Raw genomic sequence first — 224324 nt, forward strand, 5'->3', positions numbered from 1 at the left:
CGCTGGCGTATCGGCCGAGAGCACCAGGGCATTGGCAAAGTTGCCAATGCCGGCGACGGGCACCAGCTCACGCCCGGGCGTCCAGCCGGCCTGGGGGCTGAGCAGGGGCAGGATGGAGACCGCATGGTCGTGCGACAGCAGCAGCGTGCGCCCGTCGGGAACGGCGTTTTTGAGCGCCAGCACCGCATTCATGCCGTTGGCGCCGGGGCGCACGTCCAGCAACACGGGGCGGGCCAGGTGCTGTTGCAGACCTGCTTGCAGCCAACGGCCCAGGCTGTACGTGGCGCCCCCGGGCGGGTAGCCAATGAGCAGGCGCAGCGGCTGCCCACTGGCCCGCGCCCAGCCAGGCGCCGCCGCCCAGGCCGCCAGGGCCTGTAAAAGGTGGCGGCGCGAGCGGTGCATGAGAATGCGCGCCCTCAGCCTGCCAGACGGGCGCCGTGGCGTGCCAGCTGCACGCGCACCTGCGCCGGCGCCGTGCCGCCCAGGGTATTGCGCGCGCCCAGACTGCCACGCAGGCTGAGCACCTCGTACACGTCTTTGTCGATGCTGGCGTGAAAGCCCTGCAGCACGGCCAGCGGCAGCTCCGAGAGGTCGCAGCCATGGCTTTGCGCCGCCTTGACGGCGTGGGCCACGGTTTCGTGCGCGTCACGAAATGGCAGGCCCTTCTTCACCAGGTAGTCGGCCAGGTCGGTGGCGGTGGCGTAGCCTTTTTGCGCAGCCGCCTCCATGGCCTGGGCGTTGACGGTGATGCCGCCCTCTTTGGCGCCAGTGGCGGGGTTCACCTGGCCGCCCACCATTTCGGCAAAGATGCGCAGCGTGTCTTTAAGGGTATCGACGGTGTCGAACAGCGGCTCTTTGTCTTCCTGGTTGTCCTTGTTGTAGGCCAGGGGCTGGCCCTTCATCAGGGTGATGAGGCCCATCAGGTGGCCCACCACGCGCCCGGTCTTGCCGCGCGCGAGTTCGGGCACGTCGGGGTTCTTCTTCTGCGGCATGATGCTCGACCCGGTGGTGAAGCGGTCGGCAATTTTGATGAAGCCAAAGTTCTGGCTCATCCAGATGATGAGTTCTTCGCTCAGGCGGCTCACGTGCACCATGCACAGGCTGGCCGCTGCCGTGAATTCAATCGCAAAGTCACGGTCGCTCACCGCGTCCAGGCTGTTTTGGCACACGCCGTCCATGCCCAAGGTTTTTGCCACGCGCTCGCGGTCGAGCGGGTAGGTGGTGCCGGCCAGGGCGGCGCTGCCCAGCGGCAGCCAGTTGGTACGCCGGCGCACATCCTGCATACGCTGGGCGTCGCGGGCGAACATTTCCACATAGGCCAGCAGGTGGTGGGCAAAGCTCACCGGCTGCGCCACCTGCAGGTGGGTGAAGCCGGGCAGGATCACGTCCACGTTCTGCGCCGCCACTTCGACCAACGCCTTTTGCAGGTCGGTGAGCAGGCCGCCGATCAGGTCAATCTCGCCGCGCAGCCACAGGCGCACGTCGGTGGCCACCTGGTCGTTGCGGCTGCGGCCCGTGTGCAGGCGCTTGCCGGCGTCGCCCACGAGCTGGGTCAGGCGCGCCTCGATGTTCAGGTGCACGTCTTCGAGGTCGAGCTTCCACTCGAAGGCGCCAGACTCGATCTCTTGCGTGATCTGCGCCATGCCGCGCTCGATGTCCGCCAGGTCTTGCGCGCCGATGATGCCCTGCGCCGCCAGCATCTGGGCGTGCGCCAGGCTGCCGGCGATGTCGGCCTGCCACAGGCGTTTATCGAAAAACACGCTGGAGGTGTAGCGCTTGACCAAGTCGCTCATGGGCTCGGAAAACAGCGCCGACCAGGCCTGGGCCTTGGTGGCGAGCTGGTCGGCAGAGGGCTGCGAGGACGGAAGAGAAGCTTGGCTGGTGGTCATGGGAAGGGAATAATCCAAGGGTTTGCGACCCCCGGAACACCCGGACGCCGCTATGCAAGAGACACAAATTTTATCGAGCCCGCCCCCCCCTCGCGCCCTGGTGTTCGACGCCTGCCACCCCGGCGTGGTGCTGCGCGCCGTACTGGGGGTGCAATTGGTGCTGGCCGTGGGTGCACTCTACGCCAGCGCCGACGCCTGGCAATGGCTGGCCAACCTGGCCCTGGCCACCGGCGGCGCCCTGCCCGCCACCCTGGCCTGGTTGCTCATCGCCTGCAGCGCCAAGGCCCTGCTGCAGCGCCTGCCCATGGCAGCGCAGTACGCCGCCGGCCTGCTGCTGGGCGCAGCTGCCGGGGCCATGGCCTGCGCGCTGCTGCTGCTCTCACGCCTGATAGCCAACCCGCCCTGGCTCGCGGGCAGCGCCAGCGGCGCCCTGCTGGCGCTGCTGCTGGTGGCGGCGCTGGTGGCGCGCGCACGCGCACGCACGCCGGCGGCCACCACGGCACGCCTGGCGGAGCTGCAGGCGCGCATCCGGCCGCATTTTTTGTTCAACACCCTCAACAGCGCCATCGCTCTGGTGCGCACCGAGCCGGCACAGGCCGAGGCCCTGCTCGAAGACCTGAGCGACCTCTTTCGCCACGCCCTGGCGGCGCAGGACGAGGCCACCACCCTGGGCGCAGAAATCGCCCTGGCGCAGCGCTACCTGGCGATCGAGCAGGTGCGCTTTGGCGAGCGCCTGCGCGTGCAGTGGCTGCTCGACCCCAGCGCCGACGGCGCCCGCCTGCCGCCGCTGCTGCTGCAGCCGCTGGTGGAAAACGCCGTGCTGCACGGCATCGAGCCCAACCGCGCCGGCGGCAGGCTGCGCATCAGCACCCGACGCAAGGGCGCGCGCGCCGTCATCAGCATCACCAACACCCTGCCGCCCGAGGGCCAGGCGCGCCCCGGCGGCCACGGCATCGCCCTGGCCAACGTGCGCGCACGCCTGGCACTGCTGCACGACGTGCAGGGCGAATTCCACACCAAAGTCAAAAACGGCCTGTACCAGGTGCGTATCACCCTGCCCTGCTGACCCGCCATGCACATCCTCATCGTTGACGACGAAGCCCTGGCGCGCCAGCGCCTGCGCACCCTGCTCGCCGACTGCCAGGCGCAGGCGCCGCAGCCGCATCTGCACATCAGCGAGGCCGCCCACGCCGCGCAGGCGCTGGCGCTGCTGCAGTCGCCCACGGGGCGCAGCGTCGATCTGCTGCTGCTGGACATCCACATGCCCGGCCAGGACGGCCTGGCGCTGGCGCAGCAGCTGCGCGGCATGGCCACGCCGCCGGCGCTGGTGTTCGTCAGCGCCGACACCGGCCACGCGCTCGACGCCTTCGAGCTCGACGCCCTGGACTACCTGAGCAAGCCCGTGCGCCTGCAGCGCCTGCAGCAAGCGCTCGCCAAAGTGCAGCGCCAGCCACATCAAAACACCCTGCAACCCGCTCCCACAGAGCGTGAGGCGCTATTGATACAGGAGCGCGGGCGCAGCGAACGCGTGCCCCTGGACGAGGTGCTGTACCTGAAGGCGGAGCAAAAATACCTGACGCTGCGCACCACCGGGCGCACCTACGTGCTCGACGGCGCCCTGAGCGACTACGAGGCGCGCTACCCGGCGCACTTTCTGCGCATCCACCGCAACGCCCTGGTGGCGCGCGACGCCGTGCGCGCGCTCGAACGCCACTGCGACCCGGTCGAAGGCGAAGGCTGGGCTGTTCGCCTGCGCGGCCTGGGCGAGCTGCTCACCGTCTCGCGCCGCCAGCTGCCGGGGGTGCGCGCTGCCCTCAATGCCCCTGCGCGTGCACCAGGCGGCTGATGAGCACCACGGCGCTGATGCCCAGCAGCAGCCAGCCAATCTGCACCAGCGACTGCGCCGCTGACAAGCGCTTTTGCAGCTGCGGAATCAGGTCGGCCAGCGCCACATACACAAAGCTGCTCGCCGCCACGACGAGGAAATACGGCAGCGCCGCATCCCAGTGCCCCACCAGGGCGTAGCCGGCGATGCCGCCGAGCGCCGTGACCGAGCCGGCGAGCGACACCTTGAGCAGCGCCATGCTGCGCCCGCCGCCCCGGTGGCGCAGCGCCACCAGGTCGCCGATGTGGTGCGGCACCTCGTGCGCCAGCACCGACAGCGCCGCCACCAGCCCCAGGCGCAGGTCGGCCACAAAGGCCGAGGCGATGAGCACGCCATCACCAAAGCAGTGCACGCTGTCGCCCGTCAGCAGCGTCCAGCCGCCCTTGCCGTGGTGGTGATGTTCGTGGTCATGGCTGTGGTCGTGGTGCAGGTGCGGCGCACCCTGGGGGCCGTTCTCATGGCCGTGGTGCCACAGCTCGGCTTTTTCCAGCACGAAGAAAAACACCAGCCCGAGCAGCAGCACGGCGAACAGGTCGTGCGCCTCGGCCCCGCTCTCGAACGCCTCGGGCAGCAGGTGCATGAAAGCCGTGGCCAGCAGTGCGCCGGCCGCCAGGCTCAGCAGATGCTGCGGCCCGACGCGCCAACGCCCGCCCAGGCCGGCGCGCATGAGCAGGGCCGCAAGCCACACGCTGCCGATGCCAGCGGCCAGGGTGGCGGCGATGATTGCTATCAATGTCATAGCTGTTTACGCTGATTAGGCAAGGGCCAGAGCCCAAAAATGTCTAAAAAAAGGCCGCCATTGTCCCAAAACTGCGGCGCTCGCGTGCGCTCACCACCAGCGCAGCAGCGCCGAGGCCCCGGCCCCGAGCAGCACCACCAGCAAAAACGGCGCGCGCAGCCACAGCGCCAGCGCGGCCACGCCCAGGGCGCCCAAGCGGGCGTCCGCCTGCAGCCGCTGGCCGTCGGCCAGGGTGTTGAGCGCCACCAGCGCCGCCAGCAGCGCCACCGTCATGCTGGCGGCGGCGTGCGCCACGCGCGGCTGTGCCAGCCAGCGGGCGGGAATGAAGTAGCCCAGCAGCTTGGTGCCCCAAGCGAGCAACGCGGCCAGCACGATCCAGCCCCACAGGCCGACATCCAGGCTGAAGTTCAGGCCATTCATGGCGCGCCTCCGTGGCCACCGCGCCAGGCGCCCCAGGCGGCGCCCAGCGCCGCCGCCAGCACAATGGGCAGGCCCGGCGCCACCCAAGGCACGGCCAAGGTGGCAGCCAGGCCGCAGGCCAGGGCCGAGGCCACCGGCTCGCGCGCGTGCAGGCGCGGCCACAGCAGGCCCAGAAAGGCCGCCACGGCAGCACCGTCCAGGCCGTAGCGGCGCGGATCGCCCAGCGCGTCGCCCAGCACCGCGCCCAGCAGGGTGCAGGCGTTCCAGAGCACGAACACCCCCAGGCCGGCGACCCAGAAGCCGCGCCGCTGCTCGGCCGCATCAACCTGGCTGACGGCGGTGGCGGCCGATTCGTCGATGGTGACGTGCGCGCCCAGCCAGCGCCGCCAGCCGCGCAGGCCCAGCAGGCGCTGCATCTGCATCCCGTAGACGGCGTTGCGTACCCCGAGCAGGGTGGCGGCGCCCAGGGCCGAGGCGCCGGTGCCGCCACTGGCGAGCACGCCAATGAAGGCGAACTGCGAACCACCGGTGAACATCAGCAGACTCAGCGCCTGCGCCTGCGCCAGCGAAAGCCCGGCTGCCACCGCCAGGGCGCCAAACGAGATGCCGTACAGCCCGGTGGCAACAGCAATCGACAGGCCCATGCGGGTGGCGGGCGTCAACTGGGCCGCAAGGGTTGGGCACAGGGCCATCAATGCGCCGCCTCCCAGTTGGCGCCCACGCCCACCTCGGCCAGCAGCGGCACCTTGAGATCGGCCACGCCCGCCATCAGGCGCGGCACCTGCTCGCGCAGCCAATCGACCTGGGTCTCGGGCAGCTCGAACACCAGTTCGTCATGCACCTGCATCAGCATGAGGATGTCTGGCTGCTGTGCATCGAGCTGCTGCTGCACCGCCACCATGGCCATCTTGATGAGGTCGGCCGCCGTGCCCTGCATGGGCGCGTTGATGGCGGCGCGCTCGGCAGCGGCGCGGCGCGGGCCGTTGGGCGAGTTGATTTCGGGCAGCACCAGGCGCCGGCCAAACACGGTTTCCACATAGCCCTGGGCCTTGGCGCGGGCCTTGGTTTCTTCCATGTACTGCAGCACGCCGGGGTAGCGCTCAAAGTAGCGCTGGATGTAATTTTTGGCCGCCTGGTTGTCCAGCCCCAGGGCCTTGGCCAGGCCGTAGCTGCTCATGCCGTAGATGAGGCCGAAGTTGATGGTCTTGGCGTAGCGCCGCTGCTCACTCGTGACCTGGTCGAGCGCGACGCCGAACACCTCCGCCGCCGTGGCGCGGTGCACGTCCAGGCCGTGCTGGAAGGCGTGCAGCAGCGCCTGGTCGCCGCTCAGGTGCGCCATGATGCGCAGCTCGATCTGCGAGTAGTCGCAGCTGGCAATCACGCGCCCGGGCGGGGCGATGAAGGCTTCGCGGATGCGCCGGCCCTCGGGCGTGCGCACGGGGATGTTTTGCAAATTCGGCTCGTTGCTCGACAGCCGCCCGGTCACGGCCACGGCCTGCGCGTAGTGCGTGTGCACGCGCCCGGTGCGCGGCAAGGCCAATGCCCCCAGCTTGTCGGTGTACGTGCCCTTGAGCTTGGAGAGGCTGCGGTGCTCCAGGATTTTGGCCGGCAGGGGGTAGTCCTCGGCGAGCTTTTCCAGCACTTCTTCGTCGGTGCTGCGCGCGCCGGTGGCGGTTTTTTTCACCACCGGCATGGCCAGTTTGTCGAAAAAGATTTCGCCCAACTGCTTGGGGCTGGCGAGGTTGAAGGGCTGGCCGGCGATGGCGTAGGCCTCTTGTTCGAGCTGCACGATGCGCTGGCCCAGTTGCTGGCTTTGCTGCGCCAGCAGCTGCGCGTCGATGAGCACGCCGTTGCGCTCGATGCGGTAGAGCACCTCGCTGCTGCGCACCTCCAGCTCGTAGATGGCGCGCAGGCGCTCGTTGGCCTGCAAGAGCGGCCACAGCGCCTGGTGTACGTCCAGGGTCTGGTCGGCGTCCTCGCAGGCGTAGGCTGCGGCCTTGTCCACCGCCACCTGGGCAAAGGGGATTTGGTGCGCGCCCTTGCCGCACAGGTCTTCGTAATCGAGCCCCTTGCGCCCGGTGTGGCGCAGCGCCAGGCTGGCCAGGTTGTGCGGTTTGTGTACTTCGAGCACGTAGCTTTGCAGCATGGTGTCGTGCACGTAGCCGCGCACCTCGATGCCGTGGTTGGCCAACACATGGCGGTCGTATTTGACGTGCTGGCCGAGCTTGGCGCAGCGCGCATCTTCCAGCCAGGGCTTGAGGCGTGCGAGCACCTGCTCCAGCGGCAGCTGCGCGGGTGCGTCCGGCCCGCTGTGCGCCAGCGGGATGTAGGCCGCCTCGCCCGGCTGCACGCTGAACGATATGCCCACCAACTGGGCACGCAGCGCATCGAGCGCGGTGGTTTCGGTATCGAGCGCCACCAGCTCGGCACGCTGCAGGCGCGCCAGCCACTGGTCAAAGTCGGCCCAGTTGAGGATGGTGTCGTACACCACGGGGCGCTGCTGCGCCGCCTCGGCCACGGGGCTGGCGCTGTGGTCGGCAAACAGGTCGCCGCTTTCGCCGGGCATCGCGGGAAATGTGGTGGAAGTGGAAGTGGGGGTGGGGGTGGATGCCTTGGCCTGCAGCGCCTGGGCCAGGCCCTTGAAGCCGTGTTTTTGATAAAAATCGGCCAAAACGCTCGTCTGCGCTGCGCCAGTAGCTATCAAATCAAGAGCAGGCAGGCCCGCCACCCAGGCGCTCAGGTCGCAGTCGGTCTTGATGGTCACCAGCTCGCGCCCAGTGGGCAGCCAGGCCAGGGCGGCGCGCAGGTTCTCGCCGGCGGCGCCCTTGACCTCTCCCGCGCGCGCCATGAGGGCGTCGAGGCTGCCAAACTCGGCCAGCCACTTGGCGGCGGTCTTGGGGCCGACTTTGTGCACGCCGGGCACGTTGTCCACGGTGTCGCCCACCAGGGCCTGGAAGTCGATCATCTGCGCCGGCGGCACGCCAAATTCCGCCGTCACCCCGGCCACGTCGCGGCGCTTGCCGTTCATGGTGTCGATGATGGTGATGCGCTCGGTCACGAGCTGGCTCAAGTCCTTGTCGCCGCTGGAGATGAGCACCTGCACGCCCTGCGCCGCCGCCTGCCGCGCCAGCGTGCCAATCACGTCGTCGGCCTCGATGCCGGGCACGGCCAGCACCGTCCAGCCCAGCAGGCGCACCACTTCATGGATGGGCTCGATCTGCGCGCGCAGGTCGTCGGGCATGGGGCTGCGGTTGGCTTTGTACTCGGGGTAGATGGCGTCGCGAAAGGTCGGGCCGCTGGCGTCGAACACGCACACCGCGTAGTCGGCCGGGTGCTCTTTTTGCAGCGCCGCCAGCATATTGACCATGCCGCGAATGGCGCCCGTGGGCTGGCCCGCAGGGCCGCGCAGGTCGGGCATGGCGTGAAAAGCGCGGTACAGGTAGCTGGAGCCATCGACCAGCACCAATTTTTTGTCTTGGGTCATGGGGCGCATTGTCCCAGCAAGGGCGGCATCGCACATGGGCACAGCCAAAGGCACAATAGCCGCCGTTGTGTCAACTTGGAAAACACCGATGAAGCCCCTGCTCGCCCTCTTGCTCGCCGCCGCCTCCACCCTGGCTCTGGCCGAGCCCAATATGGATCAAGTGCCCAACGTGCTGCGCAAGCCCCTGCTGGGCAACGGCCTGCAAACGGCGCAAATGAACGACAAAGGCGTGCTGCGCCTGCAGATGAACAAGCCCCAGGTGTCGGAGCTGACGTATTCGAGCTTCGTCTTTCACAGCATCTGCGCCGAACAATGGCGCCACCCGCAGGAATTCGCCCAGGCCGGGCTCACGCGCGTGGAACTGCTCAACGCCGACGCCAGCCAGGGCTTTGCCTTTGACGCCAGCGGCGACGTGTGCGAGCGCATGGGCAAAATGGGCCAGAAATACCGCGAGCTGATCGGCCCGCGCACCAGCGCCTGCAGCGCCAAAAGCTGCTAAACCGCGCCGGCGCAGCCAGCACCTAAGCACCTACAATCGGCGCCTTATGCGCGCCCACACCCTCCCCCTGCTGCTGCTGGCCTGCCTGGCCAGCAGCCCCGCCCTCGCCCAAAACCATGGTCAAACTGCCCAACAAGGCACGCCAGGCAAGCGCGAGCAGCTATCAAATAATGAGCAAGACCGGCGCCTCTCAAACCAGCGCGCCGAGCGCATCGAAGTCGAAGATGCCGGCAGCCGCGTCGATGAGCTGCGCATTGGCGGCCAAACCCAGAGCATTACGGTGCAGCCCAAAACCGGCGAACTGCCGGCCTACGAGGTGCAGCCCCCCGGCAGCCAGCTGCACAACCGCAGCCGCAGCGACACCAACGACACCAACGGCCCGCGCGTCTGGAACGTGCTCAAGTTCTAACCCACCTTTTTGACCTGCCGCGCGCCGCCCCGGCGGCGCGCGCCCCTGCCATGGCCGTTTTCACCACCGTCTCCGAACCAGAAGCCCAGGCGCTGCTCACGCGCCTGTCCCTGGGCCAGCTCACCGGCCTGCGCGGCATCCAGGGCGGCATCGAGAACACCAACTACTTCCTGAGCAGCACCCAGGGCGAGTGGGTACTGACCCTGTTCGAACGCCTGAGCGCCGCGCAGCTGCCGTTCTACCTGCACCTGATGAAGCACCTGGCGCACCACGGCATCCCCGTGCCCGACCCGCAGGCCGAGGCGCGCAGCGGCGCCATCTTGCACCAGGTGTGCGGCAAGCCCGCCGCCGTGGTGCAAAAGCTCGCCGGCCACAGCCAGCTCGCGCCCGAGGCGGTGCACTGCGCCGCCGTTGGCGCCATGCTGGCGCAGATGCACCTGGCCGGGCAAAGCTTTGAGCGCAGCCAGCCCAACCTGCGCGCCCTGCCCTGGTGGAACGAAACCGCGCCGCTGGTGCTGCCCTACCTCGACGAGGAGCAGGCCGCGCTGCTGCGCGCCGAGCTGGCGTACCAGAACCACATCGCCAGCAGCAGCGCCTACGCCGCCTTGCCGCGCGGCCCCATCCACGCCGACCTGTTCCGCGACAACGTCATGTTCGACGGCACGCAGCTGACCGGCTTCTTCGATTTTTACTTTGCCGGCATCGACCACTGGCTGTTCGACCTGGCCGTGTGCCTGAACGACTGGTGCATAGACCTGCCCAGCGGCGCGCACGACAGCGCCCGCGCCCAGGCGCTGCTCGCCGCCTACCAGGCGGTGCGCCCGCTGACGCCGGCCGAGCGCGAGCTGCTGCCTGCGCTGGCGCGCGCCGGCGCGCTGCGCTTTTGGATCTCGCGCCTGTGGGACTTCTACCTGCCGCGCGAAGCCGCGCTGCTGCAGCCACACGACCCCCGCCACTTTGAACGCGTGCTGCGCCAGCGCGTGGCCCACCCACTGCGACTGGACACACTATGAAGCTACTGCTCGTGCGCGCCAGCGCCGGGGTGAGATGGGTGCAGCAAGGCGTGCGCACCTTCTGGCGCCAGCCGCTGGCGCTCACCGGGCTGTTCTTCATGGCCATGGCGGCGATGTCGCTGATCACCGTCATCCCCCTGGTCGGCCCGGCGCTGGCGCTGGCGCTGCTGCCGGCGGCGCAGCTGAGCATGATGGTGGCCACGGCCGAAACCCTGCAGGGCCGCTTTCCGCTGCCAGCGCTGGTGCTGGTGGCCTTTCGCAGCGGCGCCGAGCGGCGCCAGTCCATGCTGGTGCTGGGCGCGCTCTACGCCGGCTGCTTTCTGGCGCTGATCGGGCTGTCGGCAGCCGTCGATGGCGGCCAGTTCGCCCGCGTCTACCTCGGCGGCGAGCCGCTGACGCGCGAGATTGCCGCCAACAGCGACTTCCAAAGCGCCATGTGGCTGGCGCTGCTGCTGTACCTGCCGCTGTCGGCCCTGTTCTGGCACGCACCGGGCCTGGTCCACTGGCACGGCGTGCCACCGGTGAAGGCCCTGTTTTTCAGCGCCGTCGCCTGCCTGCGCAACCTCTGGGCCTTCGCCCTGTTCGGCCTGGCGTGGCTGGCGGTGTTCACCGCCGCCGGCCTGGTGGTGGCCATAGCCACCGGCTTCGTCGCCGTCTTCATGGGCCTGGCGGCGCACGGGCTGATGCTGCTGAGCGCCATGCTGCTGGCGGCGATGTTCTTCAGCTCCATCGTCTTTACCTTCCGCGACTGCTTTGGCGCGCCGGAATAAACCCACGCAGCGCACGCCATGACAGCCGACGGCTCGGACGAGAACCAGATTCTGGTGCCACCTTCCTTCGTGGCCCTGTACAGCAACCCCCAGGGGCGCCTGCAATGCCGCCCCGATGCGCTGCGCGCACGCTACGAGCTGTGCGAGGACCTGGCCAGCGCCCTCGTCGAGCAGGCGCAGCAGCTCTACCACGGCCCCTGCCCGAGCGAGCCGCAGGTGCTGCTGTCGCTGCACCAGGCCCTGGCCGCGCCCGAGGCCGGGCTCACGCCCGCCGAAGCCCGCTGGTGCATACAGCGCCTGGCCGAGCTGCTCGCCTGGCCCTGCCCGCTGCTGGACGCATAAGCATCAATCCACCGGCGTGAGCTTGGCCACCGCCAGCGCCAGCCACTTGCAGCCGTGGCGCGGGAAGTTGATGTAGGCACGGGCGTCGGCGCCAGCGCCTTCGAGCGCCAGCACGGCGCCTTCGCCAAACTTGGTGTGAAACACCTTCTGCCCCACGCGCAGGCCCTCCACAGTGCGCGTATTGCTGCTGGGCATGGGCGCCGGGGCCGAATTTTTAGAGCCAAATTGGCCTGAAGCGCCCGTCCAGCAAGCGCCAGCAGCTCTCATATTAATAGCACCTGCGGCTCCTGATCCGGCCACCGGGCGCGCCGGCGAGAGGCGCTTGAGGCATTCCTCGGGCAGCTCGTCCAAAAAGCGGCTTGGCAGGTTGTAGCGCGTCTGGCCGTGCAGCAGCCGCGTTTGCGCGTGGCTCAGGTACAGGCGCTGGCGCGCACGCGTGATGGCAACGTACATCAGGCGGCGCTCTTCCTCCATGCCCTGCTTGTCGCTGGCGGCGTTGGCGTGCGGGAACAGCTCTTCTTCCAGCCCGCCGATGAACACGGCGTCAAACTCCAGCCCCTTGCTGGCGTGCACGGTCATGAGCTGCACCGCATCCTGCCCGGCCTGGGCCTGGTTGTCGCCCGCCTCCAGCGCGGCGTGGGTGAGAAAGGCCACCAGCGGCGACTGCGTCTCGCCGGTGTCGGCGTCTATCGGTGGCATCTGCAGCGGCTGCTCCAGGTCCAGGCCCTGGCTGGCCGGGCTTTGCGTCAGCGCCACGGCGTCGCGGCCAAAGCCTTCCTGGGTGACGAAGCTCTCGGCGGCGTTGACCAGTTCCTGCAGGTTCTCGATGCGGTCCTGGCCCTCTTTCTCGCTGCGGTAGTGCGCCAGCAGGCCGCTCGCTTGCAGCATGTGCTCGATGATCTGGCGCAGGCTCTGGCCCTCGGCCGCCTCGCGCAGCAGCTGCAGCAGCGCCACGAAGGCGCTGAGCTTGGCGCCCGCCGCCCCGGGCACGCTGGCGACGGCATCGTGCAGCGTGCAGCCCTGGGCGCGGGCCTGGTCTTGCAGCACTTCGAGCGAGCGCGCGCCAATGCCGCGTGCCGGGAAGTTGGCCACGCGCAAAAAGCTGTTGTCGTCCTGCGGGTTCTCGATCAGGCGCAGGTAGGCCAGGGCGTGCTTGATCTCGGCGCGCTCAAAAAAGCGCAGGCCGCCATAGACGCGGTAGGGCAGGCCGGCGTTGAAGAGCTGGCTCTCGATGACGCGGCTTTGCGCGTTGCTGCGGTAGAGGATGGCAACCTCATGCCGCGCCAGGCCATCGTGGCGCGTGAGCTGGGTGATTTCCTCAACCATCGAGCGCGCCTCGTCGATGTCGCTGGCAGCCTCGAACACGCGCACCGGCTCGCCCGCGCCCTGGCTGGTGCGCAGGTTCTTGCCCAGGCGGCCCTGGTTGTGGCTGATGAGCTGGTTGGCGCAGTCCAGGATGTGGCTGTGGCTGCGGTAGTTTTCTTCGAGCTTGATGGTCTGGCGCACGCCGAATTCACGCACGAAGTCCTGCATATTGCCCACGCGCGCACCGCGAAAGGCGTAGATGCTCTGGTCGTCGTCGCCCACGGCCATGACGCTGCCCTGCGCCTGCAGGCGCCCGCCCTCCTCGTCGCCCGCGAGCTGCTTGAGCCACAGGTACTGCAGGCGGTTGGTGTCCTGGAACTCATCGACCAGGATGTGGCGAAAGCGCCGCTGGTAGTGCACGCGCAGGGGGTCGTTATCGCGCAGCAGCTCGTAGGAGCGCAGCATCAGCTCGCCAAAATCGACCACGCCCTCGCGCTGGCACTGCTGCTCGTAGAGCTGGTAAATCTCCACCTTCTTGCGCCCCTCCTCGTCGTGGCTGGGCACGTTGCGCGGGCGCAGTCCCTCTTCCTTGCAATTGGCAATGAAGTACTGCAGCTGCTTGGGCGGGAAGCGCTGCTCATCGACGTTGTGCTCCTTGCACAGGCGCTTGAGGGCCGAGAGCTGGTCTTGCGTGTCAAGGATCTGAAACGTCTGCGCCAGCCCCGCCGCCTGGTGGTGCGCGCGCAGCAGGCGGTTGCACAGGCCGTGGAAGGTGCCAATCCACATGCTGCGCACATTCACCGGCAGCATGGCCGCCAGGCGTGCCTGCATTTCCTTGGCCGCTTTGTTGGTGAAGGTGACGGCCAAGATGCCGCCGGGCGTGGCCAGGCCCTGCTGCAGCAGCCAGGCGATGCGCGTGGTCAGCACCCGGGTCTTGCCCGAGCCGGCCCCGGCCAAAATGAGGGCGTGGCCTGCAGGCAGGGTGACGGCGGCGAGCTGCTCGGCGTTCAGGCCCGCGAGCAGGGGGGAAGAAGAAGCGTGGGAATGCATCGGCCGATTGTAAAAACCCTGCCCCGGCAAGCCGGTACAATCAAGCACCGGGCCCAAGTTTCTTGATGCCCGGTTTTTTTGTGCCTGCGCACACGCAGGGTTCGGCACCGGCTGCCACGCCGCTGCCCACGAAGCCGGTTTCAAGCCAAGCGCCCCACGCCCGCGCCATCCGGTGCGGACGACCTTTCAAAGGAGCTTGGAACCTCATGGAAATCTTCGACTACGACAACATCCTGCTGCTGCCGCGCAAGTGCCGCGTGCAAAGCCGCGCCGAGTGCGACGCCAGCGTGGAGCTGGGCGGGCGGCGCTTCAAGCTGCCCGCCGTGCCCGCCAACATGAAGACGGTGGTGGATGAAAAAATCTGCACCTGGCTGGCGCAAAACGGCTACTTCTACGTCATGCACCGCTTCGACCTGGACAACCTGCAGTTCGTGCGCGACATGCACGCCAAGGGTTGCTACGCCTCGATCTCGCTGGGCGTGAAGGCGCCCGATTACGCCACCGTCGATCGCTTCAAGGCCGAAGGCATCACGCCCGAGTACGTCACCATCGACATCGCCCACGGCCACGCCGACAGCGTCAAGGAGATGATCCAGTACCTCAAGGCCCACCTGCCCGGCGCCTTCGTCATTGCCGGCAACGTCGGCACGCCCGAGGCCGTGATCGACCTGGAGAACTGGGGCGCCGACGCCACCAAGGTCGGCATCGGTCCGGGCAAGGTCTGCATCACCAAGCTCAAGACCGGCTTTGGCACGGGCGGCTGGCAGCTGTCAGCGCTCAAGTGGTGCGCGCGCGTGGCCACCAAGCCCATCATTGCCGACGGCGGCATCCGAAGCCACGGCGACATCGCCAAGAGCATCCGCTTTGGCGCCACCATGGTCATGATCGGCTCGCTCTTTGCCGGCCACGAGGAATCGCCCGGCAAGACCGTGGAGGTGGACGGCGAGCTGTACAAGGAGTACTACGGCTCGGCCAGCGACTTCAACAAGGGCGAGTACAAGCACGTCGAGGGCAAGCGCATTCTGGAGCCCGTCAAGGGCAAGCTGGCCGAAACCCTGATCGAGATGGAGCAGGACGTGCAAAGCTCCATCAGCTACGCCGGCGGCAAGAAGCTGCTCGACATCCGCAAGGTGAACTACGTCATCCTCGGCGGCGACAACGCCGGTGAGCACCTGCTCATGTAACGCGCCCAGCCAGCGCTACAGGCGCAACAGGTTCTGCGCCATGTGGTGCAGGTCGTGGCCGGGCTGGGCGAGCGCGTCGAGCATGGCGTAGTGGTTCAGCCCCGGCAGCACCTGGCAGCGCGGCACGGCGTGCGAGTGCCAGCGCACCTCGATCAGGCGGCACTGGCGCTGGTATTCCTCGCTCTCCTCGCCGCCCACCACGGCGTGCAAAATGCCCTCGGTCGGCGCCGACAGCAGCGCCGGGCTAAAGCGCTCGATCTGGTCGTCATTGAGCTGCAGCACGGCCTGCAAAAACGGCGTGTGCATGAGCGGTGTCAGGTCGTGTAGCCCCGAGATGGAAAGCGCATTGCGCACCAGCGCCTCGGGCAAATCGCCCGCCCCTATCAGCGGCCAGGCGCTGGTCAGCAGCAGCGCCGCCAGGTGCCCCCCCGCACCATGGCCCACCGCCGTGATGCGGCTGCAATCCCCACCATGGTCGCCAATGTGGCGCCAGACCCAGGCCAGCGCCGCCTCCACCTGGCGCGCAATCTGGGCAATGGTCACGCCATGCCCCACCGTCCCCGGGCACAGGCCGTAGTTGACCAGCACCACGCAAAAACCGGCCTGCACAAAGGGCGCGGCCACAAAGGCGTAGTCCGACTTGTCGCCACCACTCCAGCCACCGCCGTGCAAAAACACCAGCACCGGCGCCGCCGCCGACGCTGGCGCAGCGGGAAATATATCGAGCCGCTCGCTGGCATCGCTGCCATACGCGGTATCGAGCACTACGGGCAGCGCCTGGCGCACCCGCACCGAAGCGGCTACCCAGCGCTGCAGGTACTGCGGATACTCGGGCACCTGGGCGCGGTGGTTGTACATGCGCTCCAGCCAGGCCGGATCGAACGATGGTGTTTCCATGCCAAACTCCTCAGAACGTATTGACGATCTCCGCGCGGCAGTCCATGACCTTTGAACCCAAGCCCCCTTCTTTGCCCCCATCTTTGCGCGTTGCCGTGCTCGGCACCGGCATGATGGGCCTACCCATGGCCCGCCGCCTGTGCCAGGCCGGCCACCAGGTGCACGCCTGGAACCGCACCGCCGCCAAGGCCGAACCCCTGGCCGCCGATGGTGCCCAGCTGCACGCCAGCGCCGCCAGCGCCACCGCAGCCGCCGACATCACCTTGAGCCTGCTGGAAAACGGCAGCGTCGTCAACCAGGTGCTGTTCGCCCAGGGTGCGGCAGCAGCCATGCGCCCAGGCAACCTGTTCATCGACATGGCATCCATCCAACCGCGCGAGGCGCGCGCGCACGCGCAGCAGCTCGCTTCTATGGGACTGGCCTGTCTGGACGCGCCCGTCTCCGGCGGCACGGTGGGCGCGCAGGCCGGCACCCTGGCCATCATGGCCGGTGGCGAGGCGACAGACTTTGCCCGCGCCGCGCCGGTGTTTGCCACCCTCGGGCGCGCCACCCACGTCGGCCCGCACGGTGCTGGGCAATTGACCAAGCTGGCCAACCAGATGATCGTGGGCATCACCATCGGTGCCGTCGCCGAAGCCCTGCTGCTGGCCGCCAAGGGCGGCGCCGACATAGCGCGCGTGCGCGAGGCCATCAGCGGCGGCTTTGCCGACAGCCGCATCCTGCAGTTGCACGGTGCGCGCATGGTGCAGCGCGATTTCACCCCAGGCGCACGGATGCAGGTACAGCTCAAGGACATGCGCAACGCCCTGGCCACAGCGCAAGAGCTTGGTTTTGACGCCCCTATCACAGCCCTGTTTGAAACCCTGTACGCCAGCGGCATCGCACATGGCCTGGGCACGCTCGACCACAGCGGCCTGTTCATGGAGCTGGCGCAGCGCAACGCCATGGTGTGATTTTTTGCGCACAGCGCAGGCAATTTTTCATGGCGCAAGAAAAAATAGTGCATAATTGCGGTCTCTGCTGCAGCGCAGTCAGAAACCCAAGAGGGGGCTCTTAGCTCAGTTGGTAGAGCAGCGGACTCTTAATCCGTTGGTCGAAGGTTCGAATCCTTCAGGGCCCACCAAAAACACAAAAGATATAAAGCACTTGACGAGGAATCGCCAGGTGCTTTTTTCTTTTCTCCTCCTACCTGCAAGGCCCCATGCACCCCCATGCCCAAGAACTCTGGCACGGCCCGCGCTGGCTGCTGGCCGTTTTGCTGGCCCTGCTCGGCATGGTCGGGCCGTTCTCCATCGACACCTACCTCCCCGCCTTCCCCGCCATTGCCCAGGCGCTGGCGGCAACGCCGGTGCAGATGCAGCAGACGCTCTCAGCCTACCTGTTCGCCTTTGCCTTCATGACGCTGTTCCACGGCGCGCTCTCCGACAGCTTTGGGCGCCGCCCCGTGGTGCTGTGGGGGCTGGCGGTGTTCACCCTGGCGTCGGCAGGCTGCGCGCTGGCGCAGAACATTGGCACTCTGGTGCTGTTTCGCGCCCTGCAGGGGCTCTCCGCCGGGGCCGGCATTGTGGTCTCGCGCGCCGTCATCCGCGACATGTTCGCACCCGCGCAGGCGCAGCAGGTCATGAGCCAGGTGACGATTTTCTTTGGCATTGCACCGGCGATTGCGCCCATTGTGGGCGGCACGGTCTCGGTGTACCTGGGCTGGCACAGCGTGTTTTGGTTTTTGACCGGCGTTGGCGTGCTGCTGTGGCTGGCCAACTGGCGCCTGCTACCCGAAACCCTGCGCCCGAGCGAGCGCCAGCCGCTGCACATGCGCCACCTGCTGGCCGGCTACTGGGAGCTGGGTAGCAGCCTGCGCTTCGTGCTGCTGGCGCTGGCCAGCGGCATCCCGTTCAACGGCATGTTTCTGTACGTACTCTCGGCGCCCGCCTTCCTGGGCGACATCCTGGGGCTGGCGCCAACGCAGTTCTTCTGGCTCTTTCTCGTCACCATCGCCGGCATCATGGGCGGCGCCTGGGTCAGCGGCCGCCTGGCGGGCAAGATTGCGCCCAAGCGCCAGATCCGCCACGGCTTTCTCATCATGCTGTTGATGGCGTTGACCAACCTGGGCGGCAATCTGCTGGCCGCCCCTGCCCTGCCCTGGGCGCTGCTGCCGATTGGCATTTTTTCTTTTGGCTGGGCGCTGATGGTGCCCGTGGTCACCTTGCTGGTGCTCGACCTGTTCCCGCAGCGCCGTGGCATGGCCTCGTCGCTGCAGGCTTTTGTGGGCGCCAGCGCCAACGGCCTGGTCGCCGGCCTGCTGGCGCCGCTGGTGATGCATTCAGCCGTTGGGCTGGCCACCGCTTCGCTGGCGCTGATGCTGGTCGGGTTACTCGCCTGGGTGTATTTGCACCACCATTGGCCCGACATCGGGCGCCACGCCAGTCGCGTGTAAACGACGGCGGTCAAGCTCCTTGTCCTCGTAGTAGCGGGCCTTGGCAGCGTACATCGCCTGGTCGGCGCGCTGCACCACGGCTTCTATGGCCTCACCCTCGCGGCCACAGGCCAGGCCCATGGACAGGCTGACCAACTGCCCCGGATAAAACTGGTTATTGAGATCGAGCAACGACAAAATGCGCTCTTGCACCGCAAAGGCGCCGCGCTCATCGGTCGCCGGTAGCAAGACGACGAATTCATCGCCGCCGATACGCGCGGCACAGGCGGGCGCATCCACCGCCTTGGCCAGCACCTCGCCCACCCGGCGCAGCATGGCATCGCCAGCGGCATGGCCATGCTCGTCGTTGGCCTCTTTGAGGCTGTTCAAATCCATCGCCAACACGCCCACCGGCCAGGGACCCTTGCGCGTCAGGCGGTTGATCTCCTCCATGTAGTAAGCGCGGTTGCGCAGCTGGGTCAGCACGTCGTGCTTGCCCAGGTATTCGAGATAGCTTTCGGCCTTTTTGCGCGCTGTGATGTCGATCAGCGACAGCAGCACCAGGCTCCAGTCCTGCGCGTGGGCGTCGAGCACGGCAAACTGCATGTGGATGTGCAGCGCATCGCCCGAGAGGGCGTAGTTCACCACCTCGCGCTGCTGCACCAGCTTGCCGTCCCACAGGTCTTGCAACTGCTCGGCGAATGAGTGCAGCATCTCATCCCGAAAAATTTGCGCCGTGCTGCTCAAGAGCTCGCCCTTGCTGGTCGCGCCGAACAGACGCAGGGTCTGGCGATTGACGTCGATGACGCGAATCTCCTGAATGCAACGGGTAACGAATTCAGGATGCACCTTGAGGAAGGTGGCAAAGTCAGAAATACCGATGGCGCGCAACTCGTCGAGCAGGCGCTTGACCTGGCTGAAATCCTCGACCCACAGCGACACCGGCGAGTACTCGAACAAATCACAAGCGTAGCGCTGGCTCTGGCGCAGGCGCTCGCTGGCCTGCACCTCGGCCGTCACGTCTTCGAGGGACACCAGCACCCGGTGCCAGTCACCTTCGTAGCCCGGCAGGATGCGCGCCTGCACGCGCACGTCCAGGCGCCGCCCATCGAGCGCATAGTTCACCGTCTGCGTGGCAAAGCCCTGGCCACTCTCCCACAGCTGCACCAGCTCATCAATCACGCGCTGGTGCATATCGCCCCGAAAAACCTCGGCCAGGCGCGCAATCAGAGTCTGCTGATCAGGGGCCGAAAAAAGCTCCAGCGTGCGCCGGTTGACCCGCAGCACCCGGTAGGCGGCACTGCATTCGCGCACCCGCTCGGGCTGCTGCTGCAGAAAGCTGCGCAAATCGCGCACCCCGGCGGCACGCCAGCGGTCAAACAACTGCCGCAGTGCGCTGTAATCTTCGAGCCACAAGGAAACGGGAGCGAGGTCGAACAGCGCCTCGTCGGCGACGCCGAATGCCAAATCGGTTACCACGGTCAATACCTCCGCTGCACATTATCCCGGCGCCCCTGACGCACAACTGGCGTACGGCGAGCGCAGATATAAAAAAACCGGCTCCAAGGAGCCGGTTCGATCCATTAGCGCGCAGGACGCTTGTGCGGCACAAAAGGCTTGCCGCCGCCCGTATTGCCGGGCTTGGCAAAACCGCCGGGCTTGCGTCCCCAGTCACCACGCGGCGCAGCGTCAGCGCGGCCATTGCCACCCCAGTTGCCACGGCCTGCGTCGTTGAAACCACCACGGCCTGCGCCTTCGCGGTTGAAGTGGCCATGGCCCTGCGCACCCTCGCCAAAGCCACCTTTGCGGCCATAGCCTTCGCTGTCACGGCGTGCGCCGTACGCCGGGCGCTCAGGACGATCGGGGCGATCGCCATAGGGACGGCGCTCGGCAAAACCGCCGCGCTCCGCAGGGCGGCGCTCAGCGAAACCACCACGGTCACCACCACGATCGCCACCACCAAAACCACCCCGGTCACCAAAACCACCGCGCCCGCCGTCACGGCCTTCGCTGCGGCCACCAAAGCGGCGCTCGCCCCGGCCATGGCCACCGTCGCGGCCACCACGGCCACCTTCAGGGCGGCCCTGCGGGAAGCGCTGGGTGGGCTCCAGGCCCGGAATGGTCTCGGCCTTGAACTGCTGGCGGCTGTAGCCTTCGATGTCAAAAATCTTGCGGCGGTCGCGGAATTCGGCAAAGGTCACGGCCAGGCCGTCGCGGCCAGCGCGGCCCGTGCGGCCGATGCGGTGCGTGTAGTCCTCGGCCTTCATCGGCAGGCCGAAGTTGAAGACGTGGGTGATGGTGGGCACGTCGATGCCGCGCGCGGCGACATCGGTGGCCACCAGGATTTGCACCTGGCCATTGCGCAGCGCCATCAGGCGGCGGTTGCGCAGGCCCTGGCTGAGCGCGCCGTGCAGGGCCACGGCGCTAAAGCCGTCTTGCTGCAGGTCTTGCGCCAAGCCGTCGCACTCGATCTGCGTGCTGGCGAACACCACCGCCTGGTTGATGCTGGCATCGCGCAGCCAGTGGTCGAGCATCTTGCGCTTGTGCTGGGCGTTGTCGGCCCAGAACAGCTTTTGCTGGATGTTGGCGTGCTTTTCCTGCGGCGAGTCGATCTGCACTTTTTGCACCGCCGAGCCGTTGTCGTGCATCACGCGCATGGCCAGCTGCTGGATGCGCGGCGCGAAAGTGGCGCTGAACATCATGGTCTGCTTGCGTTGGGCGGTGAGCTGGTTGATCTCGGCCAGGTCGTCGGCAAAGCCCAGGTCGAGCATACGATCGGCCTCATCGACCACCAGGAACTGCACCTGATCGAGCTTGATCTGCATGGAGCGCTGCAGATCCAGCAAACGCCCCGGCGTGGCAACGACCAGGTTGGCGTTTTGCAGCTTGGCAATCTGCAGCTGGTAGGGCATACCACCGACCACGTTGGCAATGCGCAGGCCCTTGCAGTGTTTGACCAACTCGATGGCGTCGTGCGCCACCTGCTGCGCCAGCTCGCGCGTGGGGCACAACACCAGAGCGCCGGGCACGGCGGCCTTGAAATTGCGTGCATCCGTGGGGTTCTTGCGACGGGCGCGCTTGGGCGGTGCCTCGCCACGCTCAGCAGCTTCGGCCGCCTGGCGGTCAAATTCAGCGCGCTCACGGGCGATTTGCGCTTCTTGCTGCTGCACCAGGGTGTGCAGCACGGGCAGCAGGAAGGCGGCGGTCTTGCCGCTGCCGGTCTGGCTCGACACCATCAGGTCGATGAAGCGGCCTTCTTCGTCACCGGCGCCCATGGCCAGGGGAATGGCTTTTTGCTGCACCGCTGTCGGCTCGGTGTAGCCCAGGTCTTGCACGGCACGCAGCAACTCGGGCACCAGGCCCAGGCGGGCAAAGCCCTCGGGGAAGGCCGGCGCAGCAACAGGCGCGGGGGCCGTGTTTTCTGCAGGGACGACAGACGCGGCCACGGCCTCGTCAGCAACAGGCAAAGAGGCAATAGCAGGCGCTTGTTCGGCCTGCAGGGCAATAGATTCAGTCATGATTTGCTCACACGAAAAGCGCCGCAGACGCTGTTCTGCGGTGGGCTTCGCTTGATGGCTACAAAACATCAACCATCAAACAAAACCAAAGGCCATAGCGGATGGCCTGGGTGGGCATTGTTTGCAAACGCTGCGGCACGCGAGAGTGGTGCGGCTGGCGTGCAGGGCCCGGTGTGTGAAGGGAGATGCACAAAAAACTGCACCACCCGCAGGTGGTGCAGCCCGCTATTATGGCGGATTTAGGGTTTGCCCGCAAGGGCTGTCAAAAATTACGGTATTAAAAGCTCGCCAGCGGTGCAGGCTTGCCGGCGCGGAAGGTGTTGACCACGGTGGGCGCCTTCAGGCGGTTGCCCTTGTCGTCGTACTCGTAGTTACCCATCACACCCTTGTAGCTGTTCTGGCGCAAGAACGTCGCCACCTTGTTGGGGTCGGTCGAGCCGCTCTTTTGCATGGCTTCGCCCAGATTCATGACCTGGTCGTAGTAGAACGGGCTGTACACATCCGGGTTCTGTCCAAAGCGCTTTTTGAACTTTTCCTGAAAAGCTTTTGCACCTGCATCGCTGTCCATCAGCATTCCAGCGTAGGCGCAATACACCAGATCGTTGACGGCATCGCCCGCGAGCTTGGCCATTTCCGGGCTGCACAGGGTGTCGCCGCCGAGGAGCTTGGCGGTAATGCCCAGCTGCTTCATCTGGCGCACCATGGGCGCGGCCTGCGGCGCGTAACCGCCGTAGAAGATGACTTCCGGCTGCTTGGCCTTGAGACTGGTGAGGATGGCCATGAAGTCGGTGGCCTTGTCGGTGGTGAACTCGCGCCCGACGACGGTCAGGCCGTTCTTTTGCGCATCCTTGGCAAACTCATCGGCCACGCCCTGACCGAAAGCCGTGCGGTCATCAATCACGCCCACTTTTTTTGCCTTGAGTTCCTGCGCGGTATAGGCGGCCATGTTGGCGCCAATTTGCGTATCGCTGGCAACGATGCGGAACACATTTTTATAGCCACCGGCCGTGACCTTGGGGTTGGTGCCCACGGTGGACAGAAGCACGCCGCCGCCGTCGTACACGCGCGAAGCGGGAATGGCCACGCCCGAGCAGTACGGCCCCATCACGTAGCGCACGCCGGTATCAACGAATTTCTGCGCCACGGCGACGCCGGTCTTGGCGTCGCACTGATCGTCCTCGGCCACCAGCTCGAACTTGAGCGTTTTGCCTCCCACCTGCAGCTTGCGCGCGTTCAGGTCTTCGATCGCCAGGCGCACGCCGTTGTCGTTGTCGCGGCCGGCAAAGGTATTCGGGCCCGACAGGGGCGCGCTGTGGCCGATTTTTACGACCTGCTCTTGCGCCTGCACGGCGGCGGCGCAGGCCAGGGCGGCGGCGGCCACCAGGGTGGTTTTGAAAGTGATGCGTTGCATGGGGTTGGCTTCCGGCAAGGGTTACGGGAAAAGGCAGCGACCGAAGCGACGGGTGGGTAACACCGCGACCCCAGCACCACTGCGCAAGGACAGGGGCGCATGGTAGAGCCGCAACCCCAAAAATCGAACCGGGGTAAACCCTTTATGCAACCACAAGCCCCAAACCCCAGAAAAAGGTGCAACCGATTACACCGCCAGCAGGTGTTGGCGGTAGTGCTGCAGCTCGTCGATGGACTCATGCACGTCGGCCAGCGCAGTGTGCTTTTGCGCTTTCTTGAAGCTGCTGTAGGCCTCGGGCTTCCAGCGCTTGGCCAGCTCCTTGAGTGTGCTCACGTCAAGGTTGCGGTAGTGGAAAAAGGCTTCCAGCTGGGGCATGTACTTGACCAGAAAGCGCCGATCCTGGCCAATGGTGTTGCCGCACATCGGGCTGCTGCCCTTGGGTACGTACTGGCTCAAAAAGTCGATCAACTGGCGCTCAGCCTCGGCCTCCGTGGTCTGGCTGGCGCGCACCTTGTCGGTCAGGCCGCTCTTGCCGTGCGTGCCCTTGCACCAGGCGTCCATGCCGTCGAGCAGGGCGTCACTTTGGTGAATGACGAACACCGGGCCCTCGATGCGCGGCTCCAGGTTCGGGCCGGTGACGACGACGGCGATTTCCATCAGGCGATCGGTTTCGGGCTCCAGGCCGGTCATTTCGCAGTCGAGCCACACCAGGTTTTGGTCAGATTTGGGGAGAAGGGGGGTAGAAATTTCAGACATCCCAGGATTTTCGCCGATCGCCTACACTCGCCGCGCATGAGCCCTTTTGACTCCCTCTCGCCCTCGCTGGCTCTTTCCCTGTTCTTTGTTCTGGCCCTGTGCACCGGGCTCTTGCTCAAGTTCTGGCTGGCTACGCGCCAGATCCGCCATGTGGCACGGCACCGCGCCAGCGTGCCCGCAGCGTTTGCCGAGCGCATCAGCCTGGCGGCGCACCAAAAAGCGGCCGACTACACCATCGCCAAGGCGCGCCTGGGCCTGATCGAGCTGGCCTGGGGCGCAGCCATACTCGTGGGCTGGACGCTACTGGGCGGGCTCGATGCCCTCAACCAGGCGCTGCTCGCCGCCCTGGGCGGCGGCATGGTGCAGCAGCTGGCGCTGCTGGCCTGCTTTGCCCTCATTGGTGGGCTGCTGGAGCTGCCGCTGTCGCTGTACGCCACCTTTGGCCTGGAGCAGCGCTTTGGCTTCAACCAGATGACGCCGGCGCTGTGGCTCTCGGACCTGCTCAAATCCACCCTGGTGGGCGCACTGATCGGCCTGCCGCTGGCGGCCCTTATTTTGTGGCTCATGGGCGCAGCGGGCACGCTGTGGTGGCTCTGGGCCTGGGCAGCCTGGATGGGGTTTAACCTGCTGCTGCTGTGGCTCTACCCGAGCTTCATCGCCCCCTGGTTCAACCAGTTCAAGCCGCTGCAGGATGCAGCGCTGACGGCGCGCGTGACGGCGCTGATGCAGCGCTGCGGCTTTGCCGCCCAGGGCCTGTTCGTCATGGACGGCAGCCGCCGCAGCGCGCACGCCAACGCCTACTTCACCGGCTTTGGCCGCTCCAAGCGCGTCGTCTTCTACGACACCTTGCTGGCGCAGCTCGAACCCGCCGAGGTGGAAGCCGTGCTGGCACACGAACTCGGACACTTCAAACGCCGCCACATCACGCAGCGCATGGTCGGCATGTTCGCCCTCAGCCTGGTCGGCTTTGCCGCGCTGGGGGCCTTGGCGGCGCAGGGCTGGTTCTACACCGGGCTCGGGGTGCTGCCCAACCTGTCGCTCGATGGCAGCGCACCCAACGACGCCCTGGCGCTGCTGCTGTTCCTGCTGGCGCTGCCCACACTGAGCTTCTTCGTCAGCCCGCTGCTGGCGCAATGGTCGCGCCGCCACGAGTTCGAGGCCGACGCCTACGCCGCCCATCAGGCCGACGCCGGCGCCCTGCGTAGCGCCTTGCTCAAGCTCTACCAGGACAACGCCTCCACCCTCACCCCCGACCCGCTCTACGCCGCCGTGTACTATTCGCACCCCCCGGCCAGCGAGCGCCTCGCCCGCCTTCCCCCCACCGCCCAGGCCCAACTCCCATGCTCCCTAAAAAAGACTGGTCCAGCCAATCCAGAAGCGCGCTAATCGCTATTGAAATAAGAGCAATCCTGGCCCAACTGCCGGGCTGGAAACTGCGCGACGGGGCGCTGGAAAAAAACTACCCCTTCGCCAATTACCACGAGACCATGGCCTTCGTGAACGCCGTCGCCTTCATCGCCCACACCCAGGACCACCACCCGGATCTGTCGGTGCACTACAACCACTGCATCGTGCGCCTGAGCACGCACGACGTCGGCGGCATCTCGGCCACCGACATCGACTGCGCCGCGCGCATCGACGCCTTGCTGGCCGCGCCATGAAGGGCAGCGAGGGCCTGGTAGTCGCCAGCCATGGGCGCCACTGCGTGGTCGAGAGCGACGACGGCCAGCAGCGCATCTGCCACCCGCGCGGCAAGAAAAGCCAGGCCGTGGTCGGCGACCGCGTGCTCTGGCTGGCACCGCCGCCAGGCCAGGGCGACGAGGGCACGATCGAGAAGGTGCTACCCCGGCGCAACCTGTTTTACCGCCAGGATGAAATCCGCACCAAATCCTTTGCCGCCAATCTCGACCAGGTGCTGATCCTGATCGCCGCCGAGCCGGTGTTCTCCGAAAGCCAGCTCGCCCGCGCCCTGATCGCCGCCGAAGATGCCGGCATCCGCCCGCTCATCGCCTTGAACAAAAGCGACCTCACCGCGCCCTTCGCCCAGGCCTGGCAACGCCTGGCGCCCTACCGCGCCATGCAGGCCGACGACGCCAGTGCCCGCTACCCGGTGCTACCGCTGTCCCTGGCGCAGGCCGACGCCGCCACCCGCAGCACCCTGCTGGCGCAGCTGCAGGGCAAGACCACACTCATCCTCGGCCCCTCGGGCTCGGGCAAGAGCACCCTGATCAACCTGCTGGTGCCCGGCGCACAGGCGCAGACCGGCGAAATCTCGCAGGCGCTCAACTCCGGCAAGCACACCACCACCAGCACCCGCTGGTATTGGATGGACGCCGCGCGCCAGACGGCGCTGATCGACTCCCCGGGGTTTCAGGAATTTGGCCTGCACCACATCGCGCCCAGCGCCCTGGCACGCTGTATGCCCGACATCGGCGCCCAGGCCAGCCATTGCCGCTTCTACAACTGCAGCCACCTGCACGAACCCGGCTGCGCCGTGCAGGCAGAGGTTGAAACTGCCTCCAGCGCAGGCAGCATCAGCGCGATGCGCTATAAAATCTATAGTGATTTGTTTACCGAACTGAGCGCGGCACCGCGTTACTGAAGGCCCGGGCGCTTCAGCCCAGCAGGCGTGCCAGGGTCAGCAGGGCCAACAGCAGCAGCCACACCACGACCGCGCGCCAGACCAGGCCGACAACGCTGCGCAGGTGCCCGACCTCGGGCGTGCGCCCGGGGGTGGAACTGCTGCTGTCCGCCCCCTCCTCGTCGGGCTCGGGGTGCGCGTCCAGGCCCTCGGCATCAGCAGTGGCGCCGCTGCGCCCGCGCAGCGCCTCACCGCCCAGGCGCACGTTCAGCGCACCGGCAGTGGCAGCCAGCAATACACCGTCGTTGTCCTGCGGGAAACGCTCGGCATGAAAGCGCCAGCCGTCGATGGCCTCCTCAAAGCTGCCAACCACGGCAAAACTCAGCGCCGTCAGGCGTGCCGGCAACCAGTCAGCCAGGCGCCAGGCCTGCTGCGCCGCCTGGTACAGCGCCGGGCTGGCGCGCTCGTGGTCGTAGTAGCGTGCGACGAATTCAGCCATGCGGTAGTACACCGCCCCCGCCGGCCCCAGGCCCAGCGCCGCCAGGATGGAGAACCAGGCCAGGACGCCAAACACATGGCGGTGCGCAGCGATGACGGAATACTCGATCACGTGGCGCACGATCTCGCTGCGCGGCAGCAGCCCCACGTCCACCTGCTGCCAATCGGCCAGGGCGGCGCGGGCGCCGTCCTCGTCAGCGGCCTCCAGCGCATCGCGGATGGCGGTGAAATGGTGGCTGAACTGGCGAAAGCCCAGGGTCACGTAGAGCACCAGAACACTCCACAGGACCGCTGCCGGCCAGCCGATGAGCCACAGCAGCAGCCAGTGCAGACCCAGCACCAGCAGCGCCGGCAGCACCGCCGCCAGGGCCCAGGCCAGCCAGCCGTGACGCAGGCCGCCGGCATCGAAATTGCGCTGCACGGAATAGGCCCAGGCACGCAGCCCGGCATGGATGGGGTTGCTGCGCGAGAGCGGGCGCGCCTGCTCGATCAGCAGAGCGAACAGAATGGCGAAGAAACTCATGGGCGCCCATCATACTGGCGCACACCGCGCCCGCGTTCAGGCGCTCATGAAACGATAAAAATTACGCAACATGCCCGCCGTTGCGCCCCAGATGAAGCGGCTGTGCGCCCCATCCTGGTAGGGCATGGAAAACCACTCGCGCTGCACCCCCTGCCACTGCACGCGGTGCAGGCGGTGGTGTGCCGGGTTGAGCAAAAACGCCAGCGGCACCTCGAACATGGCCGCCACCTCGTGCGGGTTGGCGTGCAGAGCGGCCCCGGGCGCCACCAAGCCCACCACCGGGGTGATGACGAAAGACGAGCCGGTGGTGTAAGTGGGCAGCTGGCCCAGCACCTCGACGCAGGCGCGATCGAGCCCAACCTCCTCCTGCGCCTCGCGCAACGCGGTGGCACTGGCGCTGGCATCGCCCGCATCCACACGTCCGCCAGGAAAGGCGATCTGCCCCGAATGGGTGGACAAGTGCGCCGTGCGCTCGGTCAGCAGCACCATGGGTTCCTGGCGCAGCACGATGGGCAGCAACACGGCCGCAGCCGCCATCTCGCGCTGCATGAATTTGGCTTCCTCGCGCAGCTCGGGCTGCCACAGCGGCGGCTGAGCAAAGCGCTGGCGCAGGGCCGCCGGGGTTTGCGCCGCCAGCGGCACGGTCGGCAGATCGGCATCGACGCGGGCCACCGGAATCTGGCGCGGATCGAAGGCGGGCAAGGGGGTAAAAACGGGGGCGGTATCGGTCACGAAAAGCAAAAAAAGCCGCTACAGGGGCACTGTAGCGGCTGGGCAGAAAGTCTGCAGACTGCGGGCAGCTTATTGGGCGGCCACGGCAGCGACCTTGCGGGCCGGCAGCTTTTCCTTGATGCGGGCCGACTTGCCGCTGCGGCTGCGCAGGTAGTACAGCTTGGCGCGGCGCACGTCGCCACGGCGCTTGACTTCGATCTTGGCGATCAGCGGGCTGTAGGTTTGGAAGGTACGTTCCACGCCTTCGCCGCTGGAGATCTTGCGCACGGTAAAGCCGCTGTTGAGGCCACGGTTGCGCTTGGCGATCACCACGCCTTCGTAGGCCTGCACGCGCTTGCGCGTGCCTTCGACCACGTTCACGCTGACGATGACGGTGTCGCCGGGCGCGAATTCAGGGATTTCCTTGTTCAAGCGGGCGATTTCTTCCTGCTCAAGAGTCTGGATCAGATTCATGTTCATTTCCTTGCGTTCTTGTCCGCGCCAGAATTGGCAAGCGCCGGGATTGGCGCCATGTGGCTGCATCGCAGTGCAGCGGCCGGCCAGAGGATCGAAAAGCCCGCCATTATAACGGGCTGGCGTTTTTTGCCAAAAAGGCCTCGTCCTGGCGGCTCAATGCCCCCTCGGCGCGGGCCTGGGCCAGCAGCTCCGGGCGCTGGCGCGCCGTCAGTGCCAGGCTTTGCTCGCGCCGCCAGCGCTCGATCTGTGCATGGTGGCCCGAGAGCAGCGGCGCCGGCACGGCCTGGCCGCGCCACACCTCGGGCCGGGTGTAGTGCGGGCAATCGAGCAGCCCGCCGAGCGCCGGGTTGAAGCTGTCGAGCTGGTGGCTGCCCGCATCGTTGAGCACCCCCGGCTGCAGGCGCGCCACGGCGTCGAGCAGCGCCATGGCGGCAATCTCGCCGCCCGAGAGCACGAAGTCGCCCAAGCTGATTTGCTGCTGCACTTCGGCATCGATGAAGCGCTGGTCCACGCCCTCGTAGCGCCCGCACAGCAAGATGGCACCACGGCTGTCGGCCCACCGCGCCACGCCCGCGTGCTGCAGCTTTTCGCCAATGGGCGAAAACAGCACCAGCGGCGCCTGCTCAGGCACAGGCTCGGCGCGCGCCGCGCGGATCGCCGCCAGGCAGGCGGCCAGCGGCTCGGCCAGCATCACCATGCCGGGGCCGCCGCCGAACGGGCGGTCGTCCACGCGGCGGTAGTTGCCTTCGGCCCAGTCGCGCGGGTTCCACAGGTGCACCTGCACCTGGCCGCTGGCGTAGGCGCGGCGCGTGACGCCGGCGCTCAAAAAAGGCGCAAACAGCTCGGGGAACAGGGTGATGAGGTCAAAGCGCATGGCCTGCCGTTCAGTAATCGGGCTGCCAATCGACCGTGATGCGGCGCCCCGGCAAATCGACCTGATCGACAAAAGCCGAGACGAACGGAATCAGGCGCTCGCCCGCCTTGCCGTCTTGCTCGTAGCTCAGCACCAGCGTGGTCTGCGGCCCGGTGGCCAGCAGCTCGCGCACCTGGCCCAGGGCCACGCCTTCGCGGTTGACCACGGCCAGGCCGATCAGATCGACCCAGTAATACTCGCCATCCTCCGTCTGCGGGAAGTAGCTGCGGGCGATGAAAATGCGCGCCCCGCGCAGCAGCTCGGCACTGCTGCGGTCGTCCACGCCCTCGGCGCTGGCGACGATGGAATCCGAATGGGGGCGCACCTGGCGCAGCGCCAGCACACGCGTGTCGGCGAAGGTTTTTGCGCCGCGCTCGGCGGGCTGCAAAAACCATTCGCGCGCGGTAAACAGTGCCTCGGGATTGCTGCTGTGTGCGTGCACCTTGAACCAGCCCTTGACGCCCCAGGCTTCGGCAATACGGCCAACTTCGACGGCGTCGGTGGGCAGCGCAGCGGCTGCAAGTGGTGGAAATTCAGGCATGGCAGAAAAAAGAAAAGGCGGGGCCGCCAGTATGAACCGACGGCACCCGCCCTGGGCTGGGGCACAGGCCCCGGCAGATTTAAGCGGCCTTCTTGGCGGCTTGCTTGACCAGGCGATCGACGGTGTCGGACGTCTGGGCACCGACGCCGACCCAGTAGGCCAGGCGGTCTTGGGCAATGCGCAGACCTTCTTCGCCGCCCTTGGCCAGGGGGTTGTAGAAGCCCAGGCGCTCGATGAAGCGGCCATCACGGCGCACGCGCTTGTCGGCGACGACGATGTTGTAGAAAGGACGGGCTTTGGAGCCGCCGCGAGAGAGTCGGATCACGACCATGGTTGTTCCTTCGGGTGGAGCGCAGCCATTGCTGCGGTTTTCTTGCGGCGTTTGAGACACGCGACTTGGCCACCCGGCCAGCGACACGCTGCAAAGCCCGCAATTATAACGACAATTATCAAAAAAGCTAAGCCAGCCGCCCCGCCACCAGGTGCAGCACGCGGTCGCAGCGCGCGGCCAAGGCGGCGTCGTGCGTCACCATCACAAACGCTGTGCCCTGGCTGCGCGCCAGATCGAGCATGAGGCGAAACACGCCATCGGCCGTGCTGCGATCGAGGTTGCCGGTGGGCTCGTCGGCCAGCACGCAGGCGGGCCGGCCCACCAGGGCGCGGGCGATGGCCACGCGCTGGCGCTCGCCGCCCGAGAGCTCGGCCGGGCGGTGCTGCACGCGCGCACCCAGGCCCACTGCATCGAGCAGCTCGGCGGCGCGGGCGTGGCCCTCGGCCAGCGGCAGGCGACGAATGCGCAGCGGCATGGCGACGTTATCGAGCGCAGAAAACTCCGGCAGCAGGTGGTGGAACTGGTAGATGAAGCCCAGCTGCGCGTTGCGCAGCCGCCCCTGCTCGGCCGCCGAAAGCGACTGCAGGCGCTGGCCGCACAGCGTGCTGCTGCCGCTGCTGGGCGCATCGAGGCCGCCGAGCAGGTGCAAGAGCGTGCTCTTGCCCGAGCCCGAGGCGCCGACGATGGCCACCGTCTCGCCCCGGCGCACCTGCAGATCGACGCCAGCGAGCACCGTCACGTCCAGCGGCCCCTCCGTAAAACGTTTGCCCAGGGCCTGGGCCTGCAACACGATGTCATTCATAACGCAGCGCCTCCGCCGGGTTCACGCTGCTGGCGCGCCAGCTCGGGTACAGGGTGGCCACGAAGGCCAGCAGCAAGGAGATGAGGCCGATGGGCACGATGTCGCTGGCCTGTGGGTCGCTGGGCATTTGGCTGATGAGGTAAATGTCTTGGGGCAAAAAGCTGGTGTGCAGCGCCTGCTCGATGGCGGGCACGATGACGTCGATGTTGCACGCCACGGCCAGCCCCAGCAGCAGCCCGGCCAGGGTGCCTATGACCCCGACCATGGCGCCCTGCACCACGAACACGCCCATGATGCTGGCCGGGCTCGCGCCCAGGGTACGCAAGATGGCAATGTCGGCGCGCTTGTCCTGCACCGTCATCACCAGGGTGGAGACGAGGTTGAACGCGGCCACAGCCACGATCAGCGTCAGGATGATGAACATCATGCGTTTTTCCACCTGCACGGCGGCAAACCAGGTCTTGTTCTGCTGCGTCCAGTCGCGCACCCGCACCGGGCCGCTGAGCGTTTGCGCCAGCTCGTGCGCCACCGCCGGCGCCTGGTGCAAGTCCTTGAGCTTCAGGCGCACGCCGGTCGGCCCCTCCAGGCGCAGCAGACGCTGCGCATCCTCGTGGTGCAGCAGCGCCAGCGCGGCGTCGTACTCGTAGTGGCCGGAGTGGAAGATGCCCGCGACCTCCATCTGCTTCAAGCGCGGCAGCACGCCCGCCGGCGTCACCTGGCCGCTGGGCACGATCAGCGTCACCCGGTCGCCCACGCGCACGCCCAGCTGGCGCGCCAGCTCCAGCCCGAGGACGATGCGAAACTGCCCCGGCTGCAACTGCTGCAGCACCTCGGGCTGGGCGGCGGCCAGGTCCGTGACATCGCCTTCAAGGGCCGGGTCTATGCCCCGCAGCAACACGCCTTTCATTTCCTCACCGCGCGCCAGCAGTGCCTGAGCCGCTACAAAAGGTGCAGCACCGACGACATTCGGGTTGGCCCGTGCCTCGGCCATGGTGCGGGCCACATCGGGCAGGGCCGCGCCGCCAGGGGCCAGGATTTCAATGTGCGAGACGACGCTGAGCATCCGGTCGCGCACCTCTTTCTGAAAGCCGTTCATCACCGACAGCACGATGATCAGCGCCGCCACGCCCAGGGCAATGCCCAGCATGGAAGCGCCCGAGATGAACGAGATGAAGCCGTTGCGCCGTGTGGCGCGGCCGGCGCGCGTGTAACGCCAGCCCAGGGCCAGTTCGTAAGGGATTTGCATGGATGAGAAAAAAGAAAGCAGCCCCGCGCGGGGCGGGCCGATTGTGGCATCTTGGACAATACCGCCCCATGTCCGACCAGCCCCACGTGCTCATCGCCTACGCCAGCTCCCTGGCCGAAGGCTGTGCGCAAACCCTGCCCGGCCTGGCCCTGCCGCAGCTGCACCAGCTGCTGGCACGCCTGGCCCCCTGCCCACCCGAGCTGGGCGACGAGCTTGACTACGCCGCCCCGCACGAACGCGCCCTGGCCCGCGCCCTGGGCCTGCCCGCGCCCGCCACCCCCTGGGCCGCCTGGGAGAGCGCCCACACCGGCCAGCCCTGCGCCTGGATCACGCCCTGCCACTGGCAAGTGGGCGCCGACCAGATCCACATGCACCCGGTGGCTGCGCTGGGCTTGCAGGCCGAAGAATCGCAGGCGCTGCTGGCGCTGATCGCCCCCTGGCTGGAGCAGGACGGCATCACGCTGCAGTACCACAGCCCCGAACGCTGGCTGGCCAGCGGCGCGCACTTGGCCGGCCTGGAATGCGCCACCCTGGAGCAAGCCCAGGGCCGCGACGTGCGCCACTGGCTGCCGCGCGGCCCGCAGGAGCGCCTGTGGCAGCGCCTGCACAGCGAGCTGCAGATGCTGCTCTACAACCACCCCTTCAACGACGCCCGCACCGCGCGCGGCCTGCCGCCCGTGAACGCCTTCTGGCTGCACGGCGCCGGCAGCCTGGCACAACGGCCACCGGCCCGCCCGCACGTCACCCTGGAGCAGCGCCTGCGCACGCCCGCCCTGCAAGAAGACTGGAGCGCCTGGACGGCGGCCTGGCGCTCCATCGACACCGAAGTGCTCGCCCCCCTGGCGCGCCAGGCGGCCAACGGCCAGGCCGTGCAGCTGACCCTGTGCGGCGAGCGCCATGCCCGCAGCTGGCGCAGCGCGCCCCGCTCCCTGGGGCAGAAAATTCACAGCCTTTTCAGGCCCCAGCGCTTGATACACCTGCGCGAGCAGCTATGAAAATAATAGCAAGAGACATTCCACCGCGCAGCGCCTGGGCCCTGGAGCAAAGCGGCCTGCACCCACTGCTTGCGCGCCTGTACGCCGCACGCGGTGTGCGCAGCAGCGACGAGCTCGACGCCGCCCTGGCGCGCCTGCTGCCCCCTGCCGGCCTGCAGGGCGTGCAAGCCGCCGCCCGCCTGCTGGCCGACGCCATCGCCCAGCAGCAGCGCATCTGCATCGTCGCCGACTACGACTGCGACGGCGCCACCGCCTGCGCCGTGGCCGTGCGCGGCCTGCGCCTGCTGGGCGCGCAGCAGGTGAGCTACCAGGTGCCCGACCGCGTGGTCGATGGCTACGGCCTGACGCCGCCCATTGCCGAGCGCGTGCACGCCCAGGGCGCAGACCTGCTCGTGACCGTGGACAACGGCATCGCCAGCGTGGCCGGCGTGCAGGCGGCCAAGGCGCTGGGCCTGGCCGTGCTCATTACCGACCACCACCTGCCCGGCACCGAGCTGCCGCCGGCGAACGCCATCGTCAACCCCAACCAGCCCGGCTGCACGTTTGAGAGCAAGAGCCTGGCGGGCGTCGGCGTGATGTTCTACACCCTGCTGCAGCTGCGTGCCGAGCTGCGCGCACGCGGCGTGTTCGACGCCGCCAGCCAGCCGCGCCTGGAGCCGCTGCTGCCGCTCGTCGCCCTGGGCACGGTGGCCGACGTGGTGCGCCTGGACGCGAACAACCGCCGCCTGGTGGCCCAGGGCCTCAAGCGCGTGCGCGCCGGTGCCATGCCCGCCGGGATGCGGGCGCTGTTCGAGGCGGCCGCCCGCCCCTGGGAGCAGGCCAGCACCTTCGACTTCGGCTTCGCCCTCGGGCCGCGCATCAACGCCGCCGGCCGCCTGGCGGACATGACGCTGGGCATCGAATGCCTGCTGACCGACGACGCTACCCGCGCGCAGGCGCTGGCGCGCCAGCTCGACGCCATCAACCGCGAGCGCCGCGACATCGAGGGTGGAATGCGCGAACAAGCCTTTGCGCTGGCCGAAAACCTGTTCCCGGCAGCCGACCAGCCACCGCCAGCGGTGAGCGTGTTCGACCCGGATTTTCATGAAGGCGTGGTCGGCATCGTCGCCTCGCGCATCAAGGACAAGCTGCACCGCCCCACTTTCGTCTTTGCCGCCAGCGGTGCGCCGGGCAAGGCGCATGAATTGAAGGGCTCGGGCCGCTCCATCGCCGGCTTTCACCTGCGCGACGCGCTCGACCTGGTGGCCAAGCGCCACCCGGGGGTGCTGCTCAAGTTTGGCGGCCACGCCATGGCGGCGGGCTGCACCATCGCCCAGGAGCATTTCGAGGTTTTCGAGCAGGCCCTGGCCGCAGTCGCCAGCGAATGGCTGGACACCGCCACGCTCACGCGCCAGCTCGAAACCGATGGCCCGCTGGCACCCGAGTACCTGCACGCCGACCTGGTCGATCTGCTCGCCGGCGAAGTCTGGGGCCAGGGCTTTGCCCCGCCCACCTTCAGCGACCAGGTGCAGGTGCTGAGCCAGCGCCTGGTGGGCGAAGCCAAAAACCATCTGCAGCTCAAGCTGCAATACCAGGGCCAGCCGGTCGATGCCATCTGGTTTGGCCACAACGAACCCCTGCCCGAGCACGCCCTGCTCGCTTTTCGCCTGGACGTGAACGAATGGCGCGGCCAGCGGCGTGTGCAGTTTCTGGTCGAGGGCTGGCAGGCGTGAGCCTCACGCCACGCCCGGCGCCAGCGCCAGCGCAGGCGCCTGCGCGGCCTGCGCCAGGGCGCGGCGCTGGCGCATGAAGGGGCGCTCGCACCAGCGGTAGCTGCCCATCGACAGCAGCACCGTCAGCGGCAGCACCAGGGCCAGCAGCCAGGGTTTGTCAGCCTCGGGCCAGGGGCGCAGCATGAGCAAAATCCAGATCACCGGCCAATGCCAGAGATACAGGCTGTAGCAGCGCCGCCCCAAAAACTTGCTCACCGGCAGGCTGCACAGCCACTGAAACATCCCCACACGCGGCGATGCCAGCAGCAGCACCAGCAGCGCCGCCGTCAGCACCGCTGCCGTTTGCTGCCAATAAAAATACGCCAGTTCCTTGGGCGTACCCCACAGCACCAGTACCAGAAAAGCACAGGCGGCCAACGACAGCAGACCATGCGCCCAGCGCCCCTGGCTCCAGGCACTGAGCCGGGGGTACCACAGCGCCAGCAAACCGCCGACGACGAAGGCATCCATGCGCGTATCGAGGGCGTAGTACAGCCGCGACCAGGGTGCGCCCTGGGCAATGAGGTGATAGCGCCAGGCCATGCAGGCCAGGGCCAGCGCGACCAATACCGACGCCGCCTGCCAGCGGCGCAAATGCCCTTTGTAAAAAGCAAAAAACAGCACCGGCCAAAGCAGGTAGAACTGCTCTTCTACCGCCAGTGACCAGGATTGGGCAAAGGGGCCGGGGTAGATGTAGTTGTAGAGCTTGGTGAAGTTGGAGTAATACAGCAGCGTCTGCAGCGCATCGCGCGCCACCACGCCAAAATCGGGCACCACCGTCCACGCCACTACCGAGCACAGCGCCACCACGCACACCAGCGCTGGCATCAGGCGCTGCAGGCGCCGCTGCCAAAAAACCAGCAAATCCACCCCAGCGCCGCCTTGCACCCCACGCCAAACAATGCTGGTGATGAGAAAGCCGGAGATGACGAAAAACAGCTCCATCAGCACCATGGCCCCCGGAAACCAGGCCAGGTGCACATGGGCAACCAACACCCCCAGCGCCATCCAGCCGCGCACCCCGTCGAGCGCGGGGAAGTACAGTGGGCTGTGGTTTTTTGAAACGCTCATATATCCCCCACAAGACGGCGCGGGTGCGCCGCCGGGGGGCATTTGTGCCACAGGGCGCGACTGAACGCCCCCTGGGAAAGCCCGGGTTTAGGCGGGCCTCCCCAGTCAGAAGCTTTCCCAGTCGTCCTGCGCTGTCGTTGCCGCTGTGGCCTTGGGCTGGCTGCTGCCCAGGCGGGGGGCGGGCACTGATGCGGGTACTGCTGCCGGTTTGGCAGCCACGGCAACCCGGGTGCGGGCGGGAGTTGGTGCCAGTGGTTTGGCCGGGGCCGCAGCTGGGCGGCGCTGAAGCGCGGCCGTGCGTGCGGGGGCAGAGGCCGCCGCCTGTGCGCCGACGTTGAACACAGACACCACCTGCGCCAGGCGCTGCGCCTGGTCGTGCATGGCGGTTGCGGCAGCGCTCGATTGCTCCACCAGGGCGGCGTTTTGCTGCGTCATCTGATCGAGGTTGGCCACCGCCTGGTTGACCTGGCCGATGCCGTCGCGCTGCTCGCGCGTGGAGGCGGTGATCTGGCCAATCAAATCACTGACGCGGCGCACGGCGGCAACGATTTCCTCCATGCTCTGGCCCGCCTGCTCGACCTGCTGCGAGCCCGCCTCCACGCTGTGCACGCTGGCCGTAATCAAGCCCTTGATCTCTTTGGCCGCCTCGGCGCTGCGCTGCGCCAGACTGCGCACCTCGCCAGCCACCACGGCAAAACCCCGGCCTTGCTCGCCAGCGCGCGCGGCTTCCACGGCGGCGTTGAGCGCCAGGATGTTGGTCTGGAACGCAATGCCGTCGATCACGCCAATGATGTCGCTGATCTTGCGGCTCGACGCCGTGATGTGCTCCATGCTGGAGACGACCTGGCCCACCACCTCGCCACCGTGCTGCGCCACCAGGGCGGCGTTGGCCACCAGCTGGTTGGCCTGGTGAGCGGTGTCGGCAGACTGCGTCACGGTGGCGGTCAGCTCCTCCATGCTGGCTGCGGTTTGCTCCAGGCTGGCGGCGGTTTGCTCAGTGCGCGAAGACAAATCCTGGTTGCCGCTGGCAATCTGGCTGGAGGCGCTAGAGACCGATTCAACGCCTGAGCGCACCTCCCCCACCACGGCCCGCAGCTGCGCGCCCATGGCCGAGAGCGCGCGCAGCAGGTGGCCGAGCTCGTCGCCGCGCTCATCGTGCACGTCTTGCGTCAAATCGCCGTCCTTGATGGCGTCGGCCATGCCCACCGCACGTTGCAGCGGCTCCGTAATGGAGCGCACCGTCAGCCAGGCGAGGAAAGCGCCCACCGCCAGCACCACCAGGGTGATGCCCGCGCCCAGCCACTGCGCTGTCACCCGCGCCTGCTCGCCCGCTGCGTGGGCCTCGCTGCGGCGGCGCTCCTGCAGGCTCAAGAAGTCTTCCTGCGCCTGGCCATAACGGCCCACCGCCGTTTGCAGGCGCTCTGCCACCAGGCGCTGCGCCGTGGCAACGTCGCCGGTACTGCGCGCAGCCTGGATTTCATCCTTGGCCTTGAGCACCTCGGCGCGCGCCTCACCCACGCGCGCCAGCTGCGCCTTGCCTTCGTCGGTACGGGTCGATTCCACAATGCGCTTTTGCAGCACCGAAATTTCCTGAATACCGGCATTGACCTGCTCCTGCAGGCGCTGCACCAGCTTGGCATCGTCAACCGCCACGGCAATGAGCTGGCGCTCTACGGCCAGGGCCGTCATGCCCTTCCAGCGCAGCACGGTGGCAATGCGCTCGCTGTTGTACGCCACGTTGCGTGCCGTCTCCTCCTCAATGTGCACGGTGTACTGCTGCATCCCGAACGCCAGCGCGACCAAAGACGCCATCAGGAAAAACACAATGGCCCACAGCTTGCGGCCGACCGACAAATGGTTGAACGACATAACGGGTAAACACTCCCTAAACCCAGCCCCGCGCGGGGGGCCTCTGTACAGGCGAAAAAAACGCGCCCCACGGCGCGCAGCGAACAAGCCGTAAGTTTACGTGTGTTTAATTGTTTCAAAAGCACTCGCTTGCCAGACATCGCCACGCCACGCACCACACAACCCAGGCCCAAGAAAAAGGGCGGCCCGTCGGGCCGCCCTGTCCTGTTGTGCGCCTGCCGGCGTCAGAAGCTTTCCCAATCGCCCTCGGCGCTCGCCGGTGGCGCAGCCGGCTTGGGGCTGGCGGCAATGCGCGCAGCAGCGGGGGCCGGCACGGCCTTGGCGGCGGGCTTGGGCAGGGGTTTGCCTGCGGGCTTGGCCGCCACCGGACGGGGCGCCGGGCGGGGCGCCGGGCTGGTGCGCGGGGCGCTGCGTCCCGCATTGCTGCTGGCGTAGCCGCCGACGTTGAACACCGACACCACCTGCGCCAGGCGCTGCGCCTGCTCGCTCATGGAGGCGGCGGCGGCGCTGGCTTCTTCCACCAGGGCGGCGTTTTGCTGCGTCATCTGGTCGAGGTTGGCCACCGCCTGGTTGACCTGGCCGATGCCGTCACGCTGCTCGGTGGTTGAAGCGGTGATCTCGCCGATCAGGTCACTCACGCGGCGCACGCTCTCGACAATCTCGCCCATGCTCTGCCCGGCCTGGCCGACCTGTTGCGAGCCCTGCTCCACGTTTTGCACACTGGCCGTGATCAGGCCCTTGATCTCTTTGGCCGCCTCGGCGCTGCGCTGCGCCAGGCTGCGCACCTCACCGGCCACCACGGCAAAGCCCCGGCCTTGTTCGCCAGCGCGCGCGGCTTCCACAGCGGCGTTGAGCGCCAGGATGTTGGTCTGGAAGGCAATGCCGTCGATCACGCCGATGATGTCGCTGATCTTGCGGCTCGATTCGGTGATGTGCTCCATGCTCGAAACCACCTGGCCCACCACCTCGCCACCGCGCTGTGCGGCCTGGGCGGCGTTGGCGGCGAGCTGATTGGCCTGGCGCGCGGTGTCGGCCGACTGCGTCACGGTGGCGGTGAGTTCTTCCATGCTGGCCGCCGTCTCCTCGAGGTTGGCCGCCGTCTGCTCGGTGCGCGCCGACAGGTCGTGGTTGCCGGTGGCAATCTCGCCCGCCGCTGCCGAAACCGACTCGACGCCCGAGCGCACCTCGCCCACCACGGTGCGCAGCTTGGCACCCATGGCCGAGAGGGCACGCAGCAGCTGGCCAAGCTCGTCACCGCGCTCGTCGTGCACATCCTGCGTCAGGTCGCCGCCTTCAATCGCGTCCGCCAGGCTGACGGCGCGCTGCAGCGGCTCGGTGAGCGAGCGCACAAACCAGGCCGACAAGGCCAGCGCCCCCAGTACCACCACAGCGCCAATGGCCAGGCCCAACCAGAGCGCGCTCTGGCGCTTGTCCTGTGCCTGTTGTTTGGTCTCGTCGCGGCGTTGCTCTTGCAGCACAACGAATTTATCGAGCTCGGCGATGTAAGCATCGACCGCCGGCTGCAATTTATCCTGGATCAGGCTCGCAGCCGCTGCGGTATCGCCCTTGCTGCGCAGGGCTGCGGCTTGCTTGATGATGTCCAGCGCCTGGCTGCGCGCAGCGCCAATGCGTTCGAGCTGGGCCTTGCCTTCATCCGTAACAACCAGCTCCTTGACCTTGTTTTGCACATCCGTAATGGCCTGGGTGCTGGTGCTCGATTCCTTGTTCATGCGCTCGGCCAGGGGCGTGTCGCTGGTACTCATCTGGATCACGGCGCGGTGCGCATCAAGCGCCACCATGCCGCGCCAGCGCACCGCCATGCTGATGCGGTTTTCGCTGAATTGAACGGTGCGCGCTGCCTCGTCGCTCAACCCCAGCAAATGCGACAGCAGCGCCCCCATCAAGACCAACAGGGCCAGCGTCAGCCCCAGCACCAGGGCCCACAGTTTGCGGCCCACCGACAAATGATTGAAAAACATCGTTGTGCACTCCGTATGAAACTGCCGCACCCTGCGGCGTTGCCATACCGCCATGCTCGCACAATTCCCCCCCATCGAACTGACGCGCACCGTCCACGCACAGCGCACCAACGCCAGCACAGGCTGTTTTTCAAAGCAAAACAAGGCTCTAGCGCTTGTCCATCAAGCGCCAGCAGCTATCAATTTAGGAGTAATCAAGGCGCTGCAGCGAATTGTTATTCGCACTTACAAAATGCGGCGTCCGCGCCACAACAGCGGCTGCAGCCACTGCGGGTTGTGCGCCCACATCAAACCGCGCCACCACAGCGCTCAGGTGCTGTGCCTGCTCGCGCATGGCAGCGGCGGCAGCGCTCGATTGTTCGACCAGGGCTGAGTTTTGCTGCGTCATCTGATCGAGCTGCGTGACCGCCTGGTTGACGGCGCCGATGCCGTCACGCTGCTCGGCGCTGGCGGCGGAAATCTCGCCAATCAAATCGCCCACCCGGCGCACGCTTTGCACGATGGCCGCCATGCTCTGGCCGGCCTGCGCCACCTGGGCCGAGCCGCTGGCCACGCTGCCTGCCGACTGCGCAATGAGCTGCTTGATTTCTTTGGCCGCCTCGGCGCTGCGCTGCGCCAGGTTGCGCACCTCACCGGCGACCACGGCAAAGCCCCGGCCCTGCTCGCCAGCACGCGCGGCCTCTACTGCTGCGTTGAGTGCCAGGATGTTGGTCTGGAAGGCGATGCCGTCGATCACGCCAATGATGTCGCCAATCTTGCGGCTCGACGCCGTGATGCCCTCCATGCTATCGACCACCTGCTGCACCACCTGGCCGCCTTGCTGGGCGGCCTGCACGGCCTCGTCGGCGAGCTGGTGCGCCTGGCGCGCGGTATCGGCCGACTGGCTGACGGTGGCCGTGAGCTGCTCCATGCTGCTGGCGACTTGCTGCAGGTTCGACGCCGTTTGCTCGGTGCGCGCCGACAGGTCATGGTTGCCCTGCGCCATCTCACCGGCCGCCGTGGTGACGGACTCCACGCCGCTGCGCACCTGCGCCACCACGCTGCGCAGCCCTTGGCTCATGCCAGCAAGGGCGCGCAGCATCTGCCCGAACTCGTCCTTGCGCTGGCTGTCGAGCTCACGCGTGAGTTCACCGTTGGCAATGGCCTCGATGACGCCGCCGGCCTGCTGCAGCGGGTTGTTGATGGAGCGCACCAGCTTCCAGGCGAGAAACAAAAACAGCCCCATCACCAAGGCCGTGGCGCTCAGGCCCTCGATGGCGTAGCGCACGCGGCGCTCGCGCGCCTGCGCCACCACGGCGTCGCGGCTCACGCCGAGCTGGGCCACAAAAGCCTCTTGCGCCTTCAAAAAGCGCACCACCTGCGGCGCCAGCTCCTCGTCGGCAAAACGCTGCGTTTCCACACCATCGCCCTCGCCCTTCAAATCCCAGGCCCGGCGCGTGGCGGCTTGCAGCGCGGCGTACTGCGTCAGCACCTCTTGCAACGCCACTTTTTCTTGCGCCTGCTGCGTGTGCGCGACGATGTCACTTTGCAACTGGCCCACAGCCACGAGCAGCTCCTTGACCTTGGCGTCGTACTGCTGCGCCAGCACGGCATCGGACGTCACCGCCGCGCCCATCAGCATGGTCACGGCTGTTTCCGAATCACCCCGCCAGCGCACCGCCTCCGTAATCCGTCCTTCGATGGCTATCGCATCCTGCAATGCCTGCGACATGGATTGGTTGGCACGATGGAGCTGCCAGGCAGAAATGACCAGCGCCGCCAGCATCAACGCCAAAAACATGCCCCAAAGCTTGCGAAACACAGGAATATTGTCGAGTTGCATCAGCACCACCGAAATAAAAGAACGATCGTGCTGAAAATACATTCAATTACATTTAAGTGCAAGCGGGTTCTCCCGCAGCCCACCCACAGTAGGGTTGCCGCTCTATGCCCGGCGCCACCCCGGGCCGGCCCTTAGAATTTCTGCGTGACTACCACCCTTCTCAATGCCGACCTGCACTGCCACTCCGTGGTCTCCGATGGCACGCTCACGCCCGAGCAACTGGCTGCGCGTGCGCACGCCAACGGCGTGCAACTCTGGGCCCTGACGGACCACGACGAGATCGGCGGCCAGCAGCGCGCCGCCGCCGCTGCCCGCGCCCTGGGCCTGCCCTACCTCACGGGGGTGGAGATTTCCGTCACCTTCATCGGCACCACGGTGCACATCGTCGGCCTGGGCTTTGATGCCAGCGACACCGCCCTCGCCCAGGGTCTGGCCGCCACACGCGGCGGGCGCGGCGCCCGCGCACAAGAGATGGCGGCGCAGCTGGCGGCTGCCGGCATTGCCGGCGCCTACGAGGGTGCGCTGCGCTATGTGGGCAACCCGGAGCTGATCTCGCGCACCCACTTTGCCCGCTACCTGGTGGAAATCGGCGCCTGCCAGGACACGAACGAGGTTTTTCGCCGCTTCCTGACCGAAGGCAAACCCGGCTTCGTGCCACACCGCTGGGCGGCGCTGGGCGACGCCGTGCGCTGGATCCGCAACGCCGGCGGCCTGGCCGTGATCGCCCACCCGGCGCGCTACCGCTTCAGCCCGAACGAGGAATACGCGCTGTTCTCCGAATTCCAGCAGCATGGCGGCCAGGGGGTGGAAGTCGTCACCGGCAGCCACAGCGTGGCCGAATACGCCACCTACGCCGCCATGGCGCAAGAGTTTGGCCTGGCCGCCTCGCGCGGCAGCGACTTTCACAGCCCGCAAGAATCCCACACCGACCTGGGCCGCCTGCCGCCCCTGCCCACTGGCCTGACGCCCGTGTGGCAGCTGTTGGCCGACCGCATCCAATAAAAACACCATGGCCCAATACTTTGAAATCCACCCCGAAAACCCGCAGCTGCGCCTGCTCAAGCAAGCCGCCACCCTGCTGCTGCAAGGCGGCGTGCTCGCCGTGCCCACCGATTCGAGCTACGCCCTGGTCTGCCAACTCGACGACAAGGCGGCCGTGGACAAGCTGCGCCGCATCCGCCAGGTCGATGAAAAGCACCACCTGACGCTGCTGTGCCGCGACCTGTCGGAGCTGGCCAATTACGCCCGCGTGGACAACCGCCAGTACCGTCTGCTCAAGCTCGGCACACCCGGGCCCTACACCTTCATCCTCGACGCCACCAAAGAAGTGCCCCGGCGCGTGAGCCACCCGCAGCGCAAGACCATCGGCCTGCGCGTGCCCACGCGCAAGAGCCTGCTGCTGCTGCTGGAGCTGCACGGCGCACCGCTGCTGGCCACGACGCTGATCCCCCCCGGCGAGAGCGAGCCGCTGGGCGACCCCGAGGACATCCGCGCCCATTTTGAAAAGCAGCTCGAAGCCATCATTGACGATGGCGCCTGCCCGAGCGAGCCGACCACGGTGCTCGACCTCGCCCCCATGGCCCTGGGCGGTGATCCGGTGGTCGTGCGTGCCGGGCGCGGCAGTCTGCAAGCACTGGGCTTGTAAGATCGCGCCGTGGACCTCAACAACCTTATCCAAACCGTTCTCCTCTACGCCCTGCCGGTGCTGTTTTCCATCACCGTGCACGAAGCCGCCCACGGCTACGCGGCCCGCCACTTTGGTGACAACACGGCCTATATGCTCGGGCGCTGCACGCTCAACCCGCTGCCGCACATCGACCCCGTCGGCACCATCTTGATGCCGCTGCTGCTGTACTTTGCCACCTCAGGCGCCTTCCTGTTCGGCTACGCCAAGCCCGTGCCGGTGCAGTTTGGGCGCCTGCGCAACCCCAAACGCGACATGGTGTGGGTGGCGCTGGCCGGGCCCGCCTCCAACTTCGTGCAAGCGCTGCTGTGGGCCCTGCTGTGGATGGTGCTGCGCGGCCTGGGTGTGCAAGAGCCATTCTTTATAAAAATGGCGCAGGCCGGGATCATGGTCAACCTCGTCATGTGGGCCTTCAACCTGTTTCCGCTGCCGCCCCTCGATGGCGGACGCATCCTCGTCGGCCTGCTGCCCTGGCGCCAGGCGCAGATGGTGGCGCGCATCGAGCCCTGGGGCTTTTTCATCGTCATGGGCCTGGTCGTGGCGGGCATCGTCGGCCAGCTGTGGCTGCGCCCGCTGATGGGTCTGGGCTACACCCTGATCCAGCTCCTTCTCTCTCCCATCGCAGCACTGCTGCGCTGACCCTTTTTTCTGCCAAGCCTGTTATTTTCATGAGCAAGACGCGTTTTCTGAGCGGCATCACGCCCTCGGGCACCCCCCACCTGGGCAACTACGCCGGCATGATGCGCCCCGCCATCGCTGCCACGCACGACCCGCAGATCGAGAACTACTATTTCCTGGCCGACTACCACGCGCTCATCAAATGCCAAGACCCTGCGCGCGTGCACCGCTCCACACTGGAAATTGCAGCGAGCTGGCTCGCCGCCGGGCTCGACCCCGAGCGCGTGACCTTCTACCGCCAGTCCGACGTGCCAGAAATTCCAGAGCTGCACTGGATGCTCTCGTGCGTCACCGGCAAGGGCGTACTCAACCGCGCCCACGCCTACAAGGCCGCGCAGGATGCCAACCAAGCCAGCGGGCGCGAAAGCGATGACGGCGTCACCGCCGGCCTATTCATGTACCCGGTGCTCATGGGCGCGGACATCCTCATGTTCAACGCACACAAAGTGCCTGTGGGCCGCGACCAGATTCAGCACATTGAAATGGCCCGCGACATGGCCGCGAGCTTCAACCATCTCTACGGCGTGCACTTCACCCTGCCCGAGGCGGTGATCGACGAACAAGTCGCCACCCTGCCCGGCCTGGACGGGCGCAAGATGAGCAAGAGCTACGACAACACCATTCCTTTGTTTGCCCCGCGTGCACAGCTTAAAAAGCTCATTGGCAGCATCGTCACCGACTCGCGCGCGCCCGGCGAGCCCAAGGAAGTCGAAGGCTCAGCCCTGTTCCAGATTTACCAAGCCTTTGCCACGCCCGAGCAAACCGAGGCCCTGCGCCAAGCCTACGCCGACGGCATCGCCTGGGGCGAAGCCAAGGAACTGCTGTTCGAGCGCATCGACCAAGGCATCGCCCCGCTGCGTGCACGTTATGAGGAATTGATGGCCCAGCCCGCACAGGTCGAAGCCATCTTGCAAGCCGGCGCCCAGCGCGCCCGCGCCAGCGCCACCCCCTTCATGCAGCAGCTGCGCAGCGCCGTCGGCCTGCGCCACCTGGCCCAGGGCCAGCCGGCGACCAAGACAAGCAAAACCGCCAAAACGCAGCTGCCAAGCTTCAAACAATACCGCGAGACCGACGGCAAGTTCTACTTCAAGCTCCTGGCCGCCGACGGCACCTTGCTGCTGCAAAGCCTGGCCTTTGCCCAGCCCAAAGAAGCCGGCCAGGCCATCGCCCGACTGCAGCAAGAAGGGCTCGCTGCCATCAGCGCCTTGCACGAATCGCTGGACGCTGCCGGCATCGACGCCCTCACACAAGCCCTGCAAAGCCTGGCCGCCGCTGCACAGTAAACAGTACGCTGGCCCAGGCCGGCACAAATCTGCTACAACCGGACACATCCCCTGCGCAAACGCCAGGCCCTCTTGATTTGAGCGAGACACCATGAACGCGCACACCCCCCCAGAGACCTACGACACCGAGGATCTCCTGATCAGCCTGTGCAACTCCGTCACCCATGTACTGGGCAAGGCCTCGCACAGCCAGATCCACTACTCGGCCATGGTGCAACGCATCAGCAAGACCTGCCTGCGCCCCGACATTGGCTGCTTTGTGCTCTTTGATGGTGGGTTTTCCGGCCTGGTCATCATCAACTTCACCGCCCAGGCGGCCATGGAGCTGTACGAACGCTATTTGCTCAACATGGGCATGGGGCGCGAAGACCTGGCCACCTCCTACACCTCCGACGAAGTCGCCAACGTCATGGGCGAGCTGATGAACCAGGTGGCGGGCGACTTCACCAGCAAGGTACGGCGCGAGCTGCAAACCCACATCACGCAAAACCAACCCAAGATGCTGGTGCTCAACCGCCAGGTCATGCTCAGCGTGGACGCCAACCTGGACCAACCCGAAGCCCGGCGCGTGAGCTTTTACACCAGCAACAACCACATCTTCTACCTCGAACTGGCCATTGACCGCACCGAGTTCGTGAAAATCTGCGACTTCACCCCCCAAGAACGCCCCGACCCCGACGCCCTCATGGCCCAGAACCACGATGCGCCAGCCCCTGCGCCCGCCCCGTCGGCAGGCGACAGCGACACCGAGGAACTGCTGCGCTCGCTCGGCATGTAAAAACGCCCCGTGCGGCATCGTAGAATCGCCGGCTACCCGGAGACTTGGGTGAGTGGTTTAAACCAGCAGTCTTGAAAACTGCCGACGGGCAACCGTCCGTGAGTTCGAATCTCACAGTCTCCGCCAGACCTAGAAAACCCCACTCTTTTGAGTGGGTTTTTTTATGCCTGCCCCAGGCATTGACCCGTTATAAAACAACGTGATACGCTTCATATCATGTTGTTTTATACAGTATTCCATCATCCGGCATTCAACCGTCATCCATGCTCAATTCAATTTTTTTTGGCCTACGTGATGGCCCACAGAAACTGAGCCATGCCTAAGCGAATCCTTGAAATGACGGCGCTGGAAGTCTCCAGGCTGCGCGTGGAAGGCTCGCACGCTGTTGGCGGGGTCAGTGGGCTGTACCTGCGGATTGAGGGCGGGTCGCGCACCTGGGTGTTGCGCTATGTGCACATGCGTCAGCGTCGGCGCATGGGCCTGGGTGCTTATCCTGGCGTGACGCTGGCCGCTGCGCGTGAGGCGGCGCGGGCGGCGCTGGGGCAGCGCGATGCAGGCATTGACCCCATCAAGGCACGCCAGGATGCGCGCGAAGCCGCACGGTTGGCTGCCGCCCAACGGCTGGAGTTCGACAAGGCCGCCGACGCCTTCATCACCGAGCACGAAAGCACCTGGCGCAACGCCAAACACGCCCAGCAGTGGCGCAACACCCTTGCCACCTACGCCTCGCCGCACTTTGGCCGCCTGGCCGTCTCCGAGATTGAGCAGTCCCACGTGCTGCGCGCGCTCTCGCCCATTTGGAAGACCAAGACCGAAACCGCCACCCGCGTGCGCGGGCGCATCGAGCAGGTGCTCGATTGGGCCACCGCCCACGGCCACCGCAGCGGCCCCAACCCGGCGCGCTGGCGCGGCCAGTTGGAGCACATCCTTGCCAACCCGGAGAAGGTCGCCCCGGTCAAACACCGCGCCGCCGTGCCCGTGGCCGATCTGCCCGTCGCCTACCAGCAGATAGCCGCCGTTGACGGCCAAAGCGCCCGCGCGCTGTGCTTCTTGATCTTGACCGCCGTGCGCTCGGGCGAGGTGCGCGGCATGGTGTGGAGCGAGGTCGATCTCGAAGCCGCCCTGTGGGTGATTCCTGCCAACCGCATGAAAGCCAACCGGGAACACCGTGTGCCCCTGTCCCGCCAGGCCGTGGAGCTGCTGCGCGCGCAGGCTGCAGCGCGTGAGGAACTGGTGGAGCACGTGTTTCCCAGCACCCGCAAAGGCCCGCTGTCGGACATGGCATTCACCGCCCTCATGCGCCGCCACCAGCTGGCCGCCGTGCCCCACGGCTTTCGCTCTACCTTCCGCGACTGGGCGGGCGAAACCACGCACCACCAGCGCGATGCCGTCGAGCTGTGCCTGGCCCACACCATCGACACCAAGACCGAAGCTGCCTACCGGCGCGGCGACATGCTGGAGAAACGTGCCGCCATCATGCAGGACTGGGCCGACTACGCGGCCAGCGGCGGCAGCCAACCACCCGCACAGCCGCAAAAATAGCAAGCAAAAATGCTGCAAGCGCTTGCCCTGCAAGCGCAAGCAGCTATAAAAATGATAGTGCATCACCAGCCACCCTGCAGCCGCCCCAGGCCCGGCACATGGCGGGCCGTGTTGTGGGGCATGGCGGCCATGCCATCGACCCACGGGTGGTACTTCTGCACATCACGCGCGAGCTCGTACACCGCCTCGCGCCCGGCGTAGATGGTGAAGCGCAACACCTCCAGGTGGCGGCGCTCGGCCTCGGTCACCAGCATCATTGCCGGCCCGCGCGCGTGCGCCATGGCGGGGGCCTGTTGTGGCGGCTGCGGCTGCGGCGTGGCCACGGCAAGAAACACGCGGATGACCTTGAGGTGAAAGGCCGCAGAGATCCAGGCGGCGTAGGCAATTACCAGCTCGCGGCAGGCGTAGGTGCCGCCGCCCGCGCCGCGCCGGGTTTCGATGCAGGCCGCACTGTCGGTGGCCTGGATGGCTTCGATCAGCGCTTGCGTTGTGTCCAGGCGCAGGAATTTGCTCGGTGCGCTTTTCTCTTCGCCGCCTGATGCTTGGTGCAGGTCGTTGAGGCTGAACAGGCCGGTGTGCTGGCGGACGGTGGTTTCACCAATGGTGAAGGCTTGGATGGATTGCGTCATGGCGCGGCTCCTTGTCGAGACTTTGAAAGCCTCGCGGGAGCGTTCTTACGCGCTGCCCACGAGGCGGCCGGGAGGTTAAGAACCTGAGACAAGTCAGGCGGACTTCTTCCCCTTGCGGGTCTTGTATCCGTCGCCCTCCCGGCCTGAAATCTAAATGGACAGATCTGTCCATTTGGAAACCGGGGCGCAAAAAAACCGCCTGCTATCGGGTGCGGTTCTTCCGCTTGTCTTTGGAGTTCTTACGCTCCACCTCTTTCGAGGCTCAGACAGTGTAACACCACATATCACCGCGTTGCATGAATATACGCTTTTAGCGTACAATCCTCCCATGCTGACAGTGATAGAAACCCATGCTTACTTGCGCACGACAGCCGCATTTTGGAGCGACGAAGAGCGCGCCGAATTCGTGTCTTTTATCGCCGCCGACCCCTTGGTTGGAGACGTGATCGTTGGCAGCGGTGGCCTGCGCAAGGTGCGCTGGGCCGCGTCTGGCCGGGGCAAGCGTGGCGGTGCGCGCATCATCACCTACGCCCAACTCAGCGATGGACGGGTTTGGCTTTTGGTGGGGTATGCCAAAGCCAAATTTGACAACCTGCCCACCGAATTTCTGGTGGCCCTCAAAAAGGAGATTGAAGATGACCGTTGACCATGAAATGCAAGCATTCCAGGCCGACTTGATGGAGGCCGTGCGCGACATGAAGGCGGGCCGCGCCGCCCGTGTCACCCAGGTAAAGCTCTCGCCTGCTGCAGATGCGCGGGCCAAGACGGGTTTATCGCAATCGCGGTTTGCCGCGCTGCTTGGCGTTTCCGCCCGCACACTGCAAAACTGGGAACAAGGCCGCACCCAGCCTTCTGGCGCAGCGCAAACACTGCTGGCCGTGGCGCAGCGCCATCCTGAGGTGCTGCGCGAGTTGGTGGCGTAAACACCGCTCACCCCGGCCCCTGCTCACCGCCCCAGGCCCTTGGGCAACCCTGCAGCCACTGCAGCACCTCGGACACCAGCCAAAACAGCTTCGCCCCCATCTTGCGCGGGTGCGGAAAGCCGCGCTGCTCGATCAGCGCGCGCAGCGTGTTCTCTGCAATGTCCAGTTCTTCCAGCAACTGCGCCTTGCTCATCGTCATCCGCATAGCACCTCCCCTTTGAACACCAGTGGCGCAATCGCATCGGCGCGCACGCGGCCCAGCTTCACATCCTGCGACAGCGCACACGCGCCCGGCAAGACACGTGCGGCCAGCGCGCTGTGCTCCCGAATCAGCTGTGAAGACACCTCCAGTGCCAGCTGCAGCTGCGCGCCCCATGCATCATCCCAGCGGCACCCATCGGCGGCCATGCGTACCACGACTGCCAGCGCTTGATGCAAGCCCGGCGCATTGTCGCCATCGCATTGCACCTGCGCCGCCACCTCTGCGCCCACGCCCAGCAGCACAGCAAGGCAAGCGAGAAGCTCGCGCTGCTCGCTGCCATGCTCGGCCAGCAGGCAGCCCAGGCCCTGGTTAAGCACCTCGCTTTGCAGCGCCTGCACCGCCAGGGCCCGGCCCACTGGTGACAGTAGCGGATTGGGCTTTTTACGCCCCGCCATCACCGCCTCCCTTTTGCCAGCACCCGCCCATCCAGCACCCGCCCATCCAGGAAATGCAGCTCATTGCCGATACGGCTTGGCCACTGGCGATGATCCTCGGCACCCGGGCGGGTGGCTGCGCGCAGCTCGGCGCCGTCGCACACATCGCAGCGCTGCTCCTGCGCAGCCTGCAAAGCAGGTGCAGCAGGCAAAGCAGGGGCCGAAGGCACCAGGCGCTGCGAATGCAGCTGCGCCGGCCCCACCGCGTGCAGGCCACGGCGCCCACGGGGCAGCACCTGGCGCTTGGCGTGCAAATGCATGGCAGCAGAGGACAACTTCATTGCGCCACCTCCTGCGCTGCGCGCTCCATGCGCTCAACGTGCTCAACGCGCTCAACGCGCACCACGCGCCGACCTGTGGCCAGGTGCGCCAGCGCCTCTGCGTGCGCAGCGTTCGCCGCCTTCACGCGCACCGACGGCAGCAGCCCCTCGTCTGCCAGGTGATCTGCATTGGAGCCGTCCCACTCCAATGGCAGCAAATGCACGCGGTAGCTGCGCAATTCTCGAATCTGGTTGAACATGAAAAAACCTCCGTTGAAAAGATGAAAAAACCTCAAAACCGCCGGCGCTCACGCCACCAGCAACATCTGCCCAGGCGCTGGCAACTGCGCAGCCCGATCAATGCGTGGGCGGCGCTGGCGGCGCGGCCTGGCCGCCAGTGCCAGGCGCTCGCGCTCAGCGGCAAAAACCGCCTGCAAGTGCTCCGTCGTGCTGCGCGCCGCCGACACATACCCCCCTGCCAGCGGACGGGCGTAGCAGTGCACGCGCGGCTCGGTGCGTTTGGCATTCATGGCTGACCTCCTTCGGTAGTGAAAAAAACCTGTGGCTGGACCTGCTCGTTCTCGGCCAGGCCCGAAAAATCTGCCCAGCACGCCTCAAAGCGGCTGAGCTGCTGCAGCAGCTCCTGCAGCAGCTCCTCGGGCGTATCGCGCACATCGCTGTGCCACTGCTGGCGCGCCTGCGGCCCTTCGCCCATCGCCTGCGACACCCGCAGCGCCTGGGCCAGCACCTGATCGCGCAGCTGCAGCCGCTTGTGGGCTGCGCGCTCGGCAGCAGCGGCCATATCTGCCTGGCGGCGCCGCTCCCAGTCGTGAATGACCAGCTTGCGGCCCATGCGGTCGCTCGGCAAAGCCTTGGCAGTGCCTGAATGGGGGGTCATTGCATGGCCTCCTGAGCCCTCTGCCGCCTAAATTGCTGCATCACATCGGGCGTGCACCAGCTCTCGGCGTAGTGGTTGTGGTGGTCGCCGGGGCCAAAAACCTCCCGGCGCAGGCTGCCCGACATGCGGGCCGTACAGTTATTGAAACGAGTCCAAGGCGCCGCCAAGGCGGCGCGCGCCGCGCCCGGCGCCGGGGCCTGCGCGCTGGTTTGTCCGCCGCCCTGGGCGCCTTCCTGCGCGTGCTCCTGCACCACCGGGCGCCAGGCAATGCGCCGGCTCACCAGCCAGCGCCCGCACATGCGCCCGCGCTGTGGCACCAGGCCTACGATGCGCCCCACCTTCACCGCTTCGCCGTAGCGGTTCGCCTGCCCCGGCTCCACATGCCGGTGCGCCGTGCGCAGCAGCCATTCGCCGCGCTTGCAGGCGTGGCCGCCCATGGCTTCCATGAAGGCGCGGAAGTCGGCCCGAATTTCCCCGTGCCGGTGGCAGGCGTGGTAGGCCCGCACGGTGTCGCGGTCGCCTTCGCGCTGGAACAGCTCCAGCTGGTCATTCGTCACGCGGCGCAGCTCGCGCCACACCGTCACGCTGGGCAGGCCAATGGTCTGGAATTGCCGAATGCCCCAGGTAGCCGCCCAGGCGTCCACACTCATGTGGCCCTGGCCTGCGGGCTCCTTGACATCCTTGGCATCCCAGGATGTTTGAAAGTCCAGCGCCAGCTGCTGCCCGTCCACCACGTCCTGGTGTTCGGCCAGCGCAATGTGGCCCACGCTCTTGGCGATGTACTTGGCCACGTAGCCCGCTGCGCCGCCCTTCGTCATGCGCTTGACGTTGATGCGGTTCTCCTGCGCCCCGCGTTCTTCGCCGTCATCGCTGAGCCAGTAGTGGCGGATCACCGCCTCCAGCGCCTGCGCGTCGGCTTCGTTCTCGCACCACAGCAGCGCGTGCCAGTGGGGCGTGGCGTCATGGTGTGGCTCGGCCACGCGCAGGCCGTACACACGCACGCCCAGGCGCTGCAGCTTGGCGCGTGCTTTCTGCCACATGGCGCGCAGCCACATCTGGCCGTCGCGCGGCGTGGCGCCGCTGTATTTCTTGTTCGCCACCGGCCGCCCGCCGTTGGCCAGCTTCACGGGGTGGAAGCGGCTGGGCAGGGTCATGGTGAGGAACAGCCCAACGTGGGCGCGCGCATCGGCGTATTCCTCGGCGCCGCGTATGCGCGTCATCAGCTCGCCGCCGCGCACCGCCGGGTTGGCCGTGCCCAGCGCTGCCAGTTCGTCCAGCGCCCAGACCTGGCCGGCTTCGTTGCGGTACAGCGTGCGGTGCAGCGCTTCGGCGTTGCGTCGCAGCTGCGCCTGGCGCCGTTGCAGGCCATCGCGGCTCACATAGCCGCCCGTGCCCCGGTGCACCAGTCCCATGCCCACGGCCCCGGCTTCGACCACGCGCGCCACGTGCACGCGCAGGCGGCGGCGCCACCAGGCCGGGTCCTGCGCGCGCAGGATGGCGGGCAGGCCCACGATGGGCTTGTCTTCGGCGATACCAACGCAGCGCACCAGCAGCCGGATGGAGTCCACGCGCTCGGCCAGGGTGCAGCCCTGGCCCTGGGCCAGCGCATCCAGTTCATCCGCCTCGGCCGCCAGCTTCTTGGCCATGCGGCAGATTTCGTAGTCTTCCAGGTTCCACAGGCTGGCCAGGCCAACGCGGTCCTCGTAGTCGGCAATGGCCTGCAGCAGGTCCCAGGCCTGCGCCCATTCCGGCGGCTGGGCCAGGTACTGCTCGGCCGTGAGGTTGGATGCATCCAGCGACTTGATGGGCGACAGCGCGCCCACGGCCAGCCGCTCGCGCACCACCGCCTGCCATCCCGCGGGGGCGCTGGCCACCACGCGCTCCATGTGGCCGTGCGCCATGCGCAGCGTGGGCTTGCTTCTTTCCCACTCGGCGAGCGAGCCGGTTGGCGGTTTGCGCGGGATGGTGGGCATGGGCTACACCCGTGCGGCCAGGGCCGCCAGGGCCGCCACGTTCTTCTTGGCATCGCGCACGGCCCAGCGCACCGCCTGCTGCTCTGGCTCTGGCAATTCCTGCCATGAGCGCGTGGCCAGCGTGCCCAGGTCGTCGGTATCCACACCCACGCCCGCCACCATCAGCAGCACCATGCGCCAGGTGCTATGCAGCTCACGCCATTCCTTTGCTGCGGCAGAAACAAAGCGCCCGTTGCTGGCGATCTGCACAAAGTCGTCGCGCAGTTCAGTCAACCTCGTCCGATGCTGCCAGCGCAAGTGCGCAGCCACGTGCGCGCTGTGCTCGACCGTCGCGTCGTTCATGCGCCACCCCCGCAGCGCCGCACGGCAAAGCCGCACAGCGGCCCGCAGCCCAGCGCCTCTGCCACCTCGAAAGCCCGTGCCCATGCCTCGGCCATCGAGCGCGCCAGCAGCGGCTGCGCGCGCAACTCGCCCGCGGTGCGGTAGGTCATCATGAAGGTGCTCACCGCGCACCCCCGGCCCACAGCGTCAGGCCCGCCAGCGCCAGGGCGGCGCCCATCCACACCGGCATGGCATGGCCCATCACCCAGCCCGCCGCCACCCAGGCGCAGGCCATCAGCGCGATCAGCATCAAGCGCATGGGGTGGCCTCCCGCAGCATGGGCATGCCTCGGCGGTCGGCGCGCACCAGCAGCCGCGCCACCTCATGGTCGTTCATCAACACGCGGCCCTGCGCGTACGCCGCATACTCCGGCACCCACAGCGCGGTGCACGCCACGCGGCCCGCGCCGCCACCATCGCGCCCCATCACCGTGGCAGGCAGCAGCCGCTCGGGCCGCACCGTGCGGCCCCGTGCATCGCGCACGGGCGGCACGCGCAAGAACACGCGCAGGCCCGTTTTCATCTGGCTCGGCTTCATGGCTGCCCCCCATCGGCCGCCTCGCCTGCCATTTCGGCGGCCGCTTCGCGCAGCTCGGCCAGCAGCTCGGCGGCAGGCTTGATGACGGGCGGCACGTCGCACACGGCGCCGCGCTGATCGGCTTCGTACCAACAGACCGGCGCGATGGCGGCCTCGATGGCTTCGGGCGTCAGCGTCGTGACAACCTCCATGTCGTCAAGGTACTTCGTGCCATCCCATGGCTGCAGTTCGCCGCCGACGACGTAGTCGAAGGCGGCCCGCAGGCCCTGCAGCTCAGCCAGTTCTTCCGGCGTGGCGCGGTAGATCGTGGTGCGGTAACCCCATTGCCATTCATCCTTCTGGATGGTGTCGGCGTGGTCGTCGGTCAGGTAGAGCGACACCCCGCGCTCGGCATTGAACAGGGCGGCGCGCGCATGGCCGGGCTGGCTAATGGCGTACCCCAGCGCATTCACGATGGCCTGGGCCTGCTCGATGCTGTGTACCGGAATGTCGTCGGGGCGCGTGCCGTGGTGGCCGCACTGCCACTCCATGAAGCGCAGCGTGAAGGGCGCCGCATCGGTGCTCTTGTCCTCTGTCATGTCAGCCATGGCCGTCCTTTCAGGTTTTTTGGGCAAAAAAAGTCCCTGCCAGGCGTTTCCGCCTTGCAAAAAATCGGTGTTGGTGGTGATGGATGCCGCTGCCAATCAGCGGCTGGTGGGGCGCCCGGCTACGAGGTGTCGGTGTTCCCGGCGAAGAGGTCGCCCGTCACGGGCAGCGTGTAGCGGGCTTGGTGCTCGGATTCGCCGGCGTTGTCCAGCACCACCCGCACCATGTCGCGGCGCACGTGGGTGGATAGGGGCAGGTTCACGGTAGGGTCAGGCGTCGCCGAAGGGCTCAACGTGCGCGCCACCTCAGACAGCACCACGAAGGTGTGGCCGCACTCGACGTTCGTGCATGCGTAAATCGCTTCACGCATGGTGTCGCTGACCATGCGGCCGGTGCGAATTTCTGACGACGCCTTGCAGTGGGGGCACTGAAAGCGAGTGCCCTCATAGCGCAGCCTGCGCCCCTGGTGGCTGGTGCGCTGGCGCCCCGGCTTTGCGGCCTGCAGCGCTTCGTGCTCGGTCTGCGAGTTGGACATGCTTTCCCCGGTGGACATCGTTTTGCAGCTTTTGAGCGGCTCTTGCGCAGCTATTTGCGGCCCTTACTGCGTCGGCGTGGCGTTGCCACGCTCGGCCATGTAGCTCTCCAGCCCGCGCAGGTACACGCGGCGCATGAAGCTCGCCGCGCTGCGTTCTTCGTCGGCGGCCAGCTCCCGGGCCTTGAGCAGTTCCTCGGGCCACAGGCGCATGCCTGCCTGCACCATCTTCTTCTTGGGCTCTTGTGCCACGGGGGCGGCCAGGCGCCCGGCTGTGCGATTGGCCGCCACCAGGGCCTTGAAGCTGGTGGTGGCTTGGTTCTTTGCGGTGTGCATCATGTTCTTCCTGGTGTGTTGTCAATCGCCAGCTTCGGGCCTGGCTTGATACCCGTCATCTCGTACACGCTGCGGTCAATCTGGGTGCTGATGAGCAGCTCAAGCACCGCAGCGGCGCTGGGCAGGCGGTAGGCCCGGCGCAGCAGCTCCAGCTGGTGCTGCAGCTCGGCGGACACCTCCACCTGGGTTTCTGTGGTTTGCATTGCACATGGCCTTGTTCGCGTCAGCAGTGCGCCATGCCAGCGGCAGCGCCCAAACCAATCTTCTGCAGCTCCTTTTCAGCGGCCAGCAGCGCCATGGACTGGATCAAGGTGGCCTTTTGCACCCCCAGGCGGTCAGCCAGCACGGAAAGCAGCACATCGTCAGCCCGCTTGAACCGCACCGTGTGCCGAAACACGCGCCGCTGCTCCTTGTTCTCGTATGCCATTGCCATACCTCCTCGCCTGTGTCGGCGCGTGTACCATCGTGATGGATGGCGTTTTGTGTTGTGATGCGCCGCATTATGGTGGCCATTTGGCAACCATGTCAAGTATTTGGTGACCAAATGGCAGATATTCATGATCGACTCAAGGAAGAGCGCAAGCGGCTCGGCTTGAACCAAACGGAACTTGGGCAGGCTGGCGGTGTGGGGAAGGAAGCACAACTGCGCTATGAGAGCGGCGCTAGAAATCCTGATACCGCATACCTCGAAGCCATCGCTTCGGCAGGTGTAGATGTTCCCTACCTGTTTACAGGCCGTCGCAGCGCTGTAAGCCTGACCGGCCCTGCCCCAGCTCCTGCGGATGCCGAAGATGCCATCCACATCCCGCTGCTCAGCGCCGCCGGCAGCATGGGCTGCGGCAATGAGCTGCTGAGCGAGGACGTCATCCTCGGCCATGTGCCCATGTCGCGCCGCTGGCTGCAGCTGAACGTGCCGCGCTCGCGGCCCGAGGCGCTGCAGCTGGTGCACGCCTACGGCGACAGCATGGCGGGCACGCTCAACTCGGGCGACTTCGCCATCGTCGATACCGACGCCACCGTGGCTGACATCGATGGCGTGTACGTGCTGCAGGCCGGCGGCCAGCTCTTCATCAAGCGCGTAACGCGCAAGATGAACGGCACGCACGAAGTCAGCAGCGACAACCCCCACGTCAACACCGTGGACGTGCTCGACGGCAGCCAGCAGGTGCGTATCTGCGGGCGCGTGGTGTGGGGGTGGAATGGGCGGCGGTTGTAGCCATGTCGTTCAAGGAAGCATTCAAAAACGCCAGTACCGTTGCGAGGTGCTGTACCGCAAAGGCATCTAAGGACCGTTATGACAATTGCCGCTGATATTGCGATGCCCCATGTCGCTGCGTTTTGCCAAGAGGTGGTGCCCGGCGCTGCTGCCGTTTCTATACCCTGCACCCCAGATCCGCGCGCCTTGCAGATGGATTGTTTTGAAACCGTTGACCAGCGAGTGCGTGAAGAAGGTGGAAGCCGCGTTCTTGGCTGGGCATTTTGGGAAGCTCCTGGCGTACTCATCGAGGCGGAATTTCATGCCGTTTGGTCACACCCGGCCAATGGTGCATTGTTTGATATAGCCCAGCGCCCGATGCCGTTTTCGTCCATCACCTTTGTTGCCGACCCAACGCGGCAATACGAAGGGCGCCAAGTTGACAACGTGCGAAAGCCGCTGACAAAAGACCCAAAGGTGCGCCAGTTCATCTATCTGATGAAGCGGCGGTTTGAGATTCTCAACACTGGAACTTTGGCAGACCAGCATGGTGAGATTGAACTGCCGCTGCGGCTGCGCAAGGAGTACGACGCATTGATGCGACAGCTTGTGCCGCTGGGGCGGCGGCTTTTTGGCGCATGAGTGAGGCCGCAAAATCGTACGTCGAGCCAATCGCGCGGCTTTTGAAAATTGGGAAGGGCTTGCGTTTTTTCATGCTTTGTATGTTCGCAAAAAGCAGCTGTTTACGACCCTTAACGACCGCCCAGCACCAGCACCAGCGCCGCAGCCGCCGCAGCGCTGATCGGCATACAGGCCGCCAGGCGGTAAGCCCTGTCCACCACGGCATAGGCAGCGCCAGATGCGGCGCGGTATTCTTGCGCGGCCTGCTCGCAGTTGCGCACGGCCTCCAGGCGCAGCTCTTGCAGCACATTGATCCCGTTGTCCGTTGTGCCACGTGCTGCGGCCTCTGCATTCGCTGCCTTGGCATAGGCCAGCCATTTGCCATAGCCATGTTCCGCAAGCTCTGGCGTTGCCCAACTGCGAATTTGCGCTGTGGTGCTTGCGTTCCATGCCACGTAGGCGGCCAGCGCAAACCAATGCACTGCCCCGGCCATGGCAGCGGCTGCAAGTGGCAAGTACGCATCCACCCGCGCCAACCCAAGCCCTCCCAGTGCGCCGCCGCCAGCGAGCAGCAGCACCAGTAGCGCGTTGGCGCGCTTGCGCGCTTCTTCAAGCCCGGCCAGGCTAAACCGGGCCACTTCCTGGCTGTGCTTCTCGGCCAGGTCAATCACTTCGTTGGGGGTGTGCATTGCCCCATTGTTGACCTTTCGCTGGCTTGCTTGTGTGGTGCGTGCTGTGTGCGCAGCCATTACAGCCAGCGCACACCGTCAGGCCAGCAGCGCCAGGGGCTCGATGTTGGCAAGCTCTTGCGCCAGGCGCTGTGCGGCGGTGTCGGTGTCGTACTGCTGCTGCAGATTGAGCCAGAAGGCGGCGCTGGTGCCAAAGTAGCGCGCAAGGCGCAGGGCCGTGTCTGCGGTGATGGTGCGGCCTCCCTTGATGATGGCTGCAATGCGCGTTTGCGGTACGTGGATTTCCTTGGCCAGCCGGTAGGGTGTGATGCCCAGCGGCTGCAAAAACTCTGCGGCCAGTACTTCGCCGGGGGTGGGCAGGGTCAGGCGGTGCGTCATGGCTTCGTGCTCCTTTGCGCTGTCAGTGGTAGTCAACAATCTCAACATGGCTGGGGCCTTGCGCCGTCCAGACAAAGCACACGCGCCACTGGTCGTTGATGCGAATGCTGTGCTGCCCCGCACGGTCGCCCCGCAGTGCTTCGAGGCGGTTGCCCGGCGGTATCAGCAGATCACGCAAATCTGCTGCAGCGTGCAACATGCGCAGCTTTCGCAGCGCTACCGCTTCTATGCTGATCCAGCGGCGCACGCGCTGCAGGGTAAACAGGGTTTGCGTGTCGTGGCACTTGAAGGATTGGATCGCCATGCCGAAATAGTAACCCACGGCGTTACTATCGTCAAACGTTACTAATCGGTGTTGCCCGCGTCGCTGCCGGTGCTGCTGCCATCCCCGCTGTCGTCGCTTTCCTTGTCGTCCTTTCCGTCCTTGTCACCCTTTCCCCCGCGCGTCTCCAGTTCGAGCGTGCTGGTAAAGCCGCCGTCTCCCAGTTCGTGCGTGACTTTTTTGAGCAGCCAGGGCGTGGCGTCGATCTCGGGCTTGAAGCCGCGCAGCGTGATGGGCGTTTGCGGCATGAGCAGGGGCTGGCCCAGGGCCATGGTCAGCTCCATGGTGGCCTTGCCGCGCTTGACGCGGCCCATCTCGGCGCGGGCGGCGGCCAGGGCGTCGGCCTCGCTGCCGTAGGTGTCCTTGAGGCGCTTTTCGTTCTCCTCGGTGCCCACCAGGGCGCTTTGCTTTTCGGCCTTGCCTTTGTCGTGCCAGTGCGCGCGCACGCCGCTGTAGGCGTCGCGCTCGGCGCTGTGGTAGCGGTGCTGGTCGCCGTCTGCGCGGGTGAGCAGCCAGCCATCGAGCGCCTGGCCGGCGGCATTCTTGCTGCCGTTGATGGGCAGGAACGCCAGGCGCCCTTTTTTCACCGTGCATACCGCGTCGTGCTGGCGCGCCAGGCGGCTTAAAAAGTGCAGGTCGCTCTCGTGCGTCTGGTCAACGTGCTCTACCTTCACGCCGTCAAGGCTGGCGTCCACCTTGGCCTGGAGCTTGTTGCGCGCGGCCACCTCGCGCACGATGGCGCCCAGCGTGGTGTCGTGGTAGCTGTGCTCGGCGCGCGAGCGCAGCTTGCGCTTGATGTCGGCGGCGCGCGCTTTGATGCTGATTTTGTCTGGCGCGCCGCTGTGCTCCACCTCATCGACCGTGTAGCTGCCCTTGTCCACCATGCCCCAGCCGGCCCAGCCCAGGCGCAGCTCGATGGTTTGGCCCTTGCTTGGCAGGGCCATGCAGCCGTCGCTGTCGTCAAGCACCAGGTCGAGCTGGTCGGCCTCTTCACCACGCGATTCGGCCAGGCTCAGGCTGATCAGGCGCGATTCAACGGTGCGCGTAATGCTGCGCCCGGCCACCAGCAGCTCAAACGTGGGCTGGTGGCTGGGGTACTCGGCCTGGGTGTGGAGTTTGCCCGCCATTACAGCCACCACTCCCACCAGTCTTCCTCGCCCGTGCCGCCGCCGGGGTCGGTGCCGCCGGCGGCGTCGCTCAGGGCCGCGTCCACGCGCTGCAGCTGCAGCTCGAATTCGATGCGCCGGGGCCGGCCATCGGGCACGAACAGGGTGGCCGTCTCTTGCAGGCTCTCGATCACGTAGGCGCCAAAAATGTCGCCCGCGCCCGATACCAGCGCAAACGCGTTTCCTCTGCCAGCCATGTCGCGCAGCTGCGCCAGACTGGTGGCCGTGCCGCGAAACTCGGGCGCGAGCACGCCCGAGAGCGTGATGGTGTCGTCGCCCGCGCCCAGGTACTGGCGCGCAGGCATGGCGCCCACGCGCGACTGGCTGGGGTGGCGCCAGGCGCTGGCGCGGCGCAGGCTCTCAAACGCGAGGGTGTCGAGCCCGAATACAAATTGGCCCAGTGCCATGAGCATGGTGGGGTGTCCTTTGGTGCGTCAGTCAATGTCCGACAGCTGTGAGAGCACGCGCGAGCGCCCGCGCTGCTCGCGCTTGTCCAGCTCCTGCGCCACGGCCCGCGCCAGGGCGCGTTCGTCCATGCCGGGTGCGGCGTTGATGGTGATTTGGTAGCTGCTGCCCCCCGCTGGCGCCATGGCGGCGCTGGCCGCGCCGGCCTGGCCGCTGCCTTGGGCTGCGGCACCGGCCAGGGGCGCAGGCATTGGCATACCCCCCATGGCCGGCGTGGCCACGCCCGCAGCCACCCCGGCAATGGCCAGCGCGGCGGCGCGCACGCCGGCCTGGCCGCCTTCCATGCCCAGGGCGGCGCCCTGGGCAATCCAGCCGCCGTATTCCATGAACACGCGCGATGGGCTGTTGATACCCAGTTTTTCTTTGAACGTGGCGGCTACCTCGTCGGCCATGCTGCCCACGCGCTCGCGCAGCGCTGCCCAGCCGCTGCCCAGGCCGTTGACCAGGCCCTGCACAATGTCGGCCCCAGCGCTGGCCATGCGCCCGGCCAGGGCCTGCATGTCTTGCCACAGGGCCATGGCCCCGCCTTTGATGTCTTGCCAGCGGGTGTAGAGCAGGTAGGCCGCCGTGCTCAGCAGCGTAATGGCCAGGCCCAGCGGCGTGGCCAGCAAAAACTGCCCCAGCATGAGCAGCGCCCGCCCTGCTGCCAGCAGCATGGGCACGGCTGCGCGCCAGGCGCTGGCCAGCATGGGCCCCAGGCGCGCGAGCAGCGGCCCCAGCCCGGCCTTGACCCAGGCCCACGCGCCGGCAATGGCCGCGCCCATGCGTGCCCACAGGCCCAGGCCAGCGCTTGCGCCCTGTGCTGCAGCGCCGGCGCCAAACAGGCCCAGGCCTATTTTGCTGAGCACCCAGCGCAGCAGCGCGCCCTTGGCCAGCAAGATGCCCAGCGGTATCAGCAGCGCGCCTACGGTGGTCATCAACCCGGCAATGCCAGCAGCGGTGTAGCCAATGGCGGCAGTGACGCCGGGGTTGGCCTTGGCAAAGTTGCTCAGGCCCTCTACCACGTCGGTGACGACTTCGAGCAGCTTGACGTAGCCTGGCAGCACGGCGGCGCCCAGGCGTTCGTACAGGTCGTTTTTGCGGGCGCTCAGGTCGCGTTCTGCACCGCTGGCTGTGCCTTTGGCGCGTTGGTGCAGGGTATCGACGTTGTCTGCAGAGGCGTTGAGTTTGTACGCCTTGTCGATCATCTGCCGCTGTTGGTACATGGTGGCAAAAAGGGCGGCAGCGGTGCGGTTGCTGAATATGCCGCCCATGGCATCGAGCACTTCTTTTTCGCCGGTAATGCCTTTTGCCGCCAGGGCCGGTACCAGAACGGTGTTGAGCCATTCGTACTGGCTGCGCTGGAACACCTCCCCGCCCTTGAGCGCGCCCACGCCCAGCTGTGAAATTTGCCCCACCTTGTCGTGCTTGACTTTGCTCGGGTCGGCAATCAGCCCCAGGCTGTCGAGCATTTGCGCGGCGCGTTTTGTGGTGCGGCCTTGGTAGAGGTTTTGGTACGCGCTCATCATGCCCGTGCCCACCCTGTCGCCGCCCATTTCTTGCACCAGCGGTTCGAGGCGGTAGAAGAATTCTTTCTCGCTCAGTCCCTTGGCGGCCACGCCGCCGGTTTTGATCAGGTGCAGCCAGTCTTCAGCGCCCACGCGCCCGCCGGTGGCCGTAATGACTTGCTGCACCAGGTTGCCGTTGCGCTCAAAGTCTTCGCGGTTGTTGGCGCCGTTGCGCATTTCGATGACTTTCATCATGTCCATGAACTTGCGCTCATTGTCGGCAGCGTGCTCCTGGCCAAACACCACCTCGTTGGCAGCTTTCATTTTTGCCAAGAATGGCAGGGCGTCTTTGGCGTGGTGCGTGTCGTTGAAGACGGTCACGGCGTCGCGCATGAGCTGCAAGTTGTCGAGCGTGCTGGTGCCGTAGCTCTTGAAGTCGCGCGCGAATGCTATGGCTTCGTCGGCCTGCTCTTTTTGCAGCCCCAGGGCGCGAATGCGCACCTCTTCCATGGCTGCGCTCTTGCCTTGCTCCATGGGCCCATGCGCACCGGCCTGCAGGGCGTTGCGCCCGGCCCAGTAGGCGCCGGCGCCGGTGGCCGTCATGCCCATGCCGCGCTGCTGGGCGCGCTGCAGGGCCTGGCTGGCTTTTGCAGCGTGGCGCATGGCCGCTTCTTGCCTGGCCACGGCGGCGTTGGTGCGCTCTATGGCGGCGCCCAGGTTGCGCTGTGTTTCTGCGGTGTTGCTGATGCCCAAGGTGGTGAGCTGGCGGCGCAGGGCCTGCACGGCTTGCCGCTGGGCGCGCCATGCCTGGCTGGCTTTGTCCACCGCTTTTTGCTGGGCGGCCATGTCTTTGGCGCTGGCCTGGCCAGCGGCGCCCATGGCCTGGAGCTGCTGCTTCAGCTCGCGCAGTTTTTTGGCTGCATCGCCCAGCGCCTGGCGCCTGGAGCCCATATTGTCCAGGGTGCGCTGCTGCTCGTTCAGCCGCTTGAGCTGCGCCTGGGTGTCTTTGAGCGCCTGCGCGGCTTTGCCGCTGCCTTGGGTGATGCGCTGCAGCGGCGCCAGGGCGCGGTCTTTGAGCTCGATGAGCAGGCGCATTCGCATGTCAGCCATGGCGCACCCCCATGGCGGCGCGCGCGGCTACGGCAGGGGTAGGCGTTGGCGCCGCTGCTGCTGTTCTTTTTGCACCTGCAGGCGCAATGCTTCGCATTCTTGCAGCAGGGCCATGGTGTCGTCGTACTCCTGCTGGGCCTGGCGCTGCGCGGGTGCGCTCAGGGCGTTGGCGGCCTGGCGCGCAAGCTGGGCGGCGGTCAGTAGCCAGCCTGCCAGTACCAGCAGGGCCAGTATCAGCAGCGCAATGATGGCGGCGTTGGTGAGGAGGGCGGTCATGGTGCTGCATGGTAGCGCTGGCGGTGGGGCTTGTGTTGGGCGGCGGGTGTTGGGCGGCTGGCGTTGGCGGGCTCAGTCGGCGCTGGCGTGCAGCTGCTGGTGGCGCTCTACGGCCAGGGCGCGCCAGTGCATGAGCTCGCCCAGCTCCATGGCGTCCATGGCGCTGGGCGGCCAGTGAAAGAGGATGGCCAGGTCGGCCATGGCCTCTTCTACTCGGCCTGGGATGCCGTGACTGCTTTGGGTACCAAAAAACCGGTTACCTCCACGGCGCAGGCCAGCAGGTCTGCCGGGTCCATGGCGTCCACTTCGTGGCGCAAGATGCTGGGCTCGGTAATGCGCGGCAGCACGGCGGCAACGGTGTCGGCTTTCATTTGCAGCAGCTCTGTCAGGGCCAGGCCGCGCAGGTCTGCGGTGCGCGGGCGCAAGATGGCAAGGGTTTCAATGCGCTGGGCACCGCGCACGATGGGTTCTTGCAGCTGCACGCTGGCGCGGGCGCGGGCGGGGGCTTCGGTCATGGTGGTGGTGGCTTCGGTGGCTTGTTTCATGGTGGTGGTGTGGTGGTGGTGTGGTTTGGGTGGGTTGCCGGGGCCGGGCCCCTGCGCGGGCGTTAAATGCCCAGGGCGGCGCGCACTTGCGCCAGGCGGTCGATGCCGCCGACGACTTCAATGAAGTTGACGGGGTCGATTTCGAGCAGCACTTCGCCGTTGATGGAGAGCTTGTAGTAGCTGACGGCTGCCTTGTACTTGATCTCGGTTTTGTCGCCGGCCTTGGCTTTGCCGGCGTCGATTTCCGTAAAGCGCCCGCGCATGACGACTTCGAGCGCGTCCACGCCTTCGCTGTCGTCGCCCTGCAGGGCGCCGGCAAAGCGCAGCAGTACGCCGTCGTGGCGCATGGTGCCCCATGTGGTGAAAAGGTCTTTCATGTAGCCGGCGGCGGTGAGCTCGGCCTCGATGGCTTCCATGCCGAAGTCGAGCTGCACCTCGCCGTTCATGCCGCCGGCGCGGTACTTTTCCATTTTGCGGGTGAGCTTGGGCAGGCCCACTTCGGGCATTTCGCCGACGTAGTTGTTGCCATCAATGAAGGTGGCAAAGTTTTTGAGGGAGCGGGGCAGTCCCATGGGGTTCTCCTTTGGTGGTTTGGGTTACTGGCCGGTGCCTACGCGCAGGGCGAAGTCGGCAAAATAGCGGTCGGTGATGCGCTGGCGAAAGCTCAGGTCTTCGAGCGGCGGGATGGGGGTGTAGTCGTAGTCGAGCACGAGCTTGCCGCTTTTGAGGGTGGCGGTTTCATTCACGCTTTCGTCGTACCAGGCTTTTCCGTCGAGGATGCAGCCCAGCGCCTTGAGCTCGCGGAACTTGGCGTTGATGCCTTCGAGGATGTCCTTGACCAGGCTGGGGTGCATGGGTTTGTCGATGGCCCAAAAGTGCGACTCGGCCATGGTGTCTGCCAGCACCTGCGCGGTGCGCACGGCCGACTCGAAGCGAAAGAGTTCGTCGGTGGAGCAGGTGCGCGAGCCCCAGAAGCGGTGTCCCTGGCTTTGGATCAGGGTGGTGATGCTGTTCTGGTTGAGCAGGCCGGCGTCGGTATCGGGGCTTTGCAAGTCCCAGTGCACGTCGCGCGAGATGCCCAGCACGCCCGACAGTGGCACGTTCGAGAGCGTTTTGTGCCAGCCCTGCTCTTGGTCGATTTTTGCGCGCAGGCCCATGGCGTATGCCACTGGCGAGACGGTTTGCACGCTCGCGCTGCGCACGTCAAAGGCTTTCCAGCCCGGCCAGATCAGCATGAGCTCGCGCTGGCCAAAGTTGTCGCGGTAGGCCTGTGCTTCGCTTACGTTGTCGCCAATTGCGGCGCAGTATGCAAAGCCGCGCAGTTTGATGGCGACGGATGCCAGCGCGTCTGCCACGGGCTGGCTGTCGAGCCCTGGCGCGCCGATGATGCGCGGCTTGACTCCGAGCTGGCTTTGCGCCGCCAGCAGCGCTTGAATGCCGGTGTACTGGCTGCCCACGGTGGTACCGATGACTTTGGCGTCCTGGTCAACGATTTTTTCGGCTTCGTCTGCGCCTTCGCCGTCCGGGACGCGCACGATGACGATCACCGGGCGGCACTGCTCTTTGATGGCCGCCAGCGCCGGGGCGAGTGTGCCCTTGGTGCCGGCCTTGCCCAGGGCGGCATCCACTTTGGTTACGAGCACGGGTTTGTTCAGCGGGAAGGTTGCCGCGTCGGCATCGCTGCCTGTGGCCACCAGGCCAATGATGGCGGTGGAGACGATGCGAATGGCGTTGATGCCGTCGCTGACTTCGTTGACGCGAATGCCGTGGTGAAAGGGTGCTACTGCCATGGTGATGATCTCCAGTGGTTTGGTGCGGTTGTGGTGTCAGTTGCGCAGCTGCGGCGGCGCCTGCAGGCGCCGGCATTCGCTCTCGTACGCCTGGCGGCAGTGCTCTGGCTGCCAAAAGAAAAGCAGGTCAATTGCGCCCGCAGTCCAGCCCCAGTAGGGCTGGCCTTTCTCACGCATTCGGTGGGCGCGACTCGACAGCGTTTCGTCGGGCTCGCCGTTCAGGAGCACGTTCACGAGCTGGTCGATGGCAATCAAGAGGCGGGCGATCCAGGAATTCATACCTGCACCCCGTATGCATGACTAAACAAGTCATTCAGGTCTTGAGGAGAAAGAGACAGCAGCGCAGCCATGGCTTGCATAGATGCGCTTTGGCGCTCCCAGGTGATAGCCCGTTGATAGCCAATCTTCACCGCGTACTTTTGCGCCGGATCGTGGATGGATTCGATGGCATCCAAGATGTCTTGCTCAGTAACGCCCTTGATTGCATACAGCGCGACCAATCCCTGTGCTGGGGTGCAGGACTGTGGGACTCTGGCGGCAAGCTCTTGCTCCGTCAGCTCGACGACTCCCCACACCTGTCGCCACACGCCGCCATCATCCCGTGCAGGCTCGCCTTCTACCGCCTTGTGCGTGGCTGCATCATATTCAGGCGTTGGCTCCGGATGAATGAAGGCGTACTCTTCAAAATCACCTTCAAATTGGTCTGGAAATATCGTGTGCGGATACTTTTGGCGCAGCTGCTCCAGATTGACTGCTTCCATGGTAGTGGTATTGATATGCATTTTATTCTCCTATGGCAGGATGCTTCCCAAGCGCGTGCCTGTGTTTATCCATGTGATTTTGTTGTTGCCTTCCACTGAAATGCTTGTGGAGCCAGGAAACGGATTACCTGGATCGTAACTAGAATAATTACCGCCGTATGAACCGTAAAGGCCATAGCCCCCCTGCGCACCCCATGTGTTGCCACCACTGCCGCCACTGCCCCCATTCGCCCAAGGTCTTGTATGTCCGCCAATAATCGAGCCGTTGTATTGTCCGTATGTACCTGAACTCCCTGGTTGCGCATTGATGATATTTAGACTGGATACGGACTCAAAGCCGTGGCCCATGCCACCTGAGCCACCAATCCCAAATACTTCACCTCCTGATGAGTAGCGTACCCAGCATGTGGCGCCACTACCACCACATCCGCCAGCGCCAGAAATAATTCCTAAATTATTGATTGTGCAATTTACAAATGTATATAGGGCGGAAATTGGACTTAGTTGGCTGCTTGAACCAATCCTCGTTGCTGCACTAATATCAATATGCAACCCTCCGGGATATGCGTTATTGTGTATATTTAATACATTTACCAGCGGCGCTGTGATATTTACGCGCAACTTTTTTGTTTTATCCCACCCCTGAGCAATAGCCAGTGCCCAGATATTTGGGGCGGCCACATTCGTGGCGATATTCAATACAAACTCATTGCTCGCCGCCATCATCATGCGTCGGCTCATAATCCGAATCCTGTCAATGCAGAAACATACCAGCCTCCCAGCGATCGGCGCTTGAAGAAAAGCACATGGCACTTGCTTGTGGTGAATTGAGGGGCTATCCCATTTGACCAATAGCAATCTGCGGGCAGTGTGATGGTGCCGCTGATGTGGGCTATCTCCAGGGAGATTTCACAATCTGCTCCAGCCGGGACGTTGCTGAATGCGAACGTGGTGTTGGCGTTAACCCAGCATGAGAAAGTGCCGCCCACGGACAAATCCATGGTCTTTGCGCCGCCGTCCTGCCCCAGGTTTGTCACGCTGCCAAGGCGGTGGAGTTTGTTAAATTCGCTATGGGTGTGGTTGTTGATAGCAGCCGTCGTCGCGGCTTGCGACATGGGGTAGCCGGTGGAGCCACCCTCGGACTGCGCGATATTGTTTGTATGCAAGAGTGTGGCAGGCGCACCCCATGCGCCGTCGTTAAGTACGCGCACTTTCAAGACAGGTGTTGAATTGCCCATCCCCGATGAAATCTGCGTGGCGTAGGCGCCCATGTGATAGCCAATCTGCAGCACTCCAGAGTACGACTGTAGATTGGACTCATCAGCGGTTGAGTAGGAACAAGTACTGCTAGACCCAAGCGCATTTTCCTGCGCGCTACTCAGTATCTGGGTCGGCCCGCCCAACCCGAAATCACCAACCTTAAGCACCCGCCCTGCGGTTGTATCTAAGGGTGAAGTTGTGACATTGGCAGTAGCCGCTGTGCCAAGCCCCGCCACCTTGGCTTTGTCCGCGCTGCTGTAGTCATTGGCGCTCAGGCCCTTGCCCGCTACTTTGTCAACTTTGTCGGCGAGCGCAGTTGCGTTGGCGGCATTAATTCCTGCCAATTGCTCCTGGGCGCCGTGCACGGCGGCATCGATCATTTCGATGGCCGTTCTCAGGCGCGGTACGTCATCCTCGTGGCAGTTGTCGATGTGCGGCAGCGGAATGGACAGCTGCTGCGTGCGCTGGTCTATGGGGTGTCCCGGGGTGGTGGTTGGCATGGCGGTTCCTTGGGTTACAGCACCACGACGCGCAAGTTGCGCACGCTGGGGCGGGCTGCGGTGTTGCCGCTCAGGCTCATGCGCACACGCAATCGATCGGCGGTGAAGCCGTCCAGCTCGTGCTGTATCTCGCGCACGCCCGCCGTCGCTGCGCTCGATGTCAGGTAAGGCACTTCGACCCATGCGGCGCCTTCGGCACTGCCTTGGCAGTGCACATGCACGGCGGCGCCTGCAGGTATTTCCGCATCAAAGATGACGCGCACGCGGCTGTTGGCTCCCGCCGTGACCATGGGCGTGATGTAGTTGCCTGCTGCCTGCAGTGCGCCCGCGATCAGCTGCACACCCGGGTGCAGTACGGCGGCCATGCCGGCATTGGTGCGCAGGCGTGCACGCACCTGCACGGCGCCGGTGTAGGGCGCGCCCAGCCAGATCACTTGCCCATCGGCCACGCGCACGGTTTGCCCGCCCGTGCCCGGAAACTCCAGCTCGAACACCATGGATGCGCCGGGGGCCGGGCTGTCGGCGTAGCCCATGACCATGAGGTCGGTCGCGCCAACTACGTTTGCGCTGCCCAGGTCGATGACGCGTTCTGCTGATGTGTAGTCCGCAGCCAACAGGCGAAACGTTAGATCCCGGTCTTGGTGTGGCGTCCAGGTGCTGGCGTTGGAGCTCGATAGCAGCACGCCCACCTGGTACGGCTGGCTGGTGACCCAGCGGGCGCTGTCGATGTCTGCGGCCCCCAGCTCGGCAATGGAGACGGCGGTGTCGGGGTCGTTGCAAATGAGTACCAGCGCATATTCGCGCCCGGCGGCCAGCAAAATGGGCGGCCATGTGATGCGGGTGTAGCCATTGGCTACCATGTCCTGTGCGCGCACGGTTTGCTGTACCAGCACCTCGCTCGATGGGATGCCCACCAGCGTCTCACGCACCTGCACGATGACGTCGCCGGCGGCCTTGGTAAAGCGCACATCTACCCCTGCAATCTGGCCGGCAGCGTCCAGACTGAAGGTTTGCGCCAGCGGATCGAGCCCCAAAACGAATGCCCAGCGCGAGCTGCAAGCCGATTCCTGGGGCTTTGAGTTTCCGTTGTTGCTGCCTGGCCCAACGACGTAGCCTCCGCCGCTGGACACGGGTGCGTCATAGCGATTCCATTGCTCGGTGGTGACGTTTTGCTTTTTTTGCAGGATGGCTGTGCCTTGCCCGGTGAAGAACTGCACGCCGGTGCTGCCGCCAGTGCCTGCAAACGTGACTTCCTTTGTTCCGGCCGGCACGCTCGCCGGTACGCGAAACCGGCCCGAGAGCTTGCCTTGTGCGTCGGCAATCAGGGTGCCGCCTGGCAGTGCCTGCGGGGCTACGCCAATGCCATCGAAGGTGACGGATGCCAGCTGCTCTGCGGGCGCAAAGCCCGCCAGGTCAAAGCGCACGTCGATTTGGCGCAGGTGCTCGATGTTGGTGCTGGTCTCTCCGATCAGCTGCACACTGGTGCTCGATCCTGCATAGCTGGTGAGGCTGCCATATCCGCTGTAGAGCCGATTGGTGATGGCCGATGCCCATTGCGTGGTGATGTCCGTCCAGCGATCCACGTCAGGTGTGAGCACCACGCTCGCAGGCAGCACCCGAAACGACTGGTAGGGGTTGATGGGCATGGCGCCGGTGCGCAGGCTTTGCTGCACCACCACTTTGTAGCCGTGGGCCACGCTTTGGATCATGGTGATGGCCTGGCCGACCTCATGCACGGCGACGGCCAGCGGCAGGCGCAGCGCACCGCCGACGATGGCCCCCGTCTGCGCCACGCCCGCATCGCGCATGGCGTCTGAAATGAAGGGGTCGGCAAACAAGCCTTTGCGCACACCCGCGTGCCGGCCACTGACGTCCACGGCCAGGCGCAGCTCGGCCTGGTCTTCCATGATGCGGTCGATGCGGCTGGCGTAGCTGGCAATCTCTGGCATTTGCACCACGCGCACGCCGTCTTGCACCACACGGCTGTGGCCATCCCAGCTTTGGTAGACGCTGGCGAGCAGCAGCAACCCCGGCGGCACTGTCGGCGGCGCTGCGGCCCATTCTGCAGAAATACCCTTGACCCACTTCGGCGTTCCGCCCGCGTCCATGCACAGGCGGTCGATGCGCTTGAGCTGCTGCTGGTAGGTGACCAAGATGATCGTTCCCGCCAGGGCCCCTGCCACGGTGAAGCCTCCGTGGTCTACGTCGGTCGGATTGGCATTGGATACGTATTTGTACGTGGCCTGGTAGGTGCTGCCCGGTGCGGGTTCAGGGCCTGCGGCGCTCCAGTCCACCTGGCCGGCTGTGAGTTTGCAGACGACCCCAATGGGGAAGTGGGTAGCGCCTTGCTTGACGCTTTCAAGCTCGACCACGCTGGCGTCTGGTAGTGGGTCGGCGGCGCCTTCAAAGCCGCCGTGCACCACGTCAACCGTTTTGCGGGCGGTGATGCGTACCTGGGGCACGCCAAAGGCCGGTGCGCGGTCGAGATTAACGCGTTGCGCGGCCTCGGTGGCGCTCAGGTGCGGCTCGCTGTCGATCAGTTTGATGTCTGCCGCCGTGGCGTACACCACGCGGCGGGAGCTGCGCTGCTCCATCCCGTAACCGGTCACGCGGGCGCGCCCTTCGGCAATGGTGTACACCTGCTCGCCGGTGGCCATGTCTGGCGCCCGCGCGACAGTCAGGCCCTCTACGATGTAGCTGCCGCCTGCGCTATCGCGGTCGTAGCGGGCCAGCGCCTGGGTGACGGCGTCGAGGTTGGGCGGCGGCTCTTTGCTGCGCACGTAGCCGTCTTCCACCTCCCAGACGGCAAAAAATCCCCCTGCTTGACCGTCTCCAGCGTATCCCCATGTGGGGGTGAGCTGGGTTCGCCAGGCCCCCGCTTCCTGATAGGCGGGTGTTCCTGTGGCGGGGTTGAGCAGGCTGGGATCGTCCAGCTCCGTGACGGTGCGACTGCGCAGATAGATGCCGACGTTGACGATGCCCACCGTGGGCACGGTGAATGCTCCCGGCGGCACGCCACGCACTGCACCGTGCAAATAAATGGCTCCAGCTTCGGCCTTTACGGCGCCTGTGTCGGCATTCACGGTAATGCGCGCGCCGCGCACCACATCACCGTCCTTGAACAGTGCATCGGTAATACCGCGCAGGCGGTGTGCCTGCATGGCCTGCATCTCGTTGAGCTCTGCAGACTGCAGTACCTTGTCTTGCCGAAAAGCAATGGACTCGAAGCTCTTTGCCGGGTCGAACCGGTTGTGGATGGTGGTGTTCGTCATGATCGGCGGTGTGGCAAGAGGGGGTATCAGAACGGCAGCACGAATTCCTGCACCTGGCGCGTGCTGGCACTGCGCACGAAGGCGACTACGCGCTCCATGGTGTAGAAGTCGCCGGGCTGTGCCACCTGGGCGGCGTCAAAGTAGCGCTGGCCGGCGGGCAGGCCGGCCTGCATGGCCCCGCCGATGAAGACGCCAATCTCGCGCACGGTCTCGCCGGCGGCGTCGGCGTAGTCGAACGTCCAGCGCGCGTGCAGCCATTTGCTGGGCTGGGCGCTGGCGGTGTAGCGGCTTCCGTCTGGCAACTCGATTTCTCCGCCGGCATGGGGCACGACGTATTGCACGGCGGTGACCAGGCGCCGGCCGATTTCATCGACCAGCGTGGTGGCGGTGGTGGGCTCTGGCTCTGGCGTGGCGTCCCATGCGGGCAGGCCGCGCCCGTAGGCCATGTAGAGCGGCTGGGCGGCGATGGCCTTGGCCAGGGCGATGCGCCCGCTGTCTTGCAGTGTTGCCATGGTGGTCAGGGTTCCTCGGTGGTGCGGTGTTGGAAATGCCCCCGCCACGGCCCGCCCCACAGCCCGCCCCAGCGGCGCGGGGGCATGATGGGGATTGGCGCTGTGCGGATGCTGGTGTGGGTGGCGCTGCACTTGGGTGCGGGTGCCGCCCAGGCGCAGGTGTATGCCTTGGTGCTGCTGTAGGCGCTTGCGCCGCCGTCTTGGCTGGGGGCGTTGCTGGCGGTGATGGCCAGTTCCATGATGCCGCCGCTCGTGGCACCCAGAACCCTGTTGTCCAGGCGCCAGGCATCCAGCACGGGCATGTCGGCGTAGCGGGCGATCGATACGCGCACGTCGGTGCGCGCCCCCAGGGGCCGGCCCACGGGGTAGACAGACAGGGTGCGGCCCGCGCGCAGGGCAAAGGATTCGACGACGCCGTCGCTGCCGGGTACGCCGCTGTAGCCGTCGAGCATTCCGGCGTCCAGCGCGGGGCCTTTGTCGAGGACGATGGGGCGTAGGTCATTGCCGTGGTACACGCGGTAGAAGTCCACGTGGGCAGGGATGCTCGCGAGCACCACTTTTGCGATGGCTGGCATTTGCTGTGCATTGACTGTGCGGCCCGGGTCAATGTGCAGCCAAGGGCCGATGTCCTCAATGGTGACGCCGTTGTATCCCAGCCAGGACATGGCGCGGCGCACGCTAGCTGCTGTGCCTCGCTCCATTAACCATGGTATTGCTGCCGCCAGCAGTTCTGCCGTGGTGGCGAAGTAGGGGGCGAACTGCGCCACCTGCCACTGCTGTGCCATCCATGGAAGCAGTGTGCTGTTTGTTGCAGTTGACGATGGGTCTGTCGTTGCAGCAAGCGTTTGCCAGCTGCGCGGGAATGTCGTATCCACCGCACGTTCTAATGCGGTCGATCCTGTTGGCAAGATGGCTCGCACGCTGCTGACCATTACACAGCGCCCGCATCAATGAGGTTCACCGCCCCCATGACTGGGTACTCCCCCACCCCGATGGCAGTGAGTTGCTGTGGTGCAGCAGCATCTGGCCAGTCCACGGCGTGCACGCCATTGACGTGCACGATTGTGGTGATCCAAGAGCGGGCGATGCTGCCCTGCAAAGTCCCGATGCTGTCAAATGCGCTCGCCAGTCTTGCCGTGAGCTGTTGCAGCAGGTCTGCTGGTGCGTTGCGCGTGCGCGTAATACGCGCCGTGATGTTGATGGGCTTTGGCTCAGCAACGGCGACTGACAGCTCTACTCCCAGTGTTTTTACGTTATCGACATTGAGTGCGTCTTCGACTTGCTGCCGCACTGCGCTCGCTTGCGTCTTGTCTGTCACCCACAGCATGACAAGCACGTGGCCCGGCTGTGGTTGACTTGCTGCAGCTGATCGCACCGTTGTTGATGCGTTCATGGCGTGGAGCTCGTAGTGTTCTTTTGTCCCTTGTGCGCCCAATGCTGCAATGCGCAGCTGCAGCCTTGTGCGCAGGCGATCGTCGCTCTCGCCTGGCATTCGCACGACGCCGAAGAGCGCTGCAAGATGGTCGAGGTCTGCGCCGGTGGCAAATGCCAGCAGGTGCGCGCGCGCAGCGTCGTTGACGCGGGCTCGAAAAAGCAGTTCCCGGTACGCGTGTGCTTCGAGCAGCTTGGTCAGCGGCTCGCTTTCAAGGTGGATGACGTCTGCCGCTGCAGGGTAGCGTGCAATCAGGTCAGCGCGGTGCGCGTCCAAAATGGTTTCAAAGTCGAGCGGCTCTACGACGCTTGGCGGCGCGAGGTTGCTCAGCTCTGGCACGGTGGTGCTCATGTGCTGGCTCCCTGGCTTGACACGTTGATGTTGAGTTTGAGCGGGGCGCGCTGGCTGTTGTTGTGGCTGCCAATGAGCGTGATTTGTGCTTTTCCTGGTGCCTGTGGGTCGCGGCTGATGCTGATGCGGGTGAGCCTGATGCGCGGCTCCCAGCGCATGAGTGCGCCGGCGATGGCTGCGTTGATGCGTACCCGCGTGGCCTGGTTGTCTGGCTGGTCGATGAGCGCTGGTACCAGGCTGCCGTAGCTGCGGCGCATGACGCGGCTCCCGATGGGGGTGCTCAAGATGTCGCCCACGCTTTGGCGCAGGTGCTCCAGCCCTTCAATTGAGCGGCCTGTGCTGCGGTTCACAGCGGACCTCCAGTGTTGCTGGTGCCGCTGCGCACGTCGCTGTGGCGGTGGCCGATGAGGCTGATACCGCCGGCGCGCACGTCTGGCCCGGCGGTGACGCCGCTGCCGTCCACGGTGAGCCATCCGCCGCCGGCGCTCAGGGTGATGCGCCCGGGCTGCATTTGCACGCTGGTGCCGTCTGCCAGGCGCACGCTGATGTTTTGCTCGATGGTGATGCTCAGGGCGCCGGTGGCGCTGTCGTGGCTTGCGCTTTCGGTGTCGCTCAGGTCCAGGCGCGCGGTGGTGGCGCTGTCGCTGCCTTGGGGCTTGGCGTCGCTGTAGATGCCGGGCAGGGCTACGGCGTTGGTGAGGTCACCGCCCGGGGCCATGACCATGGCCTGCTCGCCCACTACGGGCGGCCACCACTGGCTCCGGCCTTTGCCGCCGGCGCGTGCGGCTACCCAGGGTATCCAGGTGGTGGTGAGGTCTCCGGTTTTGATGCGGCAGCGCGCCGGGTGGCCGTGGCGCACCTGCACGACGGTGCCCACGCGCAGCATGTTTTCCATGCGGCGCACGATTTCGTACGGGCTTTCGGTTTGCGCTGTCGGCTGGTGCATGGGCCAATGCTCAAGGATGGAGCGGCTTTTTGCACGCGCGGCGCGTTGTGGCTGCGCTGCCCAGTTTTGCGCGGAAGGCGCTTTACGCGCGCGCGAGGTGCGCTATCAGGAGCGCTTCGATCCTGGCTTTGTCTTGGGCGTTGATGCCCAGCAGTGCGCGCTCTTGGTAGTCGTACTCTGGCCCGCCGGGTTTGACGCGGTCGCGCAGGCCCAGGTGGTGCACGCGTGCGATGCGTTCGCTGCGCCCTTCGATTTGCACCACGGCCTGTTCTGCTCCGGCGCGCGCTTGCAGGCGGCGGGCGCTTGCCAGGCCGACCATCATGGCGTTGGCTTTTTTCTTGCGCGCTGTCTCGCTGCCGGCGCTGTACTTTGGGAGTAGGCGCTGCAGGATGCCTTTTTTTGCGATGGTGCGCAGGCCGCCGGCCTCTTTGTCGTAGCCGGTGATGTTGCCTTTGCTGCTTTTTTGGTAGCTGCTCATTTCCAGCTCGCGCACGTGGCCGTCGCGGGCTTTGTAGAGCACGCGCAGTGGGCGCGGCGCTTTGCGGGCGGTTTTGCGGGCGGCCCAGGCTTGGCCTTCTGGGCCGCGCTGTGCGCGCATTCGCTGTTGGTTGCTTTGGCGCAGCGCGCGCGCAATTTCCAGGCCCAGGCTGCGCCGCGCGGTGGGCTGGAGCTGGCCCGTGAGCGGGGTGAGCCAGTGCGCGAGCTGTTCGATGTTGAGGTATGCGCTCATCGCGGGTCGTGATCCCAGGTGCCCACGAGCTGGTCGTGCACCCAAAATTCCCAGCGCTCGGGTTTGTCGCCCCAGGTGACGGGCGGCGGTTCGTCTTTGTGGATGAGCTGCAGCGCCCCGGCGGCGCTGTGGTGCGGGCGGCTGAGGACGGCTTCTGTCAGCTCGATGCTGATGGCGATGTCGGCGGTTTCTGTGCTTAAAAATTCAGCGTCGAAGTGGACTGCTTTTTCGCGTTTGTCTGGGTTGTCGAAGATGTCGCTTTGGTGGCGCCTTGCCCACAGCAGCAGCGGCGCCATGATGGCGTCGATGTGGCCGGCGTAGTCGAGCACGAGGATGGTGAGGGTGTAGCGGTATTCAAAGCTGAGGGTGCGCGTGCCGGTGTTGTGCACGCTGGCCCCGAGGATGAACATGTTCAGGCGCTCGGGATCGCGCGCGAGTTCGGGCAGGGCGGCGGTGAGCGCCGCGCGCAGGCTATTGGGTTTGAGCATGGCGCGCGGCTTGCATCATTTCACGGGCGCTGTCGTACTGGCGCTCGCAGGCGGCGCCGCGCTCGCGGGCGTCGTCAGCTGCTTGCGCCAGTTCTCCCGCTCTGCTGTCAGCGCGCTCGAACAGCTCGGCCAGCAGTAGCGCGGCTTGATGCCCTGGCGCGCTTGCGGGTTCAGCGCTGCCAGCGCTGGCGGCGCCGGCGCTGCGCTGGCTGTCAAGGTAGGCGGCGAGGTCTGCGCGCAGGCGCTGGCCAGCAGCGCGAGCGTGGTCAGCGTCGCGGCGCGCAGCGTCGAGCGCTGCTTGTGCGCGCGCGCCTTGGGCTTGGGTGTCTTCACGGTGTTTTTCCTCCAGGGTGCGGTAGCGGCGCTCGGCTGCGCGCGCTGCCTCAGCAGCAGCGGCGTGTTCTTGCGCTTGCTCGGTTTTGGTTTTTGCGTTGGCGGTGCGCTCTTGCGCCAGGCGGGTGTTTTGCCAGGCGGCCAGGGCGGCGAGCAGGGCGCAGGCAGCGAGCAGCAGGCGCGCTGTCATGGCGTTTGCCCTTGCACCACGGCGCTGCAGGCGCTGTGCCGGGCCTGCTGGCGTGTCCAGACGCCGGCGCAGCGGCGGTTGCCGGGGGTGCTGCAGTCGTAGCCGGCAGCGTATTTGTAGCGCAGGTAGGCGCCGCAGGCGCCTTGGTAGTCGCCCTGGTTGTACAGGCGGGCCATGCTTGATTTTTGCCAGGCGCTGCAGCCGTATTGCCCTGCAAAGTCCACGGCTTGGGCGAATTCTGTGGGGTGCATGGGCGTGTCGCCCAGGCTGGTGCGCACGCAGGCGCCGTAGCGGTTTTCGAGCTCGTGCTGGGCCAGCTCGGCGGCGCGCTGGCGGCTGATGGGCGCATCCGATAGGCGCACGCGGCGCCCGTCTTCGTATTGCGTGGCGCCGTGGCCTATGGTGGGCACGTCCCCTTGCGTTGGGATGTAGGCGCTGCCGCTGTAGCCCTCCCAGGCGATCCAGCTGGCGAGGATGGCTGCGCCCACGTGCAGCAGGCGCGCGGGGATGCGCTCTGCGCTCATGCCTTGCCTTCTGGGGTGTTTGTGCCTGGGCCTGCCTTGCGATCGGCGCGGTCTTGGGCTTCGTTGCGCCACTTCCAGGCCAGGTACAGCAGTTGCACCAGCACGTAGGTAATGGTCAAGGCGGTGGCGGTGGACGTCAGTGTCCAGCCGTTGGCGGCGGCGTGGCTCATGACGGTGACGGGGGGCGCGGCTTTGGCGCTTTCTACGGCAATGGTGCGGGCGATGGTTTCTTTGTCCATGTCAGTCCCAGAGTTGGATGGTGGCGCGGGTGCTGCTGCGCGCTGGCTCGGCCAGGGTGATGGTTTGCCCGGCGCGCAGGTGCGGGCCTTGTGCGGCCAGGCCGGGGTTGAGGGCGAGCGTGGCCTCCACCGTGCCGCCGTCGGTGCGCCCGAGGTGGCGCTGGCACAGCTGGTCGAGCAGTTCGTTGTCTTGCGCGGTGGCTTGCATTTACAGCAGCTCCACGATGGTGCGCGGTTTGTCTTGCAGGTCGGCCAGCGCCCAGCGCAGTTGCTGGCGAAAGCCGTCCACGCGGATTTCGAGCGCGCTCAGGACGCGCTGCTCTTTGTTGACTCCGGTGGGCAGGGTGTCCATGTCGCGGTAGGCCTCTGCCAGCTGGGCTTGCACGTGGTAGTACACGGCGCGGCGGTACATCTTGACTTTGAGGCTTTCGCCGCTGACTTTGGCCGCTGGCGCCGGTACGTCGGCGAGCTGCTGGTGGCCTGCGAGTTCTTGCGCTTGCTGCCACGGGCGCAGTTCGGCGTTGATGTCCCACATGGCGGCCTCGATGGCCTGGGCCAGGCGCTCGGCGGTGACGGTGCCGTCGAGCCGGCGCTCGGCGCGCAGGTGCGCTGGGCTGATGTCGGGCCAGAAAGGTTCGTTGGCCAGGGGCGGTTCTGCTGCCTGGGGCGGCGGGTTGGCTGTGGTGATGAAGGTCATGCCCGCGCCTTTTGGTGGTGGTGGGTGTGGCGGTGGCCCAGGGCGTTGGCGGCAGGCGCTTGGCCTGTGCCTGGCCCTGGGGCCGCCACGGTGCGGGGTTCGCTCGGGTTCAAGGGGCTGGTGCGCATGGCTAGTCTTGCTTGGCCAGGCGGCGCTCCAGGCGCTCGATGTCTTTTTTTACGCCGGCGCGCGCGTCCAGTTCCATGGCGCGCTGCAGCAGCGGTAGGGCTTTTTTGCAGGCTGTCAGGGTGCGCGTTTTCATGTCCACATCGTGGCTGGCGGTTTTTCCCAGGATGGCCCAGCCTGCGGCTTTGTGCAGTTTGCTTTGGGCCTGGTCTGGGGTGTCGCGCCCGTTGGTGAGGCTGAGCGCTTTGAGCGCGGCCTCTACGCCGGCGCGGCCTGTGATGGTGCCGGCCAGGATGGCTTGGGCGACTTCGTCTTGGACGATTGTGGCCAGGTCGCGTTGGTAGCGGTCTGGTGGGACGATGCCGCTTTCGAGCGCGTAGTGCGCCAGCTGCAGCGCGCGCTCGATGTGGCCGGCGTCGATGTGCCATACCAGCGTGGTGGCGAGGACGTCGTCTTGCGTTCCGGGGCGCGCTTGCAGTACGCCGTCGAGGTAGGCGTCGTACTCGGGCAGGAGTTTGCGCTTGGCTTCAATTTTGCGCTCGATGCTTTTGATGTCTTTGAGCATCAAGCGGTGTTGGTGCAGCTGCGCGAGCTGCAGTTCGTAGGCTGTGCCTACTGTGTGGCCATGCGCCTGGGCGGCTTGCTGTGCGCTCGCTTGCTGCAGGGCCAGGGCGTGCATTCGGTGGCGTTGGGCGGGGGTCTGGCGCATGGCGTTGGCTGGCTTTTGCGTGCTTTGAGCGGCCCTTTTTTTGAGTTTCAGGGCCGCCCGTGGTGCGCTCAGTGGTGCTCGATGTTTTCGATCAGGCAGGCTTTGCCCAGGTCTTCCACTACGAAGGCGTCGTTGCTCGATTCGTAGGTTTCGATGCGGTCGCGCTTGGGGTTGTCTTGCACTGCGCGCCGGCGGGCGCCGTCTTGGTAGTAGATGCTCAGGTTCTTGGTGCTGGTGATGAGCACGCTGCCTTCGGGCATGTAGGGCACGGCGATGGCTTGCAGGCCGCCCAGGCGGGCTTGGCTGCGCACGATGTCTGCGGCCAAAACCTCCGTGGGCGCGCTCTGGTCGTTGACCAGCGGGAACAGTTTGTCGTGCATGAGGCTGCGGCTGACGATGGCGACGAGGTCGCCGGCGTTTGCGTGCCAGGCGTCGAGCAGGGCGTGCGTTGCGTCGTACACCAGGCCGTCGAGGTTTTTGTAGTCGCCCGTGCCGTCGGCTTTGATTTGCACTTTGCCGGCGACTTTGCCACCGCTCATCACGCGCTCGGGCGCGTTCTCGCGCAGGTATTGCAGCCAGCCTTTGTTGACGTCTTGCAGCAGGGGGTGGGTGGTGCGGTTGGTGTCGGCGGCGATGCTCACGCCGTTGAAGCCGATCATGATGCGATCGAGCGCGCATTGCTGCTGGATGGCGCGCGCCAGGCGCAGCTGAAAGTCGGGGAACTTGGCCCAGCTGTCGAGCGTGGCGTAGCGCACGTGGGTGTCATAGTTGGTTTGCGCGCACTGGTAGCCCTGGCCTTTGAGGCTGGCGGCGTCGCGCGTTTGGCGCTCGGCGGTGGTGGTGTCGGTGCGCCCGGCCACGGGGCCATTGGTGCCGATGCCGATTTTTTGGCCCTGCATTTCATCGACGGGCATGACGTTGATGGCGCCCAGGAATTCGCTCGATTCCTGGATGCGGCTTTCCAGGCGCTGCTGCACGCTGGGGGCGACGGTGAAGATTTGCGCGGCGCTGGGCACGCCGTTGATTTGCGCTTGTACGGCCAGGTAGGCGTCAAAGTGCTGGCGGGTGGTGTTTTTCATGGGTGGTGTCTTTGGCTTGTGGTGGTGGCGTTGGCGGTGGTGGGCGCTGCCTTAGCAGTCGGCAATCAGGCGGCCTTCGGCGCCGGTGGCCTGCGGGCGCTTGCCGGTGCTGGCGTCTTGCGCGCCCAGGGTTTGTTGCAGTGCAGTGAATTGCGCTTGCAGCTGCCGGTGCTCTTTGGCGAGCTGCGCATGGGCGGCGGTGGTGGCCTGCAGTTCTTTGGCCTGGGCGGAAATGGCAGCGTCCGCCGCGCCCAGCACTTCCAGCGTTTTGGCAGCAAAGTGGTCGGCGGTTTCTGGCGTGTGACGGGGCGCGGCGGCGCTGCGCAAACTGGCGAGGATGTCGGTGAACTTTTGCAGCATTTGCGCGGCGATGCTGTGCGCATCACCGGCTTCGGCCATGCCCAGGTCGGTGGCAACTGCTTCGCTGAAAAGGGCCTGTTCGCTGTGTTTTTTCCCGGCAAAGGGGCTGGCTGCGGGGTTGCCAGCTGCAAATTTGAGGATCTCGGTGCCCAGGCTGGCGGGGGTGTCGGTGACGGCCAGGCCGGTGAGGTAGGCCTCGCCGGTCTTGGCAAAGTTGGGATCGACTTCGATGCTGGTGTAGAGCTTTTGCTTTGCTTTGCTCAGGGCCACGAGGCCGGGCAGGGCTTCGATTTGCGCAAACAGGGCGAGTTTGCCGTCTTCCACCTGGCGCGCTTCAACGGCCAGCACGTCGCCCAGCGCGTCAAACGGGCCACCGGGCACGAGGCCACGGTAGTGTTCGAGCCACACGCGGGCACCGTATTTTTCGCGGCTGAAGTTTTTTGCCATCTGCTCGATCCAGGTGCGCTGGATTTCGCGGCCATCGGTGGTGGCGCCTTCGGTGGCGACGCGGAAAAATTTGCTGGGCATGGTTCTTGTGGCGGTTGGTTGTTGCGCTGGCGGCTATGTTCAAGGTCATTTATTGGCGATTCAATGCCCTTGCGTTGTGGCTGCCGTTTGCAGGTTTTTGTCTGCTGCGGTTTTTGTCTGCGCGCTCCTACGCTGCCCGCATGACTGGAGTAACGCCTTGCGCCCCTGGCGCTGATTTGCCGTTTGATTTGCCCGCGCTCGATGCGGCGGCGGGCCTGCGCCGCCAGGCGCGCACGCTGTTTTGGATGGGCTGGCGGCTGTCGCACATTGCGCAGCACCTGGGTGTTGCGCGCGGCACGCTGCACGGCTGGAGCAAGGCCGAAAAGTGGTCGGAGGCGAGCGCGTCTGTCCGGGTTGAGGGGGCTTTGGAGTCGCGCCTTGTGACGCTGGTGGCCAAGGATGCCAAGTCCGGCGGCGATTTCAAGGAGATTGATTTGCTGGGCCGCCAGTTGGAGCGCCTGGCGCGCATCGGCAAGTACGAAAAGACGGGGCGCGAGGTGGATCTGAACCCCAATATCGAGGCGCGCAATGCGGGGCCCAAAAAACCCCGTGGCAAGAATGCGCTGTCCGAGGAGCATGTCGAGCAGCTCAAATCGGCGTTTCTCGATTCGCTTTTCAAGTACCAGCTGCAGTGGTGGCAGCACAGTTGGCAGCGCACGCGCGCCATCCTCAAAAGTCGTCAGATTGGTGCGACTTGGTACTTTGCGCGCGAGGCGCTCATCGATGCGCTGGAGACGGGGCGCAACCAGATTTTTTTGTCGGCCAGCAAGGCGCAGGCGCACATCTTCAAGCAGTACATCGCGGCCTTCGTGCACGAGGTGACGGGGGTTGAATTGAAGGGCGATCCCATCGTTTTGCCCAACGGCGCGACGCTGTATTTTTTGGGAAGCAACGCGCGCACGGCGCAGGGCTATCACGGCAATTTTTACTTCGACGAGTTTTTTTGGACGCAGGATTTTGAGCGGCTGAACAAGGTCGCTTCTGGCATGGCGATGCACAAGAAGTGGCGCAAGACGTATTTTTCGACTCCCAGCAGCATCCAGCACGCGGCCTATGGCCTGTGGTCGGGCGCGCGCATGAAGCGCGTGACCAAGGTGGACATGGATGTGGGCCACCTGCGCCTGGCGCCGGGGCAGCTGTGCGAGGACAAGATTTGGCGCCACATCGTCACGATCGAGGATGCGCAGGCGGGCGGCTGTGACCTTTTCGACCTGGACGATTTGCGCATGGAGTACGCGCCGCCCGAGTACGACAACTTGCTGATGTGCGGCTTTGTGGACGATTCACACTCGGTGTTCCCCCTGGCCGCGCTGCAGCCGTGCATGGTCGACAGCTGGGAGCTGTGGAGCGATTTCAAGCCGTTTAGCCAGCGGCCTTTTGGCTTTTCCCCCGTGTGGCTGGGCTATGACCCCAGCCACACGGGCGACAGCGCGGCCCTGGTGCTGGTGGCGCCGCCGGCCAAGCCCGGCGGGCTGCTGCGGGTGCTGCATTTTGAGCAGTTCAAGGGCGCAGATTTTGAGGCCCAGGCCAAGGCGATCAAGGCTGTGTGCCAGCGCTACAACGTGGCCGCCTTGACGGTCGATACCACGGGCATCGGCCAGGGGGTGTTCCAGCTGGTGCAGCAGTTTTACCCGGCAGCGCGCGGCATTAACTACAACGTCGAATCCAAAACCATGCTGGTGCTCAAGGCCCAGCAGGTGATCCAGTCCAAGCGCCTGCAGTTTGACGCGGGCGCCAAGGAGCTGGCCAGCAGCTTCATGGCCATCAAGCGCGAGCTGACGGCCAGCGGCAAGAGCGTGACCTACGCCGCCGGGCGCAGCCAGGAAACAGGCCACTCCGATATCGCCTGGGCCTGCATGAATGCCCTCTCCAACGAGCCTTTGCAAACCGGCACCGGCCTGGCCAGCGCGCAGGGGCAATCCTTTCTTGAAATTTCTGAATGACTTCCATGCACCACTCTCCTGCCGACGCGGCCCCCGCAGCTATCCCCAGCGCACCCGCGCAAGCCTTCACTTTCGACATGGGCGAGCCCGAGCCCGTTTTGGGCGGGCGCAGTGCTTTGCTTGAATATGCCGAATGCCTGCAAAACGGCGACTGGTACGAGCCGCCCGTGAGCCTGGCTGCCCTGGCGCGCCTTTTGCGCGTGGGCGCGCACCACGAGTCGGCGCTGCGCTTCAAGGTCAACGTGCTGGCCAGCACGTTCGAGCCCTCGCGCTGGCTCAGCAGCGCAGCCTTTCGCGCCTTTGCACTCGATTTTTTGGTGCTGGGCAATGCCTACCTGGAGCGGCGCAGCAACCGCCTGGGCGGCCTGCTCGAACTGCGCCACGCGCTGGGTAAGTACGTGCGCCGGGGCGTGCAGGACGGGCGTTTTTTCTTCGTGACGGATCTGCAAAGCCCCCACGAATTTGCCCCCGGCACCGTGCTGCAGCTGCGCGAGCAAGACATCCACCAGGAAATTTACGGCCTGCCGCCCTACCTTGGCGCGCTGCAATCGGCCATGCTGGGCGAATCGGCCACGCTGTTTCGCCGGCGCTACTACAACAACGGATCACACGCCGGCTTCATCCTTTACGTGACCGACGCGGCCCAGGCCCAGGGCGACATCGACAAGATGCGCGAGCAGCTGACCAAGGCCAAAGGCTCTGGCAACTTTCGCAATCTTTTTTATTACGCGCCCAACGGAAAAAAGGACGGCATTCAGCTCATTCCGATCAGCGAGGTGGCTGCCAAGGACGACTTCATGAACATCAAGAACGTCAGCCGTGACGACGTGCTGGCCGCGCACCGCGTACCGCCCCAGCTCATGGGGATGCTGCCCAACAACGTCGGCGGTTTTGGTGACGTGGAAAAAGCTGCCCTGGTTTTTGCACGCAACGAGATCGCCCCGCTGCAGGCCGCCATGGCCAACGCCATCAACACCTGGGCCGGCGCTCCGGCCTGTGCGTTCAAGCCCTACCGGCTACAAGACGATCCTGCTGCTGGCCCCCTTCTTTCTTGACAAATAGAACCAAAGGGGCTACATTAACCCCAGTGGTAGCGCATCCCGCGCAGCCCGACACCCCGCAAGGACGAACACAATGCACGCTATGGACACCGCCAAGATCGAAGCCGAGGTCGGCAAGCTGATCGCAGAAGCTGGCAAGCTTCTGGCCGAAACCAGCAAGCTCAACGCTGAAACCTCCAAACTCAACCGTGAACGCTACTGGTACCCGGTAGCGGTCGGAGCCACCGCCGCCGCCGCGTTGATAGGTGCCACGGCGGCAATTCTCAAAACCTTCCTCTGAATCACGGCCCCCAGCGGGCCTTTTTTACGATGATCGAATACACACCACCGACAGCGCAGCAGCTGCAACGCCTCAAGGAACAGCTGGGCTACACCGGCGAGCAAATGGCCGCGCTGGCCAGCGTCGCCGGTGGCGCGCAGTGGCGCAAGTACACCGGCGGCGAGCAGCCGCGTCAGCTCAACCTGCACATGCTCTTCTTCATCGCTGCACGCCTGAGCCTCGATGCCCCCACGCTGGAGCGCATCGCAGGCAAGATGCACGACATAGGCGCCCACCTCGACGCGCAGGCCCTGGTCACCCCGCCCGCATAACCTGCCCCGCCACATCCCACCCCTGAGCCCGCCACGTGCGGGCTTTTTTTCACCCTCGCGCACCCCTTGCCGTGACCGCAAACGCCCCACAGTGCCCCTCCTGACGCGCCCCAGCCCCCCCGCCAGCCGTCCCTACACCCCGCACCCCCACCCAACCCCCCGGCGCGCGGTTGAGACCCCGCCACACCTGCCCGCTTGATGTGTCGTTTTTGTCGGCAGTGCCGCCCCCGCCCAGCGCAAAGCCTGGCGCGGGCTTGCGCGCGATTTTTGGCTCTTTTTAAGGGAACCTCTAAAAACCGCCAGTTTTCACCCCGAGCCAATCGCAGCGAGGCCACCCTCTCGAATTTGCCCATTTCTTAGGCAATTCAAGCCATTTTGAGCCATTTCCCGCCCCATTTTTCACCCATTGGCCCCTTGCAGACGCACCTGGCTCTTTGATGGCTTGACCTTGAAGAACACATCCACTCCATCTTCCAGGAACCGCGCCAGGCGCTTGAGGTTGTAGCAGGTGGCCATCATGGTCATGGCCACCGTGGCGCGGGCCTGTCCGATGGTGCGGATGATCTTGCCGCCCATGTGGCGCATCTGGGCAAAGGGGTGTTCTACCCGCGCACGGGTCTTGGCGATGCGCTTGTTACGGCCCTTCTGGCAGTCACTCAGGGGTTGGTTGGGCTTGGCCTTGCGCTGGATGTGTTCGCGATAGCCCAGCACTTTGAGCATTTCACTGCGCCGAGCGCCGGGGTAACCCCGGTCGGCATAGACGTCAAGGCTGGTGTTGCCCTCATCGATCACTTCGTCAAAGTGCCTGCTGTCGTGCTCGCTGGCGGTGCCGATGGTCATCTTGCGGATGAACTTGTGTTTGACATCCACGCAGATGCTCAGCTTGTAGCCGTGGTAGCTCTTGCCGTGTTTCTTGGTATGGGTCGCATCCAGGTCTTTCTGTCTGCGCTTGGCTGCGCTCCAGTCTTCGGGGATGTCGCCTTGGTCGAGCTGCTCTTTGTCCTTCTTGGTCAAGTGCTGGATGGGGGCGCTCACCAAGGTGGCATCGATGATCTGCCCGCAGCGCGCCAGATAGCCGTGGCGCAGCAGTTGGTTGTCCATGGCTTGGAACAGCGCCGTCACGCCATCAACGCCCAGGCGCTGTTGGTAGTGCCAGATGGTGTTACGGTCAGGAATGGTGGCGCTGTCCTGCAGCAGGCAAAAACGCCGGTAGCTCATGCGGTCGAGAAGCTGGTACTCGGTCTGCTCGTCGCTGAGCTTGTACAGATGCTTCAAGACTAGGATGCGTACCATCACCTCGGTGGGATACGGTGGACGCCCGCCCCGGCTGGCGTCACCGCGAGGCAGCAGGGTGTCGATGGTCTGTGTGAGCTGGGCAAAGTCAATGTGCCGGGCGATGAGCTGCAGCGGGTCGCCCAGCGATTCGATTTTGCGCTTGTGGGCTGCGTCGGCAAACAGGTCGGGCTTGAGGGCGCTGCGGGCGGGAGGTGGGCTCATGTGGGGATTTTCTGGTTTTTTGTGCAGGCGCTCAGGGAACGACGGGGGTTTTTAGAGGTTCCCTTAAGTGTCGTGATTTGTCGGGTTTTTTCGTCCTGATTTTCACGAAGATGCACCCTGCAAACATGCCCTGGAAGGCGCTTAATCGGGCCGCCAATGTGTTTAATTCCCATGGCCTACGGTATGGCCTACATGAAGCCTAAAAACGCCCGTAAGCCGCGCCATTGCTAGCGCTTCGTCTCTCACAGTCTCCGCCAAAATATTCCTATAACTTGTTGATTTTCAATGGTATTAATGGCATCTCAGCCACCGATCAGCAAATCAATATCAAAAACCGTGGTGCATCCAACACCACGGTTTTTGTCTTTTCAGGCTTTCATCTGTGCTACGCGGGTGTGCAAGTAGCGACTGAAATCCAAGCGATCGATGTACAAACCGAGCCTGTGAATTGCTACCAGTTTTGCTAGCACGCTCAAAGCAAAAAGCCTTGTAAGCTGTTCACTTACAAGGCTTTTTCCATTTTGGCGGAGAGGGTGGGATTCGAACCCACGGTAGTGTTGCCACTACGCCTGATTTCGAGTCAGGTACATTCGACCACTCTGCCACCTCTCCTGCATTCGTGTCGAAGCCTGCGATTCTAGCAGACATTTCACTCTTCTTTATAGCGCCGGCATGGCAGGCAGCACAAGCCCGACTTGCTCGGGTTTTGGGTCCGTTTTATGCTGCTGCGCCTGTACCTTTTACGTACCCCAGCCATTCACAGGATGGTCTTATGCACGAATGCCGCATGTCGGAATCGACCGATACCTCCTCCCTCCCGGCAGTCAGCGCCCTTCTTGGTACGGCCGCAGCGCTCAGTGCCTGCGGCGGGGGTGGTGGGGGCGCAAGCAACCCGCCGCCGGCCCAGCCGCCGACCGCGCCACCGGCAAATCCCCCCACCAACACGCCCCGCACACAACCGAGCTCGGTTCGGGATGCGGCCCGTTTTTTAACCCAGGCCAGCCTGGGCTACAGCCGCACCGATCTTGACGCGCTGGTGCGCGGCAACTCCTACACCGACTGGCTGCAAGCGCAATTTGCCATGCCGCGCAGCAGCGCCCACTTCGACTGGCTGCTGGCCAAAGGCTATGGAGCGGAAACCTACCGCAACAATGCCAAGGGGCTGGACAACACCATCTGGCGCAAGCTCATCGCCAGCCCCGATCTGCTGCGCCAGCGCGTGGTGCTGGCCCTGTCGCAGTTGTGCGTGGTGTCGGTGCTGGGCATCAATGCCCCCTGGCGTCAGTTCATCGTTGCCAATTACCTCGACATTCTGGAGGCCAACGCTTTTGGCAACTACCGCCAATTGCTCGGCCAGATCAGCCTGAGTCCGGCGATGGGCTTTTACCTTACCTACCGGGGCAACACCAAAGCCAACCCCCAAACCGGCAGCGAACCGGACGAAAACTATGCGCGCGAGCTGATGCAGCTGTTCACCATCGGGCTGGTGCAGCTGCAACCCGATGGCAGCGTGCAAACCGCCAACGGCCAGCCTGTGGAAACCTACAAGCAGGCCGACGTCAGCGGCCTGGCCCGGGTGTTCACCGGCTGGGATGTGGACACCAGCGGCTTTGCCAATCCCTATCCACCCGATGTCGCGCGCCGCCCCATGGTGCAAGTCGCCAGCCGCTACGAAAGCGGTGCCAAGAATTTTTTAGGCTCCGCCATCGCAGCCGGAACGGGGGCCATGGAGGCACTCAACAGTGCGCTCGACACCCTGTTCCAACACCCCAACCTGCCGGTGTTTGTGGGCCGGCAAATGATCCAGCGCCTGGTCACGAGCAACCCCAGCCCCGCTTACGTGGCACGCGTAGCCGCCGCCTTTGCCAACAATGGCCAGGGGGTACGCGGTGACATGCAGACCCTGCTGCGCGCCATCTTGCTCGACCCCGAGGCCCGCGACCCCCAGGTGGCCGCAGGCCCGAGCTTTGGCAAGCTGCGCGAACCGGTGGTGCGGCTGCTCAACTGGGCGCGCGCCTACCAGCTCACATCGGTGAGCGACAGCTGGGCCTTGGGCGATCTGTCCGACCCCGGCACGCGCCTGGGGCAAAGCCCGCTGCATTCGCCTTCGGTGTTCAACTTCTTTCGCCCCGGCTACGTGCCACCCAACACGGCATTGGCGGCGCAGGGGCTGGTGGGGCCGGAGTTTCAAATCACTACCGAGGTGTCGGTTGCCGGCTATGTCAATTTCATGCAGCAGGTGATTGCCAGCTCTCTAAGTGGCGATTGGCGGGCCGACTATGGCAGCCTGCTGGCCCTGGCGGGCGACAGCGCCGCCTTGCTGACCGAATTGAATACGGTGCTGGCGGCGGGCAGCCTGTCTGCACCAACCCTGGTGCAAATCCAAACCGCCGTCGATAGCCTGCCCCTGAACGCCACCGACGGTGCGCGCAACCGCGTTTACATGGCGCTGCTGCTGGTGATGGCTGCGCCCGAATACCTCGTGCAAAAGTGAGGCCCACCATGCTGCCCTTCCCCCACCTGCACACGCCCACACAAGCACCCACACAAGCGCCCAACGCCTCACGGCGCAGCTTTTTGCAGCGCGCTGGCCTGCTGTCGGTCGTCGGCAGCGCCGCCCCCTGGGCGCTGTCGCTCTCGGCCATGGCCGAGGCGGCCGCTGCCACGGCGCAAGACTACAAGGCCCTGGTGTGCGTTTTCCTCTACGGTGGCAACGATTACGCCAACACCCTGGTGCCCTACGACCTGGCGAGCTACAACGCCCAGTACGCGCTGCGCAGCAACCTGCGCATCGAGCGCGACGCCCTGGCGCCGCTGCTGCTCACGCCACGCCAGGGGCTCGACGGCGGGCGCCAGTACGCCCTGGCGCCGGGGCTGGAACCGCTGGTGCCGCTGTTCCATGGTGGCCAGATGGCGGTGCTGCTCAACGTCGGCACGCTGGTGCAGCCCACCACGCTGGCGCAGTACCAGGCGCGTTCCGTGCCGCTGCCGCCCAAGCTGTTTTCGCACAACGACCAGCAGTCGTACTGGCAATCAGCCTCCCCCGAAGGGGCCACCTCCGGCTGGGGCGGGCGCATGGGAGATTTTTTTGCCGCCGGCAATGGCAATGCCACTTTCACCAGCATTGGCGTCTCGGGCAACGCGGTGTATCTGTCGGGGCAAAACGCGGCCCAATACCAAGTCACCAGCAATGGCTCCGTCGCCGTTCAGGCCCTGCGCCAACCGCTGCTGGGCAGCAGCACCGGCGCCGCCGTGCTGCAGGCCCTGATGACCAGCCCCCGCAGCCACGTGCTGGAGAACGAATACGTGCGCGTCTGCCAGCGCTCGCTCGATGCCAACGCCCAGCTCACCAGCGCCCTGGCCGGGGTCAGCCTCAGCACCCCTTTCCCCAGCGGAAACAATCTGGCCGACCAGCTCAAGATGGTGGCACGCCTGATTGCGGCGCGCAGCGCGCTGGGGGCCAAGCGGCAGGTGTTCTTTGTCTCCATCGGTGGGTTTGACACGCACGACAGCCTGCTCAAAGTCCACCCCGGCCTGCTGGCCCAGGTCGGCAGCGCCATGGCGGCCTTCTACCAGGCAACGCAGGAGCTGGGGGTGGCGCAGCAGGTGACGAGTTTTACCGCCTCTGACTTTGGGCGCACGCTGGTGAGCAACAGCGACGGCTCCGACCACGGCTGGGGCAGTATGCATTTCGTGCTCGGCGGTGCAGTGCACGGAGCGCAGTTCTACGGCAAGCCCCCGGTGATTGCCAGCGGCGGCCCCGACGACGTCGGCCAGGGCCGGCTGCTGCCCGCATTGGCGGTGGACCAGTACGCCGCCACGCTGGCCCAGTGGATGGGGGTTTCGGCCAGCGACCAGGCGCTGGTGTTGCCCCACCTGGGCCACTACAGCCAGCGCAACCTGGGATTTATGGCGTGAGCTTTTCCAGCCCGCCCATGTAGGGGCGCAACACCTCGGGGATGGTGATGCTGCCGTCGGCCTGCTGGTAGTTCTCCAGCACGGCCACCAGGGTGCGGCCCACGGCCAGACCGGAGCCGTTCAAGGTGTGCACCAGCTCGTTCTTGCCCTGGGCGTTCTTGAAGCGCGCCTGCAGGCGCCGCGCCTGGAAGGCTTCGCAGTTGCTCACCGAGCTGATCTCGCGGTAAGTGCCCTGGGCTGGCAGCCACACTTCGAGGTCGTAGGTTTTGGCGGCGCCAAAGCCCATGTCGCCGGTGCACAGCGCCATCACGCGGTAGGGCAAGCCCAGTTTTTGCAAGATGGCTTCGGCGTGGCCGGTCATTTCTTCGAGTGCGGCGTAGCTGTGCTCGGGGTGCACGATCTGCACCATCTCGACCTTGTCGAACTGGTGCTGGCGGATCATGCCGCGCGTGTCGCGGCCGTAGCTGCCGGCTTCAGAGCGGAAGCACGGCGTGTGCGCCGTCAGCTTGAGCGGCAACTGGGCCTCGGTCAGCAGCACGTCGCGCACGAAGTTGGTCAGCGGCACCTCGCTCGTCGGAATCAGGTACAGCGCGCTGTGGTCTGGCTGGGGCTCGCCTTCCTGGCCGCCTTTTTTGGCGGCAAACAGGTCGCCCTCGAACTTGGGCAGTTGCCCCGTGCCCTTGAGCGACTCGGCATTCACGGCGTAAGGCACGTAGCACTCGGTGTAGCCGTGCTCGGTGGTCTGCACGTCCAGCATGAACTGCGCCAGGGCGCGGTGCAGGCGGGCAATGCCGCCCTTCATGACCGTAAAGCGCGCGCCCGAGAGCTTGACGCCCAGGTCAAAGTCCAGCCCCAGCGCCCCCCCCAGATCGACGTGGTCTTTCACCTCAAAGCCAAATTCCGGCACTTGGCCCCAGCAGCGCACTTGCACGTTGCCGCCCTCGTCGGTGCCCACGGGCACGCTCTCGTGCGGCAGGTTGGGCACGGCCACCAGCATGGCCTGCAGCTCGGCCTGGATCTGCTCCAGACGCGTGGCCGAGCCATCGAGCTCGGTTTTGAGCACGCCCACCTGCGCCTTGGCCGCCTCGGCGCCGTCCTTGTCGCCCTTGCCCATCAACATGCCGATCTGCTTGGACAGCTGGTTGCGCTGCGCCTGCAGCTCCTCGGTGCGCGTCTGCAGCGTTTTGCGCTCGGCTTCCAGGGCCTGGAAGGTGGCCACGTCGAGGAAAGCCTGGGGGGTTTTGCGGGTTTCCAGCCGGGCGATGGCGCTGGCCAGGTCTTTGCGAAGGAGGAGGATATCTAGCATGGGCTCGATTTTAGTGGGCGCTCGCCGATAACATGGCGGCACAGGAGGCAGCGATGTTCTTTGTCTTTGGCCCCGCAGGGCAGGTGTTTCGCGGCAGCGCCGACCAGCTCGGCCAGATCGGGCCGGTGCGGCGCACCCGGCGCGTGCAGGCGCTGCGCACCCACGGCAGCATCGTGCAGCCCCCCGACACCGTCACGCCCGAAGCGAGCGCGCGCCCAGCGCCCGCCCCGCCGTCCCTGCACCAGGACGCCCTCGCCGCCTACACGCAAACCGCGCAGGGCCCGCAGGCGCCGCGCCAGCCCCTGACCCTGGTGCAGGACGTGATGAGCGCGCAGCCGCTGAGCGTGCCGCCCGAGATGATGGTCAACCTCGCCTGGCAACGCCTGGCCGAGCACCAGGTGGGCCAGGCGCCGGTGGTCAACGCCCGGGGCCAGGTGGTGGGCCTGCTGCTGCGCGCCGACATGGCACCACTCGATCTGCTGCCCGAGCCCGGCGCCGTGCAACAGGCCATTGCCCTGGCACGGCGCCCGGTGCACGAGGTCATGATCAGCCCCGTGCCGACGGTCGATGCCCAGGCGCAGCTGCGCCGCGTGGCCCAGGTGCTGCTCGACACCGACCTGCCCGGCCTGCCGGTGACCGATGCCAGCGGCCAGCTGCAGGGCTTCGTCTCGCGCTCGGACATCCTGCGCGCCGTCGCAGGCAACCCGCCGCTGGACCTCTGGAGCGGCGAACCGCCAGCGACTGGATTTTGAAGAAAATGGCCGCCAGCGCTTACCAGACAAGCGCAAGCAGCTATCAATTAAATAGCAATTGAATGGCTACCGAATAGCCACCAGCCCGCCATCAGGCCGTCTCGCCCATCTTCAGCCCCTTGGGTAGGGGGAACTTGAGCGTTTCCTCGATGCCGTCCATCTTGCGCACGGCCACCGCCCCCAGCGCCTTGATGCGCGCAATCACGGCCTGCACCAGCACCTCGGGCGCGGAGGCGCCCGCCGTCAGGCCGACGCGGGCGATGTTGTCAAACCACTCGGGGCGCAGCTCCTCGGCGGAATCGACCATGTAGGCCGGCGTGCCCAGGCGCGCCGCCAGCTCGCGCAGGCGGTTGCTGTTGGAGCTGGTGGGGCTGCCGACGACGATCAGCAAATCCACCTGCGGGCTCAGCAGCTTGACTGCGTCCTGGCGGTTTTGCGTGGCGTAGCAAATGTCCTGCTGCTTGGGCTCGCGGATGCGCGGAAAGCGCGCGCGCACGACGGCGGTGATCTGCGCCGCATCGTCCACGCTGAGCGTGGTTTGCGTCACCACCGCCAATTTTTCGGTCTGCGCCGGCTGCACGCGGGCCACGTCGGCCACGTCTTCCACCAGGTGGATGCCGCCGTCGAGCTGGCCCATGGTGCCTTCGACCTCGGGGTGCCCCTTGTGGCCAATCATGATGAACTCGTAGCCCTCCTTGGCCAGCTTGGCGACCTCGACGTGCACCTTGGTCACCAGCGGGCAGGTGGCATCAAAAATCGTAAAGCCGCGTTCGCGCGCCTCGCGCTGCACGGCCTGGCTCACGCCGTGGGCGGAGAACACCAGCGTTGCGCCCGCCGGCACCTCGGCCAGCTCCTCGATGAAAATCGCGCCCTTGGCCTTGAGGTCGTTGACGACGTAGGTGTTGTGCACGATCTCGTGGCGCACGTAAATGGGCGCACCAAACTTGGCCAGGGCGCGCTCGACGATCTCGATCGCCCGGTCCACCCCGGCGCAAAAGCCGCGCGGTTCGGCCAGCAGGATCTCCTGCGGCGTGTTCATCACAGCACCCCGATGAGCTGCACCTCGAAGGTCACCGGCTGGCCCGCCAGCGGGTGGTTGAAGTCAAACAGCACCGCGCCATCGTCCCGCACCTGCAGCACGGCGCCGGCGTAGCTGCCGGCGCCGTTGGGGGCCGGGAACTCGACCACGTCGCCCACCAGGTACTCCTCGTCGGGGTCGCCAAACTCATTGAGCAGCTTGCGCGCCACCCACTGCTGCATGTCCGGGTTGCGCTCGCCAAACGCCTCGCCGGCGAGCAGGGTGAAGCTCGCGCGCTCGCCCTCGCTCATGCCCAGGAGGCGCTGCTCCATCGCCGGCGAGAGCTCGCCCGTGCCCAGCGACAGCGTCGCCGGCTTGTCGTCAAAAGTGTTGATGACATCGCCCTGCGGGCCCGACAGGCGGTAGTGCAGGGTGAGGAAAGAGCCGTTTTGCACGGTGGCGGGGGCGTTGCTGGTGGTCATGGGAGTCCCTTTAAACTGCCGCGATTCTAAAAAACCGGGGATACCCGTACTGTCCATGCCCCTCAAAGACTTGCCCAAGCAGGCCCAGCCGCGCGAAAAACTCCTCGCGCGCGGCCCCGGCGCGCTCAGCGACGCCGAGCTGCTGGCCCTGCTGCTGCGCACCGGCATCCAGGGCAAGGGCGTGCTGCAGCTGGCGCAGGAGCTGCTCGCGCCGCCCGCCAGCGGCGGCCTGGGCGGCATCGCCGGGCTGCTGCACGCGGGCGCAGCCGAGCTCGCCCGCATCAAGGGCCTGGGCCCGGCCAAGCGCGCCGAGCTGCTGGCCGTGCTCGAACTCGCGCGCCGCGCCCTGGCGCAGCAGCTGCAGGAGCGCCCCGCCCTGGACAGCCCGCAGGCCGTGCGCACCTACCTGCAGCTGCACCTGGCGCACAAGGGGCACGAGGTGTTTGGCGCCCTGTTCCTCGACAGCCAGCACCGCCTGATCGCCTTCGAGGCGCTGTTTCGCGGCACGCTGACGCAAACGAGCGTCTACCCGCGCGAAGTCGTGCTGCACGCGCTGCAGCACCAGGCCAGCGCCCTGGTACTGGCGCACAACCACCCCAGCGGCAACGTCACCCCCAGCAGCGCCGACCAGGCACTGACGCACACCCTGCGGGCCGCGCTGGCGCTGATCGACGTGCGCGTGCTCGACCACGTCATCGTCGCCCCCGGCGCCACCCTGTCCATGGCCGAACAAGGACTGCTATGAAACCACCCCTGCTCGCCAGCGCCCTGCTCGCGCTGCTGGCGGCCTGCGCGCCGCTGCCGCGCCAGGCGCCAGCGCCCACCGCCGCAGCCCCGGCACAGCTGCGCGTGATCGGCGTGCAGACGCTCGACTTTTCCACCCGCTACGCCGACACCCTGGTCGGCGGCCTCTCGGGCATCGACTACGACCCGGTGCAGCAGCGCTACATCGCCATCAGCGACGACCGCGCCACGCACGACCCGGCCCGCGCCTACACCCTGGCGCTGCACTACAGCGCCAGCGCCCTGGAGCCCCCGCGCTGGACCGGCGTGCGCTTTTTGCAGCACGACAGTGGCCAGCGCTTTGCACCGCAGCACCGCGCCATCGACGGCATGGACGTGCCCGACGCCGAAGCCGTGCGCTGGCTGCCCGGCAGCAGCGACTTCCTCTGGAGCAGCGAAGGCGACTTCCGGCGCGGCTTTGGCCCGCAGCTGCGGCGCAGCCGCTGGCACGATGGCAGCGTGCAGCGCCACTACCCACTGCCACAGAGCTTCACCCCCGACCCGCAAAAACGCCAAGGCCCGCGCGCCAACGGCACGCTCGAAGGCATCGCCCTCACGCCCGATGGCCGCAGCGCCTGGCTTGCCATGGAGCTGCCCTGGTGGCAAGACGGCGCCCGCGCCAGCCCGAGCGACCCCGGCGCGCCGGTGCGCCTGACCGCCATCGACCTCGCCAGCGGCGACGCGCTGCGCCAAATCGCCTACCAACCCGACGCCGTGCCGCAGCAGCCCCTGGTGCAGTGGGGCCAGTACCTGCAAGGCGTGAGCGAAATCCTGGCCGACGGCCCGCACCACCTGCTGGTGCTCGAACGCGCCTACAGCCTGGGCCAGGGCTTTCACGCCCGCCTCTACCGCATCGACACGCGCCAGGGCAGCAACACCCTGGCGCTGCCCGCGCTGCGCCCGGGCAACCACGAGGTGGCGCCCAAGACCCTGGTGGCCGACCTGGCCGACCTCGGCCTGGGCAGCATCGACAACCTCGAAGGCATGACCTGGGGCCCGGACCTGCCCGGCGGCGGCTGCGTGCTGATCCTGGTGAGCGACAACAACTTCAACCCCGCGCAGCGCACCCAGTTCATCGCCGCCCAGTACCTGCCGCCGGGCCAAGACCCGGCGCAGTGCCAGCGTATGCCTGCGCCATGAAGCCCGCCCCCCTCACCGCCCACAGCCTGCAGGCGCTGCAGCCCCTGCGCCGCGCCCTGGCAGCGCAGCAAGCCCAGGCGGCCGAACGCGCTGCTGCCGAACGCGCCGCCGCCGCCGCTGCGGCGCGCGAGCGCCAGCTGTTTGCGCACAGCGTCGGCCCGGTGCACACGCTCAAAGGCGAAGCCAACCGCCACCACAGCGCACCGCCAGCGCCCAGCCCCCGCCCCCTGCAGCACGAACTCGACATCGCCCGGGTGCTGCAGGAGGCGATGAGCGATGAGTTTGACGTCAGCACCCTGCTCGACGTGGACGACCAGCTGAGCTTTCGCCGCCCCGGCATCGGCCTGGACGTGACGCGCAAGCTGCGCGCGGGCACCTGGAGCATCCAGCGCCAGCTCGACCTGCACGGCCTGCGCCGCGACGAGGCGCGCGAGGCCCTGGGCCAGTTCATCCGCCTGGCGCACCGCACCGGCCTGCGCTGCGTGCGCATCGTGCACGGCAAGGGCCTGGGCTCGCCCGGCAAGCAACCCGTGCTCAAGGGCCGGGTGCAGTCCTGGCTGGTGCAGAAAAAAGAGGTTCTGGCCTTCGTGCAGGCGCGCCCGGCCGATGGCGGCGCCGGCGCACTGGTGGTGCTGCTGGCGCCGGGGCGCCAGCGCTAAAAAACCAATGAAATAGGCTGCTAGCGCTTATTTATCAAGCGCTAGCAGCTATGCTTTTTATAGTGATTTGAACGTTTGATAGCCCGCTCCCCGTCAACACTTCACGCGCTGCAATCGCCTTGGCTGCTCTTGGGTTTAATAATACATTGACTGCAATTGCAGTCCATAATATAGACAACGACTGTTATTACACACACAATAACCCGTACCACGTTACGGCCCAGCCGCTTCCTGCTGCCTTGCAACGGCGGGCTCCACTCCTGCGGGAAATCCATGAAATATGACGAATCCCTGCGCACGCCTGAAGTCCGCCTGAAAGAGGCAGAGCAGGTGGGCGCCCAGCTGCGCACACTGCGCATTGCGCGCGGCATGACCCAGAGTGAGACGGCAGCGCGCGCTGGTGTTTCGCGCTCCACGGCGGTGCTGCTGGAGCAGGGGGATGAAAGCCGCACGCTCTCGCAGGTTCTGCGCTACTTGCACGCCCTGGAGCCCGGGCTGACCTTGGCTGGCTTGCTGAAAGACCAGTCGGCTGCCGTGCGCGTCTTCAATGAAGCGCCCCGCGTCCAGCGCGTCCACAAGCCCAAGGCAAGCACTGGACGCAAGGCTGAAAAGGACCCGTATGACTTCTGACCGCCACCCCTATGCCCGTCCTCCCCGTGACGTTTTCGTGTTCGCACACGTGGCGGACGAGCATGGCACTGACTTCGTGCCAGCGGGTTCGCTCGAAGGCGCAAACACCACGCAACCGGTTTTTGTCTACGGCAAGCGCTACGTGCAGCGCCCCTACGCAGTCGAGATGGATCCCGTCGCCTTGCCACTGAAGGACGAGGCGGGCGGCGCCAAGCGCTTTGTCTTGGCGGGGCTCACGGAGTTCGGGGGTATCCGCGACGCGGCCCCGGATGCCTGGGGGCGCAGGGTCATTGAGAACAAGCTCAAGGTGGCTGCCAACAAGCTGCCGGAGGTGGCCTATCTCTTGGAAGCGGGCTCAGACCGGGTGGGCGCCTTGGATGTGCGCCCTCAGCGGGACTCCCAGGCTACGGCCCCGGTAGCTGCCGAGATGGACCTGGCACGCCTTCTGGAGGCAGCAGACCGCATCGAGAATGAGGAATACGTCGGGGCAGACCTCGCCATCTACTTCAGCAGCCTTGGCAGCGCTGGCGGCGCGCGTCCCAAGGCCTGCGTGCGCACCGCAGACGGTGTGCTTTGGCTCGCCAAATTCCCATCCAAGTCAGACCGCGCCTGTAACGCTGTCCTCGAAGCTGGTGCATTGGAGCTGGCGCGTGCTGCGGGGCTTCGTGTGCCGCCCGTAGAGGTCAAGCAGGTGGGCGATGCCAAGGTGCTGTTCATCCGGCGATTCGACCGCTACTGGGCAGCGCCTGGGGTCGTGCCTGCCCCCGACAAAGAAAGTTGGGAGCCGTTGGAAGGGCCTAGAGGCCAGCAGTCTATCGAAGGCCGCATAGGTTTTTGCTCGGCGCTCACGCTCATGGGCATGGATGAGCACGAAGCAACACGCAGCTCCTACAAAGCCCTGGCAGAGCAAATGCGTGCCCGCGCGCTTCCCAGGTACCTCGCGCGGGACTTGCGCGAGCTGTTCAAGCGCCAGGCGCTCAACATCTTCGTCACCAACACGGATGACCACTTGCGCAATCACGGCTTCCTGTACCAGGTCGCAGCCAAAGGATGGACCCTCAGTCCACTCTATGACGTGCTCCCCATGAGCGTCGTTGCCCAGGAACGGATGCTGCATTTGGAGGTGGGGGAAAGAGGCAGGCTCGCCACCCTGGACAACATGATGACCCACTGGGCTGTGTACTTTTCGAGCAGGGTGGAGGCGCTGAAGGCGCTGCACGAGGTGTGGTTGGTGGCCCGTGCGTGGAAGCCGTTTTTTGAGCAGTTCGGTGCCTCTCCAAAGGACATGGCATACCTGGAGGGGGCCATTCGGGGGGTGAGCCAAATTGCATCTCCAGCGCTTGAGAAGACGCTACGGGGCTTCAGCGCTTGATCGCCAACACCAGCACCCCTGCCGCCACCAGCGCCACGCCCAGCCACTCGCGCGGGTTCAGGCGTTCGCCCAGAAAGGCCCAGGCGAACAGGGCCACCAGCACCAGGCTGAATTTGTCCACCGGCGCCACCTGCGAGGCGGGCCCCAGCTGCAGGGCGCGGAAGTAGCACACCCACGAGGCGCCCGTGGCCAGGGCCGAGAGCACCAAAAACACCCAGGTGCGCGCGGGCAGCTGCAGCGGGTTGCTCCACTGCCCCGTGCCCAGCACAAACGCCGTCAACACCAGCACGATGACCACGGTGCGCACCAGCATCGCCAGATCGGCGTTGACCCCGGCGATACCCACCTTGGCAAAAATCGCCGTCAGGGCGGCAAACACGGCCGACCAAGCAGCCCAGAAAAACCACGATGCGTTTGACACGGCAAGCTCCCTCTCGCCAACAAATTTGAATCAAAACCGCCTGTAACGCTCATAGAACAAGCGCTAGCAGCTATCAAAACAAGAGCATTAACGCCGCTCCAGCGTCTGCTCCCAGTCGGGGTTGGGCGCGCCCTGGCCGGCGCGCTGCTGGTGGCGCGAGTTGGCGCGCCAGATGCCGCCGGCCCAGCCGCATTCGGGCTGCTGGCTGTACCAGAACCACTGGCCGTCGGCGTCCTGCGCCAGCCAGTCAAAACCTTCGGGGGCCTGTGGCCAGGCGGGTTTGCCGTTGTTTTGGGTGTCCATCGTTATTCCTGTAGCGCCTGGCGCAGCGTCTGCACCACGGGGCGGCGCAGCACGCCGCGCAGGCCCCACCAGCCGGCGAGCAGCGCCAGCAGCGCACCCGCCAGGCTGCCGGCCAAGGGCACCCAGGGGCGCACCGTCCAGGCAAAGTCAAATACGTAGTGCGCCAGCAGCCAGCCGATGAGCACGGCCACGCTGCTGGCCAGGGCGCCAGCGAGCAGGCCCACGCCGGCGAGTTCGGCGCGCTGCACCTGGCGCAGCAGGCGGGCCCGGGCCCCCATGGCGCGCATGATGGCGAACTCGCGCGCGCGCTGCTCGCGCGTGGCGGCCACGCTGGCAAACAGCACCACCAGGCCCGCCGCGAGCGTGAAGGCGAACAAAAATTCGACCGCCCGCACCACCTGCGCCAGCACCGTCTGCAGCTGCGCCACGGTGGCGCCCATATCGACGTTGGTGACGTTGGGAAAGCGTTGCACCAGGGCGTTGTCAAACCCCGGCTGCATGGGCGCGCGGTAGGCGGCAAGGTAGGTGGCGGGCACTTCGGGCATGGCGGCGAGCGGGTACATGACGAAGAAGTTGGCGTGCAGCGAGCTCCAATCGACCTTGCGCAAGCTGGTGATGCGCGCCTCGCTGGTCACGCCGGCAACGTCAAAGCGCAGCCGGTCGCCCAGGTGCAGGCCCAGGGTTTTGGCAATGCCCTCCTCCACGCTCACGGCGCCGGCCTCGCCCGCCTGCCAGGCGCCGGCAACGACCTGGTTGTGCGCCGGCGCCTGCGCGGCGTAGGAGAGGTTGAACTCGCGCTCGACCAGGCCCCGGGCGCGCTCGTCGGCGTAGTCCTGCGGGCCGATGGCGCGGTCGTTCACGGCCACCAGCCGGCCCCGGAACATGGGGTACCAGTCGTACTGCGCCACGCCCGAGCGCTCCAGCTGCTGGCGAAAGTCCTGCGCCTGGTCGGGCTGGATGTTGATGACGAAGCGGTTGGGCGCGTCCGCTGGCGTGGCCTGCTGCCAGCTGGCGATGAGGTCGGTGCGCAGCAGCACCAGCAGCACCAGCGCCAACAGACCCAGCGCCAGGCTCACGACCTGCACCACGGCGTAGCCCTGGCGCGCGGCGAGCTGGCGCGTGGCCAGCACCAACCAGGGCGGCGCCGTGGCCTCGGGCACGCTGCGCCGCAGCAGGCGCAGCGCCACCCAGGCGAGCAGGGCGAACAGCAGCGCGGCGCCGGCAAAGCCGCCGACGGCGATCAGGCCCAGGCGCAGGTCGCGGCTCACGGCCAGCAGCAGGGCGCCAAAACCAGCCAGGCCCAGCACCACAGTGGCGAACGACGCGGGCCGCAGCGCGCCCAGGTCGCGCCGCAGCACGCGCAGCGGCGGCACCTGCGCCAGCTGCAGCATGGGCGGCAGGCCAAAGGCGAGCAGCAGCGTCATGCCCACGCCCAGGCCCAGCAGCAGCGGCCAGGCGCTGGGCGGGGGCAGGCCCTCGGGCACCAGGCCGGCGAGCAGCAGGGCAAAGCCAAAGTGCACGCCGTAGCCCAGCAGCAGGCCCAGGCTGCTGGCGAGCAGGCCAACGCCGGCAAATTCGAGTGCGTAGGCGCCAGCGATGCGCCGCTGCGCCAGGCCGAGCACGCGCAGCAGGGCGGCGCTGTCGAGGTGTTCATTGGCAAAGCCGCGCGCCGCCAGCGCCACGGCCACGGCCGAGAGCAGCGCCGCCAGCAGCGCCACCAGGTTCAGGAATTGCTGCGCGCGTTCGAGCGTCTGGCGCATTTCCGGGCGGCCGGTATCGAGCGTTTCCAGGCGCAGGCCGCGCAGGCCACTGCCCTCGATCTCGGCCTGCGCCCAGCGGCTGTAGCGCTGCACGGCGGCAGCCTCGCCGGCCACGGCGAAGCGGTAGCCGATGCGGCTGGCGGGCTGCACCAGGGCGGTGGCGGCCAGGTCGTGCGCGTTGAGCAGCACGCGCGGGGCAAAGCTGAGCACGCCCGCGCCCCGGTCCGGTTCAAAGGTGAGGATGCGCGCCACGCGCAGGCGGGCGTCGCCCAGCAGCAGCGCGTCGCCCACAGCCAGGCCCAGGGCCTGCAGCAGGGCGGCATCGACCCAGACCTCGCCCGGGGCGGGAATGGTGTCGGTCGGCTGGCCCGGCGCCTCGGCGCTGGCGGCCACCTGCAGGCGCCCGCGCAGCGGGTAGCCCGGGGCCACGCTCTTGAGCGCCACCAGGCGGCTGGCGCCGCCCTGCGCCTCGGGCGCGCGCGCCATGGTGGGAAAGCCCAGCGTGCTGCTGCTGCGCAGACCCAGGCGGGCGGCCTCGGCGCTGAAGGCGGCGGGCGTGGGCTGGTCGCTGGCGAGCACGGCGTCGCCGCCGAGCAGCTGGCGGGCGTCGCGCGCCAGGGCGCCTTGCAGGCGGTCGGCAAAAAAACCCACCGCCGTCAGCGCCGCCACGGCCAGGGTCACGGCCACCAGCACCAGGCGCAGCTGGCCAGCGCGCAGATCGCGCCAGAGGTTGCGCCAGGCAAGGTGCAAGATCGAGGGGTTCATGGTGTTTTATGGCTCCAGCGCTTACCAGGCAAGCGTGAACAGCTATGAATTAAATAGCAAATCAAACGTAGCGCAATGCCGTCGGCGGGCGGCACAGGGCCCACAGCTGCATTCGGGCTTCGCGCGCGAGCTGCAGCGCCAGCGCCGTGGGGGCGGAGATGGTGGCAAAGACGGGTACCTGCAGCCGCGCCGATTTGCGCACCAGCTCATAGCTGGTGCGGCTGGTCATGACGACGAAGCCGGGCTCGCCCAGGCGGCCGCTGCGCGCCAGGCGGCCAAAGAGTTTGTCGAGCGCGTTGTGCCGGCCCACGTCTTCGAGCACCTCGGTCAACTCGCCCGCCGGCGTGGCCCAGCCGGCGGCGTGCAGCGAGCCGGCGTGGGCGTTGAGCGCCTGGCGCGAGGCCAGGGTGGCAAACGGGCGCAAGATGGTGGCGCCGTCGAGCGCCGCGCACCAGGGGGCGGGCGCCAGCGGCGGCGGGTGCAGGTCCAGGGCCTGCAGGCTGTCGATGCCGCAGACGCCGCAGCCGGTGCGCCCGGCCAGGGTGCGCCGGCGGTCTTTGAGGCGCATGAAGTGGCGCGGCGCGATCTCCAGGTGCACGGCGTAGCTGGCGTCGGGCGTGCCCGGGGCGTGCGCCTGCAGCTGCAGGTCGCGGCAGTCGCCGGGCTGCTCGACGATGCCTTCGCTGAGCGCAAAGCCAATCGCAAAGTCTTCCAGGTCCTGCGGCGTGGCCATCATCACGGCGTGCGAGATGCCGTTGAACACGAGTGCCACCGGCACCTCGGCGGCCACGTCGCAGGCCAGTTCTGGCGCCTGCAGCTGCGCGCCCTGCCAGTGCTGCACCGCCACGCTCGACAGCGGTGCCCCCGCCGGCGCAGCGCCGGCCAGGCGGCAGGCCGCATCAGGTATTTCATTCATCCACATGCGCGCACCATACCAGCGCCTTGCACAGAGTTTGCTTTGGCGCAACAACTATGCGGCCTACCAGTCGGGTATCGGCGCGGCATCAGGTTCACGTCAGTCCGGTGTGCCTATGATCCGCGCCTTTTGCAAAAACCGGGGCCACGCCCTTGCGCGTAATCCCTGTAGCCCCAGCCCCGACATGCCACGAACATGCCGGGGCACATAACAAGCACCCACGATAGGAGGTTCCTTCATGGACATGAACCGCCGGCACTTCTTCCGCATGAGCGGAGCGGGCCTGGTGGGCTCAAGCCTGGTGGCGCTGGGCTTTTCGCCCGCCACCGCCTTGGCCGAAGTGCGCCAGTACAAACTGGCCGCCACCAAAGTCACGCGCCAAACCTGCACCTATTGCTCCGTCGGCTGCGGCCTGCTGATGCATTCGCTCGGTGATGGTTTGAACGTCAAATCCAAGCTCATCCACGTCGAGGGCGACCCGGACCACCCGGTCAACCGGGGCACGTTGTGCCCCAAGGGCGCGGGCCTGCTGGACTTCGTCAACAGCCCCAACCGCCTGCAGTACCCCGAGTACCGCGCCCCCGGCTCGACCGAGTGGAAGCGCATGGGCTGGGACGACGCGCTCACCCGCATCGCCAGCTTGATGAAGCAAGACCGTGACGCCAACTTCCAGGCCAAGACGGATGATGGCCTCACGGTCAACCGCTGGCTCACCACCGGCATGTTGGCCGCCTCGGCCGCCAGCAACGAGGCTGGCTACATCACCTACAAGGTCGCCCGCTCCTGGGGCATCCTCGCGTTCGACAACCAAGCCCGTGTCTGACACGGCCCGACGGTGGCAGGTCTTGCCCCGACGTTTGGCCGTGGTGCGATGACGAACCATTGGGTCGACATCAAGAACGCGGACGTTATTTTGATCATGGGCGGCAACGCCGCCGAAGCGCACCCCTGCGGCTTCAAGTGGGTGACCGAAGCGAAGGCGCACAACAAGGCGCACTTCATGGTGGTCGATCCGCGCTTTAACCGCTCGGCAGCCCTGGCCGATTTCTACGCCCCGATCCGTTCGGGCTCAGACATCGTGTTCCTCGGCGGCATCATCAATTACCTGCTGACGCACGACAAAATCCACCACGAGTACGTGCACAACTACACGGACTTCAGCTTCATCGTGCGCGATGACTTTGAATTCGTGGACGGCATCTTCTCGGGCTACAACGAGGAAAAGCGCCAGTACGACAAAAAGAGCTGGGACTACGAGCTGGGCGAAGACGGTTTCGTCAAGACCGATGCCACGCTACAGCACCCGCGCTGCGTCTACCAGCTGCTCAAAAAGCACTACGAGGGCTACACCCCGGAGAAGGTCGAGAGCGCCTGCGGCACGCCCAAAGACAAGTTCCTGCACGTATGCGAACAGTTCGCCAGCACGGCCGTCGCCGGGCGCGCGGCCACCATCATGTACGCGCTGGGCTGGACGCAGCACTCGATCGGCGCGCAGATTCTGCGCTGCGCCGCCATGGTGCAGCTTCTGTGCGGCAACATCGGCGTCGCCGGCGGCGGCATGAACGCGCTGCGCGGGCACTCCAACATCCAGGGCCTGACCGACCTGGGGTTGATGAGCAACACCCAGCCGGGCTACCTCACGCTGCCGGGCGAGAAGGAGCAGGACTACGGCGCCTACATCGCCGCGCGCACGCAAAAGCCGCTGCGCGCGGGCCAGATGAGCTACTGGCAGAACTACGGCAAGTTCCACGTCAGCCTGATGAAGTCGCTCTTTGGCAAGGCGGCCACGGCGCAGAACAACTGGGCGTTTGACTACCTGCCCAAGCTCGACAAGCAGTACGACATGCTGCAAGTCTTCCAGCTCATGAACGAGGGCAAGGTCAACGGCTACATCGCGCAGGGCTTCAACCCCATCGCCTCGCTGGCCAACAGCGTGCGCGTGCGCGACGGCCTGTCCAAGCTCAAGTTCCTGGTCGTCATGGACCCGCTGGCGACCGAGACGTCCGAGTTCTGGAAGAACTACGGCGAGTTCAACGACGTCAAGACCGAGGACATCCAGACCGAAGTCTTTCGCCTGCCCACCACCTGCTTTGCCGAGGAAGAGGGCGCCGTCGTCAGCTCCTCGCGCGTGCTGCAGTGGCACTGGAAGGCGGCCGAGCCCCCGGGCGAGGCCAAGACCGACGTCGCCATCATGGCCGCGCTGCACCACCGCCTCAAAGCCTTGTACGAGAAGGACGGCGGCGCCTTCCCCGACCCCATCGTGAACCTGGACTGGAAGTACTCCGAAGCCGAGCACCCCAGCTCGGAGGAAATCGCCAAGGAGTACAACGGCAAGGCTTTGGTCGATCTGCTCGACCCCAAGGACCCGGCCAAGGTGCTGCGCCCGGCGGGCCAGCAGGTCAGCGGCTTTGGCGAGCTGCGCGACGACGGCTCCACCGCCTGCGGCTGCTGGATTTACGCCGGCGCCTGGACACAGGCGGGCAACCAGATGGCGCGGCGCGACAATTCCGACCCCACCGGCATCGGCAATACGCTGAACTGGGCCTGGGCCTGGCCGGCCAACCGCCGCGTGCTCTACAACCGTGCCTCGGCCGACGTGCAGGGCAAGGCCTTCAACCCCCGGCGCAAGCTGGTGGAGTGGAACGGCAAGAGCTGGGGCGGCGCCGACGTGCCCGACATGGGGCTGACGCTGGCGCCCGAGACCGGCGCCGGGCCGTTCATCATGACGCCCGAGGGCGTGGCGCGCTTCTTTGCGCGCAAGGGCCTGAACGAAGGGCCCTTCCCCACGCACTACGAGCCGTTTGATACGCCGCTGGGCTACAACCCGATGTACCCGGAGAACCCGAAGGCGACCTCGTCGCCGGCGGCGCGCGTGTTCAAGCACATCTGGGAAACATTTGGCAGCGCCAAGGACTACCCGCATGTCGGCACCACGTACCGCCTGACGGAGCATTTCCACTACTGGACCAAGCACTCGCTGCTCAACGCCACCACCCAACCCGAGCAGTTCGTCGAAATCGGCGAGGCCCTGGCCAAGGAGATGGGCATCGTGGCGGGCGACAAGGTCAAAGTCAGCTCCAAGCGCGGCACCATCAAGGCCGTGGCGGTGGTCACCAAGCGCATCAAGCCGATGCAGATCGAGGGCCGTGCCATCCACCACGTCGGCATCCCCATCCACTGGGGCTTCAAGGGTGTGACCAAGCCGGGCTACCTGGCGAACACGCTCACGCCGTTTGTGGGCGACGGCAACACCAACACGCCGGAGTTCAAGTCCTTCCTCGTGAAGGTCGAGAAGGCATAAGGAAAGGCGTACACGATGTCATTGCAATCCCTCGATATCAAGCGCCTGTCGGCCACGACCACGCCTGCGCCGCAGGCGCGCTCGGCCCCAGCCGGCGAAGTCGCCAAGCTGATCGACGTCTCCAAGTGCATAGGCTGCAAAGCCTGCCAGACGGCCTGCCAGGAATGGAACGAGTTGCGCCAGGAGCCCGGTACCAACCACGGCACCTACGCCAACCCCAACGACCTGAGCGCCAACTCGTGGACCGTCATGCGCTACCACGAGCACGACAACGAGCAGACCGGCAACCTCGAATGGCTGATCCGCAAGGACGGCTGTATGCACTGCGAGGACCCGGGCTGCTTGAAAGCCTGTCCCTCGCCCGGCGCCATCGTGCAGTACGCCAACGGCATCGTGGACTTCCATGAGGAGAAGTGCATCGGCTGCGGCTACTGCGTCACCGGCTGCCCGTTCAACGTGCCGCGCATTTCGCAAAAGGACCAAAAAGCCTACAAGTGCACGCTGTGCTCGGACCGCGTCGCCGTCGGCCAGGAGCCCGCCTGCGTCAAGACCTGCCCCACCGGCGCCATCGTCTTTGGCACCAAGAAGGCCATGCTCGACCACGCCGAGACGCGCATCACCGACCTCAAGGAACGCGGCTACGCCCAGGCCGGGCTGTACAACCCGGCGGGCGTGGGCGGCACGCACGTCATGTACGTGCTGCACCACGCCGACCAGCCGCAGCTCTACAGCGGCCTGCCCGCCGACCCGCAGGTGAGCAACGCCGTGCGCCTGTGGAAGGGCGTCTCCAAGCCGCTGGCCATGGCAGCGCTGGGCGCTGCCGCGCTCGGTGGGCTGTTCCACTACATCACCAAAGGCCCCAACGACGTTTCCAGGGAACTGGAAAAAGAGATGGAAGAGCAAGACCGCCAAGCTGAAAAGGAGGGCCAGCCATGAGACGCAACCCCCGCGACCTGCAGCGCTACAACGCCAGCGAGCGCGCCAACCACTGGCTGGTGGGCATCTGCTTCATCCTGCTCGCGCTCTCGGGCCTGGCGTTTTTCCACCCGGCGCTGTTTCCACTCACGCAGCTCTTTGGCGGCGGGCCCTGGACGCGCATCCTGCACCCGTACATCGGCGTCGTCATGGCGCTGGCGTTCGTGAGTATGTTCTTTCGCTTCTGGCGCCTGAACATCATCGAGGCGCGCGACAAGGAGTGGCTCAAAAACGTCAACAAGATGATCGACGGCAACGACCACGACATGCCCGAACAGGGCAAGTACAACGGCGGCCAGAAAGTCCTGTTCTGGGCCCTGGTGCTGTGCATGGTGGCGCTGAGCTGCTCGGGCGTTCTCATGTGGCGCGCCTGGTGGACGCCGCCCATCGCCCTGGCGCGCCTGGGCTCGCTCGTGCACGCCGGCGCCGCCGTGGGCATGATCGGCCTCATCATCATGCATGTCTACGCCGCCATTTGGACGCGTGGCACCATCCGCGCCATGATGTACGGCACCGTCACCCGCGCCTGGGCCAAGCAGCACCACCGGGGCTGGTACCGCAAGGTCACCGGGGATAACCGCTAACCGCGACCCTCGCCCCACCCGCCTGCCGCCGGTCGCACGCCTGCCCCGGCGGCAGTTTTTTTATGTAGCCCCTGCCCTCCCATGCAACGCATCCTCCAACCCGGCGACATCGAAGCCCTGGACCACACCCAGCCGCCGCGCATCCGCCTGCCCCAGCCCGCCAGCCTGTTTGCCGAGCGCGCCGCCCGCCTGGCGCAAAAGGCCCAAGGCCACCCGATTGGCGAGTACCTGCAGTTCCTCGCCCGCCTGGTGCGCGCCCAGCAGCAGGCCGCAGGCACGGTGCAGACCGCCGCGCCCGACCCGGCCCTGATCGCACGCGCGCAGCAGCATTCGATGCCGCTGCTGCCCGCTGCCGAGCACATCCCGACCGAATGGCAAGGCGTGCTCGACCAGCTGCTCACCACCCTCAAAAATGAAGAAAATCTGGCTCTAGCGCCCGTCCTGAGCGCGCTAGCAGCTATGAATTTTGAAGCACGCCAAGCCCTGGCGCGGCGCGTGCTGCTGGGCCTTCTGACCGAGCCCGGCGACCTCGCCGCCGCCCCCATCGCCATGGCCGCGCTGCAGGTGGTGTTTGCCGACCGCGCCAGCCGCCTGCAAGAGCGCGACATCCCCTACACCGACCCGGCCACCGTCTGCCCGGTATGCGCCAGCGCCCCCGTGGCCAGCGTGCAGCGCATCGGCGCTCGTGCAGACGGGCTGCGCTTTCTGCACTGCGGCACCTGCGCCACCGAGTGGCATATGGTGCGCGTCAAGTGCAGCCACTGCGAATCGACCGAAGGCGTGCGCTACCAGGGCCTGGAGGGCGCCAGCGGCACGGACGAGAGCGTGCTGGCGGAAACCTGCGACCAGTGCCACCACTACCGCAAGATCGCCCACCAGGACAAAGACCCCCTGGCCGAGCCCCTGGCCGACGACCTCGCCAGCCTGATGCTGGACCTGCTCATGGCCGAGACACCCTACGCCCGCGCCAGCCTCAACCCGCTGCTGCCCATGGCCGAGGCAGAGAGCGCCCCAGCCCCCAGCACGGCCACGCCATGAGCGCCGCCGCCCGCCTGCCCAGCGTCGATAAGGTACTGGGCCAGCCCAGCGTGCGCGCCCTGGCGGCGCAGTACGGCGCCAGCGCCACCACCGCCGCCGTGCGCCAGCAGCTCGATGCCCTGCGCCCCGCCGCCCTGGCCGGGGCGCTGAGCGCCGCGCAGCTCACGCCCGAGGCCATCGCGCCGCAGGTGCAGGCCCTGCTGGCGCAGCGCTTTGCGCCGCGCCTCACGGCCGTCTTCAACCTCACCGGCACGGTGCTGCACACCAACCTGGGCCGCGCCCTGCTGCCCGAGGCCGCCGTGCAGGCCGTGGTGCAGGCCATGCGCGCTCCGGCGAACCTCGAATTCGACCTCGCCACCGGCGGGCGCGGCGACCGCGACGACCTGGTGAACGAGCTGCTGTGCGAGCTCACCGGCGCCGAAGCCGCCACCGTCGTCAACAACAACGCCGCCGCCGTGCTGCTCAGCCTCAACGCCCTGGCGGCGCGCAAGGAGGCCATCGTCTCGCGCGGCGAACTCGTCGAGATCGGCGGCGCCTTTCGCATCCCCGACATCATGGCCCGCGCCGGCGCCAAGCTGGTCGAAGTCGGCACCACCAACCGCACCCACGCCAAGGACTACCAAGAGGCCATCACCGCGCGCACCGCGCTCTTGATGAAGGTGCATTGCAGCAACTACGCCGTCACCGGCTTTACCAAAAGCGTGCCCGAGGGCGAGGTGGCAGGCATCGCCCACGCGCGCAGCCTGCCGCTGCTGGTCGATCTGGGCAGCGGCACCCTGGTCGATCTGGCGCAGTGGGGCCTGCCGCACGAACCCACGGTGCGCGACGTGGTCGCCGCCGGGGCCGACATCGTCACCTTCAGCGGCGACAAGCTGCTGGGCGGCCCGCAGGCCGGGCTCATCGTCGGGCGCAAAGACCTGATCGCCAAGATCAAGAAAAACCCGCTCAAGCGCGCCCTGCGCGTGGGCAAGCTGACCCTGGCCGCGCTCGAACCCGTGCTGCGCCTGTACCTCACGCCCGAGCACCTGCCGGCGCAGCTGACCACACTGCGCCTGTTCACCCGCGCCCAGGCCGAGATGCACGCCCAGGCCCAGGCCCTGCTGCCGCTGCTGCAGGCGGCGCTGGGCGCGCGCTGGAGCGTGCGCAGCGCGCCGGTGTTCAGCCAGATTGGCAGCGGCGCCATGCCCATCGACCAGCTCCCGAGCTGGGGCCTGGCCCTGGCGCCGGCAGACGGCAAGCGCCCGGGGCGGGCGCTTGCCGCACTCGAAGGCGCGCTGCGCAGCCTGCCGCGCCCGGTGATCGGGCGCATCGCCAGCGACGCGCTGTGGCTCGACCTGCGCTGCCTGGAGGCGGCCGACATGGCGCCGTTCACAGCGCAGCTCGGCGCCCTCTCGAGCGCCCTGCAAGGCCCCTCCCGGTAGCCACGGCAATGCCACAATGGCCCGCATGACGCGCAAGAAGCTCCCCATCGGCATACAAACCTTTGCCCACATCCGCGAGCAGGGGTATTACTACGTCGATAAAACGCCCTTCATCCTCCAACTGGCGAGCGAGGGCAAAGCCTACTTTCTCTCGCGCCCGCGCCGCTTTGGCAAAAGCCTGCTGCTCGACACCATCGCCAACCTGTTCGAGGGCCAGCAGGCGCTGTTTGACGGCCTGTACGCCCAGCAGCACTGGGACTGGAGCGTGCGCCATCCGGTGGTGCGCATCAGCTTTGGCGCGGGCTTGATGCGCAGCAGCGATGAGTTGGACCTGCGCATCCGCAGCATCGTGCAAGAAAATTACCTGCGCCTGGGCCTGGCGCTGCCACCGGGGCTGGACATTCCCGGCCAATTCAAACACCTGCTGCTGCAACTGCACCAGCAAAGCGGCCAGCCCGTGGTGGTGCTGATCGACGAATACGACAAGCCCATCCTCGACAACATCACCAGCCCCGAACTAGCGCGCCAGATGCGCGACGGCCTGCGCAACCTGTATTCGGTACTGAAAGACGCCGACGCGCATATCCGCTTCATCTTGCTCACCGGCGTGTCCAAGTTCAGCAAGGTCAGCCTGTTTTCGGGGCTGAACAATCTGCGCGATTTGACGCTCGACGCCCGCTACAGCGCCCTGTGCGGCTACACCGACGACGACCTCGACACCGTGTTTGCCCCCGAGCTGCCGGGGCTCGACCGCGAGGAAATCCGCCGCTGGTACAACGGCTACAACTGGGGCGGCACCAGCGTCTATAACCCGTTCGATGCCCTGCTGCTGTTTGACAGCCGCCAATTTCGCCCCTATTGGTTTGAGACGGGAACGCCGACGTTTTTGCTCGACCTGCTGCACCAGCGCCAGACCTTCACCCCGGGGCTGGCGCAGCGCCTCACAGACCTGGATTTGCTCTCCAGCTTTGATGTCGATCGCATCGAAACCGACGCCCTGCTGTTCCAGGCCGGCTACCTGACCCTGCACCAGCAAGAAGAAGTGCTGCCCGGCCAGTGGCTCTACACCCTGGGCTACCCGAATCTGGAGGTACGCACCAGCCTCAACCGCGCCCTGCTGCCCGGCCTGGGCGTGGCCGCTTCGCAGGCGCTGCAGCATGTCTCGCGCCTGGTCGGCCTGCTGCGTGCCAACGACTTTGCGGGCCTGCAGGCGCTGTTCAATGCGTTCTTCGCCAGCATCCCCCACGACTGGTACCGCAACAACCCCATCGCCCATTACGAGGGCTACTGGGCCAGCGTGTTCTACAGCCACTTTGCCGCCCTGGGCCTGGACATCACCCTCGAAGACGCCACCTGCCAGGGCCGCATCGACATGACCGTGCGCTTTAACGGCCAGGTGTATTTGTTTGAGTTCAAAGTCATTGAGCGCGCCCCCGCAGGCCAGGCGCTGGCGCAGTTGCAAACGCGCCGCTACGCCGACAAATACCGCGCCCTGGGCCAGCCCATTCACCTCATCGGCGTCGAGTTCAGCGAGCACACGCGCAGCCTGGCGGGGTTTGAGGCGCTGACGCTGGATAAGTAACAAATTGGCCTCTAGCCCTTGTCAGGCAAGCGCAAGCAGCTCCTAAAACAATAGTAAAACCATGATTATTGGCACCGCAGGTCACATCGACCACGGCAAGACTGCGCTGGTGCGCGCCCTCACCGGCGTCGAGACCGACCGCCTGCCCGAGGAAAAGCGCCGGGGCATCTCCATCGAGCTGGGCTACGCCTACCTGCACCCGCCGGGGCAGGCGGTGCTGGGTTTTGTCGATATGCCCGGGCACGAGCGCCTGCTGCACACCATGCTGGCCGGGGCCACGGGCATTGCGCACGCGCTGCTCATCGTCGCCGCTGACGATGGCGTCATGCCGCAAACGCGCGAGCACCTGGCCGTGCTCGCCCTGCTGGGGCTGACCCACGCCACGGTGGTGCTGACCAAGATAGACCGCATCCCCACCGCCGAACGCACCGCACGGCTGGCCGCGCTGCAAGCCCAGGTGCGCGCCCTGCTCGCGCCCACGGCGCTGGCGCAGGCGCCGGTTTTTGCCGTCTCGGCGCACAGCGGCGAAGGGGTGGACGCCCTGCGCGCGCACCTGCAAAGCTGCGCCCAGGCACACCACGCCCAGCCCGGCGCTGACGCCGCCCAGGGCTTTCGCCTGGCGGTCGATCGCAGCTTCACCCTCTCGGGCGTGGGCACGGTGGTCACCGGCATGGTCGCCAGTGGCCGCGTGGCGGTGGGCGACGTGTTGCACACCGCCCCCACCGGGCACAGCGTGCGCGTGCGCGGCATCCACGTGCACAACCAGCAGGCCGAATCGGCCCAGGCGGGCGAACGCTGCGCCCTGGCCCTGGCCGGTATCGCCAAAGAGGCGGTGCAGCGCGGCCACTGGTTGTGCGCGCCCTCTGTGGACCTGTCTAGCCTGCGCCTGGACGTGCTGTGCCAGCACTGGCAGGGCGAAGAGCGCCCCCTGCGCTCGGGCCAGCGCGTGCACGTGCACCTGGGCAGTGCCGACGTGCTGGGCACCCTGGTGCTGCTGCAAGGCAGCGAACTTGCCCCCGGCGCCAGCGCCCTGGCGCAGCTGGTGCTGCAAACGCCCGTGGCCGCCTGGCACGGCAGCCGGGGCGTGCTGCGCGACGCCTCGGCCCAACGCACCCTGGCCGGGGTGCAGGTGCTCGACCCCTTCGCCCCACAGCGCTGGCGTAACAGCGCCGAGCGCCTGCAGCAGCTCGCCGCCCTGCAGCTGCCCGACCCCGGCGCACGGCTGGCCGCACTGCTCGCTGCCAGCCCGCTGGGGGTGGACGCGGCGGCCCTGGCCCGCGCCCAAGGGCAAGCCGCCAGCGCCCTGCCCTGGCCGCCCGCTGTGCTGCACCTGACCGCCAGCGCGCAAGCCATAGACCCTGGCGCCTTTGCCACCCTGCAAGCCCATACCCTGGACTGCCTGGGGCAATTTCACCAACAGCACCCCGGCGACATCGGCCCCGACAGCCGGCGCCTGCGCCGCCTGGCCGCGCCCCGCGCCAGCGACGCGCTGTGGCAGGCGCTCACCGACGCCCTGCTCACACAGGCCACGCTGGCGCGCACCGGCCCCTGGCTGCACCTGCCGGCGCACGGTGCCGAGCTCTCGGCGCAAGAGGAGCACATCGCCCAGCGCCTGCTGCCGCTGCTGCAAGCGGGCGCGTTCGCCCCACCCTGGGCGCGCAACCTGGCACAAGACCTGGCCCTGCCCGAGCTGGCCGTGCGCCAAACGCTGGTGGGCCTGGCGCGGCGCGGCGAGGTTTTTGCCGTGGTCAAAGACCTGTACTATTCGCGCCTTGCGCTGCAGCAACTCGCCGACCTGGCGCGCGCCTGCGCCGCCGCCCCGGGCGGCCTGCACGCGGCGGCGTTTCGCGACGCCAGCGGCCTGGGGCGCAAGCGGGCCATTCAGGTGCTTGAATTTTTTGACCGCGTGGGCCTGACCCGCCGCGTCAAGGACCAGCACCTGCTGCGGCCAGACACAGTGCTGTTCTGAACAACGGAAGGGAAGCGTCCCTGGTGGGGCGCCCGGGCTTCAAACCCGGTGGGCTGCGCCACGCGTGGCCGGAAGGTTCGACTCCTTCTCCTTTCCGCCATTCATACCGAACGATTGCGGGCTCAAACCCTTGCCAATCCAGCGCAAGCAGCTATAAAAATCATAGCAAATAAGTCCCTCCATGCGCCTGCACATCCTCTCAGACCTGCACCTGAGCGTGCACCCCCTGGCACTGGCGCCAAGCACGGCCGACCTCATCGTGCTCGCGGGCGACATTGACCGGCCAGCCGCTGCCATGGCCTGGGCGCAAGCCCTGGGCAAGCCCGTGATTTACGTGCCGGGCAACCACGAGTTCTACGGCAGCGACCTCGAAAGCACCACCGCCGAGCTGCGCGCCCTGGCCGCAGGCAGCTGCGTGCAGGTGCTGCACAACCAGGCGTGGGAATGGGGCGGCGTGCGCTTTCTGGGCAGCACCTTGTGGAGCGACTTTCGCGCCGCTGGCGACGGCGCCGCGCAGGCGCAGGCCATGGCGCAATCGCTGGCGTTCAACCGCGATTTCAGCCGCATCCGCCTGCACCCGGGCGACGGGGCAGCGCGGCTCACCCCGCAGCACTGCGCGCAGCTTTTTGCCGCCAATGCCCGCTGGCTCGATGCGGCACTCGCCACGCCCTTTGCCGGCCCCACCGTCGTCATCACCCACCACGCACCCACGCTGGGCAGCGTGCACCCGCGCTTTGCCGGCTCGCCGCTGAACGTCAACTTTGTCTCTGACGCCGCCTGGCTGCTCGGCGGCGAGCGCACCGCCTTGTGGATACACGGCCACACGCACGACAGCTTTGACTACGACATGCAAGGCACGCGCGTGCTGTGCAACCCCCGGGGCTACGCCAAAGACGGCGTGCCGGAAAACCCGCTGTTTGACCCTGGCCTGATCGTCGATATTCCCCTCGCCCGCTGAGCCCCAGCCCGGCTGGGAATAAAACCGGCGTTGACCGCATCCAATAGTGCAACCCCCAAGGAGTGACGATGCCGACCTACAGCACCCATTTGATTCGCAGCGCAGAAGTGGCCCAGGGTACTCGGGCGTTTTATCTGGAAAAGCCGGCCGGCTTTGAGTTTCGCCCCGGCCAGGCGATGGAAGTGATACTGCCCGGCGCAGCGGCGGGTGACGATGGCCACCATGCGTTCTCCATCGTCAGCGCCCCGCACGAGGCCGAGCTGGTGTTTGCCACGCGGATGCGCGAGAGCACCTACAAGCGCCACCTGGCCAGCCTGCCGCCGGGCACGGCGCTGGAGATTGACGGCCCCTTTGGCAACCTCACCTTGCACAAGAAAACCGAGCGCGCGGCGGTTTTTGTCGCGGGCGGCATCGGCATTACGCCATTCATGAGCATCTTGCGCCACGCCGCGCAGCAACCGAGCGGCCAGCGCCTGGCGCTGCTGTACTCCAACCGCCGCCCCGAGGACACGGCCTTTTTGGCCGAGCTGCAGGCGCTGGCAAAAAACCTGCCCGGCTTTGCCCTGCACGCCACCATGACGGACATGGCGCAATCGAGCCAGCCTTGGGCGGGCGCGCAGGGCATGATCGACAGCGCCTTTGTGCAGCGCTGCACGGCCGATCTGCCCGCGCCCATCTTCTACATCAGCGGCCCACCGGCCATGGTGCAGGCGCTGCGGCAGGTTTTGGTGACTGCCGGCGCCGATGAAGACGACGTGCGCAGCGAAGAGTTCTACGGCTACTGAGCACCAGGCACTGACATGACCTTGCACGCCGTGCCCGCCGCCCACGCCCACAGCCCCATCAGCACCGCCACGCCCGAGGCGGCGCTCATTGCCCGCGCCGCCCAGGGCGAGGAGGCGGCGTTTGCAGCCATCATGCGCAGCCACAACCGGCTGCTGTTTCGCACCGCCCGCGCCATCCTCAAAAGCGACGAGGAGGCCGAAGACGCACTGCAGGACGCCTATCTGCGCGCCTGGGGAGCACTGGCGGATTTTCGCGCCGACGCCAAGCTCTCGACCTGGCTGGTGCGCATCGTCGCCAACGAGGCATTGGGGCGCCTGCGGCGCAAGAACATGCTCTCGGGGGCCGACGTCATCCCCCTGGACGCCGCCATGCTCAGCCCCGACCCCCACACCCAGAACGCCCTGACCGAAGACGCCGAGCGCAGCCCCGAGCGCTCTGCCATGCGCACGCAGCTGCGCCAGCTCATCGAGGCGCGCATCGACCTGCTGCCCGACACCTTTCGCACCGTGTTCATGCTGCGCGGGGTGGAGGAGATGAGCGTGGAAGAGGTGGCGCAGGTGCTGCAAATCCCCGAGGCCACGGTGCGCACGCGTTTTTTCCGCGCCCGCAGCCTGCTGCGCGAGGGCCTGGCCAGCGCCATCGACGTGGGCATGGCCGACGCCTTCGCGTTCGACGGCGCGCGCTGCGACCGCATCGTTGCCGGGGTGCTGGCACGCCAGCGCGCCCAGCCCGTATTACGGGGCTGAAGGGGCCGAATCCGGCGGCGGCGGCGGCACCTTCCAGGCCTGCAGCTCGGGCAGCGGCAGCGGGCGGCTGTAGTAGTAGCCCTGGAACAGGCTGCAGCCCAGCGCCGCCAGCGCCTGGCGCTGCGCCCAGGTCTCCACCCCTTCGGCCACCACCTGCAGCCCCAGGCTGTGCGCCAGCGCTGCAATGGCGCGGGCAATGGCCACGGCCTGGGCGCTGCCCGGCATGTCGCGCACAAAGGATTGGTCGATCTTGAGCTGGTCGAGCGGCATACGCTGCACATAGGCCAGCGACGAGTAACCCGTGCCAAAGTCATCGAGCGAGAGCTGCAGCCCCAGCGCCTTGAGGGCGTGCATCTTGGCGACCACCGCCTCGGGCTCGGCCACCAGCAGGCTTTCGGTGAGTTCGAGCTTGAGCCGCGCCGGCACGATGGCGCTGCGCTGCAGCAAGGCGGCCACCTCATCGACAAAATCGGGCTGCACAAACTGGCGTGCGCTCACGTTCACTGCCAGCACCCAGGCAGCGCGCTGCGGGTCTTGCTGCCACGCGGCCAGTTGCGCGCACGCGGTTTGCAGCACCCAGCGCCCCAGGGGCAGGATTTGCCCGGTCTGCTCGGCCAGGGGGATAAATTCTGCCGGGCTGACCATGCCGCGCTGCGGGTGCTGCCAGCGCACCAGGGCCTCGGCGCCGTAGATGCTGCCGTCTTGCGCCACTTGCGGCTGGTAGAAAAGGCGCAAATGCCCTTGCGCCAAGGCGGCATCAAGATCGCGCTCGGTCTGCACCCGCGCCCGGGCGGCTTGCTCTAGCTGCGCGTCGTAAAAATGCAGGCCGTCGCCGCCCTGGGCCTTGGCCTCGTGCATGGCCAGCTCGGCTTGCTGCACCAGGGTTTGCGCGGCCACGGCCTCGTCAACTTCATTGGCCTTTGCGTCGCCTTTGGCCTCACCCTTGATCGGTGCATGGCCAAAAGCCGCCACGCCCAGGCTGGCCGTGCAACGCCATTGCCCATCACCCAGCGCATAAGGCTCGGCCAGGGCTTGGCGCAGGCGCTCAACCAGGGGGCCGACCTGGCAGGCCGCTTCGCCGCCGCCCTCACAGGTTTGGTCGAGCAGCACGGCAAACTCATCGCCGCCGATGCGCGCCACGGTGTCGCTGCCATGTACGCACGCTTGCAGACGCTGGCCCACCTCCCGCAGCAGGGCATCGCCCTGGGGCAGCCCCAGGCTGTCGTTGATGCGCTTGAAATCATCGAGGTTGATGCACACCAGCGCCCCCATGCTGCCCGGCGCGTGCGCCGTCGAGCGCAGGCGCTGCTGCAGGCGCTCGGCCAGCAGGGCGCGGTTGGGCAAGGCGGTGAGCACGTCATAAAACGCGAGCTGGTGGATTTGCTCCTCGGCGCGTTTGCGCTCGCTGATGTCCACATAGGTGGCAATCAGGTGCGTGAGCTGCCCCTGGGCGTTGTGCACGGCGCCAATCTTCATCCACTTGGGAAAGACGGCGCCGCTTTTGTGCCGGTCCCAAATCTCGCCTTCCCAGCTGCCAGTCGTGCCTATGCTTTGGCGCATGGCGGCGTAAAACGCCTCGTCGTGGTGGCCCGAGCGCAGCAGCCAGGGGGTTTTGCCCACCACTTCAGCGCTGCTGTAGCCCGTCAGCGCCGTGAAGGCGTCGTTGACGCGCTCTATCACTCCCTTGGGGTTGGCCACCAGCACCGCCTGCACCGAGGCGAAAACGGCCTGCGCCAAGTGCAACTCCTCTTGCGCCGCTTGCCACTGGGCCTGGGCAGCGTCGCGCTCTTGGCGCAACCGGGAACACCACCACATCATTGCATCCTCACGAACCGCTGAGTTTCTGCCGACGCAGGTAGCGGCCTCCCTGCCCCAGAGTGGGAACGCGAGCGACGGTGCGCCCATCGAATGGATGCGATGCCCTCATCGCCCCTTTTCCTGTGCTCCCACCTGCTCGATGGATTGTCGTCATGCTCACACTCCCTTTGTTGAGTTTTACCGTTGCAGCCGCCCTGGGCCTGTACCTGGCCAGCCATATTTTGCGCGGGCGTTTTCCACCCTGGTCGCTGTCGCCGGTACATGCTTTTTTGGGATTGGTGGGCCTGGCCCTGCTGCTCACGCCCATGCTGGAGGGCTGGACGCCCACCCGCCTGCTGGTGGGCGCGGGCCTGCTCAGCACGGCCGCGCTGGTGCTGGCGGTGTTTCATCTGCGCAAAAAAATGCCGCCCAAGGGCCTGGTGCTGCTACACGCCAGTACAGCCGTCTCGGGTTTTCTGACCCTGCTCAGCCAGGTCTTCATTTAAGAAAGGGAAATGCCCCATGCTGATGCCCACCCAATCCACCGTGACGGAAAACGACATCACGCAGCGCATGTCCGTCTCCGACCGCATTCGCTACCGCCTGCAGCAAGCGGGACAGCGCTACCACGCCAACGACAACATTGCTGATTTCATCCAGCCCGGCGAGCTGCAGGCGCTGCGCGAGGAGGTGCAGGCGCGTATGCAAGAGGTGCTTCACGCCTTGGTGATCGACACCGAAAACGACCACAACACCGCCGACACCGCCCGCCGTGTGGCCAAGATGTTTGTCAGCGAAGTGTTCAAGGGCCGCTACGAGCCGGCGCCCACCGTCACCGCCTTTCCCAACGTGCAGCAGCTCAACGAGCTGATGGTGGTGGGCCCGATCAGCGTGCGCAGCGCCTGCTCGCACCACCTGTGCCCCATCATGGGCCGGGTGTGGATTGGGGTGTTGCCCAGCGCGCAGTCCGATCTGATCGGCCTGTCCAAATTTGCGCGCCTGGTCGATTGGGTGATGAACCGGCCCCAGATTCAGGAAGAAGCCATCGTCATGCTCGCCGACGAGCTGGAGCGGCGCGTGCACCCCGATGGCCTGGCCATCGTCATGGAGGCCAGCCACCTGTGCATGTCCTGGCGCGGCGTGAAGGAAAACGATGCGCTGATGCGCAGCTCCGTCATGCGCGGCAGCTTTTTGCGCAACGACAGCCTGCGCCGCGAGTTTCTCAGTCTGCTGAAATGAAGAGCTGCGCCGGCCCGGACTGTACCTGGCCGACGACCGCCGCCTGCGCAAAGCCCTCGCGTTCAAACACGGCCAGCACCGCAGCCACGCTCTCGGGTGCGCAGGCCACGAGCAGGCCGCCCGAGGTCTGCGGGTCGGTCAGCAGCGCCTGCGCCGTGGCGGGCAGGCCCGTGCCCAGGCGCACGTCGGCGCCGTAACCAGCCCAGTTGCGGCCACTGGCGCCGGTCACAAAACCCTGCGCCGCCAGCTCGGCCACGCCCGGCAGCAGCGGCACCTGCGGCCAGTGCAGCTGCACCGTCCGGCCCGCGCCGCGCGCCATCTCCAGCGCGTGGCCGGCCAGGCCAAAGCCCGTCACATCGGTCATGGCATGCACGCCGGGCAGCTCGGCCAGCAGCGGGCCGGGGGTGTTCAGGCGCGTGGTGTTGGCGATCATGTGGCGGTAACCTTCGGCGCCGAGCTGCTCTTTTTTCAGCGCCGCCGAGTACACGCCCACGCCCAGGGGCTTGCCCAGCACCAGCACGTCGCCCACCTGGGCAGCGGCGTTGCGGCGCACGCGTTCGGGGTGCACCAGGCCCAGGGCCACCAGGCCGTAGATGGGCTCGACCGAGTCGATGGTGTGGCCGCCCGCAATCGGGATGCCAGCGGCACGGCACACGTCCTGCCCGCCGCGCACGATGGCGCCAATCACCTCCAGCGGCAGGGTGTTGACCGGCATGGCCACCAGCGCCAGCGCCATGATGGGCTTGCCGCCCATGGCGTACACGTCGCTCAATGCGTTGGTGGCGGCAATGCGGCCAAACTCGTACGGGTCATCGACGATGGGCATGAAAAAATCCGTCGTCGCCACGAGCGCCTGCGCGTCGTTCAGGCGGTAGACGGCAGCGTCGTCGGCGGTTTCTATGCCCACCATGAGCTCGGGCGGCACGAAGCCCGCAGCGCCGCTGCTGGCCAGAATTTCCGACAGCACGCCAGGTGCAATCTTGCAGCCGCAGCCGCCGCCGTGCGAGAGCGAGGTCAGGCGCGGGCCAGGCAGGGCAACGCTCATGATTTTTTGCTGATGGTAATAGTGGGGAACTTGGACGAAAAATCCTTGCCCTGCTGGGCAATCTTCACGGCCACGGTGCGGGCGATGGTTTTGTAGAGGCGCGCTTCTTCGCTCTCGGGCGCGGCCACCACGGTGGGGCGGCCGGCGTCGGCCTGCTCGCGGATGGAGAGCTTGAGCGGCAACGCGCCCAAGTAGTCAATGCCCTGCGCCGCCGCCATTCTCTTGCCGCCTTCGTCGCCAAAAATATGCTCGTGGTGGCCGCACTGGCTGCACACGTGCACCGCCATGTTCTCCACCAGGCCGAGAATGGGCACGCTGACTTTCTCGAACATGGTGATGCCCTTTTTGGCATCGAGCAGCGCAATGTCCTGCGGCGTGGTGACGATGACCGCCCCCGTGAGGGGCACTTTCTGCGCCATGGTCAGCTGGATGTCGCCCGTGCCCGGGGGCATATCGACGATGAGGTAGTCCAGGTTGTCCCAGCGCGTCTGGCGCACCAGCTGCTCCAGCGCCTGGCTGGCCATGGGGCCGCGCCAGATCATGGCCTGCTCGTCCTTGACCAAAAAACCAATGGAGTTGATCTGCAGCCCCATGGCCTGCTTGGGCTCCATGAGTTTGCCGTCCAGGCTTTCGACGTCGCCCGAGGTGCCGGTCATCATGGGCTGGCTCGGGCCGTAGATGTCGGCGTCGAGCAGGCCCACGCGCGCACCTTCAGCAGCCAGCGCCAGCGCCAGGTTCACCGCCGTGGTGCTCTTGCCCACGCCGCCCTTGCCCGAGGCGACGGCGATGATGTTCTTCACCCCTGGCAAGAGCTGCTGGCCGCGCTGCACGGTGTGCGCCTCGATCTCGCTGCGCACGTTGACCGAGATGTTGCCGACCCCGGGCAGGCTGCGTGCAGCCTCGATCAACTGGCTGCGCAAGGCCGCCACCAGGCTCTGCGCCGGGTAGCCAAGCACCAGCTCAAAAGCGACATCGGCGCCGCTGATCTGCACATTGCGCAGCGCCTTGCTGCTGACGAAATCTTTGCCGCTGTGGGGGTCTTGCACGCTGGCCATTGCGGCCAGCAGGGCTTGTTCGGTGATTGCCATGCTGAATAACTCCTAGGGGGAGCAAGTCTAGTGCAGGGCACAAGTCGCGCAAAAAGGATGGGGATCTACGTCACGGCTTAAAAGTATCCACCGCCTGGCGCCCCACGGCGGAATCGTCGGTGAACAACGCATCCAGGCCGGCCTTCAGGTAGGCCTGAATTTCGGCCACGCTGTTGCCACGGGCGTTGGCATCACCGACCGGTGCACCCTTGAGCGAGGCGGGCAGGAAGTTGTTTTCCGGACGAAAGGTCCAGGTGTGCACCTTCAGGCCCGCAGCCTTGGCATTCTTGATCAGGTCAGTAGGTTGGCCCAGGCCCGTAGCCGCGCCGGATGCATCGCGTACGACAGGAATGATCAGTTCCTTGTAGGGCGCCACGGTATGGGCGTAGGTAGCGATTTCTTTCAGGCCGGCGGGCGTGATCATGTCGGCGTAGGTTCTGGTGTTGGACACGCCCTGTGCCACGAAGTCATAGGGGCGACCGTTGTTGCTGACCAATTGTGCTAGGCGCACGGTGCTCAGTTTGCTCAGTTCTTTGAGGTTGGTGACTTCAAACGACTGCACGATGACCGGTGCATTTTTGTTGTTCCAGCCGTTCTTCTCCAACGTGACCAACAGCGGTTTTTCCAGTGGCAACCCGATGGATTGAAAATACGTGGGATGCTTAGTCTCAGGCTCGATACCGATGGTGCGGCCCTTGACAGCCGATTGCGACTTAGCCAGGTCGATAATTTCCTGCAGCGTGGCAATCTCGAACTGGTCGTTGTACTTGGTGTTGGCAGGGCGGATCGTCGGAATGCGTTCGCGGGCACGCAAGGTCTTGATTTCAGCCAGCGTAAAGTCCTCGATGAACCAACCGGTGATGATACTGCCGTCAATAGTTTTGGTGGTCTTGCGACCGGCGAAGTCAGGGCGTTCGGCCACGTTGGTGGTGGCCTCACGCACCGTGCCGTCGGTGTTCAGGATGGCGATCGCGTTCTCGTGACGAGATACCAGCACGCCGTCTTTGGTGATGACCAAATCGGGTTCGATGATATCGGCACCGTCGTCAATCGCTTTTTGGTAGGCCGCCAGGGTATGTTCAGGACGCAATGCGGATGCACCTCGATGCGCAATCACCGCTCGCTCTGGCGGCCACGTGGGGGCATCGTCCCCACCACCGCAAGCGGCAAGGCTGGAGATGGCGCCCATGGCGAGAACAAGTTTGGCGAAGGCTGCCGTACGAATCATGCAAAAGCACCTAGGAATTGTGGAAAACCGTAAATCTAAAAAACCTTAGTGACGAGACCATGACAGGACGAAAAAAGACGCAAACCAAGCGGTAAAAACAAAAAATCTCGGGTTTTCTCGGCGCCCAACGTGCGACGGCAGCGGCACACTCAGCCACCGACCATGCCCGAAACACAGCCCCCCGCCCGCCCCATGACCGGCCTGCTGCTGGCCGGCGGCGGCGCGCGCGCGGCCTACCAAGTGGGTGTGCTCCAAGCCATTGCGGCGCTGCGCCGCCTGTGTGGCGAGGGGCGCGGGCCCAACCCCTTTCCCATCATCGCCGGCACATCGGCGGGCGCCATCAACGGCGCCGCGCTCGCCTGCGGCGCGGATCATTTCGAGCACGCCGTGCGCCGCATCGCGCGCATGTGGAGCCATATCCGCGTCGGCCACGTGTACCACGCCGATTCATTGCACGTGATGCAAAGCGGGGCGCGCTGGCTGACGCTGCTGTCGCTGGGCTGGGCGCTGGCGCGCTGGCAGCGCACGCGCCCGCATTCGCTCTTGAACAATGCGCCGCTGGAGCACCTGCTGGCACAAATGGTGCCGCTGGTGCGCCTGCCCATGCTGATCCGCCAGGGCCACTTGCACGCGCTGGCGGTGACGGCGTCGAGCTACAGCTCGGGCGAGCACGTGACCTACTTCGAGGCTGCATCCCAGGTCGAGAGCTGGACGCGCTCGCAGCGCAAGGCCGAGCGCACCCGCATCACGACAGAGCACCTGCTCGCCTCCTCGGCCATTCCGTTTATTTTTCCGGCCCAGCAGCTCGACATCGAACACCGCCAGGAATACTTTGGCGACGGCTCCATGCGCCAATCGGCACCGCTGGCGCCTGCCATCCACATGGGCGCGCGGCGTCTGCTGGTGATAGGCACAGGGCGCCTGCACGAGCCGCCGCGCGCCGGCCAGCCACCGCCCACCTACCCTACGCTGGCGCAGATTGCGGGCCATGCGCTGTCCAACATCTTCCTCGACGCCCTGGGCGTGGACGTGGAGCGCGCGCTGCGCGTGAACCGCACGGTGTCGCTGATTGCCCCCGAGCAGCGCGCTGCCAGCGGCCTGCACCCGGTCGATGTGCTCATGATCGTGCCCTCTGAGCGCATCGACGACATTGCTGCGCGCCATGTCACGGCCCTGCCCATCACCATGCGCACCATGCTCGGCGCCCTGGGCGTGACGAGCGAGGCCGGCGACGTGCGCGGCTCGGCGCTGCTGAGCTACCTGCTGTTCGAGCGCGCCTACACGCGCGAGCTGATGGCGCTGGGCTACGCCGACACCCTGGCGCGGCGCAGCGAAGTCTGCCGCTTCTTTGCCTGGCAAGACCCTGGCAACGCCCTGCCAGAACGTGCGCCCTACATTGATTGAGCCTGGCAGCGCCCTAAAATCGCGGGCTTGGCTTTGACTGCCCCTACGGATGCCCCCATGACCCCACGCAAGCTCTTTGTTACCACCGCCCTGCCCTACGCCAACGGCAAATTCCACATCGGCCACATCATGGAATACATCCAGGCCGATACCTGGGTGCGGTTCCAAAGAATGCAGGGTGCCGAGGTGAACTTCGTCGGCGCCGACGACGCACACGGCGCGCCCATCATGATCGCTGCCGAAAAAGCCGGCAAAACGCCGCAGCAGTTCGTCGCCGACATAGCCGCCGGGCGCAAGGAGTACCTCGACGGTTTTCACATCGCCTTTGACAACTGGCACAGCACCGACGCGCCCGAAAACCACGCGCTGGCGCAGCAGATTTACCTCGACCTCAAGGCCAACGGCCTGATCGAGACGCGCACCATCGAGCAGTTCTACGACCCGCAAAAGGGCATGTTCCTGCCCGACCGCTTCATCAAGGGCGAATGCCCGCGCTGCCACGCCAAGGACCAGTACGGCGACAACTGCGAGAGCTGCGGCGCAGTCTATGCACCGACCGAGCTCATCGCGCCCTACTCGGCCCTGTCGGGCGCCAAACCCGAGCTCAAGACCTCGGAGCATTTCTTCTTCACCCTGTCCGACCCGCGCTGCGTTGAATTCCTGCAAGAGTGGACGCAAAACGGCGTGCACGTGCAAAGCGAAGTGGCCGCCAAGATCAAGGAATGGTTCTCGGTGCGCACCAACCCCGACGGCAGCACCAGCGAGGGCCTGGGCGACTGGGACATCTCGCGCGATGCGCCCTACTTCGGCATCGAAATCCCCGGCGCGCCAGGCAAATACTTCTACGTCTGGCTCGACGCGCCCGTGGGCTACCTGGCCTCGCTCAAAAACCTGCTGGACAAACGCGGCCAGGACTACGACGCCTACATGGCCGACCCGCAGCTCGAGCAGTACCACTTCATCGGCAAGGACATCATCACCTTCCACACGCTGTTCTGGCCGGCCATGCTCCATTTTTCAGGCCGCAAGACGCCCACCAAAATCTGCGTGCACGGCTTCATGACCGTGAACAACGGCGAGAAGATGAGCAAGAGCCGGGGCACGGGGCTGGACCCGCTCAAGTACCTGGCGCTGGCCATGAACCCCGAGTGGCTGCGCTACTACCTGGGCGCCAAGCTCAACGGCAAGAACGAGGACATCGACTTCAACCCCGAGGACTTCATGGCCCGCGTCAACGCCGACCTGATCGGCAAGTACGTGAACATTGCCAGCCGCGCCGCCGGCTTCATCGCCAAGCGCTTTGGCGGCCAGCTCGGCAGCGTGTCAAACGACGGCCAGGAGCTGCTGGCGGCCTTGCGTGCCCAAAGCGAGGCCATTGCCAGCGCCTACGAGGCGCGCGACAGCGCCCGCGCGGCGCGCGACATCATGCTGCTGTGCGACCGCGTCAACAGCTACGTCGATGCCAACAAGCCCTGGGAGCTGGCCAAGCAAGAGGGCCAGGACGCACGCCTGCACGACGTCTGCAGCACCTGCATCGAAGCCTTCCGCCTGCTGACCATCTACTTGAAGCCCATGCTGCCGGCGGTGGCGGCGCAGGTCGAAACCTTCTTGCGCATCGCGCCACTGCAGTTTGCCGACGCCCACAACCTGCTGGGCGCAGGCCACGCCATCGGCGCGTACCAGCACCTGATGCAGCGCGTGACCGCCGAGCAGCTCGACGCCCTGTTTGCCCTGCCTGAGCCGGTGGTGGAAAAAGTCATTCCCGGTGGCGAGGAAATTGCGCCCGAGATCAAGATCGACGACTTTGCCAAGGTCGATCTGCGCATTGCAAAAATCGTCGAATGCCAGGCGGTGCCAGGCTCGACCAAGCTGCTGCAGCTGACCCTGGACGTGGGCGAAGGCAAAACGCGCAACGTGTTTTCCGGCATCGCCAGCATGTACCAGCCCGAGCAGCTCGTGGGCAAGCTCACCGTGGTGGTGGCCAATCTGGCGCCGCGCAAGATGAAGTTCGGCCTGAGCGAAGGCATGGTGCTCGCCGCCAGCCACGCCGACGAGAAGGCGCAGCCCGGCGTGTACGTGCTCGAACCCTTCCCTGGCGCACAGCCGGGGATGCGGATTCATTGATGAAAAAGGCCGCTAACGCTTGTCAGTAAAGCGTAAGCAGCTACAAAAACAATAGCTATCCATTTTCCCTTGTGCCGCGTGACGGCTGAGGCGGGTGCTGCAGCTCTGCGCTGGCAGCAGCCTCTTTCGCACCGCAGGCCACCTTGCCAGGAGTCTGTATGTTGCGTTTGCTTGTGCGCCCCGCCTGCGCCCTGGTGCTGGCTGCGCCCTGGGCGGCGTTGGCCACGCCCGATAGCCAGACAAATACCGCCTTGCTCGCCAGCCAATGCGCCAACTGCCACCGCGCGCAGGGCAGCGCCAGCATTCCCGCCCTCACGGGCCGCCATGCCGACGCGCTGCTCTCACGCCTGCAGGCCCTGCAAAGTGGCCAGGATCGCCACGCCACCGTCATGCCCCGGCTGCTGCAGGGCCTGACAGCCCAGGAGCTGCAGGCCCTGGCGCAGTGGTTTGCACACCAAGGCGGCACAGCGGAGCGCCAGCCATGAGCCTGCAGCGCCGCACCTTTTTGGCCAGCGCCCTGGCCGCTCCCGCCCTGGTGCGTGCTGGCGCCGGCGCCGCCCATGTGGTGGTGGTCGGCGCCGGCTTTGGCGGCGCCACAACCGCACGCGCACTGCGCCGTCTGGCCCCCGGTCTGCGCGTGAGCCTGATCGAGCCCGAGCCGCTGCATTACACCTGTCCGTTTTCCAACCTCTACCTTGCCGGCCTGCAGCGCTGGGACGCACTGGCCCAGGGCTACGCCGGGCTGCGCGCCGCCGGGGTGGACGTGATCCACGCCCGGGCCGAGGCGGTGGACACCCGGGCTCGCACCCTGCGCCTCGACAATGGTCAGCAGCTGCGCTGGGATCGCCTGGTGCTCTCGCCCGGCATCGACATGCGCTGGAATGCCATCGAAGGCTACGACCAAGCTGCGGCCGAACACGCACCACACGCCTGGAAAACCGGTGCCCAAACCCAGCTGCTGCGCCGCCAGCTCCAGGCCATGCCCGACGGTGGACGCTTCGTCATGGTGATTCCAGAAAACCCCTTTCGCTGCCCCCCCGGCCCCTACGAACGCGCGGCGATGGTGGCGCATTACTTCAAGCAGCACAAACCGCGCAGCAAGATTTTGCTGCTCGACGCCAAGGACAACTTCTCCAAAAAAGCCCTTTTCCTGCAGGGCTGGAAAGCCTGCTACGGCGACATGATCGAATGGATCGGACAAAAAGACGACGGCCAAGTGCTGCGCGTGGACGCTGCGCGCCTGGAGGTTGAAACCGCCTTTGGTACCCGCCACCGCGCCGATGTGCTCAACGTTATTGCACCGCAACAAGCGGGGGCCATTGCTGCACACGCCGGCGTGCTCGACGCCAGTGGCTGGGCGCCCGTGCAGCCCGAGAGTTTTGCCGCACGCCTGCAGCCGCAGATATACGTGCTGGGCGACGCAGCACAGGCTGCACCCATGCCAAAGTCCGGATTCGCCGCCAATGTGCAGGGCAAAGTAGCGGCCGCGCACATCGCTGCTGCACTGCTGGGGCAAGAACCACCGAGCGCGCCCTACAGCAACACCTGTTACAGCCTGATCGCCCCCGGCTACGGCATTTCGGTGGTGGGCCTATACCGCGCCCAGGGTGGGCAGCTGCACGAAATGGCTGGTGGCGTCAGCCCGCTCAACGCCGACGCGGCCTACCGCAGTGCCGAGGCCACACAGGGCCAGGACTGGTACCAGGCCATCACCCAAGACATCTGGGGGCTGGCCGCATGACGCTCACGCTGCTGTGGGCCGGCTGCGCCCTGGGCTGCACCTTTGGCGTGGCGTCTCGGTTGGGGGACTTTTGCCTGCTGCGCGGTCTGCGCCAGCGCCTGGCGGGCGGCGCGGCGCCGCAACTGCAGGCCTTTGCCCTGGCGCTGGCCGTGGCACTGCTGGCCTCACAGGCGCTGGCCTGGGCCGGTCTGGCCGATCTGGGCAGTGCCCAGCTAGTGCGCCCCCAGTTTTCGCTGCCCGCCGTACTGCTGGGCGGCCTGCTGTTTGGCTCCGGCATGGCGCTGGCGCGCAGCTGCGGTGCCCGCGCGCTGGTACTGCTGGCCGGGGGACATCTGCGCGCCCTGGTCACCCTGCTGTGCCTGGGCCTGGCGGCACAAGCTACGCTCACGGGGGTACTTGCCCCGCTGCGGCAGTGGCTGCAAGCGCTGGGCACCATCCACCTCAGTCATGCCACGCTGGCGCAGCAACTACAGGCCCAGGGCCTGGGGTTGGGCCTGGCCACGCTGGGCGCTGCCGCCGTACCGGCCCTGGCTTTGCTGGGCTACGCACTGGGGCCTCCGGCACTGCGCCGCACACCGGTGCAGCTGCTGTGCGCGCTGGTGATTGGCACCCTGGTGGCAGCAGGCTGGTGGCTGACGGCGCAGGTCGGGGTCGATCCCTTTGAGCCCACGCCACTGACCTCGCTGAGCTTCATCGGCCCCGTGGCCGAGGGCCTGTTTTACCTGCAGCTGGCCACAGGCCGCGCCGCCAGCCTGGGCCCTGCCATCGTGGCGGGCACCTTGCTCGGCGCGGGCGCTACCGCCCTGGCCACGCGCAGCGCGCGCTGGGAGGGCTTTGCCCAGCCCCGCGCCCTGGCCGCATCGGCCTGCGGCGGGGTGCTGATGGGAGTGGGTGGCGTGCTCGCCGTCGGCTGCTCCATCGGCCAGGGCCTGTCGGGGCTATCCACCCTGGCCTACGCCAGCCTGCCCGCCTGTGCGGGTATCGTCGCAGGCGCCCTGCTCACCCTCCAAGCGCACGCTTATTTGTTTCCCGCCCTACTGGAGCCTTCCCATGAAACGCCGTAACTTTCTCCTCCATCCCCCGACCTTGGCCCTGGGTGCAGCCGCAGCCAGCGCGCTGCCACTGCAGGCCTTGGCCGCACCTGCCGTCATTACGCCGCAGGCGCGTATCCTGGCGCGCAAGGGCAGCGCGCCGCGCATCGTCATCTGCGGCGGCGGCTGGGGCGGGCTGACGGCAGCACGCTACCTGCGCGAGCTGGTGCCCAATTCCGACGTGGTGGTCATTGAGCGCAACCCCACCTTTTGGTCCGGCCCCATGAGCAACAAATGGCTGCTTGACATCGTGGGAACCGATTTTGTGCAGCACGACATGCTGCGCCCGGCCAATCGCTACGGCTACCAGTTGCTGCAAACCGAGGTCACGGGCTTTGAGCGCGACAAAAAGCTGGTGCGCACCGCCCTGGGCCTGATCGAGTACGACTACCTCATTCTCTCGGGCGGCATCCGCGACGCCTGGGAGGCCTGGTTTGGCAACGACCAACGTGCCATCGACTACACGCGCACGCATTTCAGCAGCGCCTACCTGCCCAACCAACAGATGTTTGCCCTCAAGCAGCGCGTCAAGGACTTCAAGGGCGGCACGCTGGTGATGACGCTGCCGCCGCCACCGCACCGCTGCCCGCCCTCGCCCTACGAGCGCGCCTGCCTGATTGCCTGGCACATCAAGAAAAACAAAATTCCCGGCAAGATCGTCATCCTCGACCCCAAGCCCAAGATTGCCCCCATCGGCGCGGGTTACAAGCAGGCGTTCGAGGAGCTGTACCCCGACATCATCACCCACGTACCGAACGCACGCGTGCAGGAGGTCGATCCCTTTAACCGCCAGATCAAAACCGCTGCCGGCGAGTGGAAGTTTGACGAGGCCATTTTCATGCCCCCGCACCAGGCGGCAGACATGGTCTGGCACGCCGGCCTGATTGGCCAGGACGCCAGCGGCAAACCCACCGGCTGGGCCGATATGCACCCGCGCCTGTTCCACGCGCACAGTGACGACCGCGTGTACTTCGTCGGCGACCTGATGGGCGCCATCTCCGACCAGTTTGGCCACTACCCCAAGAGCGGCCATGTGGCCAACTACGTCGGACGCATCGTGGCCAAGAACATCGCCCAGCGCATTGCGGGCCAGGAGGTCACGCCGCTGCTGCCCGACAACCTGTGCTACATGATGGTCAACGGCGACCCGCAGGAGGAAATTTCGGTCAAGTTCGAGTACGAAGTCAATCCGCAGGGCAAGGTCATCCAGACGCAGATTGATGTCGATGTGCGCTCTACCGACATGGTGGCCGAGGACTTCGCCTGGGCCCGGGGCCGCTTTGCCGACTTCCTGGCCCTGTGATGACGTTGCACCGCCGTACCCTCATGGGCGCCGCTGGCGCCGCCCTGGCCCTGCCCCCGCTGGCGCTGGCGCAGGCCGCCGCCCCCGTGGCCGATGCGCTGGCGCCCAATCCGGCGGCCTTTGCCAAGGCCCGGGCCGACTTCACGCGCGGCACCAAACCCCAGCCCCAGGGGCTGCTGCTGGAGCTGCCGGCGCTGGCCGACAACCCAGGCGCCGTGCCCGTCAAGGTCAAGGTCACGCTGCCGATCACGGCGCAGGACTGGTGCGAGGAAATCATCGTGCTCGCAGAACTCAACCCCGCACCCCTGGCCTGCCGCCTGTTCTTTGGTGCCGCCACCGGCAGTGCCGAAGCCGCTGTGCGGCTGCGCCTGACGCAGACGCAAACCGTGCACGCCCTGGCGCGCATGAAAAGCGGCCTGCTTCTGGGTGCGAGCCAGAGCGTTACCGTTGCCGCCAGCGGTTGCGGCATGTGACAGAAAGGAGCCCCATGAGCAGCAAACCCCCACGCCTGTGGATCAGCAACAGCGCGCCCAAGCTGGGCGAGACCCTGCGCGTGCGCGCCCAAATCGAGCACACCATGGAAAGTGGCCTGCGCCACGATGGCGCCGGCCAACTGCGTCCGCGCAACATCGTGCGTCGCTTTGAAGCCCGTCTGGGCGATCAACTGCTGTGCGCCTGGGAGCCAGGCATCTCCATCGCCCAGGACCCGTACATCGAATTCACTTTCGTCGCCCGCAGCAGCGGCACGCTGCTGCTGGTGTGGCAAGACGAGGCCGGGCACAGCGTGCGCGCCACCAAGCCCATCACACTGGCCTGACGAGAAAAGTTTGAAACAAAATAGCCGCTAACGCTTACTGGATAAGCGCTAGCAGCTATAAAAAATATAGCTTACCGGCGAAATTTACCGCTGCTACCAATCACGGTCAGCTCCGCAAACTCCAGGCCCGAATGGCTGGCGCTGCTGTAGTCCAAGGCCAGGCCGCCGAGGTCGTAGCGCCCCAGGTTCTCCAGGGCTTGGTGCACACTCGCGCGGCTGGGCTTGGGACCGGCGCGGCGCAGGGCCTCGACCAGCACTTTGGCGCCGGCAAAGCCTTCGAGCATGGCCGGGCTGACGTCGTCCAGACCCTGTGCCTTGGCCAGAATGCTGGCCTGGGTCACCAAAGCGTAGTTCGGGCTCATGGGCATGACCTGGCCGACGATGATGCCCTTGGAGTCCTGGCCCAGCATCTGGATGAAACCGTTGGAGGAGTTGTTCGACAGCGTCAGGTGCTGTCCGCCAATGCCGGCCTGCTTGATGCTGCGCAGGCCCTCGACCACCGCCGTGCCCGAACCGATGACCAGCACCGCCTGCGGATCGGCCGCTTTGAGCGTAGGCAGCAACGCGGCAAAGTTGGGCTTGCTGCGATCGAACTTGGCCACGGCCACGGGCTCCAGGCCCGCTTTCTTCAGGCCACCACGTGCACCCTGCAAACCGTCATGGCCAAAGCTGTCGTCCACGTGCACGATGGCCACGCGCTGCAGCCCCAGGCCGGCCAGGTGTGCCATGGCGCGCTCGGCCTCGCGTTGGTAGGTGGCGCGCACATGGAACAGGTAGGGGCGTACCGGCTGGTGCAGCGCCATGGCACCGGTAGAGGGCGCCACCAGCGCCACCCGATGCTCCTCAAGCACCTGGTTGATGGCCTCGGTGTGCGGCGTGCCCCGGCTCATGAACAGGGCCAGCACGCCCTTGCTCTCGATCAGGCTGCGGGCGTTGGCCTCGGCTTTTTTGACGTCGAACCCGTCATCGAGCGTCACCAGCTCAATCTTCTCACCGTGCACCCCGCCCTTGGCGTTGACCTGATCCAAGTAGAGCTTGGCACCGGCCATGGATTCCTTGACCGTCGCCGCCACCGCACCCGTCACGCCCACCGTCTGGCCAATGCGGATTTCCGCCTGCGCCGCCAACGTCGTTGCACCCACCATGGCCGCCAGCAGGGCCGCCTTCACACTCATTTTCACCATCATCACTTGGCACCATCCAAAAAAAAACGCAGGGCGGCATGTGCCACCCTGCGGTCAGAACCTCGGGTCAATCCCAGGTAGACAAACCTGAGTATTGAATGTAGGTATTTTTGAATGCGACGGTAACTGTGGCGTTCCACAGGTGTTTCAGGGGCGTTACAACATCCCCAGCCAGCGCGGGAACCACAGGGAGAGGCCTGGCCAGTAGGTGACGACCAGCAAGAAACCCAGCATTGCCAAGAGCCAGGGCCAGACGGCCACCGTCAGCTCGGTGATGCCCATTTTGGTGATGCCCGAGGCCACGTACAGGTTCAGGCCCACGGGCGGGTGGCACATACCGACTTCCATGTTCACCACCATGATGATGCCGAAGTGCACCGGATCAATGCCCAGCTTCATCGCCACCGGGAACAGGATGGGAGCGAAGATCAGCATGATCGACGACGGCTCCATGAAGTTGCCCGCCAGCAGCAAGATGAAGTTCACCGCCAGCAAGAAGGTGATGACGCCCAGGCCGTTGCCCAGCATCCAGTCGGCCAGCGCCTGCGGGATGTTCTCGTTGGTCATGATGAAGCTGAACAGCACCGCGTTGGTGATGATGTACAGCAGCATGGCGCTCATGTTGGCCGAGTTCAGCAGCACCTTGGGCACGTCCTTGAGGCGCATGTCCTTGTAGATAAAAACCGCCACGACAAAGGCATACACCGCGCTCATGGCCGCTGCCTCGGTGGGCGTGAACATGCCGGTGTAGATACCGCCCATGACGATGATGATGAGCAGCAGGCCCCAGACGGATTGGCGAAACGCCATCCAGCGCTCCCCCCAGCTGGCCTTGGGCAGGCGCGGGTAGTTGTACTTGCGCGCACGCCACCAGGTCACGCCGCCGAGCACGGCAGCGAGCACCAGGCCCGGCACCACGCCCGCCATGAACAGCGCGCCCACCGACGTGTTGGTGGCCACCGAGTACATCACCATGACGATGGAGGGCGGAATCAAGATGCCCAGCGCCCCCGAGGTGGTAATGACGCCCGCGCCGAACTTGTTCGGAAAGCCCGCCTTGACCATGGCCGGCAGCAAGATGGAGCCAATGGCCACCACGGTAGCCGGACTCGAACCCGAGACCGCCGCAAACAGTGCGCAGGCGAGCACACCCCCCAGGCCCAGGCCGCCATACCAGTGGCCGACCATGGCGGTGGCAAAGTTGATCATGCGCCGCGCCACGCCGCCGTGGGTCAGGAAGTTGCCCGCCAGGATGAAGAACGGGATCGCCATGATCTCGAACTTCTCGATGCCGGTGAAGAGCTTGAGCGCCACCGATTCCAGCGGCACGTCGGTAAAGCCAAACAGGAAGGTCAGCACCGTCAGGCCCAGCGAGATGGACACCGGCATCCCGGTGAGCATCAGCACCGTGAGGATGATGAAGATGATGGCGGCGTTCATTTTTTCTCCTCCCCATGGGCGCGTTCGTCCGGGTGCAGGTTGTCGCGCATGGCGTAGGGGTTGTAGTCCTGGGCCGGCTTCTCGTCCTCTTCCAGGCCATCGACGTGGCCATGGTCGTGGTGCGGCAGCTCACCCGTGCGGATGAAGCCAGTCAGCACCTGCAAAAAGCGAAAGCACATCAGGCCGCTGCCCAGCGGAATGGCGCTGTAGACCATCCAGGTCGGCCACTCCAGGTCGGGCGTGGTCGGGCCTTCGATCAGCTCGTCCACATTCATGCCCAGGCCGTGAAAGAAGGCGTAGTGCGCACCGTTCTCCCAGACAAAGGTCGCGCCCATGGTGGCGACGATGCCGGTGAACAACGCCCCGGCACCCAGACCGAAGATGATGAACTTGCTGCGGTTGGCACTGCCCAGGCGGTTGATGAGCACGTCCACGCCGACGTGGATGCCGGTGCGCACGCCGTAGGCGGCGCCAAACTTGGCCATCCACACGAACATGATGATGGTCAGCTCCTGCGCCCAGGTCATGTTGATGGACAGCAGCCAGTCCTGCAGCCCCGGCACATTAAAGCCGGCAGCGTAGCGGTGCAGCACGGCCACAAAGATGATGAGCGTGGCTGCGCCCATGAGGAAGGTGATGAGCCACTCTTCCAGGTGATCGAGGATTTTCATGGTGTTTCTCCGGGCACAAAGAAAGCGCCCGCAGGCGCTGTCTGTGGTGTGCTCTCAGGAATGGATCAGAGCTTGGCCGGGTCAAACCCCGTGGCCTTGTACACGTCCTGGATGGTCTCCTTGCCAATGCGGCCAGACATCTTGTCGTGCACCGGCACCAGCGCCTTCTTCAGCGCCAGACGCTCTTCCGGGGTCGGCTGGTAGATGGTGGTCTTGCCGCTCTTCTTCACGGCTTCGAGCGCCTGGTCGTTCTCGTCTTGCGCAATCTGGTTGGCGTAGGCCGTGGCCTGGCGCATGGCGTCGTTCAGTTGCTCGCGCACGTCGGCGGGCAGGCCGTCCCAGAATTTCTTGTTGACGATCACGGCGTAGCCCAGGTAACCGTGGTTGGTCAGGCTGGCGTGCTTTTGTACCTCGTGCATTTTTTGCGTGTAGAAGTTCGACGGCGGGTTCTCCGTGCCATCGACCACGCCTGTCTGCAGCGCCTGGTAGGTCTCGCCAAAGGCAATCACCTGCGGAATGCCGCCGAGCGCGCGAATTTCTTCTTCCAGCACCTTGGATGACTGGATGCGGTACTTCAGCCCCTTGTAGTCCGCCACGGCCTTGAGCGGCTTGCTGGCCGAGAAAATCTTAAAACCGTTGTCCCAATACGCCAGGCCGGTGATACCTCGGGATTCGAGCTTTTTCAGCAACTTCGCACCCACGGGGCCGTTGGTCACTTTGTGCAGGTCGTCGCGGTTATCGAAGATAAAAGGCAGGTCAAAAACTTCAAAGTCTTTCACCCCCAGCGGGCCGAACTTGGCCAGCGAAGGTGCGAGCATCTGCACCGAACCGAGCTGCAGCGCCTCCATCTCCTCCTTGTCTTTGTAGAGCGCGCTGTTGGCGTACACCTCCACCTTGACCTTGCCCTTGGTCAGCTCGCCAGCCTTCTTGGCAAAAAATTCCGCCGCTTTGCCCTTGGGCGTGTCCTGCGCCACGACGTGGCTGAACTTGATGACGGTCTGCGCCTGCGCCGCCAGGCTGGCGCCAAAAGCCAGCAGGGTACAAGCGAGCACTTTTTTCAGGGGAAAGGACATGGTGGTCTCCTCGGTTTTTGGGATCGACAAGCGCCGCACTGTAGGCAGCTTGGCCCCACCTGGTAACTGTGGTGTTCCACAGCTAGGGTTTACCCCAGACTGCGTTTATCCCTGCATTACCGCCTGCACCTGCGCCAGCCAAGGGTGGCCAATGCGCTGCGCCAGCGCCTGGTACACCGGCGCCGTCGCCGCCTGCAGCTGCTGGCGCTGCGCCGGCGCCAGGTCGTGCACCTGGGTGCCGCCCACCTCGCGCAGGGCGGCCAACGCCCGGGCATTTTCCTGGCGTGCAATCGCATTGCCCCACACCAGGCTCTGGTGCAGCGCCTGCACCAGCAGCTGGCGCTCGGCCACCCCGAGCTGGGCCCAAAAACGCTCTTGCGCCACCACGGCGTAGCCCAGGTAGGCGTGGTGCGTGAGCGTGAGGTGGGTTTGCACCTCGTGCATTCCCTGCGTCCAAAAATTCGATACCGGGTTTTCCGTGCCATCGACCACGCCCATGGCCAGGGCGCGGCGGGTTTCGCCAAAGTCGAGCACCACCGGCTGCGCCCCCAGGACACGCATCTGCTGCGCAATCACGCGCGAAGCCTGCACCCGCATCCGCAGCCCCCGAAACTCCGCCGGCACGCGCAGCGGCCGGTGGGCGCTCATGTGCTTGAAACCGTTGTCCAGATAGCCCAGCCCCACCAGGCGCTGGCGCGAGAGCGCCGCCAGCAGCCGCTGGCCCACGGCAGCGTTTTGCACGCGCTGCACCTGGACGGCGTCGGAGAACAAAAACGGCAAATCAAACAGCTCAAACTCAGGAAAGCCAATGCGGCTGAACTTGGAGAGCGAGGGCGCGAGCATGTCCACCGCCCCCAACTGCAGCGCCTGCATCTCGTCGGCATCGCCATACAGCTCGGAGTTGGGGTAAATCTGCACGCGAATGCGCCCCGCGCTGCGCTCGTGCACCAGCTGCGCAAAGTGTTCGAGCATCAAACCCTTGGGCGTTTGCCGCGCCACCACATGCGACAGGCGAATGGTGATGCCCTGCGTCTGCGCCCGCAGCGCACCGCCCGGCCAGGCCAAGGCCGCCAGCGCGTGCAGGCTATGGCGGCGTGTCAGGTCAGGGGCGGGCATGGCCGGTATTATCGGCGCCTGCTTTTTGCCTTGCCGCCCCCCTGTTTTGACTGTGCCAGATACGGACGACTTCACCTTGCTGCACAGCAGCAGCCGAGCGCTGCACGACCGCAGCCGCCGCACCGTGCTCTGGATGATGGGGCTGGCCGTGCTGGTGGTGGGCGCCGTACTGGCGCTGTTTTGGTACCTCAACAACTTTGAAACCGAGGAAGAAGAACGCCGCCGGGGCGCGGATGCGCAGTGGCTGGAGCAAAGCGTGCAGTTTCACTTCCGGCGCCTCGAAGACGACGCCGCCCGCCTGGCCGCCCAGGCCGCGCCAGGCGGCGCCAGCGCCCTGCCCGCCTTTGGCCAGGGCGCTGCCAGCCAGGCACCGCTGGGCCTGCTGTGGCGCGAGCCAGGCGTGATCGAGGCCCAGGTATGGCGCAACACCGACGGCAGCAGCAGCGGCGACCTGGCCGCCTGGCACCAGGACTGGCAGGCGCAGCCGACCAACGCCCAGGCGCTGCAAGCGCTGCTGGACATCACCAGCGGCCTGCGCCGCGCGCACTACGCCGGCCCCATGCGCGGCGCCGACGGCCAGGCCAGCGACCGCATCTGGCTCGCCCAGCCCTCTTTTGACGGCAACCGCCAGCGGGGCACACTGCTGATTGCACTGTCCATGCGCCGCGCACTCGACGCCCTGCTGCCCGGCTGGTTCACCCAAACCCAATCGGTGCGCCTGGTGGTCGATGGCAGCAGCCCCAGCCCCCAGAACAGCGGCCCCTACCGCATGGTGATGAACCTGCCAGGCACCGACTTGCTGCTCGAAGTCGTGCCGCAAGGGCCGCAAAGCTCGCAGGTGCCGCGCCTGTTCTTCGTCGTCGCGCTGCTGTTTTTGTTTGGCATGTTGGCCAGCCTGCTGGCGCTGCGGCACGACATCGGCAAGCGCCAGCAGGTGCAGCAGCGCCTGCAAGCCGAAGTGGCGCTGCGCACGGCGATGGAGCATTCGGTCAGCGTCGGGATGCGCGCCTGGGACATGCGCGGGCGCATCCTGTACGTGAACGACGCGTTTTGCACCCTGGTTGGCTGGAGCGCCGCCGAACTGCTCGGTCGCAGCGCCCCCATGCCCTACTGGCCGCAGGAGCTGCAGCAAGAGCTGCTGCTGCAGCACCACCAGGTCATCCGCCAGGGCACGCCGCGCCAAGGGCTGGAAACCCAGTTCCAGCACCGCGACGGCCGCCTGGTCGATGTGCTGATCCACGAAGCGCCGCTGCTCGCCGCCGACGGGCGCCAGCTCGGCTGGATGAGCTCGGTGCTCGACATCAGCGAGCGCAAGCGCGCCCAGCAACTGGCCGCGCAGCAGCAGGAAAAACTCGAAGCCTCGGGCCGCCTGGTGGCCGTGGGCGAAGTCGCCTCCACCCTGGCGCACGAGCTCAACCAGCCGCTGGGCGCACTCGCCAGCTTTGCCAACGGCCTGCTCAACCGCCTGCACAGCGACAGCATCGGCCTGGCTGAAATGGAACCCGTGGTGCAGCGCATGGCGCAGCTGGCCAACCGCGCCGGCGGCGTGATCCAGCGCGTGAACGCCTTTGCCCGCCGGCGCGAGCTGCAGCTGAGCCAGCTCAACTTCAGCGCCCTGCTGCGCCGCGTGGGCGCCAGCGTGCAAGAGCAGCAAGAGAGCCAACCGCAACCCGTGGCGCTGCAACTGCAGCTGCCAGCGCAGGACCTGTGGGTGCAGGGCGACGCGCTGCTGCTCGAACAGCTGGTGCACAACCTGTGCAGCAATGCCCTGGCCTGGGCACCACGCGGATCGGCGCTGCCCGCACGGGTCGAGTTGCGCCTGCAAAGCCACCCATGCAGCGCCCCCGAATGCACGCCCGCATCCTGCCTGAGCCTGGCCGTGGCCGACAGCGGCCCTGGCGTGGCCACCGAAGCGAGCGAGCGCCTGTTCGACGCTTTCTACACCACCCAGGCCGGTGGCATGGGCATGGGGCTGGCCATTTGCCGCTCGATCACGGAAGCGCACCATGGCCGCATCCTCGTCACCCGCGACGCCGAGCTCGGCGGCGCACTGTTCACGGTTGAACTCCCACTGGCGCCCACGCCTCCCGCACCATGAGCCTGCCACCGCCCCCCGCCATCGACATCCATATCGTGGACGACGACGCCGACGTGCGCGACGGCCTGGCCTGGCTGTTTGACTCGCGCGGCTGGCCAGTGCGCACCTGGGACAGCGGCGCCGCACTTCTGGCCACCGTGCAAACCCTGCCCCAGCCCTGGAGCCCCGCCGTGCTGCTGCTCGACATTCGCATGGAACCCCTCTCGGGTCTGGTCACGTTCGAGCGCCTCAAAGCCCTGGGCTGCCCCTGGGCCGTGCTGTTTCTCACCGGCCATGGCGACGTTGGCACCGCCGTTGAAGCCGTCAAAAACGGCGCCTGGGATTTTCTGGAAAAGCCCTTTCAAAACAACCTGCTGGTCGATCGCGTCGAACAGGCCATGCAGGCGCTGCAACAGCAAAGCGCCAGCGAGCGCCAGCGCCAGCGCCTGCGCCAAGCGCTCGCCAGCCTCAGCCCGCGCGAGCGCGAAGTGCTGAACGAACTCATCCAGGGCCACTACAACAAAACCATTGCCGAGCACCTGGGCATCACGGCGCGCACGGTGGAGTTTCACCGCGCCAACATCTTCGAGAAGATGGGCGTCGAATCGGCCATCGAGCTGGCGCACCAGCTCGGGCGGCTGACGCCGATAGAGAAAGATATTTAGCTATTTATTTGATAGCTGCTTGCGCTCTCCCATCAAGAGCCAACCCGGCTTTTTCCATATCACCAACATCAACTCTACAATCGTGCCGCCGGCCCTCATGCCGGCATCGCGTCTTCAGGGCGGGGCGAAATTCCCCACCGGCGGTAGGCGGGGCAGCACCACCTTGGTGCTGGTTCCCCGCGAGCCCGCGAGCGCCCGGAGCCAGGCATCGTCCGAGCCCCGGGGTCAGCAGATCTGGCCACACACCAGAGCCGACGGTCACAGTCCGGATGAAAGAAGATGCGCAAGCCCCAGCGGCCCCCGGCCACACCGGCCTGGGGCCGTCGTGGCTGCGCGCCCCGAAAGCGTCTTCTCAACCTACCATCGAGGAGCGTTTGAATGTCTCAAACCCACACCACCACCGAAGCCACCAGCGCGCATCAGCGCGTCGCTGCCGCGCTCGACGCCGTGCGTCAGGGCATCCCCGTCGTCCTGCAGGACGCGAACGACCGCGAGGACGAAGCCGACCTGATCGTCGCTGCCGAGCGCCTGACGGAGCAGACCATGGCCCAGCTGATCCGCGACGGCAGCGGCATCGTCTGCCTGTGCATGACCGACGAAGCCCTGCGCCAGCTGGAGCTGCCGCCCATGGTGGAGCACAACGAAAGCGCCCACGGCACGGCCTTCACCGTGTCGATCGAGGCACGCCACGGCGTCAGCACCGGCGTGAGCGCGCGCGACCGGTTGACCACCGTGCAGGCCGCCATTGCCCCCGGCGCCCGGCCCGCCGACCTGGTGCGCCCCGGCCATGTCTTTCCGCTGCGCGCCCACCCCGGCGGCGTGCGCGCACGCGCGGGTCACACCGAGGGCACGGTGTGCCTCTCGCGCCTGGCCGGGCTGCGCCCTGCAGGCGTGCTGTGCGAGCTGATGAACCCGGACGGCAGCATGATGCGCGGCGTCCAGGTTCACGCCTACGCGGCGGCGCACCGCCTGCCGCTGCTGACCATTGCCGACCTGGTGGCCTGCAGCGACGCATAAACCACCAATCGCCCCGGCCCCCGGGGCGAGGAAGGCCGGGTCTGCACCCAGACGCCGCTGCCCCCCGGGGCCGGGCTACCTGTGGATGGCGACAAAATCCCGGGCCATACGCACCCTGCGGCATCACTACCTGCAGGAGCACCGGCGAGCGACTCGTCAAGCAGGCTCGGCCTGCCACCCGAGAACGTGTTCGTGAATCTGGCCGTTGGGCCACAGGCAAGCGCAGTACGCCGAGGAATTTGGATAAAAGGCAGCCAACCCTTGCCCAGAAAGCGCCAGCAGCTACTGAAAAAAGAGCAAATTATCAAGACCCCACATCCTGGCGCGCACGCCACTGCGCCGGCGTGCAGCCCGTCCAGCGCTTGAAGGCACGCCAAAACACCGCAGGTTCGGCGTAGCCCAGCGCCTGGCCAATGTCGGCCAGCGCACGCTCGGGCTGGGCCACGGCCTGCAGGGCGGCGTCGCGGCGCGCGGCATCGAGCTGCTGCGAAAAACTCGTCGCCTGCGCCTGCAGCTGGCGCGCGAGCGTACGCTCGCCCAGCCCCAGCATCTGCGCCGCCTGCGCCCTGGTCGGCACGGCACCACCTTCGTGCAACTGCTGCTGCAGCCAGCGCTGCAGCGCCTGCACCAGCACCTTTTCGAGCGCCTGCGGCGGCGCCAGCGCATCAAGACGCGCACTGGCGAGCCGGTGGTGGGCCGCAGCGAGCTGCGCATCCGCCTGCGGCAGCGGCGCATCGAGCACAGCGTTGTCCCACAGCAGGCCGCTGAACGCCTGCTCAAACTGCACCGGGCAAGCAAACACCGCCCGGTAACCCGCTAACGGCCCAATCTGCAGCTGGTTGAACTGCACCGCCAGCGGCACCAGTGCCGGGCCGGGCCCCGTGATCCAGCGCGCAAAAACTACCACCGCCGCCAGCACCGCCTCGATCTGGTGCGGACTGAACGCCAACGAGCCCTGGCGCGGGTGGTAAATCACCCAGCAAGCCCCCTCGCCCGCAATCGTCTGAAAGCGCCCGCCGTCCGAAATCAAACTCTGGTACTGCTGCACCAGCGCCAGCGCCGCGCGCAGCGTGGGCGCGGACTGCAGCAGATAGCTCACCACATTAAAGCTCGCCGGCCCCACCGATGCCCCGGCCTTGAGGCCAAACCCCGCATCCCCCGTGGCCTGCACCGCCGCACGCCACAACCGGGCGATGTGGTCGATGGGCCAGCGCTCGCTCTGCAGCTCCTGCGGCGCAATCCCCGCCAGCGCCAGCACCTGCGCGCGCGGCGCGCCCTGCTGGGCGGCCGCGTCGAGCACGGTGTTGACCCAGCTCATGGAAACGGTCGCTTGCAGTGCCATGGCGACAAAACTCAAGCCTTGAAGCAGGCTTGCACGCTGTTGAGGACACCACCGCCATCGACAGGATCGAATTGGTATTTTTTGGGCGGAAAAGCCGTCATGCCTTGTCCCCATAAGGCGATACGGGTTCGCGCACCTGCGAACCCGCTGCATCCGGCAAAGGCCGGATGCGCTCAATCACCCCGTCGCGACTGACAATCAGCTCAGTCCCCGTTTGTGCCGCCAGCTCACGTGCGCGCTGCGCCGCGCGCAGCAATGCCTGCCATGAACCGCGCAGATCGGCAGTGCGCGCTTGGTGGATAGGCTTTTGGGTGTTCATTGCTCGCTCCAGCTCCTGCAACATCAAGCGCCCCGCCTGCAGGGCGGCAGCCTCCACGTCGAAGGGCGACAAACCCGCCGCAATCAAGTCGGCGTTGACAAACACCGGGCAAGCCGCCTCATGGGGCAAAAACTCGCGCGCAAACGTCGTTTTGCCTGCGCCGTTGGGCCCGGCGATGACGATGACTTTCAAGTCCTGCGCCACCTCACACCTCCAGCGCGTAAGGCGTCTGCTTGAAGGTGATGCCCTCGCGTGCAACGCGTGTGCCCAGGCGGTTGGCAGCGGCGTAGATCCAGTTCAGTGTTGGCATTGCGCCCATCCATCCTTGCTTGGTGCGATGGCTCAGTCTCTCAGGCCACCGTCACGTTGTTCTTTCGCTTGAGTTTCAAGAGTCTAACGTCGGCATCTTGCTGTACTGCAGACGGGGAAATAGCTCATAAAGTCAATTATGTTGTCTCCTAAAGTCAATCACCAAACGCCCTCCCCCGCTATCTTTACCCCCCAGGAGACAACCGGACATGGCAGACATGAAAGCAGACACCCTGGTCATTGGCGGCGGGCTGGCGGGCATCGTTACCGCGCTGGAACTGCTGCGCGCGGGCAAAAGCGTCACGCTCATCGACCGCGACACACCCGAGCGTTTTGGCGGCCTGGCGCTGTGGGCCTTTGGCGGCATGGCGCTGGTGGGCACGCCCTTGCAGGCGAAGATGAAGATTGCCGACTCGCCCGAGCGCGCGCTGGCCGACTGGCAGCGTTTTGGCGAGCTCGACCCTGCCGACACCTGGCCCCAGCAATGGGCGCGCTATTACGTGGAACAGTCGCGCCCCCAGGTCTATGACTGGTTGCTCAAAGAAGGCATCAAGTTCATGCCCGCCGTGAATCTGGTCGAGCGCGGCATGAATGGCGACGGCAACAGCGTGGCGCGTTACCACATCGTCTGGGGCACGTCGCGCTTCATGACGCTGCGACTCATCGAGCAGATGCGCGCTGCTGGCCAGGGCGGGCGGCTCACGGTGCTGCACGGCCACCGCGTGACAAAGCTGGAACAGTCGGGCGGCCAGCTGTCGGGCGCGGTGGCGGTCGATGAGGCCACGGGGCGCGAGGTGCTTCTCACCGCCCCCACCGTGGTGTTGGCCATGGGCGGCATCAACGGCGGCCACGAGCAAACGCGGCGCAACTGGCCTGCGGGCCGCCCTTTGCCCAAGACCATGCTCAACGGCGCCCACCCTTTTGCCGATGGGCGTATGCACCACTGGGCGGCGGATTACCTGGGCGCGCAAATCACCCACGCGGGCGAGATGTGGAACTACGCTGCTGGCATTCCGCACCCGTATCCGCATTTTCCGGGCCATGGCCTGTCGCTCATTCCGTGCAAGTCGGCCCTGTGGCTGAATCACCGGGGCGAGCGCATGGGGCCGGAGCCGCTGGTGACGGGTTTTGACACCCACTGGCTGTGCCAGCAGGTGGCGGCGCAGGAAAAGCCCTGGACCTGGCAGCTTTTGAACCGGCGCATTGCGCTCAAGGAGTTTGCCGTCTCGGGCGCCGAGCACAACCCGCGCATCCGCGACCGGCAGTTTCTGCGCTTTGTCAAAGATACCCTGCTGGGCAACCACCGCCTGGTCGATCAAATGGCGGCGCAAAGCCCGCATTTCATCGTCGCAGGCACCCTGGCCGAGCTGGCGCAGAAGATGAATGCGCTCACGGCCTCGCACGACATCCGCGCCGAGCAATTGCAGGCCACGGTGGGCGCCTGGGACGCGCTCTTTGCCCCCGGCGGCCAGCCCGAGGGCGACATTCAGGTGCGCCGCATTCTGGAGGCGCGCAAGTGGCGCCCCGACAGCCTGCGCACCTGCAAGCCCGCGCCGCTGCAAAAGGCGGGCGCGGGGCCGTTCATCGCCATCCACACCCAGCTCATCACGCGCAAAAGCCTGGGCGGGCTGCAGACCGATTTGCAAAGCCGCGTGCTGGGTGGCGCAGGCAGTGCCATCCCCGGCCTGTACTGCGTGGGCGAGGCGGCGGGCTTTGGCGGCGGCGGGGCCTCGGGCAAGCGCTCGCTGGAAGGCACGTTTTTGCCCGGCTGCATCCTCACGGCGCGGGCGGCGGCGCGGCATATCGTCACCGGGTAAGCCATGGCATACCTCATGGCTGCGGCGCCCCCTCTCCCCGGCCCTCTCCCGCAAGGGGCTTGTGTATGCACACATCTTTTGACGGCTCCCATCCGCCTGGTCAAAGGGCGGTTTTTGCTCCCCTCCCCCCTCGCGGGGGAGGGGCCAGGGGAGAGGGGGCGCTGGCAGCACCTTGCCTATTCACCCCTCTCCCCAACCCTCTCCCGCAAGGGGAGAGGGAGTGCAAACCAGCGCCAAACAAGCGTTGTGCGCTATCAAAAAAAGATGTGTGCATACATAAGCCCACAAGGGGAGAGGGAGCCACCCCGGGCACAGCCCACAGCGGCTGCTGCTCCCCTCCCCCCTCGCGGGGGAGGGGCGGGGGGAGAGGGGGCCATGCCAGCCCGCACCAGAACAGGATATTTCAATAAAAACAGGCTCTAGCGCCCACCAATCAAGCGCAAGTAGCTACAAAATCAGGAGCAATAATGGATTACGACTTCATCGTCATCGGTGCCGGGCCTGCGGGCTGCGCCGTGGCCTCGCGGCTGTCGGAGGACGCGCGCCACAACGTGCTGCTGCTCGAAGCCGGGCCGGGCCAGCGCAAGGGCTTGCTCGCCACCAATGCGGCGCTGGCCTCGCTCGTCTATGGGCTCAAAAGCAGCGCCTACAACTGGGGCTTTAACACCCAGGCGCAGGCGGGGCTCAATGGGCGGCGTGCCTACCACCCGCTGGGGCGCGGCCTGGGCGGGGGCACGTCGCTCAACATGCTGATGTATATGCGCGGCAACCCGCTCGATTACGACGGCTGGGCCGCTGCAGGCAACCCCGGCTGGGGCTGGGGCGATGTGCTGCCCTACTTCAAGAAAAGCGAGAACAACCAGACCTTCAACCAGGACGGCGACCCCTACCACGGCAACAGCGGCCCGGTGTGGGTGGAGGAACTGCGCACCGACAACCCCTGGCACGGCACGCTCAACCAAGCCTTCAAGGAGCTGGGCTGGCCGCTCAACCCCGACCTCAACGGCGCGGTGCAAGACGGCTTTCGCCCCACGCAGGTGATGATGAAGGGCGGCGAGCGCCACCACGCGGGCCAAGCCTACATCCTGCCGCACCTGGGGAGCAGACCCAACCTCACGCTGCAGTGCGAGGCGCACGCCACGCGCATCCTGTTCGAGGGCCAGCGCGCCGTGGGCGTGGAGGTGGTGCAGGGTGGGCAAAAGCGCCAGATTCGCGCCCGCAAAGAGGTGATCGTGAGCAGCGGCGGCCTGCTCTCGGCCAAGCTGCTGCAGCTCTCGGGCGTGGGCGATGGGGCGCACCTGCAGGGCATGGGCATTCCGCTGGTCGCCCACCTGCCCGCCGTGGGCCAGCACCTGCAAGACCACCTGGACGTGATCCTGGGCCACCACATTCCGGGCGACCCGAATTTAGTGGGCATCTCGCCCACCGGGGCGCGCAGCTTCTGGCGGGCCATGGGGCGCTGGCGCAAGGAGCGGCGCGGCATGTGCACCACCAACTTTGCCGAGGTCACGGGCTTTATGCGCCTTTCGCCCGATTCGCCCATGCCGGAGCTGCAGTACGAGTTCGTCGTCGTGCTGGCCATGGAGCATGGACGCAAGGTGTACGCCAAGCATGGCATGTCCACCCATGTGCTGCTGCTGCACCCCAAGAGCCGTGGCACGGTACAACTGGCCAGCCCGCGCTGGGAGGATGCCCCGGCGATTGACTTCCGCTACTTCTCCCACCCCGACGACATGGCCACCATGGTCAAGGGCGTGCGCCAGGTGCTGCAGGTGTACGACACGCCGACGATGAAGGCCCGCGTCAAGGCCGACCTGCGCACCGCGCAGTGCCAAACCGATGAAGACTACGCCGCCTACTGCCGCCAGGTGGCCGGCACCAACTACCACCCCACCAGCAGCTGCCGCATGGGCCCCAGCGCCATGGACAGCGTGGTCGATGCGCGCCTGCGCGTGCATGGCCTGCAAGGATTGCGCGTGATCGACAGCTCCATCTTCCCCCACATTCCCGGCGGCAACACCACCGCGCCCACGTACATGGTGGGCGAAAAAGGCGCGGCCCTGCTGCGCGAGGACTGGCAGTGAAACACGACTACCCCTGGAAGCACGGCGCGCCGCGCACAGTGTTCATCACCGGCGCCAGCAGCGGCATAGGCCGCGCCATGGCGCAGGAGCTGACCGCCGCAGGCGCGAGCATTGCCCTGTTCAACCGTTCCGATGCGCGCGCCGTGCTGTTGGACTTGCGTGCTGCGGCCCCAAACCCCGAGCAACGCTTTGCCTGCTACCGCGCCGACGTCGGCAAGGCCCAGGCCATTGCCGCTGCCGTGGCGCAGGCCGTGCAGGAGCTGGGTGCGCCCGACCTCGCCATCCACAGCGCGGGCGTGCTGCACAACGGGCCGCTGCTGCAGTCCTCTGCCGCCGACTTTGAGCAGGTGGTGGACGTCAACCTCAAAGGCACGCGCCACTTTGCCGCCGCCGTGCTGGCGCACATGCAGCCGGGCAGCCAGATCGCCTTCATCGCCTCGCTCGCTGCCCTCACGGGCAACTTTGGCTACACCGCGTACTGCGCGTCCAAATACGGCGTGCGCGGCTTGGCCGAGGCGCTGCGCTATGAAATGAAGTTGCAAGGCATCGCCGTCAGCCTGTGCTGCCCGGGTGAAATCCTCACACCCATGGTGGTGGCCGAAAAGCGCACCATGCACCCCGTCTCCGCCGCCATGAAAGCCTTTGCCGGCAGCAGCACGCTCGATGTATCCGTGCCCGCGCTCCTGCGCGGCATTGCGCGGCGCGAGTTTGAAATCACCGACACACCCAAGGCGGCGCTCACCGCCTTCCTCTCGCGCCACACCCCGCAGCTCGCCCGCGCCGTGGGCGACGCCATTGCCCGCCGCGCCCAGGAGCGACTCTCGAAAGGAACACCATGACCACCACCCCCCCCAGCGCCGCCTGGCAGGCCATCCACATCCCCGCGCACCTGCCCGCTTTTTTGCGCGATGCCTTTGCCGCCCAGCAAGCGGCGTTTGCCAAAAACCGCTACCCCAGCCTAGAGGAACGCCGCGCCGACCTGCGCGCCCTGCACCGCCTGCTAGTCGAAAATCGCGCCGTGCTGCTCGATGCCGTGAATGCCGACTTTGGCTGCCGCAGCCACTTTGAAACCCTGGCCACCGAGCTGCTGCAAGGCCAGGAAGCGGCCCTGGACGCCATGCGCCAGCTACCGCGCTGGATGAAAAAGCAAAAGCGCCACCTGGACATCACCCAATACCCGCTCGCCAGCGCCTACGTGCTGCCCCAGCCCGTGGGCGTGATCGGCATCGTCTCGCCGTGGAACTTCCCCATCGCCATGGTGGTGCAGCCCCTCATTGGGGCACTGGCTGCGGGCAACCGCGCCATGGTGAAGATGTCGGAAAACTCCGCCCACACCGCGCGCCTGCTGCAAAAGCTGCTGCCCAAGTACTTTGCTGCGGACAAGGTGTGCCTGTTTGCCGACGACGACGCCGGGCCGGGCCAGCCGCTGGGCCCGCTGTTCACGCAACTGCCGTTCAACCACCTGTTCTTCACCGGCTCGCCGCAAACGGGCCGCGCCGTCATGGCCAACGCGGCGGCCCACCTCACGCCGGTGACGCTGGAGCTGGGCGGCAAGTCCCCCACCATCGTCGCGCCCGACTACCCGCTCGCCAAAGCCGCCGAGCGCATTCTGTGGGTCAAGATGCTCAACGCCGGGCAGATTTGCACCAATGTGGACTACCTGTTTCTGCCTGCGGGGCAGGAGCAAGCCTTCATCGAGCACGCCCGCCGCATCCTCGCGCAGCGCTACCCCGATCTCTTGAATGGCGACTACACCGCCATCATCGACCAGCGCCAGTACGACCGCCTGCAGGCCATGCTGCAAGACGCTGTGGCCCAGGGCGCGCAGGCCGTGCCGCTGTGCCCCGGCCAACAGGGCGATGCGGCGCGGCGCATCATGCCGCCAGTGGCGCTCTTGAACGTGCACGACGGTATGCAGGTCATGCAGCGCGAGATTTTTGGCCCGCTGCTGCCCATCCTGAGCTACCAGAAGAAAGAGGAAGTGCTGCAGTACATCAACGACCGCCTCCACCCGCTGGCGCTCTACCTGTTCAGCGAAGACAAGGCGCTGCAAAAGTGCTACCTGGAGCAAACGCTCTCGGGCGGCGTGACCATCAACGACACGCTCTTGCACGCCGGCCAGCACGCGCTGCCGTTCGGCGGCGTGGGCAACAGCGGCATGGGGCATTACCACGGGCGCGAGGGCTTTTTGACGTTTTCCAAGTTGCGCCCGGTGTTCCAACAGGGCGTGTTCCGCTCGGTGGATTTCCTCATGCCGCCGTACACCGGGCTGGCCAGCAAAATGCTCAACGTCATGCTCTGGCGCAACCGCTAGCCAACACCGTTTCACCACCACAGGAGGCCCCCCATGCAAGGAGACATCGCATCGAGTGTGCTGCTGCCGCTCATCCTCGGTTTCATCATGTTCTCACTCGGCCTGGGGCTGGCGCCGGCGGATTTTGGGCGCATCCTGACGCAGCCGCGCGCCCTGCTGGTGGGCATGGTGTGCCACTTCGTGCTGCTGCCGCTGGTGTGCTACGCCATGCTGCAGCTGCTGGGCATCACCGGCGTGTTTGCCGTCGGCTTCATGATTCTGGCGGCCTGCCCCACGGGCAGCACGTCCAATCTGCTGACCTATCTGGCGCGCGGCGACGTGGCGCTGGCGCTGAGCTTTACGGCAGTGGCCAGCGTGCTCACCATCTTCACCCTGCCCGTGGTGGTCACCTGGTCGCTGGGGCATTTTTTGGGTGAGGCCAGCACCGTCAACGTGCCCGTGGGCCTGATGATGGGCCAGGTGGCCCTGGTGCTGGGCCTGCCCGTGGCCCTGGGCATGGTGGTGCGCCGGCGCTGCACCGCCTGGGCGCTGCGCTTTGAGCCACGCGCCACGCGCATCGCCACGCTGCTCTTCGTCCTCATCGTGGTGCTGGCGGTGGTGAAAAACTGGGCACTGCTGCGCGCCAACTTCAGCAGCCTGGCGCCCTTTGCCCTGGTGCTCAACCTCAGCATGTTGTGCCTGGGCTTTGGTGTGGCCTGGCTGGCGCGCTTGTCGCGGCGCCAATCGGTCACGCTCGGCATTGAAACCGCCGTGCAAAACGCCGCCCTGGCCCTGGTGATCGCCAGCAGCGTGCTGGGCAACGACGCGCTCGCCATTCCGGGCGCCATCTACGGCGTGCTGATGTACGCCGGCGGCCTGCTGTTTGCCTTCACCATGCGCCGCTTCATTCCCGAGGCTGCGCCGTGTTGAGTGCCGCCGCCGCAGCATTTCGATCTTTCAAACCAAATCGGCCTCTAGCGCTTATCCAGCAAGCGCAACCAGCTATCAATAAAGGAGCAAAACATGAATGGCGCACAAGCCCTGCTGCACACCCTGGCCGATGCCGGCGTCGAGGTCTGCTTTAGCAACCCTGGCACGAGCGAGATGCACTTCGTGGCCGCGCTCGACGCCGAGCCGCGTATGCGTGCCGTGCTCTGCCTGTTCGAGGGCGTGGCCACCGGCGCCGCCGACGGCTACGCGCGCATGGCCGGCAAGCCCGCCGCCACGCTCTTGCACCTGGGCTGCGGCCTGGGCAACGGCCTGGCCAACCTGCACAACGCCAGGAAGGGCAAGGTGCCGGTGGTCAACATCGTGGGCGACCACGCCACCTACCACACGCAGTACGACGCGCAGCTGCAGTCCGACATCGAAACCGTGGCGCGCAACGTCTCGCCCGGCTTTGTGCGCACCTCGCAAAGCACGGCGCAGCTGGGCCACGATGCGGCAGACGCCGTTCAAGCAGCGCGCGGCCTGCCCGGGCAGGTGGCCACGCTCATCTTGCCCGCCGACGTCTCCTGGGGCGAGGGCGGCGCGCCCTGCCCCATGCCCACCGAGCCCGCCCCGGAGGCCGCCAGCGCCAGCACCGTGGCCGCCATTGCCCAGGTGCTGCAAAGCGGCGCCAAGGCCGCGCTGCTGCTGGGCCCGCAGGCGCTGCGCGAGCCGGGTTTGCTGGCGGCGGCGCGCATCGCCCAGGCCTGCGGCGTGCAGCTGCTGGCCGAGGTGTTCCCCACCCGCATGGAGCGCGGCGCCGGCCTGCCGTTGATTGAGCGCATTGCCTACCTGGCCGAGCTCGCCAGCGTGCAGCTGGCGCCGCTGGAGCATCTGGTGCTGGTCGATGCCAAGTCGCCCGTGTCCTTCTTCGCCTACCCCGGCAAGGCCAGCGACCTGGTGCCGCCGGGCTGCCAGGTGCACACCCTGAGCACGCCGGTGCAAGACGCCGTCGCCAGCCTCGAACGCCTGGCTGCCGCTGTGGGCGCGCAGCAGGCGCGGCCAGCGCTGCAGGCGGCGCAGCGCCCCGGGCGCCCGCGCGGGGCGCTGTCTGCGCCCAAGGTGTGCAAGGCCGTGGGCCACCTGCTGCCCGAGGGCGCCATCCTGATCGACGAGGCCATCACCAGCGGCCTGATGCTCTACAGCATGACCGCCGGCTGCCCGCGCCACGACCTGATCACGCTCACCGGCGGCGCCATCGGCCAGGGCCTGCCCAACGCCGTGGGCGCAGCCATTGCCTGCCCCGAGCGGCCCGTGATCGCCCTCATTGGCGACGGCACAGCGATGTACACCATCCAGGCGCTGTGGAGCATGGCGCGCGAGAACCTGCACGTGGTCACCATCATCTTCAACAACGCCAGCTACTCGGTGCTGAACGTGGAGCTCGAACGCGTGGGCGCGGAAGAAGCCGGGCCCAAGGCGCAATCGCAGCTCGACCTCAAGGGCCCGGTGCTGAACTTTGCCCAGCTCGCCCAGGGCATGGGCGTGCACGCCGTGCGCACCGACGACGCCGAGGGCTTTTGCCAGGCGCTGGAATACGCCCTGGCGCACCCGGGGCCGCACCTGATCGAGGCCATGGTGCCCGAGTCGCTCTCGGGCGCCAAGCGCAAGGTGCTGCCCTGGCTGCTCAAGTCGCTGCCCAACCTGCCCCAGCCGGTGGCGCGCGCGCTCAAGCGCAAGATTGCGCCCTGACGTGCCCCGCCGCCATGCTGCTCACGGCCCGTTCTGGGGTTTATCCAGGCTGGCCGTGCGCAGCACCAGGCCGTCGCGGCCGAAGGTGACGGTGAAGATTTTTTCGCGGTTCGGCGGCTCGATCCAGTTCCAGTCCCAGTCGGTTTCCTGCTTGAGGCTGAACATGGTCTGCTTGGCGGGTTTGCCCAGCAGGCGGCGCACGGCCTGCTTATCGAGCCCCGGCTGCACGCGCGCAAACTGCGCCGGTTCGAGCACCTGCTGCAGCGCCAGCAGCTTGCCGTCGGCGCCCAGGGTGATCATGTAGTTGCTGTGGCCAGCGGGCTGGCGCGTGTACTCCAGCGTCTGGCCGCCACCGGCCTCGGGCCAGATGCCGTCGGGTTCGCCAAAGCGCTGGCGCACATCGGCCTCGGTGGCCACGCCCACTTGCAGCTCGCTGATGCGCTGCGCATCGCAGCCGATCAGCGCCAGCAAGGCCACCAAAGCCGCACTGACGGCGCCGGCCATGCGCGCCAAAGGGTTGTGAGGTTTTGTCATCGTTAAAATGCCCGGTTCTGAGAGGTTTACATGTCCATTTTCCGCCGTCCCGACTACCAATCCGAAGCCACCCAATTTCTCGCCCAGCTCAAGGCCGACAAGCCGCAGCTGCAAGCGCAACAAGTGGCCGGCCGCGCCCTGCTGTGGGACAAGGCGGTAGACCGCGAACTGTGGCAAGACCTGCGCGCTGGCCGCGTGGCGCAAAAGCCCTATGTGTACTACGCGTACAGCAACAAAAAACAATAAAAACTGGCGCTAACGCGCTTGCAGCAAGCGCGAGCAGCTATCAATAAAGTAGCATTCAACAGCATGGACAGCCAGGCCCTGCACAGCGCCCCCGCCGCTGCCATGCCCGAGGTGGTCGATCAGGTGGCGCTGGCGCGCCTGTACGGCGAGCCGTTGTTTGCGCTGCCGCAGGATTTGTACATCCCGCCCGATGCGCTCGAGGTCTTCCTCGAAGCCTTCGAGGGCCCGCTCGACCTGCTGCTGTACCTGATCCGCAAGCAAAATTTCAACATCCTCGACATCCCGATGCTGGACGTGACGCGCCAGTACCTGGGCTACGTCGAAGAAATCCGCAGCCGCAACCTGGAGCTGGCGGCGGAGTATCTGCTCATGGCGGCGATGCTCATCGAGATCAAGTCGCGCATGTTGCTGCCGCCGAAAAAGGTCGAAGGCACCCCCGAGGAGCAGGACCCGCGCGCCGAACTGGTGCGCCGCCTGCTCGAATACGAGCAGATCAAGCTCGCGGCGCAGCAGCTCGGGCGCCTGCCGCAGTACGGGCGCGACTTTCTCAAGGCCCAGGTGTACATCGAGCAAAGCCTGCAGCCGCGCTTTCCCGACGTCGAGGCGGCCGACCTGCAGCAAGCCTGGCGCGACATCCTGCGCCGCGCCAAGCTGGTGCAGCACCACACCATCACGCGCGAAGCGCTCTCGGTACGCGAGTACATGGGCATGGTGCTCAAGGCGCTGCAGGGGCGGCGCTTCATCGAATTTGAAGCCCTGTTCCAGCCCGAAAAGGGCAGCACCGTGCTGGTCGTGACCTTTATCGCGCTGCTGGAGCTGGCCAAGGAAACCCTGATCGAAATCACCCAGGCCGAGGCGTTCGCGCCGATCTACGTGCGCCTGGCCTATACCCCCACTTAGCCCATTAAGCCCACCCAGCCCCGCGCGGCAAGCTCCGGGGCGCTTTTTTGCACACACCATGGCATCGCACGACTTTGACGTTCTGATCGTAGGCAGCGGCCTGGCGGGCCTGTCCGCCGCCCTGCACCTGGCGCCCACGCACCGCGTGGCCGTCATCACCAAGCGCCAGCTGCAAGACGGCTCGAGCAACTGGGCCCAGGGCGGCATTGCCGCCGTGCTCGCCAACGACGACAGCTTTGCCGCGCACATCGAGGACACGCAGATCGCCGGCGCCGGCCTGTGCGACCTGGCGACCACGCGCTTCGTGGTCGAGAACGCACCGGCGGCCATTGGCTGGCTGCGCGGCCTGGGCGTGCCGTTCTCGCTCGAAGGCGAAGAGCTGCACCTGACGCGCGAGGGCGGGCACAGCGCGCGGCGCATCGTGCACGCCACCGACGCCACCGGCGCGGCGGTGCAAAAAACCCTGATCGAGCAGGTGCGCGCCACCCCCGGCATCACCATCTTCGAGCAGCACACGCTGGTCGATCTCATCACCAGCCGCAAGCTCGGCCTGGCCGGCCAGCGCTGCCTGGGCCTGTACGCGCTCGATGCCGCCAGCGACGCCGTTGTCACCTTCCGCGCGCCGCACACCATTTTGGCCACCGGCGGCGCGGGCAAGGTGTATCTGTACACCACCAACCCCGACACCGCCACCGGCGACGGCATCGCCGCCGCCTGGCGCGCGGGCTGCCGCGTGGGCAACATGGAGTTCGTGCAGTTTCACCCCACGGGGCTGTACCACCCGCACGAAAAAAGCTTCCTCATCAGCGAAGCCGTGCGCGGCGAAGGGGGGCGTTTGCTGCTGCCGCCCTCGGCCGGGGGCACGCGCTTCATGCCGCAGCACGATGCGCGCGGCGAACTGGCGCCGCGCGACGTGGTGGCGCGCGCCATCGACTTCGAGATGAAGAAGCACGGCCTCGACTGCGTGCACCTCGATATCTCGCACCAGAGCCCGGCGTTTTTGCACGAGCACTTCCCCAACATCCTGGCGCACTGCGCGGGCCTGGGCATAGACATCACCAAAGAACCCATCCCCGTGGTGCCGACGGCGCACTTCACCTGCGGCGGCGTACTCACCGACCTGGCCGGGCGCACCGACCTGCCGGGGCTGTTTGCCGTCGGCGAGGTGGCCTACACCGGCCTGCACGGCGCCAACCGGCTGGCGAGCAACTCGCTGCTCGAATGCATGGTGTTTGCCCGCGCGGCGGCGCAGACCATTGCCGCCGCACCAGGGGCCAAGATACCGGCGCTGCCGCGCTGGGACGACAGCCGCGTGCAGGATGCCGACGAGTCGGTCGTCATCTCGCACAACTGGGACGAGCTGCGCCGCTTCATGTGGGACTACGTGGGCATAGTGCGCACCAACAAGCGCCTGGAGCGCGCCGCGCACCGCATCGCCATGCTCACCGCCGAGATCAACGAGTTCTACGCGCACTTTCACATCTCGCGCGACCTGCTGGAGCTGCGCAACCTGGTGCAGGTGGCCGACCTGATCGTCAAGAGCGCACAGATGCGCCGCGAAAGCCGGGGCCTGCACTTTAGCCGCGACTACCCCGACATGGCTGCACCGGCTGCACCCACCCTGCTCGTCCCACCCATTTCGCGCCCATCCCTCTAGGGCCCATGAAAAAACCCCACAAGCCAAGACTTGCGGGGCGATGCGCTCACACGGGCGGCGGACTTCCCCATCCAAAGAATCCAGCCCGATGATGACCGTACAACTTAAAAGTTGTGGCGCATACCGATTTCGTAGCCCGTCAGGCTGTGGCCTGCAACCGGCGTCGGGCTCAGCGACGAACCGAGCTTGCGCACCGCCTTGTCATCGTTGCTCATCCGCGCCACAGCCACATACAACTCGGTGCGCTTGGACATTTTGTAGCCATAACCCACGGCAAAGCGCTTGGAGTCGTTGTTATCCACCTTTTTGTCCTTGTACAACGTGAAAGCCGCGCGCAACTCTCCAGGGCCCACCGGCGCCTTCACCCCCACGCTGTACAGATCCACGCGCTTGTCATTGCCCCGCTCCGAAGCGATCAAGACCAAGGGGGTCAGCACACCAAAATCGTACGCCGCACCCAGGTTGAAGTTCTTGTAATCCACCCCAGCGGCAGCCGTCCCCCCCTTGACAACGCCATAGGCCGCCGCCACGTTCAGCGGCCCCTTGGCATAGCCCAAGCGCAGGCCAATCGTGCTCGACAGGCTGGCATCACCGGCCTGTTCACCAAAACCATAGCTCAGCTGACCATACACACCACCGAGTTTGGGCAACAGGTAGCTCACGCCGTTGGACACCCGTTTGGGGTTGGAGCCTTCAGGCGTCCCAGCAGCCGAACCGCTGATCAAACTGTGACCGTTGATGGCCCCCATGCCGCTGTCACCAAAGGCATGGAAAGTTTCCAAATTTTGGTACGACGGGGTCTTGTCACGGCCCAGGCGCACTTCACCAAAATGGCCAAGCACACTGACCGTAGAACGGCGGTCAAACTTGAAGCCGGCGCCACCATCATCAACATTCAAACCACCTTCGAGCCAGAAGCCCGCTTTCAGGCCAGCGCCCAGGTCTTCCTCACCCCGAAAGCCCAAACGGCTGCTGGAATTGCCACCATTGGCCAAGCCAGTCACGCTCTTGTTCGTGGTTGAAATGCGGGCGACGGAAACATCGGCCACGCCAAAAAGTGTGACACTCGAATTTTGAGCGGCAGCACCGGCAGCAACGGTCAGGGCAGTCAAGGCCAGAAAGGTTCGTTTCATGGTGTGTTCTGTAGTGAAATCAAGAAAAAAGCCCGAGGGCTGAGCGCATTACACGAAGCCCCCATGAAACCCTCGTGAAAGCCCTGGAAAATACGTCCTGTAGGCAAGAAAACAACAAGCCACCCCACCCTGTCAGCCCCCCTGTAAACCCTGGTTTTCCAGGGCCGCGCAGCCGACCTATAGACTTAGCGGCTTTCCATTTGCATCGACCCGTTCTCATGTACCGCACCCTGCTCAAATCCAAAATCCACCGCGTCAAGACCACGCACTGCGAGCTGCACTACGAAGGCTCCTGCGCCATCGACGAAGACCTGATGGAAGCGGCCAACCTGGTCGAGAACGAACAGATCCACATCTGGAACGTCGATAACGGCGAGCGCTTCGTCACCTACGCCATCAAGGGCCAACGCGGCAGCGGCATGATCTCGGTCAACGGCTCGGCAGCGCGCCGCGCCTGCGTCGGCGATCTGCTCATCATTGCCTCCTTTGCCCAGGTGGCCGAAGCCGACGTCGCCACGCACGCGCCGCAGCTGGTGTTCGTCAACGAGCACAACCGCCAGGTCGAGCTGCGCCACCACGTGCCGACGCAGCAGCTCTAAGCCCATGCGCGCCGCCATGCCGAGCGCGCTCGCTGCGCGCAGCAGCGCCAGCGTCTGGCACCCCTGCACGCAAATGCAGCGCCACGAGGCCGACCCGCCGCTGGCCATCGTGCGCGCGCAGGGGCCCTGGCTCTATACCGAGGGCGGAGCGCGCATCCTCGACGGCATCAGCTCCTGGTGGGTCAACCTGTTTGGCCACTGCCACCCGCACATCCAGGCGGCGCTGACGGCGCAGCTGGCGCAGCTCGACCACGTCATGCTGGCGGGCTTTACGCACGCGCCGGTGGTCGAGCTCTCCGAGCGCCTGGCACAACTGAGCGGCCTGGGCCACGCCTTCTACGGCAGCGACGGCGCCAGCGCCACCGAGATCGCGCTCAAGATGAGCGCGCACTACTGGCGCAACCAGGGCCGGCCAGAAAAATCGGGCTTCGTCGGCCTCGCCGGCGGCTACCACGGCGAAACCGTGGGCGCCCTGGCCGTCACCGACATCCCGCTGTTTCGCGCCGCCTACGCGCCGCTGCTGCGCCTCGCTGCCACCGTGCCCAGCCCCGACGCCCGCAGCGCCCAGCCCGGCGAGAGCGCGGCCGACGTCGCCCAGCGCGCTGCAGCCGCGCTGCACGACTGGCTGGCCGCGCACCACCAGCACACCGCCGCCCTCATCCTGGAGCCGCTGGCGCAATGCGCCGCCGGCATGGTGTTCTACGACGCCCAATACCTGCGCCTGGCGCGCGCGCTGTGCGACCGCTATCAGGTGCACCTGGTGGCCGACGAGATCGCCGTCGGCTTTGGCCGCACCGGCACGCTGTTTGCGCACCAGCAGGCCGGCATCCGGCCCGATTTTCTGTGCCTATCGAAGGGCCTGACCGGCGGCACGCTGGCGCTGTCGGCGGTGCTCACCACCGACACCGTCTACCAGGCGTTCTACGCCGACGAGGTGGCGCGCGGCTTTTTGCACTCGCATTCCTACACCGGCAACCCACTGGCCTGCCGCGCTGCACTGGCGACGCTGGAGCTGTGGCAACAGCACGACACCCTGGCGGCAAACGCCAAGCTGGCGCAGCGCCTGAGCGCCGCCCTGGCGCCCCTGGCCGCGCACCCGCGCGTGCGCCACGCGCGCCAGCTGGGCATGATCTGGGCCTGGGACGTGGACACACCACTGCCCGACTTCGCCCGCCGCTACCAGCGCCAGGCGCTGGCGCGCGGCCTGCTGCTGCGCCCCATTGGCCACACCCTGTACGCCATGCCGCCGTATGTGCTCGACGACGAAGCCATCGCCCACCTGACCCATAACGCCCTGGCCGCCCTGAACGCCACCCTGGCCGAAGAAGACGGCGCCAGCACCCACCACGAGGCGGCGCTGCCATGAGCGCTGGCCTGTTCATCGCCGGCACCGACACCGGCGTCGGCAAGAGCCTGGCCGCCTGCGCGCTGCTGCACGCACTCGCGGCGCGCTGGCCGCGCGTGGTCGGCATGAAGCCGGTGGCCGCCGGCGCCGAGTTCCATCAGGGCCAGTGGGCGAACGAAGATGCGCTGGCGCTGCGCGCCGCCTCCAGCATCGCCGTGGCACCACAGCTGGACAACCCGGTGCTGCTGCCCGAACCGCTGTCGCCGCACATTGCCGCCGCCCGCGCCGGGCAGGTGATCGACATTGCTGCCATCGCCGCCAGCTACCGGCAGCTGGCCACGCTGGCCGATGCGGTGGTGGTCGAGGGCGCGGGCGGCTGGCACGTGCCGCTGTCGGGCACGCACACCGGCGCCGACCTGGCCCAGGCCCTGGGCCTGCCGGTGCTGCTGGTCGTTGGCCTGCGCCTGGGCTGCCTGAACCACGCCGCGCTCACCGCCGAGGCGATTGCCGCACGCGGCCTGCCGCTGGCGGGCTGGGTGGCCAACCACCTGAGCCCGGACATGGCCGCCGCCAGCGAAAACATCGCCTGGCTGCGCCAGCGCCTGGCCGTGCCCCTGTGGGCCGAGCTGCCCTACCAGGAGGCGCCCAATGCCCACGCCCTGGCGGCGCACTTCACCCTGCACACCCCTTTTTGACCCCCAAGGAATAACCATGCCCCATTTGACCGTCGAATACTCGGCCAACCTCAGCGGCCTGCCCGAGGCCGAGATGCTGACCGCCCTGAACGCCACGCTCTGCGCCAGCCCGGAAATTCAGCACGAGGTCGATCTGAAAAGCCGCATCGTCGCCGTGGCGCAGTTCCAGGTCGGCACCGCCGATGCGCCGCGCGGCTTTGTGCACGCCCAGCTGCGCCTGCTGGCCGGGCGCACGCCCGAGGCCAAGAAAGACCTGTCCGAGCGCATTGCCGCCGTGCTGCAGCGCCTCACGCCCCAGCCCGCTGGCGTGCAGGTGCAGCTGAGCGTGGAGATCACCGATATGGATAGGCCGAGCTACTTCAAGGGCGTTTTGTAATCAACGCGGCGCCGCCCCGGCCTTGAGCAGCGCCAGGTACTGGCGGTATTTGGCGTTGTCGGGGTTGATCTCGCGCACGCGTTCGAGCAGCCCCATGATTTCGAGCATGAGCGTGTCGCTCTTGCCCTCGGCGCGCATCTGGCCAATCAAGAGGCCGCACAGGTTCATCATCAGCACCTCGCTCGCGGGCAGGCCCTCCAGGGCCCGGCGCAGCAGCTTGGCGCCTTCGGCAAACTGGCCTTCGCGCCCCAGCAGCACGCCCTGGTTGTTGATGGCCACGGCCTCCTCGCGCGACTGCGCAATCAGGCTGCGCCCCTCCTCGCCCATCTGCGCCTGCTCGAACAGCGCCTGCACCTGGCCGGAAATGCGCGCATCTTCATGGTGCGACTTGACCAGGGTGCGCATGAGCTCGCAAGCCTCGTCCTTGCGCCCGAGCGCGAGCAGGCCGTGCGCCAGCTCCAGCGCGGTTTGCGCATTGGCCGCGCCGCCTTGGAGCTGCAGCAGCTGCTGCGCCTGCGCCATGGCGGCCTGGGCCTGCTCGGTCTGCCCCGTCTGCTGGTACACCGCGCTTTGCACCGCCGCCACCTGAATCGCCAGGTGCGCACCTTCCTTGCTGTCTTTAAAGACTTCGCCCGTGCGCTTGAGCAGTTGCAGCGCCATTTCGGGCTCGTTGTCTTCGCTGAGCACGCGCGCCAGCGCGACGTAGGCCCCGGCTTGTTTGTTCGATGAAAACTCGCTGATCTTGATGGTTTTTTGCAGCGCACCGCGCGCCACGTCGAGCGCACCGTTGTGCCAGGCCGTCTCGCCCAGCGTTTTTTGCCGGCTGGCGGAGTTGGGCGAGAGCTTGACGGCCTCCTGCAGCACGGCCTGCGCCTGCTGCTTGTCGCCCATGGCGTCCAGGGTCTTGGCAAGCCAGTCGGCGGCCTCGATGAACATGCGGTTTTCTTCCAGCACCTGGCGGAACTGGCTGCGCGCCAGCTCGTATTCGCCGCGCGCATAGTGCACCCGTCCCAGGCCGGTGCGCGCCCAGGGCAGGCTGCGCTGCGCCAGCACGCCCTCGAACAGCGCCTGCGCCGCAGCCCAGTCACCCTGCTTGAGCAGCACCTCGCTCTTGAGGCGCAGCACCTCGGGGGTTTTAGTAGCCTCCTGCGCCAGCAGCTGGTTGCAGCGCGCCAGCGCCGCCGCCCAGTCCTGCGCGCGCAGCGCCTCTTCCACACTGCGCAGGGCCTGCTTGCGCACGATCAAGCGCTCCAGGCGCGTCTCCAGAATGTGCTGGTTGATGGGTTTGAGCAGGTACTCGTCGGGCTTGGATTCGGCGGCGCCCATGATCATTTCGGCGGTCTTTTCCGCCGTCACCATGACCCAGATGGTGGAGACGCCGACGTAGTCGTGCAGCCGCCCTTCGTCGAGCACCTGCTGACCGTTGAGCCCAGGGCCGAGGTTGAAGTCGCAGATGACGACGTCGTAACGACTCGCGCGCAGCTGGTTCAGCGCCTCCTTGCCGTTGGCCGCCGTATCGACGCGGCTCACGCCCATGGAGCGCACCAGGTCGCGCAAGATGGTGCGCATTCCCTGGAAATCATCAACGACCAACACCCTGGCCTGCGACAGTGCAACCGATGTCATAACCCTTGCTCCTCAAGGCAGGCGCAGCACAAAGCAGCCACCACCGTAGGCGCCGCCGTTCTCGATGATGAGCTCGCCCCGGCGCCCGCCGTTGTGGTGCAGGTGCGCCACCTGCGACGAAAAATAAAAGCCCAACCCCGTGCTGCCAGTGACGAAGTTGACGCTCGCCGCACTGCCCGCTGCGCCGCCACGCAGCATGAAGCCGGGGTAGCCGCTGCCGTTGTCCTCCACGCGCAGTTCGAGCACGCCGTCGTGCACCGCTGCAGCAATGCGGATGCGGTCTTGCGTGTATTGGTAAGCATTGTTGAGCGCATTGCCCAGCACGCCGGTCACCAGATCGCGGTCGAGGTACCAATAGCAGTCCGCCGCGCAATCGACCTGCAGCGCAATGCGCTTGAACGCCAGCATGGGCTGGTGCAGCGAGAGCGCATCGCCAATGAGCTCAGAGAGCGCGCATTCGGCAATATCAATGGGGTAAATGGCCTTGTCGAGCTTGTACAGGCTCAGCAGCTGGATGAGGTTGGAGTTCATCCGGTTGGCCTGGTAGATCACGCCGCCCAGGTCGGCGTGCAATGGCTCGTCTTGCAACGCCTGGCAGCGCAGGGCTATTTTCTCCAACGCGCTGATCTGCACGTTGAGCGAGTTTTTCATGTCGTGGATCGACGAGGCAATCAAATCCGTGAAGCTGATCTCATCCTGTGCCATGGGTACGCCTGGTGCAGCAGCGGTTGCGACGCCTGCGATGGTGCCATATGTATGCAAATGTTCAAACCCTCTGCGCCGCCAGCCAGCCGCGCAAGCTGTTGATAAAGGCCCAGTCCTGCACACGCGGCACATCTTCGAGGCGCACAACGCCTTCTTGCACCCGCCCGCTAGCGAGCGCCTGCGCCCGCCCCACCCCCGGAAGCAAACCACAGGACAGTGCTGGAGTGAGCCAACGGCCATCGAGCAGCGCAGCGATGTTGCCAAAGGTGGTTTCGGTGATTTCGCCGGCGCTGTTGTAGAGGATGGTGTCGAACACGCCGCTGCCCGGCGCGGGCGCAAAGGCGGCGTAATGCGCGCGCCGCGTGGTCTTGAAGCGCACCCATTCACTGTGCGCCAGGGCCAGCGGCGCTGCAGCCAGGGCCAGGCGCACGGGCGTGGACGTGGCGGCCAGGGGCTGGACCTCGACCTGGAACTGCCCCTGCGCCTGCAGCTGCAGGCGCACGCGCCACAGCCCCTGGGGGTGCTGCTGCGCCAGGGCGTCGAGTTGTTGCTGCACTGCTGGCATGGCCAGCGGATAAGCAAAATGCGCCGCCGCCGCGCTCAGGCGTACCAGGTGCGCCTGCAAGTGGCGGTAGCAGCCCACCTCCAGCGCCAGGGTTTCAAGCAGTGCAAAAGGGGCACGCGCGCGCTCCAGGAAAGCCTGTTTGGCCTGCCATTCGCGCCATTCGGCGTCGCTGTCGGCCCCCCAGACGATGCCGCTGCCAATGCCCGCCTGCAGCGCCGTGCCCTGCAGCTGCAGGGTGCGGATAGGCACGTTGAACGTGGCGTCGAACGTGCCGGCGCCGCGCTCGGGCGTGGGCCGCAGCAGGCCGAGCGCACCGCAGTACAGGCCACGCGGTGCGGTTTCGAGCGCGGCAATGGCGCGCATGGCCTGCACCTTGGGCGCGCCGGTGACCGAGCCACAGGGAAACAGCGCCGCGAACACGTCCCACAGCCGGGTACCGACGCGCGTGTGCGCCTGCACGTCCGATGTCATCTGCCAGACCGTGGCCAGGGCCTCGGTGTGGAACAGGCGCGGCACCTGCACGCTGTACGGCTGGGCGATGCGCGCCAGGTCGTTGCGCAGCAAGTCAACAATCATGACGTTCTCCGCCCGCTCCTTGGGCGCCGTGCGCAGCTGCGCCGCCTGGGCGGCATCGCTGGCCGCATCGGCGCCGCGTGCAGCCGTGCCCTTCATCGGGCGCGTGAGGATGGCGCCGCTGCCGTCCACCCCGGCCTGCCAGTGAAAGAACAGCTCGGGCGACACCGACAGCCATTGCCGCCCCGCACCGCAGTCGATGTGCGCAGCGTAGCCCCCGGGCTGGGCCTGCTGCAGGGCAGCAAACAGGGCCTGCGGCGCACCCGCGAGCTGCCCCTGCAAGCGCCCGGTGTAGTTGACCTGGTAGTAGGCGCCGGCGGCAATGCCTTGCTGGATGTGCGCCAGGGCGGCGTCAAAGTCGGCGCGCAGGGGTTGCGCCAGCCAATCGACCTCGGCGCTGGCGGCGTGCGGCACCTGCGGCCAGGGCTGGGGCTCGTCATAGACGGCAAACCAAGCCAGGGGCTGGCCCGGCTGCGGCGCCTGCACCTGCAGCGCGGCGTCGAACGCGGGCGCCGCCTCGTAGCACAGGCCGCCCAGCACCCAGGCACCGGCGCGGGCGGCGGCCTCGGCAGCGTCGATGACGGCGCGCAGCTCCCCCAACTGCGTGGCCTCGAACGTCTGGCGCGCAGTACCAAAGGCCCAGCGCAAACGCGGCGCTGCCGCACCCAGGGGCGAAGAAAAATCAAGCAAGGACATCACGACAGACCCAAAACCCGGGGTATGCAACACAATTTACACACCCTGCTAATCCATGAAAACACCAATGCCAGCACACCTAGAGGCCTGCGTCTACTCTTTGCCGCCGCCTTGTGGCTGCTTCGAGCGGCATCTTCCGCCAATTGGCGCCATTGCAGACTGGCACCACCGCTGACGGCAGGCACGATTGTTGCGCCAATGTCGCAGCCGGAGGAAGACACCGTGTTAGCGCCATTGTCAAGCCCTTGCACCGTGCCCTAACGTGACGCCTTTCCTTTTTCTCTCTCAGGAGTTGCTCAATGAAGATGTCGCGCAAGTTGTTGATCGCCGCCGCAGTGGCTGGCATGGGTTCGGCGGTGATGGCGCAGGAGCAAATCGTCAAGATCGGCCACATCGGCCCCGTCTCTGGCCCCCAGGCCCACTTCGGCAAGGACGACGAAAACGGCGTGCGCATGGCGATTGAAGACCTCAACGCCAAGGGCATGGAAATCGCCGGCAAGAAGGTCAAATTCCAGCTCGTGGCCGAAGACGACGCCGCCGACCCCAAGCAGGGCACGGCCGCCTCGCAAAAGCTGTGCGACGACAAGGTCGCCGGCGCCGTCACCTTTGTGAACTCGGGCGTGGCCATTCCCTCATCCAAGGTGTTCCACGACTGTGGCATCCCCATGATCACGGGCGCAGCCACCAACCCCGAACTGACCAAACCGGGCTGGGACACCACGTACCGCGTCATCGCCAACGACAACGCCCTGGGCGCCGCCCTGGCCAACTACACGGCCCATGTGCTCAAGCTCAAGAACGTCGCCATCATCGACGACCGCACCGCCTACGGCCAGGGCCTGGCCAGTGTCTATAAGAAAGACGCGGAAAAGCTGGGCGTGAAAGTCGTGGCCAGCGAGTTCACCAACGATAAGGCCACCGACTTCATGGCCATCCTGACCTCCATCAAGGCCAAGAAGCCCGAAGCCATCTTCTACGGCGGCATGTACGGCCAGGCCGGCCCCATGCTGCGCCAGATGGCCCAGCTGGGCATGAACGACGTCAAGCTCTTTGGCGGCGACGGCATCTGCGTGCTGGAGCTGGCCAAGGTGGCCGCCGGCGCCAAGACGCTGGAGAACGTGGTCTGCGCCGACGGTGGTGCCTCCATTGCCAAGATGCCCGGCGGCATCGAGTGGAAAAAGCGCTACGACGCCAAGTACCCCGGCCAGTTCCAGGTCTACAGCCCCTACTTCTACGACGGCGTGATGCTGCTGGCCGATGCCATGAAGCGCGCCAATTCGTGGGATCCGAAGGTGTACATCCCCTTCCTGCAAAAGGCCGACTACCAGGGCGTGACCTCGCGCATCCAGTTCGAGAAGAACGGCGAGATGAAGAACCCGACCTACACCCTGAGCAAGTTCGTTAACGGCGACAAAGTGGCGATCGACCTCAAATAAGCTCCGGCTTGTGCACAAAAAAACCCGCATTTGCGGGTTTTTTTGTTGTCTTTTTCAGCACCGCGCCGTCACGCTCCCTGGAGCAGCACACGCGCATCCTCGGCCAACGCCGGCGCGCCGCTGCCGTAGCGGTGGTATACGCGCAGCCGACCCTGCGGGTCGTAGAGGTAGCTGCCAGCGGAGTGGTCCATGGTGTAGCTGGTGGCGGTTTTGCCATCGACTTTTTTGTAGTACAGCTTGAAGTCCTTGGCGACAGCAGCGAGCTGCTCGGGCGTGCCGCGCAGGGCGAGAAAGCTCGGATCAAAGTTGGCCATATAGGCCTTGAGCACCTCGGGCGTATCGCGCTCGGGATCGACGGTGACGAAAATGCCCTGCAAGCGCTCGCCGTCCGCGCCCAGCAGCTGCTTGGCCTCGGCCAGCTCCTGCATCGAGGTCGGGCACACGTCCGGGCACTGGGTGTAGCCAAAGAAGACGATCACCACCTTGCCGTGAAAGTCCTGCAGGTGGCGCGGCTGGCCATTGTGGTCGGTCAGAGGCAGATCACGTGCGTAGTCGGCACCCGAAACATCCATGCCGCGAAACACCACCTTCTTCTCGGAACAGGCAGTCAAAAAGCCACCAGCGCCCGCCCACAGAGCGCCAGCAGCTATCAAAGTTATAGCATTGCGTTTATTCATGCGTAAGCCATCCACAGGCCAAAATCAAAGACTGCCACCGTACACCAAAGCCCCGGTGCCGGTGGCGCGGCATATCAAGGGAGCCGCGTTTGCATTCGAGGTTCCTCAGCGCTCGCGCAGCATGGCGCGCATGTCCTGCAGCGACACCGAGGTGCTGGCCTGCACCTTGGCGCGCGGCGCGGCCTTGAAGGCATGGCCGTAGATGACCTCGAAGGTAAGCGCAATCTGGCCATCCGAATCCATCAGCCGCTCCGTCATCGCCTGCTCCAGGCGCGCGCGCCAGGCCGGGGTGCGCAGGCCGGCAAAGCGCTGCGGGTGCAGGTTGATGCCCAGGCCGCGCAGCTCCTGCAGCGCCCGCGCGGCGCTGGCAAAGGTGAGGGTGATGCGCTCCATGTCCACCACCGGCTCGGCAAAACCGCTTTGCACCAGCATGTCGCCCCAGTCGTGCATATCGGTCAGCTCGTGGCCGCAGGGCGGGCAGTCCAGCGCCTGGTACAGCCAGCGCAGCTCGCGCAGCGTATCGGGGCCCAGGCAGGAAAACATCAAGAACCCATCGGTGGCGATGGCACGCTGCCAGCGTGCCAGCAGCGCCTGCGGCGCCGGCGCCATGTGCAGCAGCATGTTGGCCCAGAGCATCTGCACGCTCGTCGGCTCGGGCTCGGCAAAGCGCGCGGCGCTGGCGCGCCAGTGCGCCGGCGACCACCACTTGCTGCCCAGCGCCGCCTGCGCCGCCGCCAGGCGCTCGGGCGCTTCGTACACCGTGCAGGCCGCCTGCGGATAGCGCTCGGCAATCAGCGCGTGCACCTCCAGGCCGCCGCGCACCGGCTCCCAGTGGCACCAGGCGCTGGGCGGCTGGCGCATCCACTGCAAGCGCTCTTGCATCCGCCGCGCCACCTCCTCGTGCAGCCAGGGCGATTGCGCGGGCGCCACCGCCTGCCAGCGGGCAGCGGCGACGGGGTCCAGGGTGGGGGGCAGGGGTTCGGTCATCAGAGCCCGCGAGTATATTGAGGCCATGCACCACCCATGGCTGACAGGGCTTTCGCAGGCACTGCACGCAGTGCCCAGCCAATGCGCCATCTGCCAGCGCTGGCCGGCCACGCGCCTGTGCCACGACTGCGTGCAGCAGTTCGCGCCGCTGCAGCCACGCTGCCAGGGCTGCGCCCTGCCCCTGGCCGGCGGCGCGCCGTTGTGCGGCGCCTGCCTGCGCCAGCCGCTGGGGCTGGCGCGCTGCTGGGCCGGGGTGGATTACGCCTACCCCTGGGCCGACGTGCTCGCCGCCTTCAAATTCCACGGCGACCCGGGCTGGGCGCGCAGCCTGGTGCAGCTGCTGCGCAGCCTGCCGGGGGTCGAGCCGGCACTGGAGGACGCCGACCTGCTGCTGCCCATCCCGCTGGCGCCGGCACGCCTGCGCCAACGCGGTTTCAACCAGGCCCTGCTGCTGGCCCGCGCCCTGGCGCCGCGCAAGGTGCAGCCCCAGGCCCTGCTGCGCCTGCACGCCACACCGGCGCAAAGCGGCCTGGCGCGCGCCCAGCGCCTGCGCAACCTGCGAGGCGCTTTCGCCGCCGAGCCCCTGCTGGTGCCGCAGCTCGTTGGCCGCCACCTGCTGCTGATCGACGACGTCATGACCACCGGCGCCACCTTGCAGGCCGCCGCCGCCGTGCTGCACCAGGCGGGTGCGGCCCGCGTCAGCGCCCTGGTGCTGGCGCGCACGCCCTGAAATGGCAACGAAAATACGCGCCATGTTCCATATCGTCCTGGTCGAGCCCGAAATCCCGCCGAACACCGGCAACATCATCCGCCTGGCCGCCAACACCGGCTGCACCCTGCACCTGATCGAGCCCCTGGGCTTTTCCATGGAGGATCGGCTCATGCGCCGCGCCGGGCTCGATTACCACGAGTACGCCCCGGTGCAACGCCACACCGACTGGGCCGCCTTCCTGGCGCAGCAGCAGCCCGACCCGGCGCGCCTGTTCGCCATGACCACGCGCGGCTCGGGCTCGGTCTATGAGCAACGCTTTGCGCCCGGCGACTACTTCGTCTTTGGTGCCGAATCGCGCGGCCTGGCCCCCGCGCTGCGCGAGGCCTTCGCCCCCGCCCAGCGCCTGCGACTGCCGATGCGGCCCGAGCAGCGCAGCCTGAACCTGTCCAACGCCGTCGCCGTCACCGTGTTTGAAGCCTGGCGGCAAAACGGCTTTGGCGGGGCGGCCGACATACCGGCGGCGGCCTGAGATGCCCCTTGCATAATCTGCGCTTCCATTCACATCACTGGTAGGAAAGAGAGGCGTTGATATGCAGGGTTTTCTGAGTTTCCTGAGCACCATTTTCTGGCTTGCCCTGGCACTGCTGGCGGTGGCCGGATTTATTGCTTTACGCGCCTACAACGGCTTGCAGGCACAGGCGCAAACCATCAAGCAGCGCGCCTCCAATACCCAGGTGGCGATCAGCAAGAAGCTCTCGCTCATCAACCAGCTGATCGACGTCGTCAAGTCTTACCAGGAAGCCGAGCAGTTCACCCACTTGAAAATATCAGCCGACGACAGCTCCAGTGCCATGACGGCGGCGTATCAGCAATCGGGCACCCTGCTGACCAATATTCGCGGCATGGCCGATCGCTTTCCGGAACTCAAGGCCGATGGGCAATATCACCGTCTGATCGACAGCATCCAAGGCTGCGAGGCAGAAATTCAAACCGCCCGCCAGTCATATAACGAAGCCGTGCGCATTTACAACACCACGCGCCTGAGTATTCCGACAGTGTTCGTAGCCCGCTTTCTGGGTTTTGGCGAGGCTCCGTATCTGGAGTTCGATCACACCGGTGTCGCCCCCACCACCCTCAAAGAATTCAAAACCGACGATGGCGAGCGCCTGCAGCAGCTGCTTTCGGGCGCTGGCAATCGCCTGGTGCAATCATCCAAATCCCTGGCCCAGCACACGGCCAAGGCCGGCCAGGCGCTGCAAGAACGCCTGAACGACGGCATCGCCCGCAGCAACGCGCCACTGGCCCCCATGCCCGCCGCCGAGGCCACGGTCACCGACCTGCACCCGGCACAGCTGCCAGCCCAATACTTTTACCTCGAGCCCAACGGCGTGCCCTGCGGCCCGGAAACCCTGGCCCGCATCCAGGCCATGCAGCAAGCTAGTGAACTCAGTTCCGATCTGCAGATCGCCCAGGTCGGCACACAAACCTGGATTCCAATGCCCAAGACCAGCGCTGCTCCCACGCCGGCAGCGTCCGGTGCCGAGCCACCCCAGGCGGGCGCAGCACCAGCCTGACAGATTCACGCATCGAGCCACTGCAGCAGCCCCTGCCACTGCGCCACATCAGCGGCGACGCGGCCCGGGGGCTCGTCGAACAGGCTGCGGCCCTGTTCGGCCAGGCGCACGTAGGTTTGCGTGCTGCGCAGGCCGGCGAGCAGCGGCAAGCCGGTGGCGGCGACAAAGTCCTGCAGCGCCGCCGCTGCCAGGGTGCGCGGGTTCACGCGCATTCCCACCAGGCCGATGGCCACCTGGCGCGCGCCGCGCTGCTGGCGCAGTTCGGCCAGGAAGCCGTGCGTGGCCGCCATGTCAAAACGCCCGGGCTGCAGCGGCACGATGAGCTTGTCGGCGCTGCGCAGCAAATCGCCCAGGCGCCAGCCATGGGCTCCGGCCGGGGTGTCGATGACGACGTGGCTCGCGCCCGCCGGTGGGCGGGTGAGAAAGTCGGGCTGCAGCTCCCAGCGGCCGATGGCCGGCAGGCTGGCCGGGCGCTGCGCCAGCCAGCCGCTGGCGGACTGCTGGCGGTCGCTGTCGCCCAGCAGCACGGCGTGGCCGCAATGGGCCCAGTAGCCGGCGATCTGCGTGGCCAGGGTGGATTTTCCGACGCCGCCCTTGGGCTGGGCGACCACGACGACGGGCATGGGGCACTCCTTTGCGAAAACGGTGTTTGTAGCCGCTGCAGCCTGCGTGCGCCTGACAGCCCCCAGGTCAGGCCGCCGGACTGCGCCGCACGAAGAACAGACCGGCGCCGACGGCCATCAGCAGGCCGCCGAAGAGGCGATTTTGCAGCCGCAGCGCACGGCTGCTGCGCAGCAGGCGGCGCAGGGCACTGGCGCCAGCGGCGTAGCCGTGCATGACGCAGACGTCAACCGCCACCAGGGTCGCGCCCATCACCAGCAGCTGCGGCCACAGCGCGCGCCCGGGCTGCATGAACTGTGGCAGCACCGCCACCATGAAGATGATGCCCTTGGGGTTGGTGGCGTTGGTCAAAAAGCCCGTCAGGCAGCGCCGGCGCCAGGGCAGGGGCGTGGCAGCGGCGGCGCCGGCCAGGGGGGCGGCGGCATCAGCGCGCCACTGCTGCCAGCCGAGGTAGATGAGGTAGAGCGCGCCCAGCACCTTGACGATGGCAAACCCGGTCTCCGACGCCAGCAGCAGCGAGCCCAGGCCGGCACCAGCGATCACCAAAATGGTCAACAGCCCCAGCTGCAGCCCGAGGATGGTGGCGCTGGCGGCGCGCACGCCATAGGCCAGGCCATGGCTCATGCTGAGCACGGCGCCCGAACCGGGCGAAATGGCGATCAGGCAGGCGGCGGCAAAAAACGCCAGCCAGGTGGACAGATCCATGGCAGCGGGCTCCCCCAATTGGAAAGTATGCATATTAAGTGCAAAAAATGGCTGACAGCGGCACGGGGGCAGCGCGAGCAGCTATCAAAAGCAGAGTACTCCGGTCAACCCCCAGAGGCCGGCGCACGTTGCGCTCCAGGCACTGCCACAATCGGCAGGCACCGTTGAGCAGCGCTTGGCGGCGCTGCCACCCCCACCTGCTTGCCCATGGCCCACGCACCTTCCTGGTTGACTTTTGGTTTTGTCTATCTGACGGCGGCCGTGCTCGCCGTGCCGGTGGTGCGGGCGCTGGGCATGAGCGCCATCATCGGCTACCTGGCAGCGGGCATTGCCATCGGCCCCTGGGGCCTGGCGCTGGTGCGCGACGTGCAGAGCACGCTCGAATTTGCCGAGTTCGGCGTCGTGCTGATGCTGTTCCTGGTCGGGCTGGAGCTGCAGCCGCAGCGCCTGTGGAGCCTGCGCCGCCCCATCCTCGGCCTGGGCGGGGCGCAGCTGCTGGGCTGCACGGCGCTGCTGGCGGGCGCCGCCTGGCTGCTGGGCCAGCCCTGGCGCGTGGCGCTGGTGGGAGCGCTCGGGCTGGCGCTGTCGTCCACGGCGATGGCGCTGCAGGTGCTGTCCGAGCGCGGCCAGCTGCGCTCGGGCAGCGGGCAGGCGGCGTTTTCGATTTTGCTGTTCCAGGACATTGCCGCCATCCCCATCCTGGCGCTGCTGCCGCTGCTGGGCGGCGTCATCGCCAGCGCCGGCGCCCCCCCCGAGGCCGGTCACGCCATGCTGCAGGCGCTCAAGACCGTGGCCGTGGTCGGCGCCGTGGTGCTGGGCGGGCATTGGCTGCTGCGCCCGCTGCTGCGCTGGATTGCACAAAGCCGCACGCCCGAGATTTTTACCGCCGCCGCGCTGCTGCTGGTGGTCGGCATGGCGATGCTGATGCTGGCGCTGGGCCTGTCGATGGCGCTGGGCGCCTTCCTCGCCGGGGTGCTGCTGGCCGACAGCGAGTTCCGCCAGGAGCTCGAAAGCGACATCGAGCCCTTCAAGAGCCTGCTGCTGGGCCTGTTCTTCATGGCCGTGGGCATGAGCATCGACTTTGGCGCCCTCTGGCGCGCACCGCTGCTGATGGCGGCGCTGGTGCTGGGCTTTCTCGCCCTCAAAGCATTGGTGATGTACCTGCTGGCCTGGGGCGCGGGCATCACGCGCCAGGAGCGCCCGCTGTTCACCCTGATCCTGGCGCAGGGCGGGGAATTTGCCTTCGTCGTCTTCCAAACCGCTGCCACCGAGCAGGTGCTGGCGCCGGCCACGGCCTCGCTGCTGACCGGGGCGGTGGCGTTGTCGATGCTGCTGGCGCCGCTGCTGCTGGCGCTGCTCGAACGCCGGCGGCTGCCGCACCTGGACGGCGCCGGCGCCGAGCAGCCCCTGCCCGAACCACCACCGCAGGCGCCGGTGCTGATCGCCGGCTTTGGCCGCTACGGCCAGATCGTGGCGCGCGTGCTGCTGGCGCAGGGCCTGCCGACCACGGTGCTCGACCACAGCGTGGAAATGCTCGAAGTGGCACGCACCTTTGGCTACCGCGTGCACTACGGCGACGCCACGCGCCTGGCGCTGCTGCGCAGCGCCGGCGCAGCGCAGGCGCGGGTGCTGGTGGTGGCGGTCGATACGCCCGAGCAGTCGCTCAAGATCGTGCAGCTGGCGCGCAAGCATTTCCCGCAGCTGACCATCGTCGCGCGCGCGCGCAACGTCACGCACTGGTACCAGCTGCGCGACCTGGGCGTGCAGCACATCGAGCGCGAGCTGTTCGAGGCCAGCCTGGGCAGCGCGCGCACCGTGCTGCAGGCCATGGGCCTGGCCGAGGCCGAGGCGCAGGCCGTGACGGCACGCTTTCGCGCCCACAACCTGGCCCTCATCGAGCGCATGTACCCGCACCACCGCAACAAGGAGGTGGTGCTGGCGATTGCCAAGCAGGGGCGCCAGCAACTCGTCGAGCAAATGGCCAAGGAACGCCAGGAGCGTCAAGAACGCCAGGAACCCACCCCATGATGCCCCTGGCCGAACCGAGCTGGCTGCCGAGCCTGCGCCTGGCGATCGAGATCGCAGCCACCGCCGCCTTTGCGCTCTCGGGCGTGCTCGTGGCCGCGCGCAAGCGCCTCGATGCCGTGGGCGTGTGCGTCGCCGCCTTCCTCACTGCCTTTGGCGGCGGCACGCTGCGCGACCTGCTGCTCGACCACCGGCCCTTTTTCTGGATGGCGCAGGTGGACTACGTCTGGGGCATCATGGCGCTGAGCGTGGCGGCCATGCTGTTCATGCGCGCGCGCCACATCGCCCCCACCGAACGCCTAATGCGCTGGCCCGACACCCTGGGCCTGGGCCTGTTTGCCGCCATCGGCACCGACCTGGCAATGGCGCAGGGCACGCCGGCGCTGCTCGCCGTCTGCCTGGGGGTGACCACCGCCGTCGCCGGCGGCGTGCTGCGCGACGTGGTCTGCAACGACATTCCCCAGGCCCTGCACGACCACCGCCCCTACGCCCTGTGCGCCTTTGCCGGCGGCTGGGCCGACGTCGGCCTGCGCCAGCTCGATGCCCCCGCCTGGATGCCGCTGGTGGCCTGCCTGCTGGTGACGGTGAGCCTGCGCTTCATCGCCCTGCGCTGGAACTGGCAACTGCCGGCCTGGAAACTTTGACGCCCCGAGCCTGCTACCCTCTGCCCCCATGTTCAACCCCACCCAAGCCGACGTGCGGCGCTTTTTCTGCGCCGTGCACGCCAAAACCCAGGCCGGCCAACCCATGGAGGCCATCGAGACGCTGGCCAGCCTGTGGATCGCCGAGCACCCCGAGTACCACGCCGAGCTGGCCGACGCCGACGCCGCCGTGGCGCACAACTACGACCTCGAACCCGAGCGCACAAACCCGTTTTTGCACCTGTCCATGCACCTGTCGATCAGCGAGCAGTGCAGCATCGACCAGCCGCGCGGCATCCGCCAGGCGGTGGAGCTGCTGGCGCGGCGCCGGCCCTCGCTGCACGCTGCGCACCACGTGGCCATGGAGTGCCTGGGCCAGATGCTGGCCGACAGCCAGCGCTCGGGCCACCCGCCCGACGGCGCGGCCTACGTCGCCGCCGTGCAGCGGCACGCCACGCGCGATTGAGATCCGGTTGCGATCAAATTCCCTTTTTTCCTTAGCCTCTCTCCCGTCCCATGAAGAAATTCCACGGTTCTGACAACTACGTCGCCACGCCCGACCTGATGCTCGCCGTCAACGCCGCCATCACGCTGCAGCGCCCGCTGCTGATCAAGGGCGAGCCCGGCACCGGCAAAACCTTGCTGGCCGAAGAAGTGGCGCAAGCGCTCGATATGCCGCTCTTGCAGTGGCACATCAAGAGCACCACCAAGGCGCAGCAGGGCCTGTACGAGTACGACGCGGTCAGCCGCCTGCGCGATTCGCAGCTGGGCGAGGAGAAGGTCAAGGACATCCAGAACTACATCGTCAAAGGCGTGCTGTGGCAGGCGTTCACGGCGGACAAGCCCGTGGTTCTGCTCATCGACGAGATCGACAAGGCCGACATCGAATTCCCGAACGACCTGCTGCGCGAGCTCGACCGCATGGAGTTCTACTGCTACGAGACGCGCGAGATGGTGCGCGCGCGCCACCGGCCGCTGGTGTTCATCACCTCGAACAACGAAAAAGAGCTGCCCGACGCCTTTTTGCGCCGCTGCTTCTTTCACTACATCCAGTTCCCCGAGGCCGAGACGATGAAAAAAATCGTCGATGTGCACTTCCCCACCCTCAAGGGCGAGCTGCTGGGCGCGGCCATGAAAACCTTCTACGACGTGCGCAACCTGCCGGGGCTGAAGAAGAAACCCAGCACCAGCGAGCTCATCGACTGGCTCAAGCTGCTGCTGGCCGAGGACATCCCGGCCTCGGCCCTGCACAGCAGCGACAACAAGGTGCTGGTGCCGCCGCTGGTGGGCGCGCTGCTGAAAAACGAGCAGGACGTGGGCCTGTTCGAGCGCCTGGTGTTCATGAACCAGCGCCACCGCTGAGGCGCCGCCATGGCCTGGGTCGAACCCGTCACACTCGAACGCGCGGGCCTGCGCCTCGAACCCCTGGCGCTCTCGCACGCGGCCGGCCTGGCCGCCGCTGCTGCCGACGGCCAGCTCTGGCAGCTGCGCGTAACCAGCGTGCCCGAGCCCGAGAACACCCGCGCCTACATCGAAACGGCGCTGCAGATGCACGCCGCCGGCCAGCGCCTGGCCTTTGCCGCCATCGACGCGGCCACGGGCCGGGTGCTGGGCAGCACCAGCTACCACGACATCGTGCCCGCCGTGCGCCGCCTGGAGATTGGCTACACCTGGTACGCCAAAAGCGTGCAGCGCACCCACGTCAACACCACGGCCAAGCTGCTCATGATGGGCCACGCCTTCGACACCCTGGGCTGCCGCATCGTCGGCTGGCGCACCGACAACTTCAACTTCGCCAGCCAGCGCGCCATCGAGCGCCTGGGGGCGAAGAAGGACGGCGTCCTGCGCGGCCACGCCCTGCGCCGCGACGGCACCATCCGCGACACCGTGATGTACAGCATGAGCGCCGACGAATGGCCCGAAGCGCGGGCTCAATTGCTATATCTTTTAGAGCGCCACACGCTTGCCCAGTAAGCGCTAGAGGCCAAAAACATGCTGATTGATTTTTTCTACACCCTGCGCGCCGCCCAGCTGCCGGTGTCGGTCAAAGAGTTTCTCTCGCTGCTGCAGGCGCTGCAGGCGGGGGTTGTGGGGCCGCAGTCCGAGGATGCCTTCAGCCTCGACGATTTTTACTACCTGGCGCGCACCGCCCTGGTCAAGGACGAGAAGCACTTCGACAAGTTCGACCGCGCCTTTGGCGCCTACTTCAAGGGCATCGCTGCGCTGCCGGCGCTGCAAAAAGAGCTGCCCGCCGACTGGCTGCGCCAGATGCTCGAACGCGCGCTCACGCCCGAGCAAAAAGCCGCCATCGAAGCCATGGGCTGGGACGAGCTCATGGAGACGTTGAAAAAACGCCTGGAAGAGCAAAAAGGCCGGCACGAGGGCGGCAACAAATGGATTGGCACCGGCGGCACCAGCCCCTTCGGCCACGGCGGCTACAACCCCGCCGGCGTGCGCATTGGCGGCCCCGGGCGCAACAGGAGCGCCGTCAAGGTCTGGGAGCAGCGCGCCTACCGCGACTACGACGACACCCAGGAGCTGGGCACGCGCAACATCAAGGTGGCGCTGCGGCGCCTGCGCAAATTCGCGCGCACCGGCAGCCAAGAAGAGCTGGACCTGCCGCACACCATCCGCGCCACCGCCGCCAACGCCGGCTACCTCGACATCAAGATGGTGCCCGAGCGCCACAACAACGTGAAACTCCTGCTGCTCATGGACGTGGGCGGCACCATGGACGACCACATCCAGCGCGTCGAGGAGCTGTTCTCCGCCGTCAAGAGCGAGTTCAAGCACCTGGAGTTCTATTACTTTCACAACTGCGTCTACGACTTTGTGTGGAAGAACAACAAGCGCCGCTTTGCCGAGAAATTCCCCACCTGGGACATCATCCGCAAGTACAACAAGGACTACAAACTGGTCTTCGTCGGCGACGCCACCATGAGCCCCTACGAAATCCTGCAGCCCGGCGGCAGCGTCGAATACACCAACGAGGAAGCCGGCGCCGAGTGGCTCACGCGCCTGGTCAACGCCTTCCCGCACTGCGCCTGGATCAACCCCGAGCCGCAGGGCGTGTGGCAGTACCGCCAGAGCATCGCCATCATCGAGCAGCTGCTGGGCGGGCGCATGTTCCCGCTCTCGCTCAAAGGGCTCGAAGAGGCCATGCGCCTGCTCTCCAAGTAATGCCCACGCCGCGCCTTGCCCGCACGCTGGCCGGGACGGCGCTGCTGCTGGCCCTGTCCGGCTGCAGCCTGCTGCCCCAAGCCACGCCCGCCCCTGACGACGCCAGCGCCAGCGCCGACGGCACGCCCAGCACCGCCTTCACGCTGCAGGTGCAGGCGCCGGCGCCGCTGCAGGAGCTGCTCGAACACAACCTGGAGCTGCGCCGCTACACCCAGCTGGCCGACCTGCAGCCCAGCGAGCTGCGCCGCCTGCTCGCCAGCGCCGACGACAACACCCGTCAGCTCTTGGCCACGCAGGGCTATTTCAGCCCCGACATCACCATCGAAAGCAGCCCCGGCAGCAACGATGCCCCCCCCACGGTGCAGGTGCGCGTGCAGCCCGGTGCGCAGACCACCATCGCCCAGGTGGACATCACCCTGCGCGGTGCAGCTGCCCAGGCGCCCGACACCGAGCGCCGCCAGGCCCGCCTGGAGCGCAACTGGGCGCTGCCCGTGGGCCAGCCCTTCACCCAAGGCGCCTGGGACAGCGCCAAAAGCAACGGTCTGCGCAGCCTGCACCTGCGCGGCTACCCCAGCGCCACGCTCGACGCCAGCCGCGCCGACATCGACCCCAGCACACACAACGCCAACCTGAGCGTGGCCTACAACAGCGGCCCGCGCTACTTTTTTGGCCCGCTGCAGGCACAGGGCTGCCAGCGCTACGACTGCGACGGCGCGCGCCGCCTGGCACGCCTGCCCACGGGCAGCGAATACTCCGAGGCCGAGCTGCTCGACGCCCAGCAGCGCCTGGCCAGCAGCGGCTACTACGACACCGCCCTGCTCACGCTCGACACCGAGCACGGCCCGCCAGAAGCAGCCCCCGTCATCGCCCAGCTGACCGAGGCCAAGCTGCACAAGCTGGTGTTCGGCGTCGGCGTCTCCACCGACAGCGGCGCCCGCCTGAGCCTGGACCACCAGTACAACCGCCTGCCCTGGCTGGGCTGGCGCGCCAGCAGCAAGATCAGCGTTGACCGCAACACCCAGCTCGCCAGCAGCGAATGGGTGTCGCTGCCGAACGACGAGAACTGGCGCCGCTTCGGCGCCGGCCAGCTGCAGCGCGACAACTACAGCAGCTACGCCGTCAACAGCCTGCAGCTGCGCGGCGGCGTGAGCCAGGTCAGCGGCCACATCGACCGCAACTTCTTCCTGCAGTACGACAGCGCCACGCCCCACGGCAGCGGCGCGCCCGACGCCAGCGGCGCCCTGAGCGCCAACATGGGCTGGACCGGGCGCTACTTCGACGACCCCAACAGCCCCACGCGCGGCTACGGCCTGGGCGCCGAGCTGGGCGTGGGCAGCACGCTGCGCGGCCAGCGCAACCCGTTTGCGCGCACGCGCCTGCGCTGGCAATCGTTCATCGCCCTGGGCAAGGTTGCCATCGGCGCCGACGGCGCCCAGATCACACGCAACGCCCGCCTGGCGCTGCGCGCCGAAGGCGGCGCCGTGCTCGCCAGCGACAACGCCGACCTGCCCACCAACCTGCTCTTCATGACCGGCGGCGACACCAGCGTGCGCGGCTACGGCTACCGCAGCATTGGCGCCACCACCGACAGCGGCGGCACCTACGGCGGGCGCTACCTCGCCGTCGCCAGCATGGAGTGGCAGCGCCCGATCGCCATCCGGGGCGACCTGACGCACTGGGAGAGCGCCGTCTTCATCGACGCCGGCGCCGTCAGCAACCAGCTGCGCCAGCTGCAGGCGCAAGTCGGCATCGGCGCCGGCCTGCGCTGGCGCAGCCCCGTCGGCCCCTTGCAAACCGACCTCGCCTGGGGCGTGCAGGACAAGCGCCTGCGCCTGCACCTGCGCCTGGGTTTTAGCTTCTGAGCATGACCGCAACCGTCCCCCCACCGCCCCCCAGCCCACGCCGCTGGCTGCGCGCCCTGGCCTGGGCCAGCGGCGCCGTCCTGGCCCTGCTGCTGGCCGCCGCCAGTGCCCTGTGGCTGTGGCTGGGCAGCAGCGGCTCGCTGGCGCAAACGCTGGCACTGGCCGCACGCTGGCTGCCCGCCGGCCAAGCGCTGCAGGTGGACGACGTGCACGGCAGCCTGCGCAGCGGCGGGCGCATTGGCCGGCTGCAGTGGCACAACGCCGAGCTGCGCGTCGAGCTGCAGGACGCCGAATTCTCCTGGCGCCTGCGCCCGCTGCTGCAACGCCGCCTGGTGCTGGGCCCGCTGCGCGCCGCCGCCCTCACCCTCACCCCCCTGGGCCCGGCCAGCACACAGCCGCCCACGCCGCTGCAGGCGCTGGAGCTGCCGCTGCAGATCGAACTGCCCACCCTGGCCATCGAACGCATCACCTGGGCCCCGCCCGAGGGCCAGCCCCTGGCCCTGACGCAGCTGCAAGCGCGCTACCACTACGACGGCCAGCAGCACCAGCTGCAGCTGCAGCAACTGCACTGGGCCGAGGGCCGCTACCAGGCCAGCGCGCAGCTGCAGGCCCAGGCCCCGATGCAACTGCAATTGCAGTTGCAAGGCCAGCTGCACACCCAGCCCCCCGGCACCGACCAGCCCCTGCAAGTGCAGGCCCAGGCGCAGCTGCAAGGCCCCCTGGCCGGCGCCGAGGCCCAACTGGCACTGCACGCCCAACTGCAACCCGCCGCCGACGGCCCGGCAGCGCCGCTGCGCGCCCGGCTGCAGGCGCAGCTCGCCCCCTGGGCCGCGCAGCCACTGCTGCAGGCACAGCTGGAGCTGGCGCACATCGACCTGGCCAGCCTCTGGCCGCAGGCGCCGCAGACCGCCCTCAGCGGCCAGCTGCAAGCCGGCCCCGAAGGCAGCGCCTGGGCGCTGCAGGCCCGGCTGCGCAACGCCCTGCCCGGCCCCTGGGATCAGCAGCGCCTGCCGCTCGACGCCCTGCAGGCGCGTGTGCGCTACGCAGCCGGGCAGTGGCACATCGCCCAGGCGCAGCTGCAGCTGGGTGGCGGCAGCGTCACGCTGCAGGGCGACTACAACCCCGAGGGCCAGCGCCTGACGGGCCAGGCGCACATCGCACGGCTGCGCCCGAGCGCCATCGACAGCCGCCTGGCGCCCGCGCCCATGCAAGGCACCGTCCAGGCCGAGCAAGGGCCTGACGGCGTGCAATTCACGCTGCAGCTGCACAGCGAGGGCGGCAGCACCCACCCGCTGCAGCTCGACCGTCTGCACGCCCAAGGCCATTGGCAAGCGCCCCTGCTGCAGCTGCAACACCTGCAGCTGCAGGCGCTGCAAGTGCAGCTGCAGGGCGAACGCCTGGCGCTGAACCTGCAGCAGCCGGGCTTTGCCGGCCAGCTGCAGGCGCAGTTGCCGGGCCTGAGCGCACAGCTGCAGGGCCAGCTGGCAGCGCAGGCGGGCAACGGCAGCCTTGTCCTGGACTGGAAAGACCCCCAACGCAGCCGCGACTGGCTGGCGCAAATCAGCACCCTGCCCGGTCTGCCGCCACTGGCGCCTGCCCTGGCCGGGCTGCAACTCAAGGGCGGGGCGCAGCTGCAAGCGCAGTGGCGCGGCGGCTGGAGCGACCTGCAACGCCAGCTGCAACGCGCCGGACTGCCGCTGGGCACCGCAGCAGCCAGCGGCGGCGCCCCCTTCACCCTGCAAGCGCGCCTGGACGCGCCCCGCTTTGGCGCCCAGCGCAGCACCAGCGCCCCAGGCGCCGCCCTCGACCTGCAGCTGCAGGACCTGCACGCCACCTTCAGCGGCGCCCTGACCGATCTGGACGCCAGCGTCTCGGGCCAGCTGCGCAGCGGCGCGCAGCAATTGCAGCTGCAAGTGCGCGCCCAGGGCCGCAACCCGGCCACGGGCCCATGGGCGTTGCAACTGCCCGAGCTGCAGCTGCAATGGCACGACAAGCAGCGCCCCGGCCCCTGGCGCCTGGCGCTGGCGCAGCCGCTGGCGCTGCAGCTCACGCCCGGAGCGCAGGGCGCCCTGCAGCTGCAGGCCCAGGCCGGCAGCGCCCAGCTGCAAGGCCCGCTGCCCGGCCAGGCACTGCTGCAATGGCAGGCGCTGCAGTGGCAGCAACGCCCGGGCCAGGCGCCACAGCTGCGCAGCAGCGGCCAGCTCACCGGCCTGCCCCTGGCCTGGCTCAACGCCATCGACCAGGCACAGCCGCCGCTGCTCGAACGCCTGGGCCTGGGCGGCGACGTGCAGCTGGCCGCCGACTGGGACATCCACGCCGCCGAGCAGCTGCAGGCCCGGCTGCGCCTGCAGCGCAGCAGTGGCGAGCTGCGCTTGTTGGCGCTCGCCAGCGGCGGCGCCACCACGGTGCGCAGCAGCGGCAGCGGCAAGGCACAGACCAACAAGCCCCTGGGCGCCCCGGCGGGCTTGCGCCAGGCAGAAATCGAGCTGGCGCTGCAGGGCCAGAACCTGCGCAGCACCCTGCGCTGGAGCAGCCAACGCGCCGGCGAACTGCAGGCGCAGGCGCAAACCACCCTGGCCTGGCCGGGCAACGATTGGCGCCAGGCACAGTGGCCGGCGAGCGCGCCGCTGGCAGCACAAATCTCCGCCCAGCTGCCAGAGCTGGGTGTGTGGAGCGTCCTGGCACCGCCGGGCTGGCGCGTCAAGGGCACGCTGGCGGCGCAGGTACAGGTCGAAGGCACGCGCAGCGACCCGCGCTGGCATGGCAGCCTGAGCGCCGAGCAATTTGCCCTGCGCTCGGTGATCGACGGCGTCGATCTGCAAGACGGCCAGCTCCAAGCCACGCTCGACGGCCAGCAGCTGCGCATCGACCGGCTGCAGCTCAAGGGCGGCCACGGCAGCGCCGCGCGCATTCTGGGGCGCAGCGGCAACCGCACGCCCGCGCCGCAAGATGGCGGTCTGCTCACCGCCAGCGGCCTGGTGCAGTGGCAGCTACCCGGCGCAGACGCCGCGCCACGCATCGACATGCAGCTGCAAGCCCAGGCCGAACGCCTGCAGCTGCAGGTGCGCGCCGACCGCCAGCTGAGCGTCTCGGGCCAGCTGCAGGCCGGGCTGCAGGGGCGCCAGTTCACGCTGCGCGGCCAGCTGCGCACCGACCGCGCCACCATCGTCTTGCCCGACGCGGGCGCGCCGCAGTTGGGCAGCGACGTGCATGTGCGCCAGGCCACGCCCGCCGGCGCTGCCCCGGCAACAGAGGACGAGGGCGAAGCCCCACCCCAGCCCACGCTGCAGGCCGCGCTACCGCCCGACATCGACATCGGCCTGGATTTGGGCGACGACTTTGCCCTGCAGGGCCACGGCATCACCACGCGCCTGACGGGGGCGCTGCGCATCAGCGCCAACGCCGCCAGCGGCGGCCAGCCACGCGTCAGCGGCGAGGTGCGCACCGACGCCGGGCGCTACCGCGCCTGGGGCCAGGCGCTGGATGTGGAAAGCGGCCTGATCCGCTTTGCCGGCCCGTACGACAACCCGCAGCTCGACATCCTGGCGCTGCGCCCGAACATCAGCGTGCGCGCCGGGGTGCAGGTCACCGGCTCGGCACAGGCGCCGCGCGTGCGCCTGTACGCCGACCCCGATCTGCCGGACGCCGAAAAACTCTCCTGGGTGGTGCTCGGCCACAGCGCCGCCAGCGGCGGCAGCGAAGCCGGCTTGCTGCAGCAGGCCGCCCTGGCCGTGCTCGGCCGCCAAGGCGCTGGCATCGGCGGCATCTCATCGAGCCTGGGACTCGACGAGGTCGGCATCAAAGGCCCCCAACAGGGACAGGATGCCAGCGCTGCCGCCCTGACCCTGGGCAAGCGCATTTCCAAGGCGCTGTACCTGACGTACGAGCACAGCCTGTCGGGCTCGCTGGGCACGCTGTACCTGTTCTACGACCTCTCGCGCCACCTGACGCTGCGCGGACAAACCGGGCTGGTGAACGCGCTCGACCTGGTCTACACCGTGCGCTATGACTGAGCTTTGGAAAAAATTTGGAACAAATCGAGCTCCAACGCTTGCTGGATAAGCGCCAGAAGCTATCAAATATATAGCAACCCAATACCACAGGGCCTGCGCTGGACGCCCTTACAATCCGGGCCCTGCCTCCCCGTAGTTCAATGGATAGAACGAGCGCCTCCTAAGCGCTAGATACAGGTTCGATTCCTGTCGGGGGGACCAAATTCAAGGCCGCACAGCTCCCAGAACGTGCGGCCTTTTCTTTTTTTTACCTGAAATCCTTAACGCCGAAATGTGCAGCAACCCGGGGCATGTGGGGGCACATCTTCAAAATTCCCGCGCATGGGGCAACCCGCCACCAGGGCCAGGATGAGGCGGCGCGGGGTCGTCAAAAGGGTGTTCATGGTGTGCCTTTCCAAAACAGTGGTACCGATGGAAAAGCACTGTGCCGGGCCTGGCTTAGGCGAGTCTTAAGCCGGCCCCCTATCCGCTCAAAGCAGCTCCAGCACCAATTCAGGCGGGCGGCACAAACGCGCGCCCTTGGGCGTGACGACGATGGGGCGGTTGAGCAGCGTCGGGTGCGCGGCCACGGCGGCGATGAGCTCGGCCTCGCTGCGCGCGGAGTTGGCCAAATCGAGCGCAGCGTATTCGGGCTCTTTGCTGCGCAGCAGCTCGCGCACCGGCAGGCCCAGCTGCGCCACCAGCGCTGTGAGCGCCGCCGCATCGAGCGGTTCTTTGACGTAATCGACGATGTGCGGCGCCAGGCCACGCTCTTGCAGCAGTTGCAGGGCGCCGCGCGAATTGCTGCAGCGGGGGTTGTGGTAGATGGTGATGGGGCTCATGCGCGCAGTGTAGGCACAGCGCATTTACCTTGCACGCAAGGTGCGGCTGAGCAAAATCACCGGCACCAGGCCCACGGCCACCAGCGCCAGCGAGGGCAGTGCGGCCTCGCCCAGGCGCTCGTCGCGCGCCAGCTGGTAGGCGACCACGGCCAGGGTGTCGCTGTTGAAAGGGCGCAGCACGATGGTCGCCGGAAGCTCCTTCATGACATCGACGAACACCAGCAGCAGCGCCGCCAGCACCGAGCGCTTGAGCAGCGGCGCGTGCACCCGCGAGAGCAGCCCCCAGCCACTGCTGCCGAGCATCCGCGCGCTGTCATCCAGGCTCGTCGGAATGCGCGCATAGCCGCTTTGCACCGACTGCAGCGCGACGGCGCAAAAACGCACCAGGTAGGCCCAGACGATGCCCGCCGCCGTGGTGGTGACGAGCGCGCCCAACCCCCAGTCGGGCCGCCAGGCCTGCAGCCAGCCCACCGGCAGCAGCAGGCCGACGACGACCACCGCCCCCGGCACGGCGTAGCCTATGCTCGCCAGGCGCACCACGGCGCGGGTTGCCGGATCGGGGCGGCGGCGCACGGCGTAGGCCAGCGCCAGGGCCACGGCCACGGCCAGCACGGCGGTGATGGCACCCAGGCGCACGCTGCTGCCGGCCCATTGCACAAAGCGCTCCCAGGGCAGCACCGACCAATCGGCTGCCAATGGCCGCAGCATGAAGGCCACCGGGGCAACGAAGCCCAGCAGCACCGGCAGCAGGCACAGCGCCCAGGCAGCGGCGCAGCGCCCGCCCGTGAGCTGCTGCGGCTGCGCCTCGGCCGCACCGGCGCGGCCGACGCTGCTGGCGGCAAAGCGCATCCGCCGCTGCGCCCGGCTCTCCAGCCACAGCAGCAGCAGCACCAGGGCGAGCAAGATGGTGGCCAGCTGCGCGGCGGCAATGCGGTCGTCCATGGACAGCCAGGCTTTGTAGATGCCGGTGGTGAAGGTCTGGATGCCGAAGTAGCTGACGACGCCGAAATCCGCCAGCGTCTCCATCAGCACCAGGGCCACGCCCGCTGCCACCGCCGGGCGCGCCAGCGGCAGCGCCACCTGCAGCACGCGCCGGTGCAGCGGCGCACCCATGAGGCGCGCGGCCTCCATCAGGTGTGCTGCGCGCTCGCCCAGCGCCGTGCGCGCCAGCAGGTACACATAGGGGTAAAGGGCAAAGATGAAGACCCAGACCGCGCCGCCCAGGCTGCGCACTTCAGGCAGCAGCCGGCCTTCGAGGCCGAAGCTGGCGCGCAGCCAGACCTGCAGCGGGCCGCTGAACTGCAAAAAATCGGTGTAGGCATAGGCCGTGACGTAGGCCGGCATGGCCAGGGGCAGCAGCAGCAGCCATTCCATCTGCCGGCGGCCTGGAAAATCAAACAGCGTCACGGCCGCTGCGGTAGCCATGCCGACGGCTGCCGCACCGAGCGCCACCCACAGCCCGAGCCAGAGCGTGGTCCAGAAATACCCCGGCAGCACCGTTGCCGCCATCTCGCGCAAGATGGCCAGGGCCTGCGCGCCCTCCTGCCCCGACGGCAGCCAGGCGCCAAACAACGCCAGCACGGGCAGCGACAACAAGCCCGCCAGCAAAAGCAGCGGCAGGGTACGAAAAGCAGCAGGTGGAGTGTGCAAAACAAAAACAGCCAGGTTGCCAAACGATCAGGACAACAGGCTGCCCCATGAGAATGCGAATTTTAAGCATTTGCGCCCGCCTACAATTTGGCCCATGTTCTTAAGCGTTTCCCAATTGAGCGTGGCCTACGCCGGACGCTCGCGTGCGGCGGTGGCCGGTGTCAGCCTGGGCCTGGCCGCCGGCGAGATCGGCGTGCTCATCGGCCCCTCGGGCTGCGGCAAGACGACGCTGCTGCGCGCCGTCGCCGGGCTCGAAGCCGCCAGCGGCGGGCAGATTGCGCTCTCGGGCGCAGTCGTCAGCCGCCCCGGCCACAGCCTGGCGCCGGAGCAGCGGCGCATCGGCATGGTGTTCCAGGACTACGCCTTGTTTCCGCACCTCACGGTCGGGCGCAACGTGGCCTTTGGCATCCATGCGCTGGCGCGCGCCGAGCAGGCGGCGCGCGTGGCCGAGGTGCTGGCCCTGGTCGGCCTCGAAGGCAGCGCGGCGCGCTACCCGCACGAGCTCTCGGGCGGGCAGCAGCAGCGCGTGGCCCTGGCGCGGGCGCTGGCGCCGCGCCCGCAGCTGATGCTGCTCGATGAGCCGTTCTCCAACCTCGACGTCGAGCTGCGCGAGCGCCTGGCGCACGAGGTGCGCGCCATCCTCAAGGCAGCGGGGGCGACGGCGCTCTTCGTCACCCACGACCAGCTCGAAGCCTTTGCCATTGGCGACCGCATCGGCGTCATGCACGACGGCCAGCTGCACCAGTGGGACGAGGCCTACGCCCTGTACCACCGCCCGGCGACGCGCTTCGTCGCCGACTTCATCGGCCACGGCGTGTTCGCCCCGGCGACGCTGGTGCAGCGCGCTGGCGGCGTGGTGGCGCAGACGCCGCTGGGCGAGCTCGCCGACCTCGATGAGTGCCCCCTGCCCAGCGCCTACCCCGGCGGCCAGTGCGATGTGCTGCTGCGCGCCGACGACATCGTGCACGACGACCATGCGCCGGTGCAGGCGCAGATCGTGCGCAAGGCATTTCGCGGCGCCGAGTTTCTCTACACCCTGCGCCTGGCCAGCGGCCTGACGCTGCTCGCGCACGTGCCCAGCCACCACGACCACGCCCTGGGCGAATGGATAGGCATCCGCGTGCAGGCCGACCATGTGGTGACCTTCCCACGCGCCTGAATTTCAGTGTTTTTGGCCTCTAACGCTTGCTGAATAAGCGCTACCAGCTATCAAATTAATAGCTACAAAGACTGCCGCAGGGCATCGACCCGGGCGTGCAGGGCGTCGCTGAAGGCGCGCCGCTCGCGCCCCTGGGCACGCTCGGGGGCGCCAAAGTGCACCTGCGCCACCAGGGCGTCGGCGCACAGGGTGCGCCAGATGGAGCCGAGCAGGGTCTCGTCGCCGATGTAGCTCGGGGCAAAGCTGGTCGCGCCCTGGGCATCGACAAAGCGCAGGCCCACGGGCTGCACCGGGGCGTCGGCGCCAATCGCGGCCTGCAGCAAGTTGGCGTGAAACGGCAGCATTTGGCGGCCATCGCCCGTGGTGCCCTCGGGGAACACGGCCAGCACCTGGCCCTGCACCAGCGCGGCCTGCATGTCGTGCACCATGCGCAACGCATCGCGGCGCGAGCTGCGCTCGATGTAGAGCGTGCCGCCCGCCGTCGCCAGGGTGCCGATCAGGGGCCAGTTCTGCACGTCGCTCTTGCTGATGAAGCGGCAGTAGCGCGCCGCGTGCAGCACCGGGATGTCGAGCCAGGAAATGTGGTTCGCCACCAGCAGCGCCGGCCCCTGCAGCGCCGGCTGGCCCTGCACCTGCAGGCGGATGCCAGCGCAGGCCAGGAGGGCGATCGACCAGGCCTGCACCTGCGCCTGCTGCTGCTCGGCCGACCAGCGCGGAAAGCGCCAGCCCACCAGCCACAGCCCGTGCAGCACGTGCCACAGCAGCGCGCCCAGGCGCCAGAGCGCGCGCAGCCACCGCCCCATGCGGCTCAACGCTCGAACGCCACCTGGCCGCCGACCAGGGTCGTGCGCACGCGCAGCGGCAGCTCGTAGCCACCCAACGGCGTGTGCTTGCCCTGGCTGGCGAGGGCGCCGGCCTGCACCACCCAGGCATCGGCCGGATCGACGATGGCAACGTCGCCCACACCGCCCTCGACCAGGCGGCCCACGCTCGCCTGCAGCGTGCCCAGGGCGTTGCCCAGCACGCCGGCAGCGGCGCTGGTGACCACGGCGAGCGCGCGTTGCAGCGGCAAGTTGCCCTGCTGCGCCCATTTGACGGCGGCGGGCAGCAGCAATTCGAGCCCGGTGGCGCCGGGCTCGGCCTCGGCAAAGGGCAGGTGCTTGGCGTCGGCAGCGACGGGGTTGTGGTCCGACACCAGGGCGTCGATGGTGCCGTCGAGCAGGGCCGCGCTCAGGGCCGCGCGGTCGCGCTCCTGGCGCAGCACGGGGGTCAGGCGCGCGCGGCTGTCGAAGTAGCCGATGTCGTTCTCGGTCAGCAAGAGCGAGTTGATGCTGACGTCGCAGCTCACGGGCAGGCCGGCGGCCTTGGCGCGGCGCACCAGCTCGACGCCGGCGGCGCTGGAGAGGCGGCACAGGTGCACGCGCGCCGGCGTGCTCTGGAGCAGCTCGAAAATGGTGTGCAGCGCAATCGTCTCGGCCGCCACCGGCACGCCCGCCAAGCCCATGCGCGTGGCCAGCGGGCCGCTGGCGGCCACGCCTTTGCCCAGGTGCAGCTCCTGCGGGCGCAGCCAGACGGTATAGCCGAAGGTGGCAGCGTACTGCAGCGCGCGCGCCAGGGTTTGCGTGCTCGCCAGCGGCACGTCGGCCTGGCCGAAGCCGACGCAGCCGGACTCGGTGAGCTCGGCCATTTCGGTCAGCACCTCGCCAGAGAGGCCGCGCGTGAGCGCGCCCAGCGGGAACAGGCGCGCCTGGTGCAGCTTCTCGGCGCGGAACTTGAGCATTTGCACCAGGCCGGGCTCGTCGAGCACCGGGTCGGTGTCGGGCGGGCACACCAGGCTGGTGACGCCACCGGCCACCGCTGCGGCCATTTCGGATTCGAGCATCCGCTCGTGCTCGTGGCCGGGCTCGCGCATCCGCGCCGCCAGATCGACCAGGCCGGGCAGCACCCAGCAGCCGCTGGCGTCAATGGTGCGCTGGGGCGTGAAGTCGGCCGGGCAGCGATCGACGGCGATGATGCGCCCGGCCGCCAGCGCCAGCGTGCCCACCTTGTCCAGGCCGCTGGCGGGGTCGATGAGGCGGCCGTTTTCAATCAGGATTTTCATGGTTTCAAGCCAAATTGGCCGCCAGGGCTTATGCAGCAAGCGCCAGCAGCTATCAATTTAATAGTATTCAAGCCTCGTTGCCAGCAACGATGGACATCACCGCCATGCGCACGGCAATGCCGAAGGTGACCTGCGGCAGGATCACGGCCTGCGGGCCATCGACGACTTCGGAGGCAATCTCCACCCCCCGGTTGATGGGGCCAGGGTGCATGACGATGGCATCGCTCTTGGCCAGCTGCAGCTTCTCCTCGGTCAGGCCAAAGCTCTTGAAATACTCCTGGCTCGACGGCAGCAGCGCGCCGCTCATGCGCTCGTTTTGCAGGCGCAGCGTGATGACCACGTCGCAGTCCTTGATGCCCTCTTCGAGCGTGTGGCACACGCGCACGCCCATGTGCGACAGATCGCCCGGCACCAGCGTGCGCGGGCCGACCACGCGCACCTCGGCGCAGCCCAGGGTGGTGAGGGCGTGGATGTCCGAGCGCGCCACGCGCGAGTGCAGCACGTCGCCGACGATGGCCACCGTGAGGTTGGAAAAATCGCGCTTGTAGTGGCGGATGGTGAACATGTCCAACAGGCCCTGCGTCGGGTGCGCGTGGCGCCCGTCGCCGGCGTTGACCACGTGCACGTGCGGCGCCACGTGCTGCGCAATCAGGTAGGGCGCACCCGACTCGCTGTGGCGCACGACGAAGATGTCGGCGGCCATGGCCGAGAGGTTGTCGATGGTGTCGAGCAGCGTCTCGCCCTTGGCGGTGGAAGAGCGCGCGATATCGAGGTTGAAGACGTCCGCCGACAGGCGCTTGGCCGCGATCTCGAACGTGGTGCGCGTGCGCGTGCTGTTCTCGAAGAACAGGTTGAACACGCTCTTGCCGCGCAAGAGCGGCACTTTTTTCACCTCGCGGTCGTTGACCGAGACGAAGTTGGCGGCGGTGTCCAGGATGTGCGTGAGGATGTCGCGCGACAGGCCCTCGGTGGAGAGCAGGTGGATCAACTCGCCGTTTTTGTTCAGCTGGGGGTTGCGCTTGTACAGCACGGTCAAACCTCTTTCAGGGCAAAGGCAAAGCTGCCGTCCTCAGCACGCGCCAGCGCCAGGGTCTGGCTGGCGGGCAAGGTGATGCGGGCGGCAGCAAAATCAGCGGCGATCGGCAACTGCCGCCCGCCGCGATCGACCAGCACCGCCAGGCGCACGCGCGCCGGACGGCCATAGTCGAACAATTCGTTGAGCACCGCGCGCACCGTGCGCCCGGTGTAGAGCACGTCGTCGAGCACCACGATGTCGGCGCCGTTGACGTCGAACGGCAGCTGCGTCTGCGCGCTCGTGGCCATGCCGCGCTGGGCAAAATCATCGCGGTGCAGCGCCGACGAGAGCACGCCGCTGGCCCCGTCCAGGCCCAAGTCCTGCTGCAGGCGCTCAGCCAGCCAGGCGCCGCCCGAGGCAATGCCGGCCAGGCGCGTCTGCGGCCCGAGCAGGCCACGCACGCCCTGCAGCAGCTGCTGGTACAGGGCCGGGGCATCGAGCAACAGGTGACCGGGGGGAGAGGGGGAATGGTGGCTCATGCCAGGCTCCTTAAAAACTGTTCCAGGATGATGCAGGCACTGGCCGCATCGGCGTCGCGGCTGCCCGCCGCCAGGGCCTCGGTGGTGCTGTAGCGCTCGTCCACCTCGAACACCGGCAGGCCAAAGCGCGCCTGCAGCTGGCGGCCAAATTTTTGCGCGCGCGCGGTGTTCTCGTGCGCGGCGCCATCGGGGTGGTAGGGCACGCCCACCACCAGGGCGTCGGGCTGCCACTCGCGGATGCGCTCGCCCGCCTGCACCAGGCGCGCTTCCTTGGCCTCGGTGCGGATGGTGGGCAGCGCCTGGCCGCGCCCGAGCAGGCGCGAGCCAAAGGCGACGCCCGTGCGCGCGTGGCCAAAGTCGAAGGCCAGAAAAGATTGCCAGTGCGCGGGGACGGGAGGACGATCGGCGCCGCTCATGCGTGCCCCGCCTCGGGCGCGATCATCCAGCTTTGCAGCCCCAGCAGGGCCAGGGCGCGTTCGTAGCGCTCGCCCACCGGGGTATCAAAAATCACGGCCTGGTCGGCGTCCACCGTGAGCCAGCTGTTGTCAGCCAGTTCCGCTTCGAGCTGGCCTTCACCCCAGGAGGCGTAGCCCAGGGCAATAAGCACGCGCCGGGGGCCGGCGCCCTCGGCCAGGGCTTCGAGCACGTCCTTGGAGGTGGTCATCTCCAGCCCGCCAGGGATGGTCATGGTGGCGGCGTAGATGGATTCATCTGCCGGCTGTTCAGGCAGCACGATGGGGTCGTGCAGCACAAAACCCCGTTCGGTCTGCACCGGCCCGCCCTGCAGCACGGACTGCTGGCTCAGATCGGCCCGCCCCAGGTTCAAGTCCACTGTACGAAAGAGTTTTTGCAGGCTGATGTCGGTCGGCTTGTTGATGACGAGGCCGAGCGCACCGCGCTCGTTGTGCTCGCACAGATAGACCACACTGCGGGCAAAGGCCGCATCCTCCAGCCCCGGCATGGCAATGAGGAAATGGTTGGTCAGATTGATGGACGGGGGGGCAGCGGGCATGGGGGAATTTTAACGGCCCGGCCTGTCCCGGAAAACGCGAAGGGCCGCCCGCAGGCGGCCCTTCTGGGCGGGGTTGGAGGCAGGGTTCAGGCCGCGTTAGGCCTGCGCCAGCTCCGCCGCCTTGGCCGCGTAGTGCTTGACCAGGCCCAGCAGCTCCTCGTCGGAGTAAGGCTTGCCCAGGTAGTGGTTCACCCCCAGCTCCATGGCGTGCTCGCGGTGCTTTTCAGCGATGCGCGAGGTGATCATGACGATAGGCAGGTCGTGCAGCGCAGCGTCGCCCCGGATGTTGCGCGCCAGGTCGAAACCGTCCATGCGCGGCATCTCGATGTCCGACAGCACCACCGTCGGGCGCTCTTCCTGCAGGCGTTCGAGCGCCTGCAGGCCATCGGCCGCCAGGGCCACGCGGTAGCCTTCGCGCTGCAGCAGGCGCTGCGTCACACGGCGCACGGTGATGGAATCGTCCACCACCAGCACCAGAGGCACCTGCGGTGCGACCGGCTTGCCCGAAGCGGGCTGCTGCGGCTGGGTGGCACCGGCGACCGGCTCGGCCTCCAGCGCCACAGGCAGCAGGCGGCCCTGGGCGCGCACGGCATCGCCGTACACCGTAGCCAAAGCCACTGGGTTGTACACCAGCACCACCGCACCGGAAGCCAGCACCGACATCCCGGCCAGGCCTGGCAGGCTCGACAGTTGCGGCCCCAGGTTCTTCACCACGATTTCCTGGTTGCCCAGCACTTCATCGACGTGCATCGCCAGGCGCTGCGCGGCACTGCGCAGGATCACCACCGGACGCGTCTTGCCCGCCGTCTCCAGGCTGCGCGGCGAAGACTGCAGCAGCGCACCGGCCCAGAAGAAGGGCACGCTGCCCTGGCCGTCGCGGAACTCGCCGCTGCGGTAGGCCTGCTCCAGCTCGGTAACCGAGGTGCGGCGCACGATTTCCACCAGGTTGGCAGGAACGCCAATGGCCAGATCGCCACAGCGCAGCATCACCACCTGCGTCACCGCCGTGGTCAGCGGCAGCACCATGCGGAAGGTCGAGCCCTGGCCGCTGACGGTTTCGGTTTCAATGCGTCCGCCCAAAGCGTTCACTTCGGAGCGCACCACGTCCATGCCAATACCGCGCCCGGACAGGCCGGTGACCTCGGTCGCCGTGGAGAAACCAGGCATGAAGATAAGCTGCGCCGCATCGGCATTGCTCAGTTGCGCGTCGGCGGTGATGAGCCCTTGGGCAATGGCTTTTTCACGGATGCGCGCCAGGTTCAGGCCGGCGCCGTCGTCGCGGAACTCCACCGCCACGTCGTTGCCCTCGTGGCGCAGCGCCACGGTGATGGTGCCCGTGGCCACCTTGCCCTGCGCCACGCGCTGCTCGGGCATTTCAATGCCGTGCGAGACGCAGTTGCGCAGCAGGTGCTCGAACGCCGGCGTCATCCGGTCGAGCACGCCCCGGTCGAGTTCGATGGTGCCACCATCGATGTCGAGCTTGATGTGCTTGCCCAGCTCCTTGGACGACTGGCGCACCACGGCATACAGGCGCTCGGCAATCGCGTCGAACTCCACCATACGCGTGCGCAGCAAGTCGCGCTGCAGGTCACGCGCCTGGCGGCCCTGGGCGATCAGGTCGTCTTCGGCGCCGTCGAGCGAGCGCTGCAGGTTACGCTGCACGGTGGCCACGTCGTTGACCGACTCGGCCATCATGCGGGTGAGTTCCTGCACGCGGGTGAAGCGGTCGAACTCCAGCGGGTCAAAGCCTGCCGCATGGTCTTTGGACAGGGCCAGGCGCGACTGCATTTGCGATTCGGCCTGCAGCTCGATGTCGCGCAGCTGCTGGCGCAGGCGCTCCAGGTTGCTCGACAAGTCATCGAGCGAGCCCTTGAACTGCTTCATGCGCGCATCCAGGCGCGAACGGGCGATCAACACCTCGCCAGCCTGGTTCACCAGGCGGTCGAGCAGCTGCGAACGCACGCGCACCGAGTGCCCTGCCGCCGCGCGCTGGGGCACCGGCAGCGGCGCCGCCGGCAACCGCAGGGGCGCTGCGGCCGCAGCCGGCACGCCAGGAGCCGGCGCTGCAGCCACAAGGGTGGCGGCAGACTGCCGCACCTCGGGTGCTGACGGCAAACCTTCCACACCTTGGCCGCCGACGTGGCGCAGCACCTCAAAGCTGGCCTGCAAGCCGTCGAGGCCGGCGAGCAAGGGCTCGATCTTGTCGGTGCTCAGGTCTTCGGTGCCGACGTTTTCCACCGCTGTTTCCAGACGGTGCGCCATTTCACCCAGGCGCATGGCACCGGCCAGGCGCGAGCTGCCCTTGAGCGTGTGCAAGGCGCGCAGCACCAGGCTGCGTGCCGCCATGTCCTGCGGGTGCACGGCCCACTGGCGCAGCGAAGCGCCCAGGGAGGGGAACAGCTCGATCGCTTCTTCTTCAAAGATGGGGAACAGATCGGCGTCAATGACGTCGAGGGCGTCAATGTCATCGTCGAAGTCGCTGCCATGGGCCACGGCCTGGGCAATGGCGTCATCGACCTGTTGCTCAAAATCGAATTCCGACACCGAGGCCGCCACCTGCGGCACCGTGGGCATGACAGGTTCAGGCTCTTCGGGTGCAACGAACTCCAGCGGAGCCGGTTCCGGCGCCAAGACAGGCTCTGGCTCTGGCTCTGGCGTGGGGGCCAGTTCGGGCAATACAAGAGCCGCCGGTTCAAATTCCGGCAGAGAGGCAGGGGCCTCGTCGTTGGCGTCCAAAGTGCCCATGCCGCTGCTGATTTCGGTGTGCAAAATCTCGCCCAGGGCTTCGAGCAGTGCCGGCGCCGGTGCTTTCAGGAAACCAGCGGCGAATTGGTGCAGCAGGCGGCGAATTTCTTCGGCTGCCGCCAGGAAGGTCTGCACCTGCGTGGGCAAGGCAGCCGATTGCAGTTGCACATGCTGCAGCGCGTGTTCCAACAGGCGGGCCAGCTCCGAGAGATCAACAAAGCCCACCGTGGCCGAACTACCCGCGAGCGAATGGGCCAACGCCACAGCGGTATCGGGCAGGCTCTCGTGCGGCTGCTGCGCCCAATCCTGGAGTACGTCATCAAGACGGCGCGACCATTCGTCGGCCTCGTTCACGTACACGTTGTACAGCGCAACGCCCAGGCGCAGTGAACCGATCTGCTTGTATTGCTCCTCGCCTGCTTCTTCCGCCTGCGGCAGTTCGGTGGGCGCATCGAGGAACTCGGCCAAGTCCAGGGCCGGCAGTTCGGGCACGTCCGCAACTTCGGGCAAAAGTTCCGGCTCCACAGCGGCGACAGGTTCGAGTATGGGTGTGGGCTCAAGCTCAGGCTCAGGCTCTGCTATTGATTCAATAGCTGCTTGCGCAGGCGTATCAACATCAAACGCCAGTTCAGGCACATCTTCCAGAACAAAATCCTGCGGCCAGTCTGCCGGCGGCAGGTCCGCAGGCGACTCGGCAACGGCTGGCGTGGCCAGCGATGCCTCGTCCACCGGCGCAGGCGCCAGCTCCAGATCGAGCAAAGGCGCTTCGACGGGTGCAACGACCTCCGGCATGGGCTCGGGCAATGCCACTTCGGCAGGCGCAGCAGCCTCGGCGGCGAAGACAGAAAAATCAATCTCCTGCGCATCTTCTGGCAGCAAGATATCGACAGCCACCGGCTCAGGCTCGGGCTCGGGCGCTTGAACCTCCAGCTCGGGCGCCGTCTGCGTGGGCGCAAAGTCCAAAGGCTCGGGCTCAACGGCGAACACGGGTTCGGGTTCGGGCTGGGGTGCCACCTCAGCCACCGCAGCGGTTTCTACCGCTGCCGTCTCCTCGGCGCTGGCAGGCGCTGCGGCCAGTGCTGCAGCCGGTGCGGCCGTGGGCATATCCAGCGGCAAGGTCTCGCCGCGCAGGCGCATGGCGTCTGCCGCCTGGCGAAATGGCGCTGCCTGCCAGGCATCGGCCTGGCCTTGGGCAATGGCTTCGGCCCACTGGCCAAAACCTTGCAGGGCTTGGCGCGCCAGGGCCTGCATGGCTTCGGGCATGGGCTTTTGCTCGGCCAGCCAGGCGTTGAGCATTTGCTCTAGCGCCCAGCCCGCTTCGCCAAAGTCGTTCAAGCCGACCATGCGCGAGCTGCCCTTGAGGGTGTGGAAGGCCCGGCGCAGAGTGGTTTGTTCGCTCAGGTCGCCAGGGGCGGGGGCCAGTGCATCCAACGCGGCCAACCCGGTTTGCACGACTTCGCGCGCTTCTTCCAGGAAGATGTCGAGCAGCTCGTCGTCCACTTCGCGCTCGACGATCGTCGGCACAGGGGCTGGCGCCTGTGCTGCCATGGCAGGTGCAGGCACAGGTGTAGAGGGTTCCGCCAGCACCACTGCAGGCGCCTGGGGCTCTTCGATGGCAGTCGTAGGCACCGTGGTGCGCGGAATAACTTCCGGCAAGGGCAACTCGGCACGAATTTCGAGCGGTGGCGCCGCCTGCGGGGCTTCTTCACCGACACGGGGACGCGCGCGCCCCATGAGGATGCGCAGTTCGCCCTGCTCTTCGTCATAGATGAACAGCTTGCGTGCCATGGCACGTTGGTAGCCCAACATGTCGATCAAGAAGCCCAGCGCACCGAGGTTGCTGCCGAGCTTTTCAAACAGGCCCTGGCGGTCGCTCTCGGGCACCTCATTGACGACCAGGCGCTCAACGGTGGCACGCATATGGGCCACGGCATGGGCCGCCTGCTCTAGCCCGAGCACCGAGAGCACGCCGCGCATCTGCGCCAGCTGCCCGGGAACGGTGACCAGTACAGTCAGATCGTCGGGCGCGCGGAAGAACTGGTCCATGCATTTTTCCGCATCGGCCAAGGTGGCACGCAGCTCATCGACGACGCTGCCCATGGTCTGGCGGTCGCTGACACGGCGGTACAGCTCCTCCATCCAATGCTCAAGCGGCTCAGGCTCGGCACCACCGAGCACCTGCTCCAGACGTTCAGACAGGCGATTCGAACGCGCCACGATATTGGCATCGCTGGCATCAAGGTCATCGAACGTGGCCTGCAGGTACAACACCGATGTCGCCACCTCCATGGCCAGGGCGGGCGATGGAGGCTCGCCAGAGCGGGCCGTGCTGTCGAGGGTGCGCGTCAAGGCACGCGCCAGGCTGTCGCTGCCCGGCAAGAGCTTGAGCAGCGAATCGCACACCAAGCTGAACTGATCGACCGCAGGTTTGAGCTTGACGCGGTCGCCACCAGCCAGGGCAGACCAGGTTTCTGTCGCAGCGGCGATGCGCTTGCGCGCCTGCGCCAGCAGTGCCGGATCAAAGCGACCAAAACGCGCCGTTTCGTAATCGACAGGGGCAAAGCGATCGAGCTGAAAAGCGGCGCGCACGGCCTGCAACGGGCCGGTGGCGGCGCCTGCCGACGGCTGCGCTTGGGCGCAGAAGAACAGCAAATCCTGCACCAAACGGTCGGGCAGGGCCTGATCGCCCTTGGCGTAGGTGGCGTACTGCAGCAGCACACGCGAGGCCACGCGCTTGACGTACACGTCCGGCGGCAGCAGGCGGGCGGCCACCGCGTCAAAAAAGGCCGCACTCAACTTCCAGAAAGTGCGTACAGCGGGCTCTTGTTGCGCTGCAACAAACCCCAGGCAGGTATCGCGCAAAGCAGCAGCGGCCACCGGATCGGCCGACTTGACAACGCGCAGTACGGCGCTGTCCAGGCGCGCACGCGCCTCCGTGCCGTAGGGCAGCGGGGCAGCCTCGATCCCCATCACAGGTTCACGCAGGCGCCGCTCCGCTGGCCACAGGTCGGCCGGGTGCACACGCTCGGCGCCAACCAGCGCCTGGGTATCGCGGTATTGCGGGAACAGGGCGACGGGCGAGGCCTGCTTGCCAGTGAGCACGCTTTCGAGGTATTCGATCAGCGCAAAACTGGCGCGCTCAATGACGGCAGCCGCCTGTTCGCTGCATTGATCGGGGCGCTGCACGAATTTTTGCACCGCCGCCTCCATGGCGCGCAGCACCAGCGTGGGCGCGGCCTGGCCGACCATGTCGAGGGCGCCACTGGCCTGGTGCAGCTGCTGGCGCGCCATGCGCAAAGGGCTGGCATCGAGCGCGGCCAAGTCCGATTCGCGGGCCTGCTCGGCATCGCGCACAAAGCGCCGCATGGCTTTGTTGGCGCTGTCGAGCGACTTGCGCAGTTCATCGAGCACCCAGGCCAGGGGGCCCAGGTCTTGTTCGCCCTGCGCCCAATCGGCGCCCGCAGCGTTCGTTGCATCAATAGATGACATGAAGGTATCCCCAGCGGCCTAGCTTGTGGTGGCCGATCCGTTGGTTAGGTACGCGCGCTGCGCGTCATGCGATCTTGAAACGGGACACCGACTGGCGCAGTTCCTCGGCCATGTGCGAGAGTTCGCGCACCTGCTGGGCCGTGGTCCGTGTGCCTTCACCGGTTTGCTCGGTCACAGCAAAAATGTGCTGGATGTTGTCCGCCACTTCGTTGGCCAGCGTCGCCTCACGCGAGGTGGAAGACGAAATCTGCTCAATCAGTTCGGCCAGACGGCGCGACACGCGGTCGATTTCGGTCAGTGCGGTACCGGCAGAGTCGGACAGGCGCGCCCCTTCCACCACACCCTGCGTCGAGCGCTCCATAGCGGCCACGGCGTCCTGGGTGTCGGTCTGAATGGCTTTCACCAGCGCCGAGATCTGGCGCGTCGCATCGGCAGAGCGTTCAGCCAGGCGCTGCACTTCTTCCGCCACCACCGAGAAGCCACGACCGGCTTCACCGGCAGACGCGGCCTGGATGGCGGCGTTCAGGGCCAACACGTTGGTCTGTTCGGTAATGTCGGAAATCAGTTCGGTGATTTCACCAATCTCCTGCGACGATTCACCCAGGCGCTTGATGCGCTTGGACGTGTCCTGAATCTGGTCGCGGATGGAGTTCATACCGCCGATGGCGTTTTGCACGGCTTGCAGACCGGAGTCAGCGGCTTGCAGCGATTGGCGCGCCACCGAAGCCGATTCCTGCGCTTGCGAGGACACGTCGTTAATGCGCGAGGCCATGTCGAGAACGGAGCGGCCAGTTTCACGAATTTCGCGCAGCTGCTCGGTCGAGGCGGCCAGCAGTTCGGTCGATGTGTTATCCACCTCAGCGGTCGTCTGGGCCACGCGGGTGGCCGTGTTCTGCACGCTGCCCACGAGCAACCGCAGTTCTTCCACCGTGTAGTTCACCGAGTCGGCGATGGCGCCGGTGATGTCCTCGGTCACGGTTGCTTCCTGGGTCAAGTCACCTTCAGCGACGGACTGCAGTTCGTTCATCAAACGCAAAATGGCGGCCTGGTTGGCGTCGTTCACGCGCTTGGCTTCTTGCTCCTGGCGACGGGCGTCGCGCTGCTGTTGTTCAGCGTTGGCCTGACGGGCCCGGCTGTCGAGCAGCTGCACGCGCGAGATACCGACACCGCACAGCAGCACGAAGATACCGGCGAGCACCAGCGCGGCAATCTGACCCGCCCCCATACCGGAACGGGCCGAGAGTTTGGTTTGCAAGTCTTCGAGTTGGCGGCGCAGCGGTTCACTGTCAGCAATGATGGCCGTTTGGGCCTCACGCGCGGACACCAAGCCCTGCAGGTTGCCCAGAATGGCGCTGGCCTGGGTGCGGGTCTGTTCGTAGAGCTGGATCAGCGCTTCGAGTTGTTCACGCGTTTGCGTGTCCTTGGCCATGCCCAGGTGCAGTTCGGCGCTGCCGTCGAGCAGGCCCTGCGCCACTTCCTTGAATGAGTTCAAGTCCTTACCAAGCAAGAACACGGCTTCCGGGCTCACGCCTTCGGTGGTCTGGAATTCGTTGGCCGATTTACCGATACGCTGGGTCAACATCACCAGCTGACCTGCAGCAGAAATTTCCGCCGCTGGCGCATTTTGCTGCAGCTTGAGCGAGGAGACGGTCTCGGCGATTTCGAGCAAGTCGGCCGATTGGCGGTTGATGGTGCGCAGAGCGTCGCCCACCTGGGTCAGGATTTTCTGCTGGCCCATGACCACACCAGCGTTGCGCTCAGCGCGCTCGACCAGAGGGTTGATGCTTTCCAGATCCGTCTTGAACGACTCGCCCAGAGCCTGCACGCCCTGCTCGCTATCACCACCAGTGAGGGCGCGCACGTTGCGCGCCAACACGCCAGAGCTGTCCGACACCTCAGGGAATGCCTGAGGGCTACCCACCAGGGCCTGCGACACGGATTTGGCCAGACGCTGCGACTGCATCAAGGCCTGACCCGTGGCGGTCAGCTGCAAGCCCGAACGTTCGGCCTGCTGCAATGCCCAGCCGGCGATCAGGGCCAGCACCACAGCACCAACACCCGTCAATGCAAACAGACGCCGCTGGTGCTGTGCCGCTGTAGCACTTCCCAGAACCGGCAGGGTCACCAGGTCTTCGTCGGTCACCAGCGCATCGCCTTGCACCGACAGGTCGGTATCACCCTGCACGCTGTTCATAGCGTCGGCCTGGTAGGCCTCACGCAAGGGGGAGTTGTCCAGCACCATGGCAGCGGCCAGAGGGTCAACGCCCTCTGCGCCAGCAGGTGCCGCCGGCTTGCGATTGAACAGTTTTCCAATTGAAAAAGACATGGTTCTCTGCCTTGCACAGAAAAAAACTCAAGCACCAATGCCCAAGAAGGCAGGGTGCTGGGAGAGGGTTTGTAAATTCAGCTCTTGCCAGCGCTGGCCTTGGCTGTCGATATAAGTGGTACCGAAGTAGGCTGGTGCCTGCGCCGAAGCCGGCTCGGAGGCGGCAAAAGCATCGAGGCCACGCAGGCCCAGCAGACGATCGACCAGCAGGGCAGCGTTGACTTCCAGTGCGACATTGAATGCCACCAGGCTGGTTTCGCCCAACGCCTGCTCGGTGCGCACGGCCGCCTGCCCCAGCAGGGTGGCCAGATCGACCACACCCACCAAGGTGCCTCGCAGGTTGGCCACACCCAAAAACCACGGTTGGGTATAGGGCACGGTCTGTACACCGGGCCAAGCAAAAATTTCGCCCGACTGCCCCAGGGGCATCAGGTAGCGTTGACCGGCGGCCTCGACCGCCAGCCAGGAAGACACGGAAACGCCCTCGCCCGCCGCTTGCAAGCGGCCGGCCAGACGGGTTTGCAGTTCTCGGAGTGCTTCGCGATTGGCCATGGACGATGCGCTATGGCTTTAGTTCAGCGCGTCGATCTTGGCCTGCAGCTCTGCGGCATCGACCGGCTTGGTGATGTAGCCGCGAGCGCCTTGGCGCATACCCCAGACACGATCCGTTTCCTGGTTCTTGCTGGTGCACATGATGATTGGCACGTCAGCGTACAGCGGGTCACGGGTGATGGCGCGGGTGAGCTGGAAACCGTTTTGGCCCGGCATGACGACATCCATCAGAATCAAGTCGGGCTTTTCTTCGGCCAGGCGGCGGAAGGCTTCGTCGGCGTTTTCGGCCGTGCGCACCTGATAGCCTTTTTTCTGCAGCAGGTCGGTCAGGAACATCAGTTCGGTCTTGGAATCATCGACGACCAGGACTTTCTGAATGGGCATTACTTTCACTCCTTATGGGGGTTGCCAAACTGCTGCACGGCTTGCAGCAGCTGGTCTTTGGTAAACGGTTTGGTCAAATACTCTTGGCAGCCGACCATGCGGCCACGTGCCTTGTCGAACACCCCGTCTTTGGACGAGAGCATGACCACAGGCGTATTGGCGAAGCGCGCATTGCGCTTGATGATGGCGCAGGTCTGGTAGCCATCGAGCTTGGGCATGAGGATGTCGCAGAAGATCAGCTGGGGCTGATAGTCATTGATCTTGGCCAGGGCATCAAAGCCATCGTCGGCCAGCATGACCTCGTGACCACCCTGCTTGAGAAAAATCTCGGCACTGCGACGGATGGTATTGCTGTCATCCACCACGAGAACCTTGACGGAAGCGCCGGTTGTAGACAATTCTGAGGGCTCCTGATAGAGAAAATACACACAAAGCACACAAGCATCGGCGCCCGGCTTCCCAAAAGCGGAAATTATCCTGTGCTTTACACGAGCAAAGGTAACAGGCGAGCGCAGGCACATCCCTGCCAGGAACAAAACAAAAAGGGTGCTAGGCATGACCCGGCACCCTGTCTCAGCACCCCGGCAGCGTCTCCCGATACAGGATCCGCCACAGCTTAATGGGGGCTCACATAGAATGCAACGATTGTAGTGGTTAGTGGAAAACCCGGGCTGCGGCTTCGGCGCCACCTTTTGTCGCCCACATGACACCCCCCTCTTCCTCATCTCAGCCCCATCTGCTAAGCCCCGCACCGCCTTGCGTTTTGCTGTTCAACGCCAACGACCCCAGCGGCGCTGGCGGCTTGACGGCCGACGTGACCAGCGTGATCTCCGTCGGCTGCCACCCCCTGACGGTACTCACAGGCGCCTACGCCCGCGACACCAGCGACATCCACGCCCATTTCACCCTGTCCGAAGACGCCGTGGCCGAACAAGCGCGCAGCGTGCTCGAAGACATGCCGGTGCAGGCCATCAAAGTCGGCTTTGCCGGCAGCGCCGCCAACCTGGGCATGATTGCCCACGTCGCCGCCGACTATCCCGAGCTGCCGCTGGTCGCCTACATGCCGCCGCTGTCATGGTGGCACGAGGACGAGATCGAGCCCTACCTGCAAGCCTTTGCCGAGCTGCTGCTGCCGCAAACCAGCGTGCTCGTGGGCAGCCACGGCGCGCTCTGGCGCTGGCTGCTGCCCGAGCGCGCCAGCAGCCGCCCGCCCACAGCGCGCGAACTGGCCCAGGCAGCGGCAGCACAGGGCGCGCCCTGCGTACTGGTCAGCGGCATTCCAGTGGCGGCGCAGCAGCTGGGCAACCAACTGTGCAGCCCCCAGGGTCTGCTCTACAGCGCCAACACCACCCGCCTGGAAAGCCGCTTTGGCGGCGCGGGCGATACCTTGGCGGCCACATTGGCGGCCCTGCTGGCCAGCGGCCATGACCTCGACGCTGCCGCCCGCGAAGCCCTGGGCTACCTCGAACGCAGCCTGGGCCAGGGCTTTGCCCCCGGCATGGGCCAGAGCCTGCCCAACCGCATGTTCTGGGCCCTGACCGACGACGACAACAGCCCCGACGACCACCCCTCTTTTGAAGCCACGCAGCCCCTTGCGGGCCTTTGAATAGCCACCCCCATGACACATTCCACCGACCGCAACCAAGCCCTGTTCGAGCGCGCCAAGGCGCTGATCCCCGGTGGCGTGAACTCGCCCGTGCGCGCCTTTCGCGCCGTCGGCGGCACGCCGCGCTTCATCACGCGCGCGCAAGGCGCCTACATCTGGGATGCCAACGGCAAGCGCTACACCGACTACATCGGCTCCTGGGGGCCGATGATCCTCGGCCACGGCCATCCCGCCGTGCTCGAAGCGGTGCAAAAGGCCGCCGTCGATGGCTTTTCATTCGGTGCCCCGACCGAACGCGAAGTTGAGCTGGCCGAAGCCATCGTGCGCCTGGTGCCCTCGATCGAAATGATCCGCCTGGTCAGCTCGGGCACCGAAGCCGGCATGAGCGCCATCCGCCTGGCGCGCGGCGCCACCGGGCGCAGCAAGATCATCAAGTTCAACGGCTGCTACCACGGCCATGCCGATTCGCTCCTGGTCAAGGCCGGCTCGGGCCTGGCCACCTTTGGCCACGCCACCAGCGCCGGCGTGCCGCCCGAGGTGGTGCAGCACACGCTGGTGCTCGAATACAACGACGTGGCGCAGCTCGAAGAAGCGTTTGCGCTGCACGGCAAGGAAGTCGCCTGCGTCATCATGGAGCCGATCGCCGGCAACATGAACTTTGTGCGCGCCAGCACCCCCTTCATGCGCCGCGCGCGCGAGCTGTGCACGCAGCATGGCGCGCTCTTGGTCATCGACGAGGTCATGACGGGCTTTCGCGTCGCCCTGGGTGGTGCGCAAAGCATTTACGCGCAGCAAATTCCCGGCTTTAAGCCCGACCTCACAGTGCTGGGCAAGGTCATTGGCGGCGGGATGCCGCTGGCGGCCTTTGGCGGTCGGCGCGACCTGATGGAGCAGCTCGCGCCCCTGGGCCCGGTGTACCAGGCCGGCACACTCAGCGGCAACCCGGTGGCCACGGCCTGCGGCCTGGCAACGCTGGCCGAAATCTCCAAGCCCGGCTTTTACGACCAACTGGCCACGCGCACGCGCCAGCTCACCAGCGGCCTGACGGCAGCGGCGCGGGCGGCGGGGGTGGATTTCTGCACCGACAGCGAAGGCGGCATGTTCGGCTTCTTCCTGCTGCCCGCGCTGCCGCAGAACTACCCCACGGTGCTGGGCACCGACGGCGCGCGCTTTAACCGCCTGTTCCACGGCCTGCTCGACGCTGGCGTGTACACCGCACCGGCGCTGTACGAAGCCTGCTTCGTCAGCGCCGCGCACACCGAAGAAGACGTGGCCGCCACCGTGGCAGCGGCGGAACAAGTGTTGCAAACGCTCACAAAATAAGAGCTGCTCACGCTTGCCCCACAAGGCTTTGCGTCGCTTTTGACCCACAAAAAAGGCCCTCACGGGCCTTTTCGTTGTGCGTTGTGCGCTGCGGTCAGCTCAATGCCGGAAGTGGCGCACGCCCGTGAACACCATGGCGACGCCGCGTTCGTTGGCGGCGTCAATCACCTCCTGGTCACGCATGGAGCCGCCGGGCTGGGCGACGCAGGTGGCGCCCGCATCGACCACCACATCGAGGCCGTCGCGGAAGGGGAAGAAGGCGTCGCTCGCCACCACGGTGTTCTGCAGCGACAGGCCCGCTGCCTGGGCCTTGATGCTGGCGATGCGCGCCGAATCCAGGCGACTCATCTGGCCCGCACCCACGCCCATGGTCATGCCGCCCTTGCAGAAGACGATGGCGTTGCTCTTGACGTACTTGGCCACCTTCCAGGCAAACAGCAAGTCCTGTATTTCTTCCTGCGTGGGCTGCTTGATGGTCACCACCTTCACGTCGGGCAGCTGCAGCTCGTGGTTGTCCGCCGTCTGCAAGAGCAGGCCCGAGCCCACGCGCTTGGCGTCGATGGCGTTGCGGCCTTGCTTCCAGGGCGTGTCGCCGCCTGCCGGCAGGGCGATTTTCATCAGGCGCACATTGGCCTTGGCCTTGAACACTTCGAGCGCCTCGGGCGTGAAGTCGGGGGCCATCAGCACCTCGACGAACTGCTGCGAAATTTTCTGCGCCGCCGCGCCATCGACCGTGCGGTTGAGGGCAATGATGCCGCCGAAGGCGCTGGTCGGGTCGGTCTGGAACGCCTTGCCGTAGGCTTCGAGCGCGCTCGCGCCCACGGCCACGCCGCAGGGGTTGGCGTGCTTGACGATGACGCAGGCGGGCAGCTTGAAGCTCTTGACGCATTCCCAGGCGGCATCGGCGTCGGCGATGTTGTTGTACGACAGCTCTTTGCCCTGGAGTTGCACGCCCAGGGCCAGCGAGCCAGGCGCGGGGTGCAGATCGCGGTACCAGGCGGCGCTTTGGTGGCTGTTCTCGCCGTAGCGCAGGTCTTGCACTTTGATGAAGTGGCCGTTGCTCTGGCCGGGGAACTGGCTGCGCTCGGGCACATAGGTTTCGGACAGCTTCTCGGCCTCGAAGTTGACCGAGGACAGGTAGTCGCTGATGGCGCCGTCGTACTGCGCAATGCGGTTGAACGCCGCCACCGACAGCGCAAAGCGCAGCTTGTCGGAGAGTTTGCCTTGGGCCTTGAGTTCTGCCAGCACGGCTTCGTACTGGTCGGCGCTGGTGAGCACGCCCACATCCTTCCAGTTCTTGGCGGCGCTGCGCACCATGGCGGGGCCGCCGATGTCGATGTTCTCAATCGCGTCGGCCAGCGTGCAGCCGGGCTTGGCGACCGTGGCCTCGAAGGGGTAGAGGTTCACGACCAGCAGGTCGATGGTGGCTATGCCGTGTTCCTTCAATGCCGCCATGTGCGCCGGCAGGTCGCGCCGCGCCAGCAGGCCGCCGTGCACCTTGGGGTGCAGGGTCTTGACGCGGCCATCGAGCATTTCGGGGAACTGCGTCACCTCGGCCACCTCGGTCACGGGCAGGCCGCTGTCGGCCAGCAGCTTGGCCGTGCCACCGGTGGAGAGCAGGCGCACGCCCAGCTGGTGCAGGGCGCTGGCAAATTCGACGATGCCGGTTTTGTCGGATACAGAGAGCAGTGCGGTCAGGGCCATGGGTGTTTCCTGGTTTTAGATTAAATCGGGCTCTAGCGCTTATCTAGCAAGCGCAAGCAGCTATAAAAATCATAGCATTTCGTGCTGCTGCAGCTTCTTGCGCAGCGTGTTGCGGTTGAGCCCCAGCCACTCGGCGGCGCGCGACTGGTTGTTCTCGGCCTGCTGCATCACCACTTCGAGCAGCGGTTTTTCCACCAGGCGCACCAGCATGTCGTACATGCCATCGGGGGTTTCGCCGTCGAGGTCGGCAAAGTAGCGCTGCAGGCTTTGGCGCACGCAGTCTTCAACGTTGATGGGTTGGGCGCTCATGCGCAAATTCCTTCTTCGGCTGCGATCGGGGCGGCGTCGGCCAGGTACGGCAGGCGGTCCATGCGCGTTGCCAGGTCGGCAAAGTAGTCGTGCACGGCCTGCCACTGGGCGGCGCTGTCGTCGATGCGGTTGATGTGTTGGCGCAAACCCTCGCCCCCGGGCAGCTGGCGCACGTACCAGGCGATGTGCTTGCGCGCGCTGCGCACGCCGGCGGCTTCGCCGTAGAGCTGGTAATGGTCTTGCAGGTGCGCCAGCAGCAGGCGCTGCACCTCGGCCACCAGCGGGGGGGCGAGGTGCTCGCCCGTCTCCAGGTAATGCGCGATGTCACGAAAAATCCAGGGCCGGCCCTGGGCGGCGCGGCCCACCATGACTGCGTCGGCACCGGTGGCGGCGAGCACGGCGCGGGCTTTTTCAGGGCTGGTGATGTCGCCATTGGCCACCACCGGCACGCGCACGGCGGCCTTGACGGCGGCGATGGTGTCGTACTCGGCCGCCCCCCGGTAGCCTTGCTCGCGCGTGCGGCCGTGAACGGTGAGCATCTGCACGCCCACATCCTCAAAACGGCGCGCCAGGGCCACGGCGTTCTTGTGCGCTGCGCACCAGCCGGTGCGCATCTTGAGCGTGACGGGCACAGCCAGCGGCGCGCAGGCGGCGACCACGGCGGCGGCAATCTCCACCGCCAGGGCCTCGTTTTGCATCAGGGCGGAGCCGGCCCACTTGTTGCACACCTTCTTGGCCGGGCAGCCCATGTTGATGTCGATGATCTGCGCGCCGCGCTCGGCGTTGTACACCGCCGCCTCGGCCATCATGGCGGCGTCGGTGCCGGCAATTTGCACGGCAATCGGGCCACTCTCGCCGTCATGGTTGGCGCGGCGGCTGGTCTTGAGGCTGGCCCACAAATCCTTGCGCGACGTCACCATCTCGCTGACCGCATAGCCGGCACCCAATTGCTTGCACAGCTGGCGAAACGGTCTGTCCGTCACCCCCGCCATGGGCGCAACAAATAGACGATTCGCCAATGGGTATTGGCCAATGAACAGGGCAGACATGCGAGCGAGGGGGGCGGGCGGGGAAGGCGGGGAGGGGGCGATTGTACCTGCTTAATTTTTCAGCAACAGAAAACGCGCCTACACTGCGCGCGCCATGGAAATCTGGATGCAATCGCTGCTCAGCCTGCTGGCCCTGCCGCAATGGGGGCTGGGCACGCTGTTCGTCGTCGCCCTGGTCTCGGCCACGCTGCTGCCGCTGGGCTCGGAGCCGGCGCTGTTTGGGCTGCTGCAGCTCAACCCCGGGCTGTTCTGGCCCGCCATTTTCGTCGCCACTGCGGGCAACACGCTCGGTGGTGGAATTTCCTGGTGGCTGGGCCTGGGCACGCACCGGATGGTCGATCGCGCCGCAGGCCACCCGACCGAGCTGCGCGCCCTCACCTGGCTGCGCCGCTTCGGCGCCCGCGCCTGCCTGCTCAGCTGGCTGCCCATCGTCGGCGACCCGCTGTGCGCCGTCGCCGGCTGGCTGCGCCTGCCGTTCTGGCCCTGCATGGCCTACATGGCAGTGGGAAAATTCCTGCGCTACCTGGTGATGACCACCGCCCTGATCTACCTCTGGCCGCTGCTCCCAAACTAAAGCCTAAAGTCGGCGCTGCCACAACCCTTCAAGGCTGTAGAGCACCAGCGCGCCCCAGATACAGGCAAAACCCAGCAGGCGCGCCGGCTGCACCGCCTCGCCAAACAGCCACACGCCCAGCGCAAACTGCAGCGAGGGCGAGATGTATTGCAACAACCCCATGGTGGCGAGCGGAATGCGCCGCGCCCCCGCCGCAAACAGCAACAAAGGAATGGCGGTGATCGGCCCAGCCAACAGCATCCAGGCCCGCAGCCCGGCATCGGCCTGTACCCAGGCCGCCTGCCCCTGCCAGCCTGTCCAGGCCAGATACGCCAGCGCCAGTGGCGCGAGCACGGCTGTCTCCAGCGACAGCCCTTCGAGGGCACCCAGCGTCGCTGTCTTGCGCAGCAGGCCATAAAAACCAAACGTGACGGCCAGCACCAGGGCAATCCAGGGCGGACGCCCGGCCTGCCAGGTCAGCCACAGCACGCCGGCTGCCGCCAGCGCCACCGCCAGCCACTGCCCTGGGCGCGGACGCTCGCGCAGAAAGACAAAGCCCAGCCCCACGCTCACCAGCGGCAGCATGAAGTAACCCAGGCTGGAGTCGAGCACATGGCCGTTGTTGATGGCCCAGATGTAAGTCAGCCAATTGACCCCCAGCAGCAAGGCCGAGGCCACGAACACCGCCAGCACACGCGGCTGACGCCGCAGCGCCGCCACCCAGGACAGCTGGCGCCGCACCAGCAGCACCCCCAGCAGAAACACCAGGCACCACAGCGTGCGGTGCGCAATCACCTCCAGCGCCGACACCGCCGCCAGCTGGCGAAAAAACAGCGGGAACAAGCCCCACGAAACATAAGCCAGAGTGGCGTAGGCGATACCGGATTGCATGGTTCAAATAAACAGGCCGCCTGCTGGCGGCCTGGGGTGAGGAAGAGAGGTCAGACGTTGAACAAAAAGTTCAACACATCCCCATCCTTGACCACATATTCCTTGCCTTCGGCGCGCATCTTGCCCGCGTCCTTGGCGCCTTGCTCACCCTTGTATTGGATGAAGTCGTCAAAGGCGATGGTTTGCGCGCGGATGAAGCCGCGTTCGAAGTCGCCGTGGATCACGCCAGCGGCCTGCGGCGCGGTGTCGCCTTTGTGGATGGTCCAGGCTCGCACTTCCTTCACGCCAGCGGTGAAGTAGGTCTGCAGCCCCAGCAGGCCGAAGCCGGCGCGGATCAGGCGGTTCAGGCCGGGTTCGTCCTGGCCCAGTTCCTGCAGGAACTCCAGGCGGTCGGCATCGTCCATCTCCGCCAGCTCGGCTTCGATCTTGGCGCAGATGGCCACCACCGGGGCGTTTTGCGCAGCAGCGTACTCGCGCAACTTGTCGAGCAGCGGGTTGTTCGCAAAACCGTCCTCGGCCACGTTGCCGACGAACATTGCCGGCTTGGCGGTGATGAGGCAAAACTGCTTGAGCAGCGGTGCGTCTTCCTTGCTCACTTCAATGCTGCGTGCGGGCTTGCCCTCGTTGAGCGCGGCCTGGATGGGCGTCAGCAGCGCCACCAGCTTGGCCGCCTCCTTGTCGTTGCCGCTCTTGGCCGCCTTGCTGTAGCGGTTGAGCGCTTTCTCGACGGTGGCCAGGTCGGCCAGGCACAGCTCGGTCTGGATGACCTCGATGTCGGCAATCGGATCGACGCGGCCCGCGACGTGGATCACGTTCGGGTCTTCAAAGCAGCGCACCACGTTGACGATGGCATCCGTCTCGCGGATGTGCGCCAGGAACTGGTTGCCCAGGCCCTCGCCCTTGCTCGCGCCCGCCACCAGGCCGGCAATGTCCACAAACTCGACGATGGCCGGCACGATGCGCTCGGGCGAAATGATCTGCGCCAGCTGCTGCAGGCGCGGGTCGGGCACCTCGACCACGCCGGTGTTGGGCTCGATGGTGCAGAAGGGGTAGTTCTCGGCGGCGATGCCGGCCTTGGTCAAGGCGTTGAACAGGGTGGACTTACCAACGTTGGGCAGACCCACGATGCCGCATTTGAGGCTCATGGCAGGGCTTTCTGGGGGGAGAGATGGAAAACCCGCCATTTTACGGGCAGGGGTATGGCCCTGCGCCGCTCCTACAATCGCCGCCATGGCGCAAACCTTTGACGTATGTATCCGTGGCTCCGGCATCGTGGGCCGCACACTGGCCCTGCTCTTGGCGCGCGAGCGCCTGCGCGTGGCCCTGGTCGGCCCTGCCGACGAACCTGCCAGCAGCACGCCGCACGAGGACGTGCGCGCCTACGCGCTCAACGCCACCTCGCGGGCGCTGCTGCAGCAGCTGCGCGCCTGGCCCGAGCCGCAGCACGCCTGCGCCGTGCAGCACATGCAGGTGCACGGCGACCAGGACGGCCTGCTGCACTTTGACGCCAGCGCGCAACAGGCCGAAGCCCTGGCCTGGATCGTGGACGTACCCGCCCTTGAAATGCGCCTGGCCGAAGCCGTGCGCTACCAACCCCAGGTGGAACTGGTGCACGCCCCCGTGCCCGCCACCCTGACCGCCGTCTGCGAAGGCCGCGCCAGCCGCACGCGCGAAGAATTCGGTGTGGAATTTACCGCCACCCCCTACGCCCAACAGGCCATTGCCGCGCGCCTGCGCTGCGCCCAGCCGCACGGCCAGGTGGCGCGCCAGTGGTTTGGCGCCGATGGCAGCATCCTGGCTTTTTTGCCACTCGCCGGTGGCGAGGGGAACTCGGTGGCGATTGTCTGGTCAGTGCCCCAGGAGCAGGCGCCGCAGCTGTTGGCGCTCGAACCCGAAGCCTTTGCCCTGCAACTGCAGCACGCGAGCCACGACGCGCTCGGCAGCCTGGAATTGACCAGCCGCCGCGCCGCCTGGCCGCTGCAGCAGGCGCAGGCGCAGCACTGGTGCGGCCCCCAGCCGGGCCAGACCGCGCACAGCTGGGTGCTGGCGGGCGATGCGGCGCACAACGTCCATCCCCTGGCCGGCCAGGGGCTGAACCTGGGCCTGGCCGACGTGCAAGCGCTGGCGCACACCCTGCAAGGGCGCGACTGGCGCAGCATTGCCGACCTGCGCCTGCTGCGCCGCTACGAGCGCGAGCGCAAGGCCGCCCTGCTGCCCATGGCCCTGGCCATGGACGGGCTGCAACAGCTCTTCGTGCGCCCCGAAGCGCCGGTGCAGGCCCTGCGCAACTGGGGCCTCAAGGGCTTCGAGCGCAGCGGCCTGCTCAAACAATGGATGGCCCGCCAGGCCATGGGATCAACGCACTGAGAACGCACGCACACATGACCGCTACCCCCTCCCGACTGCCCGCACTACCCGCCCTGCTCGCCGGCGCCCTGCTCACCACCCTGGCGCTGGGCGCTCAGGCGAACGAGGCCGCAATCCGCAAAACCCTGGCCGAGCGCATTCCGCAGCTGTCCAAGATCGACGAAGTGCGCGCCACGCCCATGGACGGCCTGTTCGAGGTGCGCATCGGCACCGACCTGTTCTACACCGACGCCCGGGGCAACTACCTGATCCAGGGCGAGCTGATCGACACCAAGGCGCGGCGCAACCTGACCGAAGACCGCATCAACAAGCTCACCGCCGTCAAGTTCGACGAGCTGCCGTTCAAGGACGCCGTCACTATCGTGCGCGGCGACGGCTCGCGCAAACTGGCCGTGTTTGAAGACCCCAACTGCGGTTACTGCAAGCGCTTCGAGCGCGACATGCAAAACGTCAACAACGTCACCGTGCACCTGTTTCTCTACCCCATCCTGAGCCCGGATTCGGTAGAAAAATCACGCAACATCTGGTGCGCCAAGAGCCCCGAAGCCGCCTGGCACGACCTGATGCTGCGCGAAAAAACGCCCGCCAGCGCCAGCTGCGACACCGCCGCCCTGCAGCGCAACCTGGCGCTGGGCAAAAAACACAAAATCACCGGCACCCCGACCCTGATCTTCACCGACGGCTCGCGCGTACCCGGCGCCATTGGCGCGCAAGAGGTGGAAAAGCGCCTGGCCGAAACCGCCAGCGCCCGCTGACCATGGCCGCTGCCCCCGCCCTGCACTACCGCATCACGCCGGCCGACCTGCACGCCCACCTGTACGCGGTGGAGCTGACGGTGGCCGCCCCCGCCGCCGCGCAGGAGCTGGCCCTGCCCGCCTGGATTCCGGGCAGCTACCTGGTGCGCGAATTTGCCAAAAACCTACAGCACCTGCGCGCCACACAAGGCGGCCAAGCGCTGGCCGTGGCGCAGCTGGGCAAAGACCACTGGCGCGTGGACTGCACCAGCGGCCAGCCGCTGACGCTGCACTACCAAATCTGCGCCTACGACGCCTCGGTGCGCACCGCCTGGCTCGACAGCCAGCGCGGCTTCTTCAACGCCACCAGCCTGTGCCTGCGCGTGCTCGGGCAGGACAACGCCCCCTGCGAAGTCACCCTCGATGCTCCTAAAACAATAGCTACTAGCGCGCTCTGGCATTGCGCTACAGCCCTTTTTCCCTTAAAAACCGACACCCAGGGTTTTGGCCGCTACCGCGCCCAGGACTACGACCACCTGGCCGACTGCCCGGTCGAACTCGGCCCCTTTGTCAGCACCACGTTCGACGCCTGCGGCACGCCGCACCGCTTCGTGCTCGCAAGCAGCGCCGCCACCACCGACCTGGCGCAGCTGGCGGCCGACAGCCGCCGCATCTGCGAAGCCGCCATCCGCCTGTGGCAGCCCGAAGGCCCACCGCCCTTTGCCCAGTACCTGTTCTTGCTGCACGCCACGCACGACGGCTACGGCGGCCTGGAGCACCGCGACAGCACGGCCCTGATCTGCAAGCGCAGCGACCTGCCGCGCCAGGGCGACACCAAGGCCAGCGAAGGCTATGTGCAGCTGCTCGGCCTGATCAGCCACGAGTACTTTCACAGCTGGTGCGTCAAGCGCCTGCGCCCGGCGGAATTCGCCCCCTACGACTACCAGCGCGAAAACTACACCGCGCTGCTGTGGTTCTTTGAAGGCTTTACCAGCTACTACGACGACCTGCTGCTGCGCCGCGCCGGCCTGATCGACGACGCCAGCTACCTCAAACTGCTCACCAAAGCCATCAACCAGCTGCTGCAGACCCCGGGCCGGCAGGTGCAGACGGTGGCCCAGGCCAGCTTTGACGCCTGGGTCAAGTACTACCGCCAGGACGAGAACACGCCCAACGCCACCGTCAGCTACTACACCAAGGGCGCGCTCGTCGCCCTGTGCCTGGATTTGGCGCTGCGCCGCGAAGGCCGCAGCACCCTCGACGCCGTGCTGCGCGCCCTCTGGCAGCGCTGCCAAGGCGGCCCCATGCAAGAGGCCGACCTGCTGGCCGCACTCGAACAATGCAGTGGCCGCAGCTGGGCCGCAGAAATTGCGGCCTGGGTGCACAGCACCACCGAACTGCCTCTGGCCGAGCTGCTCGCCAGCCAGGGCGTGCAGTGGCACAGCGAGCCGGCCCAGCCCGCCCAGCGCCTGGGCCTGCGCGTGCAAGAAGGCAGCACCATCGTCATCAAAACCGTGCTGCGCGCCAGCGCCGCCGAAGCCGCCGGTTTCATGGCCGGCGACGAATGGCTGGGCCTGGAGGCCGCCGGCCAGGCCTGGCGCCTGCACCAGCTCGACGACCTGGCGCTGTACGCCGCCCCCGGCAGCAACGCCACCGCCCTGGTCGCCCGCAATGGCCGGCTGCTGCGCCTGCCGCTGCAACTGCCCCCCACCCAGCCCCAGGGCGACAGCGTGCGCCTGGAGCTGCCCGCCAGCAACAGCGAACGCGCGCGGGGCTGGCTGCAGGGCGCCTGAGTCTGGCTATAGTCGAACGGTTTAACCACCACCCAGGAGATGGAATTGGCCTACGAATGCATCACCGTGCGCACCGAAGCCGACAAGGTCGGCATCATCACCCTCCACCGCCCCAAGCAGCTCAACGCGCTCAACGACCAGCTCATGGACGAGCTCGGGGCGGCGCTCAAGGCCTTTGACGCCGATGCCGCCATCGGCTGCATCATCGTCACCGGCAGCGAAAAAGCCTTTGCCGCCGGCGCCGACATCACCGCCATGGCCAAGTACAACTTTGCCGATGCGTACAAAGGCGACTTCATCACGCGCAACTGGGAGCAGATGCGCAGCGTGCGCAAGCCCATCATCGCCGCCGTCAGCGGCTTTGCCCTGGGCGGGGGCTGCGAGCTGGCGATGATGTGCGACTTCATCATCGCCGCCGACAACGCCAAGTTCGGCCAGCCCGAGATCAAGCTCGGCGTCATCCCCGGCGCCGGCGGCACACAGCGCCTGCCGCGCGCCGTGGGCAAGGCCAAGGCCATGGACATGGCCCTCACCGCCCGCATGATGGACGCCACCGAGGCCGAGCGCGCCGGTCTGGTCAGCCGCGTGGTGCCGCTGGACAAGCTCATGGAAGAAGCCCTGGGCGCGGCCCTCATCATCAGCGGCTTCTCGCAGATCACCGTCATGGCGGCCAAGGAAAGCGTGAACCGCGCTTTTGAGGGCACGCTCTCGGACGGCCTGATGTTCGAGCGCCGCCTGTTCCACGCCCTGTTCGCCACCCAGGATCAAAAAGAAGGCATGGACGCCTTCGTCAACAAACGCGCGGCGAACTTTACCAACCAGTAATTTTCGGCATATAATGCGCGTCTTGCGGTCGTATAGCTCAGTTGGTTAGAGCGCAGCATTCATAATGCTGATGTCGAAGGTTCAAGTCCCTCTACGACCACCAAACACAAAACCAGACAAAAACCCACAGTGAGGCAACCCACTGTGGGTTTTTTTCTTGGCTGCCACTTCACCCCTCCAGCCCCTGGATAAACACCATTGCCCGCTGTATGAGCACCACCACGCCCCCCTCGTCGAAAAAAGTCTTCATCAAAACCTTTGGCTGCCAGATGAACGAGTACGACTCGGCCAAGATGGCCGACGTGCTCGGCGCGGCGCAAAGCTACGAAGCCACCGACAACCCCGAAGAAGCCGACCTCATCCTCTTCAACACCTGCTCGGTGCGCGAAAAAGCGCAGGAAAAAGTCTTTAGCGACCTCGGCCGCGTCAAGCACCTGAAGGAAAAAGGCGTGCTCATCGGCGTCGGCGGCTGCGTCGCCAGCCAGGAGGGCGAGGAAATCATCAAGCGCGCACCGTTTGTCGATGTCGTCTTTGGCCCGCAAACCCTGCACCGCCTGCCCGAGCTGCTCAACGCCCGCCAGGCCCAGCAGCGCCCGCAAGTCGATATCAGCTTTCCCGAGATCGAGAAATTCGACCACCTGCCGCCCGCGCGCGTCGAGGGCGCCAGCGCCTTCGTCTCCATCATGGAAGGCTGCAGCAAATACTGCAGCTACTGCGTCGTACCGTACACACGCGGCGAGGAAGTGAGCCGCCCGTTTGAAGACGTGCTGGTCGAAGTGGCCGGCCTGGCCGACCAGGGCGTGAAGGAAGTCACGCTCCTGGGCCAAAACGTCAACGCCTACCTGGGCGCCATGGGCGATACCGCCGAGAAGGCCGACTTTGCCCTGCTGCTCGAATACGTGGCCGAGATTCCGGGCATCGAGCGCATCCGCTACACCACCAGCCACCCCAACGAATTCACGCCGCGCCTGATCGCCGCCTACGACAAAATCCCCAAGCTGGTCAATCACCTGCACCTGCCGGTGCAGCACGGCTCAGACCGCATCCTCATGGCCATGAAGCGCGGCTACACGGCCATGGAATACAAAAGCACCATCCGCAAACTGCGCGCCATCCGCCCCGACATGGCCATGAGCAGCGACTTCATCGTCGGCTTCCCCGGCGAGACGGAGGAAGACTTTGCCAAGATGATGAAGCTCATTGACGACGTGCGCTTTGACAACAGCTTCAGCTTCATCTTCAGCCCCCGCCCCGGCACGCCAGCGGCGAACCTGCACGACGACACGCCGCACGACGTGAAACTGCGCCGCCTGCAAGAGCTGCAAGCGGTCATCAACCGCAACATCAAAGACATCAGCCAGGAGCGCGTCGGCACGGTGCAGCGCCTGCTGGTCGAGGGCTACTCCAAACGCGACAACGGCGAGCTCATGGGCCGCACCGAGTGCAACCGCGTGGTCAACTTCCCCGCCCCCGAGCGCCTGATCGGGCAGATGGTGGATGTGCACATCACCGAGGCCATGAGCTACACCCTGCGTGGCGAGGTGGCAACGGCGGAGATCGCTATCAAAAACTGAGCTACTCACGCTTATCCAGCAAGGGGTTAATGCCAAAAAATCCCTTGAAAATGCCCTGTTTACCGCCCTCCCAGCCCACGGCGGGCCGCGCGTAGCGCAAAAAACGACTTGCAAGGGGTAAGTTTTGACATAAAAACAGCCGCAAACCCTTGCCAGTCAAGCGTGAGCAGCTATGGTTTTATGCTCTCCAGGAGGGCTCTAAAAACCCCATCTCCCCCTGAGCGCACCAAGGTGTGGCTCAACCCGGACAGGCCGCAGGGCCAGGACAACGCAATCTAGCCGGTGGCGGCGTGAAAAAGGGGACAATTACCTTGACAAATACCAAGGCCGCCATGCAAGAGCAAGAACTACACCGCATCCTCTGCGCTGGCGAGGACAGCCAGCACCAATTCAAACGCCAGATCACGCACCTCGAAAGTCTGGCTGCCGAACTGGTCGCCATGAGCAACAGCGGCGGCGGACGGATTTTTGTCGGGGTAGAGGACGATGGCAGCATCAGCGGCATCACCCCCGAGCAGGTGCGCCAATTCAACCAGCAACTGAGCAATACCGCCAGCGCCCATGTGCGCCCGCCCATTCATCCGCGCACAGCCAACATCACCACCAAGAAAGGGCTGGTGGTAGTCGTCACCGTCGCAGACGGCCTGAACAAGCCCTATATGGATTTGCAAGGCCGCGTTTGGGTCAAAAGCGGAGCTGACAAGCGCCATGTCACCTCGCGCGAAGAAATTCAGCGCATGTTCTTGAATGCCGGGCTGATTCAGGCCGACACCCTGCCCATCCCCGAAAGCAGCGTGGCTCATTTGGATGAAAAAGCATTTCAGGCCTACTACCAAAAACGCTTTGGCCACCCCTGCCCACCAGAAGAGCAAAAACACAGCTTGATCAGCATGGGCCTGATGAAAGACCAGCACCTGACCGTAGCCGGCGCCCTGCTATTTGCCACCCAACCACAGCGCTGGCTGCCTGTGTGCATGGTCAAAGCCGTGGCGTTTTATGGCAACTTCATTGGTGATACCCAATACCAGGACAGCGAAGACATCTACGGTACCCTGAACGAACAATTCCAGCGCAGCTTTGCCTTTATCAAACGCAACCTGCACCACGTGCAAAACGGCAGAGGCTTCAACACCCTGGGCGAACTGGAAATCCCGCCTGAAGCCATAGAAGAACTGCTGGTCAACGCCCTGATGCACCGGGACTACTTCGACAGCGCCTCCATCCGGATTCTGGTTTTCCGTAACCGTATCGAGATCATCAGCCCCGGCCATTTGCCCGGCAACCTGAGCACCCACGACATCCAGCAAGGCAAGACCAAACGCCGCAACCCGGTACTGAGCGAACACGCTGCACACCTGCTGCCGTTTCGTGGGCTGGGCAGCGGCATACACCGCGCCCTGCAAGCCTGGCCGCAAATTGAGCTGCAGGATCACCAAAGTGGTAATGAATTCAAGGCGGTGATTGCCCGTACCTACCGACCCAGTGCAACGGCTGGCAAGGCGGTTTCTGTGCCGACACCCCCAGTCACCGACCCAGTCACCGACCCAGTCACCGACCCAGTCGCCCGCTTACTGGAAACGCTGATTCATGGAGAGCTTGCCCCTTCTGCAATTCAGCAGGCAGTAGGCATAAAGCATCGACCTACATTCAGAGCCAATTATTTGCGTCCCGCACTGGAAGCAGGGTTCATAGAGCCAACCCTACCCGACAAGCCCAACAGCCGCCTACAACGCTACCGCCTCACCGCCAGCGGGCAACAACAAGCACAGCAGCTTAAAACGCAAGACAGGCCATGAGTGTTGACGCCGATTCAAAACTGAGCCACCGTGCCGATTGAATTTTGAGCCAGGGCTATGGGTCAGCCTGTGAAGGCTGGCTGTGGATAAGTGTAGTGCCTGGGGTTGGTTTTTTTCCTTGATAAACCACCTCGGTGATCGTTGTTGAGGGCGAAGCCGCGCCAGGTCAAGCCCATAGCTGTCCCATCTCGTGTGATCATATACCCCACAGGAGTTGGGCATTCTTCCAAGCAAGAGAGGTAATGCGCAACGTGGTGGAATCCTTCAAACAGGAGCAATCGACATGAGCCAAGTGCACGCGCAAGCACGAACCACACCGCGTACGAGAGCCGAGATTAAAGCTTCGTCAGCATCGATTGCAGAACTGGCCGATCGCTACAACATCAACCGTGCGACAGCACGCAAATGGAAGCACCGAGACAGTCCGGATGACCTCTCGCACCGTCCGCACACGCTGCATACCACGCTCTCGCCCGTGCAGGAAGCCATCGCCGTGGAGCTGCGCCGCCTGCTGTTTCTGCCCCTGGATGACCTGCTGGCGGTGGTGCGAGAGTTTGTGAACCCGCAGGTCTCCCGTGCAGGTCTGGATCGTTGCTTGCGCCGCCACGGCGTCTCCAGTTTGCGTGAACTTCAGGCCCAGGCCCAAGCCGATGCGGGCACTGCTGACAAGCCCGTCAAGACCTTCAAGGACTATGAACCAGGCTTTGTGCATGTGGACATCAAATACCTGCCGCAGATGCCCGACGAGCGCCAGCGGCGCTATCTGTTCGTGGCCATAGACCGGGCAACGCGCTGGGTGTTCATGCACATCTATGCCGATCAGAGCGAGGACTCCAGCGTGGACTTTCTGCAGCGTCTTGAGCGTGCAGCGCCCATGAAGATCGTCAAACTACTCACCGACAACGGCAGCCAGTTCACGGATCGGTTCACAAACAAAAAACGCGAACCCAGCGGACGGCACAAGTTCGATGTGCGCTGCAAGGCATTGGGCATTGAGCACCGGCTGTGTCCGCCGCGTCACCCGCAGACCAACGGCATGGTGGAGCGCTTCAACGGGCGTATCAGCGAAGTCATCCGGCAAACGCGCTTTGCATCCGCAGCGCAACTGGAGGCCACATTGATGAACTACGTCAAAACCTACAACCACCAGATTCCACAGCGTGCACTCAAGCACGTTTCACCCGTTCAGGCGTTGAAGGATTGGTATGCAAAAAAGCCGGAATTGTTCAAGAAGCGTGTTTACAAACAGGCGGGACTTGACACATAGCAGCTTCGCCATTAAACCGATCAGAGCGGCTGAGCCTTCTTGGCCACCTCGCGTGCCTTGATGCGCTTTTTGGCCACAGCCTAGAGGTTCCCTCAATGTGGCATTCAACAACCGCGACGATCACCCGAAAAATTTCTCTTATCTCATGGACAGCAAAGGCCATTGGCAACTTGCGCCAGCCTATGACGTAACCTACTACGAAGGCCCCGCTGGCTACCACCAGATGGACATCATGGGCGAAGCCTTGAATCACATCCAAAGCAGGATAGACAAGAACCTGAAATCCTGTGGCATTTGCACCCTATGCGCCAAGGGGGCTCAGGGGAACCACTTTTGCGGCCACCTGATCCCCCTCATCGCCTACAACTTGCCTTTGAGCAAATCCAGCAACACCGGCATTCCGTCTTCCTTCATTGCATTGCCCTTGGGGGTTGCGTATTCCAGATAGAGATTTTTGTCGGTAGAGACAAAAAATCGCAACTGCGGGTCAAAACGCGCAATCAAGGCATCAATTTGCTGTGGCCCCGCAACCAGGGCTTGAGGCAAATCGGGCAGCTTGAGGGTGGAAATGGCATGGCTGTGCATCAACTTATCCAACGCCGCCTCGTTATGCACTGCAGCATCATCATTGCTAGCAACGATGATGCCCTGTCCACCACTCACATAAATCCACACATACTTAAATACCGAGCGCACCGAACCCAGGATATATAAAAAATCCATAGGCCGCATATGGTGCAACTGCACCCATTGCTGCAAAACTCCTTGCGGACGCAAGCGCGTATTCGCCAGTTCGTAAAATTCACGGTTGTACAAATTTGCCGCACCCGCAAACCAGATACTACTTATTTCCAAACTGATTAAATCGTATTGCGCCGTTTGTGTGAGCAAATAATTGCGCCCATCGGTGTAGTGCATGGCGACTGACGGGTGACTGGAAATATGTGCATTGATATTGGAAAAATGGCGATCGGCCATCGTCACAATATCGCGCGAGGTTTCTGCCACATCCAGTTTGGCAAAACCCTGGTCTTGCAGCACCCGCGCCGTCATACCCGTGCCGTAGCCAATTACCAAAGCATGGTCACGCCACGCCTGGTGCATGAGGGGAATGAGTGCAATCGACTCCTGCGCCACCATTTCGCCACCCTCAGCGTTATTACCCTGGAATTTGCCATTAGTCAGCAGCGTCAGGTGCTTACCATCGGCAGCTTGGGCCACGGTAGTCATGCCTCCTTCCACGCTTTCGGCGTGGTCAATCACCTCACCCCAGTTCTGCGGATAGAAGTACACATTGCCGCCGGTGGAAAGCGCCGTGTAATTCCACTGCGCGGGAAACAGCAGCAAAGCCGCCGCCATGCCGCCCACAGGCAACCACGGCTGCAGCCACTGCTTGGGCGCTCGCGGGGTTGTTGCCGCCGCTTGCTGCGCCCAGGCGATAAAGGCTGCGAGCAGCACCGCGACCACGGCCAGGCCCAGCAGCACACGGTTGGAGCCGTATTGCGGCAGCCACCAAAAGCCCGCCAGCAGCACTCCCGCGATATTGCCCAAGGTGTTGAGCGCACTGGCCAGCCCCACGCCACGTGCAGCCTGGCCACCAAAGCGGCGCACTGCCAGCCAGTCTGCCGCCAAGCCCATGGCAGCCGGGTAGCTCATGCCAATGCAGAATGCGGGCGGCAGCATGGCCAGGGCGCAAACCAGGGCGCGAATCAGCTCCCGCGCAGAAAACGACAGGTACAAGCCCTGCTGCTGCGCGTAGGCAAAGCTGCCCATGTAATCGGCCAGGCCGTCCCACACAAAGGCAGTGAGCAAAATCGCCAGCGCCACGCCGCACTGCGCGGCCAAGACCACCGTGGCACGGTCAATGCGGCGCATCAGCGCCTCGCCCACCGTGGAGCCCAAGCCCAAACCCAGTAAGAAGGTGGCTAGCATCAGGCCAAAGGCGTACACGCTGTTGCCTGCCACCACCGCCAGCAGGTGCATGAACACCACCTCCAGCGCCAGAGTGACGACACCGCCCACCGCGAGCACGGCCAGGGCCGCCAGCCCGGTGCGCCCGCCTGGGGACTGCACCAGGGGCGCAGCGGCTGCCGTACTATCACTATCAAAAATAGAGCTGTTCGCGCTTATCCTATCTCCGCCTTGCTTGATTTTTTCAATCACATACAAAGCCACCAGCAGGCTGATAACCGCCGCCAACAACGTACCGCCATTGCGCCCCACCGCTGGCAACAAGGCATAGCCCGCCACCAAGGCACCTGCGGCAGCGCCCAGCACATTGGCCCCATACAGCGGCGCAATCGCACGCGCCGTGGGAATGCCCATACCCTGCAGGCACTTGAACACCAGCGGTAGCGTGGCCCCCATCAGCACCGTGGGTACGCCCAGCACCACCGCACCCAGGCCCATGCGCAGGGCGGTAAGCCAGGCAGCGTCGGGCGGTGCATCGAGCGCCAGCGCCACATACAGGCTTTGGATGCCAGCAAACAGGCTGGGGGTAATGGCCGCATACAGGCCAATGGCCGCCTCAAAGTAAGCGTACAGAAGCAACGGGCGCGCGCTGCGCTCGGCCAACATGCCGCCCAGCCAGGCCCCCAAGGCCATGCCGCCCATATAGGTCATCAGCACCGTATTGGCTGCCAGCGCCGTGCCACCAAAAGTCACGCCCAAGGCTTTGGCGTACACCACCTCATAAACCAAACCAGCAAAACCGGAGAAAAAGAAAATGCCCACCAACCAGCGCCGCCCTTTTAATTCAGCGGGCAGAAAGGTGGGGGCGGAAAAAGGCTTGGGGGCCAGTGCCGGCTGGTGCTGGGCGAGCAAGACTTCGTTGGTATCTTCTTCACGCCAGACGCAGCGCACATGCAGCGCCAAAAGCAGCACACCAGCGGCCACGCTCCAAACAGAAAGCCATTGCACCGTACCAGGGTGGGCAATCAGCCAATCAGGGGCCAGGCGTAGCAGTAGCATCCACAGCACAAAGGTGGCACCAGCGGCCCATTGGAGGTAATGCTGCCAACGGGGGGCTATTTTCCAACGCGGCGGATTCATCAGAAACAAGCCCAACGCTGGAGCAAAAGGCATAGCAACCATCAGATCAATGACGTAATGCTCTCCAATTGCCAGCGTAGCCCAGGCGGTTCCCAACACAAACAGGACCGAAAGAGCAAAAATCCATTTGCGCCGCAAGCTGGCACATAACATAAAAATCCAAATAGCACTGGACAAATGCAAAGATGGCATAGCATTGCGCGGCGCAGGCAAAACAGAAACAAATGCCGCCGTCAAATCCTGGGGCTGGGCAGCCGTGGCGGGATAGCCCATGATCGCAACCCCTGGCCCTGTAGCTGGAAAACACAAATAACATATTGCCGCCACAGCATAAGGAACAAACAAAACCCGCCAAACATTCAAGCTGCGCGATTTATTTTCCCCAATAATCAGCGCCAGGACAGGAAAAAACAAGACCCCAAGAATGTCATACACCTCATGGGTTAATTTTCCAAAAAAATGTGTTTGATTCTGTCCTACCTGCATCGCCGCCCAACGGGCGGCACCACCAAAAGCCTGATCTATTTTATAAAAAAAATAATCAAAAGTTAGTGGTAATAATTTACTATTGAGCTCAAGCAAACACGAAGCCATGACCACCAAACTGGCAATCATAATACCCAACCACAACCAAGGCTGTACCCAGACAGGCATCAGACCTCGATCACGCCGCGCATAGCAAAAAGACAAAATGGCTTGCCCCGCCAGCCATATAGTTAAAGGCAACAAAAAAACATTAACCTTTATTGAGAAACTAAATTGATTGAAATTATAAGAATCCCAGGCAACCAGCCACAACAGCAAAGCCGCCCCAACCCCCAACAACCACACAAATTGCTTGCGACTACACGGGCGCTGCCCAGCCAGCAGCAGCGCAAAAGTTGCAATACTCCAAGGAATAGCCCATTGCACAACAATGGCATCTACCTCTTTGTGCCCCCAAAAAATAAGCCACCATTTGAAAGAGCCGTTAAACAAAAACAGTAAACCATCCATCAACAGGCTAGCCCACAACAAGCCCAAGCCCCAAAAACGAAAAACTGCCACATCAGGCAACACCGTGGGGGCAAAGAAACTGGCAGCATCGGGGGTATTACGCATTCTGAACGCCATTCGCATGTGCATTGCAATCAACGTGCCGCCAAAGCACTCAATTACATGAAAAAATCAAAGAAAAACCCCGCAGGGCAAACCGTGCGGGGTTACTTTCTGCGGGGTGCCTGCGCGTCTTTTGCGCGAAACATCCCCTCAAGCCATTACGGACGGCATTCCGAAGGACGGTACTTGGCCGACAGGCTACCGGTGGTGCAGCTCCAAGCGATGCGGTCGGTCGGGAGAGTGCCTGCGGCCAAGGCAGCGCCGCCAGAAGTAGGAATGAAGACGATAGTGCCGCCGCCAGCCTTAGAGGTGGTGGTCACGGTAATTTGGCCAGTGGCAGAGGCGACAGAAACGCTGGTCACGTTGCTGGTAGCAGTAGGCGCCACGTAACCAGAATTCAAATCAGAGCCGGAAGCTGCGTTTTCAGCCACAGCAGCCTTAGCGGCAGAGGCGGCCACCAGGGCTTCAGAAACACGACCGCGAACGGTGTAATCCTGATACGCCGGCAAAGCCACAGCAGCCAAAATACCGATAATCGCCACAACGATCATCAATTCGATCAGGGTGAAACCCTTTTGCACGGAACGCATAGTGCGGTTCATCGCATTCTCCTCAAAGTTACAAACAAAGCCGAAAAGGGATTTTTTCGTGCTTGGTTCACCATGAGCAGGTTCCATGCCAGGCTGCGGCTTGCAACCACTTGTTGCCACAGCCAGCAAAAATGCAAACAAGTGTCAGCAAGCGGGCACCGCAGGGCAGGTTTGCGTTGAGCCTGACATTTTTGACATGACGAAAATGTCGGATTTCGAGATCACACCAGCGTCTGCACATCAAACGCGACGATGTTGCGACTGTCCCGGCTAAATTCCACGCCCACCAGGTGGATGGGTTCGCCCCGGGCGCGGTATTTGTCGGCGTAGTTGCGCGCCTGCAACTGCGCCAGTGCTTTGCCCTCGGGCACCAGTTCCACTACCTTGAACTCGAATAGATAGACGTGGCCCTCAAAGCGCACCGCCATGTCGATGCGGCCTTGGTTGGTCACGTCTTCGAGCACGATGTCCAGCCCCAGGGCGGCAAAGTAGCTATAGAAAATGCTGGCCCAGTAGCCTTCATATTGGGCTATCGGGTTGTTACGGTACCAGTCATGCGGGATGGTGGCAAAAAAGGCATGGAACAGTTCGCGCATGGCGGGCACGTCGGCAGCTTGCAACAAGGCAATCAAGCGCATTCGGTGGTGCAACGCCTGGGGCATGTCACCCACCAAAGCTGGCAGCAAACTGGTGTTAAGGCTGGATTCAACCTCCCGATTGGGATAGCCCAGGGTGTAAATCCATTGCCCCAAAATCGGTTGATCGCGCCGGAGGATGGTCAGGTAGCCGGTTTGCCACAACAACGCCTCGCTGGCGATATGAGCAACATCAAATGTTGATAACAGCTGATCATCTGCGTACAAACATGCCAATTTTGGGGTAAAAAAACCACGCTCGGTCAGTAGTTTTACCAAAAAAGTAGGTGTGCCGGTTTCAAACCAGTAGGGCCGAAAGTCACGGTTGCTAAACAGCAGCAGCAGGTCAAAGGGGTTATAGACCGAGGTGCCGCGCCAGTTGTAGCCGTTGTACCAGGCACGGATTTCTGCGCGATCGAGGCCCGGCAGCTCGGGGGCAAAAACGGTATCCACATCGTCGTCGGTATAACCGCAGATGGCGCTGTAGCGCGGGTCGATGGTGATGTCTTGCAAGTTGTTCAGGCCGGAGAACAGGCTGACTTTGCTGAATTTGGAGACGCCGGTGAGAAAAACAAAGCGCAGGTAAGGGTCGCTGTCCTTCAGAACCGAATAAAAATCCTTAAGCACCTCACGGATAGCAGTGGCCTTTTCGCGATCTTCTATGCGGTCAAGGATGGGCTTGTCGTATTCGTCGATCAGCACCACCACCGTACGCCCCGTTGTTTCTGCCAAACGCAAAATCAGCCGCTTGAATCGGCTGCGCGCATCGGGGTATTCGGCCGGCAGTTGAAAGCGCGATTCCAGGGTTCCGAGCTGCTCATTCAAGCTGTCTTGCAGATCGGCTACCGATCCGAGTACCCCGCCACCGAAGCTGAAACGCAACACAGGATGCTGGTGCGACCAGTCCCAATTTTTTTCTGCGTGCAACCCAGTGAATAGCGCCCGATTACCTTCAAACAATTCCTTCAAGGTATCGAGAAACAGGCTTTTGCCAAAACGCCTCGGGCGGGAGAGAAAAAAGTGCGAACCCTGTTCAATCAGTTGTAGCGCCAGCGGGGTTTTATCGACGTAATAAAACGCATCCCCTTCACGGATTTTGGCGAAGGTTTGGATACCAATGGGGAGTTTCTTGCGTTGCATGGCCTTGGCTTACTCCAGCGTCTGCACATCAAACGCGACGATGTTGCGGCTGTCCTTGCTGAACTCTACGCCCACCAGGTGGATGGGTTCGCCCCGGGTGCGGTATTTGTCAGCATAGTTGCGCGCTTGCAGCTGTGCCAGCGCTTTGCCTTCGGGTACCAGTTCCACCACTTTGAACTCGAATAGATAGACGTGGCCCTCAAAGCGCACGGCCATGTCGATGCGGCCTTGGTTGGTGGCGTCTTCCAGGGCAATGTCAATTCCCAATGCCGCAAAGTGGCTGTAGAACACGCTGGCCCAAAAGCCTTCGTATTGGGCGATGGGGTTGTTGCGGAACCAGTCGTGGGGAATGCTGGCAAAAAACGCATGGAACAAGTCCCGCATACCGGCCACGTTTTGCGTTTGCAGCAGCTCGATCAGGCGCAGGCGCTGCTGAAAGGCTTGCATACCATCGGCGCCCATGCCCAGCAGCAGGCTGGCGTTGAGGCTGGCCTCCACCTCGCGGTTGGGGTAGCCCAGGGTATAGACCCACTGGCCCAGAATGGGTTGGCGCACGTCGTGGATGGTCAGGTAGCCGGTTTGCCACAGCAGCGCCTCGCTGGCGATGCCGTCCACATCAAAGGTGGAGAGCAGCGCCTCGTTGGCATATAGCCGCGCCAGGTTGGGGGTGAAGTAACCGCGCTCGGCCAATAGTTTGACCAAGAAGGTGGGCGTGCCGGTTTCAAACCAGTAGGGGCGGAAGATGCGCTTTTGAAAGAGCAGCAGCAAATCAAACGGGTTGTACACCGAGGTACCACACCAGTTGTAGCCGTTGTACCAGGCGCGGATTTCCACCTTGTCCAGGCCCGGCAGTTCGGGGGCAAAGACGGTGTCCACGTCTTCATCCGTATAGCCGCAAATGGCTGAATAGTCGGCATCGACGGTGATGTCGTTGAGGTTGTTCAGGCCCGAGAACAGGCTGACTTTGCTGAATTTGGAGACGCCGGTGAGGAAGACGAAGCGCAGGTAGGGGTCGCTGTCTTTGATGACGGAGTAAAAATCCTTCAGCACCTCGCGGATGGCGGTGGCCTTTTCGCGGTCTTCGATGCGGTCGAGGATGGGTTTGTCGTATTCGTCGATCAGCACCACTACGCGCTGACCGGTGGTCGTCGCCAGATGCACGATGAGTTCCGCAAAACGGCTACGTGCATCGGGGTACTTGGTGGGCAGGCCGCAGCTTTCTTCGTGGCGCGTCAGCTGGGCGTGCAGGCTGTCTTGCAAATCCGCCACCGATCCCAACACCCCGCCACCAAAGCTGAAACGCAACACCGGGTGCTTGACTGACCAATCCCAATTATTTTCGGCATACAACCCGGTGAACAGCGCCTGATTGCCTTCGAACAACTCCTTGAGCGTGTCGAGAAACAGGCTTTTGCCAAAGCGCCTCGGGCGCGAGAGGAAGAAGTATTTCCCCTGCGCTATCAGCTGCAGCGCCAGCGGCGTTTTATCGACGTAGTAATACCCTTCCTCGCGGATTTCACGCAGGGACTGGATGCCGATGGGGAGTTTTTTGCGTTGCATGGCCTTGGCTTACTCCAGCGTCTGCACATCAAACGCGACGATGTTGCGGCTCT

Annotated in this window: 221 protein-coding genes, 6 tRNA genes and 1 riboswitch (2 of these 228 cut by a window edge); of the genes, 102 read left to right on the forward strand and 125 right to left on the reverse strand. The window is 66.0% G+C overall.

Annotation, left to right across the window (positions count from 1 at the left end; all coding sequences use genetic code 11):
- Together G7045_RS10015 and argH are read right to left on the reverse strand one after the other, a co-directional pair.
- Positions 1–402 carry the 5' portion of a tripartite tricarboxylate transporter substrate-binding protein gene (locus tag G7045_RS10015; protein ID WP_166159500.1) on the reverse strand. Its footprint begins 558 nt before the window's first position, so the window shows 402 of its 960 coding nt (coding positions 1–402); its start codon is at positions 400–402; its stop codon lies beyond the left edge, outside the window.
- 14 nt (positions 403–416) lie between these two features.
- Positions 417–1889, reverse strand: coding sequence for an argininosuccinate lyase (argH, locus tag G7045_RS10020; RefSeq protein WP_166159501.1), 1473 nt, complete (start codon positions 1887–1889; stop codon positions 417–419).
- Positions 1890–1941: 52 nt separating this feature from the next.
- Between argH and G7045_RS10025 the strand changes: the two genes are divergently transcribed.
- Together G7045_RS10025 and G7045_RS10030 are read left to right on the forward strand one after the other, a co-directional pair.
- Positions 1942–2955, forward strand: a complete 1014-nt coding sequence (locus G7045_RS10025; protein WP_166159502.1) for a sensor histidine kinase — start codon at positions 1942–1944, stop codon at positions 2953–2955.
- A 6-nt stretch (positions 2956–2961) separates the two neighbouring features.
- On the forward strand, positions 2962–3735 hold the full coding sequence (locus G7045_RS10030; protein WP_166159503.1) for a LytTR family DNA-binding domain-containing protein: 774 nt from the start codon (positions 2962–2964) through the stop codon (positions 3733–3735).
- Here the strand turns inward: G7045_RS10030 and G7045_RS10035 are convergent.
- The 4 genes from G7045_RS10035 to polA all read right to left on the reverse strand — a co-directional run bounded on the left by G7045_RS10035 (position 3704) and on the right by polA (position 8417).
- Positions 3704–4513 (reverse strand): ZIP family metal transporter, encoded by an 810-nt coding sequence (locus G7045_RS10035; protein ID WP_166159504.1) that lies wholly within the window; start codon positions 4511–4513, stop codon positions 3704–3706. The genes G7045_RS10030 and G7045_RS10035 overlap by 32 nt on opposite strands.
- Before the next feature lie 90 nt (positions 4514–4603).
- The gene (locus tag G7045_RS10040; RefSeq protein ID WP_166159505.1) at positions 4604–4933 is read right to left on the reverse strand and encodes an AzlD domain-containing protein; all 330 of its coding nucleotides are present in this window, start codon (positions 4931–4933) and stop codon (positions 4604–4606) included.
- Entirely contained in the window at positions 4930–5625 is a 696-nt protein-coding gene (locus tag G7045_RS10045) for an AzlC family ABC transporter permease (protein WP_166159506.1), read from the reverse strand. Before G7045_RS10045 ends, G7045_RS10040 begins: the two co-directional genes overlap by 4 nt.
- Entirely contained in the window at positions 5625–8417 is a 2793-nt protein-coding gene (polA, locus tag G7045_RS10050) for a DNA polymerase I (RefSeq protein ID WP_166159507.1), read from the reverse strand. The genes G7045_RS10045 and polA overlap by 1 nt, the downstream gene beginning before the upstream one ends.
- An 88-nt stretch (positions 8418–8505) precedes the next feature.
- Between polA and G7045_RS10055 the strand changes: the two genes are divergently transcribed.
- From G7045_RS10055 to G7045_RS10075, 5 genes are read left to right on the forward strand one after another with little or no spacing between them, the layout of a single operon-like run.
- Positions 8506–8916: a hypothetical protein gene (locus G7045_RS10055; RefSeq protein ID WP_166159508.1), complete on the forward strand. Its 411-nt coding sequence runs from the start codon at positions 8506–8508 to the stop codon at positions 8914–8916.
- Between the two features lie 46 nt (positions 8917–8962).
- Complete coding sequence (locus G7045_RS10060; RefSeq protein ID WP_166159509.1) at positions 8963–9325, forward strand: hypothetical protein; 363 nt, start codon at positions 8963–8965, stop codon at positions 9323–9325.
- Positions 9326–9375: 50 nt separating this feature from the next.
- Complete coding sequence (locus G7045_RS10065; RefSeq protein WP_166159510.1) at positions 9376–10338, forward strand: homoserine kinase; 963 nt, start codon at positions 9376–9378, stop codon at positions 10336–10338.
- On the forward strand, positions 10335–11108 hold the full coding sequence (locus G7045_RS10070) for a BPSS1780 family membrane protein (protein WP_166159511.1): 774 nt from the start codon (positions 10335–10337) through the stop codon (positions 11106–11108). The genes G7045_RS10065 and G7045_RS10070 overlap by 4 nt, the downstream gene beginning before the upstream one ends.
- A gap of 18 nt (positions 11109–11126) precedes the next feature.
- A complete protein-coding gene (locus G7045_RS10075) occupies positions 11127–11450 on the forward strand; it encodes a hypothetical protein (protein ID WP_166159512.1) in 324 nt (107 codons plus the stop codon).
- Positions 11451–11453: 3 nt separating this feature from the next.
- On the opposite strand, the gene G7045_RS10080 is transcribed toward G7045_RS10075, so the two are convergent.
- Complete coding sequence (locus G7045_RS10080) at positions 11454–13805, reverse strand: UvrD-helicase domain-containing protein (protein WP_166159513.1); 2352 nt, start codon at positions 13803–13805, stop codon at positions 11454–11456.
- 206 nt (positions 13806–14011) lie between these two features.
- On the opposite strand from G7045_RS10080, the gene G7045_RS10085 reads away from it, so the two are divergent.
- Complete coding sequence (locus G7045_RS10085) at positions 14012–14989, forward strand: GMP reductase (protein ID WP_166159514.1); 978 nt, start codon at positions 14012–14014, stop codon at positions 14987–14989.
- A 15-nt stretch (positions 14990–15004) separates the two neighbouring features.
- Here G7045_RS10085 and G7045_RS10090 read toward each other — a convergent pair whose 3' ends face one another.
- Positions 15005–15886 carry an alpha/beta hydrolase gene (locus tag G7045_RS10090; protein WP_166159515.1) on the reverse strand — a complete coding sequence of 294 codons (882 nt, stop codon included), beginning with the start codon at positions 15884–15886 and terminating at the stop codon, positions 15005–15007.
- A 44-nt stretch (positions 15887–15930) separates the two neighbouring features.
- Here G7045_RS10090 and G7045_RS10095 point away from each other — a divergent pair, with 44 nt between their 5' ends.
- The 3 genes from G7045_RS10095 (at position 15931) to G7045_RS10105 (ending at position 18320) form a co-directional block, all read left to right on the forward strand.
- A complete protein-coding gene (locus G7045_RS10095; RefSeq protein WP_166159516.1) occupies positions 15931–16839 on the forward strand; it encodes an NAD(P)-dependent oxidoreductase in 909 nt (302 codons plus the stop codon).
- A gap of 94 nt (positions 16840–16933) precedes the next feature.
- Positions 16934–17009 (forward strand) — tRNA-Lys (locus G7045_RS10100).
- A 78-nt stretch (positions 17010–17087) separates the two neighbouring features.
- Complete coding sequence (locus G7045_RS10105) at positions 17088–18320, forward strand: multidrug effflux MFS transporter (RefSeq protein ID WP_166159517.1); 1233 nt, start codon at positions 17088–17090, stop codon at positions 18318–18320.
- Here G7045_RS10105 and G7045_RS10110 read toward each other — a convergent pair.
- The 4 genes from G7045_RS10110 to orn form a co-directional block, all read right to left on the reverse strand.
- The gene (locus G7045_RS10110; protein ID WP_240919207.1) at positions 18255–19778 is read right to left on the reverse strand and encodes a diguanylate cyclase domain-containing protein; all 1524 of its coding nucleotides are present in this window, start codon (positions 19776–19778) and stop codon (positions 18255–18257) included. The genes G7045_RS10105 and G7045_RS10110 overlap by 66 nt on opposite strands.
- A gap of 104 nt (positions 19779–19882) precedes the next feature.
- Positions 19883–21817: a DEAD/DEAH box helicase gene (locus tag G7045_RS10115; RefSeq protein WP_166159518.1), complete on the reverse strand. Its 1935-nt coding sequence runs from the start codon at positions 21815–21817 to the stop codon at positions 19883–19885.
- Between the two features lie 277 nt (positions 21818–22094).
- Positions 22095–23228 (reverse strand): branched-chain amino acid ABC transporter substrate-binding protein, encoded by a 1134-nt coding sequence (locus G7045_RS10120; protein ID WP_166159519.1) that lies wholly within the window; start codon positions 23226–23228, stop codon positions 22095–22097.
- 186 nt (positions 23229–23414) lie between these two features.
- Complete coding sequence (orn, locus tag G7045_RS10125; protein ID WP_166159520.1) at positions 23415–23984, reverse strand: oligoribonuclease; 570 nt, start codon at positions 23982–23984, stop codon at positions 23415–23417.
- Positions 23985–24020: 36 nt separating this feature from the next.
- Here orn and G7045_RS10130 point away from each other — a divergent pair, with 36 nt between their 5' ends.
- Genes G7045_RS10130 through rsgA form a run of 3 tightly spaced genes read left to right on the forward strand, consistent with a single transcriptional unit; the run spans position 24021 to position 26586 of the window.
- Complete coding sequence (locus tag G7045_RS10130; protein ID WP_166159521.1) at positions 24021–25370, forward strand: M48 family metallopeptidase; 1350 nt, start codon at positions 24021–24023, stop codon at positions 25368–25370.
- Positions 25325–25645 carry a 4a-hydroxytetrahydrobiopterin dehydratase gene (locus tag G7045_RS10135; RefSeq protein WP_166159522.1) on the forward strand — a complete coding sequence of 107 codons (321 nt, stop codon included), beginning with the start codon at positions 25325–25327 and terminating at the stop codon, positions 25643–25645. The genes G7045_RS10130 and G7045_RS10135 overlap by 46 nt, the downstream gene beginning before the upstream one ends.
- A complete protein-coding gene (gene rsgA / locus G7045_RS10140; RefSeq protein WP_166159523.1) occupies positions 25642–26586 on the forward strand; it encodes a ribosome small subunit-dependent GTPase A in 945 nt (314 codons plus the stop codon). Before G7045_RS10135 ends, rsgA begins: the two co-directional genes overlap by 4 nt.
- A 13-nt stretch (positions 26587–26599) precedes the next feature.
- Here rsgA and G7045_RS10145 read toward each other — a convergent pair whose 3' ends face one another.
- The 8 genes from G7045_RS10145 to G7045_RS10180 all read right to left on the reverse strand — a co-directional run bounded on the left by G7045_RS10145 (position 26600) and on the right by G7045_RS10180 (position 32607).
- Positions 26600–27586 carry a CobD/CbiB family protein gene (locus tag G7045_RS10145; protein WP_166159524.1) on the reverse strand — a complete coding sequence of 329 codons (987 nt, stop codon included), beginning with the start codon at positions 27584–27586 and terminating at the stop codon, positions 26600–26602.
- A gap of 36 nt (positions 27587–27622) precedes the next feature.
- Positions 27623–28318 (reverse strand): CoA pyrophosphatase, encoded by a 696-nt coding sequence (locus G7045_RS10150; RefSeq protein WP_166159525.1) that lies wholly within the window; start codon positions 28316–28318, stop codon positions 27623–27625.
- A 69-nt stretch (positions 28319–28387) separates the two neighbouring features.
- On the reverse strand, positions 28388–28771 hold the full coding sequence (gene rplS / locus G7045_RS10155) for a 50S ribosomal protein L19 (RefSeq protein WP_166159526.1): 384 nt from the start codon (positions 28769–28771) through the stop codon (positions 28388–28390).
- Positions 28772–28880: 109 nt separating this feature from the next.
- Positions 28881–29648, reverse strand: a complete 768-nt coding sequence (gene trmD, locus G7045_RS10160; RefSeq protein ID WP_166159527.1) for a tRNA (guanosine(37)-N1)-methyltransferase TrmD — start codon at positions 29646–29648, stop codon at positions 28881–28883.
- Between the two features lie 10 nt (positions 29649–29658).
- Complete coding sequence (gene rimM / locus G7045_RS10165; RefSeq protein WP_166159528.1) at positions 29659–30228, reverse strand: ribosome maturation factor RimM; 570 nt, start codon at positions 30226–30228, stop codon at positions 29659–29661.
- A gap of 79 nt (positions 30229–30307) precedes the next feature.
- Positions 30308–30559, reverse strand: a complete 252-nt coding sequence (gene rpsP, locus G7045_RS10170) for a 30S ribosomal protein S16 (RefSeq protein WP_166159529.1) — start codon at positions 30557–30559, stop codon at positions 30308–30310.
- A gap of 127 nt (positions 30560–30686) precedes the next feature.
- Entirely contained in the window at positions 30687–31361 is a 675-nt protein-coding gene (gene lolD / locus G7045_RS10175) for a lipoprotein-releasing ABC transporter ATP-binding protein LolD (protein WP_166159530.1), read from the reverse strand.
- Positions 31354–32607, reverse strand: a complete 1254-nt coding sequence (locus G7045_RS10180) for a lipoprotein-releasing ABC transporter permease subunit (RefSeq protein WP_166159531.1) — start codon at positions 32605–32607, stop codon at positions 31354–31356. Before G7045_RS10180 ends, lolD begins: the two co-directional genes overlap by 8 nt.
- Before the next feature lie 68 nt (positions 32608–32675).
- Between G7045_RS10180 and G7045_RS10185 the strand changes: the two genes are divergently transcribed.
- On the forward strand, positions 32676–33602 hold the full coding sequence (locus G7045_RS10185; protein WP_166159532.1) for a phosphoglycerate mutase: 927 nt from the start codon (positions 32676–32678) through the stop codon (positions 33600–33602).
- Positions 33599–35314, forward strand: coding sequence for a single-stranded-DNA-specific exonuclease RecJ (gene recJ / locus G7045_RS10190; protein WP_166159533.1), 1716 nt, complete (start codon positions 33599–33601; stop codon positions 35312–35314). Before G7045_RS10185 ends, recJ begins: the two co-directional genes overlap by 4 nt.
- 3 nt (positions 35315–35317) lie before the next feature.
- Here the strand turns inward: recJ and G7045_RS10195 are convergent, their stop codons facing one another.
- The 4 genes from G7045_RS10195 to G7045_RS10210 form a co-directional block, all read right to left on the reverse strand.
- Positions 35318–36424 (reverse strand): acyltransferase, encoded by a 1107-nt coding sequence (locus tag G7045_RS10195; protein WP_166159534.1) that lies wholly within the window; start codon positions 36422–36424, stop codon positions 35318–35320.
- Between the two features lie 105 nt (positions 36425–36529).
- Positions 36530–38293 (reverse strand): methyl-accepting chemotaxis protein, encoded by a 1764-nt coding sequence (locus G7045_RS10200; protein WP_166159535.1) that lies wholly within the window; start codon positions 38291–38293, stop codon positions 36530–36532.
- 224 nt (positions 38294–38517) lie between these two features.
- Complete coding sequence (locus G7045_RS10205; RefSeq protein ID WP_166159536.1) at positions 38518–40272, reverse strand: methyl-accepting chemotaxis protein; 1755 nt, start codon at positions 40270–40272, stop codon at positions 38518–38520.
- Positions 40273–40456: 184 nt separating this feature from the next.
- Positions 40457–42094, reverse strand: coding sequence for a methyl-accepting chemotaxis protein (locus G7045_RS10210; RefSeq protein WP_166159537.1), 1638 nt, complete (start codon positions 42092–42094; stop codon positions 40457–40459).
- 144 nt (positions 42095–42238) lie between these two features.
- Between G7045_RS10210 and G7045_RS10215 the strand changes: the two genes are divergently transcribed.
- The 7 genes from G7045_RS10215 (at position 42239) to G7045_RS10245 (ending at position 48059) form a co-directional block, all read left to right on the forward strand.
- Positions 42239–43096, forward strand: coding sequence for a 3',5'-nucleoside bisphosphate phosphatase (locus tag G7045_RS10215; RefSeq protein WP_166159538.1), 858 nt, complete (start codon positions 42239–42241; stop codon positions 43094–43096).
- A gap of 7 nt (positions 43097–43103) precedes the next feature.
- Positions 43104–43739: an L-threonylcarbamoyladenylate synthase gene (locus G7045_RS10220; protein WP_166159539.1), complete on the forward strand. Its 636-nt coding sequence runs from the start codon at positions 43104–43106 to the stop codon at positions 43737–43739.
- A 9-nt stretch (positions 43740–43748) separates the two neighbouring features.
- Entirely contained in the window at positions 43749–44417 is a 669-nt protein-coding gene (locus G7045_RS10225) for a site-2 protease family protein (RefSeq protein ID WP_166159540.1), read from the forward strand.
- Between the two features lie 29 nt (positions 44418–44446).
- Entirely contained in the window at positions 44447–45739 is a 1293-nt protein-coding gene (locus G7045_RS10230; protein WP_166159541.1) for a tryptophan--tRNA ligase, read from the forward strand.
- Positions 45740–45830: 91 nt separating this feature from the next.
- Entirely contained in the window at positions 45831–46517 is a 687-nt protein-coding gene (locus G7045_RS10235; RefSeq protein WP_166159542.1) for a DUF3334 family protein, read from the forward strand.
- Between the two features lie 38 nt (positions 46518–46555).
- Positions 46556–46643, forward strand: a tRNA-Ser gene (locus G7045_RS10240).
- Positions 46644–46832: 189 nt separating this feature from the next.
- Positions 46833–48059, forward strand: coding sequence for a site-specific integrase (locus G7045_RS10245; RefSeq protein WP_166159543.1), 1227 nt, complete (start codon positions 46833–46835; stop codon positions 48057–48059).
- Positions 48060–48121: 62 nt separating this feature from the next.
- Here the strand turns inward: G7045_RS10245 and G7045_RS10250 are convergent, their stop codons facing one another.
- Positions 48122–48688 (reverse strand): KilA-N domain-containing protein, encoded by a 567-nt coding sequence (locus G7045_RS10250; protein ID WP_205737184.1) that lies wholly within the window; start codon positions 48686–48688, stop codon positions 48122–48124.
- Between the two features lie 154 nt (positions 48689–48842).
- On the opposite strand from G7045_RS10250, the gene G7045_RS14955 reads away from it, so the two are divergent.
- Positions 48843–49334 carry a hypothetical protein gene (locus tag G7045_RS14955; RefSeq protein ID WP_370521622.1) on the forward strand — a complete coding sequence of 164 codons (492 nt, stop codon included), beginning with the start codon at positions 48843–48845 and terminating at the stop codon, positions 49332–49334.
- Positions 49324–49611: a DNA-binding transcriptional regulator gene (locus G7045_RS10260; RefSeq protein WP_166159544.1), complete on the forward strand. Its 288-nt coding sequence runs from the start codon at positions 49324–49326 to the stop codon at positions 49609–49611. The genes G7045_RS14955 and G7045_RS10260 overlap by 11 nt, the downstream gene beginning before the upstream one ends.
- A gap of 7 nt (positions 49612–49618) precedes the next feature.
- Here G7045_RS10260 and G7045_RS10265 read toward each other — a convergent pair whose 3' ends face one another.
- The 16 genes from G7045_RS10265 to G7045_RS10340 all read right to left on the reverse strand — a co-directional run bounded on the left by G7045_RS10265 (position 49619) and on the right by G7045_RS10340 (position 56242).
- On the reverse strand, positions 49619–49810 hold the full coding sequence (locus G7045_RS10265; protein WP_166159545.1) for an AlpA family transcriptional regulator: 192 nt from the start codon (positions 49808–49810) through the stop codon (positions 49619–49621).
- Positions 49807–50268, reverse strand: a complete 462-nt coding sequence (locus tag G7045_RS10270) for a hypothetical protein (protein WP_166159546.1) — start codon at positions 50266–50268, stop codon at positions 49807–49809. The genes G7045_RS10265 and G7045_RS10270 overlap by 4 nt, the downstream gene beginning before the upstream one ends.
- Positions 50268–50588 (reverse strand): hypothetical protein, encoded by a 321-nt coding sequence (locus G7045_RS10275; protein WP_166159547.1) that lies wholly within the window; start codon positions 50586–50588, stop codon positions 50268–50270. The genes G7045_RS10270 and G7045_RS10275 overlap by 1 nt, the downstream gene beginning before the upstream one ends.
- Complete coding sequence (locus G7045_RS10280) at positions 50585–50827, reverse strand: hypothetical protein (RefSeq protein ID WP_166159548.1); 243 nt, start codon at positions 50825–50827, stop codon at positions 50585–50587. The genes G7045_RS10275 and G7045_RS10280 overlap by 4 nt, the downstream gene beginning before the upstream one ends.
- Positions 50828–50875: 48 nt before the next feature.
- On the reverse strand, positions 50876–51097 hold the full coding sequence (locus G7045_RS10285) for a hypothetical protein (RefSeq protein ID WP_166159549.1): 222 nt from the start codon (positions 51095–51097) through the stop codon (positions 50876–50878).
- Positions 51094–51465: a hypothetical protein gene (locus G7045_RS10290; RefSeq protein WP_166159550.1), complete on the reverse strand. Its 372-nt coding sequence runs from the start codon at positions 51463–51465 to the stop codon at positions 51094–51096. Before G7045_RS10290 ends, G7045_RS10285 begins: the two co-directional genes overlap by 4 nt.
- Complete coding sequence (locus G7045_RS10295; protein WP_166159551.1) at positions 51462–53438, reverse strand: replication endonuclease; 1977 nt, start codon at positions 53436–53438, stop codon at positions 51462–51464. The genes G7045_RS10290 and G7045_RS10295 overlap by 4 nt, the downstream gene beginning before the upstream one ends.
- A 3-nt stretch (positions 53439–53441) precedes the next feature.
- Entirely contained in the window at positions 53442–53780 is a 339-nt protein-coding gene (locus tag G7045_RS10300) for a hypothetical protein (RefSeq protein WP_166159552.1), read from the reverse strand.
- Positions 53777–53929 carry a hypothetical protein gene (locus tag G7045_RS10305; protein WP_166159553.1) on the reverse strand — a complete coding sequence of 51 codons (153 nt, stop codon included), beginning with the start codon at positions 53927–53929 and terminating at the stop codon, positions 53777–53779. Before G7045_RS10305 ends, G7045_RS10300 begins: the two co-directional genes overlap by 4 nt.
- 11 nt (positions 53930–53940) lie before the next feature.
- Positions 53941–54078 carry a hypothetical protein gene (locus G7045_RS10310; RefSeq protein WP_166159554.1) on the reverse strand — a complete coding sequence of 46 codons (138 nt, stop codon included), beginning with the start codon at positions 54076–54078 and terminating at the stop codon, positions 53941–53943.
- On the reverse strand, positions 54069–54356 hold the full coding sequence (locus G7045_RS10315) for a hypothetical protein (RefSeq protein ID WP_166159555.1): 288 nt from the start codon (positions 54354–54356) through the stop codon (positions 54069–54071). The genes G7045_RS10310 and G7045_RS10315 overlap by 10 nt, the downstream gene beginning before the upstream one ends.
- A complete protein-coding gene (locus G7045_RS10320; RefSeq protein WP_166159556.1) occupies positions 54353–54943 on the reverse strand; it encodes a hypothetical protein in 591 nt (196 codons plus the stop codon). Before G7045_RS10320 ends, G7045_RS10315 begins: the two co-directional genes overlap by 4 nt.
- Before the next feature lie 119 nt (positions 54944–55062).
- The gene (locus G7045_RS10325) at positions 55063–55494 is read right to left on the reverse strand and encodes an ogr/Delta-like zinc finger family protein (RefSeq protein ID WP_240919208.1); all 432 of its coding nucleotides are present in this window, start codon (positions 55492–55494) and stop codon (positions 55063–55065) included.
- Between the two features lie 45 nt (positions 55495–55539).
- A complete protein-coding gene (locus tag G7045_RS10330) occupies positions 55540–55812 on the reverse strand; it encodes a hypothetical protein (RefSeq protein WP_166159557.1) in 273 nt (90 codons plus the stop codon).
- Positions 55809–56012 carry a hypothetical protein gene (locus G7045_RS10335; RefSeq protein WP_166159558.1) on the reverse strand — a complete coding sequence of 68 codons (204 nt, stop codon included), beginning with the start codon at positions 56010–56012 and terminating at the stop codon, positions 55809–55811. The genes G7045_RS10330 and G7045_RS10335 overlap by 4 nt, the downstream gene beginning before the upstream one ends.
- A gap of 20 nt (positions 56013–56032) precedes the next feature.
- Entirely contained in the window at positions 56033–56242 is a 210-nt protein-coding gene (locus G7045_RS10340) for a hypothetical protein (RefSeq protein WP_166159559.1), read from the reverse strand.
- Between the two features lie 111 nt (positions 56243–56353).
- On the opposite strand from G7045_RS10340, the gene G7045_RS10345 reads away from it, so the two are divergent.
- Positions 56354–57025, forward strand: a complete 672-nt coding sequence (locus G7045_RS10345) for a S24 family peptidase (RefSeq protein ID WP_166159560.1) — start codon at positions 56354–56356, stop codon at positions 57023–57025.
- 78 nt (positions 57026–57103) lie between these two features.
- Complete coding sequence (locus G7045_RS10350) at positions 57104–57646, forward strand: zinc chelation protein SecC (RefSeq protein WP_166159561.1); 543 nt, start codon at positions 57104–57106, stop codon at positions 57644–57646.
- A 110-nt stretch (positions 57647–57756) separates the two neighbouring features.
- Here the strand turns inward: G7045_RS10350 and G7045_RS10355 are convergent, their stop codons facing one another.
- From G7045_RS10355 to G7045_RS10505, 32 genes are all read right to left on the reverse strand, one after another.
- The gene (locus G7045_RS10355) at positions 57757–58314 is read right to left on the reverse strand and encodes a hypothetical protein (RefSeq protein ID WP_166159562.1); all 558 of its coding nucleotides are present in this window, start codon (positions 58312–58314) and stop codon (positions 57757–57759) included.
- Between the two features lie 78 nt (positions 58315–58392).
- Complete coding sequence (locus tag G7045_RS10360) at positions 58393–58692, reverse strand: HigA family addiction module antitoxin (RefSeq protein WP_166159563.1); 300 nt, start codon at positions 58690–58692, stop codon at positions 58393–58395.
- Between the two features lie 22 nt (positions 58693–58714).
- The gene (locus G7045_RS10365; RefSeq protein ID WP_166159564.1) at positions 58715–58996 is read right to left on the reverse strand and encodes a type II toxin-antitoxin system RelE/ParE family toxin; all 282 of its coding nucleotides are present in this window, start codon (positions 58994–58996) and stop codon (positions 58715–58717) included.
- Between the two features lie 41 nt (positions 58997–59037).
- The gene (locus G7045_RS10370) at positions 59038–60141 is read right to left on the reverse strand and encodes a contractile injection system protein, VgrG/Pvc8 family (protein ID WP_166159565.1); all 1104 of its coding nucleotides are present in this window, start codon (positions 60139–60141) and stop codon (positions 59038–59040) included.
- A complete protein-coding gene (locus G7045_RS10375) occupies positions 60141–60593 on the reverse strand; it encodes a phage tail protein (protein WP_166159566.1) in 453 nt (150 codons plus the stop codon). Before G7045_RS10375 ends, G7045_RS10370 begins: the two co-directional genes overlap by 1 nt.
- A 21-nt stretch (positions 60594–60614) precedes the next feature.
- Complete coding sequence (locus G7045_RS10380; protein WP_166159567.1) at positions 60615–63242, reverse strand: phage tail protein; 2628 nt, start codon at positions 63240–63242, stop codon at positions 60615–60617.
- A 27-nt stretch (positions 63243–63269) separates the two neighbouring features.
- Positions 63270–63518 carry a hypothetical protein gene (locus G7045_RS10385; RefSeq protein WP_166159568.1) on the reverse strand — a complete coding sequence of 83 codons (249 nt, stop codon included), beginning with the start codon at positions 63516–63518 and terminating at the stop codon, positions 63270–63272.
- A 72-nt stretch (positions 63519–63590) separates the two neighbouring features.
- Complete coding sequence (locus tag G7045_RS10390; protein WP_166159569.1) at positions 63591–63719, reverse strand: GpE family phage tail protein; 129 nt, start codon at positions 63717–63719, stop codon at positions 63591–63593.
- Between the two features lie 8 nt (positions 63720–63727).
- Positions 63728–64063: a phage tail assembly protein gene (locus G7045_RS10395; RefSeq protein ID WP_205737185.1), complete on the reverse strand. Its 336-nt coding sequence runs from the start codon at positions 64061–64063 to the stop codon at positions 63728–63730.
- A 62-nt stretch (positions 64064–64125) separates the two neighbouring features.
- Positions 64126–64635 carry a phage major tail tube protein gene (locus tag G7045_RS10400; protein WP_166159570.1) on the reverse strand — a complete coding sequence of 170 codons (510 nt, stop codon included), beginning with the start codon at positions 64633–64635 and terminating at the stop codon, positions 64126–64128.
- 24 nt (positions 64636–64659) lie between these two features.
- Positions 64660–65853: a phage tail sheath protein gene (locus G7045_RS10405; protein WP_166159571.1), complete on the reverse strand. Its 1194-nt coding sequence runs from the start codon at positions 65851–65853 to the stop codon at positions 64660–64662.
- A gap of 36 nt (positions 65854–65889) precedes the next feature.
- A complete protein-coding gene (locus G7045_RS10410; RefSeq protein WP_166159572.1) occupies positions 65890–66132 on the reverse strand; it encodes a pseudouridine synthase in 243 nt (80 codons plus the stop codon).
- The gene (locus tag G7045_RS10415; RefSeq protein WP_166159573.1) at positions 66129–66635 is read right to left on the reverse strand and encodes a hypothetical protein; all 507 of its coding nucleotides are present in this window, start codon (positions 66633–66635) and stop codon (positions 66129–66131) included. The genes G7045_RS10410 and G7045_RS10415 overlap by 4 nt, the downstream gene beginning before the upstream one ends.
- 9 nt (positions 66636–66644) lie before the next feature.
- Positions 66645–67355: a hypothetical protein gene (locus G7045_RS10420; protein ID WP_166159574.1), complete on the reverse strand. Its 711-nt coding sequence runs from the start codon at positions 67353–67355 to the stop codon at positions 66645–66647.
- Positions 67352–68374: a hypothetical protein gene (locus tag G7045_RS10425; RefSeq protein WP_166155512.1), complete on the reverse strand. Its 1023-nt coding sequence runs from the start codon at positions 68372–68374 to the stop codon at positions 67352–67354. Before G7045_RS10425 ends, G7045_RS10420 begins: the two co-directional genes overlap by 4 nt.
- 14 nt (positions 68375–68388) lie before the next feature.
- A complete protein-coding gene (locus G7045_RS10430; protein WP_166159575.1) occupies positions 68389–71646 on the reverse strand; it encodes a DUF4815 domain-containing protein in 3258 nt (1085 codons plus the stop codon).
- A gap of 26 nt (positions 71647–71672) precedes the next feature.
- On the reverse strand, positions 71673–72158 hold the full coding sequence (locus G7045_RS10435) for a hypothetical protein (protein WP_166159576.1): 486 nt from the start codon (positions 72156–72158) through the stop codon (positions 71673–71675).
- Between the two features lie 5 nt (positions 72159–72163).
- A complete protein-coding gene (locus tag G7045_RS10440; RefSeq protein WP_240919209.1) occupies positions 72164–73090 on the reverse strand; it encodes a phage tail protein in 927 nt (308 codons plus the stop codon).
- The gene (locus G7045_RS10445) at positions 73090–73941 is read right to left on the reverse strand and encodes a baseplate J/gp47 family protein (RefSeq protein ID WP_166159578.1); all 852 of its coding nucleotides are present in this window, start codon (positions 73939–73941) and stop codon (positions 73090–73092) included. Before G7045_RS10445 ends, G7045_RS10440 begins: the two co-directional genes overlap by 1 nt.
- Entirely contained in the window at positions 73938–74291 is a 354-nt protein-coding gene (locus G7045_RS10450; protein WP_166159579.1) for a GPW/gp25 family protein, read from the reverse strand. The genes G7045_RS10445 and G7045_RS10450 overlap by 4 nt, the downstream gene beginning before the upstream one ends.
- Positions 74288–74887, reverse strand: coding sequence for a phage baseplate assembly protein V (locus tag G7045_RS10455; RefSeq protein WP_166159580.1), 600 nt, complete (start codon positions 74885–74887; stop codon positions 74288–74290). The genes G7045_RS10450 and G7045_RS10455 overlap by 4 nt, the downstream gene beginning before the upstream one ends.
- A gap of 82 nt (positions 74888–74969) precedes the next feature.
- Positions 74970–75617 (reverse strand): phage virion morphogenesis protein, encoded by a 648-nt coding sequence (locus tag G7045_RS10460; RefSeq protein ID WP_166159581.1) that lies wholly within the window; start codon positions 75615–75617, stop codon positions 74970–74972.
- Positions 75614–76105, reverse strand: coding sequence for a phage tail protein (locus tag G7045_RS10465; protein ID WP_166159582.1), 492 nt, complete (start codon positions 76103–76105; stop codon positions 75614–75616). Before G7045_RS10465 ends, G7045_RS10460 begins: the two co-directional genes overlap by 4 nt.
- Positions 76089–76628: a DUF2514 family protein gene (locus G7045_RS10470; protein WP_166159583.1), complete on the reverse strand. Its 540-nt coding sequence runs from the start codon at positions 76626–76628 to the stop codon at positions 76089–76091. Before G7045_RS10470 ends, G7045_RS10465 begins: the two co-directional genes overlap by 17 nt.
- Complete coding sequence (locus tag G7045_RS10475; RefSeq protein WP_166159584.1) at positions 76625–77152, reverse strand: glycoside hydrolase family protein; 528 nt, start codon at positions 77150–77152, stop codon at positions 76625–76627. Before G7045_RS10475 ends, G7045_RS10470 begins: the two co-directional genes overlap by 4 nt.
- Entirely contained in the window at positions 77149–77391 is a 243-nt protein-coding gene (locus tag G7045_RS10480) for a hypothetical protein (RefSeq protein WP_166159585.1), read from the reverse strand. Before G7045_RS10480 ends, G7045_RS10475 begins: the two co-directional genes overlap by 4 nt.
- A gap of 1 nt (position 77392) precedes the next feature.
- Positions 77393–77599 (reverse strand): tail protein X, encoded by a 207-nt coding sequence (locus tag G7045_RS10485; RefSeq protein WP_166159586.1) that lies wholly within the window; start codon positions 77597–77599, stop codon positions 77393–77395.
- Complete coding sequence (locus G7045_RS10490; RefSeq protein ID WP_166159587.1) at positions 77600–78088, reverse strand: head completion/stabilization protein; 489 nt, start codon at positions 78086–78088, stop codon at positions 77600–77602.
- Positions 78085–78216: a hypothetical protein gene (locus G7045_RS14785; protein WP_255492037.1), complete on the reverse strand. Its 132-nt coding sequence runs from the start codon at positions 78214–78216 to the stop codon at positions 78085–78087. The genes G7045_RS10490 and G7045_RS14785 overlap by 4 nt, the downstream gene beginning before the upstream one ends.
- A 2-nt stretch (positions 78217–78218) precedes the next feature.
- The gene (gene gpM, locus G7045_RS10495) at positions 78219–78923 is read right to left on the reverse strand and encodes a phage terminase small subunit (protein WP_166159588.1); all 705 of its coding nucleotides are present in this window, start codon (positions 78921–78923) and stop codon (positions 78219–78221) included.
- Positions 78924–78991: 68 nt separating this feature from the next.
- Complete coding sequence (locus G7045_RS10500; RefSeq protein ID WP_166159589.1) at positions 78992–80002, reverse strand: phage major capsid protein, P2 family; 1011 nt, start codon at positions 80000–80002, stop codon at positions 78992–78994.
- Positions 80003–80053: 51 nt separating this feature from the next.
- Entirely contained in the window at positions 80054–80890 is an 837-nt protein-coding gene (locus G7045_RS10505; RefSeq protein ID WP_166159590.1) for a GPO family capsid scaffolding protein, read from the reverse strand.
- A gap of 140 nt (positions 80891–81030) precedes the next feature.
- On the opposite strand from G7045_RS10505, the gene G7045_RS10510 reads away from it, so the two are divergent.
- The 4 genes from G7045_RS10510 to G7045_RS10525 all read left to right on the forward strand — a co-directional run bounded on the left by G7045_RS10510 (position 81031) and on the right by G7045_RS10525 (position 84485).
- Positions 81031–82833: a terminase large subunit domain-containing protein gene (locus G7045_RS10510; protein ID WP_166159591.1), complete on the forward strand. Its 1803-nt coding sequence runs from the start codon at positions 81031–81033 to the stop codon at positions 82831–82833.
- Between the two features lie 5 nt (positions 82834–82838).
- Positions 82839–83888: a phage portal protein gene (locus G7045_RS10515; protein WP_240919210.1), complete on the forward strand. Its 1050-nt coding sequence runs from the start codon at positions 82839–82841 to the stop codon at positions 83886–83888.
- An 88-nt stretch (positions 83889–83976) separates the two neighbouring features.
- Positions 83977–84174 (forward strand): hypothetical protein, encoded by a 198-nt coding sequence (locus G7045_RS10520; protein ID WP_166159593.1) that lies wholly within the window; start codon positions 83977–83979, stop codon positions 84172–84174.
- 29 nt (positions 84175–84203) lie between these two features.
- Positions 84204–84485, forward strand: a complete 282-nt coding sequence (locus G7045_RS10525; protein WP_166159594.1) for an XRE family transcriptional regulator — start codon at positions 84204–84206, stop codon at positions 84483–84485.
- Between the two features lie 399 nt (positions 84486–84884).
- Here the strand turns inward: G7045_RS10525 and G7045_RS10530 are convergent, their stop codons facing one another.
- Together G7045_RS10530 and G7045_RS10535 are read right to left on the reverse strand one after the other, a co-directional pair.
- Positions 84885–85982 carry an IS5 family transposase gene (locus tag G7045_RS10530; protein WP_166159011.1) on the reverse strand — a complete coding sequence of 366 codons (1098 nt, stop codon included), beginning with the start codon at positions 85980–85982 and terminating at the stop codon, positions 84885–84887.
- 522 nt (positions 85983–86504) lie between these two features.
- Positions 86505–86594, reverse strand: a tRNA-Ser gene (locus G7045_RS10535).
- A gap of 160 nt (positions 86595–86754) precedes the next feature.
- Here G7045_RS10535 and G7045_RS10540 point away from each other — a divergent pair.
- Both G7045_RS10540 and G7045_RS10545 read left to right on the forward strand, forming a co-directional pair.
- Positions 86755–88476 (forward strand): DUF1800 family protein, encoded by a 1722-nt coding sequence (locus tag G7045_RS10540; RefSeq protein WP_240919211.1) that lies wholly within the window; start codon positions 86755–86757, stop codon positions 88474–88476.
- A gap of 8 nt (positions 88477–88484) precedes the next feature.
- Complete coding sequence (locus tag G7045_RS10545) at positions 88485–89900, forward strand: DUF1501 domain-containing protein (protein WP_240919212.1); 1416 nt, start codon at positions 88485–88487, stop codon at positions 89898–89900.
- On the opposite strand, the gene serS is transcribed toward G7045_RS10545, so the two are convergent.
- Complete coding sequence (gene serS / locus G7045_RS10550; RefSeq protein WP_166159595.1) at positions 89890–91206, reverse strand: serine--tRNA ligase; 1317 nt, start codon at positions 91204–91206, stop codon at positions 89890–89892. The genes G7045_RS10545 and serS overlap by 11 nt on opposite strands.
- Before the next feature lie 53 nt (positions 91207–91259).
- Between serS and G7045_RS10555 the strand changes: the two genes are divergently transcribed.
- Positions 91260–91958 (forward strand): HPP family protein, encoded by a 699-nt coding sequence (locus tag G7045_RS10555; protein ID WP_166159596.1) that lies wholly within the window; start codon positions 91260–91262, stop codon positions 91956–91958.
- A 91-nt stretch (positions 91959–92049) separates the two neighbouring features.
- Here G7045_RS10555 and ispH read toward each other — a convergent pair whose 3' ends face one another.
- Positions 92050–92997 carry a 4-hydroxy-3-methylbut-2-enyl diphosphate reductase gene (gene ispH, locus G7045_RS10560; RefSeq protein ID WP_166159597.1) on the reverse strand — a complete coding sequence of 316 codons (948 nt, stop codon included), beginning with the start codon at positions 92995–92997 and terminating at the stop codon, positions 92050–92052.
- Positions 92997–93458, reverse strand: a complete 462-nt coding sequence (locus G7045_RS10565) for a peptidylprolyl isomerase (RefSeq protein WP_166159598.1) — start codon at positions 93456–93458, stop codon at positions 92997–92999. Before G7045_RS10565 ends, ispH begins: the two co-directional genes overlap by 1 nt.
- Before the next feature lie 55 nt (positions 93459–93513).
- Between G7045_RS10565 and radC the strand changes: the two genes are divergently transcribed.
- From radC to G7045_RS10590, 5 genes are all read left to right on the forward strand, one after another.
- Positions 93514–94203: a DNA repair protein RadC gene (gene radC, locus G7045_RS10570; RefSeq protein ID WP_166159599.1), complete on the forward strand. Its 690-nt coding sequence runs from the start codon at positions 93514–93516 to the stop codon at positions 94201–94203.
- On the forward strand, positions 94200–95381 hold the full coding sequence (locus G7045_RS10575) for an esterase-like activity of phytase family protein (protein ID WP_166159600.1): 1182 nt from the start codon (positions 94200–94202) through the stop codon (positions 95379–95381). Before radC ends, G7045_RS10575 begins: the two co-directional genes overlap by 4 nt.
- Positions 95378–96040, forward strand: coding sequence for a Smr/MutS family protein (locus G7045_RS10580; RefSeq protein ID WP_166159601.1), 663 nt, complete (start codon positions 95378–95380; stop codon positions 96038–96040). Before G7045_RS10575 ends, G7045_RS10580 begins: the two co-directional genes overlap by 4 nt.
- 273 nt (positions 96041–96313) lie before the next feature.
- On the forward strand, positions 96314–96670 hold the full coding sequence (locus G7045_RS10585) for a helix-turn-helix domain-containing protein (RefSeq protein WP_166159602.1): 357 nt from the start codon (positions 96314–96316) through the stop codon (positions 96668–96670).
- Positions 96660–98042 carry a type II toxin-antitoxin system HipA family toxin gene (locus tag G7045_RS10590; protein ID WP_166159603.1) on the forward strand — a complete coding sequence of 461 codons (1383 nt, stop codon included), beginning with the start codon at positions 96660–96662 and terminating at the stop codon, positions 98040–98042. Before G7045_RS10585 ends, G7045_RS10590 begins: the two co-directional genes overlap by 11 nt.
- Here G7045_RS10590 and G7045_RS10595 read toward each other — a convergent pair.
- From G7045_RS10595 to fdhD, 4 genes are all read right to left on the reverse strand, one after another.
- Positions 98032–98463, reverse strand: coding sequence for an EamA family transporter (locus tag G7045_RS10595; protein WP_166159604.1), 432 nt, complete (start codon positions 98461–98463; stop codon positions 98032–98034). The two genes, G7045_RS10590 and G7045_RS10595, sit on opposite strands and share 11 nt — an antisense overlap.
- Positions 98464–98550: 87 nt before the next feature.
- Complete coding sequence (locus G7045_RS10600; protein ID WP_166159605.1) at positions 98551–98766, reverse strand: hypothetical protein; 216 nt, start codon at positions 98764–98766, stop codon at positions 98551–98553.
- Positions 98767–98768: 2 nt separating this feature from the next.
- The gene (locus G7045_RS10605; protein ID WP_166159606.1) at positions 98769–101291 is read right to left on the reverse strand and encodes an ABC transporter permease; all 2523 of its coding nucleotides are present in this window, start codon (positions 101289–101291) and stop codon (positions 98769–98771) included.
- A gap of 61 nt (positions 101292–101352) precedes the next feature.
- The gene (gene fdhD / locus G7045_RS10610; protein WP_240919213.1) at positions 101353–102207 is read right to left on the reverse strand and encodes a formate dehydrogenase accessory sulfurtransferase FdhD; all 855 of its coding nucleotides are present in this window, start codon (positions 102205–102207) and stop codon (positions 101353–101355) included.
- A gap of 238 nt (positions 102208–102445) precedes the next feature.
- Here fdhD and fdnG point away from each other — a divergent pair, with 238 nt between their 5' ends.
- The 11 genes from fdnG to G7045_RS10665 all read left to right on the forward strand — a co-directional run bounded on the left by fdnG (position 102446) and on the right by G7045_RS10665 (position 115567).
- Entirely contained in the window at positions 102446–105508 is a 3063-nt protein-coding gene (fdnG, locus tag G7045_RS10615) for a formate dehydrogenase-N subunit alpha (protein WP_166159607.1), read from the forward strand.
- Positions 105509–105523: 15 nt separating this feature from the next.
- Complete coding sequence (gene fdxH, locus G7045_RS10620) at positions 105524–106444, forward strand: formate dehydrogenase subunit beta (protein WP_166159608.1); 921 nt, start codon at positions 105524–105526, stop codon at positions 106442–106444.
- Positions 106441–107067, forward strand: a complete 627-nt coding sequence (locus G7045_RS10625) for a formate dehydrogenase subunit gamma (RefSeq protein ID WP_166159609.1) — start codon at positions 106441–106443, stop codon at positions 107065–107067. The genes fdxH and G7045_RS10625 overlap by 4 nt, the downstream gene beginning before the upstream one ends.
- 81 nt (positions 107068–107148) lie before the next feature.
- Positions 107149–108105 (forward strand): formate dehydrogenase accessory protein FdhE, encoded by a 957-nt coding sequence (gene fdhE, locus G7045_RS10630; protein ID WP_166159610.1) that lies wholly within the window; start codon positions 107149–107151, stop codon positions 108103–108105.
- Complete coding sequence (gene selA / locus G7045_RS10635) at positions 108102–109526, forward strand: L-seryl-tRNA(Sec) selenium transferase (RefSeq protein WP_166159611.1); 1425 nt, start codon at positions 108102–108104, stop codon at positions 109524–109526. The genes fdhE and selA overlap by 4 nt, the downstream gene beginning before the upstream one ends.
- 25 nt (positions 109527–109551) lie before the next feature.
- The gene (locus G7045_RS10640) at positions 109552–111108 is read left to right on the forward strand and encodes an ATP-binding protein (RefSeq protein WP_166160436.1); all 1557 of its coding nucleotides are present in this window, start codon (positions 109552–109554) and stop codon (positions 111106–111108) included.
- A gap of 61 nt (positions 111109–111169) precedes the next feature.
- Positions 111170–113077: a selenocysteine-specific translation elongation factor gene (gene selB, locus G7045_RS10645; RefSeq protein WP_166159612.1), complete on the forward strand. Its 1908-nt coding sequence runs from the start codon at positions 111170–111172 to the stop codon at positions 113075–113077.
- Between the two features lie 5 nt (positions 113078–113082).
- Positions 113083–113177, forward strand: a tRNA-Sec gene (locus tag G7045_RS10650).
- 81 nt (positions 113178–113258) lie between these two features.
- Positions 113259–114035, forward strand: coding sequence for a metallophosphoesterase family protein (locus G7045_RS10655; protein ID WP_166159613.1), 777 nt, complete (start codon positions 113259–113261; stop codon positions 114033–114035).
- A gap of 68 nt (positions 114036–114103) precedes the next feature.
- Positions 114104–114820, forward strand: a complete 717-nt coding sequence (locus G7045_RS10660) for an FAD-dependent oxidoreductase (RefSeq protein WP_166159614.1) — start codon at positions 114104–114106, stop codon at positions 114818–114820.
- A 15-nt stretch (positions 114821–114835) separates the two neighbouring features.
- Positions 114836–115567: an RNA polymerase sigma factor gene (locus G7045_RS10665; RefSeq protein WP_166159615.1), complete on the forward strand. Its 732-nt coding sequence runs from the start codon at positions 114836–114838 to the stop codon at positions 115565–115567.
- On the opposite strand, the gene G7045_RS10670 is transcribed toward G7045_RS10665, so the two are convergent.
- Positions 115556–117382: a bifunctional diguanylate cyclase/phosphodiesterase gene (locus tag G7045_RS10670; protein ID WP_166159616.1), complete on the reverse strand. Its 1827-nt coding sequence runs from the start codon at positions 117380–117382 to the stop codon at positions 115556–115558. The genes G7045_RS10665 and G7045_RS10670 overlap by 12 nt on opposite strands.
- Positions 117383–117537: 155 nt before the next feature.
- Between G7045_RS10670 and G7045_RS10675 the strand changes: the two genes are divergently transcribed.
- Both G7045_RS10675 and folE read left to right on the forward strand, forming a co-directional pair.
- Positions 117538–117870, forward strand: coding sequence for a hypothetical protein (locus G7045_RS10675; RefSeq protein ID WP_166159617.1), 333 nt, complete (start codon positions 117538–117540; stop codon positions 117868–117870).
- Between the two features lie 16 nt (positions 117871–117886).
- Positions 117887–118603 (forward strand): GTP cyclohydrolase I, encoded by a 717-nt coding sequence (gene folE, locus G7045_RS10680; protein WP_205737187.1) that lies wholly within the window; start codon positions 117887–117889, stop codon positions 118601–118603.
- Here the strand turns inward: folE and selD are convergent.
- From selD to G7045_RS10695, 3 genes are all read right to left on the reverse strand, one after another.
- Positions 118587–119648: a selenide, water dikinase SelD gene (gene selD, locus G7045_RS10685; RefSeq protein ID WP_166159618.1), complete on the reverse strand. Its 1062-nt coding sequence runs from the start codon at positions 119646–119648 to the stop codon at positions 118587–118589. The genes folE and selD overlap by 17 nt on opposite strands.
- Positions 119645–120736 (reverse strand): iron-sulfur cluster carrier protein ApbC, encoded by a 1092-nt coding sequence (apbC, locus tag G7045_RS10690; RefSeq protein WP_166159619.1) that lies wholly within the window; start codon positions 120734–120736, stop codon positions 119645–119647. Before apbC ends, selD begins: the two co-directional genes overlap by 4 nt.
- A 70-nt stretch (positions 120737–120806) precedes the next feature.
- Positions 120807–121964: a glycerophosphodiester phosphodiesterase gene (locus tag G7045_RS10695; protein WP_166159620.1), complete on the reverse strand. Its 1158-nt coding sequence runs from the start codon at positions 121962–121964 to the stop codon at positions 120807–120809.
- 162 nt (positions 121965–122126) lie between these two features.
- On the opposite strand from G7045_RS10695, the gene G7045_RS10700 reads away from it, so the two are divergent.
- From G7045_RS10700 to G7045_RS10735, 8 genes are all read left to right on the forward strand, one after another.
- Positions 122127–123368 (forward strand): patatin-like phospholipase family protein, encoded by a 1242-nt coding sequence (locus G7045_RS10700; RefSeq protein ID WP_166159621.1) that lies wholly within the window; start codon positions 122127–122129, stop codon positions 123366–123368.
- 57 nt (positions 123369–123425) lie between these two features.
- Positions 123426–125492 (forward strand): methionine--tRNA ligase, encoded by a 2067-nt coding sequence (gene metG / locus G7045_RS10705; RefSeq protein WP_166159622.1) that lies wholly within the window; start codon positions 123426–123428, stop codon positions 125490–125492.
- Positions 125493–125650: 158 nt separating this feature from the next.
- Positions 125651–125977, forward strand: a complete 327-nt coding sequence (locus G7045_RS10710) for a c-type cytochrome (protein WP_166159623.1) — start codon at positions 125651–125653, stop codon at positions 125975–125977.
- Positions 125974–127233 (forward strand): NAD(P)/FAD-dependent oxidoreductase, encoded by a 1260-nt coding sequence (locus G7045_RS10715; RefSeq protein WP_166159624.1) that lies wholly within the window; start codon positions 125974–125976, stop codon positions 127231–127233. Before G7045_RS10710 ends, G7045_RS10715 begins: the two co-directional genes overlap by 4 nt.
- On the forward strand, positions 127230–128297 hold the full coding sequence (locus G7045_RS10720; RefSeq protein ID WP_166159625.1) for a YeeE/YedE thiosulfate transporter family protein: 1068 nt from the start codon (positions 127230–127232) through the stop codon (positions 128295–128297). Before G7045_RS10715 ends, G7045_RS10720 begins: the two co-directional genes overlap by 4 nt.
- Complete coding sequence (locus tag G7045_RS10725) at positions 128284–129627, forward strand: FAD-dependent oxidoreductase (RefSeq protein ID WP_166159626.1); 1344 nt, start codon at positions 128284–128286, stop codon at positions 129625–129627. Before G7045_RS10720 ends, G7045_RS10725 begins: the two co-directional genes overlap by 14 nt.
- Positions 129627–130100 (forward strand): thiosulfate oxidation carrier protein SoxY, encoded by a 474-nt coding sequence (locus G7045_RS10730; RefSeq protein WP_166159627.1) that lies wholly within the window; start codon positions 129627–129629, stop codon positions 130098–130100. Before G7045_RS10725 ends, G7045_RS10730 begins: the two co-directional genes overlap by 1 nt.
- 14 nt (positions 130101–130114) lie before the next feature.
- Positions 130115–130444 carry a thiosulfate oxidation carrier complex protein SoxZ gene (locus G7045_RS10735; RefSeq protein ID WP_166159628.1) on the forward strand — a complete coding sequence of 110 codons (330 nt, stop codon included), beginning with the start codon at positions 130115–130117 and terminating at the stop codon, positions 130442–130444.
- A 71-nt stretch (positions 130445–130515) separates the two neighbouring features.
- Here the strand turns inward: G7045_RS10735 and G7045_RS10740 are convergent, their stop codons facing one another.
- The 5 genes from G7045_RS10740 to G7045_RS10760 all read right to left on the reverse strand — a co-directional run bounded on the left by G7045_RS10740 (position 130516) and on the right by G7045_RS10760 (position 135928).
- Positions 130516–131628 (reverse strand): ABC transporter substrate-binding protein, encoded by a 1113-nt coding sequence (locus G7045_RS10740; protein ID WP_370521767.1) that lies wholly within the window; start codon positions 131626–131628, stop codon positions 130516–130518.
- A 156-nt stretch (positions 131629–131784) separates the two neighbouring features.
- On the reverse strand, positions 131785–133068 hold the full coding sequence (locus G7045_RS10745) for a TRAP transporter large permease (RefSeq protein WP_166159630.1): 1284 nt from the start codon (positions 133066–133068) through the stop codon (positions 131785–131787).
- Positions 133065–133739 carry a TRAP transporter small permease gene (locus G7045_RS10750; protein WP_166159631.1) on the reverse strand — a complete coding sequence of 225 codons (675 nt, stop codon included), beginning with the start codon at positions 133737–133739 and terminating at the stop codon, positions 133065–133067. The genes G7045_RS10745 and G7045_RS10750 overlap by 4 nt, the downstream gene beginning before the upstream one ends.
- A gap of 65 nt (positions 133740–133804) precedes the next feature.
- The gene (locus G7045_RS10755; RefSeq protein ID WP_166159632.1) at positions 133805–134812 is read right to left on the reverse strand and encodes a TRAP transporter substrate-binding protein; all 1008 of its coding nucleotides are present in this window, start codon (positions 134810–134812) and stop codon (positions 133805–133807) included.
- Positions 134813–134917: 105 nt separating this feature from the next.
- On the reverse strand, positions 134918–135928 hold the full coding sequence (locus G7045_RS10760; protein ID WP_166159633.1) for a DctP family TRAP transporter solute-binding subunit: 1011 nt from the start codon (positions 135926–135928) through the stop codon (positions 134918–134920).
- Positions 135929–135980: 52 nt separating this feature from the next.
- Here G7045_RS10760 and G7045_RS10765 point away from each other — a divergent pair, with 52 nt between their 5' ends.
- From G7045_RS10765 to ribB, 3 genes are all read left to right on the forward strand, one after another.
- Entirely contained in the window at positions 135981–138026 is a 2046-nt protein-coding gene (locus tag G7045_RS10765) for a nitrogen regulation protein NR(II) (protein WP_166159634.1), read from the forward strand.
- Entirely contained in the window at positions 138023–138670 is a 648-nt protein-coding gene (locus tag G7045_RS10770; RefSeq protein ID WP_166159635.1) for a response regulator transcription factor, read from the forward strand. The genes G7045_RS10765 and G7045_RS10770 overlap by 4 nt, the downstream gene beginning before the upstream one ends.
- A 106-nt stretch (positions 138671–138776) precedes the next feature.
- Positions 138777–138955, forward strand: a riboswitch (FMN riboswitch).
- Between the two features lie 93 nt (positions 138956–139048).
- Positions 139049–139687, forward strand: a complete 639-nt coding sequence (ribB, locus tag G7045_RS10775; RefSeq protein ID WP_166159636.1) for a 3,4-dihydroxy-2-butanone-4-phosphate synthase — start codon at positions 139049–139051, stop codon at positions 139685–139687.
- Between the two features lie 304 nt (positions 139688–139991).
- On the opposite strand, the gene G7045_RS10780 is transcribed toward ribB, so the two are convergent.
- Both G7045_RS10780 and G7045_RS14720 read right to left on the reverse strand, forming a co-directional pair.
- The gene (locus tag G7045_RS10780; protein ID WP_166159637.1) at positions 139992–141029 is read right to left on the reverse strand and encodes an AraC family transcriptional regulator; all 1038 of its coding nucleotides are present in this window, start codon (positions 141027–141029) and stop codon (positions 139992–139994) included.
- Positions 141030–141126: 97 nt separating this feature from the next.
- Positions 141127–141540 (reverse strand): hypothetical protein, encoded by a 414-nt coding sequence (locus tag G7045_RS14720; RefSeq protein WP_240919214.1) that lies wholly within the window; start codon positions 141538–141540, stop codon positions 141127–141129.
- Between the two features lie 326 nt (positions 141541–141866).
- Between G7045_RS14720 and G7045_RS10795 the strand changes: the two genes are divergently transcribed.
- The 6 genes from G7045_RS10795 (at position 141867) to G7045_RS10820 (ending at position 150530) form a co-directional block, all read left to right on the forward strand.
- Entirely contained in the window at positions 141867–143474 is a 1608-nt protein-coding gene (locus G7045_RS10795) for an FAD-dependent oxidoreductase (RefSeq protein WP_166159638.1), read from the forward strand.
- A gap of 467 nt (positions 143475–143941) precedes the next feature.
- Positions 143942–145558: a GMC family oxidoreductase gene (locus G7045_RS10800; RefSeq protein WP_166159639.1), complete on the forward strand. Its 1617-nt coding sequence runs from the start codon at positions 143942–143944 to the stop codon at positions 145556–145558.
- Positions 145555–146397 carry an SDR family NAD(P)-dependent oxidoreductase gene (locus G7045_RS10805; RefSeq protein ID WP_166159640.1) on the forward strand — a complete coding sequence of 281 codons (843 nt, stop codon included), beginning with the start codon at positions 145555–145557 and terminating at the stop codon, positions 146395–146397. Before G7045_RS10800 ends, G7045_RS10805 begins: the two co-directional genes overlap by 4 nt.
- Positions 146394–147872 carry a coniferyl aldehyde dehydrogenase gene (locus G7045_RS10810; protein ID WP_166159641.1) on the forward strand — a complete coding sequence of 493 codons (1479 nt, stop codon included), beginning with the start codon at positions 146394–146396 and terminating at the stop codon, positions 147870–147872. The genes G7045_RS10805 and G7045_RS10810 overlap by 4 nt, the downstream gene beginning before the upstream one ends.
- A gap of 33 nt (positions 147873–147905) precedes the next feature.
- Positions 147906–148781: a bile acid:sodium symporter family protein gene (locus tag G7045_RS10815; RefSeq protein WP_166159642.1), complete on the forward strand. Its 876-nt coding sequence runs from the start codon at positions 147906–147908 to the stop codon at positions 148779–148781.
- 93 nt (positions 148782–148874) lie between these two features.
- Positions 148875–150530, forward strand: coding sequence for an acetolactate synthase large subunit (locus G7045_RS10820; protein ID WP_166159643.1), 1656 nt, complete (start codon positions 148875–148877; stop codon positions 150528–150530).
- Between the two features lie 21 nt (positions 150531–150551).
- On the opposite strand, the gene G7045_RS10825 is transcribed toward G7045_RS10820, so the two are convergent.
- Positions 150552–151064 (reverse strand): outer membrane protein assembly factor BamE, encoded by a 513-nt coding sequence (locus G7045_RS10825; protein WP_166159644.1) that lies wholly within the window; start codon positions 151062–151064, stop codon positions 150552–150554.
- A gap of 30 nt (positions 151065–151094) precedes the next feature.
- Between G7045_RS10825 and G7045_RS10830 the strand changes: the two genes are divergently transcribed.
- The 3 genes from G7045_RS10830 (at position 151095) to nadB (ending at position 153867) form a co-directional block, all read left to right on the forward strand.
- Positions 151095–151310 (forward strand): DUF3460 family protein, encoded by a 216-nt coding sequence (locus G7045_RS10830; protein WP_166159645.1) that lies wholly within the window; start codon positions 151095–151097, stop codon positions 151308–151310.
- 63 nt (positions 151311–151373) lie between these two features.
- The gene (locus tag G7045_RS10835) at positions 151374–152210 is read left to right on the forward strand and encodes a ScpA family protein (RefSeq protein WP_166159646.1); all 837 of its coding nucleotides are present in this window, start codon (positions 151374–151376) and stop codon (positions 152208–152210) included.
- A 58-nt stretch (positions 152211–152268) separates the two neighbouring features.
- Positions 152269–153867, forward strand: a complete 1599-nt coding sequence (gene nadB, locus G7045_RS10840; protein WP_166159647.1) for an L-aspartate oxidase — start codon at positions 152269–152271, stop codon at positions 153865–153867.
- Positions 153868–153971: 104 nt separating this feature from the next.
- Here the strand turns inward: nadB and G7045_RS10845 are convergent, their stop codons facing one another.
- Positions 153972–155000, reverse strand: a complete 1029-nt coding sequence (locus G7045_RS10845) for a porin (protein ID WP_166159648.1) — start codon at positions 154998–155000, stop codon at positions 153972–153974.
- Positions 155001–155218: 218 nt separating this feature from the next.
- Here G7045_RS10845 and panD point away from each other — a divergent pair, with 218 nt between their 5' ends.
- The 4 genes from panD to G7045_RS10865 are packed head-to-tail and all read left to right on the forward strand — an operon-like array spanning position 155219 to position 158015.
- Positions 155219–155599, forward strand: a complete 381-nt coding sequence (gene panD, locus G7045_RS10850; RefSeq protein WP_166159649.1) for an aspartate 1-decarboxylase — start codon at positions 155219–155221, stop codon at positions 155597–155599.
- Positions 155600–155615: 16 nt separating this feature from the next.
- Complete coding sequence (gene bioA, locus G7045_RS10855) at positions 155616–156965, forward strand: adenosylmethionine--8-amino-7-oxononanoate transaminase (protein ID WP_166160439.1); 1350 nt, start codon at positions 155616–155618, stop codon at positions 156963–156965.
- A complete protein-coding gene (gene bioD, locus G7045_RS10860; RefSeq protein WP_166159650.1) occupies positions 156962–157639 on the forward strand; it encodes a dethiobiotin synthase in 678 nt (225 codons plus the stop codon). Before bioA ends, bioD begins: the two co-directional genes overlap by 4 nt.
- Positions 157640–157655: 16 nt before the next feature.
- Positions 157656–158015 carry a 5-carboxymethyl-2-hydroxymuconate Delta-isomerase gene (locus G7045_RS10865; RefSeq protein ID WP_166159651.1) on the forward strand — a complete coding sequence of 120 codons (360 nt, stop codon included), beginning with the start codon at positions 157656–157658 and terminating at the stop codon, positions 158013–158015.
- On the opposite strand, the gene G7045_RS10870 is transcribed toward G7045_RS10865, so the two are convergent.
- From G7045_RS10870 to G7045_RS10880, 3 genes are all read right to left on the reverse strand, one after another.
- On the reverse strand, positions 158016–159641 hold the full coding sequence (locus G7045_RS10870; RefSeq protein ID WP_166159652.1) for a tetratricopeptide repeat-containing response regulator: 1626 nt from the start codon (positions 159639–159641) through the stop codon (positions 158016–158018).
- 12 nt (positions 159642–159653) lie between these two features.
- Entirely contained in the window at positions 159654–160346 is a 693-nt protein-coding gene (locus G7045_RS10875) for a sensor histidine kinase KdpD (protein ID WP_166159653.1), read from the reverse strand.
- 61 nt (positions 160347–160407) lie between these two features.
- Positions 160408–162180 (reverse strand): chorismate-binding protein, encoded by a 1773-nt coding sequence (locus tag G7045_RS10880; RefSeq protein WP_166159654.1) that lies wholly within the window; start codon positions 162178–162180, stop codon positions 160408–160410.
- 299 nt (positions 162181–162479) lie between these two features.
- Here G7045_RS10880 and G7045_RS10885 point away from each other — a divergent pair, with 299 nt between their 5' ends.
- Positions 162480–163616, forward strand: coding sequence for a branched-chain amino acid ABC transporter substrate-binding protein (locus G7045_RS10885; protein WP_166159655.1), 1137 nt, complete (start codon positions 162480–162482; stop codon positions 163614–163616).
- Between the two features lie 68 nt (positions 163617–163684).
- Here G7045_RS10885 and G7045_RS10890 read toward each other — a convergent pair whose 3' ends face one another.
- Positions 163685–164293, reverse strand: coding sequence for an SCO family protein (locus G7045_RS10890; RefSeq protein ID WP_166159656.1), 609 nt, complete (start codon positions 164291–164293; stop codon positions 163685–163687).
- A gap of 105 nt (positions 164294–164398) precedes the next feature.
- A complete protein-coding gene (locus tag G7045_RS10895; RefSeq protein ID WP_166159657.1) occupies positions 164399–165280 on the reverse strand; it encodes a biotin synthase in 882 nt (293 codons plus the stop codon).
- Positions 165281–165305: 25 nt separating this feature from the next.
- On the opposite strand from G7045_RS10895, the gene G7045_RS10900 reads away from it, so the two are divergent.
- The 3 genes from G7045_RS10900 (at position 165306) to G7045_RS10910 (ending at position 167566) form a co-directional block, all read left to right on the forward strand.
- Positions 165306–166010: a ComF family protein gene (locus G7045_RS10900; protein ID WP_166159658.1), complete on the forward strand. Its 705-nt coding sequence runs from the start codon at positions 165306–165308 to the stop codon at positions 166008–166010.
- A 22-nt stretch (positions 166011–166032) separates the two neighbouring features.
- The gene (locus G7045_RS10905; RefSeq protein ID WP_166159659.1) at positions 166033–166521 is read left to right on the forward strand and encodes a tRNA (cytidine(34)-2'-O)-methyltransferase; all 489 of its coding nucleotides are present in this window, start codon (positions 166033–166035) and stop codon (positions 166519–166521) included.
- Positions 166522–166582: 61 nt separating this feature from the next.
- Entirely contained in the window at positions 166583–167566 is a 984-nt protein-coding gene (locus G7045_RS10910) for a LemA family protein (RefSeq protein WP_166159660.1), read from the forward strand.
- 5 nt (positions 167567–167571) lie between these two features.
- Here G7045_RS10910 and G7045_RS10915 read toward each other — a convergent pair whose 3' ends face one another.
- Both G7045_RS10915 and G7045_RS10920 read right to left on the reverse strand, forming a co-directional pair.
- The gene (locus tag G7045_RS10915; protein WP_166159661.1) at positions 167572–168189 is read right to left on the reverse strand and encodes a ParA family protein; all 618 of its coding nucleotides are present in this window, start codon (positions 168187–168189) and stop codon (positions 167572–167574) included.
- Between the two features lie 67 nt (positions 168190–168256).
- A complete protein-coding gene (locus tag G7045_RS10920) occupies positions 168257–168892 on the reverse strand; it encodes a LysE family transporter (protein WP_166159662.1) in 636 nt (211 codons plus the stop codon).
- A gap of 207 nt (positions 168893–169099) precedes the next feature.
- On the opposite strand from G7045_RS10920, the gene kefC reads away from it, so the two are divergent.
- The 9 genes from kefC to G7045_RS10965 all read left to right on the forward strand — a co-directional run bounded on the left by kefC (position 169100) and on the right by G7045_RS10965 (position 180814).
- Positions 169100–170920: a glutathione-regulated potassium-efflux system protein KefC gene (gene kefC / locus G7045_RS10925; protein ID WP_166159663.1), complete on the forward strand. Its 1821-nt coding sequence runs from the start codon at positions 169100–169102 to the stop codon at positions 170918–170920.
- Complete coding sequence (locus G7045_RS10930) at positions 170920–171561, forward strand: trimeric intracellular cation channel family protein (protein ID WP_370521768.1); 642 nt, start codon at positions 170920–170922, stop codon at positions 171559–171561. The genes kefC and G7045_RS10930 overlap by 1 nt, the downstream gene beginning before the upstream one ends.
- Positions 171562–171589: 28 nt before the next feature.
- Positions 171590–172024 (forward strand): DUF1841 family protein, encoded by a 435-nt coding sequence (locus G7045_RS10935; protein WP_166159665.1) that lies wholly within the window; start codon positions 171590–171592, stop codon positions 172022–172024.
- A gap of 50 nt (positions 172025–172074) precedes the next feature.
- Positions 172075–172920 carry a MoxR family ATPase gene (locus G7045_RS10940; protein WP_166159666.1) on the forward strand — a complete coding sequence of 282 codons (846 nt, stop codon included), beginning with the start codon at positions 172075–172077 and terminating at the stop codon, positions 172918–172920.
- Positions 172921–172929: 9 nt separating this feature from the next.
- Positions 172930–173532 carry a GNAT family N-acetyltransferase gene (locus G7045_RS10945; RefSeq protein ID WP_166159667.1) on the forward strand — a complete coding sequence of 201 codons (603 nt, stop codon included), beginning with the start codon at positions 172930–172932 and terminating at the stop codon, positions 173530–173532.
- 18 nt (positions 173533–173550) lie between these two features.
- The gene (locus G7045_RS10950) at positions 173551–174738 is read left to right on the forward strand and encodes a VWA domain-containing protein (RefSeq protein WP_166159668.1); all 1188 of its coding nucleotides are present in this window, start codon (positions 173551–173553) and stop codon (positions 174736–174738) included.
- Complete coding sequence (locus G7045_RS10955; RefSeq protein WP_166159669.1) at positions 174738–176600, forward strand: autotransporter assembly complex family protein; 1863 nt, start codon at positions 174738–174740, stop codon at positions 176598–176600. Before G7045_RS10950 ends, G7045_RS10955 begins: the two co-directional genes overlap by 1 nt.
- 2 nt (positions 176601–176602) lie before the next feature.
- Positions 176603–180613, forward strand: a complete 4011-nt coding sequence (locus G7045_RS10960) for a translocation/assembly module TamB domain-containing protein (protein ID WP_166159670.1) — start codon at positions 176603–176605, stop codon at positions 180611–180613.
- 126 nt (positions 180614–180739) lie between these two features.
- Positions 180740–180814: transfer RNA gene (locus G7045_RS10965), tRNA-Arg, on the forward strand.
- A 269-nt stretch (positions 180815–181083) separates the two neighbouring features.
- On the opposite strand, the gene arsC is transcribed toward G7045_RS10965, so the two are convergent.
- Together arsC and G7045_RS10975 are read right to left on the reverse strand one after the other, a co-directional pair.
- Positions 181084–181434, reverse strand: a complete 351-nt coding sequence (arsC, locus tag G7045_RS10970) for an arsenate reductase (glutaredoxin) (RefSeq protein ID WP_166159671.1) — start codon at positions 181432–181434, stop codon at positions 181084–181086.
- 24 nt (positions 181435–181458) lie between these two features.
- A complete protein-coding gene (locus G7045_RS10975) occupies positions 181459–183084 on the reverse strand; it encodes an iron ABC transporter permease (RefSeq protein WP_166159672.1) in 1626 nt (541 codons plus the stop codon).
- A gap of 94 nt (positions 183085–183178) precedes the next feature.
- Between G7045_RS10975 and G7045_RS10980 the strand changes: the two genes are divergently transcribed.
- Entirely contained in the window at positions 183179–184243 is a 1065-nt protein-coding gene (locus tag G7045_RS10980; protein ID WP_166159673.1) for an ABC transporter ATP-binding protein, read from the forward strand.
- A 62-nt stretch (positions 184244–184305) separates the two neighbouring features.
- On the opposite strand, the gene G7045_RS10985 is transcribed toward G7045_RS10980, so the two are convergent.
- The 11 genes from G7045_RS10985 to G7045_RS11035 form a co-directional block, all read right to left on the reverse strand.
- Positions 184306–185046 (reverse strand): 1-acyl-sn-glycerol-3-phosphate acyltransferase, encoded by a 741-nt coding sequence (locus G7045_RS10985; protein WP_166159674.1) that lies wholly within the window; start codon positions 185044–185046, stop codon positions 184306–184308.
- Positions 185047–185051: 5 nt separating this feature from the next.
- Positions 185052–186344: a dihydroorotase gene (locus G7045_RS10990; protein ID WP_166159675.1), complete on the reverse strand. Its 1293-nt coding sequence runs from the start codon at positions 186342–186344 to the stop codon at positions 185052–185054.
- Between the two features lie 67 nt (positions 186345–186411).
- A complete protein-coding gene (locus tag G7045_RS10995) occupies positions 186412–187374 on the reverse strand; it encodes an aspartate carbamoyltransferase catalytic subunit (RefSeq protein WP_166159676.1) in 963 nt (320 codons plus the stop codon).
- A 2-nt stretch (positions 187375–187376) separates the two neighbouring features.
- Positions 187377–187898: a bifunctional pyr operon transcriptional regulator/uracil phosphoribosyltransferase PyrR gene (gene pyrR, locus G7045_RS11000; RefSeq protein ID WP_166159677.1), complete on the reverse strand. Its 522-nt coding sequence runs from the start codon at positions 187896–187898 to the stop codon at positions 187377–187379.
- Positions 187895–188314, reverse strand: a complete 420-nt coding sequence (ruvX, locus tag G7045_RS11005) for a Holliday junction resolvase RuvX (RefSeq protein WP_166159678.1) — start codon at positions 188312–188314, stop codon at positions 187895–187897. Before ruvX ends, pyrR begins: the two co-directional genes overlap by 4 nt.
- Positions 188311–188910 carry a YqgE/AlgH family protein gene (locus tag G7045_RS11010; RefSeq protein WP_166159679.1) on the reverse strand — a complete coding sequence of 200 codons (600 nt, stop codon included), beginning with the start codon at positions 188908–188910 and terminating at the stop codon, positions 188311–188313. Before G7045_RS11010 ends, ruvX begins: the two co-directional genes overlap by 4 nt.
- A 96-nt stretch (positions 188911–189006) precedes the next feature.
- Positions 189007–195144, reverse strand: a complete 6138-nt coding sequence (locus tag G7045_RS11015) for an Hpt domain-containing protein (protein ID WP_166159680.1) — start codon at positions 195142–195144, stop codon at positions 189007–189009.
- A 64-nt stretch (positions 195145–195208) separates the two neighbouring features.
- Entirely contained in the window at positions 195209–197470 is a 2262-nt protein-coding gene (locus tag G7045_RS11020) for a methyl-accepting chemotaxis protein (RefSeq protein WP_166159681.1), read from the reverse strand.
- A gap of 27 nt (positions 197471–197497) precedes the next feature.
- Complete coding sequence (locus G7045_RS11025) at positions 197498–198022, reverse strand: chemotaxis protein CheW (RefSeq protein ID WP_166159682.1); 525 nt, start codon at positions 198020–198022, stop codon at positions 197498–197500.
- A gap of 18 nt (positions 198023–198040) precedes the next feature.
- Positions 198041–198406: a PleD family two-component system response regulator gene (locus tag G7045_RS11030; protein WP_166159683.1), complete on the reverse strand. Its 366-nt coding sequence runs from the start codon at positions 198404–198406 to the stop codon at positions 198041–198043.
- A gap of 5 nt (positions 198407–198411) precedes the next feature.
- Positions 198412–198804, reverse strand: a complete 393-nt coding sequence (locus tag G7045_RS11035) for a PleD family two-component system response regulator (RefSeq protein WP_166159684.1) — start codon at positions 198802–198804, stop codon at positions 198412–198414.
- A 365-nt stretch (positions 198805–199169) separates the two neighbouring features.
- Here G7045_RS11035 and G7045_RS11040 point away from each other — a divergent pair, with 365 nt between their 5' ends.
- Together G7045_RS11040 and hemL are read left to right on the forward strand one after the other, a co-directional pair.
- Positions 199170–200012 carry a hydroxymethylpyrimidine/phosphomethylpyrimidine kinase gene (locus G7045_RS11040; protein ID WP_370521630.1) on the forward strand — a complete coding sequence of 281 codons (843 nt, stop codon included), beginning with the start codon at positions 199170–199172 and terminating at the stop codon, positions 200010–200012.
- A gap of 12 nt (positions 200013–200024) precedes the next feature.
- A complete protein-coding gene (gene hemL / locus G7045_RS11045) occupies positions 200025–201335 on the forward strand; it encodes a glutamate-1-semialdehyde 2,1-aminomutase (RefSeq protein ID WP_166159686.1) in 1311 nt (436 codons plus the stop codon).
- A 99-nt stretch (positions 201336–201434) separates the two neighbouring features.
- On the opposite strand, the gene purH is transcribed toward hemL, so the two are convergent.
- From purH to dusB, 3 genes are all read right to left on the reverse strand, one after another.
- Positions 201435–203039, reverse strand: a complete 1605-nt coding sequence (purH, locus tag G7045_RS11050) for a bifunctional phosphoribosylaminoimidazolecarboxamide formyltransferase/IMP cyclohydrolase (protein WP_205737188.1) — start codon at positions 203037–203039, stop codon at positions 201435–201437.
- 69 nt (positions 203040–203108) lie between these two features.
- The gene (locus tag G7045_RS11055) at positions 203109–203348 is read right to left on the reverse strand and encodes a Fis family transcriptional regulator (RefSeq protein ID WP_166159687.1); all 240 of its coding nucleotides are present in this window, start codon (positions 203346–203348) and stop codon (positions 203109–203111) included.
- Positions 203345–204397 carry a tRNA dihydrouridine synthase DusB gene (gene dusB, locus G7045_RS11060; RefSeq protein WP_166159688.1) on the reverse strand — a complete coding sequence of 351 codons (1053 nt, stop codon included), beginning with the start codon at positions 204395–204397 and terminating at the stop codon, positions 203345–203347. Before dusB ends, G7045_RS11055 begins: the two co-directional genes overlap by 4 nt.
- Positions 204398–204491: 94 nt before the next feature.
- Between dusB and G7045_RS11065 the strand changes: the two genes are divergently transcribed.
- Complete coding sequence (locus tag G7045_RS11065; RefSeq protein ID WP_166159689.1) at positions 204492–204971, forward strand: YqaA family protein; 480 nt, start codon at positions 204492–204494, stop codon at positions 204969–204971.
- Positions 204972–204974: 3 nt separating this feature from the next.
- On the opposite strand, the gene rarD is transcribed toward G7045_RS11065, so the two are convergent.
- Together rarD and ychF are read right to left on the reverse strand one after the other, a co-directional pair.
- Positions 204975–205841 carry an EamA family transporter RarD gene (gene rarD / locus G7045_RS11070; RefSeq protein ID WP_166159690.1) on the reverse strand — a complete coding sequence of 289 codons (867 nt, stop codon included), beginning with the start codon at positions 205839–205841 and terminating at the stop codon, positions 204975–204977.
- A 50-nt stretch (positions 205842–205891) separates the two neighbouring features.
- Complete coding sequence (gene ychF / locus G7045_RS11075) at positions 205892–206986, reverse strand: redox-regulated ATPase YchF (protein WP_166159691.1); 1095 nt, start codon at positions 206984–206986, stop codon at positions 205892–205894.
- An 85-nt stretch (positions 206987–207071) separates the two neighbouring features.
- On the opposite strand from ychF, the gene G7045_RS11080 reads away from it, so the two are divergent.
- From G7045_RS11080 to G7045_RS14960, 9 genes are all read left to right on the forward strand, one after another.
- Positions 207072–208208 (forward strand): FAD-dependent monooxygenase, encoded by a 1137-nt coding sequence (locus G7045_RS11080; protein WP_166159692.1) that lies wholly within the window; start codon positions 207072–207074, stop codon positions 208206–208208.
- Between the two features lie 35 nt (positions 208209–208243).
- Positions 208244–208963: a DsbC family protein gene (locus G7045_RS11085; protein ID WP_240919319.1), complete on the forward strand. Its 720-nt coding sequence runs from the start codon at positions 208244–208246 to the stop codon at positions 208961–208963.
- 2 nt (positions 208964–208965) lie between these two features.
- Complete coding sequence (locus G7045_RS11090) at positions 208966–210735, forward strand: M61 family metallopeptidase (protein WP_166159694.1); 1770 nt, start codon at positions 208966–208968, stop codon at positions 210733–210735.
- Between the two features lie 45 nt (positions 210736–210780).
- Complete coding sequence (locus G7045_RS11095; RefSeq protein WP_166160441.1) at positions 210781–211560, forward strand: enoyl-CoA hydratase; 780 nt, start codon at positions 210781–210783, stop codon at positions 211558–211560.
- A 26-nt stretch (positions 211561–211586) separates the two neighbouring features.
- Positions 211587–211663, forward strand: a tRNA-Met gene (locus tag G7045_RS11100).
- Positions 211664–211769: 106 nt separating this feature from the next.
- A complete protein-coding gene (gene miaB, locus G7045_RS11105; protein ID WP_166159695.1) occupies positions 211770–213134 on the forward strand; it encodes a tRNA (N6-isopentenyl adenosine(37)-C2)-methylthiotransferase MiaB in 1365 nt (454 codons plus the stop codon).
- Positions 213135–213466: 332 nt separating this feature from the next.
- Positions 213467–214930 carry a Fic family protein gene (locus tag G7045_RS11110; protein ID WP_166159696.1) on the forward strand — a complete coding sequence of 488 codons (1464 nt, stop codon included), beginning with the start codon at positions 213467–213469 and terminating at the stop codon, positions 214928–214930.
- Positions 214931–215213: 283 nt separating this feature from the next.
- Positions 215214–216197 (forward strand): IS481 family transposase, encoded by a 984-nt coding sequence (locus G7045_RS11115; RefSeq protein ID WP_166159232.1) that lies wholly within the window; start codon positions 215214–215216, stop codon positions 216195–216197.
- Positions 216198–216294: 97 nt separating this feature from the next.
- Entirely contained in the window at positions 216295–216645 is a 351-nt protein-coding gene (locus tag G7045_RS14960; RefSeq protein ID WP_370521634.1) for a HipA domain-containing protein, read from the forward strand.
- Here the strand turns inward: G7045_RS14960 and G7045_RS11125 are convergent.
- The 5 genes from G7045_RS11125 to G7045_RS11145 all read right to left on the reverse strand — a co-directional run.
- The gene (locus G7045_RS11125) at positions 216558–220349 is read right to left on the reverse strand and encodes a phosphatase PAP2 family protein (RefSeq protein ID WP_166159697.1); all 3792 of its coding nucleotides are present in this window, start codon (positions 220347–220349) and stop codon (positions 216558–216560) included. The two genes, G7045_RS14960 and G7045_RS11125, sit on opposite strands and share 88 nt — an antisense overlap.
- Before the next feature lie 155 nt (positions 220350–220504).
- A complete protein-coding gene (locus tag G7045_RS11130) occupies positions 220505–220948 on the reverse strand; it encodes a pilin (RefSeq protein WP_166160442.1) in 444 nt (147 codons plus the stop codon).
- 209 nt (positions 220949–221157) lie between these two features.
- On the reverse strand, positions 221158–222711 hold the full coding sequence (locus G7045_RS11135) for an ATP-binding protein (RefSeq protein ID WP_166159698.1): 1554 nt from the start codon (positions 222709–222711) through the stop codon (positions 221158–221160).
- Positions 222712–222720: 9 nt separating this feature from the next.
- Positions 222721–224271 carry an ATP-binding protein gene (locus tag G7045_RS11140; protein WP_166159699.1) on the reverse strand — a complete coding sequence of 517 codons (1551 nt, stop codon included), beginning with the start codon at positions 224269–224271 and terminating at the stop codon, positions 222721–222723.
- Between the two features lie 9 nt (positions 224272–224280).
- A protein-coding gene (locus tag G7045_RS11145) for an ATP-binding protein (RefSeq protein ID WP_166160443.1) crosses the window boundary here: on the reverse strand, positions 224281–224324 show its 3' portion. It continues 1510 nt past the right edge of the window; only the last 44 of its 1554 coding nucleotides appear in the window; its start codon lies beyond the right edge, outside the window; it ends in the stop codon at positions 224281–224283.

This window comes from Acidovorax sp. HDW3, from assembly GCF_011303755.1.
GTDB lineage: Bacteria > Pseudomonadota > Gammaproteobacteria > Burkholderiales > Burkholderiaceae_C > Paenacidovorax.

Coding starts and splice junctions, on each gene's coding strand:
- argH (WP_166159501.1), bottom strand. CDS start 1,889: ATGACCACCAGCCAAGCTTCTCTTCCGTCCTCGCAGCCCTCTGCCGAC.
- G7045_RS10025 (WP_166159502.1), top strand. CDS start 1,942: ATGCAAGAGACACAAATTTTATCGAGCCCGCCCCCCCCTCGCGCCCTG.
- G7045_RS10030 (WP_166159503.1), top strand. CDS start 2,962: ATGCACATCCTCATCGTTGACGACGAAGCCCTGGCGCGCCAGCGCCTG.
- G7045_RS10035 (WP_166159504.1), bottom strand. CDS start 4,513: ATGACATTGATAGCAATCATCGCCGCCACCCTGGCCGCTGGCATCGGC.
- G7045_RS10040 (WP_166159505.1), bottom strand. CDS start 4,933: ATGAATGGCCTGAACTTCAGCCTGGATGTCGGCCTGTGGGGCTGGATC.
- G7045_RS10045 (WP_166159506.1), bottom strand. CDS start 5,625: ATGGCCCTGTGCCCAACCCTTGCGGCCCAGTTGACGCCCGCCACCCGC.
- polA (WP_166159507.1), bottom strand. CDS start 8,417: ATGACCCAAGACAAAAAATTGGTGCTGGTCGATGGCTCCAGCTACCTG.
- G7045_RS10055 (WP_166159508.1), top strand. CDS start 8,506: ATGAAGCCCCTGCTCGCCCTCTTGCTCGCCGCCGCCTCCACCCTGGCT.
- G7045_RS10060 (WP_166159509.1), top strand. CDS start 8,963: ATGCGCGCCCACACCCTCCCCCTGCTGCTGCTGGCCTGCCTGGCCAGC.
- G7045_RS10065 (WP_166159510.1), top strand. CDS start 9,376: ATGGCCGTTTTCACCACCGTCTCCGAACCAGAAGCCCAGGCGCTGCTC.
- G7045_RS10070 (WP_166159511.1), top strand. CDS start 10,335: ATGAAGCTACTGCTCGTGCGCGCCAGCGCCGGGGTGAGATGGGTGCAG.
- G7045_RS10075 (WP_166159512.1), top strand. CDS start 11,127: ATGACAGCCGACGGCTCGGACGAGAACCAGATTCTGGTGCCACCTTCC.
- G7045_RS10080 (WP_166159513.1), bottom strand. CDS start 13,805: ATGCATTCCCACGCTTCTTCTTCCCCCCTGCTCGCGGGCCTGAACGCC.
- G7045_RS10085 (WP_166159514.1), top strand. CDS start 14,012: ATGGAAATCTTCGACTACGACAACATCCTGCTGCTGCCGCGCAAGTGC.
- G7045_RS10090 (WP_166159515.1), bottom strand. CDS start 15,886: ATGGAAACACCATCGTTCGATCCGGCCTGGCTGGAGCGCATGTACAAC.
- G7045_RS10095 (WP_166159516.1), top strand. CDS start 15,931: ATGACCTTTGAACCCAAGCCCCCTTCTTTGCCCCCATCTTTGCGCGTT.
- G7045_RS10105 (WP_166159517.1), top strand. CDS start 17,088: ATGCACCCCCATGCCCAAGAACTCTGGCACGGCCCGCGCTGGCTGCTG.
- G7045_RS10115 (WP_166159518.1), bottom strand. CDS start 21,817: ATGACTGAATCTATTGCCCTGCAGGCCGAACAAGCGCCTGCTATTGCC.
- G7045_RS10120 (WP_166159519.1), bottom strand. CDS start 23,228: ATGCAACGCATCACTTTCAAAACCACCCTGGTGGCCGCCGCCGCCCTG.
- orn (WP_166159520.1), bottom strand. CDS start 23,984: ATGTCTGAAATTTCTACCCCCCTTCTCCCCAAATCTGACCAAAACCTG.
- G7045_RS10130 (WP_166159521.1), top strand. CDS start 24,021: ATGAGCCCTTTTGACTCCCTCTCGCCCTCGCTGGCTCTTTCCCTGTTC.
- G7045_RS10135 (WP_166159522.1), top strand. CDS start 25,325: ATGCTCCCTAAAAAAGACTGGTCCAGCCAATCCAGAAGCGCGCTAATC.
- rsgA (WP_166159523.1), top strand. CDS start 25,642: ATGAAGGGCAGCGAGGGCCTGGTAGTCGCCAGCCATGGGCGCCACTGC.
- G7045_RS10145 (WP_166159524.1), bottom strand. CDS start 27,586: ATGAGTTTCTTCGCCATTCTGTTCGCTCTGCTGATCGAGCAGGCGCGC.
- rplS (WP_166159526.1), bottom strand. CDS start 28,771: ATGAATCTGATCCAGACTCTTGAGCAGGAAGAAATCGCCCGCTTGAAC.
- trmD (WP_166159527.1), bottom strand. CDS start 29,648: ATGCGCTTTGACCTCATCACCCTGTTCCCCGAGCTGTTTGCGCCTTTT.
- rimM (WP_166159528.1), bottom strand. CDS start 30,228: ATGCCTGAATTTCCACCACTTGCAGCCGCTGCGCTGCCCACCGACGCC.
- rpsP (WP_166159529.1), bottom strand. CDS start 30,559: ATGGTCGTGATCCGACTCTCTCGCGGCGGCTCCAAAGCCCGTCCTTTC.
- lolD (WP_166159530.1), bottom strand. CDS start 31,361: ATGAATGACATCGTGTTGCAGGCCCAGGCCCTGGGCAAACGTTTTACG.
- G7045_RS10180 (WP_166159531.1), bottom strand. CDS start 32,607: ATGCAAATCCCTTACGAACTGGCCCTGGGCTGGCGTTACACGCGCGCC.
- G7045_RS10185 (WP_166159532.1), top strand. CDS start 32,676: ATGTCCGACCAGCCCCACGTGCTCATCGCCTACGCCAGCTCCCTGGCC.
- recJ (WP_166159533.1), top strand. CDS start 33,599: ATGAAAATAATAGCAAGAGACATTCCACCGCGCAGCGCCTGGGCCCTG.
- G7045_RS10195 (WP_166159534.1), bottom strand. CDS start 36,424: ATGAGCGTTTCAAAAAACCACAGCCCACTGTACTTCCCCGCGCTCGAC.
- G7045_RS10200 (WP_166159535.1), bottom strand. CDS start 38,293: ATGTCGTTCAACCATTTGTCGGTCGGCCGCAAGCTGTGGGCCATTGTG.
- G7045_RS10205 (WP_166159536.1), bottom strand. CDS start 40,272: ATGTTTTTCAATCATTTGTCGGTGGGCCGCAAACTGTGGGCCCTGGTG.
- G7045_RS10210 (WP_166159537.1), bottom strand. CDS start 42,094: ATGCAACTCGACAATATTCCTGTGTTTCGCAAGCTTTGGGGCATGTTT.
- G7045_RS10220 (WP_166159539.1), top strand. CDS start 43,104: ATGGCCCAATACTTTGAAATCCACCCCGAAAACCCGCAGCTGCGCCTG.
- G7045_RS10230 (WP_166159541.1), top strand. CDS start 44,447: ATGAGCAAGACGCGTTTTCTGAGCGGCATCACGCCCTCGGGCACCCCC.
- G7045_RS10235 (WP_166159542.1), top strand. CDS start 45,831: ATGAACGCGCACACCCCCCCAGAGACCTACGACACCGAGGATCTCCTG.
- G7045_RS10245 (WP_166159543.1), top strand. CDS start 46,833: ATGCCTAAGCGAATCCTTGAAATGACGGCGCTGGAAGTCTCCAGGCTG.
- G7045_RS10250 (WP_205737184.1), bottom strand. CDS start 48,688: ATGACGCAATCCATCCAAGCCTTCACCATTGGTGAAACCACCGTCCGC.
- G7045_RS14955 (WP_370521622.1), top strand. CDS start 48,843: ATGGACAGATCTGTCCATTTGGAAACCGGGGCGCAAAAAAACCGCCTG.
- G7045_RS10260 (WP_166159544.1), top strand. CDS start 49,324: ATGACCGTTGACCATGAAATGCAAGCATTCCAGGCCGACTTGATGGAG.
- G7045_RS10265 (WP_166159545.1), bottom strand. CDS start 49,810: ATGACGATGAGCAAGGCGCAGTTGCTGGAAGAACTGGACATTGCAGAG.
- G7045_RS10270 (WP_166159546.1), bottom strand. CDS start 50,268: ATGGCGGGGCGTAAAAAGCCCAATCCGCTACTGTCACCAGTGGGCCGG.
- G7045_RS10275 (WP_166159547.1), bottom strand. CDS start 50,588: ATGAAGTTGTCCTCTGCTGCCATGCATTTGCACGCCAAGCGCCAGGTG.
- G7045_RS10280 (WP_166159548.1), bottom strand. CDS start 50,827: ATGTTCAACCAGATTCGAGAATTGCGCAGCTACCGCGTGCATTTGCTG.
- G7045_RS10285 (WP_166159549.1), bottom strand. CDS start 51,097: ATGAATGCCAAACGCACCGAGCCGCGCGTGCACTGCTACGCCCGTCCG.
- G7045_RS10290 (WP_166159550.1), bottom strand. CDS start 51,465: ATGACCCCCCATTCAGGCACTGCCAAGGCTTTGCCGAGCGACCGCATG.
- G7045_RS10295 (WP_166159551.1), bottom strand. CDS start 53,438: ATGCCCACCATCCCGCGCAAACCGCCAACCGGCTCGCTCGCCGAGTGG.
- G7045_RS10300 (WP_166159552.1), bottom strand. CDS start 53,780: ATGAACGACGCGACGGTCGAGCACAGCGCGCACGTGGCTGCGCACTTG.
- G7045_RS10305 (WP_166159553.1), bottom strand. CDS start 53,929: ATGACCTACCGCACCGCGGGCGAGTTGCGCGCGCAGCCGCTGCTGGCG.
- G7045_RS10310 (WP_166159554.1), bottom strand. CDS start 54,078: ATGCGCTTGATGCTGATCGCGCTGATGGCCTGCGCCTGGGTGGCGGCG.
- G7045_RS10315 (WP_166159555.1), bottom strand. CDS start 54,356: ATGAAGCCGAGCCAGATGAAAACGGGCCTGCGCGTGTTCTTGCGCGTG.
- G7045_RS10320 (WP_166159556.1), bottom strand. CDS start 54,943: ATGGCTGACATGACAGAGGACAAGAGCACCGATGCGGCGCCCTTCACG.
- G7045_RS10325 (WP_240919208.1), bottom strand. CDS start 55,494: ATGTCCACCGGGGAAAGCATGTCCAACTCGCAGACCGAGCACGAAGCG.
- G7045_RS10330 (WP_166159557.1), bottom strand. CDS start 55,812: ATGATGCACACCGCAAAGAACCAAGCCACCACCAGCTTCAAGGCCCTG.
- G7045_RS10335 (WP_166159558.1), bottom strand. CDS start 56,012: ATGCAAACCACAGAAACCCAGGTGGAGGTGTCCGCCGAGCTGCAGCAC.
- G7045_RS10340 (WP_166159559.1), bottom strand. CDS start 56,242: ATGGCAATGGCATACGAGAACAAGGAGCAGCGGCGCGTGTTTCGGCAC.
- G7045_RS10345 (WP_166159560.1), top strand. CDS start 56,354: ATGGCAGATATTCATGATCGACTCAAGGAAGAGCGCAAGCGGCTCGGC.
- G7045_RS10350 (WP_166159561.1), top strand. CDS start 57,104: ATGACAATTGCCGCTGATATTGCGATGCCCCATGTCGCTGCGTTTTGC.
- G7045_RS10355 (WP_166159562.1), bottom strand. CDS start 58,314: ATGCACACCCCCAACGAAGTGATTGACCTGGCCGAGAAGCACAGCCAG.
- G7045_RS10360 (WP_166159563.1), bottom strand. CDS start 58,692: ATGACGCACCGCCTGACCCTGCCCACCCCCGGCGAAGTACTGGCCGCA.
- G7045_RS10365 (WP_166159564.1), bottom strand. CDS start 58,996: ATGGCGATCCAATCCTTCAAGTGCCACGACACGCAAACCCTGTTTACC.
- G7045_RS10370 (WP_166159565.1), bottom strand. CDS start 60,141: ATGGCGGGCAAACTCCACACCCAGGCCGAGTACCCCAGCCACCAGCCC.
- G7045_RS10375 (WP_166159566.1), bottom strand. CDS start 60,593: ATGCTCATGGCACTGGGCCAATTTGTATTCGGGCTCGACACCCTCGCG.
- G7045_RS10380 (WP_166159567.1), bottom strand. CDS start 63,242: ATGGCTGACATGCGAATGCGCCTGCTCATCGAGCTCAAAGACCGCGCC.
- G7045_RS10385 (WP_166159568.1), bottom strand. CDS start 63,518: ATGACCGCCCTCCTCACCAACGCCGCCATCATTGCGCTGCTGATACTG.
- G7045_RS10390 (WP_166159569.1), bottom strand. CDS start 63,719: ATGGCCGACCTGGCCATCCTCTTTCACTGGCCGCCCAGCGCCATGGAC.
- G7045_RS10395 (WP_205737185.1), bottom strand. CDS start 64,063: ATGAAACAAGCCACCGAAGCCACCACCACCATGACCGAAGCCCCCGCC.
- G7045_RS10400 (WP_166159570.1), bottom strand. CDS start 64,635: ATGGGACTGCCCCGCTCCCTCAAAAACTTTGCCACCTTCATTGATGGC.
- G7045_RS10405 (WP_166159571.1), bottom strand. CDS start 65,853: ATGGCAGTAGCACCCTTTCACCACGGCATTCGCGTCAACGAAGTCAGC.
- G7045_RS10410 (WP_166159572.1), bottom strand. CDS start 66,132: ATGAATTCCTGGATCGCCCGCCTCTTGATTGCCATCGACCAGCTCGTG.
- G7045_RS10415 (WP_166159573.1), bottom strand. CDS start 66,635: ATGCATATCAATACCACTACCATGGAAGCAGTCAATCTGGAGCAGCTG.
- G7045_RS10420 (WP_166159574.1), bottom strand. CDS start 67,355: ATGAGCCGACGCATGATGATGGCGGCGAGCAATGAGTTTGTATTGAAT.
- G7045_RS10425 (WP_166155512.1), bottom strand. CDS start 68,374: ATGCCAACCACCACCCCGGGACACCCCATAGACCAGCGCACGCAGCAG.
- G7045_RS10430 (WP_166159575.1), bottom strand. CDS start 71,646: ATGACGAACACCACCATCCACAACCGGTTCGACCCGGCAAAGAGCTTC.
- G7045_RS10435 (WP_166159576.1), bottom strand. CDS start 72,158: ATGGCAACACTGCAAGACAGCGGGCGCATCGCCCTGGCCAAGGCCATC.
- G7045_RS10440 (WP_240919209.1), bottom strand. CDS start 73,090: ATGGTCAGCAGCGTGCGAGCCATCTTGCCAACAGGATCGACCGCATTA.
- G7045_RS10445 (WP_166159578.1), bottom strand. CDS start 73,941: ATGAGCACCACCGTGCCAGAGCTGAGCAACCTCGCGCCGCCAAGCGTC.
- G7045_RS10455 (WP_166159580.1), bottom strand. CDS start 74,887: ATGCACCAGCCGACAGCGCAAACCGAAAGCCCGTACGAAATCGTGCGC.
- G7045_RS10460 (WP_166159581.1), bottom strand. CDS start 75,617: ATGAGCGCATACCTCAACATCGAACAGCTCGCGCACTGGCTCACCCCG.
- G7045_RS10465 (WP_166159582.1), bottom strand. CDS start 76,105: ATGCTCAAACCCAATAGCCTGCGCGCGGCGCTCACCGCCGCCCTGCCC.
- G7045_RS10470 (WP_166159583.1), bottom strand. CDS start 76,628: ATGACAGCGCGCCTGCTGCTCGCTGCCTGCGCCCTGCTCGCCGCCCTG.
- G7045_RS10475 (WP_166159584.1), bottom strand. CDS start 77,152: ATGAGCGCAGAGCGCATCCCCGCGCGCCTGCTGCACGTGGGCGCAGCC.
- G7045_RS10480 (WP_166159585.1), bottom strand. CDS start 77,391: ATGGACAAAGAAACCATCGCCCGCACCATTGCCGTAGAAAGCGCCAAA.
- G7045_RS10485 (WP_166159586.1), bottom strand. CDS start 77,599: ATGCAAGCCACCGCGCAAGACAACGAACTGCTCGACCAGCTGTGCCAG.
- G7045_RS10490 (WP_166159587.1), bottom strand. CDS start 78,088: ATGACCTTCATCACCACAGCCAACCCGCCGCCCCAGGCAGCAGAACCG.
- G7045_RS14785 (WP_255492037.1), bottom strand. CDS start 78,216: ATGCGCACCAGCCCCTTGAACCCGAGCGAACCCCGCACCGTGGCGGCC.
- gpM (WP_166159588.1), bottom strand. CDS start 78,923: ATGCGCCAGACCCCCGCCCAACGCCACCGAATGCACGCCCTGGCCCTG.
- G7045_RS10500 (WP_166159589.1), bottom strand. CDS start 80,002: ATGAAAAACACCACCCGCCAGCACTTTGACGCCTACCTGGCCGTACAA.
- G7045_RS10505 (WP_166159590.1), bottom strand. CDS start 80,890: ATGCCCAGCAAATTTTTCCGCGTCGCCACCGAAGGCGCCACCACCGAT.
- G7045_RS10510 (WP_166159591.1), top strand. CDS start 81,031: ATGACTGGAGTAACGCCTTGCGCCCCTGGCGCTGATTTGCCGTTTGAT.
- G7045_RS10515 (WP_240919210.1), top strand. CDS start 82,839: ATGCACCACTCTCCTGCCGACGCGGCCCCCGCAGCTATCCCCAGCGCA.
- G7045_RS10520 (WP_166159593.1), top strand. CDS start 83,977: ATGGACACCGCCAAGATCGAAGCCGAGGTCGGCAAGCTGATCGCAGAA.
- G7045_RS10525 (WP_166159594.1), top strand. CDS start 84,204: ATGATCGAATACACACCACCGACAGCGCAGCAGCTGCAACGCCTCAAG.
- G7045_RS10530 (WP_166159011.1), bottom strand. CDS start 85,982: ATGAGCCCACCTCCCGCCCGCAGCGCCCTCAAGCCCGACCTGTTTGCC.
- G7045_RS10540 (WP_240919211.1), top strand. CDS start 86,755: ATGCACGAATGCCGCATGTCGGAATCGACCGATACCTCCTCCCTCCCG.
- G7045_RS10545 (WP_240919212.1), top strand. CDS start 88,485: ATGCTGCCCTTCCCCCACCTGCACACGCCCACACAAGCACCCACACAA.
- serS (WP_166159595.1), bottom strand. CDS start 91,206: ATGCTAGATATCCTCCTCCTTCGCAAAGACCTGGCCAGCGCCATCGCC.
- G7045_RS10555 (WP_166159596.1), top strand. CDS start 91,260: ATGTTCTTTGTCTTTGGCCCCGCAGGGCAGGTGTTTCGCGGCAGCGCC.
- ispH (WP_166159597.1), bottom strand. CDS start 92,997: ATGAACACGCCGCAGGAGATCCTGCTGGCCGAACCGCGCGGCTTTTGC.
- G7045_RS10565 (WP_166159598.1), bottom strand. CDS start 93,458: ATGACCACCAGCAACGCCCCCGCCACCGTGCAAAACGGCTCTTTCCTC.
- radC (WP_166159599.1), top strand. CDS start 93,514: ATGCCCCTCAAAGACTTGCCCAAGCAGGCCCAGCCGCGCGAAAAACTC.
- G7045_RS10575 (WP_166159600.1), top strand. CDS start 94,200: ATGAAACCACCCCTGCTCGCCAGCGCCCTGCTCGCGCTGCTGGCGGCC.
- G7045_RS10580 (WP_166159601.1), top strand. CDS start 95,378: ATGAAGCCCGCCCCCCTCACCGCCCACAGCCTGCAGGCGCTGCAGCCC.
- G7045_RS10585 (WP_166159602.1), top strand. CDS start 96,314: ATGAAATATGACGAATCCCTGCGCACGCCTGAAGTCCGCCTGAAAGAG.
- G7045_RS10590 (WP_166159603.1), top strand. CDS start 96,660: ATGACTTCTGACCGCCACCCCTATGCCCGTCCTCCCCGTGACGTTTTC.
- G7045_RS10600 (WP_166159605.1), bottom strand. CDS start 98,766: ATGGACACCCAAAACAACGGCAAACCCGCCTGGCCACAGGCCCCCGAA.
- G7045_RS10605 (WP_166159606.1), bottom strand. CDS start 101,291: ATGAACCCCTCGATCTTGCACCTTGCCTGGCGCAACCTCTGGCGCGAT.
- fdhD (WP_240919213.1), bottom strand. CDS start 102,207: ATGAATGAAATACCTGATGCGGCCTGCCGCCTGGCCGGCGCTGCGCCG.
- fdxH (WP_166159608.1), top strand. CDS start 105,524: ATGTCATTGCAATCCCTCGATATCAAGCGCCTGTCGGCCACGACCACG.
- G7045_RS10625 (WP_166159609.1), top strand. CDS start 106,441: ATGAGACGCAACCCCCGCGACCTGCAGCGCTACAACGCCAGCGAGCGC.
- fdhE (WP_166159610.1), top strand. CDS start 107,149: ATGCAACGCATCCTCCAACCCGGCGACATCGAAGCCCTGGACCACACC.
- selA (WP_166159611.1), top strand. CDS start 108,102: ATGAGCGCCGCCGCCCGCCTGCCCAGCGTCGATAAGGTACTGGGCCAG.
- G7045_RS10640 (WP_166160436.1), top strand. CDS start 109,552: ATGACGCGCAAGAAGCTCCCCATCGGCATACAAACCTTTGCCCACATC.
- selB (WP_166159612.1), top strand. CDS start 111,170: ATGATTATTGGCACCGCAGGTCACATCGACCACGGCAAGACTGCGCTG.
- G7045_RS10655 (WP_166159613.1), top strand. CDS start 113,259: ATGCGCCTGCACATCCTCTCAGACCTGCACCTGAGCGTGCACCCCCTG.
- G7045_RS10660 (WP_166159614.1), top strand. CDS start 114,104: ATGCCGACCTACAGCACCCATTTGATTCGCAGCGCAGAAGTGGCCCAG.
- G7045_RS10665 (WP_166159615.1), top strand. CDS start 114,836: ATGACCTTGCACGCCGTGCCCGCCGCCCACGCCCACAGCCCCATCAGC.
- G7045_RS10670 (WP_166159616.1), bottom strand. CDS start 117,382: ATGTGGTGGTGTTCCCGGTTGCGCCAAGAGCGCGACGCTGCCCAGGCC.
- G7045_RS10675 (WP_166159617.1), top strand. CDS start 117,538: ATGCTCACACTCCCTTTGTTGAGTTTTACCGTTGCAGCCGCCCTGGGC.
- folE (WP_205737187.1), top strand. CDS start 117,887: ATGCTGATGCCCACCCAATCCACCGTGACGGAAAACGACATCACGCAG.
- selD (WP_166159618.1), bottom strand. CDS start 119,648: ATGAGCGTTGCCCTGCCTGGCCCGCGCCTGACCTCGCTCTCGCACGGC.
- apbC (WP_166159619.1), bottom strand. CDS start 120,736: ATGGCAATCACCGAACAAGCCCTGCTGGCCGCAATGGCCAGCGTGCAA.
- G7045_RS10695 (WP_166159620.1), bottom strand. CDS start 121,964: ATGATTCGTACGGCAGCCTTCGCCAAACTTGTTCTCGCCATGGGCGCC.
- G7045_RS10700 (WP_166159621.1), top strand. CDS start 122,127: ATGCCCGAAACACAGCCCCCCGCCCGCCCCATGACCGGCCTGCTGCTG.
- metG (WP_166159622.1), top strand. CDS start 123,426: ATGACCCCACGCAAGCTCTTTGTTACCACCGCCCTGCCCTACGCCAAC.
- G7045_RS10710 (WP_166159623.1), top strand. CDS start 125,651: ATGTTGCGTTTGCTTGTGCGCCCCGCCTGCGCCCTGGTGCTGGCTGCG.
- G7045_RS10715 (WP_166159624.1), top strand. CDS start 125,974: ATGAGCCTGCAGCGCCGCACCTTTTTGGCCAGCGCCCTGGCCGCTCCC.
- G7045_RS10720 (WP_166159625.1), top strand. CDS start 127,230: ATGACGCTCACGCTGCTGTGGGCCGGCTGCGCCCTGGGCTGCACCTTT.
- G7045_RS10725 (WP_166159626.1), top strand. CDS start 128,284: ATGAAACGCCGTAACTTTCTCCTCCATCCCCCGACCTTGGCCCTGGGT.
- G7045_RS10730 (WP_166159627.1), top strand. CDS start 129,627: ATGACGTTGCACCGCCGTACCCTCATGGGCGCCGCTGGCGCCGCCCTG.
- G7045_RS10735 (WP_166159628.1), top strand. CDS start 130,115: ATGAGCAGCAAACCCCCACGCCTGTGGATCAGCAACAGCGCGCCCAAG.
- G7045_RS10740 (WP_370521767.1), bottom strand. CDS start 131,628: ATGGTGAAAATGAGTGTGAAGGCGGCCCTGCTGGCGGCCATGGTGGGT.
- G7045_RS10745 (WP_166159630.1), bottom strand. CDS start 133,068: ATGAACGCCGCCATCATCTTCATCATCCTCACGGTGCTGATGCTCACC.
- G7045_RS10750 (WP_166159631.1), bottom strand. CDS start 133,739: ATGAAAATCCTCGATCACCTGGAAGAGTGGCTCATCACCTTCCTCATG.
- G7045_RS10755 (WP_166159632.1), bottom strand. CDS start 134,812: ATGTCCTTTCCCCTGAAAAAAGTGCTCGCTTGTACCCTGCTGGCTTTT.
- G7045_RS10760 (WP_166159633.1), bottom strand. CDS start 135,928: ATGCCCGCCCCTGACCTGACACGCCGCCATAGCCTGCACGCGCTGGCG.
- G7045_RS10770 (WP_166159635.1), top strand. CDS start 138,023: ATGAGCCTGCCACCGCCCCCCGCCATCGACATCCATATCGTGGACGAC.
- ribB (WP_166159636.1), top strand. CDS start 139,049: ATGTCTCAAACCCACACCACCACCGAAGCCACCAGCGCGCATCAGCGC.
- G7045_RS10780 (WP_166159637.1), bottom strand. CDS start 141,029: ATGGCACTGCAAGCGACCGTTTCCATGAGCTGGGTCAACACCGTGCTC.
- G7045_RS10795 (WP_166159638.1), top strand. CDS start 141,867: ATGGCAGACATGAAAGCAGACACCCTGGTCATTGGCGGCGGGCTGGCG.
- G7045_RS10800 (WP_166159639.1), top strand. CDS start 143,942: ATGGATTACGACTTCATCGTCATCGGTGCCGGGCCTGCGGGCTGCGCC.
- G7045_RS10810 (WP_166159641.1), top strand. CDS start 146,394: ATGACCACCACCCCCCCCAGCGCCGCCTGGCAGGCCATCCACATCCCC.
- G7045_RS10815 (WP_166159642.1), top strand. CDS start 147,906: ATGCAAGGAGACATCGCATCGAGTGTGCTGCTGCCGCTCATCCTCGGT.
- G7045_RS10820 (WP_166159643.1), top strand. CDS start 148,875: ATGAATGGCGCACAAGCCCTGCTGCACACCCTGGCCGATGCCGGCGTC.
- G7045_RS10825 (WP_166159644.1), bottom strand. CDS start 151,064: ATGACAAAACCTCACAACCCTTTGGCGCGCATGGCCGGCGCCGTCAGT.
- G7045_RS10830 (WP_166159645.1), top strand. CDS start 151,095: ATGTCCATTTTCCGCCGTCCCGACTACCAATCCGAAGCCACCCAATTT.
- G7045_RS10835 (WP_166159646.1), top strand. CDS start 151,374: ATGGACAGCCAGGCCCTGCACAGCGCCCCCGCCGCTGCCATGCCCGAG.
- nadB (WP_166159647.1), top strand. CDS start 152,269: ATGGCATCGCACGACTTTGACGTTCTGATCGTAGGCAGCGGCCTGGCG.
- G7045_RS10845 (WP_166159648.1), bottom strand. CDS start 155,000: ATGAAACGAACCTTTCTGGCCTTGACTGCCCTGACCGTTGCTGCCGGT.
- panD (WP_166159649.1), top strand. CDS start 155,219: ATGTACCGCACCCTGCTCAAATCCAAAATCCACCGCGTCAAGACCACG.
- bioA (WP_166160439.1), top strand. CDS start 155,616: ATGCCGAGCGCGCTCGCTGCGCGCAGCAGCGCCAGCGTCTGGCACCCC.
- bioD (WP_166159650.1), top strand. CDS start 156,962: ATGAGCGCTGGCCTGTTCATCGCCGGCACCGACACCGGCGTCGGCAAG.
- G7045_RS10865 (WP_166159651.1), top strand. CDS start 157,656: ATGCCCCATTTGACCGTCGAATACTCGGCCAACCTCAGCGGCCTGCCC.
- G7045_RS10870 (WP_166159652.1), bottom strand. CDS start 159,641: ATGACATCGGTTGCACTGTCGCAGGCCAGGGTGTTGGTCGTTGATGAT.
- G7045_RS10875 (WP_166159653.1), bottom strand. CDS start 160,346: ATGGCACAGGATGAGATCAGCTTCACGGATTTGATTGCCTCGTCGATC.
- G7045_RS10880 (WP_166159654.1), bottom strand. CDS start 162,180: ATGTCCTTGCTTGATTTTTCTTCGCCCCTGGGTGCGGCAGCGCCGCGT.
- G7045_RS10885 (WP_166159655.1), top strand. CDS start 162,480: ATGAAGATGTCGCGCAAGTTGTTGATCGCCGCCGCAGTGGCTGGCATG.
- G7045_RS10890 (WP_166159656.1), bottom strand. CDS start 164,293: ATGAATAAACGCAATGCTATAACTTTGATAGCTGCTGGCGCTCTGTGG.
- G7045_RS10895 (WP_166159657.1), bottom strand. CDS start 165,280: ATGACCGAACCCCTGCCCCCCACCCTGGACCCCGTCGCCGCTGCCCGC.
- G7045_RS10900 (WP_166159658.1), top strand. CDS start 165,306: ATGCACCACCCATGGCTGACAGGGCTTTCGCAGGCACTGCACGCAGTG.
- G7045_RS10905 (WP_166159659.1), top strand. CDS start 166,033: ATGTTCCATATCGTCCTGGTCGAGCCCGAAATCCCGCCGAACACCGGC.
- G7045_RS10910 (WP_166159660.1), top strand. CDS start 166,583: ATGCAGGGTTTTCTGAGTTTCCTGAGCACCATTTTCTGGCTTGCCCTG.
- G7045_RS10915 (WP_166159661.1), bottom strand. CDS start 168,189: ATGCCCGTCGTCGTGGTCGCCCAGCCCAAGGGCGGCGTCGGAAAATCC.
- G7045_RS10920 (WP_166159662.1), bottom strand. CDS start 168,892: ATGGATCTGTCCACCTGGCTGGCGTTTTTTGCCGCCGCCTGCCTGATC.
- kefC (WP_166159663.1), top strand. CDS start 169,100: ATGGCCCACGCACCTTCCTGGTTGACTTTTGGTTTTGTCTATCTGACG.
- G7045_RS10930 (WP_370521768.1), top strand. CDS start 170,920: ATGCCCCTGGCCGAACCGAGCTGGCTGCCGAGCCTGCGCCTGGCGATC.
- G7045_RS10935 (WP_166159665.1), top strand. CDS start 171,590: ATGTTCAACCCCACCCAAGCCGACGTGCGGCGCTTTTTCTGCGCCGTG.
- G7045_RS10940 (WP_166159666.1), top strand. CDS start 172,075: ATGAAGAAATTCCACGGTTCTGACAACTACGTCGCCACGCCCGACCTG.
- G7045_RS10945 (WP_166159667.1), top strand. CDS start 172,930: ATGGCCTGGGTCGAACCCGTCACACTCGAACGCGCGGGCCTGCGCCTC.
- G7045_RS10950 (WP_166159668.1), top strand. CDS start 173,551: ATGCTGATTGATTTTTTCTACACCCTGCGCGCCGCCCAGCTGCCGGTG.
- G7045_RS10955 (WP_166159669.1), top strand. CDS start 174,738: ATGCCCACGCCGCGCCTTGCCCGCACGCTGGCCGGGACGGCGCTGCTG.
- G7045_RS10960 (WP_166159670.1), top strand. CDS start 176,603: ATGACCGCAACCGTCCCCCCACCGCCCCCCAGCCCACGCCGCTGGCTG.
- arsC (WP_166159671.1), bottom strand. CDS start 181,434: ATGAGCCCCATCACCATCTACCACAACCCCCGCTGCAGCAATTCGCGC.
- G7045_RS10980 (WP_166159673.1), top strand. CDS start 183,179: ATGTTCTTAAGCGTTTCCCAATTGAGCGTGGCCTACGCCGGACGCTCG.
- G7045_RS10985 (WP_166159674.1), bottom strand. CDS start 185,046: ATGGGGCGGTGGCTGCGCGCGCTCTGGCGCCTGGGCGCGCTGCTGTGG.
- G7045_RS10990 (WP_166159675.1), bottom strand. CDS start 186,344: ATGAAAATCCTGATTGAAAACGGCCGCCTCATCGACCCCGCCAGCGGC.
- pyrR (WP_166159677.1), bottom strand. CDS start 187,898: ATGAGCCACCATTCCCCCTCTCCCCCCGGTCACCTGTTGCTCGATGCC.
- ruvX (WP_166159678.1), bottom strand. CDS start 188,314: ATGAGCGGCGCCGATCGTCCTCCCGTCCCCGCGCACTGGCAATCTTTT.
- G7045_RS11010 (WP_166159679.1), bottom strand. CDS start 188,910: ATGCCCGCTGCCCCCCCGTCCATCAATCTGACCAACCATTTCCTCATT.
- G7045_RS11015 (WP_166159680.1), bottom strand. CDS start 195,144: ATGTCATCTATTGATGCAACGAACGCTGCGGGCGCCGATTGGGCGCAG.
- G7045_RS11020 (WP_166159681.1), bottom strand. CDS start 197,470: ATGTCTTTTTCAATTGGAAAACTGTTCAATCGCAAGCCGGCGGCACCT.
- G7045_RS11025 (WP_166159682.1), bottom strand. CDS start 198,022: ATGGCCAATCGCGAAGCACTCCGAGAACTGCAAACCCGTCTGGCCGGC.
- G7045_RS11030 (WP_166159683.1), bottom strand. CDS start 198,406: ATGCCCATTCAGAAAGTCCTGGTCGTCGATGATTCCAAGACCGAACTG.
- hemL (WP_166159686.1), top strand. CDS start 200,025: ATGACACATTCCACCGACCGCAACCAAGCCCTGTTCGAGCGCGCCAAG.
- purH (WP_205737188.1), bottom strand. CDS start 203,039: ATGGCCCTGACCGCACTGCTCTCTGTATCCGACAAAACCGGCATCGTC.
- G7045_RS11055 (WP_166159687.1), bottom strand. CDS start 203,348: ATGAGCGCCCAACCCATCAACGTTGAAGACTGCGTGCGCCAAAGCCTG.
- dusB (WP_166159688.1), bottom strand. CDS start 204,397: ATGTCTGCCCTGTTCATTGGCCAATACCCATTGGCGAATCGTCTATTT.
- G7045_RS11065 (WP_166159689.1), top strand. CDS start 204,492: ATGGAAATCTGGATGCAATCGCTGCTCAGCCTGCTGGCCCTGCCGCAA.
- rarD (WP_166159690.1), bottom strand. CDS start 205,841: ATGCAATCCGGTATCGCCTACGCCACTCTGGCTTATGTTTCGTGGGGC.
- ychF (WP_166159691.1), bottom strand. CDS start 206,986: ATGAGCCTCAAATGCGGCATCGTGGGTCTGCCCAACGTTGGTAAGTCC.
- G7045_RS11080 (WP_166159692.1), top strand. CDS start 207,072: ATGGCGCAAACCTTTGACGTATGTATCCGTGGCTCCGGCATCGTGGGC.
- G7045_RS11090 (WP_166159694.1), top strand. CDS start 208,966: ATGGCCGCTGCCCCCGCCCTGCACTACCGCATCACGCCGGCCGACCTG.
- miaB (WP_166159695.1), top strand. CDS start 211,770: ATGAGCACCACCACGCCCCCCTCGTCGAAAAAAGTCTTCATCAAAACC.
- G7045_RS11110 (WP_166159696.1), top strand. CDS start 213,467: ATGCAAGAGCAAGAACTACACCGCATCCTCTGCGCTGGCGAGGACAGC.
- G7045_RS11115 (WP_166159232.1), top strand. CDS start 215,214: ATGAGCCAAGTGCACGCGCAAGCACGAACCACACCGCGTACGAGAGCC.
- G7045_RS11125 (WP_166159697.1), bottom strand. CDS start 220,349: ATGCGTAATACCCCCGATGCTGCCAGTTTCTTTGCCCCCACGGTGTTG.
- G7045_RS11130 (WP_166160442.1), bottom strand. CDS start 220,948: ATGAACCGCACTATGCGTTCCGTGCAAAAGGGTTTCACCCTGATCGAA.
- G7045_RS11135 (WP_166159698.1), bottom strand. CDS start 222,711: ATGCAACGCAAGAAACTCCCCATTGGTATCCAAACCTTCGCCAAAATC.
- G7045_RS11140 (WP_166159699.1), bottom strand. CDS start 224,271: ATGCAACGCAAAAAACTCCCCATCGGCATCCAGTCCCTGCGTGAAATC.